Source organism: Gulosibacter macacae (assembly GCF_003865375.1).
GTDB classification, from domain to species: domain Bacteria; phylum Actinomycetota; class Actinomycetes; order Actinomycetales; family Microbacteriaceae; genus Gulosibacter; species Gulosibacter macacae.
This window is the reverse complement of sequence record NZ_RQVS01000006.1, coordinates 1-189,579: the sequence shown is the minus strand read 5'-3', so window position 1 is coordinate 189,579 and position 189,579 is coordinate 1. Positions and strand designations below refer to the sequence as shown.

The following is a 189,579-nucleotide window of genomic DNA, read 5'->3' as shown; positions in this document are numbered from 1 at the left end:
GAACCGAAACCGTGTCCACGATCAAGGGTCAAGGCCCGTGTCCGTCGGCCGCCGTGAGCTGCTTGAGCGCGATGCAGTGGCGGGCAGTCTCACTCCAGGTGCCTTCCTGGTCCATCTCTTCGGTGAACCTATCCGAAAGGCCGGTCTGTGTCAGCGAATTGAAGCCTGGCACGTCACTCGTCCCGGCAAACCACGGGAAGTCATTGAGCGATACGCAGGACCAGTCCGCGCCGTCCCAGGCCGTCCACGCCAAGCCCTCATACGTGCCACCGGGAAGTGTGCTCTGCGGATCATCAGACCCGATCTCACCCAGCCACATGTCGGCAATCGCAGCCACGCCAATGGTCCCAAAATAGGCGCTCTGTGCGCTGGCCACGGTCGGCGCTGCAATGAGCGCCGCAACAGCCAATCCAAGAGCACTCAGCACCGAAATGAATTGTTTCATCAGTAATGACCCCTCGTAGAAATCGAAACGTGCGGGTGATGACGAGTCGCCACCACCCGCACGTGTCAGGTGTTGTTATTCACTTGCTCGACGGCGCAGCAGAATGAGCGCACTGGGAGCGAGGATGGCAGCGCCCGCAAGGCCAATCGGCACGAACTCACCCGCACCGGTCGCCGCGAGGTTGCCAGCTGCGACGGGCTTCGTCGTCTCGACGGGCGTGGCCGTCGGAGTCCCGCCCCCTGCCGGGGGCACCGGCACCACGGTCTCGGTCGGCGTCGTCGGCGTCGGCTCTTCCGTCTCGATCTTCGGGTTCACGAGCGTGAGCGTCGTCGAAAGGTTGACGACGGTGTGGCTGTTCGTCACGGTCCAGTCGCCGGTCGGGTCTTCCCAGCCGGCAGCGATGGCGTTCTCGACGGTCCAGCCGCCTGGGCCCAGGCACACCGTGGTCATGCCGGGCTGGATCTCGTAACCTGCGGGGGCTTCGGTCTCGGCAATGTGGATGCAGTGCTCAATGGGAGCATTCGGCCCCCAAGTGCTAGCACGCATCGGGATGTCCACATGGAACTGGTCAGCAGCGCCGGCAGTGAAGAGCGACGGCGGCGTGTCGCCGTAGTCATCGGCCATCGGCTCCCGTTCGAACCAGCTGTAGTCATTCAGGCTCTCGCACTGCCAGTTCTGCTCGCCGTCCCGACGCGTGCAGCTCTCGCCGACAAAGTGTCCACCGGGAAGCAGGTTGCCGAGTTCGTCGACCTTGCGAAAGACGACGTAGCCGATCCTCGGGCCACTGTCATCGGTGAGCGGAATCTCAGCTGGGGTGGGTTCGATCGGCGAAGTGCCGACCTTGTTCACGATCTGGAGCACGGTCGACTTCACACCGTCGACCTCGGTGTTGGTGGCGGTCCAGCCGCCGTCGCCAGAGGCAACCTGGCCGTCAGGCATGGTGTAGGTGAAGCCGGCGGCCTGCGCGTTCTCAGCAGTCCAACCGCCGGGGCCAGCACAAGCTGCCATCGGCTCGGTGCTGCCGACATAGCCAGCGGGCGCATAGGTCTGCTGCAGCACGATGCAGTGCTGACTCGGCTCAGCCCAGGTGCCTTCCATATCCATCACGCGCGTGAACTTGTTTGAAACGCCCGATTTGCGCAGCGAGTCGAAGCTCGGCGCGTCGTTGGTGCGCTGGAACCACTCGTATTCGTTCAGGTCGATGCAGGTCCAGTCAGGGTCATTGTTGAAGCGGGTACACGAAAGCCCCGCGTAGGCACCACCGGGCAGCAAGTCACCGGCCTCGTCGACCGACTTGAACTCGATCGTGCCGCAATCGGCACTCGCGTTGGCGGCAGTCGGCACGGAGCCGAAGGCCAGAACTGCGAGTGCCACGGTGGCGATTACCGAACGAATTCGCCCCATCGGGTACGCCTCAGATCAGAACAGTTGTGTGCATACGTTCCAGCACGGCCGGACTGTACCGACCATCCAGCTGAAAACATCCTGAATAGAGGCTATGCAATTGCTCTACCGACGTCGAGACATCCCAAAGTTTGGATGCATCCAGACTTTGCGCACATCAGAACGCAGCGTCACTCGTGGTCTGAGTCTTCGCTCGCCAATCGTGGCTCGGTTCGACGATCTGGATGCACGCCACGCTTGTCTGCGTAGAAAGCCCGGATGCAATCCATATCGGCCGAGACATCACCGGTGAGCTTGATGGTCGGACCGAGACCGGTCGTACGGGTCGCTGCATCCACAAACCCGAGTGTCACGGGCATCCCAGTGGCCATCGCGATGCGATAAAAACCGCTGCGCCAACCATCGCCCGAGCGGGTGCCTTCGGGCGTGACTACAAGCGCGAAGTCGGGCTCCGTGAGCGCTTGCGCCACCACCGCATCAACGAGCCCGGCCGGATTCTTGCGGTCAACGGGGATGCCGCCAAGCGCGCGCATGATGGGCCCACGCCAGCTGCGGAAGAGCTCTTGCTTGCCGAGCCAGCGCACCTTGAGCCGTGCATCCCAGGCAATGGCGAGCATGTAGACGAAGTCCCAATTCGAGGTGTGCGGCGCACCAATGAGGATGCGCGAGCCGGTCACTCGCGGTTGCTCGCGCACGAGAGGGTAGCGGCTCACTCGCCACCACAGCCAGGCGATGGCGCTACGAATCGGCATGGCGGGGCGCGCTGAGGGAGTCACGTTGACAACGCTAGTTGAAGGTGTGGGATGGGGGCCCTTCGAGAGGCTCAGAACACGACGGTCAGTAGATAAACCAGGCGAACCACTCGCGGTTGTGGGCGTGCACGATCACGAGGAACACCACGAGGTCAAAGAGCAGATGCACGCAGATGACATAGGTGAGCGAGCGGGTCTTCTGGAAGATCCACCCCTGCACGAGCGCGAATACTGAGGTCATGACCGGACCCCAGGAGCGATAGCCAAGTTCCCATAGGAACGACACGAACACGATCGCCTGCAACACATTCGCCGTCCACATCGGGAAGTGCCGGCGATAGAGCGCAAAGATCGTGCAGATAAAGAAGAGTTCATCCCAAATACCGACCGCGCTCACGCCAATGAGCAAACGCGCCACCTCGTGCCATTCGTGCACCGCCGGCCAATTCAGGTACGACTCGGAACGAATGAAATAGAAGGGCAGGATGAGCCAGCCGAGCACCAGCACCGCCACAAGCCAGGCGCGCTCAAGTCGTGACCACGGCTCGCCACGGCGCAGCGGGAACCGAATTGTGCGCTCGCCCCACCAGCGGTCAAGCAGAAACGGCACCCCGACGGCCGCCGTGAGCACTGCCCCCATGACGACGATGTTCCACCAGTCGAGGTTCGCTTCCATCGGCCACGAACTCACGATCACGAGCCCGGCGCCGATGATCGCGAGATCCCGACCGAGCGCCCGCGAGTGCGCAAAACCACCGGCAACACCGACGGCAAGCAAGAGGTAACCCCACGGGTTGAGGAACGCGAAGAGCACGGTCGCCGAAAGCGACACCGCGAGCGCCGGCACCACACCCCAATGGATGCTCGGCTCTGGCCTCGTTAGTGAGCTCACGGGTCAATTCTGCCCACCTTCGCCTGGCTGTGCTCACAAGCGCGGTGCGCCGCGGATGTCAGAATGGGCAGGCGACCAGGCTGCGGCACCTCCTCGCCGCTGCCACCGAGGAGGTGACGATGCCGCATCCGATGCCTGCCGAGCCTGCCGCATCCGAGACCACAGCACCCTCCCCAGCACGTGCCACCGCAGGCGACGATCGCTCGCTCGCCACCCGCCTCGGCACCGTGCGTGCCCGCGTCATCCTCGCCCTCACCGTGCTCACCGCGCTCACCCTGGTCATCACCGGTGCCATCGACTATTTCGTCGACCGCCGCAGCCTCGATGACCACTGGAACACCTCGCTCGAGCGTGCCTACGCCGAAGTGCACACGCTCGCGACCACCGGCGTCGATCCGGCCACCGGTGAGCCCTTCGCCGACGCCGATAGTCTCGTGCGGCTCGCGCTGCAGCGCACGGTGCCCGAGCCTGATGAGGGACTCGTCGGCATTGTCGCGGGCGACCTGCGCTGGCTCGCCCCCGACTCAGTGCCGCTGCGCCTCGAGGCCGATTCTGAACTCATCCGCCAGGCGCTCCTGCTCACCCAAGAACCGCGCTCGATTCGCACCACGGTCACCACGAGCAAGACGAGCTATCGCCTCGCGGTGATCCCAGTGTCGCTCGATGCGAACAGCCCGCCGGCCGCGCTCGTCGTTGCCTTCGATCAGAACCCCGGCTACGACGAACTCCTCCGGCACCTCCTGATCCGCCTCGCCATTGGCGCGCTCGTGCTCGCGATCGCCGCGGCGGTCACCTGGCTCATCATTGGCCGCATCCTCTCGCCCCTCACGACCGCGCGCCGCACTGCAGAACGCATCGGCGGCAGTGACCTGACCCAGCGCATCCCGGTTGAAGGCAACGACGATCTCGCGCGCCTGCTCGAGACCTTCAACAGCATGCTCGATCGCCTCGAGCAAGCCTTTGCGAGCCAACGCGAGCTGCTCGATGATGTGAGTCACGAGTTGCGCACGCCGCTCACGATCGTGCAGGGGCACCTCGAACTCATGGATGCGGATGATCCCGACGATGTGCTCGCGACCCGCGATCTTGTGCTCGATGAGTTGAGCCGGATGGAGCGGCTCGTCGCCGATCTCATCACCCTCGCCAAGGCCGACCGTCCCGACTTCCTGCATCGAGCGCCGACTCCGATCGACGAGTTGCTTGACGATGTGCTCGATAAGTCACGGCCACTTGGCGACCGCGATTGGCAGATTGATGCCCGTCCGCAGCTCACGCTCGACGTCGACCAGCAGCGACTCACGCAGGCGCTCATCCAGTTCGTCGGCAATTCGGTGAAGCACACCGAGGTCGGTGACACGATCGCGCTCGGCGCGGAGCTCGATCCTTCGGCGAAGCACGTGCACCTCTGGGTGCGCGATAGCGGCGCGGGTATTCCACCCGAGCAGCAGGAGCGCATCTTTGGTCGCTTCGAGCAGGCTGATGGCTCGCAATCAAACACGGATGCGGTCTCAGGTCCACTTATCGGCATGGGACTTGGCCTCGGCCTTTCGATTGTCGCGTCAATTGCGCGCGCCCACGGCGGGCACGTCACGGTCGATTCGACGCTCGGCGAGGGATCGACGTTCACGCTCGTGCTCCCGGCGCTGCGTCCCGACCTTGATCCGCATATTTACCAGCTCGGCACGCTGACACCCGAGCAGCCCTGACCGCTCGGCCGAACTGACCGCAAGGAACCAATGACGAACATCCTCATCATCGAAGACGAAGCCCGCATTGCCGCGTTCATCACCAAGGGGCTCAAGGCGAACGGCCATGCCTCAACCGCCGTCGGCACCGGCAACGAAGGGATCGATCTTGCCGCCTCAGACGCCTTCGACCTCATCGTGCTCGACATCGGACTACCCGATCTCGACGGATTCAGCGTGCTCGACACGATCCGCGGCATGGGCGTGCGCACGCCCGTCATCATCCTCACCGCCCGCAGCTCGGTGAGCGATACGGTGCACGGTCTCGAAACCGGCGCCGATGACTATATGGCCACGCCCTTCCGCTTCGAAGAGTTGCTTGCCCGCATCCGGTTGCGTTTGCGCGTACAGGCAGGCGATGGGGCGGATGCAGCGGGCGAGCCGACCGTGCTCACGCACGACGATCTCTCCCTCGATCTGCGGACGCATCGGGCCACGGTCGCCGGACGAGAGATTGACCTGTCTGCGCGGGAATTTGCGCTCGCGCAGGAGTTCCTGCGGCATCCGGGGCAGGCTCTCACCCGCGAGCAATTGCTTTCGCGGGTGTGGGGCTACGACTTTGACCCGGCGTCGAACGTCGTTGATGTGTACGTGCGGTATTTGCGCCGCAAGCTCGGCACCGATCGCATTGAAACGGTGCGCGGCGTGGGCTACCGGCTGGTGTGAGTCACACCGGCGGGCCACACGCCGCGCACCGCGGGTGATGGCGACTAGGGCTTAGTCGTCGTCATCGTCCCAATCGTCATCGTCGTCATCATCGTCGTCATCATCCCAGTCGTCGTCGTCGGACGACCCGCCGCCGCCTGAGGAGCCGCCACCAGAGCCGCCCGCGTTCGGGTTCGCCGGGACGGGGTTCGCCGGGGGTACGACCGCGGCACCACCGAGCTGCCCGCCAGCGCCGCCCGGGTTCGACTGTTCACTCGGCTTCGGCGTGGCCGTGGGTGTCGGCGTGGCCGTCGGCGTCGCGGTGGTCGTGGGATTCGGCGAGCTCGTTGACGGCGCCGGAATCGGAGTACTCGTCGTCGACACCTGGGTGTTGATGTAGATCGGGTCGCCGATGACATCGTCGGTCTGCGCGAGCGAAGCACCCACAGCAATCGTCGCGGCACTCGTCACCGCCGCGGCGGAGATGAGGAGAATGGCCAGCGTCTTTCGCACGGGAGCCTCGTTTCAATCGCAAGTTCAGCAGTGGTGAGTGGGCACGGTCTACGCACCCTTCGCATCCGAAGTTACGAACGGGCCAGGAGACCGCAGTGACATGAAGATGAGAACACTCTCATCTTCATCCCGCTCGTTACGAGTGCCGTTCTTCGGCGATCGTGCGATTCGTTCCAGCAAACCAACCCGAGACGCCAAGCACCAGCGTGAGCCCAAACACGAGCCAGAGCACCGAGTTCCACGTGTCGGTGACCTGGAACATCCAGCCCGCGACGAAGGGGCCGGCCGCGGCGAGCATGTAGCCGACCGATTGCGCCATGCCCGAGAGTCGTGCGGCTTCGGCCGTTGAGCCCGCCCGCTCGCCGATGAGGGCGAGCGCGACCGGCAGAGTGATGCCGGCGATGAGACCCATGATCACGGTCCACAGCGGCATGAGGCCCGGCACCATGATCGCCCCAAGCACCGGGAGCACTCCCGCGATGCCGGCGGTTGCCGCGAGCGGCCGGTGGTCGCGCACCCGCTGCATGAGCGCCGTCGCGAAGAAGCCGAACGGCACACCAACGATTTGTGAGAGCGCGAAGTGCAGGCCAGCATCCACTTCAGAGATGCCGACCGATTGTTCGATCGTGGGAATCCAGTTGCCGACGATGTAGAAGATCGTCGACTGCATCCCCATGTAGAACGTGACGGCCCAGGCGAGCGGTGAGCTCCAGAGTCGGGATGCAACCGATGGGGCGACTGCGGCAGTGCCAGCCTCGGGGGTGGCGCGGCGGATGCGAAGAATGGTCGCGATGGCGGCAACAATCACGATCGGGAGTGAGGCCGCGAGCGCGATGCGCCAATCGCCGGTGGCAACCGCGATCGGGGTGGCGAGGGCGACAAAACCGGCGGCCGAGCCAACGAGGAGCGCCGAGTAGATGCCGGTGACGAACGAAACCCGCTCGGGGAAGCGTTGCTTCACGACCGCGGGCATGAGCACGTTGAGGGCCGCGATGCCGGCGCCGACGAGGGCCGTGCCACTCCAAAGCGCCCAGGCTCCGGGGATGAGGCGCAGGGCGATGCCGATGCCGAGCACAACAAGCGCGAGCAGCGTGAACCTTGCGTAACCGAGGTGGCGCGCGGGTCTCGCCACGAACGCCGAGATGAGGCCGAACGCGAGCACCGGCACTGAGGCGAGGCCACCGAGTTGCGCCGATGAGAGCTGCAGGTCTTCGCCAATGCGCTGCGCGAGCGGACCGAACGACACGATCGCCGGACGCATGCACATCGCGGTGAGGAGTACGGCGACGAGCGCCCCAACCTTGTCGCTGGTCCAGTAGCCGCGCATGCCGTCCTCTCTCGCCGATGCGATCGGTCAGCTTCCGCGCATCCCAGCAAATTCGAATCATGCCACGCGCTGGGCCGGTTGGTGCAATTGGTGCGTGCTGAGGCGCTGGAAGCGCTACGGGTTCTCCCCGAGCAAAATCTCCCGCACCCGCCGCACATCCTCGGTCAGCGACCCAATGAGAATCCAGTTCTCACTGCGCGGCGGCCGAAGTTCGAGCGGGGCAGTGAGCGCGGGAATCGCCGAGGTGATCGGATCGGGATCAACTTCGGCGATGTAGACGACCAGGCGCACATCATGGGATGCACGGTGCAGCTGATCGGCGATCGCGAGCGCCGACAGTTCGTGCGGCACCGACTCGTTGTGGTGATCGAGCACCGCCCGGGTCATGCCGACGACCCGTCGCACGATTGGCGCGAGCACATCATCGAGCAGGGTCTGCATCGTGGCGAGCTCTTCGCGATGCCGCGAGCGCCGCGGATTCATCGCGAGCGAATCGCGGCCGTCGGCGATCGCGGCTTTGGCGGCCGCCTCCATCGGACGAAGCAACCGTGCTTCGATCATGAGCCCCTGCAGTTCAGCCGAAGTCTGCGGGGTGGTGAGCGCGGTGGCAAGCCGGTCGAGGTGGGCCGAGAGTTCGCTACCGAGGAGTTCGAGCTTTTGGCGGGCAGGTTCGATGCGCACGGGCGGCACGATGAGTGCGTTGATGATGATGCCGATGGCGCAACCAATGAGGGTTTCGAGGATGCGGTCAAGAGCGTAGTGGTCGGAGGTGCCACCAAGCGCGAGCACGAGCATTGCGCTAATTGCCATTTGGTTGGTGGTGCCGGGGGTGACTTTGAGGAGCCAGGCGGCAATGAGCGCGACCCCGATTGCGACGAGCACGACCCAGCTGGTATTGCCGAAGACTGCGCCGAGCGCGGCGGCGATGACCACGCCGAGCACGACGCCGATCGAACGCTCGATGCCACGCTCAAACGATTGGTTCACGCTCGGGAGCACGACGAGAATGGCGGCGATCGCGGCGAAGATCGGGGTGGGTACGCCAAGCAAGAACACGGCGGCGAACCACGAGAGGGCGATTGCGAGCGCGGTCTTGGCGACTTGGAGGAGTGGCCCTCGCGTTGCTGCCCGAAATGCCACGAGAAATCGCATGTGCCCCAGCCTACGTCGCGGGCAAGGGTCTCGATCTGTCGCTGCGCGCCTCCGCTTCGCGGGCCACCTGAGCGCACACTCGGCCGCACCTGCAAGGCTCAGCCCATGAACCGACTCGCCGACGCCCCCAGCAGCTACCTCCGCCAGCACGCTGACAACCCCATCGATTGGTGGCCCTGGGGCGAGGATGCACTCGCCGAGGCCGCCCGCCGCAACGTGCCGCTGTTCATTTCGATTGGTTATGCCGCCTGTCACTGGTGCCATGTCATGGCGCACGAGTCGTTTGAAGATCCCGCCATCGCCGCCTATGTCAACGAGCACTTCGTCGCGATCAAAGTCGACCGCGAAGAGCGCCCCGATGTCGACGCCATCTATCTACAAGCCACCGAAGCCCTCGCCGGCCAAGCCGGCTGGCCGATGACCGTGTTCGCAACCCCATCCGGTCGCCCCTTCGCCGCCGGCACCTACTTCCCGCCCGAGCGCCGCGGCAATATGCCCTCGTTCCTCGAGGCCTGCACGAACGTCGCCGAAAGCTGGCACAACCACCGCGACGCCCTCCAGGCGCGCGGCGAGCGCGTCGCCACGGGGTTGCGCCGACTCACTGGCGCTCCCGCGGGCGACCGCTCCCCCGACCTCGACGAGCTCATTGGCCGCACCGCATCCGAGTTCGACGCGCGCAATGGCGGCTTTGGCGGGGCGCCGAAGTTCCCTGGCACCCCACTGCTCACCGGACTCCTCGCACTCCCCGATGGCCAACGCATGGCGTTACGCACCCTCGACGCGATCGAGCAGGGCGGCATCCACGACCTCCTCATCGGCGGCTTCGCCCGCTACACCGTCGACGACACCTGGACTGTGCCGCACTTCGAGAAGATGCTCGCCGACAATGCGCAGCTCCTCGGCGCCTTCGCCGTAGCGGCGCGATTGCGCCCCAAGCATCGCGCGTTCGCCGACGCCGCCCGCGGCATTGTGGGTTGGCTCGAGACTGAGCTACGCACCGCATCCGGCGCCTTCGCCACGAGCCTCGATGCCGACGCTGCTGGAGAGGAAGGTTCGCACGCGGTGTTCACCCGCGCCGAGTTCGGCGAGTTGCTCGGCGACGACGCTGAGTGGGCGGCGAGCGCACTCGGTGTGACCGAGGCTGGCACCTTTGAGCGCGGCGCCTCGGTGCTGCGCTGGTCAATTGACCGCGATGCGCTCAGCGACGACGAGCGGGCAAGGCTCGAGCGCGTGCTTGCAACGTTGCGCTCGGCTCGGGCACGGCGTCCGCAACCCGCCCGCGACGAATCGGTGATTGCCGAGTTCAACGGTCTCGCCATCGATTCCCTCGTGCGGGCGGCGCTCATCCTCGATGAGCGTGGTTGGCTTGCAACTGCGCAGGCCGCGGCCGAAGGGGTGTGGTCGGTGCACTGGAATGCATCGAGCTCGCGCCTCGTGCGTGCCTCGCGTGACGGGGTGGCGGGGTCGGCGCCGGGCACCGCATCCGACTACGGGGCCCTCGCGCTCGGGTTCATTCGGCTGGCCGCAGCGACGGGCTCGGGTGCGTGGATGCAACGGGCTGAGCTCTTGCTCACGGCGGCTGACGCGCATTTCGCTGCGCCTGGTGGCGGCTGGTTCGATGCCGCTGGTGATGTTCCCGGGCTCTTTGTTCGTCCGCGTGAACTCGAGGACGACCCGAGTCCGTCGGGCACGAGCCTCCTCATCGCGGCGCACCGCTTGCTCGCGCGGGTGAGCGATCACCTCGATGAGACTGGGCCCGCGGCCGCCGGGCGCTGGCCGCTACTCGAGCATTCGGCGCGCTGGGCGGGGTGGGCGCTGCGCGATGCCGCCGAGGATGCGGCCAGTGGCGCCGGTGCTCCCGCTGAGATCGTGATCACCGCGCCGGATGCTGTCGACGCTTGGCCGCTCGCGGTCGCTGCTGCGCAACTCGCGCCGAGTGGCTCGGTGGTCGTGATTGCCGACCCCGAGTCGACGCTTGCGACCCCGCTGCTTGAAGGCCGCATCCGGGTCACCGAGCCGACCGCGTTCGTGTGTCGCAACCACACCTGCCGGCTACCGGTCACCGACGCCGCGCAGCTGCCCGCCGCGTTCGCGTGAGCGGGCGCGCGGGGGCCTCGATACGACTCCGCTTCGCTCCGTCTACTCGACCAACCAGGTTTGCTCGCCCGGTCGAATGGAGAGTTTTTGGTTGGTCGAGTAGCGAAGCGTATCGAGACCCGCCCGGCCCCAACTAAGCTCTGCCCATGCATCCCGTCGATTTCCGCACCGACCGACTCGTGCTCGACCAACTCACGATCGACGATGCCGAGCGCGTTGCGGCAACCTGCTCGCAACCGATCTTTGAGCGGTTCATGACCACGCCGTGGCCCTACGAGCGCGCGCACGCAGAGGGCTTCATCACCGAAGTGGTGCCGCTGAACTGGGCCGAGGAGGCCGAGGCGACCTGGGCAATTCGGCTCGCGGATGCATCGCTCGGGTCACCTGCCGAGCGGCTCGCGGGGGTGATTGGTGTGATGGCGCCGTCGATGGACGTCGGATGCTGGCTCGCGGAGGGTTTTCGCGGACACGGCATCATGACGGAGGCCGTACCGGTCGTCGCGCGCTGGGCGCTGGACACGAGGTTTGGCGGAGTGACGGAGCTGTATTGGCAGTGCGTCGCCGGGAATCACGCGTCGGCCGCGGTGGCCCGTCGTGCGGGGTTTCGCTTCGTCGGCTGGCAGCCCGCACGGCACCCGAACCGTGACGGTGCGCATCCGCTCATGCCGACCGGCCGGTGGGCTCCCGACGATGCCGACGCGGCCGCGTCGTGGGATGCGTTGGAGCACTAGCGGCCACAGTCTCGATGCGCTGCGCTTACTCGACCGCCCAAATGTCTGGTTGATCGAGTAGGCCGAAGGCCATATCGAGATCACACCCCACTCGACCACCCAGGGGGCGGGGAGGCTGGACGCGCACAATGGCGACATGACCGCATCCACCTCTCCCCGCCGGGTCGCCGTCGTCGGCGCCGGCGTCGTGGGCCTGTCAACGGCCTGGTTCCTGCAAGAACGCGACATCGAGGTCACGGTCATCGATCGCACCGGCGTCGCCGCCGGTTCCTCCTGGGGGAACGCTGGCTGGCTCACGCCGGGTATCGCCATCCCTCTCCCCGAAGTCGCCGTGCTCCGCTATGGGCTCCGCACCATCTTCAACCCCGCCGCGCCCCTCTACGTACCGCTGCCGCCAAGCCCCCAACTCATCAACTTCCTCCTGCGCTTCGCTCGCAATTGCACAAACGAGCGCTGGCAGCGCGGCATGGCCGCCCTCATCCCCATTAACGGCGAGGCCCTACCTGCGTTCGATGACCTCGCCGCGGGCGGCGTCACGGCCCAGACCCGCGAGGCAACCCCGTTCATCACCGCCTTCCGCAGCCCCGTCGAACGCGAGCCGCTCCTCGATGAACTTTCGCTCATCCGCGCCGCCGGCCAAGACCTCGAATTCGAGTCCATCGACGGCGCGGCAGCCCGCGATCTCGACCCCGCCCTCTCGAACGCGATCACCGCCGCGCTGGTACTGCACGGCCAACGCTTCCTCGATCCGGCCGCCTACACCCACGCGCTCGCCGATGCCGTGACCGCGCGCGGCGGCACAATCCGCACCGGTATCGATGTGCCCACGATCGCTGACGAACCAGGTGGCGTCGTCATCGGCGGCAAGCGCTACGACGCCGCAGTGATCGCCACCGGCGCCCGCCTCGGCGAGCTCGCCCGGCCATTCGGCGTGCGCACTATCGTGCAGGCGGGCCGCGGCTACAGCTTCAGCGTGCCGATCGAGCAGGTGCCGCCGGGGCCCCTCTACTTCCCCGCCGAACGCGTCGCTTGCACGCCCATCGGCGATCGCCTGCGGGTTGCCGGCATGATGGAGTTTCGCTCGCCGGATGCGCCGCTCGATCAGCGCCGCATCCGCGCGATCGTCAACGCGGCGAATCCGCTACTGCGCGGCGCCGACTTCAACCACCGCCGCGACGAGTGGGTGGGCTCGCGCCCCGTCACCCCGAGCGGACTCCCGCTCATCGGCGCCACGAATTCGCCGCATGTGTTCGTCGCCGGTGGCCACGGCATGTGGGGCTTCACACTGGGCCCTGCCACTGGGCGCCTCCTCGCCGAACAGATCGCCACTGGTCGGGTGCCCGCCGCCCTCGCACCCTTCGATCCACTTCGGTGACTCGGCCGGTGTTGACGGATGCTTGACCTCAGCCATGCCCGCCGCCTCGCGCTCCGACGCGGCGGGCGGGCGCACCTGCTCGTCACCCACCGGGGCGACACAGTGCTCGACGAGCGGCTTGGCGTGGGTGCGGAGGCCGCCTTCTGGCCGTTCTCGGTGTCGAAGATCTTCATCGCCACGCTCGTCTGGGCACTGCGCGACGACGGCGTACTCGACGTGGATGCGCCGGTCGCCAACTACTGGCCCGAGTTCGCCGCGGCGGGCAAGAAGGCGATCACCGTGCGTGATGTGCTGCGGCACCGCTCGGGTCTCCCCCGCATCGGTACCGAGGTCGACGAGGTGCTCGTCATGACCGATTGGCAGCGCGCCACCTCGCGCATCGCCGCGGCAACGCCGATCCACGCGCCCGACCAGGAGCCAGCGTACGAGTGGCTCGCGTGGGGATTCATCCTCGGCGAAGTCGCGCGCCGAGCGACGGGTGCTGAACTCGACGAACTCCTACGCGAGCGCATCCTCGAGCCCATTGGCGCGAGTGGCACCTACCTGGGCCTGCCCGATACCGAGCGCTGGCGGGCAGTGCCGTTTGTCGGGCGCGATGTGAGTTCGATCGTGACCGCGACGGTACTCAACCGGGCATCGGTACGGCGGGCGATCATCCCGGCCGGCGGAGTTTCGACGCGAGCCAGTGACCTCACTTCGTTGCTCGAGGCACTGCGACTCGGCGGGGATGCGTTGGACTTGGATCGTGCCACCGTCACTGAGATGACCGCGCCGTCGAATGCCGGGCGCTTCGATCGCTATGCCGGCTCGCGGGTGTGGTGGGGGCAGGGCGTGCAGTTGGGCCAGCCAGGGAAGCGCGCGCTGCGGGCATCGGCATTTGGGCGGAAATCGTCGGCGCGGGCGTTTGGACACAACGGCTCGAACGTGTCGATTGCCTGGACCGACCCCGATCGCGAGCTCACCTTCGTGTACTTGTCGGGGCTCATTGAGCCGTTTCCGGTGAACCGCCTGCGGCTCATGGCGATCGAGGATGCGGTGCTCACCGCCGTCGACGCCGCCTGAGCGGCGGCCGCCGTGCGTGCTGACACTCCCAGCTCCGCGTGCTCGATTTTGCACTGGTCCAATGCTCGCACTTGCGGCGAGCCGCAACCCACCACTGCGCCTAGGCTCACGTGTATGGGCAATGACGCCAACCCCGCTACCGACGACACCGCCGAGCGCCTCGCACGGATGCTCCGCATCCCGACGGTCTCAGCCGACCGCGAGCGCCGCGAACACGCATCCGAGGCACATCCTTTCGCCGACTTCCGCGCGCTCCTGCGCGAGCTCTACCCCCTCCTCCACGAACACACGGAGCACGAAATCATCGACCCCGATGGGCTCGTGTTTCGCTGGCGCGGCACCGATGCATCCCTCGCCCCGGTCGTGTGCATGGCGCACTACGACGTCGTCCCCGCCGATGACCCCGAGCAGTGGCAGCACGCCCCCTTCGATGGCACCATCGCCGACGGCTTTGTCTGGGGCCGGGGCGCGCTCGACGATAAGGGGGCGCTGTGCGTACTCCTCGACGCCGTCGAATCGCTCATGAGCACCGGTCACACACCACCCCGCGATATCGTCATCGCGCTCGGCGGCGACGAGGAGACCTCGGGTGTCTCTGGCCGCGCGATTGCCGCATCCTTCCGCGAGCGCGGTGAGGTGCCCTGGCTCGTGCTCGACGAGGGCGGGGCCGTCGTGGATGCACCGCTCCCCTTCCTCGACACCCCCGCCGCCATGATCGGAGTCGCCGAAAAGGGCATCATGACCGTGCGCCTGAGGGTGCGTGGCTCGGGCGGCCACGCCTCCGCACCGCCGGCGATGTCGACGATTGGCCGCCTCGCCCGCGCGATCCGCCGGCTCGAGCGCAAACCCTTCCCGGCGAAGGCCACCACCACACTCATGGTCCTTCTCGACACCTTTCGCGCCCAAGCCACCGGACGCGGCGCCGCAATCCTCGGTGCGCTTGGCGCATCCGCACCGCTCACTGCGCGGGCATTCGCGAAACTCGGCGGCGAACCGGCCGCTCTCGTGCGCACGACCGTTGCACCGACGATGATCGAGGGCGGTACCGCGACAAACGTGCTCGCACCCGAGGCGACCGCCACGCTCAATCTGCGCATAGCGCCAGGCGAGACCGTGAGCGAGGTGATGCGCGGCCTGCGCCGCCGCATTCGCGATCGAGAAGTCGCGCTCGAACTCATCGCGGGTGAAGCGCCCACCGATGAATCTGCCATTGACTCGCCCCAGTGGCGCACAATCAGCGCGGCCGTGGAGGCAGCCTGGCCGGGCCTACTTGCCGCTCCTTACGTGATGATGGCCGCAACTGACTCCCGCCACTGGCACCGGTTCGCGCCGGCGGTCTACCGTTTCGCGCCGCTCGAGATGCCGGGCGATCTGCGCAGCACCATCCACGCCGTCGATGAGCGCGTACCGGTGGCGACGCTCGCCCGCGGCGTCGAGTATTGGCGAGCCCTACTCATCTCGATTCCAGGAGCCGAGTCATGACGCTGAGCACGAAATCGATCTGGGGCATCGTCGGCGCACTCGCCTTCGTTGAGCTCACGAGCGGCATTTTGCAGGGCTACTACACGCCCTTCCTCACCGACATCGCCCGGCACTACAACGTGCACGATGCCGATGTGAACTGGCTCGAGGGCGCGCAGCTCATGCTTGCGGCGCTGCTTGTGCCCGCTTTCGCAAAGCTCGGCGATCGTGTCGGCCACCGCCGGATGCTGCTCATCAGCGCCATTGTCACCGCACTTGCGTCGTTCGGTCTCGTCGTCGCGCCGACCTGGGGCTGGTTCCTCGTGGCCTGGGCGCTTCAGGGCGCCTATGTGGTCTGGCTACCGCTTGAAATCGCGCTCGTGTGGGCGCGCTCGCGCGGCGGCGAGCGGCCCGCCGCGACGACCGCGAAAGCCGCGGGTGTGCTAGTCGCCGCCCTCGAGATCGGCGCCATTGTCGGTGCGCTCGGTGGCGGCGCACTCATCGACGCCCTACCGCTGCAGACCGTGCTTCTCATTCCCGCCATCGCCGTCACGATCTGCGCCATCGTAATCGGCTTGTTCGTACGCGACCTGCCCGCCGAGCGCGAACGCATCCCATTCGATCTCGTCGGTCTCACCCTCATTTCGCTCGCGCTCCTCGCGCTCACGGGCGGGCTGTCGCTCCTGCGCCTTGACCCGGCCATGCCGCTCGCCTGGCTCTGCGTCGCCGCCGGCATCGCACTCATCTGGCCGTTTGCGCGCTGGGAACTCCGCCACGCCGACCCGCTCATCGATGTGCGCATGTTCCGCAATCCGGCGCTCTGGCCGGTGTTCCTCACGGCGGGACTGTTCGGCATGAGCGTGCTCGGCGCGCAGGCGCCCCTGTCGACCTTCGCGCGCACCGACCCGGATGCAGTGGGGTACGGACTCGGCACCACCGGCTTCGCGACCTCGCTCATTATCGGTGCCTATGTGCTGACGCTCGCGATCGGTGCGCTCCTCTATCCGCTCGCCGCGCGCGCCACTTCGCCGCGGCTCACGCTCGCGGGCGCGGTGGCACTCGTCGGCCTCGGCTACCTCATGTTCCTCCCCTTCCACGACAGCTATGGGCAGGTGATCACCAACATGGTGATCGCCGGGCTCGGTTCGGGCGCGCTGGTCGCGGCACTGCCGGCGACGGCCGCGGCCGCGGCTCCGGATGCGCAAACCGGCGTCGCCACCGGCCTCACGAACTCAGTGAAAACAGTTGGTGGAGCAATTGCATCCTGTGTCTTTGGCCTCGCGCTCATGCAGGGCGCCGCGGCGACTGCTGGGTCGTTTGCGGGCTATGTGACGGTGTGGGTGGTGTGCGCGGTCTCCGCATTCGTGGCTGCGGCCTGTCTGCTTTTTGTGGTGCCGCGCGGAACCGGCGCGTTCGAGGCGCGCTGAGCCCCGCCCGCATCCGAGTGCTGAGGCTCTCCCCCATCCGAGTGCTGAGCCCACCCACATCCGAGTGCTGAGGCCCTCGAAGCACGTGGACGTACCTAGTGGAACTCTCGCCGTCCCTAGTGGAACCCCGGCGATTGAAATGGACGTGAAAAATCCCTGGTCAGTGCAGCACGCGACTGAATTTAGGCGCGCTCAGGGTTCCACTCGTCACGGAACGAGTTCCACTTGGCACGGCCACACGAGCCGGTAGGAAAGCAAGTGGCCCCCGCATTATGCGGGGGCCACTCCAGTTACACCTACGCGCTGTGTCCGCGCGCCTGCAGGTATTGCATCACCGTCGGGTCGCCGGTCGTGGCGAGCCAGTCGAGCAGCTGCGGGGATGCGGCAGGTGCCGAAGCAAGGTAAGGCCACAGTTCGCGGTGAGCCGCCATACCGTCGAGCTCGGCCGACGGGGTCGACGGGTCGAGTGCGCGGCGGGCCATGCCGGGCAGGTCAACCTCGGCGGGCTGGGCTGCCGGAGCCTCCTGTGCCGGCTGGTCCTGCGATGCACCGTAGCTGCTGCCCGCGGCGAGCTGCTGCTCGCCGAAACCCTGGGCACCGACTGTGTCGGATGCAGGCTGACCCTGGTGCTGCACGCCAGACTCGTAACCGGTCGGCGTTGCCTGCTCACCGAAGCCGTAGGCTCCGGTCGGCTGGGTGCCGGGCTGGGCCTGCTGCGCACCAGCGTCATAACCGCCGCCCTGCGCCGACTGCTGTCCGCCGAAGTCGTAACCACCGGTCGCCTGCGGCGCCTGCTGGCCACCGAAGTCGTAACCACTCGTCGGCTGCGCGCCGTAGCCACTCTGACCCTGCGGCGAGCCGCCAAAGTCATAGCCGCTCGTCGGCTGCTGCGGAGCCTGCTGGTAGCCGCCCGGCTGTCCCGGCTGCTGACCGAAGCCCTGCGGCTGGCCCTGCTGCGGGTAACCGCCCTGCTGGCCAAAGCCCGGCTGACCGGCACCCTGCTGCTGACCGCCAAAGCCCTGCTGGCCGCCAGCCGCAGCCAGCTGCATCCCGAGACCTGTGCGGCGGTAGAACTCCTTGACTTCCTTCGGCAGCACGACGCCGAGCGTGAGCGCGATCGGGAAGAAGAAGAGCGCGGCAAGTGCGTAGACCGCTGGCAGCATGATGACGGTCTTGAAGCCGCCCGCGCTCTGCTGCACGAGCGCGAAGATCGACACGAGCAGCCCCAGCAGCACGGTGCCGCCGAGCACGGCGAGCAGCACCAATTGCTTGGTTGAGTCGCGACGGCTCTTGAGCATGAGGTAACCGAACACCGCGGCACCCACCACCAGGAACGCAAAGATCAGCGTGAGAATCGTCGGCACGAGGCGACCGCTATCGTCAGCCGCTGAGGGCATGTTGTTGCCAAGCGAGATGAACGAACGAATTGCGGCGAGCACCATCGCGAACGCTGCGGCTGCCACGATGAGTAGGCCCAGTCCCACGGCGTTGAACCAGCGGTGCGTCGGGTCGATGGGGCGGCGGTTCGCCAGGTTCACCGGGCTAATTGCCATGGCGGCGAGCACCGGCGTGAACGCCAGCGCGAGACCGACGAGCCGGATGGTGTCGACGCCGTTGACCGAGAGGCCCAGTCCAAAGATGCCGTCGACGAGCCACGCAAGTGCTGCCGAGACGCCGACACCGAGCGCGAGCAGTCGTCCCGGCTCTGAACCGAGGATGAGGAGCACGAGCGGCAGCCCGAGGAACGCCGCGCCGAAGAGCAGGGCGGCAATCACGAGCAAGATAGCGCCGAATGATTTGAGCTCGACCATGGTCATGATCTGCACGACCACCATGAGCAGGAGCGAGAGGCCGGCGAGACCGGCGATGACGTAGCCCATGATCTTGCAGACCAATTGCATGATTCGGCCCTGCGGCGACTGCAGACCACCAAGTGCCTTCAGCTCATAGTCGCGCGGCTGCGCGGTCAGCGCGGCACCGAGCAGACCGATGGCGGCGCCGCCACCGAGGCCAAGGCCGAGCGAGATCGCATCCATCGAGGATTCGGTCGCGGTGCGGAACGAGGTGACGAAGTCGAAGATCGTGTAGACCACGACCGTGAGAATGAACGGCGCCTGCGAGCCCAGCCGGATGTAGTGCGCAAGCTGTGGCGACACCGGCACGAGGCCAAAGCGAGTAAATAGCTGGAACACACCACCGAGTGCAGCCACGATCGCAGTGATCACCGCCGCCACGGTGACCGCGGTGAGCCGCGGCCCGTCGACCGTGCCGTGCCAAATCATGACGAGCGAGATGAGCAGGAGCGCCGGGCCGCCGAGGTCGCGTACCCAGTCGAGCGGCGTGCCCTGCGCGGTCACTCGCGGCGGACGCGGCTGCGCGGGTTGCTGCGGAGCGGGCTGGCCGAACTGGCCCTGCTGGCCCTGCTGGCCAAACTGGCCCTGCTGACCGTACTGAGCCTGCTGGCCCTGCTGGTCAAAGCCACCAGGCTGACCGGCAAACTGACCGGGTTGCCCGCCATATTGCGGCTGCTGACCGTACTGCGGCTGACCACCGAAGGGCGGCTGACCTGCGCCACCAGGCTGCTGGTTCGGATACTGATTGGACACGGTGTGACTCCTTCGCCCGCAGAGCAAACTCCACAGGGGTGTCGGTGAACAGTTGCGTCGGTATTCAGCGAACCAACCGCCCAGCTCCGTGTGATGCGAGCCCAGACGGTCCTTTCGCATTCGGCGTGAGCCTATCGCGTCGAAGCCGCGCGGCCGGTACCTTCACGCGAATGTCATCCGCCAGTCGCGCATCCTTTCGCTGTTCCGCCCCGGATCTCAGCCCATTGGCGGACTCGCGGCCTACGGTGAGCACATGAATCAGATCACTCCGAAGGAGCTCGCCGCGCTCGGCGAGAACGTGCATCTCATTGACGTGCGCGAGGCCGACGAGCACGCTGAGTTCCGCGTGCCCTACGCCAAGAACATCCCGCTCAGTGAGTTCGCCGAGCGCGTGGATGAGGTGCCAGACGGCGCCTACATCATGTGCCTCGCAGGTGGTCGCTCGGCCAAGGCGTGCGAGTTCCTCGACCGTCTCGGCCGCCAGGCCACCAACGTCACCGGCGGCATTACTGCCTGGGAAGACGAGGGTGGCGCACTCGTTTACGGGTCGGTGGCCCACGCATCCGAAGGTGAAATTAGCTAACAGCTGCCAGCGCCGTACGCGCACAATCCACAGCCGCACGCTCCCACCCGAAGCCGCGGCCTAGGCTGGTGCGCATGACTCACGCCCTCGATCTGCTGCAGCGCGTCTGGGGCTATCCGAACTTCCGCGGCGACCAGCACGCCATCGTCGATCAGGTGATCGGCGGTGGCGATGCGGTCGTGCTCATGCCCACCGGCGGCGGCAAGTCGCTCTGCTATCAGGTGCCGGCGCTCGCTCGCCCCGGCACTGGCGTGGTGATTTCGCCGCTCATTGCGCTCATGCACGATCAGGTGGATGCGCTTGATCAGCTCGGTGTGCGTGCCGCCTATCTCAATTCGACGCTCGACCCGGAGCGTCGCCGCGAGGTCGAACAGGCCTATCTCGCGGGCGAGCTCGATCTCCTCTACCTTGCGCCCGAGCGCCTCCAAGCGACGGTGCCGTTGCTACAACGCGGCAAGATTGCCCTGTTCGCGATTGACGAGGCGCACTGTGTCTCGCAATGGGGCCACGACTTCCGCCCTGACTATTTGCAACTCGGCGTGCTTGGCGAACTCTGGCCCGAGGTGCCGCGCATCGCACTCACCGCGACGGCCACCCTGCAAACACGCAGCGAGATCGTCGAGCGGCTGGGTCTGCATGATGCGGCCCGTTTCGTCTCAAGCTTCGATCGTCCGAACATCCAGTACCGCATTGTGCCCAAAGATCGAGCTCGGGATGCACTGCTCAAGTTCATCAAGCAAGAGCATGCTGGCGACGCGGGCATCGTCTACTGTCTCTCGCGCAAGTCGGTGGAGCAGACCGCTGAGTATTTGCGCGATCGCGGTATCGAAGCGCTCCCCTATCACGCGGGATTGCCTGCCGAAGTGCGCGCCGCGAACCAATCGCGCTTCCTACGCGAAGACAGCATCGTGATGTGCGCGACGATCGCGTTCGGCATGGGCATCGATAAGCCAGATGTGCGCTTTGTCGCGCACCTCGACCTGCCGAAGTCAGTTGAGGGCTACTACCAAGAGACCGGCCGCGCGGGTCGTGATGGCGAACCCTCGACCGCTTGGCTTGCCTATGGCCTGCAGGATGTCGTGCAACTCAGCCGCATGATCGACCAGGGCGAAGGGGATGAGTTCCACAAGCGCCAGCAGCGGCTCCACCTCGACGCCATGCTCGCGCTCTGCGAGACCGCCGGCTGCCGACGCCAGATGCTGCTCGCCTACTTCGGCGAGGAGTCGGCGCCCTGCGGCAATTGTGACAATTGCATCCAGCCGCCCGAAACGTGGGACGGCACGGTGCCAGCGCAGAAACTGCTGTCGACGATCGTGCGCCTCGACCGCGAGCGCGGCCGCAGCTACGGCGCGGGTGCGGTGATCGATGTGTTGCTCGGCAAGCGCACCGATCGGGTCGTGCAGGGTCGGCACGATGAGCTGACGACCTTCGGCATCGGCAATGAATTGGATGAGGCCGGCTGGCGGTCGGTTGCGCGGCAGCTCCTCGCGCAGCGCTTCATGGAGTCGGTGGGGGAATACGGGGTGCTCGCGGTGACCGCGCTTGGTGCCGAGGTGCTTGCGGGGCGGGCGCCGGTGACGCTGCGGAAGGATCTCGAGCGTCGTGCCGTGCGGTCGACACGTCGAGCTGCGACTGCGGCGGCTGTGGATGAGTTGCAGCCAGATCAGCTGGCCCGCTTCGAGCAGCTGCGTGAATGGCGGCGCGAGATGGCGAAGGCGCAGGGCGTGCCCGCCTATGTCGTGTTCAACGACTCCACGCTGCGCGAACTTGCCGTCGAGCGGCCCTCAACATTGGGCGAGCTCGCCGGAATTTCGGGTGTCGGCCGCTCAAAGCTCGAACACTACGGCGACGAGGTGCTTGAGGTGCTCGCAGGCGTCGGCTAAGCCCGTGACTCCCGCGCCCTGAGGCAACCCACACCCCGAGGCAACCGCACCCTGAGGCAACCCGCGCCCAGTGGCAACCGCGCCCTGAGGCAACCGCGCCCTGAGGCTCTCGAAGGGCGACGCCGCAGCGACAACCACATCCACTAATACGCACGCTTCCGACTAATACGCGCGCTGCAGCGGGCGTATTAGTCGGGAGCGCGCGTATTAGCGCCGCACAGCGCCTACGCGAAGAACAGATACCCCATCGGCATCATGACCACACCGGTGCCAACGGCAAGCAACAACAGACCACCGACCAAGAACGCAGTGCCGCGGCGCCGCGCATCCTTCACGAGCACCGAGTTATCGACCGGCGCAGCGGCCTCGTCACCGACGATGCCCGTGCCGATCCACTGCGGCGCATCCTCGAAATCGCTCGGCACTTCGAGGCCGTCAGTTTGAGCCGGAACCGCACCCGAATACTGCGGCGCGACCGGGTCACCCGCATGAGGCGCACGCACAAGCAGCACGATGCCAATGATCGCGAGTGCAATGCCGCCGAGCGCCATGACACCGCCGATGGCAATGCCAATGACATAGATCAGAAGAAACAAGTCGAATCGCCCTACCTACAGGTCGCGCCCCGGCACATCGAAGGTGTTACACGCTCCAACGCCCTGCTGGTAGCCCTTGATGAGCCAGTTCGTGCGCTGCTCACTCGTGCCGTGCGAGAACTTCTCGGGCTGCACGCGCATGCCAGCCTGTTCCATGATGTTGTCGTCACCGATCGCCTGCGCCGATGAGATCGTCGTCTGGATTTCTTCGCGAGTCGGTTCCTTCAGAATCTGGTTGCCGTTCGCATCCGTGTAGTTCGCGGCGCTGCCCATCCACGCACCGGCGAGGCAGTCGGCCTGCAACTCGAGGCGCACCATGCCGCTGGTCGGGCCGGTGTCGTTGCTACTCACCTGCGAGAGCACACCGCCAAGGTTCTGGATGTGGTGACCCCACTCGTGCGCGAGCACATACATTTCAGCGAGCGGACCGCCCGAGGCGCCGTAGCGCTGCTCGAGGATCGTGTAGAACGCGGTGTCAATGTAGATGCCCTGGTCAGACGGGCAATAGAACGGACCAACCGCGTTGGAGGCGGTACCGCAGGCGCTCGAAGTCGAGTCGTCGTAGATCACAATGGTGGGGTCGACATAGTTCGAGATACCCACGCGCGGCGCGTTTTCGGCCCAGTACTGCTCGAGGGTCACAGCGGCACCCTCCATGCGGCAGTCAATGTTGGCATTCGCCTCAGCACCGGTGCACTGCAGGTCTTCGGCTTGCTGCACCTGTGATGAGTCTTGGCCCGGCGTAAACATCTGGGTGATGTCGAAGCCGAGGAACTGCATCGACAAGAACCCGATGATGAGCACGAGAATGCCACCACCACCGGCAATCGCACCGCCGCGACCGCCACCACTACGGCGGCGTTGCACGTTGCTCGAGTCAAAGCTCGAGTTGTCGTTGAAGGTCATGCGCTAAATGTACCGTCATGCACCGTCAAGAACTACCGATTCGTCTTGGCGGCGCGCTCGGCCCGGCGGCGGTCGCGATAGAGCGTCCGCTCGTCAACCGGGGCGTTGCCGGATGCACGCAACTCGGCAAAGTAGGCAGCCGCCTCTTCCTGCCGCTCAAGTTCGGCGCCGGTGGCGATCTTCGCGCGCAGGTGCGCATCCGTGTACCCAAACGCATCCACGAGATCTTGGGCGTGCGGACGCAGGCGCGCGAGCAGGCGGTTCGCGTAGGACGAGACCATGCGCGCGCGCTGGGCGGTAAGGCGACCCGACATGAGGTACCAGCCAAGATCACGCTCGATCGCAGTGAGGCCGAGTAGGTCGCGCAGCCAGGTGAGCACGCGGTGCGTGTCGGAGTCGACGTCGAACTCTTCGAGCTTGCGGGTGAACGCTTCCCACTGGATGAGTTCGGCGTAGGCGTGCGCGGTCTCGATGAGCTTGTTCTGCTGGGCATTGAACGCGGCTTGTTGCTCTGCAGGGCTCGCCTTAGCGACGCGGTTGAGGGCCGCAGCAATCTCGGCAATCGGCTCTTCGACGCGGGCGGCGAGGAGGTTGCGTTGCGTTTCGGCCTGGCGCAACCACCCGACCGAGCGGCCGTGGAAGCCGAGGTCGCCGACATGGCCGCCGAGTCGTGAGAGTCCGATGCCGCGGAAGGCACGATCGGCAACCTGCGTGGCGATGGTGCGGGCCGGGTCGCCCTTAATTTTCTTCGCGTAGTCCTCAAGCAGGCGCTTGCCGACGAGCTGCAACAGCACGTTGTTGTCGCCCTCGAAGGTCGTGTAAATATCGAGGTCATGGTGGAGGAGCGCGATGCGGTTTTCGGCGAGGAAGCCGGCGCCGCCGCAGGCCTCGCGGCATTCCTGCAGCGTCGCCATCGCCTGCCAGGTCGAGGCGGGCTTGAGCGCGGCGGCGAGAGTTTCGAGGTCGGCGCGGTTATCGGGGGTGTCGTCGATGCCTTGGAACACCTCGTGGAACTTCCGCAGGAACTCGTCGTGCGCGAAGGTGGCGGCGTAGGCCTGCGCGAGGCGCGGCAACAGTCGGCGCTGGTGGCGCTGGTAATCGAGCAACACCGTCTCGCGACCCGTGCCGGCGTTGTCGAATTGGCGACGCTGGTTCGCGTAAGTGATCGCGATCTGGAGGCCCGCCTGCATCGCTACTGCAGCCGCCCCGTCGAGCGAGACGCGGCCCTGCACGAGCGTGCCGAGCATGACGAAAAAGCGACGGCCGGGCGAATCAATATCGGATGAATAGGTGCCGTCGGCGGCGACGTCGCCGTAGCGATTGAGCAGGTTTTCGCGCGGGATGCGCACATTGGTGAAGTGCAGACGGCCATTGTCGATGCCATTGAGACCGCCCTTGACGCCGTCATCTTCGCCGCCGATGCCGGGGAGGAAGTTGCCTTCGTCGTCGCGGATCGGCACGAAGAAGGCGTGCACGCCGTGGTTGACGCCCTTGGTGATGAGCTGGGCGAAGAGCACTGCGGCCTTGCCGTGCTTGGCGGCGTTACCGAGGTAGTCCTTCCAGGCCCCGCGGAAGGGGGTGTGGATAACGAACTCTTCGGTGTCGATGTCGTAGGTCGCGGTGGTGCCGACCGAGGCGACATCGGAGCCGTGGCCGGTTTCGGTCATGGCGTAAATGCCGGGAAGTTCCATCGACATGAGCTTCGGCAGCCACTTGTCATGGTGCTTTTCAGTGCCGAGGTGGAAGATCGCGCCACCGAATAGTCCCCACTGCACACCCGACTTGATCTGCAGGCTCGGGTCGGCGAGGAAGAGTTCTTCGAAGGCGGCGATATTGCCACCGGCGGTGTGCCCGCCGCCGTACTTCTTCGGATAGGCAAGGCCTGGGGTGCCCTTTTCAGCAAGCGCGAAGAGTTGTCCGAGCACGCGATCGCGGTGTTCGGGCATCGCGAGTGAGTCATCCCGCCAGAATTGCGGGTCCGCGGCGATCGCGCGCGAGCGAGCACGCTCTTCCGGCCAGGTGCCGAAGATGGCGCGACGCACTGCATCCTGGTCGATACCGCCGGTGCGTGCCGGCGCAACGTCGAGATCGGGGTCGTCGAGACCATCGTTAGCGGCGTCGACGGCGGCTTCGGTGAGTGCGGTCTCAGCGGCATCAGCTGCGGCGACCTCGTGGGGCTCGAGGCTGGGGTCGATGGGCTGCGGGGCGGCGATGGTGTCGGTCACGTTTCCTCCTCGACGACGCGACATTGCGTTATTCGAGGGCACGCTACGCGTGAAGGCTGGAGCGCGAACGCGGATCGGGCGGAGCCAACAAAGCTGGCTCCGCCCGATCGGTCAGGAACTAGTGGCAAGTGACAAAAACACGCGGCGGCGTTCGTGTGATCCCGCCAGTGGCCGGATGCCCGTTTACCCCGCGCCGTGCGCCCGGCGCGCCCGCCACGCATCCCCGTCACTAACCAGGATGCAGTCGCGCGGCTATCCCTTCAACGCGTCGGTGAGCTTCACCTTGCCCTGCGTCCGCAGCACCGAGTTCTCGTAGATGCGCGCACCGAGCCAGATGGCCGCGGCGACAGTGACGAGCAGGATCGCGAGCGCGACCAGCGGCTCCCACCACTGCGCCCAGCCCTGATAGATGCGCACTGGCATGGCGACCGGCGCCGAGAACGGGATGTAGCTCATCCAGCCCATGAGCTGCGGGTTCGACGAGAACGTGATGACCAGGATGTACGGAATCATCGCGAGCATCATGAGCATGCTCGTCGCGCTCGGCACATCCTCGGGGCGCGACACCGTGGCCGCGAGTCCGCCGTAGAGCGCGGCAAAGAGCACGAATCCCGGGAAGAAGAGCACCACGAACCAGAGGAACGACGGGCCAAGCAGCGACGCAATGTCACCCTGGCCAGCGATCGCGAAGCACACCATCGCCACGAGCACGATCGCGAGCACCTGGCCGACCGCGAGCACTGTGCCGCCGATCACCTTGCCGGCGAGAATCGCGCTCGGTCGCAGCGTCGAGAGCAAGATCTCAACAATGCGCGAGGCCTTCTCTTCAACCACCGACTGCGCAATGCGCGAGGCATACATCATGATCGATGAGAAGTAGAGCACGCCAAAGCCGAGGCCCATGAAATAGCCGAGCAACGGGTCGACACCACCCTGGTAGCTCAGCTGGCCGGCCAGCGGCTGCACTGTGAGTGCCTGCGCGATGTTCGTGGGGTACGAGTCGAGCGACACGAGCATGCCGGGAAGCCCGGCCGGCACCTCTAGGGGCGCGCCATTGGGCATGAAGAGTTCGACGCCGGCGAGATCGTCAGCGCTCACCCAGGCTGCACGCACCGTGCCGTCGCGAACGAGATCGAGCGCTTCGGCCGCGGTAGCCGTCGTCGTCGCTTCAAGCCCGGCGGCTTCAAGCTGGGCGGGGTCTTCGGCAGTCGCCACGGTGTTCGCGCCGTCGCCCATCGCCGAGACGAAGAAATCACCGATGAAGCGCTGACCAAGGATGAGCAGTGCCACGACCACGAGCGTGATCACGAAGCTCCAAATAAACGCCGGCGTGCGCAGCGTCGTGATGATTTCACGCTTCGCGACGAGCATGGTGCCGCTCATCGTGCTCACCTCTCGAGTGGGCCGAACGGTGGTGGCGGGAGTTGCGGTCGACATCAGCGGACCTCCTTGAAGATCGTCTTAAGCGGCACGAGTTCGCGCTGGAATCGGTGCACTGCGCCGCGCTCGAGCGCCTGACGCAAGAGCTGCTGGGCGGCAGCCTTGGAGTTATCGCCAGCCAGGTGCACGATCACGTCGCCGCCCTCTCGACCGGCGATCGTGACGCCTGGTTGCTGCTCGATCCACCCAGCGTCATCAATGCCAAAGCGGTAAAGGCCCTGCGAGTGCTGTTCCTGCAACGCCTGGCGCGCACCCTTGGCGACCACGCGACCGTTCGAAATGATCACGAGGTCATCCGAGAGCTTCTCAACCACCTCGAGTTGGTGCGATGAAAAGAGCACGGGCGCTCCCGCATCCGCTCGCTCTTGCAGCACTGCGAGCACTGCCTCGACGGCAATCGGGTCGAGACCCGAGAACGGCTCGTCAAGAATGAGGATGCTCGGGTCATGCACGAGCGCCACGCAGATCTGGGCGCGCTGCTGGTTACCGAGCGAGAGGTCTTCGACCTTGCTCTCGCGGCGCTCGGCGAGACCAACGCGCTCGAGCAATTCGTCGGCGCGCTTCGCGGCGGAGGTCTTGTCGACCCCGTGCAGCTGCGCGAAGTAGACGATCTGCTCGTGCACCTTCATCTTCGGGTAGAGCCCGCGCTCCTCCGGCATATAGCCAATACCCGCTCGGTCGGCGTTGCTGATCGACCGAGCGTTCACGAGCACCTCACCCGAGTTCGGCCGGATAAGGCCAAGAATCGCGCGCATCGTCGTGGTCTTACCGGCACCGTTGGCACCGACGAAGCCGGTGAGATGTCCCGGGGCAACCTCGAACGACACGTCATCGAGCACTTGGCGATCGCCATAGTGGTGGCTCAGATTACGTACTTCGAGCATCGATACTCCATTCCTCGACGGTTCACTGGCGAACTCAGAATTGAGCCGCAATTCGACCGTCGATGACCTCTTTCGCACGCTAGCAAGCCGCAATTACGAGCCTCGAACCGGCGGCGCGAGCTACGCCCAGCGCATGAAGCGGCCTACATCTCTGAGATGACGGCGACGATCAGCGCGGTAGCACCGCAGCGCGACGCACCTGCGCCACGATCTGCTCGGGCGTCGCGTATTTGCCGAGCACACCATCGGCCCCAGCGTTGAGCGCCGTCTCGGTGAGGTCACCTTCGCGACTGCCCACGAGCAATAGGATGCGCGGTTGCTTCACCTCGAGCTCGCGGATGCACGCGACGGTCTCGAAGACATCGGCACCTTCGAGCGATTTCGCGAGCAGGAGCACATCCGGTTGCAGCAGCTTGACGAACGAAATGGCCGTCTCGGCGGCACCACCCTCGCCCAACACCCGAATATCGGGCTGCGCCTGCAGGATCAGCGAGAACCCAGCCCTCACGAGATGCTGCCCGTCAACGATGACGACGCAAATATCTCCCACTGCTTCCTCCTTGCAGGCCTGCCGACGCACGGAGCTCCGTCGATGCAGACTGCGTGAAGCTATCGGTCGCGGGTTACGAGGGCCTAACGCAATTGGTCACCGGAAGTTCATATTTGGCGGAGTAGAGCCACACCCGCCGGTTGCCCAGTTGCATCCCTCGGTAGACTGATCGGCAGGAGTCAACAGTGAACAACATCAGCACCCGCCTGCTCATGTCCTGCGCCGCGATCGGTGTCGCAGGAGGTGTGCTCTTCACCGCGCACGCCCTCATCGGCGGCCTCGCGGTGAACACTGTGCCCTTCCTCTATGGCCTCACGATGGGCATCTACTTCTTGCCGGGCACGCTCGCGCAGGCGCTGTTTCGTCGCGGCGGCGTGGGCCTGCTCACCTCGGCACTCGCGGGTCTGGTCTCAAGTCCGTTCCAGCCCATCGGGTTCACGGCATTCCTCATCGGCCTCGGCATCGGCGTCATGCAGGAGGTCCCCTTCCTCATTGGCCGCTATCGCTATTGGAAGCCATGGCTGTTCTGGGTGGCGGGTCTCGTGCAGGGACTACTCGTCTCGGGCGCCGGCTTCGGCATTCTGCGCGGGCAAGACCTCACGTCATTCGGTGCAATTCTCGTCATTGCGTCGTTCTTCGTGTCGCCGCCGATCTTCACGGCTATCGCGCTTTGGCTTGCCGGTGCGCTTGATCGGGCCGGCGTCGCGCGCGGTTTGCGACTCGATGAGGACCGGCGGGGTCGGCCCGACTCGGCCTCGTGAGCGACGCTGCGCCGCTCATCCGTGTCGACCAGGTGAGCATCACCCACCGCGACGCCGTGCGACCGACGCCTGCCTGGGTGTCGTTCACAGTCGAGCGCGGCGAGGCGCTGCTCATCCTCGGCCCCTCGGGTTGCGGCAAGTCAACGCTCGCGCTCGCGCTCAACGGCCTCATTCCGAAGGACGTCTGGGCGACCGTCGACGGCACCATTGAACTGGCCGGTGACGATCTCAGCTCGCTGTCCATGGCCGAGGCTTCGGCACGCGTCGCAATGGTGTTTCAAGACCCGGATGCACAGATCGTCACCTCGACCGTGTTTGACGAGGTGGTCTTTGGCGCCGAGAACCTCTGCGTGCCAGCGGCCGAGGTCGAGGCGCGGGTCGAGCGCGCGCTGCGGTCCGTCGGGCTTTGGAACCGGCATGCCGATTCGCCGGATGTGCTCTCGGGCGGCGGGCGACAGCGGCTCGCGATTGCGGCCGCAATCGCGCAGGGCTCACCACTGGTCGTGCTCGATGAGCCGACGGCGAATCTGGATCCGCGCGGGGCACGCGAGGTGTACGACGTGCTCGGCGCGCTCGTGGCCGCGGGCGAGATCGGTGTCGTGCTTGTCGAACACAATTTGGATGAGGCGCTGCGCGTCGCGACGCGGGTGCTCGTGCTCGATCAGTCCGGGCGGCCGGTGCTGTCGGGCACGCCGCGCGAAGTGTTCTTGGATGCGGCGCCGCTGCTCAGTGAACTCGGTGTCTGGCAGCCGGTGGCCGCGCTTGCCGGAGGGCACTTGCGGGATGCGGGGCTTGCGGTTGGCACGCCGCTCACGATTGCGGAATTGCGCGCGGGAGTGCTTGGGCTCGGCGTAGCCGCCGGTTCGCCGGAACCGCTGGCGCCGCGTGCGACGGAGGGTTCGGCGCGTGCGGCGGCTGTAGTCGAACCGGCGACGTCTGAGCCGGCGACGTCTGAGCCAACTGCGTCCGAGGCAACCGCGCCTGAGCCGATAACGACCAAGGCACCCGCGCAGGAGCTGGCTTCCGATCTGCAGGCGCCGGCATCCCTCAGCCTTGAGCCGCACCTCGTGGTGCGCGAGCTTAAGGTCGTGCGCGCTGGCCGCATCCTGCTTGATCGCGTCAGCCTCACGATTAATCGGGGCGCCTTCGTCGCGGTCGTGGGCCCGAACGGTGCTGGCAAAACAACGCTGCTGCAATCGCTTGCGGGCATCGAAACGCCGCCGCGCGGCACGGTCCGCGTCGACGACCGCGACCTTGCCCGCCTGCGGGCACGCGAATTGCGCGATCGCATCGGCTACGTGTTCCAGAATCCTGAGCACCAATTTCTGGCGTCGACCGTGCGCGATGAGCTCTCGCTCGAATTGCGCACGCAGGGCTTTGATGTCGCCGCCATTGATGCGCGGGTCGCGGCCTCGCTGGAGCGATTCGGGCTCGACGAAGTTGCCGAACTGCATCCCTTCTTGCTGTCGGGCGGCCAGAAGCGGCGGCTCTCGGTCGCGACCGCACTCGTGTCGGGCGCGCCCTGTCTCGTACTCGACGAGCCGACATTCGGACAGGATCGCGCCCGCGCGGCTGAGCTCGTCGCGGTGCTCGCCGAGCTGCACGCGACTGGCACGACCATCATCATGGCGACGCACGACCTGCAACTTGCGGCCGATGTCGCCGATCAGCTCGTTGTCGTCGATGAGGCACGCATTGCCGCATCCGGCCCGACTGCCGAGGTGATCGCGAGCGGTGTGCTCGAGGCCGTGGGGCTTGACCGACCACCGCTTGCCCAAGCGTTCCGGGATGTACCGGGGCTGCGCGAGGTGATTCGGATGCGCGATCTGCCGGGGGTGACCTCGTGACCGCTGATTATTTGTCACCTCAGGAGCGTGCCGAGGAAACTCCACCTTCGCGGAGTACCCGCGTGACAGAAACGACGGCCGCCGGCGTCGACCGACCAACCATGGCCCAGGCCCGAGCACTCGGCTTGCCGTTCCTCCACCGTCTGCACCCACTCGCAAAGTTCGGTGCGTCAACGGTGGCGCTCGTCGCGGTGTTCTTCGTCGACACGCCGTTCATCCCGGGAGCCATCGCGGCACTCGCCTTCGCGCTCGTGCTCGTCGGTGCCCGATTGACCTGGCTGCAGCGCGCGCTCATCGTGGTGGGCGCGCCGGTGCTTGCGGCGGTACTCATCGTCACGCTCGGTATCTGGATCGACCCGAAGCTCACCGTTGGCACCCCGACGATCCTCCAGATTGGCGATTGGGTGTTTCGTCGCGGTGCGCTTGATCTCAGCGCGGCGACGTCGATGCGACTCACCGCGATCGTGGCCCTCTCGCTACTTGGTGGTGCGACGACCGCGGGAAGTGATTTCGTGCGTGCGCTCGTACAGCAGTTGCACGTGCCCTATCGCTTTGGTTATGCGGGGCTCGCGGCGTTCCGATTTGTGCCGCGATTCAAGCGCGAGCTCGCGATTATTCGCCAGGCGCATCGGGCCCGCGGCATTTCGTTCGGGCGTGGACCGGTTGGTTGGGTGCGGCGCCAGCTCGCCTCGCTCGTGCCGCTCATCGCTGCGGCAATGCGGCACGCTGATCGAGTGGCGCTATCGATGGATGCGCGCGGGTTTGGGTATCGCCCCGTGCGCACCGAGCGACACCAGGTGCCGTTCCGAGGCGTGGATGCGGCGTTCCTCATTGGTTTTCTCGTTGCTGTTGCGGCGATCTTCGTGGTGGGGCTGGTCTAGGCAGCGGGTCTCGATCTGTCGCTTCGCTCCTACTCGACCAACCACAATTCGTAGTTGGTCGAGCGGACGAAGCGCAACGCAGGTGTATCGAGACCCGCCCGGCTCCGCCTAGTTCGTGCTCTCTCCCGCATCCACGGGTTCAGCCTCGCTGGTGCGACGGCCGCGCACGAAAAAGAGCACGACACCCGCGAGCACGAGCACACCACCGACCACGAGAATCCAGGTGAGGTCATCGGCACCGGTCTGCGCGAGGCCCGGAACCGTGCTCGGCTTCACCGCTGGCGCAGCCGCCGCGTTTTCGCCCGCATCCGTTCCCGGGGCATCCGTGCCGGTATCGTCGCCGGGCTCTTCCACCGGCGGCACCGGAGTGACCACGCAGGCAATCGACGCAGTGCGCAGCGCGTTCGCTGTCACCCCGTCCTCAGTCCACCACACCGGCCGCAGGCCATCAACGCAGAGCGTCGAGGTCGCAAAGCCCTCGTTGTTCACGTTCGGCATCGATGCCGGGCGTGCAAAGTGCGCGACAGCCGGTGCATCCGTGCCGTTGAAGGTGATCTGCGCCGACTGGCCGAGGCAGCCGTCATCACACACGGCCCAGAGCACACCGAGCACCGAGTCGTAGTCGAGGGCCATGACGCCGCCGAGCTTCGGGTCGATGACGCCAACGATGTTCGCCGAGCCGTCCTCGCCGAGTGCGAAGGCGTAGACCTGACCGTTGTTCTCAACGCCGAGGAGGAACAGTCCGTCGCCATGACCCGGGTAGTTCGCCGGGTCGTAGGGCGCGGCGGTGTTGTCGTCCCAGAGCTGACCCGCGAGCACCGCATCCGACACCCACTCGATGGTCTCGACACCCGTGTTCGCCGCGACCTGCGGCAAGATCGTCGTGAGATCCCACTCCTGCAGCGCAACGAGGTCGGTACTCGCCGAGCGGGCGTTCATGCCCGCGTTCGGGTCGACCATGAGCACCGTGTTCTGGTTGGCACCCTTGTTTGAGTTGTCGCGCTCGGCGGCGATGTAGAGCATGCCGTCGCCCGCGACCGTGATGCCTTCGGCGTCGGGGCCGGCCGCGGTCGGGTTGCCCGCGTCGCGCTGGAAGCGCACGCGCTTGCCATCGGCCCAGCCGTCAGCCACGGCGAACGAGCCATCAGCTGCAACGTTGAGCTTCCAGATCGTGCCGGTGCCGTTATCGACGACCCAGAGGATGCCCTGCTCACCCTCGACGGTGAAGTCGAGACCCGAGGTGTCGGCGAGGAAGGTCGGGGTGGTGTCGACGGGGCGCACATCGTCGTTGCCGGGCCACGGTTGCACGGCAATGTCGCCGACGCAGGTGTTGAGGGCGCCCTTGGTCGATTCCGCGGTCACCGCGAAGTCACCGGTGGCGTCGGGGCAGCGACCCCAGGTAGTCGCGGCGTGGCCCGACCAGGTGGTTTCTTGCAGTAGCGTCTCGCCCGAGAACACGCGCACCGAGTCGTTCGCACCGAGGCCAAAGCCGAGGTCGGCTTCTTCGATGACGTAGTAGCCGAGGGCCGGGATGCTCGTACCCGCGGGAATGACGTAGGCGTGCGAGTCGTCGTTGTCCTTGACGATGAGGCCACCGATATCGAGCGAGTTGGCCGAGGGGTTGTACAGCTCAATCCAGTCGCCGGGAGTACCGCCGCTCGACTCGACCTCGTTGATGACGACCGGGTTACCGCAGGTGTTCTCGGCGCCGCGGGTGGAGATTTCGACATCGATGAATTCGCCAGTGCCGTCGGGGCAGCGCGCGTAGACGCCAGCAGCGTGGGTGGTCCAGGCGTATTCGGCAACGGTCTGGCCGTGGGCGTCCCGCACGGTGGCTTGATCGTTCGCACCGAGGCCGAAGGCGAAGTCAGCATTGCCGAGGAAGACGTAATAGGCGCCCGGTGCGAGGGTCGTGCCCGTAGCGACCGGGGTGACGTCGGCGGCGTGGCCGACGGGGTGATTGTCCATGACGGTCCAGCCCGAGATGTCGACCGGGGTGTCGCCGATGTTCTTGATCTCGACCCAGTCGGTGTCGTCACCGTTTGACTCGACCTCGTTGATGACGACCTTCGGCGGGACGCACTCGTTCACCGCACCCTTGGTGATGTAGGCAATCTCGAACGCACCGGTGGTGTCGGGGCAGCGCGCGATAGTCGCGGCGGCCTGGTCACCGTCGATGGCTGCGTGGGCAGTCCACGAGGTTTCCTGGATGATCGTGCCGGTGAGGTCGTACACGCGGATGGAGTCGGCACCACCGATGCCGATGGCGGCTTCGAAGGTGTTCGGCACCCAGTTGTCAGTGAGCTGGTCCCAGATGAGGCCCTCGGCCTTGGCGTCGACCACGAGGTATTCGCCAGCCGCGATTGACGAGCCCGCGGGGAAACGCCAGCGGTGGTCATCCGAGTTGTCGCGAATCTCGTAACCCGAGATGTCGAGGGCCTCGGTGCCAGGGTTAACAAACTCGATCCAGTCGGCCGGCTGCGAGTCGATTTCATTGAGGATGAGGGCACCGGGCGTTTCTTCGACCGGAATGTCTTCGGGGAAGATGTTCGCCGCACCCTTGGTCGACTCAGCGGTCTCGCGCCAGGCGCCGGTGGTGTCGCGGGCCCAGGTGGGGTTGCCGTGCGCGGTCCACGCGAACTGGTCAAGCACGGTGACGCCGTCGGTGTCGACGAGACGCACCGTGTCGGCTCGGCCGAGACCGAAGTCGAATTGGCCGTTGCCTGCCTTGTCGAGTTGGTCGATCACGAGGAAGGCACCGGGTGCGACGATCGTGCCAGCCGGGAAGGTGTACTGGTCACGGTCTTGGTCATCGCGAACGTGGTAGCCGGCGAGGTCGACCGACTCGGTGCCAATGTTCTGGAACTCGATCCAGTCGCCGGGAGTGCCGCCATCCGACTCAACTTCGCTGATGACGATATTGCCTGCGTCCGGGGCGGCGACGGCTGCGAGGGGTGCGGCAGCGATGCCGACACCACCAATGAGCAGCGCGGCTGCGACCGATCCGAGACGGCGAATTGCGCGCATGGAGATCTCCTTGAAAGGGCATTGCAGGGATGCAACAACGTGCGAATGCTCTCGGAGATCAGCGAGCGGGCGCTGGCCGCGAGGTAAACGAGAGGCGAACCGGGGGTGTCGGGTCTCGATCTGCTTCGCTACTCGACCACCCACGTCACCTGGCCGATCGAGCGGTGCCCTGAGGCTCTCGAAGGGTAGGCCGAAGGCCGTATCGAGATCCCGCCCCTCAGCTCACGTACTCCGCCAAGTGCTTCCCCGTCAGCGTCGACGACTTCACGAGCTCTGCCGGAGTTCCCTCGAACACCACCGCGCCACCATCGTGCCCAGCGCCCGGCCCAAGATCGATGATCCAATCGGCATGCGCCATCACCGCCTGGTGATGCTCGATCACAATCACCGTCTTACCCGACTCCACGATCTGATCGAGCAAACCAAGCAACTGCTCCACATCGGCGAGATGCAAGCCGGTCGTCGGCTCATCGAGCACAAACACGCCGCCCTTCTCACCGAGGTGCATCGCGAGCTTCAGCCGCTGCCGCTCACCACCCGAGAGCGTCGTGAGCGGCTGGCCGAGGCTGAGGTATCCGAGCCCCACATCCACGAGCCAACCAAGTAGCTTCACCGCGGCCGGTGGCAGCTTTGCCTCACCCTCACTAAAGAACTCGGCTGCCTCAGAGATGGGCATCGCAAGCACCTCGGCGATGTTTTTACCGCCGAGCAGATACCCGAGCACCTCCTGCTGGTACCGCTTGCCCTCGCAAAGCTCACACTCAGTCGCCACCGTCGCCATCACCCCGAGGTCGGTATAGATGACGCCAGCGCCATTACAGGCGGGGCACGCCCCCTCAGAGTTCGCGCTAAAGAGCGCCGGCTTCACGCCGTTCACCTTCGCAAACACCTTGCGGATGTGGTCAAGCAGCCCCGAGTAGGTGGCGGGGTTACTTCGGCGCGAGCCACGAATCGCCCCCTGATCGATCACCACAATGTCGTCGCGCGAGCCGACGAGCGAGCCGTGGATGAGCGAACTCTTCCCCGACCCAGCAACCCCGGTGACAACCGTGAGCACCCCGAGCGGCACATCCACGTCAACATCGCGCAGATTGTGCAGATTGGCCTCGCGAATCTCGAGTGCCCCGCTCGCCGAGCGCACTGCATCCTTGAGTTGCACGCGGTCATCGAGGTGGCGACCGGTCAGGGTCGACGAGGCACGCAACCCGTCGACCGTGCCTTCAAAGCAGATCTCGCCACCACCCGAACCCGCACCCGGGCCGAGGTCAACGATGTGATCCGCGATCGCAATCGTTTCGGGCTTGTGCTCGACGACGAGCACCGTATTGCCCTTGTCGCGCAGGCGCAGGAGCAGCTGGTTCATCCGCTCAATATCGTGCGGATGCAGCCCGATCGTCGGTTCGTCAAAGACATAGGTGACATCGGTGAGCGACGACGAGAGGTGCCGAATCATCTTCGTGCGCTGCGCCTCACCGCCCGAGAGCGTTCCCGAAGCGCGATCGAGCGAGAGGTAACCGAGGCCGATGCTCACGAACGAGTCGAGCGTCTCGCGCAACGATTCGAGCAGCGGCGCCACGCCTGGAAGGTCCAAGCCGCGCACCCACTCGGCGAGCTCCGAGATCTGCATTGCGCACGCATCCGCAATGCTCTTGCCGTCGATCTTTGCCGAGCGTGCCTCTTCGCTCAGACGCGTGCCGTCGCATTCGGGGCAGGTGCCGAACACGATCGCTTTCTCGACGAATGCGCGGATATGCGGCTGCATCGAGTCGACATCCTTCGCGAGGAACGACTTTTCGATCTGCGGAATCAGCCCGAGGTAGGTGAGGTTGATGCCCTCGACCTTGATCTTCGTCGCCTCTTTGTAGAGCAGATCGTCAAGTTCGCGCTTCGTGTACTTCTTGATCGGCTTATCGGGATTAAAGAAGCCCGAGCCGCGGAAGATGCGTCCGTACCAGCCGTCCATGGAGTAGCCGGGGATCGTGATCGCGCCCTCGTTGAGCGACTTCTCATCGTCGTAGAGCGCCGTGAGGTCGTAATCGCTCACATGCCCCTTGCCCTCGCAGCGGGGGCACATGCCGCCGGTTTTCTGGAAGGTGCGCTTCTCTTTCTTGCCGGCGATCGTGATCGAACCGGCACCAGAGACGGTCGCGGTATTGAACGAGAATGCGCCCGGCGGGCCGACGTAGGGCTTGCCGACGCGGCTGAACAGGATGCGCAGCATCGCGTTCGCGTCGGTGACGGTGCCGACCGTCGAGCGCGGGTTGCCGCCCATGCGCTCTTGATCGACGATGATCGCGGTGGTGAGACCGTCGAGCAGGTCGACGTCGGGCCGCGCGAGCGAGGGCATGAAGCCCTGCACGAACGACGAGTAGGTCTCGTTGATGAGGCGCTGCGATTCGGCGGCGATGGTGCTGAACACGAGCGACGATTTGCCCGAGCCACTCACGCCGGTGAACACCGTGAGGCGGCGCTTTGGTATCTCCACAGAGATGTCTTTGAGGTTGTTTTCGCGGGCGCCGACGACGCGGATGCGCTCGTGGCTGTCAGCGAGCGGGATGCTGGTGGCGGGTTGCTCGGCCATGAAACTCCTCAGATTCGGGCTGGCTCGGCGGATGCGCAGAAAAGCATTCTGCCACCGCCTCACCTTCAGTGACGAGGAACTCCCCCTAGAGCGCGAACTCGTCGAGCTCTCGGCCGCCCGGAGCCGCAGGTTGCAGCGGTGCCGAGATTTCGGCACGTTCGAGCAGTTCTTCCATGCGCCGTCGACGCGAGGGCGCGATCACCGTAACCACAGTGCCGCGATTGCCCGCGCGGCCGGTGCGGCCAGCGCGGTGCAGATAGGTCTTGTACTCATCCGGCGGGTCAGCCTGCACGACGAGGCGAACATCGTCGATGTGAATGCCGCGGGCGGCCACATCGGTGGCCACGAGCACATTGACCCGACCGCGCGTGAGTTCGGCAAGGTTGCGGGTGCGACGAGCCTGCGTGAGGTCGCCGTGGAGAGCGACGGCCGGTACACCGTAATCAGCGAGCACCTCGGCATAGTGTTCGGCACCGGCACGCGTGCGGGTAAAGACGAGCACCTTGCCGCCGGATCCCGCGAGCTGTGCCACGACGGCCTCTTTGTCGTAGCGATCAACGACGAGCACGCGATGCTCAATATCGCCGCGAGCCTCTTCGCCGGCGACCTCGTGCACGGCCGGTCGCGGCAGGAATTGCTCGACGAGCTGTCGTACCGCGGCATCGAGTGTGGCCGAAAACATGAGCCGCTGACCGTTGCTGCGCGTTTGGGTGAGGATGCGCTGCACTGGCTCAAGGAAGCCCATATCGCACATCTCATCGGCCTCATCGAGCACCGTGATCGCGATCTGCGTGAGGTCGAGATCACCTCGCCGCGCGAGGTCTTCGATGCGTCCGGGTGTGCCGATCACGATGTCGACGCCGCGCTTGAGTGCGGTTTGCTGCTTTGCGTACGGCACGCCGCCGTAGAGCTGGGTCGTGTAGAGCCCGACCGCGCGGGCGAGCGGTTGCACCGTGTCGTCGATCTGCAGCGCGAGCTCGCGCGTGTTCGCGAGGATGAGCGCCTTGGGTGCCCGGCCAATCGCCTTCTTACCGGAGGAACGCATCGTGAGGAGCTTTTGCACGAGCCCCGCACCGAAGGCAATGGTCTTACCGGAACCGGTGCGGCCGCGACCGAGCACATTGCGACCGCCGAGAATATCGGGGATCGTCGCGACCTGAATCGGGAACGGGTTGACCGCGCCGAGGGTGGCGAGTGCCTCGACGATTCGTTCGTCGACGCCGAGTTCGGCGAAGGTCACGCCCTCGGCCTCGGCGGCCGTGATGGCCGTGCCCTCGAGCCGCTCGAGCACGACGTCTTCGCGCTTGCCGTCGCGGTGCCCGGATGCACCGGGGGTGCGCTGCGTGTGCTGCTCGCCCTGGTGCGCGCCGCGATCGGATGCGGTGGCGCGGCGCTCTGCGGCGCGCTCGGATGCGGCGAGGTCGCGGTCAGCACTGCGCCGCTCGCGGGCATCCCGGGCTTGTTGCCGTGCCCGCGCTTCGGCGCGGCGGGCCCGGTCACCGCGCGGGGCCTCGTCGCGGCCTCCGCGAGCCGCGCGGGCGGGCGCATCCCCGCCACGAATGCTTTCGGCGCCGCGGTGCCCCGGAGCATCCTGGCGACCATGCGCGGCGTTATGCCCCGACGCACCCTTACGGCCGCGGGCATCCTGTTCGCCGCTGCGCGCACTCTGCTCTCCGCTAGCGCCCTGCTGCCCCGCGCCATCGCGGCGCCCGCCGCGACCAATGCGGTCACGGTAGTCGCCGCTCGCCACGCCCTCGCGCGCCTGGCGCTTCGGCTTCTGTTTCGGCTGATAGTTCTTCGCTGGCTTGTAGCCACCGCGCTTGGCCATGGGGTGCCCTTCGGGTCGGATGCGTCACCGGCACCCACGCCCCACGGAAAACGGGCCGGCGCCTCGCGTTTCAGGGTACGCGAGGCGCCGGCCGGTGGTGACTGGGCGAGCTGGCTACTTGATCGACCACTTGCCGTCGGCATCGACGATGATGATGCCGGGACCAGGTTGCAGGGTCACCGGAGCCGACCAGACGCCGATCTCGTTGATGAGCAGCTTTGCGTAGCTGTCGCCCTTGCTCTGCTGCTTCACGATGTAGTTGCTCGTGCCATCGTGCGTCGCAGTGAACGTGCCACCGTTGCCCGCGTAAAGGAACAGGCCAGGGCCGGTGCCTTCGCCAGTGAACTCGGGAGCCGAAGCGACCGAGGTGAACTCGAGTGTCCACTCGCCGCTCGACTCAACCTTGACCTTCGGCTTCTTCACGTCGGTCCACGAGTCGAGGCCCCAGGGAGCTGAGCCCGAGAAGTTATCGCTGGTGATAAACGGTGCGTCGATGTACGAACCGTCCGCCGCATCCTCGATGTCAACAAAGAAGATGCTGCTCCCTGTGTGGGTCGCCGTAACGATGCCTGCGGTGATGCCTTCCGGCAGCTCGAACTCGGCGTTACCGGTACCCGACTTGGTGAATTTCTCGTAGGTGCCCCACTCCTGCTCGGCCCACTGCTGCGCGGCCGAGAGGTCGACGGCACCGCTGCCGCCACCGGTAGGCGGGGCCTGCGTGGTCGGCGGCGCCTGGGTCGTGGGAGCCGGAGCCTGCGTGCTCGGTTCCGGACCGGTCGTCTCGGTCGGCCCGGCACCCTGCGTCGACGTGGCGCTCGGGGTCGAATCCGAAGCGTCGTCCTTGTTGCCGCCGCCGCTGAACACACCGGTAAACACGAGGACCAGCACGACCGCGATAACTGCGGCACCTGCTGCGAGCAGGATCCAGAGGAGCTTCTTGTTGCCGCCCCCTTCGCCGCCGCTACCGTCACCCTGCGGGAACCCGCCCGGGCCCGAGGGCGGTGCGCCCTGCCAGCCCTGGTCACCGTACTGCGGCTGACCGTACTGCTGGTCGGGCTGGCCATACTGCTGGCCATACTGGTTCTGTCCGTCACCCTGGCCATACTGACCGTACTGCTGATCGCCGTACTGACCGTACTGCTGCTGGCCGTACTGGTCAGACTGGCCATAGTTGCCGTACTGCTCGGTCGGCTGGTTGAACTGCTGGGTCGGCTCTTCACCGAAGCCCTGCCCGGCGCCGTATTGCTGAGTCGGCTCTTCCTGCCCGGGCGCGCCGTACTGCTGCTGCGGCGGCCAGTTCGTCGGTTGCCCGTTGTAGGCAGTCTGCCCAGCGTCAGGCTGCGACCACTGGCCGGAGTTGTTGCCAGCTTGCTGCGACCAGTCGTCACCGGTGCCGACCCACTGGCCGCCAGCCGATGCATCCTGGTTCTCGCTGCCAGCGCCGTAATTCTGCGCGTTCGAGCCCGACCACGGTTGCTGCGGGTCGTTCGGCTTCGGGTACTCGCCAGGGTTGCCGTCGTTGCCGCCGGGCCAGTTGCCGTTATTCACAGGAGACCTCCGGTGGGTCGGTGGAGTTTAGATATCTGCCAGCTTACGAGACTGAATGTCTGCCGACACCCACTCTGGCCCCGGCTCCGCCCAAAGGATGATGCCCATGCACACGCAATTGCCAGTGCGCATCCGTCGCTAGGCGAGACCTGCCTCACGCAGACGCTGCTCACGACGCTCCTCGACGCGATCAGCACGGCGCTCGAGCACGCCCTCGACGGCGACGTAGAGCGCGGGGAGGACGAGGAGGGTAAGCAACGTCGACGAGAGGAGCCCGCCGATGACCACGATCGCCATCGGTTGCGAGATGAACCCGCCGTGGCCGGTGATACCGAGCCCCATTGGCGCGAGCGCGAGGATGGTCGCAAGGGCCGTCATCACGATCGGACGTACACGCCGGGTGCCGCCGGCGAAGGTTGCTTCGCGCACGCGCATCCCGCGATGACGGTACTCATTCACCAGGTCGATGAGCACGATCGCGTTCGTGACCACGATGCCAATGAGCATGAGCACGCCAATCAGCGAGGCGACACCCAGCGGGATGCCCGTGAGCACCTGCATGAGGATGGCGCCAGTGGCCGCGAAGGGCACTGAGATGAGGAGCAGGAACGGTTGCAGCAAGCTGCCGAACGTCGCGACCATGACGATGTAGACGATGAGGATGGCCGCGAGGAGCGCCAGCCCGAGTTGCGCGAATGCCTCGCGTTGGTCGGCGGCACTGCCCGAGAGTTCGGCCTTGGCGCCCGCGGGAAGCTCGACATCGGCAAGTGCGGTTTCGATCTCGGTGCCGAGGCCGCCGAGGTTGTCCTGGTTCGATTCGACCGTGAGTTCGGTGTAGGGCGTACCCGATTCGGCGTTGATGCCGACCGGACCGTCGACCATTTCGACCGTGGCGAGTTCGCTCAGCGGCACCTCGACGGGCCCGAGGCGAATGGGCAGCTCGCGCAGTTCATCAACGGATGCGGGCGGGGTGCCGTCGCCGACGTAGTAAATGCGCAGCGCCGCGCCGTCGATCATGATGTTGCCGGCCGGCACCGGTTGCAGCGCCTGGGCGACCTGCGCGCCGAGGGTGAACTCGTTGAGGCCGTAGCGGGCGGCCGCGGCCTGGTCGACATCGAGGCGCACGAAGGGTTGCGTTTCATCGAGGGCGCTCGTCACCTGAGTGATGCCTTCGACCGTCTTGAGCGCGGGGGCGACAAGGTCGTTCGCCTCATTCAACGTCTCGAGGTCTGGGGCCGAAACTCGCACCGAGAGGCTGTCGTTGAAGCCGCCGCCGAAGCCGATCGAGATCTCGCCGAGGTCGTCTCGGGTGGCGAGCTGTTCGCGCACGACTTCCTGCACTGCATCCGGGTCAACACCGTCGCTCGTCGTGACGGTCCAGCGAATGGTGTTGCCGCCGCCACCGCCACCAAACGCGGCCATCATGCTGTTGCCGCCGTAGCTGAGTTGTACGGTGTCGATGCCGTCGACGGAGTCGATTTCCGCTTGCATCCGATCGGCAAAGGTGGCTTTGGTGTCGAGTGAGGAGTTCATTGGCACGCGCTGTGAGATCTGGAACACGTTCTGGCCGGCGGTGCCGAGGAAGTTCGTCTTCATGAGCGGTGCGACCGCGACGGTGCCGATGAGCACAAGTGCGGCAATCGCGAGCACCGCGAAGGGGCGGGCGATGGCGAATTTGAGAAGCGGTTCGTAGCCGCGCTGCAGCCAGTTACGTGGTTCGTCGTCGACAGGATGCGCTGTCGCGGGCTCGGGCTGCGTGAGCGTGATTTCACCGGTGGGCTGGCCGTCGATGATCGGCAGCGCGCGGCGGCCGCGCGGGCGCGGCGCTTCGTCGGAGCGGGCGGCGGTCTCGGCACTGATGGGGAGGGCGTGGCTGGGTTCGCTGACTTCGGCGTTGGCGTCGCCGGTGTCGCGCTCGGCGGCACGCACGCGCCCGCCACCGAGGAACCAGTACGCGAGCACTGGCACGATCGTGAGCGACACGATGAGCGAGGCGAGCATCGCAATCGCGCTCGTGAGCGCGAACGGCCGGAAGAGTTCGCCGGTGACATCGGCGACAAACATGATCGGCAAGAACACCGCAACCGTCGCGACCGTGGATGCGGTGATGGCACTCGCCACCTCACGCACGGCCCCAGCGATAACGCGTACTCGCTCGCCACCGCGGAGCGTGGCCGTGGGGTTGAGTTGCATGTGTCGGCGGATGTTCTCGACGACGACGATCGAGTCATCGACGACGCGTCCGATGGCGATCGTGAGCGCGCCGAGGGTGAGGATATTGAGGCTGTACCCGGCGAAGTCGATGGCGATGAAGGTGACGAGGAGCGACGCCGGAATCGAGATCGCGGTGATGAGCGTCGCGCGAATCGACAGCAAGAACACCAAAATCACGAGCACGGCGAAGCCGAGGCCAAGCAGGCCCTCGGTCACGAGCGTCGAAATCGACTCTTCAATGAACGGTGCCTGGTCAGAAACCACGTGCATCGTGACGCCGTCGCCCAGCGAGGCCTGTAGCTCGGGCAGAGCATCCGCAACCGCATGCGAGACGTCGACTGTGTTTGCCGAGGGACGCTTCGTCACCGAGATGGTGAGTGCATCCTCGCCATTGACCCGCGAGATTGACGTCACCGGCTCGAGGTCGAGCGTGACCTCGGCGACGGTGCCGAGGGTGATGACCGCGCCATCGGCACCGAGTTCGGCGCCGGTGATCGGGAGCGCCGCCACGTCTTCGGCGCCGGTGAGCACTGTGCCGGCCTGCACCGTGTAGGTCGAACCGGCTTCAGTGAGCTGGCCGGCCGGCACGAGCACGCCGGCATTTTCGAGGGTGTCGGCGATCGACTGCATCGTGAGGCCGTGGGCGGCAAGATCGGCCTGGCGCGGGGCGATGTTGATGCGCTCGGCCCGGTCGCCGAAGAGATCGGCACTGCGCACCCCGGGCAGCGAGCGCAATTCGCCCACGACGTGGGTGCGCAATTGCTCTGCGATGTCGATGGGGTCGCCGCCGGTCACCGCGATCTGCACGATCGGCAGGTCGTCGATGCCGCCGGAGAGCACGGTGGTTTCGGCATCAGCGGGCAGTTGCGAGTCGATGCGGTTCAGTGCCTGCTGGATGCGTTGCTCGGCGTAGACAATATCGGTGCCGTAGGTGAAGTTGGCGCGCACGATCGAGCGGTTGGCGTTTGACACCGTGCTCGTCGATTCGAGGCCCTGTAGCCCCTGGAGGGCTGATTCGACCTTGCCGGTGACGTCGGCGTCAACGATTTCGGGCGAGGCACCTGGGTAGGTGGTGATCACCGAGACCTGCGGCAGCGAGATCGACGGGATGAGTTCTTGCTTGAGCGAGGTCATCGACAAGACGCCGAAAAACGCGATCGCAACCGTGATCAGCGCGATGAGCGCACGGTTGGCGAGGCTGAGATCGGCGAGTTTGTGCACGCCTCCAGTGTTTCATGCGCGAGCGGCCCGCATCCTCGTGCTGTGGATTGATGGTCCGCGAAGGGCGCGGCATGGCGCGCATGTTGCACACCGCCGCACGCCTCCGCCGCGCACTGAGGCTCTCGAAGTGTCCGCGCCCCACCCCACTGTCGCTAATCCGCTCGCTTCCGGCTAAACCGCCCGTTGCAGCGCGCGGTTTAGTCGGAAGCGCGCGGTTTAGTGGCACGAGGACGGCCGCCATCGCACACCTCAGCACACAACAGTGACGGTGTCACCCACCGCGAGCGCGCTGATAGCCACCTGTGCATCTCGCGATATATCTTGACTTGCTCGAAGCGCATCCGTAGCTTGAAGTTACGCGATATATCGCGACTGCTCGCCTGCATCCGCAACCGCACATCCCACCGCGACGTACAAGAGAACTGGAGCATCCAATGGCGATCGAACAATGGCTCATCGACTCCCCCAAAACCATCGATCTTGAGGTCGTGCGCCACGTGCGCGCCGGCCTCATGAACGGCTCACTCAACGTCATCGCCCACGACGAACCCGGATGCCGGGTCGAGGTCGCCGCCCTGAGCGGCCGCAACCTCAAGGTGTCGATTGACGGCGACACGCTCCTCATCAACCACCCGCAGCTCGACTGGAACGAGCTCGGCGACTCAGCCCGCGCCATCATCGACCAGCCAAGCGCCGAGGTGAGCGTGCTCGTGCCAAAGAACGTTGACGTGAATGTCAAGGCGACCGGCGCGAACGTGCTCGTCGTCGGCATCGACGGGGATGTGTCAATCACCACGATCGGCGGCGAGCACTTCTGCGACCGCACCGGTGGCAAGCTCACGCTCACGTCGGCCGCCGGCGAACTCTCGGTGCGTGATCACCGCGGCTCGGTGGATGCGAAGACCGCGACGGGCGATGTCACCGTGACGGGTGCAATCACCTCATTTGCGGGCAACACGATCTCGGGCTCGACGGTAGTGGACGTTGCGGGCTCAGCGCCCTCGCGCATCAGCAACACCTCGGTTTCGGGATCGACCACAGTGCGTCTGCCCGAGGCGACGAACCCGGTCGTGACGGTGTCGAGCGTCACCTCGAAGGCGCAGATCGGCACCCGCATCATCGAGCCGCAGTTTGCGAAGAGCGTCACGGTGGGCGAGGCAGCCGATGGCCAGCCGTTCACCGAAGTGCGAGTGACGACTGTGGCTGGCCGCACGGTCGTGTTGCGTGAGGGTGCGGCGTGGCCGGGCGACACGGATGCGGCAAGCAGCAACACCGCAGGGAACAGCACCGCCTTCGCGGCGGCGACCACACCGGATGCTGGCGTTCCCGCAGATGCGCCGCAGGGCGACCAGCTCGGGGGCGTCGGCAACCACAGCGGCTCAGCCGATGGCGCGGCCGCGAGCGCCGCATCCTGGCGCATCGGCGACAACCCGAACATTGACCTGTCGCAAGCTCCGAAGCCGACGTTCAATGTCGTGCCTGCCGTGCAGGCCGACGACGCCGACACCGCGACCCCCGCATCTGCCTCTGAACCCGGCGCACAGTTTGAGCCCGGCGACACCCGCACCGCATCCGAGGGAGGCCAGCAATGACCCCACCGATCTTTGGCCACGGCGAATTGCGCTTGGTCCTGCTCACGCTGATTGCCGAGCGTCCACGCCACGGCTATGAGCTCATCCAGGCACTGAGCGAACACTTTGCGGGCAGCTACTCGCCAAGTGCCGGCACCATCTACCCACGCCTCGCGAAGCTTGAGAGCGAGCGGCTCGTGACCAAGCGCGAGGATGGCCGCAAGACCGTCTACGCGATCACGGCGGCGGGTCAGCGCGAGGTCGATGAACGCCGGAGCGAGTTTGAGCAGATCACCGTCGACCAGACCGCCTCGCTGCGCTCGGTTGCCGAGGAAGCTCGCAGCGGGCTCGCGCAGGCGCGGTCTGGCTTGCGCGCGGAACTCGACCGCATTGCGGCCTCGGCGCGAGCTGCGGCAGAGGCAGCGATGACCGGACACGCTGCGGCAATGCCGGATCCGGCGGCGGAAGCTACTGACCCTGCTGAGGCGGCGCCCGAGTCGCCGCGCCACGAGGGCGGATGCAATTTCGGTGGCGTGCCGCCGGTCGCCTCGGTGAGCCCCGAGACCGAGCAGGGGCTCAGCCACCTGCGTCGCGTCGATGTCGCGCTACAGCGCCTGCGCATGGATGTGCGCCAGGATGCGCGCACCGCCGAGCAGAACGGCACCCTCGACGGGGATGCGCTCGACGACGTCGAGCGCGAACTGTTCGAGGTGCGTCGCCGCATCGCGGGGCGCTTCGGCATCCACTACTAGCCTGCCCAACCGCACCTCACCCGCAAATGGCGTCATTTGCGCGTACTGGCGTCACCAAATTGACGACACTGCGCCCAGATGACGCCATTTGTGTGCGAAACCCCGCCCGCACACCTCGATGACAGCTGCGCCTATGGATCCGCGCCCCGCGAGCCTCGACGGCGTCGCACAATCGCGAGACGCCCGACCTCACCCACCCCAACATTTGCCGCGAACGCTCCCCGCATCCCGGTCGTAGACTCGGGCGCATGACCTCGCTCCCGCGTGACCAGCGCACACCGTGGCCGCGGCTGCTCAATGGCGCACTGCTCGTCTTCCTCGGGGGCATGCTCGGAGCGCTCCTGCGCATCTCGTTCACCGTCGACAACCTCAAGTTCGACGACTTCATCGCGACCGATTCGACCAACCTCATCGGCACGATGTTCGCGAACATCCTCGGCACCTTCACGCTTGCGCTCATCGCGGGCGCCCGCGCGGGGCAACCGGCAACAGCGAAGGGTGACGCCGCCTGGCTCTTTTTCGGGGTGGGCCTGCTCGGCGGATTCACCAGCTACTCAGCCGTCGCTTCCATCGTGGCGATCAACCTCGACCACGGCAATCTGCTCTGGCTTGAGACCGGCATGCTCACCGTGTTGTTCGGCCTTGCGGCTGCCGCCCTCGGCTGGTGGCTCGGCCGCACATTCGGACGCCGTGCGAACGGTGGCCGAGCATGATCAACGTGGCACTGCGGCCACTCGGCTCGCTCGAAATGCTCCTGGTCGTGATGATCGGCGGGCTCGGCGCGGCCGCTCGCTACCTCGTCGACATGCTCCTGCAAGAACGGGCTGGACTTCGACCGTGGACTTCAATCATGCTCATCAACGCGTTCGGTTCGACGCTCTTGGGCAGCACACTCGCGCTCATGCACACGGATGCGTGGCTCATCTGGTTTCTCGTCAGCGTGTTCGCGGGAGGGTTCACGACGCTCTCGACGACGATGTTGCACGCCTTCTTGGCGCTGGCCGAGCGGGCGTTTGTGCGTGCGATAGTCATTGCGCTCGGTCAGCTCATTGGATGCTGTCTGCTCGCCTGGCTCGCGTTCGTCGCGGTTCGCGCGTTGCTCGGCCTCTAGCGCGCGGCTGATCGCCCGCAACTGCCCCTCTCGTGGTCATCTACCCCACGCATGGGTGGGGTAGATGACCACGAAGCACGCCCATGCGGGCGAGAGCGACCCGAGCAGCTCGCTCGCGGATGCACGGCGAGCATCCACGCTTCGAGAACCTCAGCGCGCGAGGCGGGTCAAACGTGCACCCGGCCGCTCAGCCGACGAGACGGTCGATCGCATCCTCGGCAAGCAGCACGGCGTTATCGAGCGCATCCGCCGGGTCAATACCCGGCCCGTACCCGAGGAACGCCACGCGCTCATCGCGACGCGACCAGCCGGCCCGCACCTTCGGCGTCCCGCCAGCATCGCGCAGGCCAAGGGGCGCGAGATAGCGGGTGGCTTCGCGCCCGCCGGTCGCCCAAAGCACCGCGTCGATCGGCACGACGTCACCGCTCGCGAAGACCGCCGCATCCGATTCAAATCTCGCCAGCGGGCCGCGAGTCACGAGCGTGCCTCGACGCATCCCGTCAAATACCTCGACCGTGAGCGGAATGCCACGCACCGAAACGTCGGACGGCAGCCATTTGCCGCGCGCGGCCATCTTCGCGACGCGCGTGCGCTGTCGCAGCCCGATCTCGCCAACTGTCACCGCGGCGCGACGACGCAAGCCAAACGTAGGCCGCTCGTGAAAATCCGGGTCGCGCAGGGTCGACCACACCGTCTGCGCGTCCTGACGCTCAAGCTCCAGCAACACCGACACGGCGCTCCGGCCACCGCCCACGACAAGCACGCGCTGTCCGGCGAACCCCGCGAACGACTCGAGCCGGTAGACGTGTTCTTGCGTGCCAGCGAAGCGATCAGCGCCCGGGTACCAAGGCACAAAAGGATGCGCCCAACTCCCGGCCGCGTTGACGAGCAGTCGCACCTCGCGGCGCACGATCGCCCCATTTGGTTGCTGCACGGTGAGCAAGAGTTCCTCGCGGCGCCGCTCAGCATCTACGCGCAGCGCCCGCACACCGTGGGTGACGAGCAGATCGTAGGCATCGCCGTACTTGCGCCACACCTCAGGAACCACATCGCGGGCAAGTGCCTGCTGGTCGGCGCCTCGGTACGAGAGCCCAAGCTCCGATTGACCTGGGAGATCGACGAGTTCTCCTGCACGCAGGCCGCGGTCGATGGTGACGAAGTCCCATCCCTGTTGCCAATTCGCACCGGGCCGCGAGTGGTTGTCGATAATGATGTAGTCGCGCAGCGGTTCGAGCCCGAGCGCGCGCAGTGAATAGGCCAAAGTGAGGCCGGCGGCGCCTGCGCCAACGATCGCAATATCGACGCGGTGCGATAGCACTGACAACGCGACTCCTGCGTGCTGGACGTGGGGCGGAAACTCGGCGCTCTCGGTCTAGCGCGTGCATTGAGCATAGGCGGGCGGTGCGACATGCAGGGTGAACATGACGGCGTGGTAAACTCAGCCTCAGAATTCACCATTTACGTTCACTGGCCGGTCGACTCATCGCTCGCCCGGCCCGATGCTATTGAGGGGGTTGCGCAATATGGGGCGTGGCCGTCAGAAGGCGAAGCACACCAAGGTCGCTCGGGAGTTGAAGTACAACATCCCCGAGACTGACTACGAGCAGCTTCAGCGCGAGCTTCGTGGCTCCGAGTCGGGACTCACCGAAGACGAGATGTCGAAGTGGGCTGAATACATCGACGAAGACGACGAGAGCTTCGACGAGGACGACGACGTCGATCAGCGACGGTTCGCCTAGCTAATGGGCCTCGTCGCCCCGGGTCTCACTATGGGGATCCTCCTCGGCGCAATCATGGTGTTCGGCAACGTACTGTCGCTCGTCTCAGTGCGTGCAGCGTTGTCGGGCCAGATCACGCCCGACACGTACGGTGGCATTCGTACCGCTGCGACGCGGTCATCGGATGCTGCTTGGTACGCCGCGCACGAAGCCGCCTGGCCCTGGGCCCGGGCACTCAATGGTGCGGCCATCGTGTTCGGGATTGCGACCATGTGTCTCGGACTGACCGTGGCACCGTTCTTGGTGTGTGCCGCGCTTTCCGCAGCGCTCACGATTGCTGGCGCGGTCGCGCAGATTGTCGTTGGTCACCGGGCGGCGCAGAGGGTGTAGCGTGGCGCTTCCTGCGGCGCGCATCGTGCGTGGCGCGTCCGGTGCGACGCCTCGCGCGCATCCGCGCACTAATACGCTCGTGCCCGCCTAATACGCACGCTGCAGCGCGCGTATTTGGCGGAAGCGTGCGTATTAGCGAATGGGATGCGGCGGCAACGCGCGTATTAGCGCGCCCTGGCCGAATCCCTAGGCGTAGCTGCCGACGAGACGCACGGCGCCACCATCGACGCCCTTTTCACCCTGCGTGAAACCGTCGAGATCGCGCGCCGACATCGAGATGCGGCCAGCGACCCAACCCTCGAGGCCCTCTTGCGCGCAGGCGGCGAGCACTGCATCCGCCTTCTCGGCGTCGACAATCGCAAACATGCCGATGCCGAGGTTCCAGGTGCCCTCAACCGACTCGAGCGACGCACCCGCGAGATCCGTGAGGATGCGGAACACCGGCAGCGGCGACCAGAGTGAACGCTCGAGCTCGATCCACGAACCCTGCGGCAGCACGCGCGCGAGGTTCGCCGCGATGCCGCCACCGGTCACGTGGGAGAACGCGTGAATTGCACCGTCAAGTTCGGGCCGACGCAGCACGCGCACGAGTTCGCCAGTGTAGAGGCGGGTCGGTTCGAGTAGCGCTTCGCCCCACGAAGTGCCAAAGTCAGCGGCCTGCGCGCGGTAGTCGATGCCGTTGTCGGCAATGATGCGGCGCACGAGCGAGTAGCCGTTTGAGTGCAAACCGGATGCGGCGAGCGCGATGACGACATCGCCGTCGGTCACGCGTTCGGCACCGAGCACGCGGTCGGCGTCGACGACACCGGTGACGGCACCGGCGACGTCGTAGTCGTCTGGTCCGAGCAAGCCCGGGTGCTCCGCAGTTTCGCCGCCGGTGAGTGCGGTGCCGGTGGCGGCACAGGCATCGGCGATGCCCTTGACGATGGCGGCGATGCGCTCGGGTACGACCTTGCCGCAGGCGATGTAGTCGGTCATGAAGAGCGGCTCAGCACCTACGACGATGATGTCGTCCACGACCATGCCGACGAGGTCCTGGCCGATGGTGTCGTGCTTGTCGATGGCCTGGGCGATAGCGACCTTGGTGCCGACGCCGTCGGTCGAGGTGGCGAGGAGCGGGCGACGCATCCCCTGCAGCTTCGAGGCGTCGAAGAGCCCGGCGAATCCGCCGAAGCCGCCGACAACTTCGGGGCCGTGGGTGGCCTGCACGGCCTGCTTCATCAGTTCAACGGCGCGGTCGCCGGCCGCGGTGTCAACACCCGAGGTGGCGTAAAGGTCATCGCTCATGGCCTCCAGCCTAGCCGCGCGGCCCAGCGCGAGTGCGCGTGCTCGCGAGCACGCGTGGCCGGGATGCGTCGGCGCCCAGGCCCCTGCCCTAATCCGCTCGCTTCCGGCTAAACCGCGCGCTGCAGCGCGCGGTTTAGTCGGAAGCGAGCGGATTAGCGGATGCGTTGCGCGACGGGCACGCTACCCGAGCAGGCGCCCGGCCAGCGTCTCGAGCTCGGCATCGGTGAGCCCCGCCTTCCGCAGCGTCGTCCAGGCGTCGAACCCCTCGGCCTGCTCGAGCACCGCCGACTCGAGGGTGTGACCGGTCTTCTCCAGGTTTTCCAGGATGCGGTGCGAGTTGTCGGGAAACTCCAGCCGCTCGTAGAACTTCACGAGCTCGGCGGGCGTGCGCGCGTAGTCCTCAGCGATCGCACCCGGCTCCACTCCCGCCAATGAGAGGAGCGCAAAGGTCACGAGTCCGGTGCGGTCACGCCCCACCGCGCAGTGATAGATGATGCCGCCAGGCGCCGCCGCGATCGCCCGCAACACCTCAACCACCCGACCCGAAGACTCCTGCAACACCGGCCCAAAGTAGCGGGGAGATCCGAGGCGACCCTCTTCGTGCATCCGCCGCCAAAACTCAAGGTGATGGGTGTCATCAAGCGGCACCCGCACCCCAAACATGCCCTCGGGCAACTCTGCTTCGGGCACCGGCGGCACCCGGAATGAGTTCGCTTCCGCCTCCTCGGGACTGCGCGGCACGGTGCGCGTCTCGAAGCCATTGCGCAGGTCAACCACGGTGCGGAAGCCGTCGCGATACGCCGCATCCAACCCCTCGGGCGTCGCGAAGCGCAGATCTGCCGAGCGCGCATAGGCCTTGTACTTCGTCTCGCCACCGGTGGCGAGCGGCAGGCCGCCGAGGTCGCGAGCGTTGTAGAACCCATCCCAGTGCAGTTTTCGTGTCGGCATAGCGCCATTGTCGCCCAGCAGCATGACTGAGAACCCGAGCACACCGACGCTCAACAAAGTGACAGAATGGTGAACGGCCAATTCTCACGCCCGATCCAAAGGGAGCGCCATTCACCGTGTGCGGCATCGTCGGTCATGTCTCGACCAGTCCCGTCAACCAGCAGATCTATGACTCGCTGCTCCTACTGCAGCACCGGGGTCAAGACTCCACCGGCATCGCCACTATTGAGGGCAACACGCTCTACCGGGTGAAGGCGAAGGGCCAGGTGCGCGAGGCGTATCGCACGCGCGACATGCGTTCGCTGCTCGGCGAAGTTGGCCTCGGTCACGTGCGCTACGCGACGAGCGGTTCGGCGAAGAACGAGGATGAGGTGCAGCCGTTCTACGTGAACGCGCCCTATGGCATCGTGCTCGTGCACAACGGCAACCTCACGAACACTCGCGAGCTCAGCGACGAGCTGTTCAACATCGACCGCCGTCACCTCAACAGTGATAGCGACACCGAGCTGCTGCTCAACGTGCTCGCGAACGAGCTGCAGAACTCGATCTCAGAAGAAGATCTCACCCCCGACCAGGTGTTCGACGCGGTGAGCCACCTGCACCAGCGCGTTGAGGGCTCGTACGCCTCGATCGCACTCATTGCCGGCCACGGCCTCCTCGCGTTCCGCGACCCGTTCGGCATTCGTCCGCTCGTGCTTGGTCACCGCCTCGACGACAACGGTCGCGATGAGTGGGTGGTTGCATCCGAGTCGCTCGTCGTGGATGCGGGCGGGTACGAGCTCGTGCGCGAACTCGCGCCGGGCGAGATGGTGTTCATCACGACCGCGGGCGAACTGCACACGCGCGAGTACGACGGCCCGACGCGGCTCGCACCCTGCTCATTTGAGTACGTCTACCTCGCCCGCCCCGACTCGGTGATGAATGGCATTTCGGTGTACGACACCCGCCTGCGCATGGGTGAGAAGCTTGCGCGCAAGGTCGAGCGCGAGATTCCGCTCGACGAGATCGACGTGGTCATGCCGATTCCCGACTCGGCCCGCCCCTCGGCGATGCAACTCGCGCAGACGCTGGGTCTCCCCTACCGCGAGGGTTTCTACAAGAACCGCTACATCGGCCGCACGTTCATCATGCCGGGCCAGAAGGTGCGCAAGAAGTCGGTGCGGCAGAAGCTCAACGCCTTGCCGCGTGAGTTCGAGCGTAAGCGGGTGCTGCTCGTCGACGACTCGATTGTGCGTGGCACCACCTCGCAGGAGATTGTGGAGATGGCGCGTCAGGCCGGCGCTGCGAAGGTCTACTTCGCGTCGGCCGCCCCGGCCGTGCGCTATCCGCACGTCTACGGCATCAACATGCCGACGCGCGGCGAGCTGGTGGCTTCGGCGCGCACCGTGGAAGAGATCTGCTCGGTCATCGGTGCGGATGCGCTCGTCTACCAGGATGTCGACGACCTCTTTGCCGCGATCACCGAGGGCACCGAGATGACCGAGCTCGACATGTCGTGCTTTACCGGCGAATACGTCACCGGCACCGTGACGCCGGAGTACCTCGCGTGGCTTGAGCGGACGCGGTCGAGCTAGCCGCCTCCGCGTGCTGAAGCTCTCGAAGCCGACACTTTGTCTCGCTCACGCATGCGGCCGCTCGAGGTACCCGTACCTCGAGCGGCCGTCTGCGTGAGTGAGACGAACTACCGCGCGTCAACCAGCTCGCGAGTGGCGGGTGCAGCACCCGCCGGCAGCGCATCCTCTCCACGGAAAAGCTGGTTGCGCAGCAGCACAACCATGCCCACGATCGTGACGATCTGCACGACGAAGATGATCGCGAGCAGGGCCAAGTAAACCGGGCCAAACTTCTCGACAACACCGTTCTGCACGAGGCCGACGTGCAGGCCGAAGAAACTGAGCACACCCAGCGCAACGCCCGGGCACACGAGGGTGAAGGCCACCGGAGACTGGTGCTTCTTGGTGAGCACGTAGTCGGTGTAGAAGCCGTTGCGGCGCATAATCGCGTGGCCAAAGAGCAAGAACGCGGCCTGAGCAGCAATCGCCACGGCGAGAATCACCATGAGTTCCTGCGATCCGCCGACGTGCGACTCGGCACCGGCATTCGCCCCGAGTGTTGCGAGGCCGTGGTTGTCGCGGACCATCGTGATACCCCAGAGCGTGAAGATCGGCACTGGCAGCCACATGGTGGCCGAGTTCACCGGCGCGAGGCCGTGGCGGAGCATCGATTTGAGGCCGAGCGGCAGCATCACCGCAAAGACGAGCATCGAGACGATCATGAAGAATATCGAGCCGATGAGGCCGACCGTCACCGTCGCGATGTTCGAACTCATGGCCGCGCCTGCGGCGAGACCCACGCCGACCATTGCGAAGGCAAACGAGCCGAGCAGCTGGTTCATGCCTGTGTTCGCCTCGAATGAGAAGCCGCCGGTGAAGATGCGAGTGACGAATCTGCCGTAGATACGCAGGGCGAGCACGCCGATCGCACCGAAGACGAGGAGCGCGATCGGGAGGAGCAGCTCGATGACGTCCCAGATGTTCGGCACGAGCGTCGCACCGGCAACAAAGAGGCCGTTCAGGGTCATCGCGAGGGTGAGGGGAATGGCCATGAGGGTGACCCCGGCATTGCTCGCGCGCAGCTTGTCGTAGGCGGCAGTTTCGCGGAAGGCGGCGAACTCGCGGAGGTTCCAGACGAGGAGCACGAGGTGGAGCAGCACGAAGAACACCTGGCCGATGTAGCCCACGGCGATGAGTGCCCGCAACACTCCGTCACCGGCGACCCAAGCGGCATTGATCGAGTTGAAGGTCGGAATCGGCGTGGCCGGGTGCGGCGTGAGGAACATGAAATACATGAAGAAGAACGTCGCCATGCCGCCTGCGCCGAGGGCGGCGAGGAAGTAGAGGGGCGAGTACTTCTCGCCGAGATTGCGGAGCATTCGAATCCTTTGTGTCGAGGATGCGGCCCGGATGCGGGACCTCGCCAGATACCCTAGGGGGTATATTTTCGGAGTGCAACCGGCCGCGACGTCAACCCGCCCGTGGCTGGGCGCGTGATTTCGTCACGAATACGCCCCCTCGAAGTGCATCTACCTCGAGGGGGCGTATCTGTGACGAAATCGTCGACCTAGTCGTCGACGCGCGTGATGGTGGCTGTGCCGGTGCGGCGACCAACGAAGAAGTTGACGATGAGTCCGATGACGAGGAAGAGCAGCACCGAGAGCGCGGTCACAAACACGAGCAAGAAGCCGAATACCTGACCACGGCTAAATTCGGGATGCTCTGGGAACGCAAACGTGAGGATCGCCGCGAGGATTGCGCCGACGATCGCGCCGAGCCACATGAATGAGCTGAGCTTGGCGCTGCGACGCACGACGGCGTTGAGTTCGCGCGGCGACTCGGATGCGGACGGCTGGGTTTCATCGGAAGGCATGCCTGCCATTATCCCCTGTCGTTGTGTGCTGACGCTCTCTAAGCGGGCCTCGATGCGGCCTGCGGCCTACTCGACCAACCAACAATTGGGTGGTCGAGCAGGAACGCAGCGACCCACCCCCTATTGGTTGGTCGAGTAGGAGTGCAGCGACGAATCGAGACCACCGGGCCCACCCGCGGGCGTCTCGATACGGCCTTCGGCCTACTCGACGAACCAACAACTGGGCGGTCGAGTAGGAGCGCAGCGACGAATCGAGACCACGGGCCCCTCAGCGCACGAGCGGCAGCGCCCACGACACATCGGCCCGCACGCCGGAGGCGCGCACCTCACCTGAAGCGAGCGCAGCAGCCCACCCCAAAGCACCGGTCGCAAGCGAAAGCCAGGTCTCCGCATCCAGCTCAATGACGTTCGGTGGTGTGCCGCGCGTGTGCCCCGGGCCCTCCACGCACTGCACCGCACCAAAGGGCGGCACCCGCACCTCGACCGACTTGCCCGGCGCCCGATCGGCGAGCGCCTGCAGTGTCCACCGCACCGCGGTCGCGACCACCTGCCGCGAGCGATCCCCCGACGACCAGGCGTGCACGGCCGCAAGCCCTGCCGCATCCTCAATTCGTCCCCGTGCCATGCACCCATTCTGCCGCGCGGCTCGCAACTCCCCCTCTCATGGCGAACTCTCCCACCCATGGTTGGGCCATTTGACCACGAGAGGGCCACTTGCGCGCGGCCTCACCTGCGCAGCACGCGGGCGAGCCAGCGCCCGCCCGTCCCACAGCCCGGTAGCCTGGCAAGCGTGAAGATTCTTGTACTTGGCTCGGGCGCGCGCGAGCACGCCATCGTCACCTCGCTCGCCAATGAGGGTGAGCACCAGCTCATCGTCGCGCCCGGCAATATCGGCATGTCCGATCAGGCCGAGCGCATCCGCCTCGACAGCACGCAGCCCGACCTCGTCGCCAACTTCGCCCGCACCGAAGATGTCGACCTCGTCGTCATCGGCCCCGAAGCCCCGCTCGTCGCCGGAGTCGCCGACGCGGTGCGCGCGAAGGGCATCCCGGTGTTCGGTCCCTCCCGCGCCGCCGCGCAGCTCGAGGGCTCAAAGACCTTCGCGAAAGACATCATGCAGCGCGCCGAGGTCCCCACCGGCCGAGCCCAGCTCTGTCACGACCTCGACGAACTCGTCGCCACTATTGACGAATTCGGCGCGCCCTATGTGGTCAAGGCCGACGGCCTCGCCTCAGGCAAGGGCGTCATCGTCACGAGCGACCGCGAAGCCGCCATCGCGCACTCGCAGCAGTGGCTCGCATCCGGTCCCCTGCTGGTCGAAGAGTTTCTCGACGGGCAAGAGGTCTCGCTCTTCTGCCTCAGCGACGGTGACACCGTGCGCGCGTTCCCGCCCGCGCAAGACTTCAAGCGCCTCCTTGACGAGGATGCTGGCCCCAACACCGGCGGCATGGGCGCCTATACGCCGGTGCCGTTCCTCAACGACCGCTTTGGCGGTGAGCAGGCGTTCATGCAGCAGGTCATTGACGAGGTGGCGCAGCCTGTCGTCGACACCATGCGCGAGGCCGGAACCCCGTTCCAGGGTCTCCTCTACTGCGGCCTCATCGTCACGGCCGCAGGCATCCGCGTGATCGAGTTCAACGCTCGTTTCGGTGACCCCGAGACGCAGGTTGTGCTCGAGCGCCTTGCCGAACCGCTCTCGGCGCTTCTGCTCGCATCCGCGAACGGCACGCTCGACGAGCACGGCCCGCTAGAGCTCAACGACAACGCTGCGGTCACCGTGGTGCTCGCATCCGAGGGCTATCCCGAGAGCGTCATCACCGGCCGCGAACTGCACGGGCTCGACGCCGCCGCCGAACACGGCGCGCGCGTGCTCCACGCCGCCACCGACCAGGGCCCCGACGGCGAGTCCCTCATCGCAACCGGCGGCCGGGTGCTCAACGTCGTCGCCACCGGCGCCACCCTGCAGGAAGCCCGCCGCGGCGCCTATCAAGCCCTCGGCCACATCGAGCTCGAGGGTGGGCAGATTCGCTCCGACATCGCGCAGATTGGTGCGGCGACCCAAGACTCGATGCTCGCCCGCGACGGCGCGCTCACGAGCACCGAGGTATTCGCCGCCGCGGCCGCTGACCAAGCCGCAAGTGACATCGACCCGAACCCTGAGGCACCCGCAACGCCGGCCCCGAAGCTGTCAGAGACACCGATCGCTGCCGCCACCGCCGAGTCGCGCGGCTTCAACCTCAACTCGGTGCGTCACCCGCAGCTCGACGGCTGGCACCACATCTACTCGGGCAAGGTGCGCGAGGTTTACGAGTCCGACGATGACCGGGATGCGCTGCTCATCATCGCCTCGAACCGCGTCTCGGCCTTCGATCACCTGCTCGAGCCCGAGATTCCCGCGAAGGGTGCGTTGCTCACGCGCCTGTCGCGCTGGTGGTTTGATCGCCTCGATGTGCCGAACCACCTGCGTGAAACCGCGGGCTGGGATGCGGCACTGACCGATGACATCGCGGCTCGCGCCATGCGCGTGGCGAAGCTCGACATGTTCCCCGTCGAGTGCGTTGTGCGCGGCTATCTCACCGGCTCGGGTCTCAAGGAGTACCAGGCCTCGGGCACCGTTTGCGGCATCGAGCTCCCCGAGGGATTGAACGACGGCGACCGCCTCCCTGAGCCCATCTACACCCCGGCGCACAAGGCGCCGCAGGGTGAGCACGACGAGAACATTTCGTTCGAGCGCACCGTCGAACTCATTGGCGAGGATGCGGCCACGGCACTGCGCGAGCTGTCGCTGCGGATCTTTGCCGAAGCATCCGCCATTGCTGAAGAGCGCGGCCTGATTCTGGCCGACACGAAGTTCGAGTTTGGTCGCGACCCCGAAACTGGCGAGATCACGCTCGGTGACGAGGTGCTCACCTCTGACTCATCGCGGTACTGGGATGCGCATGCCTACGCCGACGAGTCGCTGCCGTTGGCCGTGCGCCTGGCGTCGTTCGACAAGCAGATCGTGCGCAATTGGCTTACCGAGAACTGGGATGGCACCGGCACACCGCCGGAGCTACCCGAGGAGATCGTGGAGCAGACCCGCGCCCGCTACGAAGAGCTGTTCGAACGGCTCGGGGTGTAGCCGGCGCCACAAGTACGAGCGAAAACGCTAAGTGGGAGTCCCGTGGGGCTCCCACTCGGTGTTTTCGCTCACAGTTGGATGCACGCAGGTCACTTTCGCTCGCACACCCGCCACAAACCCGACCAAAAACGCCAAACCCGACCCATGCATCGCCCAGGTATGGCGTGAAGGCTCGAAACAAGGCTCGGGGTTGGCGTGAAGGGTCAGGGGTGGGGCGCTTCGAGGGCCTCAGCGCGCGACTTGGCCAGGCCTCAACGCGCGACTTGGCCAGGCCTCAGCGCGCGACTTTGCTGCGCCAAAGCCGCGGAGCGAGCACCCGCGCGACGGGGGCTGCGCCTCATCGTGCGAATCGGCTGCGCCTCAGCTCGCGTTCGCGTCGCGACGGGCAAGTGCCCGTTCGCGGGCGGCGCGCCAACGTTCGGCCATGCTCTCGCCGTCCGCATCCTGTTCCAGCGCTGGCAACGGCTCAGTCCACGCCTTCACGAGCGCCCAACCAACAGCAGTCAACGGCACCGCAATCAGCGTGCCGATGATGCCGCCCAGCACGGTACCGACGGTCAAGGTGAGCAACACCACAAGTTCGTGCAGCGCGAGCGACTTGCCAAGGACGATCGGTGAGAGCAGATTCCCCTCGAGCTGGTTCACGAGCACCACAATCGCGACCACGATAATCGCCGGCACAAACCCATTCGTCACGAGCGTCACGAGCGCCGCAATCACCCCGGCGAGCGTCGCGCCCACGACTGGGATAAACGCACAAATGAACACCACGAGCGCAAGCGGAATCGCAAGCGGCACCTGCAGAATCACGAGTCCGAGGCCAATGAAAATCGCATCCACGAGCGCCACGATCACGGTGCCGCGCACATAGCCACCGAGCACGGCAACCGCGCGGGTACCCATGAGTTCAGCGCGACGGTGCTGCGCATCCTTGAGCGGACGAATGAGGAACGACCAGATCATCGGCCCGTCCTTCACAAAGAAGAACAGGATGACGATGAACAGCACAAGCCCGGCGACGAACGCGCCGACGCTACCGAGCCCGGCCGCAACACCAGAGCCGAGCGCACCGTAGTTGAGGTTCGAGATCCAGCCCTGCACGGTGGCCCAAAGCTCGTTGATGTTCTGTTGATTCAGTTCGAACTGCGGGAAGGTCGTGTTCCACCAGCTGATCAGCTGATTCACGCCATCGAGCGTGCGATCAGACAGCAGCGCCCACTTGTCGGCCACCTGCGCAACAACGATCGCAATGGCACCACCGAGCACCACCACGAGCGCGAGCAGCACCGTCACGGTGGCGAGCACCCGCGGCCAGCCGCGACGCACGAGCAACGACACGAGCGGCGCGAGTGCCGCGGCCACAATCAGGCCGAGAAGCAGCGGAATCACCACGAGCGACACCTGCTGCAGGCCCCAAATCGTGACGGCCGCCACGGCGAGAATCACCAGCACCTGCACCGATCGAGTCGAGACGACGCCGAGCCCATCGCGCCAAAGGTCACCGACGCGCGCTGGCATCCGCAATCGACCCTGCTCGTGTTCCTGTGCCTGGTGCATCCGCATCCCCTCATTACTCGACCGTGTGCACGCGGCGACGATGCACCGGTCACCCGACTAGGATGTCAAAGGGTATCCGCCGCCACATTCAGGGTGTCCCCCGAATGTTTCATCGCCGCCGCGTCAACGTCAGGAGTTTCGATGCCGAAGATCATCGTGCAGGTCATGCCGAAGCAGGAGCTTCTCGATCCGGCTGGAAAGGCCGTGCAGCGCTCGCTCGCCGGTGGCGGCCAGGGCCACTTCACCGATGTGCGCATCGGCAAGCGCTTTGAGATTGTCACTGACCGCGAGGTTTCCGCTGAACTCATGGACGAGGTCGCGAAGCTCGCTGACGAGTTGCTCTCGAACGGCGTGATCGAAGACGTCATCTCGATCGATGTGGCCGAAGACGAGCCCTTCGACCCGTCGCAGACCGAGACGGTCACCGACGATGGCTTCCTGCCGACCGGCGCCTCGAGCGACCAGCAGGCTGTCGCGAACCACGAGCAGGCCTAGTCATGCGCGTCGGAGTTATCACTTTCCCGGGTTCGCTCGACGATCGCGACGCCCAGCGCGCCGTTGAGATCGCTGGCGGCACCCCGATTGCCCTTTGGCACGCCGACCACGATCTTCAGGGCGTGGATGCAGTCGTGTTGCCTGGTGGGTTCAGCTACGGCGACTACCTGCGCTGCGGTGCGATCGCCTCGCGCGCACCGATCATGGCCGAGCTCAAGGATGCAGCAAACAAGGGCCTGCCCGTGCTCGGCATCTGCAATGGCTTCCAGATGCTCGTCGAGTCGCACCTGCTGCCGGGTGGCCTCATCCGCAATGCCGGTGGCCGGTTTGTCTGCCGTGACCAGCGTCTGCGCGTCGAGAACATCGACACCGCGTGGACGAACGCCTATGAGCAGGATGAAGAAATCACCATTCCGCTCAAGAACGGCGAGGGTGCGTACATCGCCGATGACGAGACGCTCAAGCGCATCGAAGGCGAGGGGCTTGTCGCGTTCCGCTACCTCGGTGTGAACCCGAACGGCTCGCTCAACGACATCGCGGGTCTGCGCAATGAGCGCGGCAATGTGGTGGGCCTCATGCCGCACCCCGAGCACGCGGTGGAGCCGGGCTTTGGTCCTGACACTCCTGAGCGGATGCGCTCGGGCATCGATGGTCTCGGTATGTTCGCGAGCGTGTTGCGGAGCCTCGCGCAGGCGTAGCTCGCTCTTCACTGGCTGCGGGGGCTCGATACGGCCTTCGGCCTACCCTTCGAGAGCCTCAGGGCACCGCTCGAAGGGTAGCGAAGCGCATCATGACCACCACCGTCATCTCGACTCAACACCCCACATGCAACCTTCCGACAACTCCAAAGAGCCGGTGACCGGGCAAGTCCCGATCATCGGCTCTTCGCTGACGCCAATCACTGCGTCGATTCCGGTGATTTCGACCGGGTCACCTGCGGTCGAGCGCGCTCGGCAATCGCGCGAAATCTTCGGGTTTCTCGAGCGGGTGGATGCGCGGCTCCTTGCTGTGGTCGCATCTACCGCGGTCGGCATTGGCCCGGTACTCATGCTGCTCTCGGGTGAGAACGCCGCGACGACCGTGCTCTTCCGTTTTGGTATCGCGCTCATCCCCCTCGCCGTGCTCGCGATCATCGAGTGGCGCATGAATGGCCCGCTGAACCGGCGCCACACTTTGATTCACCTGCTCGCGGGCGTGTTTTTCGGCATCGACCTGGGTCTCTGGACACCGGGCATGATGCTCGCGGGCGCGGGTGTGGCGACCGTCGCGGGCAATATCCAGGTGATCATCGTGCCGCTGTTCGCGCTCATCGTCTTCCGCGAGCGCATCGGTCGACCATTCCTCTGGGCGATTCCGGTGATGCTCACCGGGATTGTGCTCATCAGTGGCGCACTCGAGCAGGGGGCGCTCGGCCCGGATGTGCTCATCGGAGTGTTGCTCGCCACTGCCTCGGGCTTCGCCTACGCGGGTTATGTGCTCATCGTCGGTCGGGCGCCGTCTCACGGGCATGCCGCGACGCAGGCCTTCCTTGCCGCGTTCATGTCGATGGTGGTGGGCACCTCGATCGCCTCGCTCTTTGGCGCGCCCAACTTGACGCCCGAGATCGGCCCCTTGCTCATCCTGATTGCCATGGCGCTATTCGGGCAGGTGATTGGCTGGATGGGGACGACAGCTGCCCTGCCCCGGCTCGAAACGGCAACCGGCTCGACGCTCTTGCTCGTGCAGCCGCTGGTGGCGGTGCTCGGCGGACTGTTCATTCTTGGCGAGCACATCACCTGGATGCAGTGGGCCGGTATCGCCGCAATCATCGCGGCGGTGTGGTTCATCGCGATGACCTCGCGTGCGAAATAGGGCTGCACCGGCCACCAAATGCGAGCGCCTCTACGCTCGTAGCACCCCGACTAGGGTGGATCGGGTGACCCCATCCCGTTTGCTGCGCATCATCTCGGTCGTTGAAGCGTGTACCTGGGCTGCGCTGCTTTTCGGTATGGCCGCGAAGTACGGATTCGCGCCGGAGCTCGGCGACACGCTCGTCGCGTTCGCCGGCTCGGCGCACGGCGTCGCCTTCATTGCCTATCTCTTTTTCGGCCTCGTGATTGCGGTGGCCGGCCGCTGGCCCTGGCACGTGATGCTCCTCGGTGGGCTCAGCGCAATTCCGCCGTTCGCAACCCTCTTGTTTGACTGGTGGGTCGAGCGACGCGGCCTTGTGCCCGCATCCTGGCACGATGACTCGCCCCGAGCGTGGCGCGAGGCGCCGGTGCTCGCCAAGCTGCGCGGTGTCGTCGACTGGACCTTCGCGCATCCGATCACCCTGATTTGCATCGGAATTGCCGCCTTCTTGTTTATCCTGACGCCAGCGATCGGCAGGTAGGCTCGCGCCAATAGCGCCGCGTGAAAGGTGACGCCATGGCCGACGAGCACCCGCCGAGTGATCCACCGCGATCACCGTATGCGCCTGACGCTGCGGATGGAGCTGTGCCACCGCCAGCGTCTGCACCGGCGGCAGTGAGCGCGTCAACACCCAACGGCGGCCGGTTCAATGCCCGCACCAAGGCGCCCCTTCTTGCCGCACTTGTCATCATCGTGAGCATCGCTGCCGCATTCGGTGGCCGTGTCATTGCCGATCTGCCGAAGTACCCGCTCTCGGCGAACTCGAATGTGCGCCAGCCTTGGATTTCGTCAAACGTTGCCAGCACTTGGTCGCCCGAGGGCAACCAAACCGACGAGTTGAAAACCTGGACCAACGAGAGCGATTGTCTCGCGAATGCCGAGTCAGGTTGGTTGAGGATTATTCGGGAAGAACCCCGGCTACCCGAGACTGGCGTGCAAGCTGATACAGGCATCGACACTCCACGCAATGACGCCGAGGCCACCGAAGTGCTCATCACCGAGTACCTCGGCCTGGTCACCAATTTTTTCACAAACGGTCACCGAGGTGGGCACGCTTTGGGTCGACGCTCACAGTTTCCCCGGCCGCGTCGAGGAAGTTGAATTGCGCATACTCCGCGTTGATTCCGCGAACGGCACCGCTTACCACGCGGTTCGCCCGTTCAATTTGAGTGAGAATTACTTGCTCATTTCGTTCACCTGCTTCGGCGACGTTGAAACTGATTTCACCGAGTTCGAGCGCTTTGTGCATCGCCTCGGAATCTCGATTCGACCGCTGCAGGGGTGACGCGATGACTGCTGATCAGCCGCAGGATGCGCCGGATTCGATTTCGCCAAAGTCCCCGTCACCGACGACGCAACGAGCTGTCGCGCAGCCCGAGCGCTCGCGTGCCGTCGTAGTCGGTGCGGGGCCAAACGGGCTCACCGCGGCCGCGCTACTTGCCCGTGCGGGCTGGCAGGTCGACGTGTATGAGCGAGCGGCGCGTCCGGGTGGCGCCGCAGCCTCAGCACCGGTGTTCGGCCCCGACACGATCGTCGATCTCGGTGCGGCCGCGCATCCTTTCGGGGCCGCGAGCCCGGTATTTCACGAGCTCGAACTCGAACGCTATGGACTCGAGTGGTGCCGGGCAGAATTCCCCCTGGCGCATCCGTTCGATGACCGTCCGGCGGCACTCCTGCACCACTCACTTGCCGAAACTGCCGCGCAGTTCGACCAGGATGCATCCGCGTGGCAGCGCGTGCACGCCCCGCTCGTGCGACGCCTCGATCGCCATCTCGAGAATCTGCTCGCGCCAATGTTGCGGTGGCCCGCGCATCCGGTTGATCTCGCCCGGATCGTGCCGGCGGCGTTGCCCTCGGCCACTGCGCTCGCTCGTGTTGCCTTTCGAGACGACGCGGCCCGCGCGTTCTTGCTCGGCTCGGCCGCGCACGCGATGGCGCCACTCACGCAGCCAATGACCGCGGCGTTCGGCACACTTTTCGGCGCACTCGGGCAGACGAGCGGCTGGCCGGTCGCCATCGGTGGCAGTGGTGCAATTACGGATGCGCTCGCGCGCGCGCTTGAAGCGCACGGCGGTCGCCTGCACCTCGGGCACGAGGTGCGTGATCTGCGTGAGCTGCCGCCGGCAACTGCCTCCGTGCTCAGCCTCACACCGCGCCAGGTGCTGGCACTCACGCGCGATGGTGACGCGCTTCCGCCCGCCACCGCCCGCAGGCTGCGCGGCTGGCGGCATGGGAGCGCGGCCTACAAGGTCGACTTCCTTCTTGACGGCCCGGTGCCGTGGCGCGATGCGCGGGTTGGCCAGGCAAGCACCGTGCACGTCATCGGCACCCCCGCCGAACTCGTGCGCGCCGAAGCCGAGGTGGCAAGCCGGCGGCTCCCGGCGCATCCAATGGTCATCGTCTGCCAGCAGCAGGCAGCCGACCCGAGCCGCGCGAGCAATCGCACGATCATTTGGGCGTATGCCCACGTGCCCTTCGGGTATCGGGATGCGCATCCTGGCGAAGTGCGCGGACGCATCGAAGCGCAGATCGAGCGGTTTGCACCCGGGTTTCGCGACCGCATCCTGGAATACTGCGAGTCGAGTCCAGCGGCACTTGAGGCATGGAACCCCAACCTCGTCGGCGGCGATATTGCGGGCGGGGCCATGACCGGTCGGCAAGTGCTCTTTCGCCCGGGATTCACGCTCGCTCCGCACCGACTGGCCCCGGGCCTCTATCTCGCGTCGGCATCGACACCGCCGGGCGCCGGAGTGCACGGCATGCCGGGAGCCTGGGCCGCGCGCACGGCGCTCGCCGATGCCGCGCGCCGCGCAGGGTAGTGACCCGGGGCTAGACTCTGCCTAGGCGATTTTTGCCGTCCGCATCCGTTCCGAGGAGCCGTCAGTTGAGCATCCAGCACGTTCCCGACACCGTCGACAACGCCAAGGCGACGCCTGAGAAGGAGCAACCGTACGAGTCGCTCGGCCTCAAGACCGACGAGTACGAGCAGATTCGCAAGATTCTTGGCCGCCGCCCCACCTCGGGCGAGCTGGCGATGTACTCGGTGATGTGGTCAGAGCACTGCTCCTACAAGTCGTCGAAGATTTACCTGCGCCAGTTCGGCCAGAAGACCAACGAGAAGATGCAAGAGCACCTCATGGTCGGCATGGGCGAGAACGCTGGCGTGCTCGACGTGGGTGACGGCTGGGCGGTGACCTTCAAGGTCGAATCGCACAACTCGCCGAGCTACATCGAGCCGTTCCAGGGCGCCGCGACCGGCGTCGGCGGCATTGTGCGCGACATCATCTCGATGGGCGCGCGCCCGGTTGCCGTGATGGATGGCCTGCGCTTCGGCCAGATCGACCACGCAGATACTGCGCGCGTGATTCACGGTGTCGTCGGCGGCATTTCGTTCTACGGCAACTGCCTCGGCCTGCCGAACATTGGCGGCGAGACCTGGTTCGACCCGATCTACCAGGGCAACCCGCTCGTGAACGCGCTCGCTGTGGGCGTGCTGCGCCACGAAGACCTGCACCTCGCGAATGCGCGCGGCGCTGGCAACAAGGTCGTGCTCTTCGGTGCGCGCACCGGTGGCGACGGTATTGGTGGCGCTTCGGTGCTCTCGTCGTCGACGTTCGAGGCCGATGGCCCGTCGAAGCGTCCGGCGGTGCAGGTGGGCGACCCGTTCGCCGAGAAGGTGCTCATCGAGTGCTGCCTCGAGCTGTTCGCGGAAGACGTCGTTGAGGGCATTCAAGACCTCGGCGCCGCCGGTATTTCGTGCGCGACTTCTGAGCTTGCCGCTGCGGGCGATGGCGGGATGCACATTTCGCTCGACAATGTGCTCTTGCGCGACCCGACGCTCACTGCTGAAGAGATTCTCATGTCGGAATCGCAGGAGCGCATGATGGCGATCGTGAAGCCAGAGAAGCTTGACGCGTTCATGGCGATCGTGAACAAGTGGGAGGTCGAAACGAGCGTCCTCGGCGAGGTCACCGACACGGGCCGCTTGATCATCGACTGGATGGGCGAGCGCATCGTCGATGTCGACCCGACCACCGTGGCCGTTGATGGTCCGGTGTACGAGCGCCCGAAGCACCGCCCCGAGTGGCTGGATGCGCTGCAGGCTGATGGTGCGGAGAAGTTGGCGCGACCCTCGTCGGGTGAGGAGTTGCGTGAGCAGTTCTTGGCGCTGCTCGGTTCGCCGAATGCCGCTGACCCGGCGTGGATCACTGACCAGTACGACCGCTACGTCGGTGGCAACACCGCGTTTGCCTACCCCGAAGATGCCGGTGTGATTCGTGTTGACGAGTCGTCGCGCATGGGTGTGGCGTTGGCGATGGATGCGAACGGTCGCTACGCGCAACTCGACCCGCGTGAGGGTGCGCGCCTGGCGCTTGCCGAGGCGTACCGCAACGTTGCCGCGACCGGTGCCGTGCCGATGGCCGTGTCGGACTGCCTGAACTTCGGTTCGCCCGAGAACCCCGAGGTGATGTGGCAGTTCGCCCAGGCCGTTGAGGGTCTCGCCGATGGCTGCCTTGAGCTGTCGATTCCGGTGACCGGCGGCAATGTGTCGTTCTACAACCAGACCGGTGACACGCCGATCTTCCCAACCCCGACCGTGGCGGTGCTTGGCCGCTTCGATGATGTCGACCTGCGCGTACCCGGCGGTTGGCAGGATGAGGGCCACAACCTGTACCTGTTGGGTACGACCCGCGAAGAGCTTTCGGGCTCGGTGTGGGCCGATGTTGTGCACGGCCACCTCGGCGGTCTGCCGCCGGCTGTTGACATGGCGGTTGAAGAGTCGCTCGCATCGCTGCTCAATGGTGCATCGCGCGAGGGCCTGCTTGGTTCGGCGCACGATCTGTCTGAGGGTGGATTGGCGCTGGCGCTAGTGGAGTCTGCGGTTCGCTTTGGGATCGGTGCGCGCGTCGTGCTCGATGAGTTGTTGAAGCGCGATGGCGTGGATGCGGCGACGGCGCTGTTCTCGGAGTCGACCGGCCGCGTGCTCGTGTCAGTGCCGCGTGAAGACGACGTGAAGTTCACCTACATGTGCGAGGCCCGCGGCTTCCCGGTGCTGCGCATCGGTGTTTCGGACGGCGATGTGCTCGACGTGCAGGGCCTGTTCTCAGTGCCCGTCGCCGAGCTCCAAGCCATCCGCGGCGCGACGCTGCCGAGCCGCTTCGGCGCCGTCGTCTCGGAGTAGCGCGCCGCCTGGCTGGTCGAGTAGGCCGAAGGCCGTATCGAGACCGCCGCGCCACCCCAGCGTGGTTGGTCGAGTAGCGGCGTAGCCGCGTATCGAGACCGCCGTCCCACCTCAACTTGGCTGGTCGAGTAGGCCGAAGGCCGTATCGAGGCCGCGCTCCAAGGCGTGATTTCGATACGGCCCTTAGGCCCTACTCGTCCGACAATTGTTTTCAGGCGTCGGTCTTTCCGTCTCTGGTCGAGAAACTGCACAACCGCGTCTCGAGCCCCTCCCGGTCAATGCATCCGCAGAGTCTTGAATACCAAGCAATTAAAGTACCTCTACCGCCTTGTCCCGGGCGCACCGCCCGGAACAATACGCACGTACACGCTTGGCAACTTTTTCGGAGCTGGCTCAATCCGTGCCTGCCTTATCTTTTCTTCATCGTCCTTCAACTTGCGCAGCCAAGCAGGTGAAGGGCCCACGTAGTCGCAGGGCGATCCTCGCTTTCCTTGGTGAGGGAAAAAGATCCCATCCTTGTTCATACGAGGAAGAGAGCCGCACTGGGGACATATCTTCCAACCGGGTGGCAACACGCCCTGCTTTGCTTGCCAGATTTCCCGTTTGTTCGCGGCTTTCTGCTGCGCCCTGACCTTGTCACTCGTCGACTGCCGAGATTTCTTTCGACCTTTTCTGTGCAACCTAGTGCCCGGCAACGATCCAGTTGTTGTTGATTCAACGTTGGGCGCTAACGAATCGGACCACATGGGTTTGCCTGCTTTTTGCCGTGGCTTCCCGGTCCGCCGATTCTTGCCCATCGGGCCTTCCGACGGAATGCCAGGAATCTGAACAGGACTCTGTGACAGGTCCAGTTTCTGCGGCTTGCAGTTTCTACAAATGTATTTCGTGCCCGTCATCGCCTTACGCACGTCGTCGCGGTGAGTGATGCGCGAGATCGAATCGCATTGCGAACATCGAATGTCAACTTGCATGGATTATCTACCCTGAGGTGTGGATCGCTCTTTGCCTTGAACATAGGCAATGCTTTCCGTGATTACCTGAGCCTCCTCCCCACCTTGTCTGAACCCAGAGCTAGATCGGATGTGGCGTTTTGGCACCCGACAGCAACGACGTTCAAGAACTAAAGCTCATAGGAGAAGAACAGTGCATCTCGATGAGCACTGAGAACCGGAATGTTCCCTCACACTCAGTGGAACAGCAGCCGTCAAGGGCCTGCGGGATTTCAAGCTTGTGAACAATTGAATCCACGCACTAGACATGAGGGTCTCATCGCGCTCAACACAGAGTCCCCGTCGGGCCCCTAGCGATCCGAGGACAGATGCACTGGCCTCACCACATCGGCCTTGGTGCTTAGTCGCCGGGCCGGTTCACTGTGCGATCAAGCCTCCCAGAACCGCGCATCGCCCTTCACGTCACCGACAGGAACGAGGTCACCGCGAACATCCTGCGCAGCAACATTGCGGCCGACCACGCGACCCGACACCATCGCCCAACCGATGTGCAACCCGTGGTTGAGCAGTTGCAGTCCGCCCTGACCGGTCGATCCGGCAGCCCACAGGCCCGGAATCGCGGCGCCCGACGCATCGGTCACCTGCAACGCATCATCAACCTGCAAACCGCCATCGGCGAGCGTGATGTACGAGTGCATCGGCCCGAGCGCGAAGAACGGACCCTGGCTAATCCCAGCGCCAAGGTACTTCCTGCCAAATTCATCCTCGCCCGACTGCACCGAGGCGTTCCACGAGTCCACCGTCGATCGCAGCGCTGCAGCATTCACACCCATCGATGCCGCGAGTTCCTCAAGCGTGTCGGCCTGGTGATAGACATCCGGCCGGAAGCGCTTGTAGTCCTGCACATAGGCATATGCCACGCCCGGGAAGGTCGACACCGGGTTCGGCCAGGCCGAGAACTTCCGTGCCACGGGCGCATCGAACACCATGAATCCGAGGTTCTGCGCATCTGCCGCAACAGCCCGTGCCAACGCCTTGTCAGTCTCTTCATTGGTGATTCGCTTGCCGGCACCATTCACCAGCACGGCACCCGCGTGATACATGGTGTTGTTCGGGCCGATCCAACTGGTCAGCGCGCCACGAATGATTCCGGCAATGAGCTTCTTCGGCAGCTTCTCAACCGAGAAGCGCATCACCTTCGCGAGCAGCGGGTGATAGGGCAGCGACTTGATAAGGTCGGGTCGCGTCGACGGGGCGAACCGCAATCCCTCGTAGAGCCGATCCATCTGCGTCATCTGGCCACCGGCCGCAGCACCGAGAATGATGCCGTCACCGGTATTGCCGGTGTTCACGGCGGGCACCTGTGCCGCATCCGCCCCAACAAACTCGCGCTTCAGCGTCAGCGACGACGAGTAGTCACCGGTCGCGAGAATCACGCCGCGGCGACCAATGAAGTCCTGGCCGTTCGCCCTGGCGCCAATGACCTCGCCAGCCGCGTTCTGTAGCAGAGCATCGACCCGCATACCGACACGGTGCTCGACACCACGGCGCTTGCATTCAGCACTCAACGCGGCGACATACGCCTGCGAGTTCGGCAGCACATTGTGCATGCGCGGCTTCTCATAGGGCGGCTCCGGAGTCGGGCCGAGAAACTGCACGCCGAGCGCCGAGAGCCATTCGAGCGTCGGCCCCGCGTTTTCTGCGAGCACTCGTCGAAGCGACTGATTCTCGCGCTCCTCGAATTCGCCATTCGCGGTGACCATATCCTCGATGAACAGCTCAATCGAGTCGTTCACTCCGGCCCGATATTGGTACGCCGTGTTCGCCGCCGTGAACGAACCGACCGACATGCCGGTGCTACCACCCAGCTTCGACTGCTTCTCAAGCACCAATACGGATGCGCCACTCGTTGCCGCAGAAATCGCCGCGGCCATGCCCGAGCCACCGCCGCCGATAACCAGTACGTCGACTGTCCTCGTCATTTCGTTCAGTCCTCTCCGCTGGCCGAAAGTCCGGCCCAGCGACCCGTGATGTAGGCGGGTGCGAGCCCACCCGCATAACCATGATTTGAGACCCCACCGATATCGGCGCCGGCAGCGAAGAGCCCCGGCACCCTCTCGCCGCGGTGATCGATGACCGCACCCGATGCATCCGTGCGAATGCCGCCGAAGGTGAAGGTGATCGATGGCTGCACCATGAGGGCGTGGAAAGGGCCGGTCTGCGGTGCTCGGGCCGCCGCCGACACGGGAACAGCAGCTGCCGCATCCCCGCCCGCTGCCACTGCCGCGAGGTAGCCATCGACCGTATCCTGCAGCCGCCTGCGGTCGATCCCCCACTCGGCAACCGCGTCGAGCAATGACTCAAGTGAGTCAGCCGACGCATACCGACCGCCTGCATCGGCCGCGATCTGCACCCGGTCAATCGCCCCGAGCCCAGGGAACGGCTCGGAAGTCGCCTCGGTGCGACGCACATGATCGTCAAAGATCAGCACACCGAGCGCTCCTGGCTCGCGCGCGAGGTCTTGATTCAGAATCTCATCGCCGACAGTTTCGTCAGAGAACCGCTCGCCATTTTGATTGAGCAGGATGCAGTGCCCCGAGTAGTACTGCGAGTACGGGAGGAAGTTCTCGGCCTCAAACCGCTCGAGCGGGTAGGGCAGCAAGTGACCATAGAACGTATCCATGGCGCCGTCACGGTCAGCACCCGCCGATTGCGCGAGTCTTAGCCCATCACCGGTGCTGCCCGGGTTGGAGCGGAACTGCACCTGTTGCGCGTTCGGGCCGAGGTACTGCGCAAGCGCCGAACGGTCGCCCTGAAAACCGCCGGTGGCGATGGTCACAGCGTCACCGCGGTATTCGCCGAGAGTGCCATCTTCAGCACGAGTGACCACGCCGACGACTCGGTTGTCGTCGATCACGAGGTCAACAACCGGCGCGTTCGTTACGAGCTCGCCACCGCCAGCAACCACCGCATCCCAGCAAGACTGGAGGATGCCGTGGATGTCGGTTGAGAAGCCGATGCCGAAGGTCATGATCTCGTGCATCGGCTCATCGGCCACTCGCACATTCATCGCGCGGAGTTCAGCGACCGCGGTCTCGTATTCGTTCATGAGGCGCTCGGCGAGATCGACGCGACCGAGCGGGATGCGCTTGCGATACGCCTCGAGATCGGGCGCGGTCCAGAACATCCCGGCAGAAAGCGCAGTTGAGCCGCCTGGTTGTGCCGACTTTTCCAGGATGGTGACCCGGGCGCCCTGACGCGAAGCGTGTAGGGCAGCGGACGAACCGCTGAGTCCCGATCCGACGACAATGACGTGCTTGCGTGACTGCTCGCTCATTGGGATTCCCCCAAGCGTGTAGCCACCGTCTCCGCGACGATGTTGCCGAACACCGCGCCCTTGCCGAGTGACGTACCCGTCATATAGGCGGCCCCGTGGAACCCTCCGGTCACCTCACCGACGGCGTAGAGGCCATCGATGACTTCGCCATCGACATTGGTGACCTCGCCCTGTGGCGTAATGGTCACACCGCAATAGGTCGTCGTCATCAGTGATTTGGCCGGGTAGGCGAAGAACGGTGCTTGCGCGATCGGCTTCAGCTCGCCCACTCCATTGCAGAGACTCGTGCGGCCTTGCGGGTCGACGGTTTCGCCGCCGACCACGCGGTTGTAGGCCTCAACTGTGGCCGCGAGAGCATCGGCATCGACACCGATGATGTCCGCAAGTTCAGCAAGCGTGTCGGCGCGATGCAGGTGCCCGATGTCTTCGAGCGTGTCCATGTCTTTCAACGGCACGCCGCGTTCCGACTTCGCACGGACCGTCGCGTCGAAGATCTGGTACCCAAGTCCATCCTGCTGCTTCAGCACCTCGCGGCCGAGCGTTTTATACGACTGCGCCTCGTCGGTGAACCGCTCCCCCGATTGGTTCACGATGATCGCGCCGAGGTAGTAGGCAGTAAGGAGTTCGTGGAACTCATCGGTGGTGTCGGGATGCGAACCATAAGTGCCACTCACGAACGACATGTCGGCCATCCCAGCACCCAGCCGCCAGGCCATGCGCAGACCGTCACCCGTGTTGCCCTTGCCGCCGTAAGGAATGGCGGCGAGTTGGTCGGGCGCAAACACCTTGAGCATTTCGCTTCCACGGCTGAACCCGCCGGTTGCGATGACGACGCCGCCGCGCGAGTGCAATTCGAGGATGCCATCGGCCGCCTCAATTTGCACGCCCACGACTCGCTCCCCCTCGACAACCAGTCGAGTGGCGCGGTGGCCGAGGTAGCTGGTGCCCCCAGCTACCTCGAACGCCGCGTGGAGCTTCGCGAGCACATCCTTGATGTCGCTGAGGTGACTGCGCTTGGCCGACTGACCCGAGCTGATCTCCACCTGCGTGAACACGGCCCCGTGGTCGCGCAACCAGGCAGCGGCCTGCTCCTGTCGCGCCAGGTATGCGTCGAGCAGCGTCTTGTCATTGCGGTGCTCGCCAACTTCAAGCATGTCCTGCAGGAATAACTCGGCGGAGTCGTCGACACCCGCTGCATCCTGTTCTGGGGTACCGCTAAAGGCAAACCAGCCACCACTCATCGCGGATGAGCCACCAACGGCCTCGGTCTTCTCGACCAGCGCGACCCGCAGGCCACGCTCGGCAGCCGCCGTCGCGGTGGTGAGGCCGGCGATACCGGCACCCAACACCACGAGGTCGAACGTCTCAGACGTGTTCACGAACTCACATTCCCTTCGCTCAGTCGACCGAATTAGTCGATGGTGCGGCCCAGCTCGTCGAGCGGGGTCTTGTAGGTCTCACGGGCGGTGAGGATGGCAGCGATCGAAATGAGGCAGGCGATCGTCGTGAGCAAGGCCGCGGGCCACCAGGCGTTGTCGTTCGCGGTCGACATGGCTTGGATGATCGTCGGCGAGAAGCCGGTGACGACGATGCCGAGCTGCAGGCCGATGGCCATGCCCGAAACACGGAACTTCACGTTGAACATTTCAGCGAAGAACACCGGGTACACGGCGTTCGTGCAGGCAAAGGCAATCGTGATGCAGAGGAAGATGCCGAGGTAGATCATCGGAATGTTCGCGGCACCGATAGCCCAGAAGAACACCCACACAGCTGCTGCGCCAATGAGGTTGCCACCGACGAGCACGGGCTTGCGGCCAATGCGGTCGCTGAGCTTGGCGAACAGGGGCTGAGAAATCATTGCCGTGGCGTAACCGACGACGACCGCCCAGAGCATCACGCCGGCATCGATCTTCATCACGTTCGTCGCGTAAGTGAGGCCGTACACCGGCACCGTCGAGCTGATGACGATGAGGAACGCGGCGAAGATCACGCGCACGACGTCGAGCGGCTGGTGCTTGAGGAGGAGACCGATCGGTGCGCGGGCAACCTCACCCTGCTCCTTCTTCTCAGTGAATACCTCTGGGTCTTCAAGGGTGCGACGGATGAGGAGACCGACGATCACCAAGATCGCGCTGGCCCAGAACGGCACGCGCCAGCCCCAGTCGAGCATCTGATCTTCGGGCAGTGCCGTCACGCCGATGAAGGCAAGGGTCGCAAGGATGTAGCCCGCCCAAATACCAGTGACGAGCCACGAGGTGTAGAGACCACGGCTATTCGCAGGTGCGTGCTCAAGGGTGAGCGAGGCCGCACCCGGCAGTTCGCCACCAACCGAGAGACCCTACATCAGGCGCAGCGCGACGAGCATGACCGGCGCCCAGATGCCGATCGTGTCGTAGGTCGGGAGGCAGCCGATGAGGAAGGTCGCAACGCCCATGAGCATGAGCGCGAAGATCATGAGCGCCTTGCGGCCAAAGCGGTCGCCGAAGTGGCCGGCGAGGAAGCCACCGAGGGGGCGAGCCAGGTAGGCGACACCGTAGGTGGCAAGTGAGAGGAGGAGACCGGTGGCTCCAGCATCCGGGAAGAAGATGCGGCTGAACACGAGCGCCGACGCCGACGCGTAGATGTACATGTCGAAGTACTCGAGGGCGCTACCGAAGAAGCCGGCGAGCGAGGCGCGCTTACCCTGGTCGGTTTGTTTGGTTGGCTGAATGACTGGTGCGTCACTTGAAATGGTCATGGGTTCTCTTCCTCTTCGTTGAGAAATATGGGTTCGACGCGGTGCGTCAGACCTGGGTTTAGTAGGTTGCTCGACCACCGGAGGCGTCGAAGATGAAGCCGGTGGTGAAGCTGGCTTCGGGCGAAACGATGTAGTTGACGAGCGCCGAGATCTCGTCGACCGTGCCGAATCGGCCCATGGGGATGAGCTTTCGCTGCACGTCCTGGCGCTCCGGGGTCATTCCCGAGATGAGCGGCGTCTCGATCGAGGCGGGTGCAATGGCGTTGACGGTGACGCCACTGGTCGCGTACTCCTTGCCGACCGACTTCACGAGGCCCATCACTCCCGCCTTGGATGCGGAGTAGGCCGCCATTTGCGGGTTACGTTCTTTACCCGCCATGGATGCGATGTGCACGATTCGGCCGTAGCCGGCAGGCACAAGCACCTGCAACGCCGCGCGGGTCACCGCGAAGGCGCCGCCGAGGTTGACGTTGATGATTCCGTCGAATGTGTCTTGACCGGTTTCGATGGTCGGGGTCACCGGGCCGAGGATGCCGGCGCAGTTCACGACGATTTCGAGCCCGCCAAGCGCCGCAACCGCTGCGGCAATTGCACCATCGACACTCGCGTCGTCCGTGACATCGATATCGATTCGGAGTTCGGCGGGGTGATCGGGCGACCACGATGCGCCGGCCAAGTCGAGTGCGGCAACGGTGACGCCTTCCGAAACGAGACGACGAGTAACAGCATCACCCATTCCACTCGAGGCGCCAATGACGATGGCGCGCTGGCCCTGGATCAGCATGTGGCCCACCCACCGTTAACCTCGAGGCTGGCGCCGTTGATGTACGAGGCCTTCGAGCTCGCGAGGAAGGTGACCGCATCCGCGACCTCTTGCGGGGTTGCAAATCGGTACATCGGCACCGAGGCGAGCAGGCGCTCATCCACTGGCACATTGCCCATCATCGGAGTCTGCACGTAGCCCGGCGCGACCCCGTTCACGCGAATCTGGAACTCAGCCATCTCCATCGCGAGGCTCACCGTGAGGTTGTGCAGCGCGGCCTTCGAAGCGCCATACGCGACCGCGCTCGGGATGAACGGGCCGAACTTGGCCTCGTTTGGTGCACCGGTACCCGTTTTCGCGGTGATCGAGAGCAGGTTCACGATGCTCGCGGTGCCGTCGTGTGGCATGTACTGGTAGGCCTCGCGCATGAGGAAGAACGGCGCTGAGAGGTTGATCGCCATGATCTTGTCCCACAGTTCGTCATCGAGATCGAAGAATCGGATCTTCTGGCCGTTGCGCTTCGGCGAGATACCGACAGCGTTGACGATGACGCCGATCGGTGCCGCTGCTGCGGCGAACTCGGCAAGCTCCTTGTTGACGGCGCTCTGGGTCATGTCGCCGACGAATTTGAGGTGGTCGCGGCCATCGACGGTGCCAAGTGACTCACGTACGGTTTCGGCCGCATCCTCGACAACGTCGGCGACGACGACGAGGTAGCCATCGGCTGCGAGTTGCTCGCAAATTGCGCGGCCGATGCCGCCGCCACCACCGGTGACGATGGCGGTGCGAAGGCGGCCAACATCCTGAACTTCCTTGTTCGGGTCTTGCATCACTGCTCCTGAAAGATGTCACGCTCTAGCCCTGGATCGGGCGACGTGCTGCAGTGACGATAATCAGGCTTGCGCACCATGCGCAATCTTGGATAGATTCTTTTGCGTGATGCGCAATAACTCGGATGAAATTGGCACTTCGGGCCGCGTGCAATCGGTGCACCGCGCCCTGATGTTGCTCAAGATGCTCGGAGCTTCGCCTGCCGTAAGCGTGAGCGAGGCTGCCGCTGAACTCGGCGTCAATGCCTCAACGGCGCAGCGACTACTCGCGACGCTCGTAGCTGATGGCTTCGCGGTGCAAGACGAGCGACGGCTCTACTCGGCCGGTCCGGAGTTTCTCGGTGCAGGAAGTCGCAATGGTGGCCAGAGCCTGATCGAAACCATTCGGCCGTACCTCGAACGCCTCTTCGTGCGCACCAACGAGACCGTGCACCTCGCCGTGCTCATCGGCACCTGGGTGCATCACGTCGACGGCGTCGAGGCAACTCAACATGCGCTTCGATTCGGCTCCCGCACGGGCGTCAAGCTACCAGCGCATGTCACCTCGGCCGGTCGCGCAATGATGTCTGAGCTGAGTCGTAGCGAGGTGCTCGCGAGGTATCTCGACGACCCCCAAAACTCAGCCGGAGTGCGCTCAATTGACGAGATGGAGCCGATTCTGCGAATGCTCGGCAATGTACAGCACGGCGACTTCGGCGTGAATTTTGGCGACTCGGAAGACGGTGTTGCGGCGTTCGGAATGTCGCTTGGCCACATTCAAGGTCAGCACGTTGGGTTCTCGATTGCCATGCCGCACGCGCGGTTTACCGCTCAGCACGCGGTGTCGTTCCGACAGATGCTGCGCAAGACGGTTGGCGAATACCGGGCAGATCACGCTGGCGGGTCGAACTAGCCGTTTCGACTCACGCTGCGCACTACCCTTCGAGGGCCTCAGGGCGCGAACGGACCGCTCAACTCGCCGGCAACTCCCGACCTGCCCGGCGCCAGGCCCAGCGCATCCCGAGCACGACGGCGAAGCAGATCGCGCCGCCGAGCAGGGTCTCGCGCGCCCGATCAACGAACAAGACCTCCCAATTCGCGACGCTACCGAGGCTCGTCGCGCCAATCGCAATCGGCGTAATAAACGCGAGCGCAAACCCGTAGTGCTGGCCAACTATGAGCTCGGTCACGAGATTGCACACGACAATCACGGCAATCACATAGAGCGGATGCGGATCGCCGCCATAGAGCGCCGCCGCAATCCCCACACCGAGCAACGTGCCACCAACGCGGTGCGAGATGCGGTTGTAGCGAATGAGCGCAGTCGGCGCCGAGAAGATCGCCACCACCGTCACCGCCGCCCAGTAATGGTGCGTCGCCACACCCAGCACCGACGCGATCGCCAGCGCCGCGAGCCCAAGCACCACGGTCGCACCAATCAGCCAAAAGCTCTGCGGATTCAACGCATCCACCAGTCGCCGCTCAGGATCAAGCGCCAGCGGACGCAACCGCTCAGCCACCCACGGCACCCGCCGCAGCACCCAGCCACTCATGCCGAGCATCCAGCACCACGCCCAGCGCGACCACTATCGTGAACCCCAGCCCAAGTAGCCACCATGACAGCCCTGAAAGCTGCACGAGCACACCGAGTGCCATCGCGCCAAACATCGACAACCCAGCGATCACCAGCGTGACGATACGCTTTCGGTAGGGCTCGCGGCGGCCTTAGAGTGCGGTGAACGCGGCGAAGCTCGCATACATCGCGAGATCCAGCCGGTCGACGAAGTAGAGCGTGAGCAACGGCACCGCCGTCGCGAGCGCGGCGCGCGCGGCAGCCTCCCAATCGAGGCGCTCGGGATCAAGGCGAGGAATGAGCGGCGCGGTGGTCATGCGTCCCCTCCTCAATCGAGTCGAGAGCAGACTACTCCTGCGGCCATCAGTCACGTGCCAAACCGTGCACCAGCACAGCTTGACCAGCCCAACTACATGCCAATATCCAGTCGCAAACTCGCCAAGAAGCGGCAGAATCTGAACATGATTCACGTCACCCGCTACCGCGAACGCCAGTCCGATGACCGCACGGCGCTCGACGCCCTGCTCGACACCGAGTGGTGGGGTGTGCTCGCGACAATTCGCGGCGGCCGCCCCGTCACCATCCCGACGCTCTACGTGCGCGACGGCGACAACCTGCTCGTCCACGGCTCGACCGGCGCCGGCACACTCGGGGTGAAGAGCGTGGATGCATCGGCAAGCTTCTGCGTGACCGCCATGGATGCGCTCAAGGTCGCCTACAACACCTTCGACTCCTCGGTGCGCTATCGCTCAGCCGTGATCTACGGCAACCTCGAGCAGGTCGCCGATGACGAGAAGGAATCGTTGCTCGACCGAGTGTCGGAGATCCTCATTCCGGGTCGCACGAGCGAAGTGCAGCCGATGACCCGCAAGGAGATCGCCGCGACGAACCTCGTGCGTCTGCGCATCGTCGAGGGCGAATGGGTCTACAAGTCGAGTTCGGGCTTCGGCGATGAACCGGATGAACCTTCGACGGCCTGGCAGGGACTCGTGCCGATGACGCGTGGCTGGGGCGAGCCGCAACGCGCGCCCTGGTGCGATGCGGAACTGCCGGATTCAGTGCGAAACCTGCCGCAGACACGGGCGTAGTGGTTGCCGCTCGCTGAGGCACCCGAAGCGTGCGGCTCAGACGGGAAACACCTTGCCGGTCTCAACGCCGGCCACCGAGCGCAAATACGCCATGCCTACAGACTCGTCACTCGCCGGAATGTGCCCAGGGAAGGCCGCATGCTGATGCGTAGCCGATTCGAGCACCGTCGGGCTCACGGCGTTGATGCGAATGCCGCGCGGCAGCTCGGTCGCTGCCGCCATGACGAAGGCATCTACGGCGCCATTGGCCATTGACGCGGCGGCACCCTCGGCGACCGGCGCTCGCCCGAGCACGCCGGTCGTCAGCGTGAACGAGCCGCCATCGCGCACAAACGGCGTGCCCAGGCGCACGATCTCAAGCTGCGGCAACACCTTGCCGTTGAACGCCGCGACAAAGTCGTCGCCAGCGAAGTCCGTAAGCGGCTTGAACGGTACTTTGCCGATTGTCGCGACCACTGCATCCACGTCGCCAATCTGCGCAAAGAGCGCGGCGATCGATTCGGCATTGGTGACGTCGACGGGGGGGTCAGTGCTCCGGCTGGCCACGATGACCTCGTTGCCCTCGCTGAGCTTTGCGATCGCGGCGCTTCCCACGCGGCCGGAGCCGATGACCAGAATTCGCATGTGCCACTCCTTCGTGGATTACTTGTGGGCCAGGGATAACCGAGGAGCCGCCGCCCGCATTCCGCCCAGTTTCACCCCAATCAAACTCGCGGCGGGCGCCGCCACATCCCATCGGTGTGCACGATGACGATGCCCAAGAACGCGATCGGCACACCTAAGGCGAGGCCCACCGAGACCTGCCCGCCGACCGCATCCCAAATCACTGACCCGAGCAATTGTCCGCCGACGAGCGCCAGCGTCAGCAACAGGATGCCGAGCCCACGCACCGCGAAGGCCACGATGAGCACGTAGGTCACGCCGATCGCACCGGCGAGGTAGAGCCACCAATCGGTCGGGAATCCGCGGAAGTCGCCCGGTGCCACGAGCCCATGAATCAGGGCAGCGGCGACCAGGATGATGCTGCCGACCGCGAAGTTCACAATCGTTGGCCCGGTCACTTCTTCGGCATGCATCTTCACCTGCCCGGTGATGCCGAGCTGCACCGCGAGCGCGAGACCGGCGACCACCGAGAGCAAGAGCGGCAAAATGGCTTCGGCCCCGATGCCGCTCCCCCAGCCGACGACGACAACCGCCGCGAGCGACACCAACGCGCCCACGAGCCGCTGCAGCGTGATCACGCGTTTCGGTGCACCAAAGGCGCCAGTAGCATCCAGCAACAGTCCGCCAAAGAGCTGACCCACCAAGAGCGCAACCATGAAGATCGCCACCCCGGTCACCGGCACGGCCGTCGATTGCACAAACACGTAGATCGCGCCAAGCACACCGCCGCCGAGACCCCACCAGGGCAGGCGACCTTCGGCGACCGCATCGAGGATGCGCCGCAGCCCCGCACGCGATTCGCCGCGCACGAGCCAGACAACAACAAGCAGTAAAAAACCGGTGCCAAAGGAGATTGCCGAAGCGAATGTGCTGCCGCCGGTTTCGATCGCGACCTGGCCGTTGATGCGTGATTGCGTCGCCGAGCTGATACCCACAAGCACAGCAATGAGCAGCAGGATGCTTCGGAACCAGGGCTTCGCGGTCGTCATTGTTGCGATGGTAGTCCTCGTGTGCGGCGCGGTCTTGATTCGGTCTTCGACCTCCTCGACCAACCAGGAACGGACCGCAGCATCCCACTAGGCTCAGCACATGGATGCCACTCGCCAAATCCCGATCGAGTTCTTGCACGGCGTCGGCCAGACACCGCAGGTCTGGGATCCGGTCGTGTCGCATCTTCCGGCCTGGGCGGATGCTGCTGCCCCAACGATTCCGTCGGTGTCGGCCCCACGCCACGAGCCGTTCACGCTCGAGGGCGCGGCGAAGTGGGTCGCGGCCGATCTCATTGATCGCACCGAAGAGGATGCAGTGGTCGCCGGTCTCTCGCTCGGCGCGCTGATTGCGATCAAGCTCGCGGCGATTGAGCCGGGGCTCGTGAAGGGGCTCGTGCTCTCAGCCCCGCTCGCGCGTGCGCCGAAGGCCCTCATGTCGATGCAGCGACTCTTGCTCGGGGTATTGCCGGAGCGTGCGATCAGCGGTCCCTCGATTACCGAGGGCGGTGCTGGTCTCAAGAAGTCGGATGTGCTTGAGATTTACGACCACCTTGCCGATGTCGACCTGCGCGCGACCCTGCACCAGATTCAGGTGCCGACGCTCGTGCTCGTCGGCGGCAACGACCGCGCGAACCGCCGCTCAGCTGGCGAGGTTGTTGAGTCGATGCCGGATGCGACGATGCAGGTGATCCCGGGCGTTGGGCATGAGTGGAACCGCACGCACCCCGATCGCTTTGCTGCAGCGGTGGCGGGCTGGATGGAGTCACGCGGGCTGGTGTAGGCGGGGCTAACACCTTGGCTCGTCGAGTAGCGAAGCGTATCGAGACGCCCGCCCGATTTCACGCAACCGCGGGGATCTCGATTCGTCGCTGCGCTCCTACTCGATCAACCAAGGGAGGGCGCTGCGCTCCTACGCGATCAACCAGCGCGGGAGCCGCATAGGAGTTGACGGCCGTGCGTTCGAGTTTGTTCCACTTGACCGGCGCATCCCCGAGCTGCAAGAAGATCGCCCGCACCATCGTGAGGCTGAAGAACACCGAGTAAAACGGCCAGAGCACGAGCATCGGCGCGTGTCGCAGGTCGCGCGCGCTCCGATCAAGCAGCGCCGCATAGGTCACAAGCCCCAGCACCACTGCGACCTCACCGGCAAGCACCCACAACCACCCAGCATCCGGCGCCATCACGAACGGCGAGACGCCGTAACCGACGAGCACGCCTGCAAGAATCACGTTCGTCGCCAGCGCCGTCACCACCACGACCGGCAGCACCACCATCGTGAGCATGTTGTAGATCAAGAACGTACCGAAGGTGCCATAGCGAAGGTTGCCCACCGCATCCCAGTGCAAATCAAGCGTCTGCAAAAGCCCGCGCGCCCAGCGCACGCGCTGCTTCCAAAGCCCCAGCAGCGTCGAGGGCGACTCGGCGAGCACGACCGCGAACGGCGCGAACTCGACCTGCCAGCCAGCGCGGCGAATGCGCCAGGTCAGCTCGAGATCCTCACCGATCGTGTCGGTGCGAAACACTCCGTGTCTGGGCACCGCGACCTCGTCGAGTGCCTCGCGGCGAAACGCGCCACTATTGCCCGACACGATCGTGAGACACCGCAATTGCGCGAGCGCGCGGCGCACCATTCCGGTGCCGAGGTGGGCAACGATGGCGAGAAATCGCACCTGGATGCGGTCAAGATTCATCGGGCGATCGTCGCCACACACAGCCCCCACCCGCGAGTGGTGGAAGGTGCGGAGCATCTCGGGAATCGTCTCGGCCGTGAACACCCCGTCGGCGTCGACGAACAGGATGATGTCACCGGTCGTCAGCTCGTAACCGGCGTTGAGCGCCGAACCTTTGCCGCCGTTCGGCTTCGTGATCGCCGTCACCCGGGGATCGGCGGTGTAGCACTGCGCGATTTCGAAGGTGCGGTCGCTTGAGCCGTCGTCGACGACAATGATCTCGGCGTTCGGGGCCGCGTGCAAGAGGATCGAGTTAAGGCAGTTCGCGAGCACCCGCTCTTCGTTGTAGGCGGGCACCACGATCGACACCCGCGCGCTCGCCGCCGCGGGGCTCGGAAGTCGGCGTCGACGCCGGGCCCGCACCTCGTGCACGAGCGACATCGGCACGATGACGAACTGCATCACGAGCGGCAGCGCAAACAGCACGATCAGCGTGATGATGCCGAGTTCGAGCGGGTTCATGCGGCTTCCTCCAGGCCAGCGGCGCTGTCGGATGCAGCGGATTCCAAACCAGACACCCGCTCAGCATGTGCGAGCACCGCGTCGAGCAGCTCGGGCGCCGCGGCCGAGTTCGCACCGAACCGCGCGTTGATCTCGAGCACGACGGGCTCACCGTTCGCGCGTCGCCGCACATCCAGGTCAATCGGGCCGACGAGGCCGAGTGCCACCACCGCATCCTCGGCAATCGCGGCAATATCGCTCGCTTCGCCGTTATCGCGGCGAAGCACCCCGAGCGCATTGCCCACGATGCCCTCACGCAATTCGAGCTTTTCGAGCACGACCACGGTCACCTCACCACTGTCTGGGCAGCGATAGACCTGCGGGCAGTACTCGTCACCCGGCACGAACTCTTGGATGAGCTCAAACTCGCGGTCGAGCTCAATACCGGCCGATTCCTCGACGACCTGCACACCGCGGCCGCCCCGCGAGCGGCGGGGCTTGATGACCCAGGGCCCGTTGCCAGTCGGCATGCCATCGAACGTCTCGGGCACGGCAACGCCCGCCTTCGCGAGGGCGGTCATCGTGTAGCGCTTGTCGTGCGCGAGCGCGATTGCAGCGAACGGCGAGACCACGACCGGCGCCGGGACCTCGGCGGCCGCCGCGGCAATGAGCGGCAACTCTTCTTGCACCGTCGGAATCACCAATTCGGCCCCGCTACGACGTGCGATTCGGGCGAGGGCGGGCATCGCATCCGGGTCGGTCGCGGCGGGCACCGTGTGGAACTCATCGGCGATGCGAGCCGTCATCGTGTCGGCCATGTCGACGCCGATGACTTCGTGGCCTCGTTCGCGGGATTGGAGGGCGAGGGATGCGCCGGCCGGACCGCCGACGCCAGTGATGAGGATGCGCATGTCTAGTTCACTCCAATAGTTGAGAAGGCGAGCCGCACGGGCTCGAAGCCTTCGGCGTGGTCGCAGCGGGCCTGCCGACCGCGGAAGGCGGTGATGCCGAGGAGCACGTTTGCGTGCATATAGGGCTTGCGACGCTGGTCGCGGTGCTCGTGCACGGCGTGCACCTTGATGTCGGTGTACTCGCTCACGTCCACGAACACCGAGGGCGAGAACTCGCGAGTTGCCGAGGGCGATTCAAAGCAGAGTATTGACTGGTGACCGCGGGCAGCACGCAGCGTCGCCCGGTGCACCGATTCGTGGTCTTGGTGATGGTCGTGGGCCGAGTGCGTGAAGATGAGGTCGGGTTCGACGCGCTTGATTGTTTCTTCGATGAGCTGCATGAGGCGGTTCTCGACGAGGTGCAGATTGGTGTCAGGTTCGTCGAACACCTGCACCGACGCGATACCGAGAAAGCGTGCGGCGGTTTCGGCCTCGGTGACGCGGGTGTCACCCTCGGCGCCGACGCTGCCGTTGGTCATCACGATGGCGTGCACTTCGGCACCCTCGTCGATGAGCTTCGCGAGAGTGCCACCGCAGCCGAGTTCGAGGTCGTCGGGGTGGGCACCAACGACGAGCACGCGGCGGGTGCGGTTCGTGTCAGCAGGCTGGATGCGGCGGGTCACGAGCAGCACCGAGGTCACGATGAGTGCGACCAGCGCGAGTAGCGTGCCGAGACCGCTCGGCACCGGTGAGAACGGCACGATCGCGTGGCTCAGCGAGTGAAGACCGATGGCAAGCGGCACGATCGCGAGGATCGCGTGCAGGGTGCGGCCGCGGCGATTCAGGCGCACGATGCGACGACGAAACTCGGGGTGAAATGCGGCAATGCCGAGGGTAACGAGCAGCGCCCCGCTCATGACATCGATGAGTTCCATCGTCAGCTCCTTGTGTGCAATTCCGGGCATTTGCGCATCCCGTTGCTTCGACCATATGGATCGGACGATTGCGGCGGGGCCTTATGAGAAGTTCCTCATTTGGGCCTCATATGCCGGATGCATTGGGCTCATTTGCGGGGAAATTTGCCAGTTTGTATGGAGTTCGGATGCACCCTGCCAAATCGTCACGAGCATCCTGTTTCGGGGCGACCTACCTTGGCTACGAGGCCACGAAAGGACCACGACATGACGAACGACCTCCCGGTCATCCCGCACTGGATCAACGGCGCTGCCCTGACCCCCGAGGGCACCCGCACTGCCCCGGTGTTCAACCCCGCCCTCGGTGAAGTGATTCGCGAAGTTGCGCTCGCTGCCGAGGACGACGTCAACCAGGCCGTCGAATCGGCCCACACCGCCTACCTCTCGTGGCGCGATGTTTCGCTGGCCAAGCGCACCGCGATCATGTTCAACTTCCGCGAGCTGCTCAACTCGCGCAAGGGTGAGCTTGCCGAGATCATCACCGAAGAGCACGGCAAGGTCATCGACGACGCGCTCGGCGAGATCGCCCGCGCCCAGGAAGTCGTGGAGTTCGCCTGCGGCATCACCTCGCACCTGCGCGGCGACTTCTCGGAGCAGATCTCGACCGGCTTCGACATCCACTCGGTGCGTCAGCCCGTCGGTGTTGCCGCGATCATCTCACCCTTCAACTTCCCGGCCATGGTGCCGATGTGGTTCTTCCCCATCGCCATCGCGGCCGGCAACTCGGTCGTCGTGAAGCCCTCCGAGAAGGACCCGACCGCATCCATCTGGGTCGCCGAGCTCCTCAAGGAAGCTGGCCTTCCCGACGGCGTATTCACCGTGCTCAACGGTGACAAGGTCGCCGTCGACGGCCTCCTCACCCACCCGAAGGTGAAGTCGGTCTCATTCGTCGGCTCGACCCCGATCGCGAAGTACGTCTACGAGACCGGTACCGCCCACGGCAAGCGCGTGCAGGCCCTCGGCGGCGCGAAGAACCACATGCTCGTGCTCCCCGACGCCGACCTCGACCTCGTCGCCGACTCGGCTGTCAACGCTGGCTTCGGTTCGGCCGGCGAGCGTTGCATGGCGATCTCGGTGGTCGTCGCGGTCGAGCCGATCGCCGATGACCTCGTGCCCAAGATCGTCGAGCGCATTAACACGCTGCGCGTCGGCGACGGCCGCCGCAACTGCGACATGGGCCCGCTCATCACCGAGGTGCACCGCGACAAGGTCGCCGGGTACATCGACATCGCCATCAACGACGGCGCCGAGGTGGTCGTCGACGGTCGCGGCATTGAGGTTGACGGCGAGGCCGGCGGCTTCTGGCTCGGCCCGACCCTCATCGACCGCGTCTCGACCTCGTCGAAGGTGTACACCGACGAGATCTTTGGGCCGGTGCTCGCGATCGTGCGCGTGAAGTCGTTCGACGAGGGCCTCGACCTCATCAACGCCAGCCAGTACGGCAACGGCACCGCGATCTTCACCAACGACGGTGGCGCCGCACGTCGCTTCCAGAAGGACGTCGAGGTCGGCATGATCGGCATCAACGTGCCGATCCCGGTGCCGATCGGCTCGTACTCGTTCGGCGGCTGGAAGGACTCGGCCTTCGGCGACACGAAGGCTTACGGCCCCGAGGGCGTGAAGTTCTTCACGGCCGAGAAGGCAGTCACCACGCGCTGGCTCGACCCCTCGCACGGCGGCATCAACCTCGGCTTCCCGTCGAACGCGTAGTCCGACTGGTTCACTGAGGCACGAGCCTTTGGTTCGCTGAGGCACGAGCCTTTGGTTCGCTGAGGTCCTCGAAGCGGTGGCCGCATCCTGGTATTGACCCGGATGCGGCCACTTGCTCGTTCCTAAAGGCGTCGTCGCGCCGCATCCCTGACCTTTCACGACAAACCTGAGCCTTGTTCTGAGCCTTCGTGACAAACCTGACCGAAGGGCGGGTCAGGTTTGGCGGGATGGGTCAGGTTCGTGGTTGCGCGGGCCGCATCGAGAAGCTCAGCGCGCGGATGCGCGGGTCAGACAAGCTGCAGCGCGGCCCACAACTCCGCGCGCGCCGCAAAGTTCGACAGGTCGAGCCCGCAGATCTCGCCCACCGCATCCACCCGCCCGCGCAGCGTGTGGCGATGGATGCCGAGCTCCCGCGCCGCCGGATCCCACGCGCAATTGTGCGCAAACCAGACGCGCACACTCTCGACGAGCGCCTGCGCATCCGCCCGCTCAAGCAGCGGCGCAAGTAAGCGCCCAGCCGGCAACTCGCCCTCGTTCGCTTCGAGCCAGGCGAGCATGCCCTGATCAGCCAACCGGCCAAATTCAACGACCTGCCCCGGCTGCACTGCGCGCCGCAGCGCTGTGTGCGCCTCGCGCAAGCCCTCGTCGATCGCGGTCACCTCGACCATGCTCGAGACGCCGACCACAAATCCGCGCTCGGCGACAGCAGATATGATGCGCGCCACTTCGGGTGGCTCACCGAGCCGCTCCGGCAGCACCGCCGCGCGCGCCTCTTGTTTCAGTCCGTAGGTCGCGGCCATCTCGACGTCGACATCGACGGTGCGCTCCGCATCCCAATAGAGGATGAGCTCATCTTCGACGCGTGCATAGCCGAACGGTGCCGAGCGGGCATGGAGTTCAAGCTGCTCGAGCAGCGTGCCGAGTTCGGCAACGCCGCTCACCACCGCGAGTCGCACCTGCCCCTGCGGCACCCACGAGCCGATCCGTTCGAGGGTGCGCGCGGCCGCCTCCACCGAACCCGCCCGATAGAGCTCAAACACCCCAGTGCGCAGTTCGCGGCGCGCCTGATCGAGCTCACGACCCTGCTCAATGGCAATCGACGCAATGCCGATGACGCTTGCGAGGAGGTCACTCCCCGCACGCCCGAGCGGCACCGCCGCACCCACCGCGAGCACACCGTTGAGTCGCTCAGTCGGCCCGATTGTCTGCAGCGTGATGTCTTGACCCGCGCCCGAAATGCGGGTCGCCGCGCGGCGTCCCGCGGCGAGGGTCGCCGCGACCTCCGCGTCGAGGTTGTCGATCACCTCGGCGGGTGGCTGCGATTGCGTACGCACGGGCACGCGCCGACCGAGTCGGTCATAGAGCGCAACCCAGCCGCCGAGTTGCACTTCGAGTTCGCGCAGGGTCGCCGCCAAGCCATCGGGCCGCAGCGTCGCGCGGGCAATGGCGCGCTGGGCGTCGAGCGACCACTTGATACTGCGGTTACGATCCTCGGCGATCACATCAGCGACATGACGAATGATGCGGATGAACGGCACCGTTTTCGGCACCACGATGAGCGGCAGCCCGGCGCGGATGCACGCTTCGGCGAGTCGCGCGGGCACCTCGTCGTGCACGACGCCGACCGCGTAGCCGAGTCCGGTGAGCCCGACGCGACGCAAGCGCGCGACATAAGCTGCCGCATCCGCCTCGCTGAGCGTCTCGGGATCAAGGTGCGAGCCATCGGTGAGCAATAGTTGCCCGGCCTCGAGCCACGGGGTCGGGTCCGTGAGATCGGATGCGTGAGCCCAGGCAATCTCGGCATCGAGCGTGGCCGCATCCCAAGATGCCGACCCCTCAGGCACCTCGAGTAGCTTGAGCCCGAGCTCGGTGCGATCAATGAGCGAGCGAACGGTGACCGGCATGCCCCCACATTAGTGGAATTGTCTAGCCAATCACCGACCACAGGCCAAAGTGGCAGATACCTCGCGTGCCGATTGCGGGCATCCTAATTTGACGCCACGTTCTGCGAAGGAGCAGCCCACATGACCGAACTCACCAACGCCGAGGTTGTTGCCCACGACATCGAGCACGTCTTCCACTCGTGGTCGGCGCAGGCGAAGCTCGCCCCGCTCGCGTTCCGCACCGGCCACGGCTCAACGCTCGTCGACCACGACGGCAACGAGTTCTTGGACATGTCGAGCCAGCTCGTCAACACCAACATCGGCCACCAGCACCCGCGCGTCGTCGAGGCGATCAAGCAGCAGGCCGACCTGCTCGTCACCACGGCCCCGGCCAACGCCAACGCCACCCGCGCCCGCGCCGCCGAGCTCATCCTCGACCGCGCGCCCGAGGGCTTCAACAAGGTGTTCTTCACGAACGGCGGTGCCGACGCCAACGAGAACGCCATCCGCATGGCGCGCTTGCACACCGGCCGCGACAAGGTCATCTCGCGCTACCGCTCGTACCACGGCAACACCGGTGCCGCGATCGTCGCGACCGGCGACTGGCGCCGCGTGCCGAACGAGTACTCGCGCGGTCACCTGCACGTGTTCGGTCCCTACCTCTACCGCTCGGAGTTCTGGGCCGAGAGCGAGCAGCAAGAGACCGAGCGTGCACTGCACCACCTCGAGCGCGTGATTCAGGCCGAAGGTTCCGACTCGATCGCCGCGATTCTGCTCGAGTCGGTGCCCGGCACCGCCGGCATCATGGTGCCACCGCCCGGCTACCTCAGCGGCGTGCGCGAAATTGCCGACCGCTACGGCATCGTGCTCATCCTCGACGAGGTCATGGCCGGCTTCGGCCGCACCGGCGAGTGGTTCGCCTTCGACACCCACAATGTGCGCCCCGACCTCATCACCTTCGCCAAGGGCGTCAACTCGGGCTACGTGCCGCTCGGCGGCGTGATCATCTCTGACGAGATCGCCGCGAACTTCGACGAGCGCGTCTTCCCCGGCGGCCTCACCTACTCGGGCCACCCGCTCGCCTGCGCGGCCGTTGTCGCCACCATCGAGGCGATGGAAGAAGAGGGGATGCTCGACCACGTGCGCCACCTCGGTCGCGACATCATCGGCCCGCGCCTCGAGAAGTTCGCTGCCGAGTTCGAGCAGGTCGGCGAGGTGCGCGGCGTTGGCGTCTTCTGGGCAATCGAGCTCGTCTCGGATGCGGACAAGCGCACCCCCGCATCAGCCGCCTACCTGGGCGCACTCAAGAAGGCGATTCTCGAGCAGGGCGTCGTACCGTTCATCGCAGATAACCGCATCCACGTGGTGCCGCCGTGCGTCATCACTGACGAAGAGCTCGAGCGCGGCCTGGATGCAATCGAGCAGGCGCTGCGCACAGTGCCGGTGTCGTAACCAGTGCGTCAACACTAACCGTCAACGAAGACGCAGGAGGATCCCATGACCGTTGAATTCACCGCCCAGAACGCCCCGCTCGAGCTTGACCTGGGCGAGCCCGCGGCAAAGCCGACCGCCACGACACCCGGCGTCGTCGAAGCCGCCAAGTCAATTTGGGAGGCCGGCGGAGTCGACCTCGGCTTTTGGGAGTGCTCCCCAGGCTCGTTCACCGCGACGCGTGAGGGCTACAGCGAGATCTGCCAGATCCTCAGTGGCTCGGTGAAGATCACGACCGATGGCGGCGAGTCGGTGCGGCTTGAAGCCGGTGACACCATCGTCATGCCCTCGGGCTGGCGTGGCACCTGGGATGTGCACGAGACCGTGCGCAAGACCTACGTCATCATCAACGACTAACGAGCGTGCTGAGGCACTCGAAGCACCCGCGAGGTGTGCTTCGAGTGCCTCAGCGCTCTTTCCGGCAGCGCATCCATGCGCCTTTGCGACGAACCTGAGCCGTCGTTCGAGCCTTTCCGACAAACCTGACCCGCGATTGGGTCAGGTTTGTGGCGAAGGGTCAGGTTTGTGCTTCGACAACCTCAGCACACGGATGCGCGCGGCTCAGCGCGCGTCGAGCAGGGCCACCGCGGCGACCCGGTTCGCGACTCCGAGCTTGCGGTAGATCGAGGTGAGGTGGTTCTGCAGCGTCTTCACTGAGATTCCGAGCGCCGCGGCCAGCTCGCTATTTGAACGACCACTCACAAGTTCATGCAATACCTGCTGCTCGCGCGCGCTCAACTCCCGCAACAGCGGCGCCGTCGAGGGCAACTCGACCGTAATCAGGAGCACCTCGCCGGCGTCTCGCTCACGCGTACCAATGCGCGCACCGAGATCTTCAAGCATGCTCATCGTGTCGGAATCGAGGTCGGCCAGCCGATCTCGAGTCCACTCATCGAGCACAAATTCGATGAGCAAATCATCGTCGCGGCGGCTCGCGCGCACGACGTAATTCGCCGCATCCTGGTCGAGCGCGTGCCCAACCTGACCGATCGCGAGCGCATGCTTCGTCGCAAACTCGACCGGTAGCGCATCCGGCCAGGCCGTAAATTCAACTGCGCGGGCGCCACCGAGCTGGTCACGCAAGAGGTGGCGGCTATCCACTCCGGCCCGCTCGGCTGCACGCACTCGCGCCGCAATCCGGCGCACCTCCGCCCGCGCACCGTCGAGATCGAGCGGCTCTTCGGCGGGCGCATCGGCAAGCTCTTCGAGCTGCAGCGCAATTCGCTCACGCTCCGCTTGCGTCGCGAGCGACCACTGCTTCGTCCACTGCCGCGAGAATCGGCTGCGCTGTGCCCGCAACGCCTCGAACTGCTCGCGTGACTGGCAGGCTTCCATCGCCACCGCAACGAGCACCGAGAGTTGCTCAACAGCATCGATCTCAGCCGCCGTGAACTCGCGCGGATCGCGCGCGTACACCTCAATGATGCCGAGGCGTTTCGTTCCGAGCAGAATCGGCACGCAGAGATAGCCGCGCAGCATCTCCCGCCAGGCGTACGCTCGCGCGGCCCCGCGGTGGGTACCGAGGTCATAGACGGTGAGCGATTGCCGCTGCCCAAAGGCGCGCCCGGCAAGCCCCTCATGTAGCTGCCAATTGTGGATGCTGTCGAGATAGTCCGTCGACAACCCGCGCGAGGCGAGACTCACAAAGCGGTGGCTGGGGTGGTCAGCCATCGCGATCGCGCCGATCGTCGCCGCGCACGCCGTGAGCACCGCGTCGATCCCGGCCGTGAGTACGACTCTCAGCTCTTCTTCAGAGCGGGCGACCTGGGCAAAGCTGCGCCATGCCTGCTCGAGGAGGTAGGCCGTGCTCACACCGGGCGTTCCGGCACGCGACCGCGTCTCGGCAACCGGATGCACGGGGCGGCTTCCCGGCACCGCCATCGCGAGTTGCCGAATCACCTCGAGATCGTCTCCGTCGAAGCGTCGATACCCATTGGCCGCGCGCGCCGGATGTAGCAAGCCCTCGGCCTCCCAGGCACGCAGCCGCCACGCCGGAACCCCGGTCGCGGCGGCTGCATCTCCGATCGACAGGCCAGACATTGCCCGATCCTCTCTCTCGGCTCGACGGCCTAGGTGATGTTCCTAGTGCTGCTTGATACGTCCCGACACGATATCGGCGAACGTCGCGAGCTTCGGCGTCGACGGCGCGCCGCGATACTCGGCCCGGTCGGCGGCACCGTAGGCGCCGTAGATCACGCGGGTCGCGAGCCAGCGCAGCGGCTCCGGCTCCCAGGTGCGCACCTTGTGGTTCACCCACGGCAGCTCGGTGATCTCAGTCTTCTCGCCGAGAATCAGGTCGCGCAGCGTACGGCCCGCAAGATTCGTGGTGGTCACACCGGTGCCGACGTAGCCGCCCGCGTGCGCGAGCCCGGTGCCGCGGTCGTACGAGACGGTTGCGGCCCAGTCGCGCGGCACGCCAAGGGTGCCCGACCAGAGGTGGTCAACGCCCACGCCGCTCAGCGTCGGGAAGAAGCGCACCATGAGGTCGCGCAGGGTCTTCGCGGTGACCGGCTGGGTCACGCCATCAGTGTCGGTGGCCGAGTTCCAGCGATAGGGCACGCCGCGGCCACCAAAGGCGATGCGGTCATCGGCTGTGCGCTGCGCGTACATGTAGACGTGTGCGGCATCGCCGAGGGTTTCGTAGCCAGCCCAGCCAATCTCATCCCATTTCTCGGTAGCAATCGGTTCGGTGACGATGAGCGAGGAGTTCATCGGCAGCCACTCGCGGTGTAGCCCCTTGATGCCAGCGGTGAAGCCTTCAGTCGCGCGTACGACGGTGCCGGCACGCACGATGCCATTGAGCGTGATCGCCTGGTGCGGCTTGATCTCTTCAACCTTCGTCTGCTCGTAGATGGTCACGCCGAGCGATTCGACCACCTCAGCGAGGCCGGCCGCGAGCTTCGCCGGCTGGATGCGCGCACAGTGCGGGTGCCACATGCCGCCGAGGGTGCCGGCGACGTTGATGCGCGAACGCGACTCTGCTGCATCCAGCCACTCCCAATCGGTGCCTTCCCAACGCTGGTCGGAGGCATACGCCGCCTTGAGCCGGGCGAGCTGTGCGGGAGTGTAGGCGACCTCCATATTGCCGCCCTTGATGATGTCGGCGTCGATGCCTTCGGCCGCGGCGACCGCGATCACCTCATCGACGGTGTCGTTCATCGCGAGCACGAAGCGCTGCGCCGCATCGCGCCCGTGCGACTTCACGTACTGCTGTTGGCCGCCGGTGACCGTGTTCGTCAGCCAGCCACCATTGCGGCCGGATGCACCGAAGCCCGCGAAACGCTGCTCGAGCACCGCAATGCGTAGCGAGGGGTCGGCCTTCTTGAGGTAATAGGCCGTCCACAGGCCGGTGTAGCCGGCGCCGACGATGGCGACATCGACGTCGAGGTCGCCGTCGAGCGGCTTGCGGGGAGCGGGCACGCCGATCTGGGTCCACCAGTGCGACACATTGCCGTTGATCATTCAGGGGTCCTTTTTGACACGAGAGAAGCAGGATGCGTTTGGATTAGTTCTCGAGTGGGTCGGTGTCTTCGAGCAGCACTGCGTCGGCCGGATCCCAGCCGACCGCGACCTGGTCGCCAATCTCAGCATGCGCAGCCTCGGCGGCGCGCACGCGCACGACGAACTCGCCGAGTTCGGTGTGCACGGCGTACTTGAGCACCGGGCCGAGGTAGAAGATGTCTTCAATGACGCCGGGCACTCGGTTCACCGCGCGGTCGCTGAAGCCGGTGCCATCGGCCTGGCCGAGTTCGAGCTTTTCGGGGCGGATGAGCAGGGCCGCATCCGGAGTCTCCAGCGTGCCCTGCGCGGCGAGCTGGTGGCCCTTCGTAGTGACGACGCCGTTCGCGAAGTTACCCTTCACGACGCTCGATTCACCGATGAAGCGGCCCACGAACAGCGTCTCCGGCCGGTCGTAGAGGTCGCGTGCCGTGCCGATCTGCTCGATGCGACCCTCGTTGAACACCGCGATGCGGTCGCTGAGCACGAGCGCTTCTTCCTGGTCGTGCGTGACGTAGATGAACGTGCTGCCGAGTTCTCGGTGAATGCGACGAAGTTCGAGCTGTAGCCACTCGCGCAGCTTCTTGTCGAGGGCACCGAGCGGCTCATCCATGAGCAGAATCGGCGGCCGGTAGACCACCGCGCGGGCAAGCGCGACGCGCTGCTGCTGACCACCCGAGAGTTGGCGTGGGTAGCGGTCGGCGTAGTCGCCGAGCCGCACCATCTCGAGTGCTGCATCCACGGCCGTGCGACGGTCTTCTTTCGACATCTTGCGCTGCTTGAGCGGGTACTCGACGTTGTCGCGCACGGTGAGGTGCGGGAAGAGCGCGTAGTGCTGGAAGACGACACCGAGGTTGCGCTCGTGCGCCTTGAGCTTCTCAAGCGGCTGCCCCTGGAGGAGCATCGTGCCTTCGCTCGGCTCGATGAAGCCGGCGATGAGGTTGAGCGTGGTCGTCTTGCCCGAGCCCGAGGGGCCGAGGAAGGTGAGGAACTCGCCCTTTTTCACATCGAGGTCGATGTGGTGCAGGGCCACGGCGTCGCCGTAGCGCTTCGTCAGGCCGCTCAGATTGAGGATGGTGGAGTCGGACACAGCTGCTCCTTCGTGAGCGTCGAGATTCGAGTCGAGGTTGATGCTCATTCGGCGCCTCCCTTGCGCTTTGCGAGGCGTTGCACGACGAGGGTGTAGAAGAGGAAGCCGATGACCACTGCGGCGATGATGAGCGTTGCTGCCGCGGCGATGGTCGGGTCGGTGTCACGGGTGACGCTCGCGTACATGGCGATTGGCAGGGTTTGCAGCGTGGGGCTCACCATGAACTGCGAGATGATCACCTCGTCGAGGCTGGTGACGAAGGCGAACACGGCGCCAGCAGCAACTCCGGGAGCGATGAGCGGCACCGTCACGGTGAAGAAGGTGCGCAACCTATTCGCGCCGAGACTTGCGGCGGCGAGTTCGAGCGTCGGGTCATAGCCGGCGAGGCTCGCGTTCACGGCGATCACCACGAGTGGGAGCGCGAGGCAGACGTGCACGAGCACGAAGGCGGCCATATTGCCGACGAGACCGGCGTTGAGGAACATCGTGTAGACACCGGCACCGGCGATGATCGCGGGGATGATCATCGGAGTGAGCATGGCGCCCTGCGCCCAGGCGGCGAACCGGCTCTTCGAACGGTTGATCGCGAGCGCCGCAATCGTGCCGAGCGGGGCGGCGATAAGCGCCGTGAGCAGGCCGATGACCACCGAGTTGCCAAGGGCCTTGAGCCAGTTCGGGTCGGAGAAGAACTTCTCGTACCACCGCATCGAGTACCCCTGCGGCGGGAATTGGAAGCTCGCACGATCAGTGAACGAGATCGGCACGACGACGAACATCGGGGCGACGAGCCAGATGCAGATGAAGATGGCGACGATGCCGAGGATGATTCGGGTTGCTGACTTCGAGGTGTTCATGCCTTGCTCCCTCCCACCATGCTCGCGACCGAACCGCCAGCGCGACGGCTGATGATGCCGGCAATGGCGAGGATGAGCACCGTCACGAGCAAGAGCATCAGGCCGATGACCGCACCGTGGCCCCACTGGCCCAGACCCTGCACCTGACCCTGAATGAGGGTCGAAAGGAACGTCTCACGTGACGAACCAAGCATGGCCGGGGTGATGTAGAAGCCGAGCGCCATCACGAAGCAGAGGAGCGCACCGGCGGCGACGCCCGGGAGCGAGAGCGGCAGGTAGACCGAGAGGAAGGCCCGGCCCGGGCTCGCGCCGAGGCTTTCGGCAGCGGTGAGCAGACGGCGGTCGATCTGCGCCATGTTCGAGTACATAGGCAGCACCACGAAGGGCAAGAGCACCTGTGCCATACCGATGAGCACGGCGGCCGGCGTGCGCATGATGCCGAGCTGTTCGACCCCGAACACCTGCATGAACGCACCGATCGGACCGCTGTCTTGCAAGAGGATGACCCACGCGAAGGTGCGCACCACGGTGCTCGTGAGGAACGGGATGAGCACCATGAGCATGAGCAGATTGCGTCGCGCGGGCTTCGCGATCGTCATGTAGTAGGCGAAGGGGTAGGCGAAGACGATGCAGACGACCATCACCCAGAAGCTGATGAGCAGGGTGCGCCCGAGCACGTCGAGGTTGACCTGCTGGCTGAAGAACCATTCGAAGTTCTGCAGGCCGGGGGTGGGATGCGTGAACGCGGCGACCAGCACCGAGAGCATCGGATAGAAGTAGAAGACCGCGAGCACAAGGAACGCTGGCAGCAGGGCCAAGAGCATCCCGCTCATGCCGCGAGTGCGGCGCTTCTTTGCTGGCGTCGGCTCCTCATTGAGCCGGATGGCGCGCGTGCTCAGTTGCGAGAACTGAGACGTGTCGGGGGTGGAAGTCATGAACCGCCTCTTCGATCGTGGACGAGTGTGCGGGGTGACGTTGCGTCCTCGCCGCGGTCTCGCGGCGAGGACGCAACGTCAGTTCGGGAGGATGCGCTTACGCGGCACCAGCGATGATGGCGCTCCAGCGGTCCTGCAGCGGGGCAACAGCATCCGCGTCAGCCCAGAACTCCACGGCAACCGGCACGGCGCTGGCGGCCTTGTCTTCACCGGTCACGAGGTACTTCTCGGTGACCTCGTCGACATTCGGCTTCGAGTCGACGTTGGCGGGAGCGTACCCGGTGGCCTCGGTGAAGCCAGCCTGCTGCTCGGCACCGAGCGCGTAGTTGATCGCGTAGTAGGCGATCTCCGACTTGGTCGTGCCCTTGACGATGGCGAAGTAGTCGGTCACGGCGATCCAGTCGTTCCAAGTCGCGGTGAGGTTCGCGCCGTTCTGCTCAGCCTTGAGCGAGCGGCCGGTCCAGACTGCGCCGATGACGGCTTCGCCCGACTCGAGCATCTGCTGGGCCGCGGCACCGGTGCCGTAGAAGACAACGTCGTCGGCGATGGTCTCGATCAGGTCGAGGCCCTTGTTCGCCCACTCTGCGGTGAACGGGGTCTTCGGGTCCCAACCGGATGCAATGGCCGCGCCCTGCACGATCGGTGCGTCGATCTGGCTGTCACCGTTGTAGAAGGTGCGCTTGCCCGGGAACTTCTCGGTGTCGAAGAAGTCGGCCCAGGTGGTCGGACCGTTGTCGCCGAAGGTGTCGGTGTTGTAGACGATGTTCACGCCGTAGACGATCGAGGGCACACCGCACTTGAGCACCGGCACCGACGACGGCACCTTCGAGGTGTCGATCTTCGACATGTCGAGCTCTTCAAAGAGCGTGCCGCAGTGGCGTTCGATCGTGTCGGCGTAGCTCGAGACGAAGTCCCACTGGATGTTGCCCGAGTTCACCTGCGATTCGATCTTGGCGAGGGTCTGTGGCGAGTCCTGGGCGAAGGTCACACCCGATTCGGTCGAGAACGGAGTAAACCAGGCCGACATCATGGCGTCCTGGGTGGTGCCGCCGTCGCCGGCGAAGGTGATCGACTGGCCAGCGAGGATGTCGGCGGGCACGCTACCGAGCGTGGGCGAGGTGATTGCCGGGACGGTGGCGCCCGGGGTACCACCGCCACCACCGGCGCAACCGGTGAGTGCGAGGGCGCTTACCGCGGCGAGGGCCGCAATCTTGGTCAGCTTCTTCATCGCATAACTCCCTTGTGATGTGACTCGCCCGCATCGATGCTGGCTGCTGAAGTTAAGCGAAAGCGTGGCACCGGTGGATGCACCCCTCAATAGGGGTTGCTAGGCACTTCCGACTAGGAGGCCTCCTAGACGTCCAGCTTTCGTTAAGGTAGCCGATGGCCTTTGTGCCCATTTTCTCGGCAATTCCCGCAGCAAACCTTGAGCCAATCCGTGAAGGTTGCTCAAGGTTTCAATCAGGCCACGATAGGAACCTTGTTGCGACCGACCGGGCTCTCCGCGGCGGCCTGAACGCCATCCATCGCTATCGGCGCTGGGTCTCGCTCCAGACATCACGAACGATGCGGGAGCCTGCGCTACCCGAGCACCCGGTCAAGGTAGGCGTTACCAAACACGCGATCGGGATCAACCTCATCGCGCAACGCCACGAACTCGTCGAAGCGCGGATACACCTCGCGCAGTTGCGCGGCTCGCGCCGAGTGCAGTTTGCCCCAGTGCGGTCGTCCGTCTGCGGCCTGCAGCACTTCTTCGATCGTGCCGAAGTACTCGAGGTGCGGCTCGCGCACAAAGCGATGCACGGCGATGTAGGCGGTCTCGCGGCCGTACGCCGTCGACAGCGGCACATCATCAGCCGCCGCCGAGCGCACCTCAATCGGAAACGAGATGCGCCAATCATGCGCGTCGATGACGCGACGAATCTCGGCAAACACCTCCGGTGCATCCTCGAACGGCACCGCGTACTCCATCTCGTTGAAGCGCACCCGCCGCGACGACACGAACACCTCGTGCGCGGGCGCCACATAGCGGCGCTGCCCCATGAGCCCCGACGACAGCTGGTTCACCCGCGGCACGAGGCCCGGCGCCATTGCCCCGAGCGATACCGCGAGTCCGTGGCCCCAGTTCTGCACGACCTCACCGTCAACGAACTTCGACATCGCGCTGAGCGGCAGCGCACCCTCCGGCTCCTCACCATCGGCGAGGTGCCGGTTCGTCTTCACAAACGCCCGATCGGCGTGCGGAAACCAGAAGAACTCAAAGTGATCATTCGACCGCGAGCGCTCCACGAACGACTCGAGCACCGCATCCACGGGCTCAGCACCCTCGGTCGCCTCAATGCGAAACGCGGGCACGCACTGGATACCGACCTCAAGAATGATGCCGAGGGCGCCGAGTCCGACGCGACCGAACTCGAAGAGCTGCGGATGCATCCGCTCATCGCAGTAGACGACCTCGCCGCTCGCGAGCACCATGCGCAGCGACTTCACCATCGCCGACAGGCCCGTGAATCCAAGCCCCGTACCGTGCGTGCCGGTCGAGATCGCGCCGGCAATTGCCTGCTGGTCAATATCGCCCTGGTTCGCGAGCGCGAGTCCGTGCGGCTTGAGGAGTTCCGGAATCTCGTGCAGGCGGGTGCCACCGCGGAAGGTCGCGACGAGGGTGTCGGAGTTCACCGAAACGAGCCCGCGGTAGTCGTCGAGGTGCAGACGCAAGCCCTCGGTCGCGGCGATGTCGTTGAACGAGTGGCCGGCGCCGACGGTCTTCACCTTCAGACCGGAGCCCGCCGCACCAATCACGAGCGACCGCGCGGCAGTCTCGCTCGTGGGGCCCGCCGTGAGTTGTGCCCGCTCCGACACTCCGCCCGACCAGTTACGCCACTGGTTCGCGAAGCGCTTCGGTAGTGCGGTTGCGGGGCGCTGCTTGCCTGCCCGCTTCGACTGCGCTTCGTCGCTCATGCGAATGCGAACCCTTCTCCTCGGTACGTCGGCCAGTGCTCGACGATAGCGCCGTCGCTCACGACCGTGAATTGTGTGAGCCTTTCCGCCAATTCTCCGGCCTTTGCATGCCGAAACCACACACGATCTCCCACATTGAGCCCCCGTGCCGCCTCACCGACGAGCGGAGTTTGCACTTCGCCGGCGCCCTCGTCGTGGCGAAATTTGAGACCGGTCGGATGCACCGGCTGCGGCAATCGGTCAGCACCGGGGGTGCCGGATGCGATCCAGCCGCCGCCGAGCACCGTCGCGATGTCGTCGGCGGGCTTGCGCACCACGTCGAGGCCGAAGAACGCGGCTGGTTCGTGCCGGAAAGCGCGGTAGCCGTCAAAGAGGGTGGGCGAGAAGAACCCCGACCCGGCCGCAACTTCGGTGACCGCGGGTTCGGCGATCGTCGATTCAATTGAGCCGGTGCCGCCGCCGTTCACGAACTCGAGCGCTGGAGCTTCGGCGCGCACTGCGGCGACGATCTCGGCCCGACGCCGCGCGAGTTCCTGCACTGAGGCTTGCCGCAGACGACGGATTGCGGCGTCACGAACCCCGCGGCCAGCATCCTGAATGCCGGCGATCTGCGCCTCGTAGGCCATGATGCCGACGAGCTCGATACCGGGCCGCCTGCGGATCGTGCGCGCGAGCGTGGCGGCTTGCTCGGCCGTGCGAATCGGCGAGCGGCGGCTACCGAAGTAGAGCCCGGGGACACCCGTGTAGGCGGTATCGACGTCGAGGCACACGCGCACGGGGATGCGGGCGGCACCGCTTGCGGCGATGAGGTCGAGTTGCGCCGGGTCGTCGACCATGAGCGTGATGCGGCGGCGCAGTTTCGCGTCGCCAGCGAGTTGCCGCAGTGCCGCGACATTCGCCGTTGGATAGCCGACAACGAGGTCGTTGTGACCCTTGTTTGCGAGCCAAATAGCTTCGGGGAGCGTGAAGGCGAGGATGCCGCGCATCCCTGGGTGCTCAAGAATGCGGTCGAGGGCCGCGCGCGCGCGCAATGACTTTGACGCGACCCGGATGGGGGTGCCATTTGCGCGTGCCGCGAGCGCCGCAATATTGCGGTCGAAGGCGTCGCAGTCGATAACCCCGCAGGGCGCGGCGAGGTCGGACCCGGCGATGCGCAACGCCTGCGGCATGCCCGGGCGGGCCGCGATTCCCTGGCTCTCCCGGATGCGCTGGCGCATTTAGGCGCCTTCGTTCGCGATTCGCTCGTGGTGGTTGATGACCTCGGCGATCACGAAGGTGAGGAACTTTTCGGCGAACTCGGGGTCGAGGTCGGCCTCGCGAGCGAGTTCGCGCAGGCGGGCGACCTGCGTGGCTTCGCGGGCGGGGTCGGATGCGGGAAGGTCGTGGGCGGCCTTCAGCTCGCCAACTCGCTGCGTGCAGCGGAAGCGCTCGGCGAGGATGTGGATGAGCGCCGCATCGAAGTTGTCGATGGACCGGCGCAGGCCCGCGAGGGTGCGCAGTGCGTCGGCGCTGGAGGTCTGCTCGCTCATGCGTTCGAGCCTATCGCGATGGTGGATGCGGTGGTCTCGATCGCCTCCGCTTCGCTCCGGCACTCGACCACCCAACCGTCCTGGCTGGTCGAGTAGGAGCGAAGTTTCTTGGTTGGTCGAGTAGGAGCGAAGTTTCTTGGTTGGTCGAGTAGGAGCGAAGCGACGTATCGAGACCCCCGCCGCAACTACTCCGCAGGCGCGTCGGCGAGCACCGCGGCCCCCGACGACATGCCGAGGCGGCTCGCACCGGCCTCGATCATCGCCATCGCATCCTCGTATGTGCGCACGCCACCCGAGGCCTTGACTCCAAGTCGGTCGCCAACGGTCTTGCGCATCAGTGCCACCGCTTCAACCGTCGCGCCGCCATCCTTGTGGAAGCCCGTGGAGGTCTTCACATAGTCGGCACCGGCACGCTCCGCGGCCTCACACGCCTGCACAATCTCGTCATCGGTGAGTGCCGCCGACTCGATGATCACCTTGAGCACCGTCGGTGCCGGCGCCGCGCGGCGAACCGTCGCGATGTCCTGCTCGACGAGCTCCGGGCGGCCAGCCTTGAGCATCCCAATGTCAATGACCATGTCGAGTTCGTCAGCACCGTCGGTCACGGCGCGAGCGGCCTCAACGGCCTTGATGTTCGAGTGGTGCTTACCCGAGGGGAAGCCCACCACGGTCGCAAGCTTCGGCGCCGATTCGGCAACCGCAGCCTCGTCCGCATCCGGGTCGAGCGAGCCCCAGGCGCCGCCAACCGGCAGCATGTTCGGCGAGACACAGATCGCGTAGACCCCGAGTTCGGCGGCCTCGACGTAGAGCGCGGCAACGTCGTCGTTGGTCGCGTCAGTCGCGAGTAGCGTGTGGTCGATGTACTGGGCCAGCTCGTTGCGGGTGAGCTTCAGGGTCATGCCTGCTCCTTCGTCGGAATCGGCCCTATCCTGCCACGCCATCCGTCTCGCGGGCTTTGGATCCGTTGAAGGTATTCAAACGCGCGTCGAGTGCCGCGCGCACTCCTGGCCATTCCGTTGCAAGGATGCTGTAGACGGCCGTGCCGTGCCAGGCACCGTCGGCGAGCTGGCGGTCGCGGCGAAGCACGCCGTCGAGCTGGGCTCCGAGCTTCGCCACGGCGCCTCGGGAACGTTCGTTTTCTGCATCCACGTGAAAAATGACCCGAGCGAAACCGAGGTCGAACAGTGCCGCGAGCAGGGTGCGCTTGACGTCGGGGTTCACCGCGGTACCCCACACCTCGGGTGCGTAGGCGGTGTAGCCGATGGCGACCGATGCCTTCGTTGCGTCAAAGTCGTAAAGCGAGGTGGTGCCGACCACAGTGCCGTCGGCGAGGCGCACGACATAGCTGCGACCACCCTGGTTCCAGGGCGCGTAGGCGGCAAAGAACTCGACATACCCCTCGTCACTGTCGGGCATTGCCGCGGGTCCGCCCGCGTGGCCTCCGGCGAACACCTCGGGCACGCGCAACTTCGGCGCAAGCTCACGCAACGACTCGATCGAGAGCGGTTCGAGGCGAATATTGCGGCCCACGAGCGTCGTTGCTCGAGCCGGCAGGTTGACTTCAGTCATGTGCCTATTGTGCACGGTTGCGCGATCTGTCTTTTCCGGGCCGATGACCGCGCCACGCGCATCATCGGCCCGAAAAGCGCAGATCGCGCAACAGCGAACTAGTCGCGACCGAGCAGATCGTGCAGCTGAATGATGTGGTCGCGGGCCGGCCCGGTACCAATCGCCGAGATGCGCGCGCCCGAAAGCTCTTCAATCGCCTTCACATACGACTGCGCGTTCCCCGGCAGCTTCGAGAAGTCGGTGATGCCCGCAATGTCATCTTCCCAGCCCGGGAATTCCTCATAGATGGGCTTCGCGTGGTGGAAGTCGCTCTGCGACATCGGCATCTCGTCAAAGCGCACGCCATCAACTTCGTAGGCGACACACACCGGAATCGTCTCGAAGGTCGAGAGCACGTCGAGCTTCGTCATCACGATGTCGGTGAAGCCATTGATGCGCGAGGCGTAGCGGGCGATCACCGAGTCGAACCAGCCGGTGCGGCGCGGGCGACCAGTGGTGGTGCCGAACTCGCCACCACGTTGGCGCAGCTTCTCGCCGACCTCGTCATCAAGCTCGGTCGGGAAGGGGCCCGAACCGACGCGCGTGATGTAGGCCTTCTGAATGCCAACGATGCGGTCAACATTGCGCGGCGAGACACCCGACCCGGTCGCCACACCGCCGGCGGTTGCCGACGACGAGGTGACGTAGGGGTAGGTGCCGTGGTCGATGTCGAGCATGGTCGCCTGACCCGCTTCAAACACCACGGTCTCGCCTCGCTCAAGCGCGAGGTTGAGGTCGAGTGCGGTGTCGGCCACCATCGGCGCGAGTCGCTCAGCGTACGAAAGCAGGTCGTCAGCGATCTCGTCGACCGTAAACGCGCGGCGGTTGTACATCTTCACGAGCAGCTCGTTCTTCTGCACGAGCGCACCCTCGATCTTCTGGCGCAGGATGTGCTCGTCGAAGAGGTCTTGGATGCGGATACCCACGCGGGTCATCTTGTCGGCGTAGGTCGGGCCGATGCCGCGGCCGGTGGTGCCGATGCGGCGCTTGCCGAGGAAGCGCTCGGTGACCTGGTCGAGGGCACGGTTGTATTCGGGAATGACGTGGGCATTGCCCGACACCTTGAGTCGCGAGACATCGACGCCGCGCTCAATGAGGTGGTCGAGTTCGTAGAACAGCACGCCGAGGTCGACGACGACGCCGTTGCCGATCACCGGGGTCACGCCGGGCGAGAGGATGCCCGAGGGCAGCAGGTGCAGCGCGTACTTTTCATCGCCGATCACGACCGTGTGGCCGGCGTTATTGCCGCCATTGAACTTGACGACATAGTCGATACGGTCACCGAGCAGGTCGGTTGCCTTGCCCTTGCCTTCGTCGCCCCACTGGCCGCCGATGATTGCTACGCCTGTCATGCTCAACCACTCGATTCTCTGTCGGTGGCGCGCAACACTACCGTCGCGCGCGGATGAACCAACCCGCAATATTAGCGCTCCAGGGTGACGCGGGGGCTGGATGCACGCAAATAGGCTGGCGGAATGATCGAGTACCGGGAACACCGCGGGTTCACTTGGGAGCTGCGCGAGTCGGCGAACGAGCTCACGTTCTTGGGCATCACGATTGCCTATGGGCTGGTTGATGAGCCGCTGGCCGAACACGGCACCCTGCGGGTGGCTGCCGAGCACCTGCGCCGTGAGTTCAGTCGGCCGCTCGAGTTGCCGGGCGGCGTCTATGTGCCCGAGGTCACGGTAGATCTGCAGCCAGCGATTATCGCGATTTGGGTGCGCGGGTCGCGTGCGGCGGTGGCCGCGGCCTATCGGCGGATGCATCAGATCTTTGAGCAGGCAACGCCCGAACCTGGCGCACCCATGGCGCCGGTGCGCGACACCGCGTATCCGCTGTGGGCGACCGATCTCACTGTGCGTAAGCCCGGCTCGGCGTATCCGCTCAGCCCGCTTGAATCCCCGCTCCCCGGCGCGCACGATCGCGCGGCGGCACTCCTGCGCGAGCTCTCGCCGCGAGGCCGACGTCACCAGGCGCTCCTCACGACGAGTGATGCATCCCTGATTGAAGAGCTCGATTGGCCACCGGGGCCGCCGGTAGTGCGACCGCCAGCCACACCGAAATCATGGCGCGACCAGCCCGGCAATGAGTTCGGTGCCATTCACGGCAGCGCCGACACCACGGCCTGGTCGTTCCTGTTGCCCCGTTCTGCCGATGGTCGCGCCGCCCACCGCGTGCTCGAAACGCTCACCATGCAGGCGGTCCCATCGCTCGCACCAGGAGCGGGTGCGGCGCAGTCGACCGGGTTCGTGCTCGCGGGCGAGGTGTATTGCGTGCTGCGCACCGAGCATCCGCTCTCAATCGCTCAGCGACGGCGTCTTGCCAACGAGATCTTGATCTCTCCCATGCCGGTCTCCGATCCGCTGCTGCAGTCGGCGGTGCACGAAGTGAACGAACACGAGCTCGACTCGTGGCGACGCCTCGATCACATCTTCGGCACACCCGAGACCGCCGAAGCCACCGTCGAGGGAGTGCGCGCGGTACTCAGCGCGGTCGGTGCATCCGTGCATCTCAAGCTGCCGCAAATCGAGGCGGGCCAAGGCATCGATCCGGGCCTCGCCACGAACGATCTGCCCTTCCTCCTCGGTGCACCCGACCGCAAGCCGAAGCAGCGATTCGTGCTCGTGCAGCGTGGTGGGCACAGCACTGCGACGGTACATCCAGACTTCCCCGCGGTACTCGGCCACAGCGGCTCCCTGCTCTTCGATGCAAGCCAGGACGGCTCACCCGCGGTCGCGAAGAAATCGGTCGATTTGGAGCGGCTCGTGCTCGTCGCAAGCGCCTCACCCGACGCTGACGATGTGCTCTTGCTCGTCGACGACCACCTGCGTGAGCTCGCTATCGCGCCCTCGCTCTACCAGCGCGATCGGCGCTTGCGCTCACTCATCACGCAGCACACGGATGGGGTGCCGCGAGTCGTCAACGACCGCCTCGCGCCGCTCGCCGCCACCATCGCCAAGGAGTCGAGCCGCCGCAATTTCGCTCGGCTCATGATTGGCGTTGGCCTCGCGGTGGTGGCCGTGGTGATCACCGTGTTTGGGATCATTTCGCCGAAGACGCCGAAGTTCCAGCCCACGGTGATCGGCCTGCAGGTGGGCGAGACGGTGCAATTGCACTACGGCACGCGCATCACGCTGCGTTCGGTCACCACCGAAGAACGTGGCGCGCACGGCACCTTCGATATCGCTCATCTTGAGTTCTGCGCCGGCGATGGCTCGGTGCCAGGCTCAGACACCGATATCGGAAACACCGAGCGCTGGTTCGATCCCGCCATGTACTGGCTCGAGCGCGACGGCACCGAGCAACCGCGAGTGCTGCTCTTCGACGACACGGAGTTTTCCTCGACCGAACTCCTCCCGGGCGCCTGCGAGGAAGGCACGATCGCCTTCCAGCAAACTGCGCCGGGAACTGCCGAACTCACCTATTCGAACTCGCGCGGCGACGAGGTCACCTGGCTGATCGACGAGTGAGTTCACACGGATGCGGTGCTAATTCTGGCGCGCGACCTCACGTTCGATCTCGCCCGCAGCTGAGGGGTCGGCATCCGCGAGTAGCGCCGTGAGTCGCTCGGGCTCGCCAGTTTCGCCGATCTCTTCAGCGGCCCGGCGCAATTGCCAGAATGCGCGCAGCACCCCGCGGTTCGGCTCGTGCGACCACGGCACGGGACCCTGACCGCGCCAGCCGTTCTTGCGCAGCGCATCCAGGCCGCGGTGGTAACCGACGCGCGCAAATGCGTACGCCTCAACGATTTCGCCGTTGCGGTACGCGCAGTCGGCGAGCTCTGCCCAGGCGAGCGATGAGGTCGGATGCTTCGACGCGATTGCCTCGAGCGCGCGCTCCTCATCGGGGAGGTTGGCGAGGTCGTCGAGCACCTCAGGTTCAGCGGGAAGTAGCGTGGCCGGCACACCGAGCAAGTTGTTCGCATCCATGCCCGGATGCTAGCCCGCGTGACGCAGAACGTCATGAAAGGGTGCGTAACTCGCGATCGCGGCGTAGGGTGGTCGCCACGAGTACACGTGCTCCGGGGTCGGTGAAAGTCCGAGCCGGCGGTAAAGTCCGCGACCCGCACCTGCAGTTTGGGTGTGGCTGATCTGGTGCAATTCCAGAACCGACGGTTAAAGTCCGGAAGGGAGGCGCACGTGCCCGACGGGAATCATCGATTCTTGACGGGCTATTCGGCATAAGCCGTTGTTGTTTCCTCCTGCGCATCTCCCCCGGATGACCGCGAAACGGAGGAGAACGATGACCGCACCCACGCCCCAGGCGCGCCGCACCAAGCCGCGCACCGAGCGTCGATGGTTGCGCTTCGCCGCGCCCGCCGGTCTCGCGGTGATCGTGCTCGCGATCTGGGAGACGGCAGTGCGCTCGGGGGCGGTCAACCCGGTGTTTCTGCCCGCGCCATCAAGCATTGGTTCGCGCCTCGTGCTCGAACTCGCGCAGGGCCCGCTCATCCCGCATGCTGCGGTGACGCTCGGTGAGGCGCTACTCGGCACGGTGTTTGCGATTGCGTTTGCGGTGCCGCTCGGCTATCTCATTGCGAGCATTCTCTGGGTAGATCTCGCCGTGACACCGTATGTCACCGCGTCCCAGGCCATTCCCGCTGTGGCCATCGCGCCGCTGCTCGCGCTCTGGGTTGGCTACGGCCTCATGCCCATCGCGATTCTCTGTGCGATCGTCGCGTTCTTCCCGATGCTCATCACCACCGTGCTCGGTGTGCGCGCCCTCCCCCGCGAGGTGCTCGAGGCCGCGCGACTCGACGGCGCATCCTGGTGGCAATCGCTGCTCTGGGTGGAGGCGCCGATTGCGCTCGGCAGCATCCTCGCTGGCGTGCGCGCGGGCATCGCGCTCTCGGTCACCGGTGCCGTGGTCGGCGAGTTCACCATGGGTGGCCGCGGGCTCGGGATGCTCCTCACCCTCTACCGGGATGCGAACGACACTGAGGGCCTGTTCACGACCCTCATCGTGCTCGCCGTGCTCGCGGTGGGACTGTTCACCATCATCCGTGTGCTCGAAGCGGTGTCGAACGCGCGGCGCCGAGCTTCGCGCGCCGATCGTCGTCGCGATGCCGTCGCTATTGCCGCGTAGGCGTCCTCGAATTCCACCTGCTCTTCAACCTGTCAAAGGAGACTCATGACGAACCCACTACTTCGCCGCGGATTGCGCGCCGTTGCCGTTGCTGCGGCGGCTACGCTCGCGCTTGCTGGCTGCCAGGCAGGAGCCGGCGAGCCCGGTGGTTCAGCACCGGCCGGCCCGCCGATCACGATCGGCCTCACGTATACGCCGAATGTGCAGTTCGCACCGTTCTATGTCGCGGATGAACTCGGTTACTTCGATGAGGCGGGCGTCGCGGTCGAGCTGCGTCACCACGGCGAGAGCGAGAGCCTGTTCGGCGCGCTCGAGGCTGGTACCGAGCAGCTTGTCTACGGCGGGGGCGACGAAATCGTGCAAGCGGTGGCTGGTGAGGTGCCGATCACCTCGGTGGCGACGATCTACACGACCTACCCGGCGGTGCTCATCGTGCCGGCTGATTCGCCGATTCAGACTGCGGCCGACCTGGCTGGACACTCGGTCGGTACGCCTGGTCCGTATGGCCAGACCTGGTTTGCGTTGCAAGCGCTACTTGACCGGGCCGGGCTGTCGGCGTCGGATGTTGATGTGCAGCACATTGGCTACACGCAGCAGGCGGCGCTCTCGTCAGGCAAGGTTGACGCGGTCATGGGGTTCTCGAACAATGACGCGATTCAGTTCGAGGCGAACGGCTTCCCCGTGCGCGTGATCGATGCGGTTGACCCGGCTGCGCCGACGCTGGTGGGTCCGGCGCTCGGTGCATCGACGACGCTCGTTACTGAGCGCGCGGATGATGTGACCGCGATTCTCGATGCCCTTGAGCGTGCCATTGAGTACGTTTCAGCGAACCCGGCCGAGACGATCGATATCGCCGCGAAGTACATTCCGACGCTGACGACGGCGGATGCGAAGGCAGCTGCCCTTGCGACGCTCGAGGCGACGATCCCACTCATGAAGGCCGAGACCGGACAGCAATTGCTCTTCAACGACCCGACAGTGTGGGAGTCGATGTGTGAGTTCATGCCGCGCGCTGGACTCATTGAGAAGCAGGTCGACTGCGCCGCCACCTTTACCAACGACCTCCTGCCGAAGAAGTAGCTCGGCTGTCGGCGGTGGTCTCGATCACCTCCGCTACGCTCCGGCACTCGACCACCCAGCATTGGCTGGTCGGGCGCGCCCACTCTGGTTGGTCGAGTGGGAGCGAAGCGACTGATCGAGACCACCGCACCCACCCATCAGCTACCGTCGATGAGCAACCAAGGAGGTCCCGTGTCCGAGCATCCAATGCCCGAAGGCTACGAGCAGGCCGAGCAGGAGCTGCCCGGCGTTGGTCCGTGGGTGGGCGAGTGGCCGACCGAGCCGCACTTCGACCCCGAGCTGCTCGCCAATGGCGACCGCCGCAACGTCATCGACCGCTTCCGCTACTGGAAGATGGAAGCGATCGTCGAAGAGCTCGACCGCGAGCGCCAACCCTTCCACGTCGCCATCGAGAACTGGCAACACGATATGAACATCGGCTCAATCGTGCGCTCGGCCAATGCCTTCGGGGCGCAAGCCGTGCACATCGTCGGCCGCCGCCGCTGGAATAAGCGCGGCGCTATGGTCACCGACCGCTACCAGCACGTCGAGCACCACGAGACCGTCGATGACTTCTTGGCACGGATGCGCGAGCTCAATCTCGAGGTCGTGGCCGTTGACAATGTGCCCGGCTCGGTGCCGATTGAGACGACGGCGTTGCCCGAAAAGTGCGTGCTCGTGTTCGGTCAGGAGGGTCCTGGGGTTTCAGCGGAGATGCGGGATGCATCCGGTCTCGTAGTCGAGATCACCCAGTTTGGTTCCACCCGTTCCATCAACGCTGCCGCCGCTGCCGCCGTCGTCATGCACGACTGGGTGCTCCAGCACCGCTACAACTGGCGGCCCGCGTAGGGCGGGGATTTCGATACGGCCTTCGGCCTACTCAATCAACCAGGGTGGGGCCTCCGCCCTACTCGACCCACCAAGTTTTCTGGTTGGTCGAGTAGCGGCGAAGCCGCGCACCGAGACCCTCGCGCCGACTAACCCGCGGCGAGCGAGCCGACGAGGTCGGAGCCGAGGGTGACCGCGAAGCAGCGGTAGTCGCGCACGCCCGCATCCCACTCTGCTTGCGAGCTCGGCCAGCGGGCCTCGATCATGAGCCCAGCGACCTGGCCGGCAGCATCCAGGTTGAGCGCGTCGGCAGCCTGGCAGGCGAGCATCGCGCGATCTGAGAGCGCATCCACCCCGGGCCATACCTCGCCACTAAATTGCGACGCCACCGGCACCACTGCATACTGCTCAGCCACATGCGGCTGCGCACAGTCGATCGGCACGAACGTCGCATCCCACGGCGAGGAAAACTCAGCCAGGCAGGTGCCGGCCGCGAGCGCCGCAACCGGGGTCACAGCATCCTCGGTCACCGTCGGCACCGGCGTGCGATCAGCCGGCGCCAAACCAAACGGCGCCCACTGCCAACCAACAACTCCGGCGGCCACGAGCACCACCGCGGTCAACGCGATCGGCCAGAGCCACCGCGAGCGCGGGCGCTGCTCCTCGCGCAGAGTCCGCCGACTCGTCGGCGACGCATCCCGCTCGCTCATTGAGTGCAGCTAGACCGAAAGACCGAGGTCATCCAGCCCAATGGCGTAGCGGTACGGGTAGCCAGCCGCCTCGATGCGCTCACCGGCACCGGTGGCGCGGTCAACGATCGTGCACACACCAACGACCGTGGCGCCCGCCTTCTCGAGCGCGGCAATCGCGGCGAGCGGCGAACCGCCGGTCGTCGAGGTGTCTTCGAGCACGACCACACGCTTGCCGTCGACCTCGGCACCCTCAACCTGGCGGCCACGGCCGTGGTCCTTCGGCTCCTTGCGCACGACGAACGCATCCACGATGCGACCCTGCGCGACACCCTGGTGCAGCACCGCGTTCGCGAGCGGATCGGCACCCATGGTGAGGCCGCCGACGGCATCTACGGGAGCGAACTCCTCAATAAGATCGAGCAGCACCGCACCAATCAGCGGCGCGGCACGGTGGTCAAGCGAGAGCTTGCGCAGATCGATGTAGTACGACGCCTTCTTTCCGCTCGTGAGCGTGAAATCACCGTGGAAAACGGCTTCGTCGCGGATGAGGTCAATGAGGGCTTGGCGCGCGTCAGTCACCCTGCCAGTCTAGCCAGCCTGCCCAGGCCAGCCCGCCGGTTCGGTACCGTAGCGGCATGCGCATTGCCACCTGGAACGTGAACTCCATCCGCACCCGCAAGGCCCGGGTTGTCGACTTCCTCTCCCGTGCCGATATCGACGTGCTCGCAATGCAAGAGATCAAGTGCAAGCCCGAACAGTTCCCTTACGAAGACTTCGAGGCCGCGGGCTACGAGGTCATCGCGCACGGCACGAACCAGTGGAACGGTGTGGCGATCGCGTCGCGCCTGCCAATCGACGATGTCACCGAGGGCTTCCCGAGCCAGCCCGGCTTCGGCAAGGCGGATGCATCCGGGGCCCTGCCGCTCGAAGCGCGCGCGCTCGGTGCCGAGGTCGAGGGCGTGCACGTCTGGTCGCTCTATGTGCCAAACGGTCGCGAGCTGACGCATCCGCACTATGACTACAAGCTCGAATGGCTGCGGGCGCTGCGCGCAGACACTGCGCTGTGGCGCGAACAGCACCCGGGGTCACCGATTGCGCTCATGGGCGACTTCAATATTGCGCCGCTCGACATTGATGTGTGGGATCGCGAGTTCTTCGAAGGCCGCACTCACGTGTCTGAGCCTGAGCGGGATGCGTTCCGCGGTTTCCTCGCTGATGGCTTCGTCGACATCACCCGCGATCGCGGCATCGAGGGCTACACGTACTGGGACTACCAGCAGCTGCGATTCCCTCGCAATGAGGGGATGCGCATTGATTTCGTGCTCGGGTCGCCTGAGTTTGATGAGCTGGTCGTGGATGCATCAATCGAACGGGATGAGCGCAAAGGCGACGGCCCGAGCGACCACGTGCCGGTGGTGGTGGAGCTTGATCTCGAGACCGAGCTCGACGACGACCGGCCGATGATTTTCTAGGGGCGGGCGTCTCGATACGCTTCGCTACTCGACGAGCCAGGCTCACTGGGTGGTCGAGTAGGAGCGAAGCGACAGATCGAGACCAGCGCCGCAACTAGCAGCGGACGCTGAGGGCGGCGTCGGCGAGCGCGTAGGCGATCGGCATGCGCGGATCAGCCCCGTAATCACTCGGCGAGGCCGTCCACGCGATCGTCACCTGGCGCACGCCATCCGGACTCGTGAACGTGAGCGAGCGGTAGCCAAGCCCCGAGCCAATGTGCCCGTAAACATAGCCTGGCTCCCCAATTTGCACCGCGAGCGGACCCTCGCCCGATTGCATCAGCGACCCCGAGGTCGGCTCGGGAGGATTCGTCACGCGCACCGATTCCGTCGCCTCGGGATCGAACTCGTCAAACGGTTCTGCCTCCTCGGTCGCCGCTTCGGTTTCGGGAACCGTTGCCTCGGCAGTCGCCGTGCCGGTCGCATCCGGCCCGGCCGTCGGCAACCCCTCAGCAAATGGCAGCAACGCCGCATCCCCGGGCGGGCAGGAATCCACGCGCGCCTGCATCCCCAGCCCATAGCCATCAGCACCAAGCGCGAGCATCTCGCCGAGCAGCTCCGAGGGCACCACGCGCCCAGTCACGAGCGCTCGCTCAAAGGTCGCGATCTCGCCGATCGTGGACTCGACACCGCCAGCCCCCGACCAGAGCGACGACTGCTGATCGGTGACGTCCACCCGAAGCTGATCCTCAACCCAATATCCACGCAGATGCGAGTCACCAAGTTGCTCGCCCTCGGGCAGGCTCGTGTTCGCTAAGCCGAGCGGCTCAGTGATCCGAACCCGAAGCGACTCGGCAAGCGGCACGCCGGTCACCTGCTCAATGAGCATCGTGAGCGCGATGTAGTTCGAGTTCGAATACGCAAACCCTTCCCCCGGCGCAAACAGCCACGGCTGGGCAAGCGCGAGCGCAAGCAACTCGGCATCGGTGTGGGGTGTCCGCAGCATCGTGTCGAGATCGCGGGGACCGGCGGGCTGCAACGCATCCACATACTCCGGGAGCCCCGAGGTGTGGTTGAGCAATTGCCGCACGGTCACCTCAGCGGGCGCGCCCCCGAGCACCCCCGGCACGAGCTCATCGACGCTGCTGTCGAGTTCAAACTCATCCTCGGCAACAAGCTGCAACACAATCGCCGCAACCATCGGCTTCGTCAGGCTGGCAATTCGGAAGGTCTGGTTGGTCGCGGCCGGCAGTTCCGATTTCAGCGAGGCCACTCCGAGCGCCTCCGACCACACTTCTTCACCATTTCGCACCTCGATCAGCGCGGCGGGAGCACCCGCATCCACGAGCTGTTGCAACAACTCGACCAGCTCGACCGTCTCGAAATCCGCGACCTCGGTGGGTCGTAGCGGCAGTGCCGTGGGCGAAGGAATTGAGACGTCGGAGCATCCGGCAAGTACGCCTGCAAGCACCATCGCGAGCGCGGCGGCACTTCGTTGCAGGATGCGGCGGGTCACGATTCGCAATCTTCGCACGAGCGCGTACCGCGCGACCAGACAGGAATAGTCCTTGCCCGACCGCGTTGCACTTCGCGTCACGCACGCATCCGTGACGCGCTCGAACCAAAGGAGCCCTTGCATGTCGAGCACTGCCCGCAATGAGACCTCGGCCCCCATCCACAACCTACTCGCGAACCGTTGGAGCCCGCGCGGCTTCGACGCCACGCATGTGATCTCGCTTGAGGAGCTGAACTCGGTGCTCGAGGAAGGCCGTTGGTCGGCATCGATGAGCAACTCGCAGCCCTGGCACTTCATCGCCGCGCGCCGCGGCACCCCCACCTTCGAGCGCATTGTCGCCTCGATGATGGGCTTCAACCAGGCCTGGACCCCGGCGACCTTGGCGCTCATACTGCTCGCAGAGCGCCGCGAGAACGAAGAGGGCGACCGCCTGCCAGTCGCCGAGTACGACCTCGGTCAGGCCGCGGCGCACATGTCGGTGCAGGCAGAGGCCCTCGGGTTGCACGCGCACCAGATGCTCGGTTTCCACCGCGATGAGCTGAACGACCTCGTGCCCGAGGGCTACCAGCCGTTCACGCTGTTGAGTCTCGGCCTGCACGCTGACGATGAGACTGTGAGCGAGAAGATTCGCGAGCGGGATGCCTCCCCGCGCGAGCGCCTCCCCCTGGAGGCAATCACCACCATCGACGCGTAGGGGCTGAGGCCCGGCCGCGCCGGGGCCCGGCCGCCCGCTGAGGCCCTCGAAGCGCCGAACCAAATTGTCACGCCTGAGCGATCTTGTTGCCCTATGCGCCTCCATTACGCCCAGGCGTGACATTTGGGTACGCGAACACGTCCGGCCCGCCCCCGCAGTGACCCGATTCTGCCCGCTGAGGCCCAAGCCCGCCCGCTGAGGCCCTCGAAGCGCCGAACCCGAGCAGTTGTCTGCCCTAACTGTCATCAGGATGGTTCTATCCCGCAATATTGCGGGATAGAACCATCCTGATGACTTTTCGGGTTCCGAGCCCGGAATCATGACCCCATCCTGATGACAGTTGTGGTTCTGCCCTCATTGGCACCCGGCGTAGGGTGAGGGCATGTCGACCGAACAGCCGCCGGCCGCCGGCGATGAGGAGCCGGACGACCTCGCCCCACTCCCCGATGACTTCGTCGTCCCCGATGACGCCTCGGCCCTCGAGCACGATCGCGCCGCCCATCGCATGTCGGGCTTGCCGCAGCTCGACCCGCTGCTCGTGCGTTCGATCTTCGCGGCCATCATCGTCTTCGTCTCAACCTTCGCGATGTTCACCGGCATCACCGCAAGCATGATGACCTGCGTCACCGAGGCCGAGTGTGCCGCGGCGTTCCCCGGCCCGGTGCCCTCGTTTATTGCGCTGTTCACGCCGCTCGTCACGGCGATGTTCATCATTGCGGGCATCCGCATCGCCAAGAAGCAGCGCACCCGCATCCTGCTCGTCACCGCCGCAATGATCGCGCCAATCGTGCTCGCGGCAACTTATTTCATGCTCATTCGCTAGTGAACTCAGGCCAATATCCAATAGCATCCAGGCATGAGACTTAGCGCCGCGTTGTCGGGCCTTGCCATTGCGATTTCAACTGCCCTAGCGCTCAGCGGCTGCGCAACCGCCCCCACGAGTGAGCCGACGACAACGCCCGCGCCGCCGGCATCCTCTTCGTCGGCCCCCACCACCGCGGCGCCAACAGCGACGACCACCGAGGCTGACCTCCTCAGCATGGAGGTGCCCGACTACTGCCCAAACTTTGCGCCGGGCATGCGACTCGAGAACGGCTCGCGCTCTTTCGGCGCCGATGGCGGCATGTATCTCGCCCATCTCGAGATCGATAATTCGCCTCAGCCGGTATTCACCGATCTCAACGGTGACGGCGTCGACGAAGCGGTTGCTTTCTTCTCGTGTCACGCCGGCGGAGTCTCGTGGCACGAGGTGCTCGTCATGGTGGGTCCTGGTGGGGCGCTGCTTGACTAGGCCGAAATCGAGCACGACAAGTTGAAAGCCCACGGCACTGCTCTCGAAGTCACCGCCACTGGCGTGCGGATCACCGTTGTCGGCACAAAGCAGGGCGACCCCTCTGGTGAATTCAGCTTCGACGTCACCGGCGCTGGCAATGATCTCGTGCTTACACCCACTGGCGGCGCCGCGAACGACGGTGGCGAACTCAATACCGGCGGTCTCGGTGATATTCATCTCGGCATGACGAGGGCGGATGCCGTCAGCGGCGGTTGGTACGTCGACGACGGCGGATTCTGCCCGCAGCCGAGTGACGCAGCGGTCGCGATGGGCGCGACCTATCTCTACTTTTTCGGTCCGGGCGACACCCTCTCAATCGTCGGCACGACTGACGCAAGCGTGCGCACACCTTCGGGTGCACATGTGGGCATGACGCTGAGCGAATTGCAGGCCACCTACGGCAGCCAGCTTGTCGCCCTCGACACCAACGTGATGACCGGAGCACCTGGATGGGGCGTCGCCGCCGACGACGGCAACTCCATTGTCTTCCAGATGGATGCGGGTGGCAGCGCCGTCGAGGTGATGTACGCGCAGAGCGGCCCACCGGCACTCAACCCGGGTGTCGGGAACTGCTAGTCGCATGGGTGTGGCGGGCGCTTCGAGTGCCTCAGCGCTCGGCGGGGTGGCTCTTCTCGCGGCACCAAACCTGACCGTTCGTGACAATCCCAGCCGTTCGTTCGAGCCCTTGCGACATACCTGACCCGTGATTCGAGCCATCGCGACAAACCCGACCGATGCGCGGGTCAGGTTTGTCGCGAAGGGTCAGGGATGCGAGTTGCGGGCGCGCTTCGAGTGCCTCAGCGCTCGGTGCGATGCGGCGACGGGCGCGGCGCGAGCGTCTCAGCGCTCGGCGGGGATGCGGCTAGCCGCGCGGGTCGAGGGCGCGCGGGTCGCGGCCCGCGAGCGCCTCGGCGACAGCATCGTGCTCGTTGAGGTAGATGACGCCAGCGCCATCACCCAAAATCAGCTGGCGCTCGTGACCCTTGCCTGCGATAACGAGGATGTCCCCCCGCCGCGCCCGCTCGACTCCCGCACCAATCGCATCCCAGCGATTCTCGATGAGTTCCCACGTGGCGGGGCCCGCATCGAGCGCGGGCGCCACATCGGCAAGCACGCCCTCGAGTGTGTCGGCCTTGAGGTCGTCTTCGGTGAAGATGACGTGGTCGGCGCCGTGTGCCGCAATCACGCCCATCTCGTGCCGCAGAGCATGCACCCGGTCACCGAGCACACCGTGCACGAGCGTGATCGGGCGATCCGACAGCGCCCGCACCGCGCGCAGGCAGGCCGCGAGCGCATCCGTCGTGTGCGCGTAGTCAATGATGATCGCGAGATCGTCATCGTTCGCGATCGGTTCAAGCCGCCCGGTCACCGGCTTCGCCGCCTCAAGCCCCGCGACGGTCTCGTCAAGGGAGTAGCCGAGTGAGAGCGCCGCGCCCGCAGCGGTAAGCGCATTGCGCACGTTGTAGTCGCCGAGCCAGTGCAGCCGCACGGGCCGGCGCGCATCCTGGTAGACGAGCTCAAATTCAGTGCAGAGGATGCTCATCCGCACGTTCTCGGCACGAAGCCCCGCCAACGGATCGGCGGCTGAAGTGCGCAGCACGGGTGAGCCGGTTGCTTCGCGTTCGTCAGCAAGGCGACGGCCCCAGGGCCCGTCAATGTCGATTACCGCGACCGACTCTGGTGCGAGTTCAAACAGCTTGCGCTTCGCGGCGTAGTAGCGCTCCATATCGCCGTGGAGCTCGAGGTGGTCTTCGGTGAGGTTCGTGAACATCGTCACCGCGAAAGGGATGCCGTCGGCGCGGTGGAGTTCAAGCGAGTGCGACGAGACCTCCATGATCACGTCGTCGACGCCAGCATTGGCGGCATCTCGCAACAGCGAGTGGAGGAGCGGCGCTTCGGGCGTCGTGTTCGGCGTCTCAATAATCTCGCCGTCAATGTCGAAGCCGATCGTGCCCATGATGCCGACGCGGCGCTGATGCGCGCGCAGAATCTCGGCGGTGAAATAGGCGACCGTGGTCTTGCCGTTCGTGCCGGTGACGCCGAGCATCCGCATCCGCTCATCGGCGCGGCCGTAGACATTGCGACTGATTGGCGCGATGGCCGCGCGCACATCGTCAACGGCGAGATAGGTGATGCCCGGGGCCGGGTCGGCCGGAAGCGCGGCGGTGACAATGACGCGGCTCCCCGCAGCAATGGCGGCGGGGATGAACCGGGCACCGTCCTGCTTAAAGCCGGGCACTGCCACAAACACGGCACCGGGATGCGCCTGACGCGAGTCGATCGTGACGGAGTCGACCTTGAGATCCGGGTCGAAACAGGCCGTTTCGCGAATAGCAACGCCCTCGAGGGCATCCGCTAGGCGCATCTCGCCTCCAGCAACATCGGGTGGGGCTGGGCGCCCCGCTAGCCCACCGATGCTAGCACCGGGGCGGTATGCCAGACAGTGGGGATGCCCCCCATCCTGCGCAACGGAAGTGGCCCTCTCGTGGCGATCTCCCCCACGCATGGGTGGGGTACTTCGCCACGAGAGGGCCACTTGGTCTCGATGCGCTTCGCTTACTCGACCAACCAGGTGGGCGCTCGCGCTTACTCGACCAACCAGCGTTTGGTTGGTCGAGTAGCCGAAGGCGTATCGAGACCGCGCCAGCTACTCGCCGACGGTCGTGAGCGTGAGCCCGGCGCCGTCTGACGCCACCGCGACCTTCACGGTGTCGCCGTCGTGCACCGACCCGGCCAAGATCGCGCGAGCCAGGCGGTCGTCAATCTCTTGCTGCATCAGGCGACGCAGCGGGCGCGCACCGTAGATCGGGTCGTACCCGCGCTCGGCGAGCCACTCGCGTGCATCCGCGTCAACCTCAATGCGCAGGCGACGTTCGGCCAAGCGACGCTCAAGCGTGGCCACATTGAGGCCAACGATCTTCGCGAGCTGGTCGGGTGCCAGCGCATCAAACACAACGATCTCGTCGAGGCGGTTCACGAACTCGGGCTTGAACGAACGGCGCACCGTCGCCATCACCTCATCATGCTTCTGCGCCGTCGACAGCGTCGGGTCGACGAGATACTGCGAACCGAGGTTCGAAGTGAGAATCAGGATGGTGTTGCGGAAGTCGACCGTGCGGCCCTGACCGTCGGTCAAGCGTCCGTCGTCGAGCACCTGCAGCAGCACATCGAACACCTCGGGGTGGGCCTTTTCGACCTCGTCGAAGAGCACCACCGAGTAGGGCCGACGCCGCACCGCTTCGGTGAGCTGGCCGCCCTGTTCGTAGCCGACGTAGCCGGGAGGAGCACCGACAAGGCGCGCCACCGAGTGCTTCTCGCCGTACTCCGACATGTCGATGCGCACCATGGCGTGTTCGTCGTCAAAGAGCAGCTCGGCGAGCGCCTTCGCGAGTTCGGTCTTACCAACGCCAGTGGGGCCAAGGAAGAGGAACGAGCCGGTCGGCTTCGTCGGGTCGCTCACGCCCGCACGCGAGCGGCGAATCGCATCCGACACCGCGGTCACGGCCGCGTTCTGGCCGATGACGCGCTCATGCAACTGGTCTTCGAGGTGCAAGAGCTTCTCGCGTTCCGATTGCATGAGGCGGCCAACCGGAATACCCGTCCACGCCGCCACGACACCAGCGATATCGCTCTCGGTGACGTGGTCGTTCACGAGCGGCGTCTCAGCACTCTCGGCGGCCTCAGCATCGCGCAGCTGCTGCTGCAGCCCCGGCAATTCTCCATACAGGATGCGGCTTGCCATCTCGAGATTGCCCTCACGCTGCGCCTTATCGGCACGGATGCGGGCATCGTCGAGCTTCGCCTTGAGGTCACCGACGCGGTTGAGGTTCGCCCGCTCGGCGTCCCAGCGCGTCTGCAGCTCGGTGAGTTCATCCCGCATGTTCTGCATCTGCTCACGCAGGTTCGCGAGACGCTCTTTCGAAGCGTCGTCGTGTTCCTTCTTCAGCGCGAGCTCTTCGAGCTTCATGCGGTCGACCTGGCGCTTCAGCGTGTCGATCTCGATCGGCGAGGAGTCGATCTCCATGCGCAGCCGCGAGGCGGCTTCGTCGATGAGGTCGATGGCCTTGTCGGGCAGCTGTCGCGAGGCAATGTAGCGGTTCGAGAGGGATGCGGCAGCTACGAGCGCCGAGTCACTAATCGCGACCTTGTGGTGCGCTTCGTAGCGTTCTTTGAGGCCGCGCAGGATGGCGATGGTGTCTTCGACACTTGGCTCGCCCACGTAGACCTGCTGGAAACGGCGCTCGAGCGCCGAGTCGGCCTCGATGAACTCGCGGTACTCGTCGAGCGTGGTGGCGCCGATGAGTCGCAGTTCGCCGCGCGCGAGCATCGGCTTCAACATATTGGATGCGCTGACGCTCGATTCGCCGCCACCTGCGCCCATGAGCGTGTGCAGCTCGTCGATGAAGGTGATGATGCGGCCTTCAGATTCCTTGATCTCTTGCAGCACCGCCTTCATGCGCTCTTCAAAGTCGCCGCGGTACTTCGCGCCGGCGAGGATCGCCGAAATGTCGATCGAGATGAGGTCGCGGTCTTTCAGCGATTCGGGCACGTCACCCGCGACGATGCGCTGGGCGAGGCCTTCAACGACGGCGGTCTTGCCGACGCCGGGTTCACCGATGAGGACCGGGTTGTTTTTCGTGCGACGCGTGAGCACCTGGCTGACGCGTCGAATTTCGGAGTCACGACCGATCACCGGGTCGAGTTTGCCCGTGCGGGCGATCTCGGTGAGGTTGACACCGTATTTTTCTAGTGCGCTCTGCGATTCCTCGTCGGGAGTCGGCGCGCCCTGCATATTGGCCAAATTGGTCTCCTTCCGATGGCCTCGGGGATTGATTATTGAGTGAAGTCACACTCAACTACCTGAGTCGAGATGACTCAAGTTTAGATCATTCCCCGAAACACACCAGGGGGATGCGCTTCCTCACGGCAAAGACTCAGCCTCGGCGAGTCGTCGCATCCGACCGAGGTACCAGCGCACGAGCAAGGCAATTCCAGCCAGGATCGCCGTGCCGCCACCACCGACGCCGAGACCAAGCACGGCGGGGTCAACGCCGGTGATGCCGAGGGCGTCGGCCAGCGCTGATTGCCCAGTCAGCCCCGGGCTACCACCATGGCCACTTACTGCGGCCGCGTTGCCACGGCTGACAGTACTCGCACCGGCAGCCGAACTCACCACCTGGGTCGCTCAGCGCCGGTCGAACGCAATTCGATGACTCCCGGGTAGCTCGTGCCCGGTTGGTAGCCCAGATGGGTTCGTGCGGCAGGTTCGAGACGGCCGGGGCGGCGTGCCAGGTTTCGCCCGCGTTGCCCAGGAACGCAAGCTCGGGTGCATCCTGGGGCACGGTGAACAGGAACGTCGGCCGACCTTGGCGGTCGTAGCCGTGGCCGAGCGAGTTGATCGTGTTGTCGATGGAATGCACGGCCGAGCCAATGCCGGCACGCAGGTCAAAGCCACCGTCAGCCCAGTAGACCTTGGGGCTGTCCACGTGCGCGCGTTCAGCGACGATGAATCCGTGGTCGTCGGGCGGGCTTGCGGCTGCGCTCGCAGCTTGAATGCTTGGGCTGGCGGCGAGTGCGCTGCCAGCGGCGGGGAATACCGCGGCTGCCGCGAGTGCGCAGAGCACTCCGGCAACGGCGGCACCCCGAATACGGGTGCGAAGCATGGGGATCTTTCCAGCGCCTCGGGCGCGATGTTACGTGACTCACGCGGTACGAGATTTCTACTAATGACTATCATTCTCATTACCGGGTGGCAACTTTGCCGAGTGCCAGACGGTCCGCGATACCCTGCCGCGCTAGCGCGGGTCGAGCTTGTCGACCTGGGCGAGCAATTGCGCAACGAGTGCCTGGCGCGCATCCTCGCCCTCGGGCAAGAGCCCGATTGCGGCGAGGTGATAGAGCCCCTCGCCCATATTCCACACCGCCGCGGCAACACCCTCGTCGCCAACATCATCACGAATGGCCGCGCGCCACTGCTCGAGCACCTCGCGCATCGCGGTGCGGGCGGCATCATTGCCCGATTGCGTGAGTCGCACGGCGGCCTGAATCGCGTAGTCGTAGTCAGTGCCTTCAAAGAGCGAGGTGCGGATATACATGCGCGCCGCCCCTTCGGGTGCCGCCCGCATCGACTCGACCTCGCTGGCCGCAAGTTCACGAAGCAGGTCAAGCGAGGCAGTGATGAGCGCCTCGCGACTGCGGAAGTGATAGAGCAAGCCGCCGCGCGAAATGCCCGCCTTGGCCGCCACGGCTTCAATCGTCGCGGCCCGATCACCGCCATCCACGACGAGGTGGATGAACGCTTGCAGTGCCCGATCGCGGGCGTGGGGTGGGCGGGCCATCGGGTCCTTTCACGTGAGTAGCGACACCAGCATCCGCAACAGGATGCGGTTCGTTCGATTGTTTCACAGCCGTTCAGATCGCCCCTTCCAAACTATACCGGTTGTCCGGTACAGTTACTCGAGTCACGCGGCGAGTGCCGCATCCCAATGACTCGAACCCACAAGCCTTACTCGAACCCACAAGACTGAGGAACCCCATCGTGTCCCCGCAGATCCGCAACGGCTGGCTTGCCTTCGCCGTGCTTCTCATCCCCGTGGTGCTCGTCGGCGCCTCGACGACCGCGCTGAGCTTTGCCATGCCCGCGATCTCCGAGGCCCTCCAGCCCACCGGCACCGAACTGCTCTGGATCGTCGACGTCTACCCGCTCGTCCTCGCGGGTCTACTCATCCCGATGGGGTCGCTCGGCGACCGCTTTGGCCGCAAGCGCATCCTGATCATCGGCGCGCTCGGCTTCGCACTCATCTCAGCCGTTGCCGAATTTGCGCCGAACGCGAGCTGGCTCATCGCCGCCCGCGCCGCAACGGGCCTGTTCGGCTCGATGCTGCTGCCAGCGACGCTCGCGCTCATCGGCACCATCTTCATCTCGGCCCGCGCCCGCTCCATGGCCATCGCCATCTGGTCGGCGGTCTTCTCGGCGGCTGCCGCCGCTGGTCCCATTATTGGTGGCGTGCTCCTCGACCACTTCCCGTGGACCTCGATCTTGCTCGTCGGCGTGCCGTTCTCGGTGCTCTTCCTCGCGTTCGCGTGGCTCCTCCCCGAGGCGCGCGACCCGAAGGCTGGCCGCGTCGACGTCGTATCGGCCGCGCTCGCGATGATCGCGATGATCGCGCTCGTCTACGGCATCAAGACCTTCGCCACCGGCGGGGATGCTTGGCTCGGCACCGCCGCGCTCGGCATCGGCGTTGGCCTCGGCACGCTCTTTGTGCGTCGCCAGCGCGTACTCACGCATCCAATGCTCGATCTCGAACTCTTCCGCAAGCCCGCGTTCGGTGGCGGCCTCATCATCAACATCGTCACGAACGTTGCCGAGTACGGCATGATCTTCATGATCACCCTGCATCTGCAGATCATCACCGGCATGCCGACGACCCTCGCGGGCATCGCACTGCTCCCCGCTGCCGGCATGATCATCCTTGCGACGCTCGCCGTGCCGTTCGTGAAGTCGCGGATTGGTGGCGCGAAGACGATCGTGCTCGGCCTCGTCATCGGCTCGATTGGTTACGGCATCGTCGCCATCTGGGGCGTGACTACCTCACCGTGGCCCTGGCTCATCGGCCTCGTCGTGCTCGGCCTTGGCCTCGGCCTCGCGTGGACCACTTCGACCGAACTCGTCGTTACCTCGGCGCCGGTCGAGAAGTCAGGTGCCGCATCAGCTGCATCCGAGACCGGCTTTGAACTCGGCGCGGTGCTCGGCACCGCGATCATCGGCGGGTTCGCGACGGCGCTCTATCAGCGCTTCCTCGTGTTGCCGCAGTGGTTGGCGGATGCGGATGCTGCCGCCGCGCGCGAAACGCTCGGTGCCGCGGCGCACATTGCCCGCGAAGCCGGCGCCAAGGGTGCGGAGTTGCAGGCGGCAGCCGCCACCGCCTTCACCTCGGCCGAGCAGATCACTTCGATCATCACTGGCGCGGCACTGCTGGCGACCGCCCTGGTCGTCACCTTCGCGGGCAGGATGCTACGCAAGCGCGGCGTCGCTGGTGCAGCTCCGGTTGCCGGCGAGCGTGAGTCGAGCGAGGCTGAGCAACAGGAGCCTCTCCCGACCGACCGCATCCCAGTCGCCGCGAACTAACGTGGACTAGGCTTAAGCGATTGGGCTGACGTTACAAAAACTCCACAACAAATCATGTTGTTTACCTTTTGTTCACCTATACTTTACCTAGCGGCCTCTTAGGGGTCGACGTCGATCACCCCGATCGGCGGCTCGCCGGAGTCCATCCGGCAGGGAAAAGATAGGAGGCGACATGCCTGAAGTACACAGCTCGATGCAGCGGTTCGGAGAGAACCTCTCGATCGAATTGACGGTGGAGTCGAACCTCGCCCGTACCGAGATTTGGCCCGCCCTCACTGAGCCCGCGCAAATCAGCCGCTGGCTCGGACACACCACCATTCCGCTTGACGAGGTCGGCAGCAACTACGAACTCACCTACCTGAACGGCAGCGACCACGTTGCCAAGGGTGAGGTGCTCGTCGCCAGCGAGCCCGATTCGCTCGTGTGGTCGTGGAACTTCAACGACGGTGTCGACACCGTCGTGCGTTTCTCACTTTCGCCCCGCGAAAACGGTGGCACCACGTTCCACTTCACCCACGAGAACGTGCCCGTTGCCGATGCCGCAGCCGACGCTGCGACCTGGCACGCACAGTTTGAGTTCCTCAGCCGCTGGCTGCTCGACCACATCGCGCTCGGTGCCCACCTGCGCGAGCGTCGTGTGGAGCTCATCCCGCAGTATGAGCGCGAAGTTGAGCTCGTACTCGACCCGAACAGCAAGCTGCACGAGGTTCCGGTTGACACCGACTCGTTGCCGATTGCGACCACGCGCAGCTCTGCCTGGGCGTAGTCACCTGACACCGTGGGGGCGGTGGACCGGTTCGCCGGCCCACCGCCCCCACGCTTTTCCGCTCGTTCCCGCCTAATCCGCGCATTGCAACGCGCGGATTAGGCGGAAGCACGCGGATTAGTGGTCACCGAGCTACGCGTCGGCGAGCAAGCGCTCGATCGCGGCCACCGGGATCGGCAGCCAATCGGGGCGGTGCCGCGCCTCATAGAGCGCCTCATACACGGCCTTGTCGAGTTCATAGGCGGCGAGCAAGATCTCGAGATCAGCCGCCGACGGCGCCTGTTCATCCGCCTCGCCCTGCCCCGCGGCGTAGCCCTCAAGGAAAGCCCGGCGCGACGCCTCGGCCCACTCCCCCGCGACTTCTTCGCCCGCCTGCATCCGCAGGGCACCGGCGACATAGTCGAAGGAGCGGAGCATCCCGGCGACATCGCGCTGGGGCACATCGGGTGCATTGCGCTCGGCGAGCGGCCGCAGCGGCTCGCCTTCAAAGTCGAGGAGCACCCAGCCGCGGTCGGGCACGGCAAGTACCTGCCCGAGGTGATAGTCGCCGTGGATGCGCTGCAGCACCGGCCACTGCGCATCGGCCGCGCGCCCGTAGATGCGCTCAATCGCCTCACCGTGCTCGGCAATCGCCGGCACCTCGACGCGGGCGAGCTCATAGCGTCGCCACATCTGCTCGACGGCGATCTCAATATCAGTTGTCGTCGGAGCCACGCTCGGCATCACCCGGCGCAGCACCTCGTGCACCTCAGCCGTGGCCTCGCCGAGCGTCCGCGCGAGCGGGGTGAAGTCCTCGCCGCCCTCGGCGGCGCGCAACGCAACCCGCCAGGCATCCTCCACACCCGCGAAAAACTCCTGTGCAAAGGCGAGATGCCCCGAAACCTGGCCCTCATCTTCTGACCACACACCCGCGAGCTGGCCGAAGGTCGGCGGTACCCGCAGCGAACCGGCGGCCGCGAGCGCCGTCTGCAGTGTCACATCCGGGTTATCGCCCGCGTGCAGGTGGCGGAAGATCTTGATGATGAGCGGCACCGCTTCCTCGCCATCATCGCCGCGCAACTCGCAGACGATCGAGGTATTCGATTGCTCACCCTGCAGCACTCGAGCGGTGACGAACTCACCGACTCGCGAACCCGGCATTGGCTGGCCGTAGACGCGCACTGGCTCGGCACCGTTCGGGGTCGGGCCACCGACCACCTCTGCCTCATCGCTGATGAGCCGGATGAGTGCCCGCGCGAACGCCGGATCATGTGCGCCGTCGACGAGCGAAGCGCGACTCGACTGTTCACCTACCGCACCGATGTAGCCGAGGGCAGGCATGGCTGAGTCGATATCGCGAATAACAAGGGGCACCTGGTAGGTGGCCTGCGTCGCGTCATCGCGCACGAGGGCGACCGTGATCAGCCGCAAACCCGGCTCAGGTGCGGCCGGGGCAAGCTCAAAACTCCCCAACAACCGCAATTGTGCGGCCTCTCCCCGACCCGCGTACCATCGCTGCAGCGGCATCCAGCCACCGAGCAGTTCGAGCACATCCTGCATTTCGCCTCCCGTATTGCTCCCGCCCCACGGTAGTGGCGCGCGCCTTGGCGCCGCCCGATTCCGGCGGCGAGGCGAGCGGTCTACGCTTGGCACATGGCTCTTCCGCAGGTGTGTGTCGCCTACCTGCTCCGCGATGGCGCGGACGGTATCGAAGTGTTGCTCGGACGCAAGAAGCTCGGACTCGGCGCTGGCAAACTCGTGGGGCTCGGCGGCAAGCTCGAACCCGGCGAGCATCCTCGGCGCGCGACAATTCGCGAGATAGAAGAGGAGGCGGGGCTCTTCGTTGACATTGCGGCGTTGCGGCACACGGGCCTACTCACCTATCTCTTCCCGACGAAGCCGTCATGGTCACAGGAGTCGTGGGTGTACCTCTGCCGCGAGTGGATCGGCGAACCTGTCGAATCAGACGAGCTCGTGCCCGAGTGGTTTGCGCTCGACGCGATTCCCTATGACGAAATGTGGTCGGATGCGCGCCACTGGCTCCCGTTCGCGCTCGCTGGCGAGTTCGTGCGCAAGAGCTTTATCTTCGGCGCTGATTTGTCGAGCGCGGTGGCCAGTGATGACCCGGCGACCGGTTTGCCTCCGGTGCCGCCGCCCGGGTCACTCGGCTAGGGCCGCATTTCTGTCACCGTGGAGTGCCCTCGAGGTGGAGTTACCTCAAGGGCACGCAGGCGTGACAAGAACGCAACGCTACCGCCGCGTCGTCAGCGTCACCGTGAACTTCGCGGTGCGATCAAGCTGCCGGGTATGCCCGACGATGCGCTCGAGATGCTGGCGGTGCTTGAGGTGTGAGTTGAACACCGTGACGATCATGCCGCCGGGTCGCAGCATCCGCGCCGCTGCCGCAAAAAGCCGATTCGCCATGCCGGGGTCGACATCTCGACCGTCGTGGAATGGCGGATTGCAGAGGATGAGGTCGACCGTGCCATCGGCAATCCCGGCCCCAGCGTCGGCACGCAAGATCTCGACCTCAAGGCCGTTCGCTGCCGCCGTCGCCGCGGCCGAAGCGACCGCCGACCATGCGCGATCGGTTGCGATCACGCGCGCCTCCGGGAACTCTCGCGCCGAGGCGCAGGCAAGCACGCCCGTGCCGCAACCGAGATCGACCACTACCGCTGGGTCACCAAGATCAACACCGTCAAGCGCGTCAATCAGCGCCCGGGTGCCGAGGTCGTAGGCCGCACCGGCAAAGGCGCCACCGTGCGCCCGCACTTCGAGATCGAGTTCGGGGATGCGGCCCACGAGCGGATACCGCGGCGTGAGCCCCGCACGCGGTTCCGTCGCAACAAGTGCTCGCGACTTCCGGTGTCCACGCGATCCGCGCACCGAACCAAACGACTGGCCGAGCGCATCGTTCATCGAGTGCACGAGGTGCTGTTGCCGCGCGCCCAGAATGACGCGTACTGCTGGGTCTGCGAATTGCGCCGCCACCTCACCGAGTTCATCCAATGCCGCGAGAGTTTTCGGCAGGCGACCGACGACGAGTTCGACGTCCGCAGCCCAGCCACGCTCAAGACCAAACGCCGAAGCGCCAGCGGGTAGTGCCTCCGAACCATCGTCGTCAAAGACGCGCACCTCGCGTGCCCCAAGCTCAAGCAAGGCCGCCGCAAACAAGCCCTCCGGGTCGTCGGCAACGGCTACGACCTCGGGCACGCCACCGGTCGCGAGCGCTTCGCGCACGACCACTTCAACGACCGGGTCGTCGGCAGTGAAGTCGACGCCCGGTTCATCCGCCTCACTCACGCGATGGTCTCGGGCTCTGCCTCGGGTTCATTGCCAAGCACGAAACGGCGGCCGTCGAGTCGATCAATCGTGATCTCAACGAACACGCGCTTCACCGTGGGAATGAGTGGTCGCAGGTCGAGCGACTCAGCCTCGGCCACCTCGGCCTCGCCCTCGAGAATGCGCGCGGTACCGCGGGCCACGACGCTCCACGCCGAATGCTCCGAGACATAGTCGGTTTCAAGGATGATCTCGTCGGCGGCGACGAGACCCGCGAGCTTCGTGCCCGGAGCGGTACGGAAGACGATGCGCTTGCCATCGCTCCAGAAGTTGATGGGGAACACTTCGATGCGCTCGCCAATGCGCTCCACCAGGCGTCCCAGCGACTGCGACGAGAGCAGTTTCTGGTTCTCCTCGGCCGAGAGCGGGAGCATTACGTCCTGGTAGTCAGTCATGGCTCCAGGGTGCCACGTTGCCCTGTGAGGCGGATGCGTTTCCCAGCCGCTACTGCCACGCTTTCGACATGCGCGCATCTGGAGTCTTCCGCATTGAATCTTGGGACGCGAACGGTCGGGCCGTCGACGTCACCACCGCCGCACCGCTCGGCGGCGCCTTCATTGTCCGCGTCGTCGAAGGCGAGTCGCTTCGCGGCAGCAGCCAGGTGCTCTTCGCCGGGGCTTTTAACGAGTCGGTCGGCTCCGGCACCTATGTTGCGATCGATGCCTTCGAGGGTGAGATTCTCGGTCGCACCGGCACCCTCAGCTTTTGGCACACCTCGACGCTCACGCGCGGGCAGTTCAATGACGCGGATGCGGTGCTCAAGATCGTGCCCGACTCCGGTACCGGCGCGCTTACCGGCGCCCGCGGCTCCGGCCGCATCATTGGTGGCGGTGACGAGGAGGTACTCGAGCTCGACATCGAGTTCGATGATGACGCCGACCTCATCGACGGCGAGGCGGCCGCTGGGCGGCTTGAACCATAGCGCATCCAGGCATTTCCAGACTGCGTCACAATTCAGCCACCGTTAACGCGCCCGCCTAACATGGGGTGAGTTTCCGAGAGTTGAGCGCGGCCTCGCCGCGGGTGATGGAGTTACACGTGAAGATCGCAATCCTTGGTGGCGACGGGTTCTGCGGCTGGCCGACGGCCCTCCATCTCTCGAACGTCGGTCACGATGTCGTCATTGTCGACAACCTTTCGCGTCGCCGTATCGACGAAGAGCTCGGTGCCGAGTCGCTCACTCCGATCGCCTCGATCGAAGAGCGTGTCGCCACCTGGCAAGAACTCACTGGCAAGCAGCTGCGCTTCGAGAGCATTGACGTCGCGCAGGACTACGACAAGCTCGTCAACTTCATTCGCGATGAAGAACTCGACGCCATGGTGCACTTTGCCGAGCAGCGTGCCGCGCCCTACTCGATGAAGTCACCGAAGAACAAGCGCTACACCGTCGACAACAACGTCAACGCCACGAACAACGTACTTACCGGCATCGTCGACTCGGGTCGCGATGTGCACCTCGTGCACCTCGGCACCATGGGCGTCTACGGCTACGGCACCGCGGGCATGAAGATTCCCGAGGGCTACCTCGACATTGAGGTGACCGCCGACGAAGACGAGCAGGGCAACCCCACCGAGCCCCACCGCATCCCGCAGCAGATTCTCTACCCGACGAACCCGGGCTCGGTCTACCACCTCACCAAGGTGCTCGACCAGAACCTCTTCGCCTACTACGCGAAGAACGACAAGCTGCGCATCACCGACCTGCACCAGGGCATCGTGTGGGGCACGAACACCGCTGAAACGGCCCTCGACGAGCGCCTCATCAACCGCTTCGACTACGACGGCGACTACGGCACGGTGCTCAACCGCTTCCTCATGCAGGCTGCGGTCGGTTACCCGCTCACGGTGCACGGCACCGGTGGCCAGACGCGTGCGTTCATCCACATCCAAGACACGGTGCGCTGTGTTGAGATCGCGCTCACGAACCCGCCGGCTGCCGGCGACCGAGTGATGATCTTCAACCAGATGACCGAGACGCACCGTGTGCGCGATCTCGCCGAACTTATTGCGAAAATCGCGGATGCAAAGGTCGAGCTTGTGCCGAACCCGCGCAATGAGGCGGCCGAGAACGAGTTGCATGTGCGCAACGAGACGTTCCTTGACCTCGGTCTCAACCCGACGAAGCTCGCCGAGGGCCTGCTGCTCGAGGTCACTGAGATCGCGCGCAAGTACGCTGATCGCGCCGACCACTCGAAGATTCCGGCCACCTCGCTCTGGACGCAGAACCAGCAAGCTGGCGTGCCCGCTTCAGTCTCGGCGCCGGTCGCCTAAGTAGCGCGACCCAATGCGCATCGCCATCTTCACCGAGGTCTTCTTGCCGAAGATCGACGGCGTGGTGACCCGGGTGTTGCGCACGGTCGAACAGCTCACGGCGCTTGGGCACGAAGTGCTCATTTTCGCGCCCGGGGATGCGCCGTCGAACTACGCCGGAGCCCGCGTCGTGCGTGTGAACTCGTTTTCGGCACGGCCCTGGTATCCCGAGCTCAAGGTGGGCTTGCCGACGCCGAATATTGCCCGCGAGGTCGAGGAGTTTGCGCCGCATGTGGTGCATCTCGTGAATCCCGTGGCGCTGGCGGCATACGGTTCGCTTTCGGCCGCGCGCCGCGATCTGCCGATGCTCTCGTCGTTTCACACCGATACACCGAAGTACGCGGATGCGTTGGGGCTCGGGCCGATTCGCCGGGCGGGTACAAAGTACATCCGCTGGATTCATAACCTTGCCGAGGTGAACCTCTGCACCTCGCCGCAGATGGTCGAGCGGGCGCAGGATCTCGGCATCGAGCGCGTGGACCTCTGGCCAAAAGCGATCGATACGGTCGGCTATCGTCCCGATCGGGCATCGGCCGAGATGCGCGAGCGGCTCACCGATGGAAACCCCGACGACAAGCTGATGATCTACATCGGCCGCATGTCGAAAGAGAAGCAGCTGCGCGAGCTGGTGGAGCCGATTCGCCAGCTCGGACCGCGCGGGGTGCGGCTTGCGATGGTCGGCTCGGGCCCCGATCGCGATGAGCTCGAGCGCGATTTCGCCGGCACGAACACGGTGTTCACGGGCTATATGTCAGGGGATGCGTTGGCTGCGGCGTTTGCGTCGGCCGATGTGTTTGCGTTCCCCTCGCGCACGGAGACGCTCGGGTTTGTGGCGTTGGAGTCGATGGCCTCGGGCGTACCCGTCGTCGGCGCGCGAGCGGGCGGCATCCCGTTCGCAGTGACCGAGGGGTCGAGCGGACTGCTCTATGAGCCGGGCAATGTGGCTGAGTTCGTGGCGAAGCTCGAGTCGCTGCTCTTCGACGCTGAGTTGCGCACGCCGATGGGGTCAGCCGGCCGACTCGAAGCCAAGCAGTACTCGTGGCGCGCGGCGACTGAGCGCTTGGTCGACTTCTACGAGCTCGCGATCGATCGCCACTGGGCGCGATCGAACACGCTCTCGACCTACTCACTGCCCATGCGATTGTTCGGCACACCGCTCCCGCGGCCAACCGATCTGCGCCGCGAACTCACCGACGAGGTTGCCGAGAACCTCTAGGCCGGTGCCCCACTACCCGCCTGCCTTGATCGGGTTGGCGATGAGCCAAAAGACGCCGAGCGAGAGATACGCAACGAGCGGGATCGCGAAGCCCCAGGTGGCCATGGGCCCGTACTTACCCTTGGTGTACCCGGCACCCAGCCAAATGGCGACCAGTGAGAGCGGCACCGCTGCCCCGCCAAGACCCAGCCCCATCATCGCGAGCCCCATGCCCGCATAGCTCGGCGAATCGTTGATGATGATGGTGTCAATGATGACCGCGCCGAAGAACGGCAGGCTGCCCAGAATGCCGAGCACGAGTGTCCACGTGGCGCGACCCTTTGAGGGTGTGCCGTCGAAGGGCCGCTTCGCGACTTGGGGTTCGCCGGTCATGGCAGTAGCTTGACGCATCTACCGCGACGGATGCTGAGGGCGCGTGCCAACGGCGCGTGCTGAGAGCAAGGATGCGCGCGCCACTAGCATTGGGGCCTGTCCCCACTGAGGTCGGCGGGCCAACGTCATGAGAGCTGGAGGCGCAGATGAGCACCCGCGTGAGTCGAACCCGCGTCGTTGCGCTCGCGACACCGGGCTGGCTCAAGCGGCAATTGCGTCGGCAGCGCTTCACGACGGCGGCGACGCTCTTCATCACGTTTCTGCTGGTACCCCTCCCGTTCGGGTTCATCGCCGAGGTCTTTCATTCGAAGTCGGCGCCGCTGGTTGCTGCGCTCAACGCCGGGCTGTGGAACTCGAACACGATCATCATGCTCGCCGCCGCGGTCACGCTCGTGGCGACCATCCTCATCCCAACCGTGATCGCCACGCGCCGCGATGCCGAGTACGGCGACGGGCTCTCGGAGTTCCTCGAAAACCTCGGTGCGCTCGCGTCGACGGCAGTTGGCTTGATCGCGATTCTGCTCGGGTGGGTGCGCTTCCTCGCGATGTTTCACAACAAGCCGCTCGTCTCACCAGCAAATCTCACGCACGCCGGAGAAACCCTCTGCGCTGTGCTCATCGGTGCACTTGCCTGCGGCCTCTTCGCCGCCAACCGGGTCGATCTCGCATCCGTTCGCGACTCGCTCGCCCGAGACCGTGGCGAGTTGCGACGCCTACGCACACTCGATCAGCAGCTGGCTCGGCACGCCCGCACGGATGCGCACAATCGCATCCAGCGCACGAGCCGACTGTGGTGGGCAATTGCGATTGGCACCACGCTCATCGCCGTCACGATTTTCATGTCTTTGGATGCGTGGGTCGCTGCCGCCGCGGCCACACTCGTGTTTGCGCTTGTCGTACTGCCGCTCTGGCATAGCGACTTCGGCCGCTTTCCGCAGAGTCGCCCCGCTGACGGGATGCTCGGACGCATCGCGTTTTGGGTGGGGCTACTTCTCGTGGTCATCACCGCGCAACTTGCCGTCATCTTCGACTTCGAGTTCATTGAGTACGACGCGGGCCTCGGCATCGTGATTTCCCTCCTGCAGGTGGTCGTGCCGCTCATCGCCTGGTTTGCGCTCGAAGGCGACCTGCGCCGCATCCTCAGCTCGGGCACGCGCATCCCGCTGCACAGCGACCGCCAGCGGCGCGTGCTGGCAGGCAAGATTGCCTGGCTGGAACTCGGCATCGCGCAGCATGAACTCCTCGAAGATCGGCTGGGCCAGGCGATGCGGCACTAGCCGCGCGGTTCAGAAGCGCGAGCCGTAGATCATCGTGATGATGAGCGAAAAGATGCCGTAGGCCGCGAGCGCTCCGATCGGCAGCCAGAAGCCAATCTGCGTGGCGCGACCGAGCCTGCCTTGCGATTGACGAAATCCGAGGATGAGCGTGATGACGAACATCGGGATGATGAGCCACCAGGTGAGCGCGAGCACCATTGACCCGAATCCCCGATAGTTCGGGGAATCAGCGAGAATCACGAGTTCGATGACAATCGCCGCGAGAAACGGCAGCGCCGACAGGATGCCGAGAATGAGCGTCGCGCTTGCCCGTCCCGGTGACGGCGTCCGCGGCCCGCGGCTTGCCTCGGGCAGTGAATCAAGCGGCCGGTTCGACATGCCCCCATGGTGTCACGCGGACTTGTGCGGCCCTGGGCAGATTGAAGGCGCGTTCGCGAGTCCTAGTAACTGGCTATTGGGTCGAGACGGCGACCGCAAGGAACGCGATGAAGAGCATCCAGATCGTGGCGAACACTGGCAAGAGGAATCCCCACCGGCCGAGGCGCGCGAACTTCCGGTCGTCGTCACGGAACTTCACGCCCATGACCATGGCGATCACGCCTGCGGGGAGCGCGAACCAGCCGGTCCACATGATCGCGAGGAAGATAACGAGCGGAGCATACGCTGGTGAATCGGCCAGCGTGCCGACCACCATCACCGTCGACATCAGCGATGGAATCGCCGACACGATACCGAGCACGAGCGCAGTGACGGCGCGCGAACGCGGCGGCAACTCGGCGGGTTCCGTCGAGCTGCCGCCCGGTGCCGGCTCGCTTGCCGGCACTGTGGAGGGTTCGGTCACGCGCCGCGCAGTTCGCCCACGACGCTGAGGCGCGTCGTGGCCGGAAGTGCGCGGATCGCATCGATCGCTTCTTGCGGTACGCCGTTGCCGCAGTCGGTGACCACATAGCCGTAGCCGTCGCGGGTCGCGAGGTGCTGGCTGTCAATGTTCACGCCGTACTCGCCAAGCACCGAGTTGACGTGCGCGAGCACGCCCGGCTCGTTGCGGTGCAGGTGCAGTAGGCGTGCGCCGCTCTTGAGCTTGTCGAGCTGCACCTCGGGCAGGTTCACCGACATGTAGGTCGAGCCGGTCTTCACGTAGTCGCGGAACTTCCCGGCAACAAAGCGGCCGATGTCTTCCTGCGCCTCGGCAGTTGAGCCGCCGATGTGCGGGGTGAGAATCACGTTCGGGATGCCCTGGAGCACCGACTCGAACGGGTCGCCCGCCTTCTTCGGCTCGACCGGGAACACGTCGACACCGGCGCCAGCAATGTGACCCGAGAGCAGTGCATCCCGCAGTGCCTCGAGGTCGACGAGGTGACCGCGCGAGAGGTTGAGGAAGAGCGTGCGGGGGCGCATCATCGCAAAGGTCTCGCGATCGAACATGTTCTTGTTCTCGGCGCGACCGTCAACGTGCACCGAAACCGTCTCAACGGTTTCGAGCAGCTCTTCAAGCGTCGAGCAGCGCACCGCATTGCCGAGCGCGAGGCGGTCGACAATGTCGTAGAAGTAGACGCGCATGCCGACCGATTCGGCGAGCACCGAGAGCTGCGAACCGATGTTGCCGTAGCCGACGATGCCGAGCGTGCGACCGCGCACCTCGTGCGAGCCCTTCGCGGTCTTGTCCCAGAGGCCATCGTGCATCTTGCGGTTGTGGTCGCCGATGTGACGGGCGAGGTTGATGATCTCGCCAAGGGCCAGCTCAACGACCGAGCGGGTGTTCGAGTAGGGCGCGTTGAACACGACGGTCGAAGTCTCGGCTGCGGCGTCGAGGTCGATCTGGTTCGTGCCGATGCTGAACGCGCCAACCGAGATGAGGTCGGGGCGGGCTTCGAGCACGCGACGGGTGACCATGGTCTTCGAGCGGATGCCGAGGAGGTCGACTCCCTCGAGCGCTTCGATCAGCTCGTTCTCGTCGAGTGCGCCCTTGCGCGTTTCGACCTCGATTCCCTCCCCTTCAAGCAGGCGGGCGGCGTCGGGGTGGATGTTTTCGAGGAGCAGCGCTTTCACGATTTTCCAGTCTAGTCACTGGGCAGGATGCGCCGGCGTGAACAATGCCAGTGAAGTCGAGGGGGTGGCCACTCGCACATATGCGAGTGGCCACCCCCTCGACTTAGCGTCGCCTAGCTTGGCGTTGACTTGTTCCTTTCGGGATCGTCGTCATTAGGCTCGTCGTCTCGCCGTGGCACCGATGAAGGATCAGTAGCGGGTGTTTCCCCAGAAATGAGGACGTCGCCGCCCGGCGCGGCTTCGACAAGCTCTTCGAGCGGCGTGAGTGTGCCGTCACGCTTGCTGGTGAAGAAGCTACGGCCGTACACCACGAGCACCAAGATGATGCCAGTGACGAAGCCCCAAGTTGCTCCCTGGGTTGCCAGCACCGCTCCGGTGACGCCTGCGATTCCTAGATCCGTTTGGTTACGCGCTTCCATAATGCCGACGCGTACACTCACGAACCCTTGAATTACGAGCGTGAGGGCAAGCGCGACACCAAGGATCGGTTGCACGAGGGTGACGATGGGAAGAAGCAGGAGACCGGTGTTCGTTCCCCAACGAAACGAACCCGACCCACCAAAGATCGAACGCATGGCATTGCGTCCCTGCTTGTAGCGCTCAACGATAACGACGTGCATTGCAGCCCAAAGCGGACCGCACATGGCCACATCCGGGCCGATGATCGACATAACCGCGTTGCGACCGCCGAAGATGAGGTGAGCACGGTTCGGGTTGTAGACCACAGCTTCGTCGCGACGAACGCCGTCGGCTTCGGCGAGCACAGCCTTGGCTTGCAGCACGTCGCCGAACACCACGATGTAGGCGGCGAGCATTGTTGGAATTGCCGTAAGGAACATGTGGGCCGGTGGGATTCCGACGCCAAACACCGTGTACTGGCTCCAAAGCGTGGCGAAGTCGGGCCAGCTAATGCCCCACTCAATGTTCGGCCACGGTGCCTCGCCAGCCAGGGGCGCGACAATCACCGCGACAAGAATTGATGGCAGGATACCCAGCGAACCGAGCAGCATCCATCCCCTTGACTGCTGGCGTAGCTTTTGGAAGCCCTTCGAGTACATCAGTAGGAATGCGAGTCCAACTGCAACCGTGATTGTGATTGGGAACAGGTGGAAGCGACCACCTTCAGCGAACACCGAATAGATCGCCGAGAAGCCTGCGCCGACGATGATGCCAGCTCGTAGTGCGGGTGGGATGAACTGGACCACACGCGAAGCGAGCCCAGTTGCACCGAGCGTGATTGAGAACACTCCCAACAAGAGTTGGAACGCAATAAGCGCTTGCACCCTTTCCTCGCCTACTGGGAAGGTTTCGCAATACGCGACGAGCAACGGGATTGCGGGAGTAATCCAGCCTGGGACAACTGGGTCACCTAGGAGGTGATGCGTGAGATAGAGCAACCCGTTGAGTAGCACGACGGCCAATGCCGCCTCGAACGGCATCTCCAGCAGATCGACCATGAGTGGGATCGCCGCGAGGTCCACAGCACACATAACCAGACCCTGGGTGTAGTCCGGCCACTCGATTCGATAGTGCACAAATGGCAAGCGAACCTCGAAGGGGCCAGCCTTCCAATGGGGTGATACTTCGCCGATACCTTCTTGTGGTGACGGTGTCGCCGTCATGACCTTCCTTTCCGCTTGAACACCCGCAGGATCGCTTCAAGGCGTCCCACGCAGGATTTCCACAGCATCATTTCAGACAGAGCGAACGTGAATGTGCCTTGTTTTCACGGAATTTCAGCCATGCTTCGGAACCGACCCTGGTCCACACGAATACAGACGGAGTGCGCGAGTTGCCCGTGGGTCCGGGGTATGGACCTGACGGATGGTGGCGGTATCTGCGCCGGCTACGCCTCGGGCGCGAGGCCGCCGTTCACCACATCCACCCGGTGTCGCGTGGCGAGCAACTCGATGATGCTCGTGACCTCGGCATCGATGGTCGCCGCATCCCAGTCGAGCACCGGCGCAATCACCGCAGCGATCTCGCGCAGCGCCGCAACCGTGAGCCCACCAAGGAAGGCGAGCGGCGTACGGCGCAGCACCACATCGGCGAGCGTCACCACCTGTTCCTCGCGCGCAAGCCAGGCGAGTTCTTGCGCGAACCAGCCGGGCACCTGCGAGAGTTCAGCCGCATCCACGGGAATCTCGGCGAGTAGGTGCCGGGCACGGGTGCCGTAGCGATCGAGCATCCGCTCGGCGAGTGCGAGCGGATGACCGGATGCGTGCCGTTGCAGCCAGGCAGCGCGCCGTTTCGCGGTGGTCGGGAAGCCGATGCCGCCGCCGATGAGGTTCGATTTCGTGTCGCGACGACGATCTGCCCCTATGACGTCCATGGCTTCGGCGGCGAGGCGGGCACCGAGCGCGCGGAAGGTGGTCCACTTACCGCCGACAAGGCTGAGGAGAGGCGTCGCGCCGAGCGAGGCGCGCTCGATGCGATAGTCGCGCGAGACGAATCCCGGCGCGAGGCCCTCGTGGCTTGGCAGCGGCCGGATGCCCGCGAAGGTGTACACGATATGCGAGCGATTCACCTCGATGCCGGGGAGCACGTGGCGCACGAGTCCGAAGAAGTAATCGATTTCAGCATCGGTGCACACCGGCGTCTCGCGCACATCGGTGTCGAGGTCGGTGGTGCCGACGAGCACGCGGCCCTTGAGCGGGTAGATGAGCACGATGCGGCCATCGGAGTTCTCGAAGAAGAGCTCGTGACCGCGGGTGGCGGCGAGGAGTTCCGGATGATCGAGCACGATGTGCGACCCCTTGGTGCCGCCGAGGAAGCGGGTGGTGAGCCCGAGCGCTTCGTTCGTGAGGTCAGTGAAGGGGCCACTCGCGTTGATCACGAGATCGGCGCGGATTTCGAACTCTTCGCCGGTGCGCGCATCCCGCACGACGACGGCACCGTCGCGGGAGCCGACCGCCGCAAGGTAGTTCGCCGCGCGGCCGCCACCCTGGATGCCGTCGGCAAGCACATCGAGCGCGAGCCGCTCGGGGTCGTGCATCGAGGCGTCGTAGTAGGTAGCGGTAAAGCGCAGGCCCGGGTTGAGGTCGGGGTAGGCGCGCAGGGATGCGCCGCGAGTGCGGAAGCGGTGCAACGGCACGGCGCCGCGGCCGCGCGAGAACAGGTCGTAGATGCTCAGGCCGATGGCGATAAGTACCGCGCCGCGCTCGTGGCGTTCGCCCGCGCGGTGGGTGAACAGTAGCCGCTTTGGCGCCGCGAGAATGCCCGCCCAGGTGCGGAAGATGGGGATGGTGGTGACGAGTGGCTTGACCACGTGCGGGGCGTTGCGCAGCAGCAGATTGCGTTCGACGACCGCCTCGTGCACGAGTCGAAACTCGCCGTTTTCGAGATAGCGGATGCCACCGTGCACCATGTGGCTCGAGGCTGAGGAGGCACCAGAGACAAAGTCGTCACGCTCGACGAGCGCGACGTCGACACCCTGGGTGACGAGCTCGCGGAAGGTGGCAAGCCCGTTGATGCCGCCGCCGATGATGAGGACTTCGGCGTGCGGCCGCGCTTGCAGGGCGGCGACGTTCTCGCGTGTGGGGGCTCGCATCCGCTCATTTTGGCAGTGTGCGGTAACGGTTGGCTTCACACGGTTGGCGGTGGGGTGACGGGATGCGGCTTGGCGGCTGCGCGTCATCCCCTCATCGCCGTGACCACCGCCCAGGATGAGGGGAGGTCACGGTCATCGAGGGATGTCACCAGCGAGCCTCCCGCGAACGAAGGGACGACACGGCAACGAGGGGATCTCAGCCCCTCGCCACCGCATCAAACGTGCGGCGTTACGGGCGCGTCACCGCGGCGGCCGCATCGGCAGCCGCCGGGAGTGCAGCTTCGATTGCCGCGAGCGCATCCTCGTCGTGTGCCGATGAGAGGAACCACGCCTCGAAGACACTCGGCGGCAGGTTCACGCCTGCGTCGAGCATGGCGTGGAAGAAGGCCGGGTAGCGCCACGATTCCTGACGCTTGACCTCATCCTCGTTCGTCGGAGCGCTCACGCCGAATTCGTCGCGACCCGTCCAGCCGAGCGCCTCGCCGTCACCGAAAGCAAACGAGAAGAGGTTGCGCACGCGCTGTACGGCCACCGGCAGTCCAACGCGCGCAAACTCGCGTCGGGCTGCGGCAATGATGCGGTCGGATGCGGCATCAATCGTCGCGTAGACCTCATCGGTCGCGAGGCGCAGCGTCGCGATACCGGCGGCGACGGCCACCGGGTTGCCGCTCAGCGTGCCTGCTTGGTAGACGGCGCCGAGGGGTGCGAGGTGGTCCATGATTTCGCGGCGGGCCCCGAGACCGGCGACGGGCATCCCGCCACCGATGACCTTGCCGAAGGTGTAGATATCGGCCTGCCAGCCACCACGCTCGGGGTCTTCCTGCTCGCGGCCCCACCAGCCGGCAGGTCCCGTGCGGAAACCGGTGAGCACCTCATCGCAAATGAGGAGCGCACCGTTGTCGTGGCAGATCGCCGCGAGGTCGCGGTTGAAGCCCGGTGCCGGGGGCACGACACCCATGTTCGCGGGGCTCGCTTCGGTGATGACCGCGGCGATGCGGCCCTCATGCTCGGCGAACGCGGCGCGCACGGCGTCGAGGTCGTTGTAGGGCACGACGATGGTCTGCGCGGTGATGGCTTCGGGCACACCGGCAGACCCCGGCAGCGCAAGGGTGGCGAGGCCCGAGCCGGCGGCTGCGAGCAGGCCGTCGGAGTGGCCGTGGTAGCAGCCGGCGAACTTCACGATGAGGTCGCGGCCAGTTGCGCCGCGAGCGAGGCGGATTGCAGTCATGGTCGCCTCAGTGCCGGTCGAGACGAGGCGCACCTCATCAACGCCCGAACCCTCGAGGCGCTTCACGATGGCTTCGGCGAGCTCAACTTCACCGGGGGTCGAGCCACCCGGGCACATCATCTTGGCTGCGGTGTCTTGCACGGCCGCCACGACCTCAGGATGCGAGTGGCCAAGTAGCAGGGGACCCCAGCCGCAGATGAGGTCGACGCGGCGGTTCCCGTCAACATCGGTGATCCAGGCTCCGTCAGCCTCGGCCGTGAAGGTCGGGGTGCCGCCCACTGAGCCGAACGCACGCACGGGCGAGTTCACCCCACCCGGAGTTACAGCGCGGGCGCGGTCGAACCAGTCGGCAGAAGTGGTCATGGCGTGGCTCCTCAAGACACGGATGCAGGACTCTCCATCGTAGGCCGGTGTCGTGAGTGCGTTGCGAGGTGGCGGGGTCAGCATGTTGCATCGGCCGCACCTCTGGCGCGCTTCGACCTCACCCCGCGCGCTTTGACCTCACCTCGTCCGCCGCGCCCGGCCGCTCGCACGCTGAGGCCGACCGCCAGCCGGACGAGTCCTAATCCGCGCGCTTCCGACTAATACGCCCGCTGCAGCGCGCGTATTAGTCGGAAGCGCGCGTATTAGTGGGATAGGAGCATGCGGAATCCGCCGGAGGCCGCGCGCCGAGATCCGTAGCGCACCAGTCAGCGGCACCTAACGTGAGCCACCACCCATGCGATGAGGACTCGACGCGCATTGCGCGTGCGTTAGCGCGCTACGCGGACCACGGCACGCGGGGCACGCTACGCGCGCAACGCCCGGGCGTACTCCACCGCGAAGTAGGTGAGCACCGCATCCGCCCCGGCCCGGCGAATCGACACGATCGACTCGGCCACAGCTCCGGCGCGGTCGATCCAGCCGTGCTGCGCGGCGGCGACGATCATCGCGTACTCGCCCGACACCTGGTAGGCCCAAACCGGCACGATCGACTCGGCCGACACATCCGCGAGCACATCGAGGTAGCTCATCGCCGGCTTCACCATGACGATGTCGGCGCCCTCTTCCACGTCGAGCAGCGCCTCGCGCAGTCCCTCGCGTCGGTTGGCCGGATCCATCTGGTAGGTGCGCCGATCGCCCTGCAACTGCGAATCAACCGCCTCGCGGAAGGGTCCGTAGAACGCGGATGCGTACTTCGCTGAGTAGGCGAGGAGCACCGCATCCTCGTGCCCGGCGGCGTCGAGCGCTTCGCGAGCGACGGCGATTTGACCGTCCATCATGCCCGACATGCCGATGATCTCGGCACCGGCTTCGGCCTGCACGACGGCCATTTCGGCATAGCGCTGCAGGGTCGCATCATTGTCGACGCGACCGCGCTCGTCGACGACACCGCAGTGGCCGTGGTCGGTGAATTCGTCAAGGCAGAGGTCGGCCTGCACGGTGAGCGCGCCGCCCGCTTCCGCGGCAACCGCTGAAATCGCCTGGTTGAGGATGCCTTCGGGGTCGGTCGCTCCCGAGCCAATCGCATCCCGTTCTTCGGGCACGCCGAAGAGCATGATGCCGCCAACGCCCGCCTCGGCCGCCTCGGCCACGACGCCGCGCAGCGAGTCGAGCGTGTGCTGCTGAATGCCCGGTAGCGACGTGATTTCCTGCGGGGCGTTGAGGCCTTCGCGCACGAACACGGGCAGGACGAGCTCGCTCGGATGCACCCGCAGCTCGCGCGTCTGCGCGCGCATGGCGGGCGATTGACGCAGGCGACGGGGACGGATCACTGGACGCAACATGGGACTTCCTCCACTAGGACGGTCGGTGAGAGAACTGGTGGGCGCACGGCCCTGATTGCTAGGCCTGACGCTACTCGCGTCGACCGAGTGCCGCCGCAAGATCGGGAAGGGCGGATGCGAGGTCGGGCTTCGCTGCTGCCTTCGCGAGTGCGTTGAGCATCGCGGCGATGCTCGGCTCGGCGGCCTCGGCCACGACGGGGAGGCCGACCTCCCGTGCATCCTCGGTCGTGATGGGTCCGATCGACACGACGGGCATGCGCACGCCGTCGAGGCGATGTGCAAGTTCGCGCGCGATCATGCCGCTTGTCACGAGGGCAATTGGGATGCGGCCCGCTCGCAGATCTGCCAGGTGGTCGTCGCTGAGCGGTGCTGAGGCTGGGTGGTAGGCAATGGGCGCATCGACCTTGCCTCCGCGCAGCTTCACGCCGAGCGGAATCGTGTGGCGGGCGGCCGAGGAGTGCGGCCAGAGCACTCGGGCGCCCGGTTCCGGCCACTCCTGGATCATGCCGCGTGCGGATTGTTCGCCAGCGGGCACGAAGTCGGCGGTGACGCCGTGGCGCGCGAGCGCCTTCGCCGTGCCGGTGCCGACGGCGGCGACGCGCGTGTTCGCCGGGATCGCGTCGGCGAGGCGCGTGCGGGCGTCGCTGCCGACGCATGGTGCACTGGCGGCAGCGATCTCGAGTTCACTAATACGCTCGTTGCCGCCTAAACCGCGCGCTGCAGCGGGCGCATTAGTCGGGAGCGCGCGTATTAGCGGCACGGGGTTCACGGCGTCGGCGGCGGCGGGTGCGCCGGCGGTCACGCCACCGGGTGACGCTTCGGCGGCCTCGCGATCACTAAACCGCTCGTTGCCGCCTAATCCGCGCGTTGCAGCGCGCGGATTAGGCGGGAGCGCGCGGATTAGTAGCCCGGGGTTCGCCTCGGCGTGGGTGTCGGCACGCGTGTCGGCGCCGGCACCGTCACCGCCCGCCGCAGCGGATGCGCCGAGCGCGTGCACCAGCATCTCGACATTGCGCGGGCTCGTCACGGCGAGCCAGTCATACTCCCCCGCCGCGAGCGCAGCGAGCCGCGCCCGCAACTCAACAGCCTCGTCGCCCACGACCGGCGCGAAATCGATCATCGGCACAATCACCGGCTCAGCGCCGAACGCGGCGACCTCGGCCGCCATCTTCTCGCCGTGCGCCCCACCGCGCGGCACGAGCACGCGCACGCCGCGCAAGCGTTCTCGACCAAGCGCCTGGGCCTGGGCGTTGGGCTCGCTCGCGGCCGCCCGATCTCCTGACGCTGTGGCCGCGGTCAGCTCACTTGAGCTATTCACCTCGGCCAGTTCGTCAGCCTCACTCGACGATGAACTCACCGGCACCCTGCGCAAAGAGCTCACTCACCAGCTGCGCCGCGAGCACGGCCGGTGCGTACGCGCCAACGACCACCGCATCCGGTTCGTGGTCGGGCATCGGGCCGGTCGCGCGCGTGCCGCGCATCCCGCCAGCGATCGCCACGGATGCATCGCGCACAGTCCCGAGATCAATCTCGATTTCTCCGTGCGCCTCGGCAAAGCGATCGGGCCCGTAGACCCGCGCGTGCACGCGCAATACGCCGCCGTCAACGACCGCGTGCACGCCAACCGGCGCCGAGCAGCCAGCGTCGAGACCGTTGAGCACGCCGCGCTCGGCGTCCACGGCCGCACGGGTCGCGGCGTCATCGACCAAGGCCAGCCCATCGCCACCAGTCACCGTCTCAAGCACCCAGCCCTCGCGCGCCTCGATCGCGAGCGAACCCTGCCCGGGCGCGGTCGGAAACTCGTCCAGGCCAAAGCGATCGGTTACCGACTCCTCGCGACCAAGCCGGGCGAGGCCCGCACAGGCGAGGAGCACCGCATCCAGTTCGCCGTGCTCGACGAAGCCGAGGCGCGTGTCGATATTGCCGCGAATATCACGCAGCTCGAGGTCGGGTCGCACCCGGCGCAGCTGCGCAATGCGACGCGGCGAGCCGGTGCCGACGAGCGCACCCTCCGGCAGCTCGGCAAAGGTAAGCCCGTCGCGCGCGCAGAGCGCATCGCGGGCATCTTCACGAGCCGGATGCGCCACTAGCGACAGCCCGGGCGCGGGTGCGGTGGGGAGGTCTTTGAGCGAGTGCACCGCGAGGTCAACCTCGCCCGCCCGCAGCGCCTCGCGCAACTCGGTGGCAAACACGCCCTGACCGCCGAGGGTCGACAGCGACGCACGGTTGACGTCGCCGTGCGTCGTCACGCGCACGAGCTCAAATTGACGACCGGATGCGGCGGCCAAGCGCTCGACAAACTGTCGCGTTTGCGCGACGGCGAGCTTTGAGCCGCGAGTGCCGACGCGCACGATCGGCAACGAACCTGCCGCGCCGATCAGCTCGCGAGTCTCGGCGGTCACGGCTTGAGCCCGGCGACCGCCGGCCGGAAGCCGAGTCGCTCGTTCTCGCAGCAACCCGCGCGGCAGACATCGAACGCGGGGCCGAGGTCGGTGCACGCCTCGCGCTCATCGGCGGGTACCCCGTTGATGCGCTCAAGCAACAGGTCGACCAGCCCAGCCACATAGGCCGGATGCACGCCCGGGGTCGGGGTGCGGCGGAACGCGAGTCCGGCGGTTTCGGCCGATTCGCGCGCCTCGTTGTCGAGATCCCAGAGCACTTCCATGTGGTCCGACACGAAGCCAATCGGCACGACGATGACGGCGCGGCGGCCAGCTGCCGGTAGCTCTTCAATGACGTCGTTGATGTCGGGTTCGAGCCAGGGTTGTGAGGGCGGGCCAGAGCGCGATTGGAAGACCAGCTGCCAGTGCAACGGCAGGTCGAGTCCGGCTTCAGCAAGCCGCTCCTGTGCCTGCGCAATAACGACCTCGCTTACGGCCATGTGCTGCGCGAAGTACGCGCCGCCCTCGCCGTAACCAAGTTCAGCCGGGCCCGACTTCGCCGCATCGCTCATCGGCACCGAGTGCGTGGTGAACAGCACTTCGATGTCTTCTGCACCGAAGGCATCCGAGCCCTGAGCCAAATCGCGCACCGCGTCAACGAGTCCCTCGACGAAGGGCTCGACGAAGCCCGGGTGATCGAAGTAGGGGCGCACCTTGTCGATCTCGACGACCCCCTGCAGCGACGAAGCCTCGAGCGCATCCGCGAAGTCTTCGCGGTACTGGCGGCACGACGAGTACGACGAGTAGGCGCTCGTCGCCAAGCCGAGCAGCTTTGTGGCGCCAGCCTCGTGGGCGGCGTGCACCGCATCCACGACATAGGGACCCCAATTACGGTTGCCCCAATAGACCGGCAGGTTGATGCCGCGGCGGGCGATCTCGGCTTCAAGCGCCGCGAGCAGTTCGCGGTTTTGCTCGTTGATCGGGCTCACGCCGCCGTGGGCGCGGTAGTGCACCGCCACCTCTTCGAGGCGAGCGTCGGGGATGCCGCGGCCAGCGGTGACATTGCGGAGGAACGGGATGACGTCATCCTGCCCCTCAGGGCCACCGAATGAGGCGAGCAGAATTGCGTCATAGGAAGTGGGCGCACTCGCCCACTTCGCGCCGTCCTTCACCGCGTCGGTCGCGGCAGAAACGACGGCGCCCTCGGCGAGCGGGGCATCGGATGCGGGCGGGGCCTTGCGGCCAAGGTTCTCGGCAGCCATGACTATGCCTCGAGCGACTTCACGTGACGCAACACGAGTGGCAGTTCCGCGGTCTCAATGCGGCGGCCGGTATAGAACGGCGTCTCTTCGCGCACGTGGCGGCGGGCCTCGGTGTAGCGCAGGTCGCGCATCATGTCGACGATGTTGAGGAGTTCATCGTCTTCGAACGAGAGCATCCACTCGTAGTCGCTGATCGCAAACGCCGCGACCGTGTTCGCGAGCACCGAGGTGAACGCGCTGCCACGCATGCCGTGGTCGCGCAGCATGACCGAGCGCTCGGCTTCGTCGAGCAGGTACCACTCGTAGGAGCGCACGAACGGGTAGATGCAGATCCAGCTCTTGGGCTCTTTGCCGTACATGAACGCCGGCATGTGGCGCTCGTTGAACTCGGCCGCGCGGTGCACGCCGACGACCTGCCAGCTGAGGTCGAGCTGTTCGAACAGCGGCGTCGTGCGGATGCGGCGAATGGCCGCCTGCAGCGCTTCGGGGTGCTCGCCGTGAGTCCACACGAGCACGTCAGCGTCTTGGCGGAAGCCCGAGACGTCGTAGAAGCCGCGCACGATCACGCCATCGGCCTCGTTCGGGGCGAGGGCTTCGTCGAGTTCGCGCAGGGCGGCGTCGAGTTCGGTGATCTTCGGCGCTCCCGGTGGCCGACGGAACACCGAATACATCGTGTACTGCGTGAGCGAGGTGGGCTGGGCTTCAGACTGCGGAGTCGACATGGTTCTCATTCTAGGTTTGGGCCCTGGTGCGAGCCCGGATGGATGGGTTCAGGAAACTTTCGCGGCGAGCAGACGTTCGACCGCCCGATCGACGGCGGGGATGACGAGTGCGAGGCCGGTGCCGTCGATCCAGGTGCCGGCCGCCTCGAGCCGCGGGGTGTTGGCGATGCGCTCGCGCAGCGCGGCAAGTTCGGCTGGGCGGCCGAGCCGGGCGGAGGGTGCCGGGATGCGCCAGTGCTGGCGCGCGAGTCCGACAACCTGGCGCTCGGGTAGCGGCGTACCGAGGAGCGTGGTGGCGTCGGCGAGCGCCCGGGTGCGCAGCTCACCGTCGCTGAGCTCGAGGGTGCGGGCGGCGGATGCACCGGGTCGCGCCCCGTAGGACAGTCGCAGCAGGTGCCGGCCCGCGCCGGCCGCTTCGGCAAGCCACGGCCACTTCGCCGTCGCGTGGGTGAGCGCCTTCGCCTCGACCTCGCGGGCGTCGGCGACGAGCAAGCCAGTGCCACGAGGATGCGCATCAAGCTCGGGTGCGTCGACGAGCATCGCGACAACCTCGGCGGAAATCGGCTCGGCAGTATCGCCGAGCGCTGACCCGACGGTGACCAGGGTGCCGTTGAAGCGTGCAAGTCGCGCATCATCGACGTGCATCGATTCACCTAGACGCACCTCGACGCCGAGCCGCGCAGTCTCGGCCACGAGGGCAGCGACGAGGCGATGCATCCCACCGCGCACCGTGTTCACGAGCGCTCCCGCGGGCGCGGCAGCGCGTAACGACGCGACCGCGGCTCCGAGCGAGCCGTGCTGCCCCAGCCGCCGCGCAAGCTGCGGTACGAGCACGCGGTGATCGACCACATCCGGGTCGAGTGAATAGACCCCGCGCACGACCGGCGCCACGAGCCGCTCAAGCACCGTGTCGCCGTAGCGAGCGCGGATGAGTTCGGCGAGCGAACCCGCATCCGCGCCAATTGCCGGGTCAAGCGCCGCCTCGGCGTGCACCGACGCGACCCCCTCGGCACCGATCGCGGCCTCGAGGGCTGGGTCAACAGCTTCCGACTCGAGCGCGCTCGGAATACCCACGAGACCGCCCCCCGGAAGGCGGTAACCACCTGCCGCGCCGTGCGCCCAGGAGCCGAGCGTTCGCGGGGCAACGAGGTCGTCACCGAGACCGAGTTCGGTTGCGAGCGCCGCGACCGCCCCGCCGCGCACGGCAAACGCCTCGGCACCAATGTCGAAGGTGAGGTTGTCGATTCTGCCCGGCTGAATCATCCCGCCGAGGCGGTCACTGGCCTCAAAGAGCGTTACCTGTGCGCCTGCGAGCGCGAGGCGTCGCGTCGCGGCGAGCCCGGCAATCCCGCCGCCAATGACGGCGATGTGGGTCATGCCGCGCCGTCACCCGGAAGCGTGTGCACGAACTCGACGAGGCGGGTGAGCACGGTCGGGTCGGCTTCGGGCGGTACGCCGTGGCCGAGGTTGACGATGTGTGCGGGCGCCGCCTGGCCGCGACGCACGACCTCGCGGGTGTGCTCGTGAAGCACGGCGTCACCGGCAAAGAGCGTGGCGGGGTCGATATTGCCCTGCAGTGGTACGCCGGGCAGGCGTCGTGCCGCCTCATCAAGCGGGATGCGATCGTCAACGCCCTGCACATCGCCGCCGGTCTCGTGCATATCGGCGAGTAGCTCGCCCGTGCCAACACCGAAGTGAATTGAGCGGATGCGTTCGCCCGCCGGAGTCTCGAACGTTGCGGCGTGCGCGAGCGGAATTGCGCTGGAGGGCGCGACCGAGGTGCGGTACACCTCGCGCGAGAGTGATCCGGCCCAGGAGTCGAACAACTGCACCACCGAGGCGCCGGCGAGGATCTGCGTTTCGAGGAAGGCGGCGCTGAGTTCGGCGATCGCGCGGGCGAGTTCGTTCCAAGCTTCGGGCTCGGCGCGCATGAGACCGCGGGCGCGCAGGTGATCCTTCGAGGGACCGCCCTCGACGAGGTAGGCGGCGAGGGTGAAGGGGGCGCCAGCGAAACCGATGAGCGGGGTCGAGCCGAGTTCGGCGACGGTGAGCGCGACGGCTTCGGCAATCGGGGCGAAGAGTTCCGGGCGAGTCTCGCCGCGCAGGCGGGCCGCGAACTCGCGCACGTCTTCGGGCGTGCGGATGGGGTTCGCGAACACCGGGCCGCGACCCGGCACGATGTCGACGTCGATGCCGACGAGCTTGAGCGGCACGACGATATCGCTGAAGAACACCGCGCCGTCGACGCCGTGGCGGCGCACGGGCTGCAGCGTGATCTCGCTCGCGAGTTCGGGGCGCAGGCAGGAGTCGAGCATGTCGATGCCGACGCGCAGTTCGCGGTATTCGGGGAGCGAGCGGCCAGCCTGACGCATGAACCACACGGGGAGAGTCTCGGAACGCTGACCGCGTGAGGCCCGAACGAGCGGGGCGTCGGCGGTGCGACCATCAACAAGCGGGTGGTCGGCAGAAAGAATGGTGCTCATTCAGTCAATTGTGGCTCATTTAACCGGTGAGCGCCGTGGGCAGGCGGTTTCGCGTAGAATCGCCTGATCATGCTCGTATGTGTCAGTGCGAACCATCGTTCCGCCGGGTTCTCCCTTCTCGAGCGCCTCACCGGCGCGAGCGTCACTGACCTCGAAAACCTCATCCGTGAGACGCCGGGCATCGACGGCGGCGTGGTTCTTTCGACCTGCAATCGCTTCGAGATCTACCTCGATCTCACGAACGCCCACGCCTTCGACCACTTCTTGCCAGCCCTCGCCCGCACCGTCGGCGTCGCCGAAGACGATCTGCGCGCCCACATCCGCGTGCATGGTGACCGGGATGTGCCCGAGTACCTCTTCGCGGTCTCATCCGGTCTCGAGTCGGTTGCCATTGGCGAGGATGAAATCGCCGGCCAGGTGCGCCGCTCACTCACCGACGCGCGCAAGGCGCAACTCACGACGAGCGATCTCGAAAAGCTCTTCCAGTCAGCCGCGACGACCTCGAAGGGTGTCAAGTCGCGCACCCACCTCGCCGGCGCTGGCCGCTCGCTTGTGAGCCTCGCGCTCGATCTTGCTCGCTCGCAGGCCATCGATTGGCAGCGCGCGAATGTTGTGCTCGTCGGCACCGGCGCCTATGCGGGCGCCACGCTCAAGGCGCTGGAGACGCGCGGCGTGCGCAAGGTTGGGGTCTACTCCCCCTCGGGCCGCGCCCACACGTTTGCCGAGCGTTACGCATCCGTTGACCCGATCGAAGAGGGTCGACTGGCTGAACGACTCTCGAGTGCTGATCTCGTCGTCACCTGCTCGGCGACCGATAAGTACGTGCTCGACTACGACCTCGTGCGCAACTCACGCATCGCACCGGGCTCGACCGCATCCCAGCTCATCATCGACCTCGGCATGCCGCGTAATGTCGACCCGCTCGTCGGCAAGATCGCGGGCGTCGACCTCCTCGACATCGAGACGTTGCGGATGCACGCACCCCTCGAAGACCTCGGCACCACCGAACTCGCCCGCTGCATCGTCGCGCGTGCGGCGAAGGAGTTTCAGGATGATCGCCGCGAGCAGCGCGCCGCGGCTGCAATTGCGAAGTTCCGGTCGTCGGTAACTGAGCAGGTTGAGACGGAGTCGGCACGTTTGACCAATGATGAGACGACGTCGGAGGCGCTGCGGAAGCTTGGCAATGCGCTCTTGCACGAGCCGACACTGCGCATCAAGCAACTCGCTCGCGAGGGCCGCGCGGCCGAGGCCGAGCATGCGCTGGAACTTCTCTTCGGCATCCGTGTCGAACTCGAAGCGGGCGAGCTCAGCCAGGAAGTCGCCCCCGCTCGACCTTCGCGCCCTGAGGCCCTCGAAGGGTGCCCCCACGCACAAACATTGGCTGATCGAGTAGGCCCGTAGGGCCGGATCGAGATCCGCGGCGGTCTCGATTCGCTTCGCTACTCGACCACCCAACAAATTTGGCTGATCGAGTAGGCGGAGCGAAGCGCAGCCGTATCGAGATCCGCGCCGGTCTCGACCACCCAGGTGTTGCGGCGCCAGCCAATCCCACCCATTTGGCCGATCCGGGTGGGTGCACAGCGCGGCACAATGAAGTGTCCCTACACTTCTGCGACTACCGCCGAGGAGCACTGTGCCGAAGCAAACAACACTCGAATCCGCGCCACCAACTGAAACGGCGCCACCTGCCATCCGCCGCGGCGGCCCGGGCTGGGCAAAGTGGCTACGCATCCTCATTCCCGCGCTCCTCATCGTCGCCTGGCTCGTCGGTGCCGGCCAGGGCGGACCGCTGTTCAGCAAGGTGAGCGAAGTCGCCGTCAACGACCAGACCCTCTATCTGCCGGAATCAGCCGATGCCACCGCGGTGCAGGAACAGCTCGGCAGCTTCCTCGGCGAAGACGCCATCCCGGCGATCATCGTCTGGTCATCGCCCGATGCGCTCACCGACGCCGACTTCACTGCGATCAACGAGGCGCTCACGGCCATCACTGACATCAACCACGTGCTCGAGACCTCCCCGGTTATTCCCTCTGAAGACGGCCTCGCAGCTCAAGCCTTCGTCGCCCTCGATTCCTCGGTGCTCCCCGGCGAAACCGTCCCCGAACTGCGCGACGTGCTTGCCGAAACGCCCAATGATCTCACCGTGCAGGTAACGGGCCCCGCCGGCTTCACCGCCGACCTCTCCGCGAGCTTCGCCGGCATCGACGGCCTGCTCCTCCTCGTCGCGCTCGGTGTCGTCCTCGTCATCCTGATCATCGTCTACCGCTCGCCGATGCTGCCGTTCATCGTGCTCGCGACGAGCCTCTTTGCCCTCTGCACGGCACTGCTGCTCGTGTGGTGGCTGGCGAAGTGGGAGATTCTCCTCCTCAGCAGCCAGACGCAGGGCATCCTATTCATCCTCGTGATCGGTGCGGCTACCGACTATTCACTGCTCTATGTCGCGCGCTATCGCGAGACCCTGCGCGAGCACGAATCGAAGTGGGATGCGACCTGGGCGGCCCTGCGCGGCACCTGGGAGCCGGTGCTCGCCTCGGGCGGCACGGTGATCGCGGGTCTGCTCATGCTGCTGTTCAGCGATCTCAAGACGAACTCGACGCTCGGCCCGGTCGCTGCCATCGGCATCGTGTTCTCGATGCTTGCAGCGCTCACGCTCCTCCCGGCGCTACTCTTCTGGGCTGGCCGTGCCGCGTTCTGGCCGCGCCGCGCCAAGTTCGACGCCTCGTGGTCGGCCGAAGATGAAGCGATTCACGGCAATGGTTTCTGGCCGCGCCTTGCCCGCTGGGTGCAGCGCGCCCCGCGCGCCATCTGGATCAGCACCACCATCATCCTCGCCGTGCTTGCGGCCTTCAGCTTGCAGCTCAAGGCCGAAGGCGTGCCGGCGAGTGAGTTCGTGCTCGGCGAATCCGAAGCGCGCGACGGCCAGGCGGCCCTCGGCGAGCACTTCCCCGGCGGTTCCGGCTCGCCCGCGTACGTCATCGTGCCCGAGGCAGAACTCCAGCAGACTGCCACGGCGCTCCTCGGTCTCGAGGGCATCAGCTCGGTTGCAGTCACCGCATCCGATTCGGCCGCGGGCACCGCGCCCGTGACCGAGGACGGCATCCAGGCCTTCGGCCCGCCCGGAACCCCCGCGCCGGCGCCGACTGTCGTCGACGGCAAGGTGCTCCTGCAGGCGACCCTCACCGACGCCGCAGACTCGGATGCGGCGCAGGCGACGGTCATCGAGATCCGCGAGCAGCTACCGGAGTCGCTCGTCGGCGGTGTCACCGCCACGGCCCTCGACACCAACACCACCTCGGTTAACGACCGAAACCTCATCATTCCGCTCGTGCTGCTCGTGATCACGCTCATCCTGATGCTGCTGCTGCGCTCGATCGTCGCGCCGCTGCTGCTCGTGGTGACGACGGTGCTCTCGTTCGGTACCGCGATGGGTGTGGCGGCGCTGCTGTTCAACTACGTGTTCGACTTCCCGGGCGCCGACCCCTCGGTGCCGCTCTACGGGTTCGTCTTCCTCGTGGCGCTCGGCATCGACTACAACATCTTCCTCATGACCCGAGTGCGCGAAGAGTCGCTCGTGCACGGCACCCGCGAGGGTGTGCAGCGCGGTCTTGCGGTGACCGGTGGCGTGATCACTTCGGCCGGTATCGTGCTCGCGGCTACATTTGCGGCGCTCGCCGTGCTGCCGATCATGTTCCTCGCGCAGCTGGCCTTCATCGTCGCGTTCGGTGTGCTGCTCGACACCTTCATCGTGCGTTCGTTGCTCGTGCCGGCGCTCGTGACCGATATTGGTCGCAAGGTGTGGTGGCCGTCGAAGTTGGCGGTGGGTGAGGAGTAGCTCAGCAACTACGAGCGAAAGCGGCGTGTGGGAGCCCCTCGGGGCTCCCACACGCCGCTTTGGCTCACAGTCGCGGGAAAAGTAACTAGCCCAGCACCCAAAGGGCCAGCGCATACGCCGCGATGCCGCCGACGAGGCTGAGCAACACATTCCAACGCCAAAGGTGCAAGCCCGCAGTCACGGCGATGCCGAGCACCGGCGGCACCCACGCCCAACCCGCCCACGAGATATCGCGCACCGAATAGAGCACGAGCACCGTCATCACACCGATCGGCAACAGCAGGCTGAGATCGCGCACAAGTGGCTGTTCACGCAGCCACTTGCCCGCCATGAATGGCGTCGCACGCAAGAAGAAGGTGACCAGCGCGCTCACACCAATGATCGCGAGCGAATGCCAAACATTCATGCCACCCTCCCCCGTCGACGCGACACCACGATGAGGGCGACAAAGAAGTAGACGACTAGCGAGAGCAAGAGCATGAGCTCGCCCGCAAGCAAGTTGCCGAGAAGGCCGATGAGCACCGCGGCACCAAACAGCCCAATCTCGCGGTTCTGTTTGAGCGCCTCAAGCGTGAGCACCACAAAGAGCGCCGTCATCGCGAACCCCATGAACGAAAGGTCATAGGGAATCAGGCTCGCCGCGAGCGCCCCAACCGTCGTCGAGGCGGTCCAGTAGAAGTGCGTGGATGCACCAACAGCGAGCATGCGCGGACCGGTGAGTTCATCACGTGGTTTCGATCCGAGCACCGCATAGGCCTCATCCGTGAGCGCGTGGATGGCATAGGCCCGCGCGATGGGATTGCGGATGCGTTCCAGCGGCACTGAGAGTCCATAGAACACGTGCCGCGAATTGACGAACAGTGCCGTCGTGGCCGCGCTCGCGATCGGCGCACCGGCCACGAGCATCCCCACCGCGAGAAACTCCATCGACCCGGCGAAGATGATGAGCCCCGTGAGGGTCACCCACCACCACTCGAGCCCGAGCGCGACGCCGTACATGCCGAACGACAACCCGAGCGGCAAGAAGGCGAAAAACACCGGTGCCCCGTCGGCAAGCCCCTTACGAAACTCGGGCCACCAGGCGGCGTCACGCCAGCGCGAGGTGTCGAGGTGAGGTGATTCGGGCATCCAGACATTGTGCTCCCCTCGCGCGGCGCCGCCAAGTTGGGCGTGGCGCGCCCCGCAAGGGTGGGCGTCGTGGCGTTCTACCCCACCCATGCGTGGGGTACTTCGCCACGAGAGGGCCACTCACGGCGTGGCGGCACCATGGCTCAGCGAGCACCGGTGGCACTGCGATAAACTCCCTCCCATGTCTGGCCCGACCTTCTTGAATTGGCCGGTCTTCCGGCAGTTCTCGTCGGGAGACTCCTCCGGCCGTGGCCCCGCCGTGACCTCACAACGACAGCGCGACACGACGCCGCGCACCGCCGGTGCCGACAGCGTTGCCCGCAGCGTCTGCCCCTATTGCGCCGTCGGCTGTGGCCAGCTCATCTACACCAAAGACAACAAGGTCATCCAGGTCGAAGGCGACCCGGACTCCCCCATCTCCCGCGGCCGCCTCTGCCCCAAGGGCGCCGCCAGCCAGCAACTTGCCAACGGGCCCGGACGCATCACCGAGGTGCTCTACCGCGCCCCCCGCGCATCCGATTGGCAGAAGCTCGATCTCGACACGGCCATCGACATGATCGTCGACCGCTTTCTCGACGCACGACGCAATTGGTGGGAAGACCGTGACGAGCACGGCAAGCCCCTGCGTCGCACGATGGGCATCGCCTCACTCGGCGGCGCAACCCTCGACAACGAAGAGAACTACCTGATCAAGAAGCTCTTCACTGCGGCTGGAGCAATCCAGATCGAAAACCAAGCGCGCATATGACACTCCGCCACAGTTCCCAGTTTGGGAGCTTCGTTCGGGCGCGGTGGTGCGACCCAGTCCCTCGCGGACATGGCGAATGCTGATTGCGTCGTCATTCAGGGGTCGAACATGGCCGAAGCACACCCAGTTGGTTTCCAATGGGTGTCTGAAGCGAAGGCACGCGGCGCGAAGATCATTCATGTCGACCCCCGCTTCACCCGAACGACGGCAATTGCCGACAAGCACGTGCGCATCCGCGTCGGTTCCGACATCGTGCTGCTCGGCGCGCTCATCAACCACGTGCTCACGAACGAGCTCTACTTCGACGAGTACGTGCGCGCATTCACGAACGCCGCGACGATCATCACCGAGGGCTACGAAGACCCGGAAGACCTCGACGGGCTGTTCTCCGGCTTCGATCCCGAGACGAACACCTACGACCGCACCACCTGGTCGTACGCGGATGCGGATGGCTCCGGCCGCCCCACCGCCCCGGGGGCCGCGGCCGAACAAGATCCGACGCTGACGCATCCGCGTTCGGTCTTCCAGCTCCTCAAGCGCCACTACCAGCGCTACACCCCCGAACTCGTCGAAGAGGTCTGCGGCATTTCGCCGGCCGACTTCGCCTACCTCGCGAAGACCATCACCGAGAACTCCGGCCGCGAGCGCACCACCTGCTTCGCCTACGCCGTGGGTTGGACCCAGCACGCGCAGGGTGCGCAGTACATCCGCACCGCCGCGATTTTGCAGCTCCTCCTCGGCAATATGGGTCGCCCGGGTGGCGGCATCATGGCGCTGCGCGGTCACGCCTCGATTCAGGGTTCGACCGATATTCCGACGCTCTTCAACCTGCTCCCCGGCTACCTGCCGATGCCGGTGGCGGGAGTGCACGACACCCTCGACGACTACATCGAAGCCGTCGGCCCGCAAGAGCAGAAGAGCTTCTGGACGAACGCCGACGCCTACACCGTGAGCCTGCTCAAGGCCTGGTGGGGCGAGGCCGCAACGCCCGAGAACAACTTCGCCTACGACTACCTGCCGCGACTCAACGGCGCCCACGGCACCTACCAGACCGTGATGCGGATGCTCCGCGATGAGGTCGACGGGTACTTCATCCTCGGCCAGAACCCGGCTGTCGGCTCGGCAAACGGCCGGATGCAGCGCCTCGGTATGAGCCACCTCAAGTGGCTCGTCGTGCGCGACTACAACATGATCGAGACCGCCACCTGGTGGAAGGACGGTCCCGAGATCGAGACCGGCGAGATGCGCACCGAAGACATCGAGACCGAGGTGTTCTTCCTGCCAGCCGCGAACCACATGGAGAAATCCGGCACCTTCACGCAGACCCAGCGCATGGTGCAGTGGCGCGAAGCCGCGCTCGCCCCGCCCGGAGACGCGCAGAGCGAGCTGCACTTCTTTTACGAGTTCGGCAAGCGCCTGCGTGAGCGGCTCGCCGACTCGACCGATCCGCGCGATCTGCCGCTGCAGCACCTCACCTGGGACTACCCCGTCGACGAGCACGGCGAGCCCGACCCCGAAGCGGTGCTCCGCGAAATCAACGGTTACGACGTCGCCACCGGCGAACCGCTCTCGGGCTTCGGCCAGTACCGCGCCGATGGCTCAACCGTTGGCGGTTGCTGGATTTACGCGGGCGTCTACGCCGACGGCGTGAACCGGTCGAACCAGCGCCCCACCCGCGCCGAGCAAGACGAGATGTCGTCGAACTGGGCGTGGGCCTGGCCAGCAAACCGCCGCATCCTCTATAACCGTGCCTCGGCAGATGCCGACGGCCGCCCTTGGAGCGAGCGCAAGAAGCTCATGTGGTGGGATGCCGAGGCTGGCCGCTGGGCGGGCCCCGACGTTCCCGACTTCCCCATCGATCGCGCCCCGGATGCGGTGCCGGAGCCGGGTGCCACTGGCCCCGCCGCGCTCTCGGGCACCGATGCGTTCATCATGCAGCCCGACGGCAAAGGCTGGCTCTTCGCGCCCTCCGGTGTCGTGGATGGGCCACTGCCGACGCACTACGAGGCGCAAGAATCGCCGATCGGCAACGCGGTCTATGGCCAGCAGCATCCGCCGACGCAGGTGTTCTTTGACCGTGATGACAACCCGATGAAGCCCTCGAGTGGGCTCGCGGGCAGCGAGGTCTACCCGTTCGCGTTCACGACCTACCGGCTCACCGAGCACCACACTGCCGGCGGCATGAGCCGGTGGTTGCCGGTGCTCTCAGAACTCCAGCCAGAACTTTTCGCCGAGATTTCGCCAGAGCTCGCCGAGCTGCGCGGCCTCGAACCCTACGGTTGGGCGACGATCATCTCGCCGCGCACGGCGATCGAGGTGCGCGTGCTCGTGACTGAGCGCGTGCGTCCGGTCACCGCGGGCGGCCAGCAGGTGCACCAGATCGGTCTGCCCTATCACTGGGCAGTCGGCAAGGATGCGGTCGTCACCGGCGACTCGGTGAACGACCTCATCGGCCTCACCCTCGACCCGAATGTGTTCATTCAGGACTCGAAGACCGGCGCCTGCGATATTCGCCCGGGTCGCCGCCCGCGCGGGCCGGAACTGTTGCAGCTCGTTGAGGAGTACCGCGAGCGGGCTGGAATCGCCGTGGCCGGCGAACCAAACCCCTACGCATCCGATCTCGAAGAGGGCCGCTACGACGCCTCGATCGCGCACGCGGGCAATGCGGCTACCAACGCCGATGTGCCCGTCGCCGATGACGATGCCTCCCGCGCGCCCGACGCTGGCGCTTGGCCGACAGGAGAAGAACGGTGACCCAAACCTTCGACGACCGACGCCTGAGCACCTTCGGCAACGACGGCCACGATGCCGCCGCACACGACCCGGCCGCAGCGGTGCACTGGGACCACGACCACGAACGCAAGGGATTCTTCACCGACACCTCAATCTGCATCGGCTGCAAGGCCTGTGAGGTGGCGTGCAAGGAGTGGAACCGCAATCCGCAGGACGGCGATTTCGAGCTACTCGGTTCGTCGTACGACAACACCGGCTCGCTCGGTGCGAACACCTGGCGACACGTCGCGTTCATCGAACAGGATGAGGAGCGCATCGAGGTGGCCCGCGAGTCGGGTCGCGCCTTGGTGTCGCTGGGCATGCCGACCGTGCGGCCACCCGAGGGACCGGCGGCCGCCTTCGCGAACGCGAGTGCTGCATCCACGGATACTGCACCGCCCGACACCCCCGAGTTCCGCTGGCTCATGTCGTCAGATGTCTGCAAGCACTGCACCTACGCGGGCTGCCTCGACGTCTGCCCGACCGGTGCGCTCTACCGCACCGAGTTCGGCACGGTCGTCGTGCAGGCCGATGTTTGCAATGGCTGCGGCACCTGCGTTGCCGGCTGCCCCTTCGGTGTGATCGAGCGACGCGATGACGGCACGGTGCAAACGAAGTCGGATCGCGCCGAGCACGTCAACGACTTCGAGCAGGAGGTGCCGAACCGCGGCACCGCAAACAAGTGCACCCTCTGCTACGACCGCCTCGTTGTTGGTGACCAGCCCGCCTGCGCGAAGACGTGCCCGACCACTTCGATCAAGTTCGGTGACCGCGAGTCGCTCGTTGTCGATGCGCAGGCGCGCGTCGAGCAATTGCACGCCCAGGGCATGACTGAGGCGCGGCTCTACGGGGCCAACCCGAACGATGGCGTCGGTGGCACCGGCTCGGTGTTCTTGCTGCTCGATGAACCCGAGGTGTACGGCCTGCCGCCGGACCCGCGGGTGCCGACCAAGGACCTGCCGCAGATGTTCAAGACGGCCGCCGTCGCCGCTGCTGGGATGCTCGCCGCCGTCGCGGTAGCCTTCCTGGGCGGCCGCCGCTAGGCAGCGTGTTTGGCGGAATGCTGTGAAATTGGGAGTGCTGTGACCACGTCGACTTTTGACTCGTATCGTCCGCCGGAGCCGCCGCGCCGCAAGCGCCGCCGCGAAGGTCCGCGACCGGCGTCGCGCCCTGGTGCCGGTGGTGGCGACGGTTCGCGCGAGATGTCGATGGTCGATGACGTCAAGTTCTCGTCGTACTACGGTCGCCCGATTGTGAAGGCGCCACCGTGGAAGCACGAGATCGGCCTGTATTTCGTGCTCGGCGGTATCGCTGGCGGTTCGGCGCTGCTCGGCTTTGGCGCGCAGCTTGCGGGACTTCGGAAGCTACGCCGCAACTCGCGGTTGACGGCGTTAGGCGCAGCAGGCGCTGGCGCGTTGGCACTCATTGCTGACCTGGGGCGTCCCGAGCGGTTCTTGAACATGTTCCGCACGTTTAAAGTGACTTCGCCGATGAGTCTCGGCTCGTGGCTACTCGGTGGCTTCAGCGCCCTGGCCGCGATTCCGGCGCTGTCGGAGCTCGTGCGCATGACGCACGGTTTCATCCTGCCGAAGCCGCTGCGCCGCTCCGGCCGCCGCGTGCTCGAGGCAACCGAAAACGTAGCCGGTGCTGGCTCGGCGCTGTTGGCGGCGCCCCTTGCGGTCTACACCGCGGTGCTCATCAATGACACGGCAAACCCGGTGTGGAATGCCTCGCGCAAGCACCTGCCCTACGTGTTTGCGAGCTCGGCGTCGCTCGCTTCTGCGGGCGTGGCGATGATCACGACCTCGAAGCGACAGACGTTGCCGGCGCGCATCCTTGGTGGCATTGGTGTCGTTGGTGACGTGGTGTCGATGCACGTGATGAAGGATGCGATGCATCCCGCCGAGCGCGAACCGCTCGAAACCGGCGAGCCCGGCAAGATGCTCAAGTTTGCGGAGATTCTCGCGGTTGCCGGTGGTGTGGGCTCGATCTTTGCGGGTCGCTCGCGCCTCGTGGCCGTGGCGTCGGGCGTGTGCTTGGTGGGTGCCTCAGCACTCACGCGTTTTGGGGTGTTGGATGCTGGGCTCGAGTCGGTGCACGACCCGCGTCACGTAATCGAGCCGCAGAAGGCGCGCTTGGCCGCCCGCCGCGCCGCCGGCATCACCGACGACTCGATCACGACGGTCTGATCTCGCTACGGCCTTCGGCCTACTTGATCAACCAGGATTGGCTGGTCGAGTAGCGGCGAAGCCGCGTATCGAGACCCCCCGCCACGCAACTCACCTACCGAATGCGGATCCGCGCATCCCCGGCGACGGTTTCACCAATCACCGGATACCCGGGCACTTCGCCCACCACGAGCAAGCCACCCGAGGTCTGCGCATCCGCAAGCAGGAGCAGCAGCTCTTCGCTGACCCCCGCATCCACGTCGAGATGCTCGCGCACCCACGCAAGATTGCGCTGCGAGCCACCCGAAACGTAGCCCTCATTGATCGACCGCACCGCCGCCGCAATCATCGGCACCGCGTTCGCGTCGAGCACGGCGCTCACGCCCGAGGCGCGACACATCTTGTAGAGGTGGCCGAGGAGGCCAAACCCAGTGACATCGGTTGCCGCCTTCGCACCGGCCGCGAGCGCGCGAGCCGACGCATCCTGATTCAGCTGCGTCATCACGTCAATAGCTTCGGCGAACACCTCGCCGGTGCGCTTGTGCCGATTGTTGAGGATGCCGCTGCCGATCGGCTTCGTGAGCGTGATCGGCAAGCCGGGCTCGGCGGCGTCATTGCGCAGCAGGCGATCGGGATGCGCGGTGCCCGTGACGGCCATGCCGTAGATCGGCTCTGGCGCGTCGATCGAGTGACCGCCGATGACCGGCACATTCACCTGCTTGGCGACATCGAGGCCGCCGCGCAGCACCTCGGTCATGAGTTCCATCGGTAGCTTTTCGCGCGGCCAGCCGACGAGGTTGATGGCGACGACCGGCGTGCCGCCCATGGCATAGATGTCGCTGAGCGCGTTCGCGGCGGCGATGCGGCCCCAGTCGTAGGCGCTGTCGACCACCGGGGTGAAGAAGTCGGCGGTCGAAAGCACGGCGAGTCCGTCTTGGATGCGGACTGCCGCGGCATCATCGCCATCGTCAAGGCCCACAATGACGTCGTCATGGTGCTGGCCGGTGAGCGCGGCGACCGCCTGCTCGAGCTCGCCCGGCGGAATCTTGCAGGCGCATCCGCCACCCGCGGCGAAACCGGTGAGTCGCAGCTCGGCGGAGAGGTTGGCAAGAGTCTCGGGCGTAGCAGTCATGTGGGCGAGTCTAGGCGGGGCGTGTTTGGGGGCGCCGGTCGAGGGTGCGCCTTCATGCCAAACCTGAGCCGTCTTGGGAGCCATCACGCCAAACCTGAGCGATGCACGGCTCGGGGATGGCGTGAAGGCTCAGGGTTGCGCGGTAATTGCGTATCTGGCTCGCAGTTGTGGAGCCGCGATTCCAATGGTGGGCGTCATGGCGTAGTTCCCCACCCATGGGTGGGGAACTACGCCACGAGAGGGCCACTTCCGTGGCGGTGGTAGATTGCATCGGCATGGAGGCGTCTGGGTCCTGGTGGGCCCCCTGGTCTTCAACACCAGTGAGACCGAGTACCTCGGTCTGGCGGGTTCGATTCCCGTCCGCCTCCGCCAGGATGGGGTTTCACCGACCGCGACGAACCCGAGGAGCTGCCCGCCATGACGCATGACGATCCGCGGCGCCACATCCCCCGCACCGACACGCTCCTCGCCCTGCCTGAGGTCAAGCAGGCTTCCGCGGCCCTCGGTGAACGCGTCGTCCTCGGCATCATTCACGCCACCCAAGACCGCGCCCGCCGCGGCGAACTCCCACCCGAGGCCGTAGCGGCGACTGTGCTCGAGACGCTGTCGTCGCAGCGGCCGGCCTCATTGCATCCGATCATCAACGCAACCGGCGTGATCGTGCACACAAACATTGGCCGCGCGCCGCTCTCGCCGGCGGCGGTCGATGCTGTCGTGGATGCGGCTGGCTACGTCGATCTCGAACTCGACCTCGCCTCGGGCACGCGTTCGCGCCGCGGCACCGGTGCCCGAGCCGCCCTCCTGGCCGCCTGCCCCGACGCTGAAGATGCGCTCATCGTCAACAACGCCGCGGCCGCACTCGTACTCGCGACGACCACACTTGCTGGCACCGCGCCGACCGGCGGCCGCGAGGTGCTCATGAGCCGCGGCGAGTTCATCGAGATTGGTGCGGGGTTCCGGCTCAGCGACCTCATTGCCTCAACCGGTGCCCGCATCCGTGAGGTGGGCACGACGAATCGCACGCACCTCGACGACTACAAAGCGGCGCTGAGTGACAAAACCGGATGCGTGCTCAAAATTCATCCGAGCAACTACCGCGTCGAGGGGTTCACCGCCGAGGCGACGGTCACCGAGCTCGCCACACTTTGCCGCGAGCGTGGCGTGCCACTCATCGCTGACCTCGGCTCCGGACTCCTCGAACCTGACCCACTCCTCCCCGACGAACCCGATGCCGCGAGCGCCCTGCGCGCCGGCGCCGACGTCGTGATTGCGAGCGGCGACAAGCTGCTCGGCGGTCCGCAGTCGGGCATCCTGCTTGGCCGCAGCGAGCTGATCGCGCAGATCGCCCGGCATCCGCTTGCTCGTGCGGTGCGTGCCGACAAGCTCGCCCTCGCGGCACTCGAGGCCACGGTTTCGGCGGGCACCTCGCCGGTGCGCGAGGCGCTGCATGCCGACTCGGATGCGTTGCTCGCCCGCACTCGCGAGCTCGCCGAGCGGGTGGCGAACGGCCTCGCTACCGCGACCCGACCAGGCGTTACTGATGGCGCAACCGCTGGCGCGATCGCCGCGTCCGCCAGCGAGAAAGCACCGAGCCAAGACTCGACAGACACGCGCAGCGAGGCAAGCACCGCATCCGCGATCGAGGTCATCCCCCACGACGGCCGCGTCGGCGGTGGCGGCGGAGTCGGCGTGCCGCTCGCCGGCTGGGCGCTCGCACTACCGCTTGATGCTGCCGCGCGCCTACGCACCGGCACCCCGGCGGTGCTCCCCCGCATCCACGCCGATCGCTGCCTCGTCGACCTTCGTTGTGTGCCCGCACACGACGATGCCGCCCTCGCGACCGCCATCATCGCTGCCCTGCGCGCTGCCGAGTGCGCATGACCAGCTTCGTCATCGCTACCTCGGGTCACGTCGACCACGGCAAATCGACCCTCGTGCGCGCGCTCACCGGCATCGAACCCGATCGCTGGGCCGAAGAGCAGCGGCGCGGCCTCACCATCGACCTCGGCTTCGCCTGGACCGAACTCCCCTCGGGGCGCGAGGTCGCCTTTGTCGATGTACCCGGTCACGAGCGCTTTCTCGGCAATATGCTCGCGGGCCTCGGTCCGGCTCCGGTCGTGCTCTTCGTCGTCGCCGCCGATCAGGGCTGGCAACAACAATCAACCGACCACCTCGCCGCGGCCGCGTCACTCGGCATTCGCCACGGCGTCGTCGCACTCACGCGCATCGACCTCGCACCGGATGGGGTCGCTGGAGTCACTGCCGAAGTGCGTGATCGCCTCGCCGCCACCGAGCTGGCGAACGCCACGATTGTGCCCGTCTCCGCGCGCACCGGCGAGGGGCTGGATGCGCTGCGCCAAGCTCTCGACACCGCCCTCGCGACCGTGCCCCCGCCGCATCCCGATGCCCCGATGCGCCTGTGGATCGACCGGTCGTTCTCGATCTCTGGTGCCGGCACCGTCGTCACCGGCACCCTCGCCGATGGCGCCGTCGCCCGCGGGGATGCGTTTGCTGTGGCTGGTGCGCAGCGCACCGACCGCGTCGAGGTACGGAGTGTGCAATCGCGCGGTGCGAGCGTCGACCACGTCGCCGGGGTGAGTCGCGTCGCACTCAACTTGCGCGGGGTGTCGGTGGATGCCGTGCAGCGCGGCGATGCACTCGTCACGCCCGGTGCGTGGTGGCAGACCTCGCTCGTGGATGCGCGGCGCGTGAGCGGGCTCGCCCTCGACGAGGTGCCGCGCGAGATCGTGGTGCATGTGGGCACCGCCGCCGTGCCCGCGGTCGTGCGGCCATTTGGTGCCGATCACGCGCGATTGCAGCTGAGTCGCGAGCTGCCATTGCGGGTGGGCGATCGCATGGTGTTGCGCGACCCGGGGAGTCACTCGGTGATGGGCGGCGTGCAATTGCTCGATGTCGATCCGCCGCAGCTGCGACGTCGTGGGTCGGGCGCGAAGCGTGCCGACGTGCTTGCGACGATGTCGCCAATGGGCTCGGCTGAGGTTGAGGTGTCCCGGCGCGGCGCCATGCTCGCGTCGCATTTGGAGCAGCTCGGCATTGCCCTGCCCGAAGCGGCGGCGGGTGACCTCATCCGCATGGGGCCCTGGCTTGTCACGAAACCGCAGTTCACCGAGTGGGCACAGCGATTGCGTGCGGCGGTTGCTGCCGATGCCAAGCGCGATGCTCTGTCGCCCGGCCTCACGCGAGATGCCGCGATCGACGCACTCAAGCTGCCGGATGCGGCACTCCTTGGCGCCGTCGTGAAGCTCGCGCGCCTCGAGGCCGAGGCTGGCCGCATCCGTGTGCCTGGACAGAAGGCCGATCTCGGCCCGGCCGAAGCGAGTATCGCGAAGCTCGAGGCGACGCTTGCCACCAAGCCGTTCCTCGCACCCGAGGCCGACGACCTCAAGGCGCTCCGGCTCGGCGCGAAGGAACTCGCTGCCGCCGAACGAGTCGGGCGACTCTTGCGCATTGATGAGGGACTCGTGCTCCTGCCTTCGGCACCTGCCCGAGCGGCGAGCATCCTGGCGACCCTGCCGCAACCATTCACGCTGAGCGAGGCGCGGCAGGCGCTCGGCACCACCAGACGTGTGGCCGTGCCGCTCCTCGAATTACTCGACCAGCGCGGCCTCACCCGCCGCATCGATGCCTCCCGCCGCGAGGTGGTCGCGCACCGTCGCAAGTGACCCTCTCGTGGCAAACTCCCCCACCCATGGGTGGGTCACTTGACCACGAGAGGGTCACTTGCGGGCCGACCCACTAGCCGCGCATGGCCACGCCGCGGCGCCAGTACCCCATGAAGGCCACTGACGTGCGGTCGATGCCGAGGCCCTTCACGAGTTGGCGGCGCAGCGTCGTCACCACCGCACTCTCACCGGCGATCCAGAAGTAGCGCGCGCCGCTAGCCAGCTCACCACTCGGCTCCGGCAATTGCTCGCCCGATTGCGAGAACATCGGCGTCTCCCACACGAGGTCCTCGCCTTCGAGGTCACGCACCCGCACCTCCGCCGGAGCCGGCGTCTCGAGATAGTCAAGCACCACCGTGATGAGCCGCACTCCGTGCTCCTCGCGGTCCCGCGCAATCCAGCTCACCGAAACCCCGACCGGTGCCGCAATCTCGAGTTCATCAGCCGCTTCGGGCACCTCAATGAACGCGGCCCCGCGTAGCTCAGGCGGGGCATCCTCGAGAATGCGCGCGATCGCTGGCGCCGCAGTTTCATCGCCCACAAGCACCACCTCAGCCGCACCGCCCGGGGCGTACTCAATGCCCGGACGATCCGCATGCCCCCGTCGTGGCCCCACGAGATACACCTCATCTCCCACGCGCGCCGCCGCCGCCCAGCGCGAGGCCGGTCCGCTCAAACCAGGCGCGAGATGCCGCACGAAGTCAACAACAACCTCGGTGCCGCGCTCGCCCACGATGAGCTCGCGAATCGAGTAGGTGCGCACCGAGCCGCGGTCCGCCTCGGGCACGGCGAGAAACGCCTCCCACCAATCGCCGGCCCGATCGATCTCTGGCAGCACTCCGGAGTCAGGCGGAAACACGAGCTTGATGCGCACATCGGCCACATCCCCGAGCGTGCCGATCTCGCCAAGCTCTTCACCGCCAAATCGGATGCGGATGAAGTTCGGCGACACCCGCGCCACGTCCAGCACGGTCGCCCGCGCAAGGAGATAGGGGGTGCCGAGTTCAGCGGTGGTATTCAAGACTGCGGTCATGGTGCCTTCCAATCGGGGTGACGATGGGTCGGCCAGAAACCGGATCCATCAGGATTTCGTTGCGGAGGCCGAACACCTGCTCAACCAGCTCAGCGGTGAGCAACTCTTCGGGAGGACCCGCCGCCACCACACGGCCACCCTTCATGGCGACAAGTTCATCGGCGTAGCGGGCCGCGAGGTTGAGATCGTGCAGCACCATGACCACGGTCGTGCCGCGTGTGCGGCTCAGATCGGTGACGAGGTCGAGCACCTCGATCTGATGCGCAATATCGAGGTAGGTGGTCGGCTCATCGAGTAGCAGCAGCTCGGTCTGCTGGGCGATTGCCATGGCGATCCAGACGCGTTGGCGCTGGCCGCCCGAGAGCTCATCGATACTGCGCTCAGCAAGATCGACGATGCCGGTCGCCGCGAGCGCCTGCGCCACGACCTCCGCATCGTGGCGGCTGAACCGGGCAAACGCCGAGTGATGTGGATGCCGCCCCCGGCCGACGAGATCGGCCACGGTAATCCCCTCGGGCGCGATCGGTGATTGCGGCAGCAGGCTCAGCTTGCGCGCCACCTCTCGGGTCGCCTGCTGCTGAATTGGCTCGCCATCGAGCAACACCTGGCCCGCTTGCGGCGGCAGGAGGCGGGCGAGCGCGCGCAGGAGGGTCGACTTACCGCATCCATTTGCGCCGACGATCACGGTGATCTTGCCGTCGCTGATCTGCAGATCGAGCTCGCTAATGATGCGCTGCGTTCCGTACCCGAGTTCGAGCTGTTCGGCCGCGAGGCGGTGTGATTGAGTCATCGCAGGTTCCCCTGTCGTTGTGCACGCACGAGCAGTGCGAGTAGGAATGGTGCGCCAATGGCGCCGGTGACGACGCCGACCGGCATGCGGTCGGGCAAGACAACCTGGCCAACGAGATCGCCGCCAAGTACGAGCGCGGCACCGACGAGCATCGCGGGCACGAGCAGATTGCTCCCGGGCACCGTGATGCGCCCAGCAATCGGCCCGGCCATGAAGGCGACGAAGGCGATTGGTCCGGTGGCGGCCGTGGCGGTGGCGAGGAGCACGGTCGCGCCGAGTAACAGGATGAGGCGGGTCGAGTTGGTGCGCACCCCGAGTGCGGTGGCGGTGTCGTCACCGAGGCGAAGCATCCCAAGATCATTGCCACGAGCCAGGAGCAGCGGAATGAGCACGGCAGTGACGAGGGCGAGCGGCCCGATGCGATCCCACGCGGCGGCGTTGAGGCTGCCGGTCATCCACTGCAGCGCCGATTGAATGTCCCATTGCGGTGCCCGCGAGAGGAGATAGGCGATGACGCTTTGCAGCATCGCGGCAAGGCCCAGACCGATCAGGATGATTCGAGTCGGCACGACTCCACCGCGCGCCGCGAGGAAGTAGGCGGCAAGCGCGGTGGCGACGGCGCCCGCGAGCGCGAGGAGCGAAACCGCCGTCCCACTCCAATTGAGCACCACGAGCGCGAACACGGCCGCAGCGCTCGCACCACCACTCACGCCGATGATGTCGGGTGAGGCGAGGCTATTGCGGAGCAGCGTTTGATAGATGACACCGGCCAGTCCGAAGGCCGCACCAGCGAGCACGCCGAGCACAACCCGCGGGAGCCGCAGTTCGCCGATCGTGAATGAAGCGCCGGGAATCTGGTCGCCGCTTAGCACCGCCAGCACGGTGTCGAGGCCGTACCATCGCTCGCCGGTCATGAGGGTGAGGAGCACGAGCCCAGTCACGACTGCGGCGAGGCCGGCGGTGGTGCGCAACTGGTGTTGATTGCGCGCGTGGTGCAGGCGCAGGATGCTGTCGGGCAGTGGCGTGGTGCTCGACTCAGTCTGCAGACTCATAGCGCCCGCACCGATCGCTTGCGTACCACCCAGATGAACACCGGCGCGCCAATGAGCGCGGTGACGATGCCCACCTGGATCTCTTGGTTCGCCGGAGCGACGAGCCGTCCGATCACATCGCTCGCGAGCAGGGGGATCGCCCCGGCGATCCCCGACAGCGGCAGTAACCAGCGGTAGTCGGCACCGGCGAGGATGCGGCAAAGGTGCGGTACGACCAGGCCGACAAAGGCGATGGGACCGGCGATCGCCGTCACCGCGCCGGCAAGGATGACCGCGCCAGTTGCCGCGATGAGCCGAGTGCGGGTGACCTGCACGCCCAGGCTCACCGCCACGTCGTCGCCGAGCGAGAGGGCATTGAGCCCGCCCGCACCCGAGAGACAGATGGCCAGGCCCAGCACGATGATGGGAGCCAACGCAGCGAGCTTCGACCAATCGGCGCCGCCGAGCCCACCGATCTGCCACGACTGAAAGCCCTGCATGAGGTCGGCGCGCGGCAAGAGCACGGCGGCCACGAGCGAGGTAAGCGCGGCGGTGACCGCGGCCCCCGCAAGCGCGAGCTTGAGCGGGGTCGCCCCATCGGGCCCGAGCGAGCCAACTCCGTAGACGAAGGCGGCGGCACCGGCCGCGCCGATGATCGCCATGCCGATAAAGCCCCACGAACTTGTCAGGCCAAAGGCGGCGAGCCCGAGCACGACCGCGAACGCTGCGCCCGAGGTGACGCCGAGGATCCCCGGATCGGCAATGGGATTTCGGGTGATGCCCTGCATGACCGCGCCCGAGATTGCGAGCGCGGCGCCCGCGAGCACTCCGAGGATGGTGCGCGGAACGCGGGCGGCGACGGCAGCCTCGGCAATCGTGTCGGTCTGGCCCTGCATCCCGGCGATGACGTCGCCGAACGTCACATCCCGAACGCCGAAGACGAAGGAGGCGAGCACGAGCATCCCGAGCACGACGAGGAGCGCGGGAATCGCGAGGGCGGCTGCTGATCGCCGCGCGGCGATCGGTGACGGTGCCTGCACTCGGTCATCCGGGCTACGAGTCGTCGGCGCGGTCGCCGCGGGGTGAATCGCGACGACCGGCCTGCGCATGATTGTCACTTCGACAGCGGTGCGGCAAGCAGCGCGAAGTAGTCGTTGAGGGTGGCCGGAATCGACAGCGGCGAGGGGTTCGCGCTGGCAGCGAGTGGCGTTTCGTTCGGCAGCACAGCGACGTGCCCGTTCGCGACCGCGGGAATCTTCGACAGCAGCGGGTCGGCCTGCAGAGTCGGGAGTAGCGAGTCATCGCCGTAGGTGACGATGAGGTCGACATCGTTGAAGACATCGGCCGCCTCAGCGCTCACCGTCGAATAGAACTCACTCGTTTGCGCGGTCACGCGCTCCACCTCAGCTGGCAGCGGCAGGCCGAGGTCCTTGAAGAAACCAGGGCGGGTGTCGTGGGCGCTATAGAGGCTGATCTGGCTCAGGTCACTCAGGTCGATCACAACGAAGAGGATGCGCTTGTCTTGCAACACTGAGTGCTTGTCGAGTGCAGCCGTGGCTTGGTCATGCAATTGCTGTCGTAGCGTCTCTCCCTCGCTCGCGAGTCCGAGGGCGGTGGCGTTGAGCGTGATCATGTCATCGACCGAGGTGCCCCAAGCGACGCCCGGGTAGGCCACGACCGGAGCGATCTTTGAGAGCGTGTTGTACTCATCCTGCGTGAGACCGGAGTACGCGGCGAGAATCACATCGGGGTTCGTGTTGGCGACTGCTTCAAAGTCGATGCCGGTTGCATCGTCGAAGAGCACCGGAGTTTCAGCGCCGAGCTCAGTGAGTTTGTCCTCGACCCATGGCAGCACGCCGTCACCATCGTCGTCTCCCCAGGTGACCTTGCTCATGCCGACGGGAACGATGCCAAGCGCGAGGGGCACTTCTTGGTTGGCCCAGGCGACCGTGGCGACGCGCTCGGGCTTGGTCTCAACGGTGGTGGAACCGAGGGCGTGTTCGATCGTGATCGGGAAGGTAGCACTGTCTCGCTCGGATGCGCCGCTGGTGGCGTCGGGGCTGCCCGGCGACGCGGTGCATCCGGTGATGGTGAGGGCAAGGGCGATCGCGAGCAGTGCCGCCGATCGAAGAGAGCGCATGGTGGAACTTTCAGTCAGGCTCACGGTGGGAATCACCGAAGTTAGGTAAGCCTTACCTAACTTGGCGTATCACCCGGCGCAAGCGCAACCCCGCGCCCGAAAAAATGCACCTTGCCAAGAAATCACGCTGTCGAATACAAGAAGGGCCCCAGCCCACGCAGCCGCGTGAACTGGGACCCTATGCACCGCAAGCGCTAGCCGAGCTGTGGCTTGACGTCCTTCGCGAGTGACTCAAACAGCCGCGCATTGAACTCCACGCCGAGCATGTTTGGCACCGTCACGAGCACCGTGTCGGCGGCCATGACCGCCGCATCCTGGCGCAGTTCTTCGACGATCTGGTCGGGCGAACCGATGTAGCTGCGGCCAAAGCGCGCGAGCACACCGTCGATCACGCCGACCTGGTCGCGACGCTCGGCCTGGGCGCGAATACCGAAGTAGCGCTCCGACTCCTCGTCGACGATCGGGATGATGCTGCGCGAAACACTCACGCGCGGTTCCCAATCCCAGCCGGCCTCGCGCCAAGCGTCACGGTATTGCTCAATTTGCTCGGCCTGCAGATCGCCGAGTTCGCGACCGTCGTCTTCAAGCAAAAGCGTCGACGATTGCAGATTGAAGCCGTGCTCGGCAGCCCACAGCGCGGTCGAGCGCGAACCAGCACCCCACCAGATGCGCTGACGAAGTGACTCGCTGCGCGGTTCGATGCGCAGCTTGCCCTCGGGTGTGAGCACAGCTCGGTCGTGCGCCTGCTCAGGGTCGGCGGGTGCGATTCCCTCGCCCTCGAGCGCGCGCAATAGTTCAAGCGCCTGGCGACGCGCCATATCAATCGCGTTCTCGCCAGGACCGGGGATGCGTTCAAACGACTCCCAGCCTCGCAGCGCCGGTTCGGGTGAACCGCGCGAGATACCGAGTTGCAGGCGCTCCCCGCCTGAAATCAAGTCAACGGCGCTCGCCTGCTCGGCAAGCTGCGCCGACTGCTCGTAGCGCATGTCAATTACGCCGGTACCCATCTCAATGCGCGAGGTGCGCGCACCGATGGCGGCGAGTAGCGGAATCGGCGAGGCGGCTTGGCGCGCAAAGTGGTGCACGCGGAAGTAGGCGCCGTCGATACCAGCCTCTTCGGCGGCAACCGCGAGGTCGATGCTCTGACGGAGCATGTCGGCGGCGGTGCGCACGCGCGACCCGGGGACATCGGCGTAGTGACCGAACGAGAGAAAGCCAAACTTCTTCATGTCGATGCAAACGCACGTACTCGCCAGTTGATTCCCAAGCGCCGCACGACTTTGGGCCAGCCGCCACCAACGCAAAGGTCCCGCATCCTAATAATTGGATGCGGGACCTGCGATTTGGTGCGCGAGGGGGGAGTTGAACCCCCACGCCCTCACGGGCACACGGACCTGAACCGTGCGCGTCTGCCTATTCCGCCACTCGCGCGCGCCGGTCTACGTTAGCACCATCGTGAACGTTGCGCGAACGCGAGCCAAAAAACAATGAATGCCGTGCATCCAAGCAGGGTTGACTACACTTCCAACGATGACCAGGGTCGGGCAACCGCTCGCGCCCGCAAGAATCGGACCGACCGAACAGTGTCGGCCCACCGCCAAGAGAGGGTGAGCCGACTGGAGACACACGTGGGATTTCTCGACAAGGTAGAGCGCGGACTCGAGCGCGCCTTCAATGGTGCGTTCGCGAAGACGTTCAAGTCGGGACTGCAACCGGTCGAGATCGTTTCCGCGCTCAAGCGCGAAATCGACACCAAGGCGTCGATCGTATCGCGCGACCGCGTGCTCGTGCCCAACCGCTTCCACATCGTGGTGGCCCCGGCCGACTACGACCGACTCGCAAGCCTTGGTTCGTCGCTGCGCGATTCACTCATGGATGAGGTCGAACAGCACGCCGCGCACCAGCACTATCAATTCGCTGGCGGCCTGTCGATCAAGCTCCTCGAAGACGACACCCTCGGCGAGGGCCAGTTGCGCATCGAATCGCGCTCGGTTGAAGGGCGTGTGCTCTGGACCCCAGTGCTCGAAGTCGGCGGGAACCGCATCCCATTGCGCGTGGGCGCGAACACCATCGGCCGCGGCGCGGATGCGGACATCACCATCGATGACACCGGCGCCTCGCGTCGCCACGCTGAAGTCGTGTGGGACGGCCAGCGCGCCGGCATCCGCGATCTCGGGTCAACGAACGGCACGAAGCTCAATGGCCGCCGCGTCGCCCACTCGGCACTCGCCCCCGACTCCCTCGTCGAGATCGGCCGCACCCAATTGCTCTTCAAGGTCGTCCCGCAGGCAGCGCCGGGCGATGACACCGGATTCCTGCAGCGACCGGGAGGACTGCGATGAGCGGTGAACTTACGATGCTCGTCATTCGCCTGGTGTTCCTGGCGATGATGTGGATTTTCGTGTTCTCGATCATCTATGCCCTGCGCAGTGACCTCTTCGGCTCGCGCTCGAAGGACTATCAGAAGGCGATGGAGCAATCGCGCCAGCAGACTTTCGCCGCTGCTAAACAGGATGCACCTGCACCGGTCTCAGCGAACGCCGCACCCCCAGCTGCAGCCCCGCAGTCGGCAGCGCCGCAGCCTGCATCCCAGCAATCATCCCCGCAATCGAGCGGCAACCCGGTCGGTAACCAGGCCCCGCAGCTGCAGAAGCTCGTCATTACCTCGGGCCCCAAGCGCGGCCACGAACTCGAACTGCGCGGCGAACCCATCTCGATCGGCCGCGCCCGCGATGCCGATCTCGTCATCCAAGACGACTACACCTCCACCCGCCACGCGCGCCTGCTCAATTGGAACGGCCAGTGGATGGTGCAAGACCTCGACTCAACCAACGGCACCTATGTCAACGGCGAGCGGGTAAGCCAGCCCACCGCGCTCGGCCCTGGCAAGTCAGTTCGAATTGGTACGACCACCTTCGAGCTGCAGTGATATGACGACGTTCGTTCGCGCGGGTGCGGTGTCGCACGTGGGCCGAGTCCGGTCAAACAACCAGGACTCCGGCTTCATCGGCAATCACATCCACGGTGTCGCGGACGGTATGGGCGGCCACGCCGGTGGCGATGTCGCCTCCTCGATCGTCGTGAAGTACCTCGCCGAGAACGAGCAGCAGTTCGCCACGGTGAACGACGCGAAGGTCGGCCTCGAAAAGCTCCTCCACGAGGCCAATGAGCTCGTCATTGAAGCCGTCGCTGAGCACGCCGAACTCAAGGGCATGGGCACCACCGCCGACCTCATCACACTCGTCGGCGACGATCTCGTCATCGGCCACATCGGCGACTCGCGCGTCTACCGCTTTCACCAGGGTGAACTCATGCAGTTCACCATCGACCACACCTTCGTGCAGCGCCTCGTCGACGCCGGCCGCATCACGCCCGAAGAAGCGCTCGTGCATCCGCGTCGCTCGGTGCTCATGCGCGTGCTCGGCGATGTCGAAACCGACCCCGATGTCGACACCTATGTCGCACCTGCGGTCGCCGGTGACCGCTGGTTGCTCTGCTCGGATGGCCTGTCGAGCTATGTCGAAGAAGAGGCGATGGCCGAGGTGCTCGCTCGCACGGTCGAATCGTCTCGCGAAGTCGGCGACGACCTCGTGCAACTTGCCCTCGACAATGGCGCACCCGACAACGTCACCGTCGTGGTGCTCGAAATTGGCGACACCGTCCTCGAGCCGATTCGCCCGAAGATCGTTGGCGCCGCATCCAACCCGCTGCGTTACACCTCGCGAGCCCCGCGCCGCCGCATCAAGCGCATCGTTCCCGATGTGCTGCAATCGCGGCGCCGGCTCGCACAGCGACCCGAGAACGAAGAGTTCGTGGCCCCGAGCGATGAGTTTCTCGAACAACTCATCGCCGAAGAGAAGCGCCGCCGCCGCTGGCGCCGCTTCAGCTGGGCCACGACCATCCTGCTCATGCTCGGTCTCATTGGCGGCACCTCAGCGCTTGCCTACAACTGGACGCAGCAGCAGTACTACGTCGGCATCGCTGACGATCACGTGGCGATCTACCAGGGTGTGAAGGCAACGCTCGGACCAATCGAGCTCAGCCACGTGGTGCAACCCACGGATGTATCGGTCGACTCCCTGCCGGCCTACCAGCACATGCAGGTGCGTTCGACCATCCCGTTCTCGTCACTCGAGGACGCCCAGGCGCTCGTGGAGAGGTTGCGTGATGCAGCAAACCAACCTTGACAGCCGCCCTACTGCCACCCCCGCCCGCCGTCGCGAGCGGCCGCAGGGCCTGCGCAATATGGAACTCGGCTTCCTGCTGTTCGCCTATGTGATCGTGCTGGCTGCGCTCCTGCAGGTGCAGCTCGGCGTGACCGGCAAGTTCGACACGCGCGTGCTCGTGCTCGCCGGTGCCGTCGCCGCGCTCACCCTCGCGATGCACATGGTGCTGCGCTTCCGTGCCCCGAAGGCCGACCCGTTCCTGCTGCCGATCGCCACCACGATCAATGGCATCGGCATCGCGATGATTTATCGCCTCGACCTTGCCGATTCGCGTACTGAAGAGCTCGTCCTCAACTCGTCGATGGCGCAGATCATCTACACGGGCCTCGCGGTCGTGATCGCGACGGTCGTGCTCGTGTTCCTGCGTAATCACCGCCTCTTGCAGCGTTACACCTACCTCTTCGGCCTCACAGCCCTCGTGCTGCTGCTCCTGCCACTCATCCCGGGTCTCGGTGTGAGCGAGGCGAACGCGCGCGTGTGGATCTCGGTGGGGCCGTTCAACTTCCAGCCCGGTGAGATCGCGAAGATCGCACTGGCGATCTTCTTTGCTGGCTACCTCGTGACCGCCCGCGACTCACTCTCGATGGTCTCGCGCCGTTTCCTTGGGATGCGGCTGCCGCGCATGCGCGACCTCGGCCCGATCATCGTCGTCTGGGCGATCTGTATGGCGATTCTCGTCTTGCAGCGCGATCTCGGTACCTCGCTCCTCTACTACGGCCTCTTCCTCGTGATGATCTTCGTTGCGACGGGTCGCCTGTCTTGGGTGATTATTGGCCTCTTGCTCTTCGTTGGCGGCGGCACGATCCTCGCGCTGAGCTGGAGCTATGTGCACTTCCGCATCCAGGCCTGGCTCAATCCGCTCGACCCGGCGCTCTACGACGCCGAGGGCGGTAGCTATCAGCTCGTCCAGGGGCTCTTCGGCATCGGCAATGGCGGGCTCATTGGCACGGGTCTCGGCCACGGTCGCCCTGACATCACCCCGCTTGCCGAGAGCGATTTCATCGTCGCGGCACTCGGCGAAGAGCTTGGTCTCGCGGGCCTGTTCGCGATTCTCGCGCTCTACCTCATCTTCGTGGCGCGCGGCCTGCGCATTGGTCACGAGGGTGGGGATGATTTTGGTCGCCTGCTCGCGACCGGTCTCGCCTTCATCGTGGCCATTCAGGTGTTCATCGTTGTCGGTGGTGTCACTCGGGTGATTCCACTCACGGGCCTCACGACCCCCTTCCTCGCGGCTGGTGGTTCGAGCTTGCTCGCGAACTGGATCATCGTGGCGATCCTGCTGCGCTTGTCTGACACGATCCGCACTGAGGCTGCCGGCAGTACTCCGAAGGGAGCCCGCGCATGAGCCGCAATATTCGACTCGTCGGGATCTTCGTCCTCGTGATGTTCCTGGCGCTCTTTGGTTCGTCGACCTACATCCAGGTCTTCCAGGCGCAATCGCTCGCCCAGGATGATCGCAACACGCGCACGCTCCTCGCGAGCTACCAGGTGCAGCGCGGCCCCATCCTCGTTGATGGAGTGCCGATTGCGTACTCGACGCCCGACGGCACCGAGTACATGTACCAGCGTGTGTACGCGAATGGCCCGCTCTACTCGGCAGTCACCGGCTATTACTCGGCCAACCAGGGCGCCACCGGTATCGAGCAGGCAATGAACGCCGAACTCAGCGGCAAGTCAGATTCGCAGTTCTTCACGAGTCTGCAGCGTCTGTTCACCGGTGAGACTCCGGCTGGTGCCGCGGTCGAACTCACGATCAACCCGGCAGCGCAGCAGTCGGCGATGGATGCACTGGGCGACCAGCGCGGGGCCGTCGTCGCCATCGACCCCAAGACCGGTGCGATTCTCGCCATGGTGTCGACGCCGACGTACGACCCCAACACGCTGGCGATGCACGACGACGAGCAGGTCATCGCGAACTACAACGCGCTGCTCGAAAACCCCTCAAATCCGCTGTTCAATCGTGGCATCGGTGGCGATCTCAACCCGCCCGGTTCAGTGTTCAAGGTCATCGTTGCCGCCGCCGCGCTCGAGGCCGGCATCGCCACGCCCGACGGCGCGCTGCCGAACCCGAACGAGTGGCAGCTTCCCGGTTCGTCACATGTGATCTACAACCCGAACCACGGCGCCAAATGTGGTGATGGCGACACCACCACCCTGCGCATGGCACTCGAGCAGTCGTGCAACATCCCGTTCGCGCAGCTCGCCGTGCAGCTTGGCGACGCGAAGCTGCGCGAAATGGCCGAGGCCTTCGGTTTCAACCAGGCGTTCAACGTGCCAATGTCATCCACCGCAAGCGTCTACCCAGAAGAGAAGCTCGACAACGCCCAGACCGCACTCACCGGCTTCGGCCAGTTCGATGTGCGCACGACCCCGCTGCAGATGGCGCTCGTGTCGGCCGCGATTTCGAACGGCGGCACGATGATGCAGCCGAACCTGGTGAAGCAGGTGCTCACGCCCTCACTGCAGGTGCTCGCATCGCCGAAGGCAACCGAGTTTGGTGCACCGATTTCGGATGCAACCGCAACTGCCCTGCAGTCGATGATGCAGGGTAGCGTCGATCACGGTGTCGCCACGAACGCGCAGATCAATGGTGTAGCTGTCGCCGGCAAGACCGGCACGGCCGAAAACGGCGATGGCGAGCCGTACTCGCTGTGGTTCACCGGGTTCGCCGAAGTTGACGGACAAGAAGTCGCCGTCGCAGTTGTCCTCGAGGACGGCGGCGGCATGGGGCAAAGCGGCACCGGTAACGGACTCGCCGCTACGATTGGACAGCAAGTGATTAAGGCGGTGCTTGAGGTATGAGGCCTGGGCAGGGAGTCACGTTCGGTAGCCGATACCAGCTCGGTAACCGCATCGCCATTGGCGGCATGGGCGAGGTTTGGGAAGCAACCGACCTCGTGATCGGACGCCAAGTTGCGATCAAAATTCTCAAAGACGAGTACATGGGCGACCCCGGCTTCCTCGAGCGATTCCGCGCCGAGGCCAGACACGCTGCACTCGTCAACCACGAGGGCATTGCGAACGTCTATGACTACGGCGAGGAAGACGGCTCGGCCTATCTCGTCATGGAACTCGTTCCCGGTGAGGCGCTGTCCACCATCATCGAGCGCGAACGCGTGCTCCCCGGCGACCGGGTGATGGACATCGTCGCGCAGACCGCATCCGCCCTCGCCGCGGCGCACAAGGCGGGCCTGGTGCACCGCGACATCAAGCCTGGGAACCTCCTCATCACCCCCGACAACCGGGTGAAGATCACCGACTTCGGTATCGCCCGCATCGCTGACCAGGTGCCACTCACGGCCACCGGCCAGGTGATGGGGACGGTACAGTACCTCTCCCCCGAGCAAGCCTCCGGGCATCCGGCCACACCCTCGACCGATATTTACTCGCTCGGCATCGTTGCCTACGAGTGCCTGGCTGGCCGCCGCCCGTTCACCGGCGAATCACAGGTCGCGATCGCCATGGCACACATCAACGATGCTCCGCCTGCACTGCCGGTCACTGTGCCCGAACCGGTGCGCAATCTCGTACTCGCCGCGATCGCGAAAGATCCGAAGGATCGTCCGGAATCGGCGGAGGCGTTCGCCCGCGCCGCCCGCGCGCTCAAGGTCGGGGACACCGCTCGCGCGGCACAGGCGGTTCCAGCGGTGCTCGCCGGGGCTGAAGTACCGACGGCCACTGCGCCCCTTGACCGCACCGAGCTCTTGCAACCAACGCGCGCAGAGTCGGTGCGTGACGACCCAAAATCTGACAACGACTTCGACACTCTCCTTGGCGGCACCGCTGCGCCCGCAGCTGCTGTCGCACCCGCCACTCGGGCTGAATTGCGCAAGACCGAGGATGAGGAAGAGAAGAAGTCGGGTGCGTGGCGGTGGATTCTTATCGCAGCCATCGTGTTGCTTGCGCTGGCACTGGCTCTGTTCGGGTTCGCGATGCTCAACCAGGGCGGACCGGCCGAGACGACGGCAGCACCGACAACGACCACGGCGACGCCCACCCCCACGCCCACACCAACGCCCACGAGCGATTCGGTCGCCATTAACGCGCAGGACTTCATCGGTCTCGACTACGAGACCGCAGCCAACCGCTTGCGTGATCTCGGTCTCACGCCGGTGCGCACCGAGGGTTCGGCCGCGAGCCGCGCCGACCAGGTGGGTCAGGTGACGAACGTGAACCCGACCGGCAATGTGCGCAAGGGTTCGCAGGTTGAGCTCACGGTCTACGGTCCGCAGGCTCCTGCCGAGGCACCGACCACCCAGCCCTCGCTTGCCTTTGATGGTGGTCGCTCGGTGACGGCAAGCTGGTCGCCCTACACCTGCCCCGATGGTCAGGCGTTTGGTGGGTACGAACTGCAGGTGACGGGTGCGAACAACCCCGGCGTCATCAGTGGCACGATCACCGGCCTGGTTGCTGACGAGGGTGCCACTTCGGTGACCGTCGCGTATCAGGCGATCTGTAACGGTGTTGGCACTGGCTTCTCGCCGCAGAACACGGTTGACATTCCGGCGCCCCCGCCCACGACACCGCCATCGGGTCAGCCCGTCGATCCGAACCCGGGCAACGGCAACCCGCCTGGCAATTCACAACCGCCGAACGGCTAGATGATGACATCAATCGTGACTTGCGAACGATGAAGGCTGGCCGGTCGATGGCTACGATGGTCACTTATGCAACCTGCGACACACTAGGCACGCGGGTCTGCTGAAGTCCCAACCCCTGAAGGAGTCCACCTCGTGATGCAAGGCGAGCGCACGCTCGCCGGCCGATACACCATCGGTCGGCGCATTGGTCGAGGTGGCATGGCGGAGGTCTATGGCGCAACGGATGAGCGACTCGGTCGCCGCGTTGCCGTCAAGCTGCTCCACACCAACCTCGCCTCCGAGACTGAGTTCCGCTCCCGCTTCCGCCAGGAGGCGCAGGCAGCAGCGCGCATGACGCATCCGACCATCGTGCGGGTCTTTGACGCTGGTGAAGATACCTTCGTGCGCCATGATGGCTTCGAAGTCGTCATTCCCTACATCGTCATGGAGTACATCGACGGCGTGCAATTGCGCGACCTCATGTCGGAGTCGCACCTCAGCGACGAGAAGATCTCGCACTATATGGCGGGCCTACTCACCTCACTCGAGTACTCGCACCGCGCCGGCGTCGTGCACCGCGACATCAAGCCCGGCAATGTCATGGTCACTCGTGAAGACCAGGTCAAGGTCACCGACTTCGGCATTGCCCGCGCGATCTCTGACACGGCTGGCACGATCGCGCAGACGACCGCGATCTTGGGCACCGCATCCTATTTCTCACCCGAACAGGCCCGCGGCGAGCAGGTCGACGGCCGCAGCGACCTCTACTCGGCCGGTGTGGTGCTCTACGAGATGCTCACCGACCGCGTGCCCTTCCAGGGCGACTCGGCCGTTGCCGTCGCCTATCAGCACGTCACCGAACCGCCGGTGCGCCCGAGCTCGATCAACCCGGCCGTGACGCCCGCGCTTGACGCCGTGGTGCTCAAGGCGCTCGCGAAGCGACGCGAAGACCGCTATCAGACGGCAGCCGAGTTCCGTCACGACCTCCTCGCGGCGTTCAACGGCGTGATGCCGGTGTACACGCAGCAGGCGCCGGTTGACGAAACCCCGACCGAACTCTTCGGCCCCGGCCCGAGCGCCGTCGATGCCACCGAATCGGCCCTCAACTCGATGCGCAACGACGACGACCGCGCACCGACCGCACAGCGCCGCCCACCGGCCATGTGGATCTGGGGCGCAGCGGCACTCCTCGCCGCAGTCATCATCGGCGTGCTCGTGTGGGTGTCGCTCTTGCCCAGCGATGGTCAATTGCCGGATGCCTCGGCGACCGTCCCGCAGGTCGTTGGCCTCACCAAGGATGAAGCGATCGCCGCCATCGAGGCGGAAGATCTCGTCGCCAAGGTGGAGACCCAGCAAAGCGCTGATATCCCTATTGATCAGGTTATTTCCTCGAACCCGCCAGCAAACTCCTCGGTGGCTTTCCAGTCGACAGTGACGATCACGGTTTCTGCAGGCCCCTCATCAATCAATGTGCCGAATGTGCAGGGGATGAGTGAAGCCGATGCGCGAGCGGCGCTTGAGCAGGCGGGGCTGACGCTCGGCGCGGTCACCACGAGTGATTCGCCATCGGTGCCCGAGGGTCAGGTCATCCGCACCGAGCCCGGCATCGGACGTCCGGCAGCACCCGGTTCGGCTGTTGACCTCTTCGTCTCGAACGGCCAGGTCACCTTGCCCGACCTGGAGGGCATGTCGCTCGCCGATGCGGAAGAGATCTCGGGCGGACTCGGCCTGATGATTATTCGCAACCCTGACGCGAGCTGTGTGGCTGAATACGGCAACCCAATCATCGAGCAATCGATTCCGCCGGGCAAGGTATCGCAGGGCTCGCAGATCACACTGACGTTCTGCTCCGGTGACGAGGTCGTGGAGACCCCTGAACCAACGGTCGATCTGCCGACCGATATGCCGAACCCGCCAGGCGGCAATAACGGCAACAACGGCAATGGCAATAACGGGAACGGCAACGGCTAGTCCGCCTCCCGGGTAAACGAAGTGCGGCCCACCTGGTCAGGTGGGCCGCACTTCGTTGTTGCGAAGCCATTCAGGCTTAGCCGGTAATTCCAGCACCGATCGTCACATCACCCTCGAGCAGCAAGCCCGGCAGGAACGAGTCGACCCAGGGGAAGACCCAGATCACGAGCGCGGCCAGCACTGCCGCAATCAGGATGAGCAGAAGCAACAGCTTCACCGGCCAGGGGCCCGGGAGTACCCGCCAAAGTGCGCCGTACATTACAGGTCACCTCCGTGGTCTTGGCCGTCGCCGCGGGCTGCGAAGGCCGCAGCGATCTCTTCAGGCGGACCATCGGCTCGCGGCACGAAGTCGACGAGCGTTGAATACGAAATGATGCGTTCATCCACCGAGAACAGCGGATTACAGGTCATCATCACCATGACCCGCTCGGTGGCCGGCAACTCGGGATGACGGGGCACCTTCGCGAGCACCGAGACTTCGGTCGGCAGCACGTACTCGGCCGAGCGGTACTCGTAGACGTACCAGCCATCGGCGGTTTCGACGTACATCCGGTCGCCGTATTGGAGCTCGGCGAGCCGCTCGAACGGGGCGCCAGCACCGATGCGGTGACCGGCGATAACAAAGTTGCCTACGGCGCCGACCGGGTCGTTGGTCATGTACGCGCCAATGAAGTTCTGGTCGAGCACGGTCGGCCGATCGATGTCGGTGGCGATACGCCGCGAGAAGTCGTCACCCCAGGCCGGCACATAGATCACCGCGAATTGTTCGGCTTTCTGCGTCGGCATTGGGCGCACCGGGATGCCCGCCGGGTCAAGCTCGACTGGGGCGAGGGTTTCGAGTTGTTGCCCAAGCTCTTGACTCAGCGTCTGGCTCGCCGTGACCTCGGCACTGCCCTGGATGACGTCGTTGAGCCAGTACTTCCAACCAAGGAAGAGCAGGAGGAATACGCCGAGGGTGACGAGGAGTTCACCGAGCACGCCAGAGACGGTGACCTTGGGTCGCCGCTTCGGCTTGCGGCGTGCGCCGCGTTCACCTCGGTTCGCATGAGTCATGCGCGCCATTGTAAGCCGGTAGACTGTCGCGCATGCCCAAGGAGTCCCCCCTCAACGACGCGACCGACGATCTCGAGCCCAAGAACGCCGAGGTCGCCGCCGACGAAACTGCCGATCTCAACGACGCGGATGCGGTTGACACCGTCGACGACGACAACGTTGCGCTCGAAGCGGACGACGTCGATAGCGACGACGAGCTTGACGATGAAGCCGTTGACGCTGAGGTCGAGGACGACAACGAGAGCGATCTCGACGACGAGGCTGAAGACGACGCCACTGCGACGATCGCGGCAACCACGCGCACAACGGCCAAGGGCGCGACCAAGCGCAAGCCCGCCGCATCCCTGAAATCGAGCACCGCGAAGACCACTGCCAAGAGCACTGACAAGAAGGCCGCTGAAAAGGCGCGCATCGAGCGCTCGAAGGCGATCGCCGCGAAGGCCCGCGGCAAGCAAGCGACGGCGAAGAAGCCGACCCGCGCTGAGACCAAGGCCGCCGCCGAGAAGGCGAAGACCGATTCAATGACGAAGGCGCAGCAGCGCTACTCGACGCCGAAGTCGAAGAACATCGACGAGGGCAACCCGGTGTGGTTCAAGCCGATCATGTTCGGCTTCCTGCTGCTCGGTCTTATCTGGATTCTCGTCTACTACCTGTCGAGCGCGCGTCTGCCAATTGCCGTGCTCGGCGACTGGAACCTGCTCATCGGTATCGGCGTGGCCATGGTCGGCTTCCTGATGATGACGAACTGGAAATAGCGCCGGAGTTACACCGGTGTAATTCATCCCCAGCTGTGGATAGCGCTGTGGATAACTTTGTGTGAGCCGTGGTTTCGATACGGCCTTCGGCCTACTCAACCAACGAGGCCTACTTTGGTTGGTCGAGTAGCACGAAGTGCGTATCGAGACCCAGGCGCAACGCAACTAGCGCAGCGCGCCCACGGCCGTCGCGAGCACGACGCATCCGATTGCAATCGCGATCATCGCCCACACTGACGCGCGGGTCTTGAACGCCTTGTCGTGATCCCGCAGAATCAGCCAGCCGCAGAGCGCGCCGACAACGAGGCCACCCAAATGCGCCTCCCAGGCAATGCCTTCATTCAGGAAGGCAACGACGACGTTGATGCCGATGAGCACGAGCATCGGCGTCATATCGGCCTTCATGCGCCGCAGCACCACGAACCAGGCACCGAACAGACCAAACACCGCCCCTGAGGCGCCAACGACCCAGATATTCGGTGAAATGAGTGCGACCGCGAGCGAGCCGCCGAGCCCGGCGGTCAAGAAGAGCAGCGCAAACCTCAACCGTCCGAACAGCGGCTCAAGCGCGCGGCCGAAGATCCACAGCGTGAGCACATTGAACGCGAGATGCAGGGGCGAGCCGTGCAAGAACACTGAGGTGAGCATCCGCCACGGCTCATACACGCCGTGCTGCAGATCGGTGTAGCCCGGGTGATAGACCCCGAGCGCATCAATGATCGGCACATTGAAGTACTGCGTGACCCACTGCGCCGCGTACACCACGGCGCAAATGATCATGAGCGCATAGGTGACCTTCGGTGCATCCGTGGCCACGCGCCGCCGCTTTGGTACCGAAGCGCGATCGGCGGCCATGCACTGGGGACAACGAACCCCCACCGGGGCCGGAGTTTGGCACTCACCGCAGACCGTGCGTCCGCATCGCTGGCAGAGCACGAAGCTCTGACGATCTGGATGCCGATAGCAATAGTTGTCGGGGTTGTGCGTGCCTGGTTCCGGGCCGGTGGGGGTCGTCAACGGGAACTACGCGATGGGCTCGACGTCAACCGACTCGATCACGACGTCGGTGAGCGGACGGTCGCGGCCATCCTTGTCGACGGCCTCAATCTCGTCGACAACCTTCTTCGAGGCCTCGTCGGCAACCTCGCCGAAGATCGAGTGCTTGCCCATGAGCCAAGTGGTCGGGGCGGTGGTGATGAAGAACTGCGAGCCGTTGGTGCCGCGGCCGAACTGCTTGCCGGCGTTGGCCATGGCGAGCTTGTAGGGCTCGTTGAAGTTGAGTTCGGGGTGGATTTCGTCGTCGAACTGGAAGCCGGGACCGCCGGTGCCGGTGCCGGTGCGGTCGCCGCCCTGGAGCATGAAGTCCGAGATGATGCGGTGGAAGATGACTCCCTCGTAGAAGGACTTGCCTTCCTGCTTCTCGCCGGTCTGCGGGTCAACCCACTCGAGCTCGCCGGTGGCGAGGCCGGTGATGATCTTCACCGTGTTCGGGGCGTGGTTGCCGAAGAGGTTGAGCTTGATGTCGCCGTGGTTGGTGTGCAGCGTCATAACGTGAGTAGCAATGGTCATGCGGGCAATCTTCCCACGCCTTGTCGCCGCGTCACCTGCGCGAAGGTCTCTTTCAGGTGATTCGCGCGTCGTTTTGCGATTCAGCTTTGACGCGAGTTTGCGTGGAAGGATGAGGACTAGAGCGACCAGAATTCAACCCCGGAGGTAGCGATGGCTCTGTCACGTAAGAACAAGCGCAAGCTCAACCGTCTGCGCAACGACGCCGACCGTCTCTGGTCGGAACAGCAGGTCGTCATTGCCAAGGCCCGCGAACTTGCAGGCCGTGCTGGCGAGGGCGCCCGCATCTACGCCGAGTCCGAAGTTGTGCCCAACGTGCGCAAGGCCTACGACGACAACCTGCGCCCGGCTGTTGAGGGCGGCATTGCCCGCGGCCGCGACGTCGTGCACACCGCTGAGCGTTCACTGTCGAAGAACGTGATTCCGGCACTTGCTGCCGTTGGTGGCGGCGTTGCCGGTGTCGTGCGCGAATTGTCTGACAAGAACGCCAAGGCCGTGCACCTGCTGCAAGAGCGCGCCGATGGTTTCTCGAAGGATGCCTCGAAGCGCCTCACCGAGATCGGCCGCCGCTTCGACCTCGTGCCCGAGCCGCCGAAGAAGAAGGGCCCCGGCGTCGGTGGCTGGTTCCTCATCGGTGCCGGTGTCGCCGCGATTGCCGCCGTGGGCTACGCCCTGTGGCAAACCTTCCGCGCCGACGACGATCTCTGGATCGCCGACGAGGAGCTCGACGCCCCCGTCGAGACGGTCGAGCCGACCACGCGCTAGCGAGAAACTCGTTCCACACGCTCACAAGGGCCCCGGGATGCATCCCGGGGCCCTTTGGCGTGTGTGGTGCCTGTGTGACGGTCGCGAGATCCCCTCTTGGGTGCCGTGCTTCGAGGGCCTCAGCACGCGAAGAGCCTCAGTACGCGGACTTCGACAGCCGCGGCGCTACTTCTTCTTGAGGTTGTCGAGGTGCCCGGTGCGCGGGCGCTCGTAGTAGAGGCGCATCGCAACGCCAACGAGTGACACGGTGCGCAGCGTCTTCACCTCGCTGAGGTCGAACCAGCGCGCCTCATCGGTGGTGCCATCTTCTTCGGCCCGCAGTTCGCCACCCACCACATGCGCCTGATAGACGACACGCACGTTCTGCAACGGCGCTTCAGCCGGGCGACCCTTGCGCCGGCGATTGTGCGCATTCACGATGATCGAATCGACACCGAGCAACGAATCGATCTCGGCGACATAACCGGTCTCTTCGGTGATCTCACGCAGCGCCGCGTCATACGGGTCTTCGCCCGGCTCAATGCCACCGCCCGGGAGCGTCCATCCCGACCGACCCCGAGAGTTCCAATGCGCGAGCAGAATCTGCTTGTCGCGCACGATCACACCGTAGGCACCGACTCGGAACCGCATGGACGAGCTCCAATCGGTCGGGGCGCTGCGGCGCCAGGCGGACATATCTCTACGAGTTTACGGGCGAGCAAACCGGGAGCCGCTGAACCGTCCCCGGGGAACGGCTCAGCGGCCAAGCGTGAGCCCAGTTAGCGACGCATGACCCGGCGCGCCAGCCAGTTGCCGAGCAACTGCACGAGCTGCACGACGATGATGATCACAATCACCGCAGCCCAAGTGACGTACGGGTTGAACTGACGGTAGCCGTACTGCAGCGCGAAGTTACCAAGACCACTGCCGCCGACCGCACCCGCCATCGCCGACATATCGATGACCGCAATGAACGCGTAGGTGTAGCCAAGGATGAGCGGGCCAAGACCCTCAGGAATGACGACGGTGAGGAGCGTGCGCAAACGGCCCGCACCGGCAGCTCGTGCCGCCTCAACCACACCGGGCGGTACGGTCACGAGGTTCTGCTCCACCAATCGCGAGATGCCGAAGGTCGCGGCCGTCGACATCGCAAACATCGCCATCGGATCACCGATACCGACGCCAATGATCGCGCGGGCAAACGGCTGCAGCGCCGCGAGCAAGATAATGAACGGGATCGGTCGGAAGATATTCACGATCACGTTGAGGATGTTGTAGATCACCCGGTGCTCGAGCACATTGCCCGGGCGGGTGGCGTAGAGCGTCGTGCCGAGCACGAGGCCAAGACCACCACCGATGACCATCGCCACAGCGACGAGCATGAGGGTGAGTGCGAGCTGTTCCGGCAGGCTCGGGAGTAGCTCCCCGAGGCGATCAAGGTTGCGATCCTGGTAATACATCAGGCACCCGCCTTCGCGCTTGCCGCATCCACGCGCTCAAGTTCAACAACCTCGGCAATCTCGCGCACCGCGGCGATCGACTCGTCGACGCGAGCGTCGTCGCCGGTGAGGGCGAAGGTAAGGTGACCGAACGAGCGGCCGGTGATCTCGTGCATCCCGCCGGCAATGAGCTCGGCACCGACGCCATCGCGCACGAGGCGACCGAGCACCTCGCGCTGGCCGGTGCCCGAGTCGTTGAGCGTGATCGCAATGAGTCGGCCCGGGTGGCGCTCGCAGAGCACTTCGAGTTCGCGGCCCTCCGGTGCGCCGGGCACGACGGTCGACACGAAGCGGCGGGTGGCCGGATGCTGCGGGTTCGAGAAGACGTCGTAAACCGCGCCGTTTTCGACGACGCGGCCGTTTTCCATCACTGCCACGTGGGTGGCGAGGCGCTTAATGACATCCATCTCGTGGGTGATCACGACGATGGTGATGCCCAGCTCGCGATTGACGCGCTCGAGCAGGTCGAGCACATCCGAGGTCGTCTGCGGGTCGAGGGCGCTCGTCGATTCGTCAGCGAGGAGGATCTTCGGCGAGGTCGACAGTGCGCGAGCGATGCCGACGCGCTGCTTCTGACCGCCCGAAAGCTGGTCGGGATAGGCCTTGGCACGGTCACCGAGGCCAACGAACTCGAGCAGTTCCTTGACCCGAGCATTCCGTTCTGCCGGCTCAACTTTCGCGATATTGAGCGGGAAGGCCACATTGCCGGCGACCGTGCGTGAGTTAAAGAGGTTGAACTGCTGGAAGATCATGCCGATCTCAGTGCGCACCTCGCGCAGCTGCGATTCCGACTTACCAACGATCTCTTCGCCATCAATCTCAATCGAGCCCGAAGAGGTCGGTTCGAGCGCGTTGATCAGCCGCACGAGCGTCGACTTACCGGCACCGGAATAGCCGATCACCCCGTAAATACTGCCCGGCTCAATGTCGAGACTCACACCGTCAACCGCGTGGATGGGCTCGGCGTTACGCCCGCGACCGGGGTACTCCTTCACCACATCGCGCATTTTGATCATCGTCATGCGAGCGATCCTTTCCTCTCCCCGTAGCTTCGGGGCGGCCATACGGCGTTGAGCGCGCATCCCACCATAAAGATGGGATGCGCGCTCACGCTACTGAATCGAGCGATTCGGCAACAGGGTGATTAGCCCTGGGCGCGAACGTCGTCTTCGACCTTGTGGAGCTGGGCCTCGAGGTCAGCTGCCGGGGTGGTCAGCATGACTGCGGTGCCGCCCGAGTTCTCGAGCACGCCAGCCTGCACCTCGGCGTTGGTCTGGTAGATCTCAACGAGCTTGAGGAGGACGGGCTTGGTGGCGTCGTCAGCGCGTGCCGCGAAGATGTTCGCGTACGAGAGGGCGGCCGGGTCGTTCGGGTCATCCTGCGCGATAGCATCGGATGCTTCGAGACCGGCGTCCTTGATGAAGTCGTTGTTGATGATCGCGGCTTCGAGGTCGCCGAGCGAGTTGGCGAGGAGGTCAGCGTTGAGCTCGGTGACCTTCACCTTCGAGGCAGCCTCGTCGATGTCGGTGAGGTCCGAGAACGGCGAGCCACCATCCTTGAGCGTGATCAGGCCGGCCGACTGCAACACGAGCAGGGCACGAGCGCGGTTCGACGGGTCGTTCGGAACACCAACGGTGCCGCCCTCAGGAATCGAGTCGACCGAGTCGTGCTTGGTCGAGTAGAGACCGAGGGGGTAAATCGCGGTCGCGCCGATCGGCACGAGCGTCTCGTTGTCAGCAACGTTGTACTGCGCGAGGTAGAGCACGTGCTGGAACTGGTTGAGGTCGAGCTCACCCGCGGCGAGGGCCGGGTTCGGCTGGTTGTACTCAGCGAAGTCGATGAGTTCAATAGTGATGCCCTCGGCAGCAGCGGCTTCCTTGTAGGTCGTCCAGTACTCGTCGGATGCGCCGACAACGCCGATCTTGATGGTCTCGCCGTTGTAGCCCTCGATGCTCGATGCACCGTCGGTGGCGGCGGGGGTGTTCGCGCCGGCACAGGCCGACAGGCCCACGGCGAGCGCGAGCGCACCGGCGGCGGCGAACAGCTTACGGAAGCGTGCCATGGTGGGGTCCTTTCAGGAGGTGCCGGTGGAGAAGTCACACCGGATACGCGCTCAAGAATATGTGCTGAGAGTTTGCTGAGCGAAACCGACTTCATTCTGCGTAATAGTCCATTTTTCACCTCAGCATCAGGCCCGACCTGCTTGCATGTGTGACACACGCCCAATCCCTCGGGCCAACTCCGCAGGAGGATCAATGTCTGAACTCAACTCACTTCTCAAGTCGATCCCCGTCGAGCAGATCGCTGCTCAGCTTGGCATCGACCCCGCCCAGGCGTCGGAGGCCATCCAGAACCTCCTGCCCTCACTCGTTGGCGGCATGCAGGCAAACGCGCAGGACCCGCAGGGTGCCGCCTCGCTTGAGAACGCACTGAGCCAGCACGCGGGCAACACCAGCCTGCTTGACAACCCCAACGTCGCGGACATCGACACCGAAGATGGCGCGAAGATCGCGCACCACATCTTCGGTTCGAACGAGGGAGCAGTGGCCGAAAAGGTTGCGGCAAAGAGCGGCACCGACACGAGCCTCATCCAGAAGCTCCTGCCGATCATCGCCCCGATCGCCATGGCTTGGCTTGCCTCGCGCCTGTTCGGTCAGAAGGACACCCCGGCCGCCGAGCCGGTGCAGCGCCAGTCGGAGCCAGTCGAGCGTCAGGTCGAGCCGGCCGAAACAAACCGCGGCGCTGAGGCGCCCATCTTCCCCGGCCAGACCGGCAACGACCAGGCCGTCGGCCAGGGTGGTCTCGGTGACCTGCTCGGTGGCATCCTCGGTGGTGGCAGCGGCAGCAGCCAGGGCGGCGGCGGTCTCGGTGACCTCCTCGGTTCACTCGGCGGTCTGCTTGGCGGCGGCCGCCGATGAGCCCAGCCTCGCTCGCAGGTCGCACCCTACTCATCAGTGGCGGCAGCCGCGGCATCGGACTCGCGATTGCCCGGCGTGCCACCGCTGATGGCGCGAACGTCGCCCTGCTCGCGAAGACGGCCGACCCGCATCCCGCCCTCGACGGCACGGTATTCACCGCCGCTGACGAGATTCGGGATGCGGGCGGCCGTGCCCTGCCCATCGTTGGTGATGTGCGCAATGAGGACGATGTGCGCGAGGCCGTCTCGCGTTGCGTCGAAGAGTTCGGCGGGATCGACATCGTCGTGAACAATGCTTCGGCGATCAATCTCGGCGGTTCGGCCGCCATCGAGATGAAGCGCTTCGACCTCATGCATGACATCAACACCCGCGGCACGTTCCTGCTCACGCGCACTGCGCTGCCGCACCTACAGGCGAGTGAGGATGCACGCATCCTCACGCTCTCGCCGCCACTCAACCTCGACCCGCGCTGGCTCGGGGCCTACCCCGCCTACATGCTCGCGAAGTACGGCATGACGCTGGCGACGCTCGGAATCGGTGCCGAGACGGGCATTACTGCCGGATGCTTGTGGCCACGCACGACCATTCAGACCGCCGCAGTGCTCAATATTCTCGGTGGCGAAGAGGTCTACCGCCGCTCGCGCACGGTCGAGTTGTATTCGGATGCGGCGCACGCCGTGCTGGTCGGTGAGGCTGCCGCGATGGCTGGGCAGACGCTGCTCTGCGAAGACGTGCTGCGGGATGCGGGGGTCACCGACTTCGCGAAGTACTCCCCCGGCGTCGCCGAGTCAGAGCTCTACCCCGACGCCTTCGTTGACTGAGAAAGACGCAAACCATGCGCATCGCTGAAGCCCTGATCGAGCGGGCGGCACTCCATCGCCGCATCGAGGATTTGCGCGCCCGCATCACGCGCTATGCGCGCATCCAAGAAGATGAAACCCCGGCCGAAGACCCGCAGGTGCTCATCTCGGAACTTGACCGCGCACTTCGCCATCACACCACCCTCGTGCAGGCCATCAACCGCACGAATGCGGCGACCGCGTACGACAAGGACCGCACGATCACCGATGCCATTGCTGAACGCGATGAGGCAGCAACGCGTCAGCGCATCTTCAAAGAACTCGCGGCCGCTGCCGCCGGCGACTTCGGCGGCGGATTCGGCGCGGTGCGAGCTACGCGCACCGAGATTCGTCTCGTTTCCACGATTGATGGCGGCGGCCTGCAGCGAAGCGCCGATGAGTGGGCCAAGCGCCATCGCGAACTCGACACGCGCTTGCAGGAACTCAATTGGCGAACGGAGTTGCTCGAGTAACACGACCGAACGAGGAAGTCGGTAGCGATCAGGCGGCGAGCATCAACCCCGCACCTCGCGGGCAATCGAGGTTCCTGGGGCTCATGGCATGGGCCAACTCTTATTGATTACGGCCACCCAAGATGCACCAGCGCACATGGCAATGTGAATTGCGCACTACCGGATGCTGAGCAAGATCGCGAGGGCGGGTTTGGGGACCTTCCTCGTTTGGTTGCAGGCGGCGTCTCGATACGCGTCGCTACTCGACGAACCAGAGATGCCATGGGGGGTCGAGTAGCCGCAGCGAAGCGGAGGCGTATCGAGACCCACCCAACGAGCCACCTCAGCATTCGACGACGTTCACCGCGAGACCGCCGCGCGAGGTCTCCTTGTACTTCGAACTCATATCGCGGCCGGTCTCGCGCATCGTAACGGGCTCTTCGCAGTTGAGGGTGTAGTCGAGGGTCGGCGGC

At 65.5% G+C, this 189,579-nt stretch carries 163 protein-coding genes, 2 tRNA genes, 1 pseudogene and 1 riboswitch; of the genes and pseudogenes, 70 read left to right on the top strand and 96 right to left on the bottom strand.

The features are described from left to right. Window positions 1–28: 28 nt before the first annotated feature. From EG850_RS06665 to EG850_RS06650, 4 genes are all read right to left on the bottom strand, one after another. Complete coding sequence (locus EG850_RS06665) at window positions 29–445, bottom strand: hypothetical protein (protein ID WP_124971780.1); 417 nt, start codon at window positions 443–445, stop codon at window positions 29–31. Window positions 446–520: 75 nt separating this feature from the next. Then, window positions 521–1,849, bottom strand: a complete 1,329-nt coding sequence (locus tag EG850_RS06660) for a hypothetical protein (protein WP_124971778.1) — start codon at window positions 1,847–1,849, stop codon at window positions 521–523. Window positions 1,850–2,019: 170 nt separating this feature from the next. Continuing rightward, complete coding sequence (locus tag EG850_RS06655; protein ID WP_185714972.1) at window positions 2,020–2,601, bottom strand: 1-acyl-sn-glycerol-3-phosphate acyltransferase; 582 nt, start codon at window positions 2,599–2,601, stop codon at window positions 2,020–2,022. 85 nt (window positions 2,602–2,686) lie between these two features. Next, complete coding sequence (locus EG850_RS06650) at window positions 2,687–3,493, bottom strand: CPBP family intramembrane glutamic endopeptidase (RefSeq protein WP_124971776.1); 807 nt, start codon at window positions 3,491–3,493, stop codon at window positions 2,687–2,689. A 119-nt stretch (window positions 3,494–3,612) separates the two neighbouring features. Here EG850_RS06650 and EG850_RS06645 point away from each other — a divergent pair, with 119 nt between their 5' ends. Further along, window positions 3,613–5,199, top strand: coding sequence for a sensor histidine kinase (locus EG850_RS06645; protein WP_124971774.1), 1,587 nt, complete (start codon window positions 3,613–3,615; stop codon window positions 5,197–5,199). Window positions 5,200–5,229: 30 nt separating this feature from the next. Continuing rightward, window positions 5,230–5,904: a response regulator transcription factor gene (locus tag EG850_RS06640; protein ID WP_124971772.1), complete on the top strand. Its 675-nt coding sequence runs from the start codon at window positions 5,230–5,232 to the stop codon at window positions 5,902–5,904. Window positions 5,905–5,955: 51 nt separating this feature from the next. Here the strand turns inward: EG850_RS06640 and EG850_RS06635 are convergent, their stop codons facing one another. The 3 genes from EG850_RS06635 to EG850_RS06625 form a co-directional block, all read right to left on the bottom strand. Further along, window positions 5,956–6,396 carry a hypothetical protein gene (locus EG850_RS06635; RefSeq protein ID WP_124971770.1) on the bottom strand — a complete coding sequence of 147 codons (441 nt, stop codon included), beginning with the start codon at window positions 6,394–6,396 and terminating at the stop codon, window positions 5,956–5,958. Between the two features lie 136 nt (window positions 6,397–6,532). Next, window positions 6,533–7,723 carry an MFS transporter gene (locus EG850_RS06630; RefSeq protein ID WP_124971768.1) on the bottom strand — a complete coding sequence of 397 codons (1,191 nt, stop codon included), beginning with the start codon at window positions 7,721–7,723 and terminating at the stop codon, window positions 6,533–6,535. A gap of 114 nt (window positions 7,724–7,837) precedes the next feature. Further along, entirely contained in the window at window positions 7,838–8,875 is a 1,038-nt protein-coding gene (locus tag EG850_RS06625) for an FUSC family protein (RefSeq protein WP_124971766.1), read from the bottom strand. 105 nt (window positions 8,876–8,980) lie between these two features. Between EG850_RS06625 and EG850_RS06620 the strand changes: the two genes are divergently transcribed. The 6 genes from EG850_RS06620 to EG850_RS06595 all read left to right on the top strand — a co-directional run bounded on the left by EG850_RS06620 (window position 8,981) and on the right by EG850_RS06595 (window position 17,028). After that, the gene (locus tag EG850_RS06620; RefSeq protein WP_124971764.1) at window positions 8,981–10,972 is read left to right on the top strand and encodes a thioredoxin domain-containing protein; all 1,992 of its coding nucleotides are present in this window, start codon (window positions 8,981–8,983) and stop codon (window positions 10,970–10,972) included. Between the two features lie 146 nt (window positions 10,973–11,118). Then, complete coding sequence (locus tag EG850_RS06615; protein ID WP_124971762.1) at window positions 11,119–11,703, top strand: GNAT family N-acetyltransferase; 585 nt, start codon at window positions 11,119–11,121, stop codon at window positions 11,701–11,703. Window positions 11,704–11,839: 136 nt separating this feature from the next. Further along, complete coding sequence (locus EG850_RS06610) at window positions 11,840–13,078, top strand: NAD(P)/FAD-dependent oxidoreductase (protein ID WP_124971760.1); 1,239 nt, start codon at window positions 11,840–11,842, stop codon at window positions 13,076–13,078. A gap of 18 nt (window positions 13,079–13,096) precedes the next feature. Next, window positions 13,097–14,140 (top strand): serine hydrolase domain-containing protein, encoded by a 1,044-nt coding sequence (locus EG850_RS06605; protein ID WP_124971758.1) that lies wholly within the window; start codon window positions 13,097–13,099, stop codon window positions 14,138–14,140. Between the two features lie 114 nt (window positions 14,141–14,254). Next, the gene (locus EG850_RS06600; protein WP_124971756.1) at window positions 14,255–15,622 is read left to right on the top strand and encodes a M20/M25/M40 family metallo-hydrolase; all 1,368 of its coding nucleotides are present in this window, start codon (window positions 14,255–14,257) and stop codon (window positions 15,620–15,622) included. Beyond that, on the top strand, window positions 15,619–17,028 hold the full coding sequence (locus EG850_RS06595; protein ID WP_124971754.1) for an MFS transporter: 1,410 nt from the start codon (window positions 15,619–15,621) through the stop codon (window positions 17,026–17,028). The genes EG850_RS06600 and EG850_RS06595 overlap by 4 nt, the downstream gene beginning before the upstream one ends. A 296-nt stretch (window positions 17,029–17,324) precedes the next feature. On the opposite strand, the gene EG850_RS13260 is transcribed toward EG850_RS06595, so the two are convergent. Next, on the bottom strand, window positions 17,325–19,634 hold the full coding sequence (locus EG850_RS13260) for a DUF7937 domain-containing protein (protein ID WP_185714971.1): 2,310 nt from the start codon (window positions 19,632–19,634) through the stop codon (window positions 17,325–17,327). Window positions 19,635–19,887: 253 nt separating this feature from the next. On the opposite strand from EG850_RS13260, the gene EG850_RS06585 reads away from it, so the two are divergent. Next, window positions 19,888–20,217 carry a rhodanese-like domain-containing protein gene (locus EG850_RS06585; protein WP_124971752.1) on the top strand — a complete coding sequence of 110 codons (330 nt, stop codon included), beginning with the start codon at window positions 19,888–19,890 and terminating at the stop codon, window positions 20,215–20,217. A gap of 74 nt (window positions 20,218–20,291) precedes the next feature. Then, window positions 20,292–22,100 carry a DNA helicase RecQ gene (gene recQ, locus EG850_RS06580; protein ID WP_124971750.1) on the top strand — a complete coding sequence of 603 codons (1,809 nt, stop codon included), beginning with the start codon at window positions 20,292–20,294 and terminating at the stop codon, window positions 22,098–22,100. 224 nt (window positions 22,101–22,324) lie between these two features. Here recQ and EG850_RS06575 read toward each other — a convergent pair whose 3' ends face one another. From EG850_RS06575 to EG850_RS06550, 6 genes are all read right to left on the bottom strand, one after another. Continuing rightward, window positions 22,325–22,696, bottom strand: a complete 372-nt coding sequence (locus EG850_RS06575; RefSeq protein WP_124971748.1) for a hypothetical protein — start codon at window positions 22,694–22,696, stop codon at window positions 22,325–22,327. 15 nt (window positions 22,697–22,711) lie between these two features. Further along, a complete protein-coding gene (gene ypfJ / locus EG850_RS06570; protein ID WP_124971746.1) occupies window positions 22,712–23,602 on the bottom strand; it encodes a KPN_02809 family neutral zinc metallopeptidase in 891 nt (296 codons plus the stop codon). Between the two features lie 32 nt (window positions 23,603–23,634). Then, on the bottom strand, window positions 23,635–25,851 hold the full coding sequence (locus EG850_RS06565; RefSeq protein ID WP_124971744.1) for an acyl-CoA dehydrogenase family protein: 2,217 nt from the start codon (window positions 25,849–25,851) through the stop codon (window positions 23,635–23,637). A 228-nt stretch (window positions 25,852–26,079) separates the two neighbouring features. Next, on the bottom strand, window positions 26,080–27,264 hold the full coding sequence (locus tag EG850_RS06560) for an ABC transporter permease (protein ID WP_124971742.1): 1,185 nt from the start codon (window positions 27,262–27,264) through the stop codon (window positions 26,080–26,082). Next, window positions 27,264–28,151 (bottom strand): ABC transporter ATP-binding protein, encoded by an 888-nt coding sequence (locus EG850_RS06555; protein WP_124971740.1) that lies wholly within the window; start codon window positions 28,149–28,151, stop codon window positions 27,264–27,266. The genes EG850_RS06560 and EG850_RS06555 overlap by 1 nt, the downstream gene beginning before the upstream one ends. Window positions 28,152–28,320: 169 nt before the next feature. Further along, window positions 28,321–28,701 (bottom strand): response regulator, encoded by a 381-nt coding sequence (locus EG850_RS06550; protein WP_185714970.1) that lies wholly within the window; start codon window positions 28,699–28,701, stop codon window positions 28,321–28,323. 185 nt (window positions 28,702–28,886) lie between these two features. On the opposite strand from EG850_RS06550, the gene EG850_RS06545 reads away from it, so the two are divergent. The 3 genes from EG850_RS06545 (at window position 28,887) to EG850_RS06535 (ending at window position 32,190) form a co-directional block, all read left to right on the top strand. Beyond that, complete coding sequence (locus EG850_RS06545; RefSeq protein ID WP_124971736.1) at window positions 28,887–29,462, top strand: ECF transporter S component; 576 nt, start codon at window positions 28,887–28,889, stop codon at window positions 29,460–29,462. After that, window positions 29,459–31,309, top strand: a complete 1,851-nt coding sequence (locus tag EG850_RS06540) for an ABC transporter ATP-binding protein (RefSeq protein ID WP_124971734.1) — start codon at window positions 29,459–29,461, stop codon at window positions 31,307–31,309. The genes EG850_RS06545 and EG850_RS06540 overlap by 4 nt, the downstream gene beginning before the upstream one ends. A gap of 62 nt (window positions 31,310–31,371) precedes the next feature. Then, a complete protein-coding gene (locus tag EG850_RS06535) occupies window positions 31,372–32,190 on the top strand; it encodes an energy-coupling factor transporter transmembrane component T (RefSeq protein WP_235829235.1) in 819 nt (272 codons plus the stop codon). A gap of 108 nt (window positions 32,191–32,298) precedes the next feature. Here the strand turns inward: EG850_RS06535 and EG850_RS06530 are convergent, their stop codons facing one another. The 5 genes from EG850_RS06530 to EG850_RS06510 all read right to left on the bottom strand — a co-directional run bounded on the left by EG850_RS06530 (window position 32,299) and on the right by EG850_RS06510 (window position 44,609). Further along, window positions 32,299–35,217, bottom strand: a complete 2,919-nt coding sequence (locus EG850_RS06530) for a lamin tail domain-containing protein (RefSeq protein WP_124971732.1) — start codon at window positions 35,215–35,217, stop codon at window positions 32,299–32,301. Window positions 35,218–35,434: 217 nt separating this feature from the next. Beyond that, complete coding sequence (locus EG850_RS06525) at window positions 35,435–37,798, bottom strand: ATP-binding cassette domain-containing protein (protein ID WP_124971730.1); 2,364 nt, start codon at window positions 37,796–37,798, stop codon at window positions 35,435–35,437. A gap of 85 nt (window positions 37,799–37,883) precedes the next feature. Next, window positions 37,884–39,626, bottom strand: a complete 1,743-nt coding sequence (locus tag EG850_RS06520; protein WP_124971728.1) for a DEAD/DEAH box helicase — start codon at window positions 39,624–39,626, stop codon at window positions 37,884–37,886. A gap of 114 nt (window positions 39,627–39,740) precedes the next feature. Beyond that, window positions 39,741–41,174: a hypothetical protein gene (locus EG850_RS06515; RefSeq protein ID WP_124971726.1), complete on the bottom strand. Its 1,434-nt coding sequence runs from the start codon at window positions 41,172–41,174 to the stop codon at window positions 39,741–39,743. Between the two features lie 138 nt (window positions 41,175–41,312). Next, on the bottom strand, window positions 41,313–44,609 hold the full coding sequence (locus tag EG850_RS06510) for an efflux RND transporter permease subunit (RefSeq protein WP_124971724.1): 3,297 nt from the start codon (window positions 44,607–44,609) through the stop codon (window positions 41,313–41,315). 434 nt (window positions 44,610–45,043) lie between these two features. Here EG850_RS06510 and EG850_RS06505 point away from each other — a divergent pair, with 434 nt between their 5' ends. The 4 genes from EG850_RS06505 to EG850_RS06490 all read left to right on the top strand — a co-directional run bounded on the left by EG850_RS06505 (window position 45,044) and on the right by EG850_RS06490 (window position 48,043). Further along, window positions 45,044–46,201 (top strand): DUF4097 family beta strand repeat-containing protein, encoded by a 1,158-nt coding sequence (locus EG850_RS06505; protein WP_124971722.1) that lies wholly within the window; start codon window positions 45,044–45,046, stop codon window positions 46,199–46,201. Continuing rightward, window positions 46,198–46,932, top strand: coding sequence for a PadR family transcriptional regulator (locus tag EG850_RS06500; protein ID WP_124971720.1), 735 nt, complete (start codon window positions 46,198–46,200; stop codon window positions 46,930–46,932). Before EG850_RS06505 ends, EG850_RS06500 begins: the two co-directional genes overlap by 4 nt. 248 nt (window positions 46,933–47,180) lie before the next feature. Then, window positions 47,181–47,645 carry a fluoride efflux transporter FluC gene (locus tag EG850_RS06495; RefSeq protein ID WP_124971718.1) on the top strand — a complete coding sequence of 155 codons (465 nt, stop codon included), beginning with the start codon at window positions 47,181–47,183 and terminating at the stop codon, window positions 47,643–47,645. After that, window positions 47,642–48,043, top strand: coding sequence for a fluoride efflux transporter FluC (locus EG850_RS06490; protein ID WP_124971716.1), 402 nt, complete (start codon window positions 47,642–47,644; stop codon window positions 48,041–48,043). The genes EG850_RS06495 and EG850_RS06490 overlap by 4 nt, the downstream gene beginning before the upstream one ends. Window positions 48,044–48,230: 187 nt before the next feature. On the opposite strand, the gene EG850_RS06485 is transcribed toward EG850_RS06490, so the two are convergent. After that, a complete protein-coding gene (locus EG850_RS06485; RefSeq protein WP_185714969.1) occupies window positions 48,231–49,361 on the bottom strand; it encodes an NAD(P)-binding domain-containing protein in 1,131 nt (376 codons plus the stop codon). 205 nt (window positions 49,362–49,566) lie between these two features. On the opposite strand from EG850_RS06485, the gene EG850_RS06480 reads away from it, so the two are divergent. Both EG850_RS06480 and EG850_RS06475 read left to right on the top strand, forming a co-directional pair. Further along, the gene (locus tag EG850_RS06480; RefSeq protein ID WP_124971712.1) at window positions 49,567–49,782 is read left to right on the top strand and encodes a DUF3073 domain-containing protein; all 216 of its coding nucleotides are present in this window, start codon (window positions 49,567–49,569) and stop codon (window positions 49,780–49,782) included. 3 nt (window positions 49,783–49,785) lie between these two features. Further along, window positions 49,786–50,151 (top strand): SdpI family protein, encoded by a 366-nt coding sequence (locus EG850_RS06475; protein WP_124971710.1) that lies wholly within the window; start codon window positions 49,786–49,788, stop codon window positions 50,149–50,151. Between the two features lie 186 nt (window positions 50,152–50,337). Here EG850_RS06475 and purM read toward each other — a convergent pair whose 3' ends face one another. Together purM and EG850_RS06465 are read right to left on the bottom strand one after the other, a co-directional pair. After that, window positions 50,338–51,438, bottom strand: coding sequence for a phosphoribosylformylglycinamidine cyclo-ligase (gene purM / locus EG850_RS06470; RefSeq protein WP_124971708.1), 1,101 nt, complete (start codon window positions 51,436–51,438; stop codon window positions 50,338–50,340). Window positions 51,439–51,618: 180 nt separating this feature from the next. Then, window positions 51,619–52,386, bottom strand: a complete 768-nt coding sequence (locus EG850_RS06465; protein WP_185714968.1) for a tyrosine-protein phosphatase — start codon at window positions 52,384–52,386, stop codon at window positions 51,619–51,621. 116 nt (window positions 52,387–52,502) lie between these two features. On the opposite strand from EG850_RS06465, the gene purF reads away from it, so the two are divergent. Beyond that, window positions 52,503–53,960: an amidophosphoribosyltransferase gene (gene purF / locus EG850_RS06460; RefSeq protein WP_124971704.1), complete on the top strand. Its 1,458-nt coding sequence runs from the start codon at window positions 52,503–52,505 to the stop codon at window positions 53,958–53,960. A gap of 107 nt (window positions 53,961–54,067) precedes the next feature. Here the strand turns inward: purF and EG850_RS06455 are convergent, their stop codons facing one another. The 3 genes from EG850_RS06455 to EG850_RS06445 all read right to left on the bottom strand — a co-directional run bounded on the left by EG850_RS06455 (window position 54,068) and on the right by EG850_RS06445 (window position 56,437). After that, window positions 54,068–55,318, bottom strand: coding sequence for a TsoY family (seleno)protein (locus tag EG850_RS06455; RefSeq protein ID WP_124971702.1), 1,251 nt, complete (start codon window positions 55,316–55,318; stop codon window positions 54,068–54,070). 188 nt (window positions 55,319–55,506) lie between these two features. After that, window positions 55,507–55,812: a hypothetical protein gene (locus EG850_RS06450; protein WP_124971700.1), complete on the bottom strand. Its 306-nt coding sequence runs from the start codon at window positions 55,810–55,812 to the stop codon at window positions 55,507–55,509. Between the two features lie 268 nt (window positions 55,813–56,080). Continuing rightward, window positions 56,081–56,437 (bottom strand): sterol carrier family protein, encoded by a 357-nt coding sequence (locus EG850_RS06445; protein ID WP_124971697.1) that lies wholly within the window; start codon window positions 56,435–56,437, stop codon window positions 56,081–56,083. A 165-nt stretch (window positions 56,438–56,602) separates the two neighbouring features. Between EG850_RS06445 and purD the strand changes: the two genes are divergently transcribed. After that, window positions 56,603–58,933 (top strand): phosphoribosylamine--glycine ligase, encoded by a 2,331-nt coding sequence (gene purD / locus EG850_RS06440; RefSeq protein WP_124971695.1) that lies wholly within the window; start codon window positions 56,603–56,605, stop codon window positions 58,931–58,933. A 360-nt stretch (window positions 58,934–59,293) separates the two neighbouring features. Here the strand turns inward: purD and EG850_RS06435 are convergent, their stop codons facing one another. After that, complete coding sequence (locus EG850_RS06435; protein ID WP_235829234.1) at window positions 59,294–60,490, bottom strand: AI-2E family transporter; 1,197 nt, start codon at window positions 60,488–60,490, stop codon at window positions 59,294–59,296. A 141-nt stretch (window positions 60,491–60,631) separates the two neighbouring features. Between EG850_RS06435 and purS the strand changes: the two genes are divergently transcribed. The 7 genes from purS (at window position 60,632) to purL (ending at window position 68,057) form a co-directional block, all read left to right on the top strand. Then, window positions 60,632–60,985 (top strand): phosphoribosylformylglycinamidine synthase subunit PurS, encoded by a 354-nt coding sequence (gene purS / locus EG850_RS06430; protein ID WP_124971691.1) that lies wholly within the window; start codon window positions 60,632–60,634, stop codon window positions 60,983–60,985. Between the two features lie 2 nt (window positions 60,986–60,987). Then, entirely contained in the window at window positions 60,988–61,683 is a 696-nt protein-coding gene (purQ, locus tag EG850_RS06425) for a phosphoribosylformylglycinamidine synthase subunit PurQ (RefSeq protein WP_124971689.1), read from the top strand. A 157-nt stretch (window positions 61,684–61,840) separates the two neighbouring features. Then, window positions 61,841–62,836, top strand: coding sequence for a DMT family transporter (locus tag EG850_RS06420; protein ID WP_185714967.1), 996 nt, complete (start codon window positions 61,841–61,843; stop codon window positions 62,834–62,836). Window positions 62,837–62,900: 64 nt separating this feature from the next. After that, complete coding sequence (locus EG850_RS06415) at window positions 62,901–63,356, top strand: DUF3817 domain-containing protein (protein ID WP_185714966.1); 456 nt, start codon at window positions 62,901–62,903, stop codon at window positions 63,354–63,356. Between the two features lie 35 nt (window positions 63,357–63,391). Beyond that, complete coding sequence (locus tag EG850_RS06410) at window positions 63,392–63,976, top strand: hypothetical protein (RefSeq protein ID WP_124971683.1); 585 nt, start codon at window positions 63,392–63,394, stop codon at window positions 63,974–63,976. 188 nt (window positions 63,977–64,164) lie between these two features. Beyond that, entirely contained in the window at window positions 64,165–65,694 is a 1,530-nt protein-coding gene (locus EG850_RS06405; RefSeq protein ID WP_124971681.1) for a phytoene desaturase family protein, read from the top strand. Between the two features lie 65 nt (window positions 65,695–65,759). Next, entirely contained in the window at window positions 65,760–68,057 is a 2,298-nt protein-coding gene (gene purL, locus EG850_RS06400; protein WP_124971678.1) for a phosphoribosylformylglycinamidine synthase subunit PurL, read from the top strand. A gap of 1,378 nt (window positions 68,058–69,435) precedes the next feature. Here purL and EG850_RS06395 read toward each other — a convergent pair. The 6 genes and pseudogenes from EG850_RS06395 to EG850_RS06370 all read right to left on the bottom strand — a co-directional run bounded on the left by EG850_RS06395 (window position 69,436) and on the right by EG850_RS06370 (window position 76,674). Continuing rightward, complete coding sequence (locus EG850_RS06395) at window positions 69,436–70,989, bottom strand: FAD-dependent oxidoreductase (protein WP_124971675.1); 1,554 nt, start codon at window positions 70,987–70,989, stop codon at window positions 69,436–69,438. A gap of 5 nt (window positions 70,990–70,994) precedes the next feature. Continuing rightward, complete coding sequence (locus tag EG850_RS06390) at window positions 70,995–72,344, bottom strand: FAD-dependent oxidoreductase (RefSeq protein WP_124971672.1); 1,350 nt, start codon at window positions 72,342–72,344, stop codon at window positions 70,995–70,997. Next, window positions 72,341–73,723, bottom strand: coding sequence for an FAD-dependent oxidoreductase (locus tag EG850_RS06385; protein ID WP_124971669.1), 1,383 nt, complete (start codon window positions 73,721–73,723; stop codon window positions 72,341–72,343). The genes EG850_RS06390 and EG850_RS06385 overlap by 4 nt, the downstream gene beginning before the upstream one ends. Window positions 73,724–73,755: 32 nt before the next feature. Next, a pseudogene (locus tag EG850_RS06380) lies at window positions 73,756–75,081 on the bottom strand (MFS transporter). Window positions 75,082–75,139: 58 nt separating this feature from the next. Beyond that, a complete protein-coding gene (locus EG850_RS06375) occupies window positions 75,140–75,865 on the bottom strand; it encodes an SDR family NAD(P)-dependent oxidoreductase (protein ID WP_124971666.1) in 726 nt (241 codons plus the stop codon). Continuing rightward, window positions 75,859–76,674, bottom strand: a complete 816-nt coding sequence (locus EG850_RS06370; protein WP_124971663.1) for an SDR family NAD(P)-dependent oxidoreductase — start codon at window positions 76,672–76,674, stop codon at window positions 75,859–75,861. Before EG850_RS06370 ends, EG850_RS06375 begins: the two co-directional genes overlap by 7 nt. Before the next feature lie 109 nt (window positions 76,675–76,783). Here EG850_RS06370 and EG850_RS06365 point away from each other — a divergent pair, with 109 nt between their 5' ends. Next, window positions 76,784–77,566 (top strand): IclR family transcriptional regulator, encoded by a 783-nt coding sequence (locus tag EG850_RS06365; RefSeq protein ID WP_235829236.1) that lies wholly within the window; start codon window positions 76,784–76,786, stop codon window positions 77,564–77,566. Window positions 77,567–77,624: 58 nt separating this feature from the next. Here the strand turns inward: EG850_RS06365 and EG850_RS06360 are convergent, their stop codons facing one another. The 3 genes from EG850_RS06360 to EG850_RS13250 are packed head-to-tail and all read right to left on the bottom strand — an operon-like array spanning window position 77,625 to window position 78,543. Then, entirely contained in the window at window positions 77,625–78,206 is a 582-nt protein-coding gene (locus tag EG850_RS06360) for an FUSC family protein (protein WP_185714965.1), read from the bottom strand. After that, window positions 78,166–78,339 carry a hypothetical protein gene (locus EG850_RS13255; protein ID WP_185714964.1) on the bottom strand — a complete coding sequence of 58 codons (174 nt, stop codon included), beginning with the start codon at window positions 78,337–78,339 and terminating at the stop codon, window positions 78,166–78,168. Before EG850_RS13255 ends, EG850_RS06360 begins: the two co-directional genes overlap by 41 nt. A 39-nt stretch (window positions 78,340–78,378) precedes the next feature. Beyond that, window positions 78,379–78,543 (bottom strand): hypothetical protein, encoded by a 165-nt coding sequence (locus EG850_RS13250; RefSeq protein ID WP_185714963.1) that lies wholly within the window; start codon window positions 78,541–78,543, stop codon window positions 78,379–78,381. Between the two features lie 144 nt (window positions 78,544–78,687). Between EG850_RS13250 and EG850_RS06355 the strand changes: the two genes are divergently transcribed. Further along, a complete protein-coding gene (locus tag EG850_RS06355; RefSeq protein ID WP_124971654.1) occupies window positions 78,688–79,314 on the top strand; it encodes a pyridoxamine 5'-phosphate oxidase family protein in 627 nt (208 codons plus the stop codon). Between the two features lie 36 nt (window positions 79,315–79,350). Here the strand turns inward: EG850_RS06355 and EG850_RS06350 are convergent, their stop codons facing one another. Together EG850_RS06350 and EG850_RS06345 are read right to left on the bottom strand one after the other, a co-directional pair. Beyond that, a complete protein-coding gene (locus EG850_RS06350) occupies window positions 79,351–79,938 on the bottom strand; it encodes a short chain dehydrogenase (RefSeq protein WP_124971651.1) in 588 nt (195 codons plus the stop codon). An 80-nt stretch (window positions 79,939–80,018) separates the two neighbouring features. Beyond that, complete coding sequence (locus EG850_RS06345; RefSeq protein ID WP_124971648.1) at window positions 80,019–80,966, bottom strand: DMT family transporter; 948 nt, start codon at window positions 80,964–80,966, stop codon at window positions 80,019–80,021. 100 nt (window positions 80,967–81,066) lie between these two features. On the opposite strand from EG850_RS06345, the gene EG850_RS06340 reads away from it, so the two are divergent. Beyond that, a complete protein-coding gene (locus tag EG850_RS06340) occupies window positions 81,067–81,747 on the top strand; it encodes an alpha/beta fold hydrolase (RefSeq protein WP_124971645.1) in 681 nt (226 codons plus the stop codon). A 58-nt stretch (window positions 81,748–81,805) separates the two neighbouring features. Here the strand turns inward: EG850_RS06340 and EG850_RS06335 are convergent, their stop codons facing one another. The 3 genes from EG850_RS06335 to EG850_RS06325 are packed head-to-tail and all read right to left on the bottom strand — an operon-like array spanning window position 81,806 to window position 84,962. Beyond that, a complete protein-coding gene (locus tag EG850_RS06335) occupies window positions 81,806–83,158 on the bottom strand; it encodes a glycosyltransferase (protein WP_124971642.1) in 1,353 nt (450 codons plus the stop codon). Continuing rightward, entirely contained in the window at window positions 83,155–84,048 is an 894-nt protein-coding gene (locus EG850_RS06330; RefSeq protein ID WP_124971638.1) for an ATP-grasp domain-containing protein, read from the bottom strand. The genes EG850_RS06335 and EG850_RS06330 overlap by 4 nt, the downstream gene beginning before the upstream one ends. Window positions 84,049–84,050: 2 nt before the next feature. Continuing rightward, the gene (locus tag EG850_RS06325; protein WP_185714962.1) at window positions 84,051–84,962 is read right to left on the bottom strand and encodes a PIG-L deacetylase family protein; all 912 of its coding nucleotides are present in this window, start codon (window positions 84,960–84,962) and stop codon (window positions 84,051–84,053) included. Window positions 84,963–85,208: 246 nt separating this feature from the next. Between EG850_RS06325 and EG850_RS06320 the strand changes: the two genes are divergently transcribed. Continuing rightward, window positions 85,209–86,711: a CoA-acylating methylmalonate-semialdehyde dehydrogenase gene (locus tag EG850_RS06320; RefSeq protein ID WP_124971630.1), complete on the top strand. Its 1,503-nt coding sequence runs from the start codon at window positions 85,209–85,211 to the stop codon at window positions 86,709–86,711. A gap of 287 nt (window positions 86,712–86,998) precedes the next feature. On the opposite strand, the gene EG850_RS06315 is transcribed toward EG850_RS06320, so the two are convergent. Continuing rightward, entirely contained in the window at window positions 86,999–88,615 is a 1,617-nt protein-coding gene (locus tag EG850_RS06315) for a PucR family transcriptional regulator (RefSeq protein ID WP_124971627.1), read from the bottom strand. Between the two features lie 120 nt (window positions 88,616–88,735). Between EG850_RS06315 and EG850_RS06310 the strand changes: the two genes are divergently transcribed. Both EG850_RS06310 and EG850_RS06305 read left to right on the top strand, forming a co-directional pair. Next, entirely contained in the window at window positions 88,736–90,046 is a 1,311-nt protein-coding gene (locus EG850_RS06310; RefSeq protein ID WP_124971624.1) for an aspartate aminotransferase family protein, read from the top strand. Window positions 90,047–90,091: 45 nt separating this feature from the next. Further along, the gene (locus EG850_RS06305; RefSeq protein ID WP_124971621.1) at window positions 90,092–90,442 is read left to right on the top strand and encodes a cupin domain-containing protein; all 351 of its coding nucleotides are present in this window, start codon (window positions 90,092–90,094) and stop codon (window positions 90,440–90,442) included. Window positions 90,443–90,646: 204 nt separating this feature from the next. Here the strand turns inward: EG850_RS06305 and EG850_RS06300 are convergent, their stop codons facing one another. The 12 genes from EG850_RS06300 to EG850_RS06245 form a co-directional block, all read right to left on the bottom strand. Then, window positions 90,647–92,125 (bottom strand): GAF domain-containing protein, encoded by a 1,479-nt coding sequence (locus tag EG850_RS06300; protein WP_124971618.1) that lies wholly within the window; start codon window positions 92,123–92,125, stop codon window positions 90,647–90,649. Between the two features lie 42 nt (window positions 92,126–92,167). Beyond that, complete coding sequence (locus EG850_RS06295) at window positions 92,168–93,547, bottom strand: NAD(P)/FAD-dependent oxidoreductase (RefSeq protein ID WP_124971615.1); 1,380 nt, start codon at window positions 93,545–93,547, stop codon at window positions 92,168–92,170. A 43-nt stretch (window positions 93,548–93,590) separates the two neighbouring features. Further along, window positions 93,591–94,673, bottom strand: coding sequence for an ABC transporter ATP-binding protein (locus EG850_RS06290; protein WP_235829233.1), 1,083 nt, complete (start codon window positions 94,671–94,673; stop codon window positions 93,591–93,593). 44 nt (window positions 94,674–94,717) lie between these two features. Beyond that, window positions 94,718–95,527 carry an ABC transporter permease gene (locus tag EG850_RS06285; protein ID WP_124971609.1) on the bottom strand — a complete coding sequence of 270 codons (810 nt, stop codon included), beginning with the start codon at window positions 95,525–95,527 and terminating at the stop codon, window positions 94,718–94,720. Then, window positions 95,524–96,462: an ABC transporter permease gene (locus tag EG850_RS06280; protein ID WP_235829232.1), complete on the bottom strand. Its 939-nt coding sequence runs from the start codon at window positions 96,460–96,462 to the stop codon at window positions 95,524–95,526. Before EG850_RS06280 ends, EG850_RS06285 begins: the two co-directional genes overlap by 4 nt. Before the next feature lie 97 nt (window positions 96,463–96,559). Then, window positions 96,560–97,690, bottom strand: a complete 1,131-nt coding sequence (locus EG850_RS06275) for an extracellular solute-binding protein (RefSeq protein WP_124971606.1) — start codon at window positions 97,688–97,690, stop codon at window positions 96,560–96,562. Between the two features lie 353 nt (window positions 97,691–98,043). Beyond that, window positions 98,044–99,420 (bottom strand): D-arabinono-1,4-lactone oxidase, encoded by a 1,377-nt coding sequence (locus EG850_RS06270; RefSeq protein WP_124971603.1) that lies wholly within the window; start codon window positions 99,418–99,420, stop codon window positions 98,044–98,046. Next, entirely contained in the window at window positions 99,417–100,637 is a 1,221-nt protein-coding gene (locus EG850_RS06265; protein ID WP_235829231.1) for an amino acid deaminase/aldolase, read from the bottom strand. The genes EG850_RS06270 and EG850_RS06265 overlap by 4 nt, the downstream gene beginning before the upstream one ends. Next, window positions 100,638–100,949, bottom strand: coding sequence for a chorismate mutase (locus tag EG850_RS06260; RefSeq protein WP_124971600.1), 312 nt, complete (start codon window positions 100,947–100,949; stop codon window positions 100,638–100,640). It lies immediately after the preceding gene. A gap of 185 nt (window positions 100,950–101,134) precedes the next feature. After that, entirely contained in the window at window positions 101,135–101,848 is a 714-nt protein-coding gene (gene deoC, locus EG850_RS06255; protein WP_124971597.1) for a deoxyribose-phosphate aldolase, read from the bottom strand. Between the two features lie 25 nt (window positions 101,849–101,873). After that, a complete protein-coding gene (locus EG850_RS06250; RefSeq protein ID WP_124971594.1) occupies window positions 101,874–102,518 on the bottom strand; it encodes a GNAT family N-acetyltransferase in 645 nt (214 codons plus the stop codon). 98 nt (window positions 102,519–102,616) lie between these two features. After that, complete coding sequence (locus EG850_RS06245; RefSeq protein ID WP_124971591.1) at window positions 102,617–103,909, bottom strand: adenylosuccinate synthase; 1,293 nt, start codon at window positions 103,907–103,909, stop codon at window positions 102,617–102,619. A gap of 123 nt (window positions 103,910–104,032) precedes the next feature. Here EG850_RS06245 and EG850_RS06240 point away from each other — a divergent pair, with 123 nt between their 5' ends. Beyond that, window positions 104,033–106,027, top strand: coding sequence for a hypothetical protein (locus tag EG850_RS06240; RefSeq protein ID WP_124971588.1), 1,995 nt, complete (start codon window positions 104,033–104,035; stop codon window positions 106,025–106,027). Window positions 106,028–106,045: 18 nt separating this feature from the next. Here EG850_RS06240 and EG850_RS06235 read toward each other — a convergent pair whose 3' ends face one another. Continuing rightward, a complete protein-coding gene (locus tag EG850_RS06235) occupies window positions 106,046–106,486 on the bottom strand; it encodes a DUF3151 domain-containing protein (RefSeq protein ID WP_124971585.1) in 441 nt (146 codons plus the stop codon). 84 nt (window positions 106,487–106,570) lie between these two features. Continuing rightward, window positions 106,571–106,699, top strand: a riboswitch (FMN riboswitch). Window positions 106,700–106,799: 100 nt separating this feature from the next. On the opposite strand from EG850_RS06235, the gene EG850_RS06230 reads away from it, so the two are divergent. From EG850_RS06230 to EG850_RS06220, 3 genes are all read left to right on the top strand, one after another. Beyond that, window positions 106,800–107,642: an ABC transporter permease gene (locus tag EG850_RS06230; protein ID WP_124971582.1), complete on the top strand. Its 843-nt coding sequence runs from the start codon at window positions 106,800–106,802 to the stop codon at window positions 107,640–107,642. Between the two features lie 45 nt (window positions 107,643–107,687). After that, window positions 107,688–108,722, top strand: a complete 1,035-nt coding sequence (locus tag EG850_RS06225) for an ABC transporter substrate-binding protein (RefSeq protein WP_124971579.1) — start codon at window positions 107,688–107,690, stop codon at window positions 108,720–108,722. A gap of 186 nt (window positions 108,723–108,908) precedes the next feature. Further along, on the top strand, window positions 108,909–109,550 hold the full coding sequence (locus EG850_RS06220) for a TrmH family RNA methyltransferase (RefSeq protein WP_124971798.1): 642 nt from the start codon (window positions 108,909–108,911) through the stop codon (window positions 109,548–109,550). Between the two features lie 128 nt (window positions 109,551–109,678). Here the strand turns inward: EG850_RS06220 and EG850_RS06215 are convergent, their stop codons facing one another. Together EG850_RS06215 and pyrE are read right to left on the bottom strand one after the other, a co-directional pair. After that, the gene (locus EG850_RS06215; RefSeq protein WP_124971576.1) at window positions 109,679–110,239 is read right to left on the bottom strand and encodes a septum formation family protein; all 561 of its coding nucleotides are present in this window, start codon (window positions 110,237–110,239) and stop codon (window positions 109,679–109,681) included. Between the two features lie 9 nt (window positions 110,240–110,248). Next, the gene (gene pyrE, locus EG850_RS06210; RefSeq protein ID WP_124971574.1) at window positions 110,249–110,800 is read right to left on the bottom strand and encodes an orotate phosphoribosyltransferase; all 552 of its coding nucleotides are present in this window, start codon (window positions 110,798–110,800) and stop codon (window positions 110,249–110,251) included. 56 nt (window positions 110,801–110,856) lie between these two features. Between pyrE and EG850_RS06205 the strand changes: the two genes are divergently transcribed. Beyond that, window positions 110,857–111,693: an exodeoxyribonuclease III gene (locus EG850_RS06205; protein WP_124971572.1), complete on the top strand. Its 837-nt coding sequence runs from the start codon at window positions 110,857–110,859 to the stop codon at window positions 111,691–111,693. A gap of 94 nt (window positions 111,694–111,787) precedes the next feature. On the opposite strand, the gene EG850_RS06200 is transcribed toward EG850_RS06205, so the two are convergent. Beyond that, entirely contained in the window at window positions 111,788–113,188 is a 1,401-nt protein-coding gene (locus EG850_RS06200) for a serine hydrolase domain-containing protein (RefSeq protein ID WP_185714961.1), read from the bottom strand. A 121-nt stretch (window positions 113,189–113,309) separates the two neighbouring features. Between EG850_RS06200 and EG850_RS06195 the strand changes: the two genes are divergently transcribed. From EG850_RS06195 to EG850_RS06180, 4 genes are all read left to right on the top strand, one after another. Continuing rightward, window positions 113,310–113,882: a nitroreductase family protein gene (locus EG850_RS06195; protein ID WP_124971566.1), complete on the top strand. Its 573-nt coding sequence runs from the start codon at window positions 113,310–113,312 to the stop codon at window positions 113,880–113,882. A 382-nt stretch (window positions 113,883–114,264) separates the two neighbouring features. Then, a complete protein-coding gene (locus EG850_RS06190; protein WP_124971563.1) occupies window positions 114,265–114,705 on the top strand; it encodes a hypothetical protein in 441 nt (146 codons plus the stop codon). Window positions 114,706–114,738: 33 nt separating this feature from the next. Then, window positions 114,739–115,173, top strand: coding sequence for a hypothetical protein (locus tag EG850_RS06185; RefSeq protein WP_124971560.1), 435 nt, complete (start codon window positions 114,739–114,741; stop codon window positions 115,171–115,173). A 21-nt stretch (window positions 115,174–115,194) separates the two neighbouring features. Then, window positions 115,195–115,791, top strand: a complete 597-nt coding sequence (locus EG850_RS06180; RefSeq protein ID WP_124971557.1) for a hypothetical protein — start codon at window positions 115,195–115,197, stop codon at window positions 115,789–115,791. A 286-nt stretch (window positions 115,792–116,077) separates the two neighbouring features. Here EG850_RS06180 and EG850_RS06175 read toward each other — a convergent pair whose 3' ends face one another. The 4 genes from EG850_RS06175 to EG850_RS06160 all read right to left on the bottom strand — a co-directional run bounded on the left by EG850_RS06175 (window position 116,078) and on the right by EG850_RS06160 (window position 121,553). Then, window positions 116,078–117,580, bottom strand: a complete 1,503-nt coding sequence (locus EG850_RS06175) for a UDP-N-acetylmuramoyl-L-alanyl-D-glutamate--2,6-diaminopimelate ligase (protein WP_185714960.1) — start codon at window positions 117,578–117,580, stop codon at window positions 116,078–116,080. 282 nt (window positions 117,581–117,862) lie between these two features. Next, entirely contained in the window at window positions 117,863–120,007 is a 2,145-nt protein-coding gene (locus EG850_RS06170; protein ID WP_124971796.1) for an ATP-dependent Clp protease ATP-binding subunit, read from the bottom strand. Window positions 120,008–120,317: 310 nt separating this feature from the next. After that, on the bottom strand, window positions 120,318–120,878 hold the full coding sequence (locus EG850_RS06165) for a hypothetical protein (RefSeq protein WP_124971551.1): 561 nt from the start codon (window positions 120,876–120,878) through the stop codon (window positions 120,318–120,320). A gap of 132 nt (window positions 120,879–121,010) precedes the next feature. Next, window positions 121,011–121,553, bottom strand: a complete 543-nt coding sequence (locus tag EG850_RS06160; RefSeq protein WP_124971548.1) for a TetR/AcrR family transcriptional regulator — start codon at window positions 121,551–121,553, stop codon at window positions 121,011–121,013. Window positions 121,554–121,753: 200 nt separating this feature from the next. Here EG850_RS06160 and EG850_RS06155 point away from each other — a divergent pair, with 200 nt between their 5' ends. Together EG850_RS06155 and EG850_RS06150 are read left to right on the top strand one after the other, a co-directional pair. After that, on the top strand, window positions 121,754–123,343 hold the full coding sequence (locus EG850_RS06155) for an MFS transporter (protein WP_235829230.1): 1,590 nt from the start codon (window positions 121,754–121,756) through the stop codon (window positions 123,341–123,343). A 172-nt stretch (window positions 123,344–123,515) separates the two neighbouring features. Then, window positions 123,516–124,109 carry an SRPBCC family protein gene (locus EG850_RS06150; protein WP_124971545.1) on the top strand — a complete coding sequence of 198 codons (594 nt, stop codon included), beginning with the start codon at window positions 123,516–123,518 and terminating at the stop codon, window positions 124,107–124,109. 132 nt (window positions 124,110–124,241) lie between these two features. Here EG850_RS06150 and EG850_RS06145 read toward each other — a convergent pair whose 3' ends face one another. Then, complete coding sequence (locus tag EG850_RS06145; protein WP_124971542.1) at window positions 124,242–125,648, bottom strand: maltokinase N-terminal cap-like domain-containing protein; 1,407 nt, start codon at window positions 125,646–125,648, stop codon at window positions 124,242–124,244. A 93-nt stretch (window positions 125,649–125,741) separates the two neighbouring features. Between EG850_RS06145 and EG850_RS06140 the strand changes: the two genes are divergently transcribed. Continuing rightward, window positions 125,742–126,260: an 8-oxo-dGTP diphosphatase gene (locus EG850_RS06140; RefSeq protein WP_124971539.1), complete on the top strand. Its 519-nt coding sequence runs from the start codon at window positions 125,742–125,744 to the stop codon at window positions 126,258–126,260. A gap of 78 nt (window positions 126,261–126,338) precedes the next feature. On the opposite strand, the gene EG850_RS06135 is transcribed toward EG850_RS06140, so the two are convergent. Together EG850_RS06135 and EG850_RS06130 are read right to left on the bottom strand one after the other, a co-directional pair. Then, window positions 126,339–127,391 (bottom strand): class I SAM-dependent methyltransferase, encoded by a 1,053-nt coding sequence (locus EG850_RS06135; RefSeq protein ID WP_124971536.1) that lies wholly within the window; start codon window positions 127,389–127,391, stop codon window positions 126,339–126,341. Continuing rightward, window positions 127,388–127,825, bottom strand: coding sequence for a pyridoxamine 5'-phosphate oxidase family protein (locus EG850_RS06130; RefSeq protein ID WP_214609519.1), 438 nt, complete (start codon window positions 127,823–127,825; stop codon window positions 127,388–127,390). Before EG850_RS06130 ends, EG850_RS06135 begins: the two co-directional genes overlap by 4 nt. 68 nt (window positions 127,826–127,893) lie before the next feature. Between EG850_RS06130 and EG850_RS06125 the strand changes: the two genes are divergently transcribed. The 3 genes from EG850_RS06125 (at window position 127,894) to EG850_RS06115 (ending at window position 130,956) form a co-directional block, all read left to right on the top strand. Continuing rightward, window positions 127,894–128,352, top strand: coding sequence for a DUF3224 domain-containing protein (locus EG850_RS06125; protein ID WP_124971533.1), 459 nt, complete (start codon window positions 127,894–127,896; stop codon window positions 128,350–128,352). A 116-nt stretch (window positions 128,353–128,468) separates the two neighbouring features. Beyond that, the gene (locus EG850_RS06120; protein WP_124971530.1) at window positions 128,469–129,701 is read left to right on the top strand and encodes an NAD-dependent epimerase/dehydratase family protein; all 1,233 of its coding nucleotides are present in this window, start codon (window positions 128,469–128,471) and stop codon (window positions 129,699–129,701) included. A gap of 13 nt (window positions 129,702–129,714) precedes the next feature. After that, entirely contained in the window at window positions 129,715–130,956 is a 1,242-nt protein-coding gene (locus tag EG850_RS06115; RefSeq protein WP_124971527.1) for a glycosyltransferase, read from the top strand. A 12-nt stretch (window positions 130,957–130,968) separates the two neighbouring features. Here EG850_RS06115 and EG850_RS06110 read toward each other — a convergent pair whose 3' ends face one another. Next, window positions 130,969–131,328, bottom strand: coding sequence for a hypothetical protein (locus EG850_RS06110; RefSeq protein WP_124971524.1), 360 nt, complete (start codon window positions 131,326–131,328; stop codon window positions 130,969–130,971). A gap of 158 nt (window positions 131,329–131,486) precedes the next feature. On the opposite strand from EG850_RS06110, the gene EG850_RS06105 reads away from it, so the two are divergent. Further along, a complete protein-coding gene (locus tag EG850_RS06105) occupies window positions 131,487–132,605 on the top strand; it encodes a hypothetical protein (RefSeq protein ID WP_124971522.1) in 1,119 nt (372 codons plus the stop codon). A gap of 9 nt (window positions 132,606–132,614) precedes the next feature. Here the strand turns inward: EG850_RS06105 and EG850_RS06100 are convergent, their stop codons facing one another. The 13 genes from EG850_RS06100 to hemE all read right to left on the bottom strand — a co-directional run bounded on the left by EG850_RS06100 (window position 132,615) and on the right by hemE (window position 148,046). Further along, window positions 132,615–132,983 carry a hypothetical protein gene (locus EG850_RS06100; protein ID WP_124971519.1) on the bottom strand — a complete coding sequence of 123 codons (369 nt, stop codon included), beginning with the start codon at window positions 132,981–132,983 and terminating at the stop codon, window positions 132,615–132,617. Between the two features lie 73 nt (window positions 132,984–133,056). After that, window positions 133,057–133,446 carry a hypothetical protein gene (locus EG850_RS06095; RefSeq protein WP_124971516.1) on the bottom strand — a complete coding sequence of 130 codons (390 nt, stop codon included), beginning with the start codon at window positions 133,444–133,446 and terminating at the stop codon, window positions 133,057–133,059. Then, on the bottom strand, window positions 133,443–134,654 hold the full coding sequence (serA, locus tag EG850_RS06090; RefSeq protein ID WP_124971513.1) for a phosphoglycerate dehydrogenase: 1,212 nt from the start codon (window positions 134,652–134,654) through the stop codon (window positions 133,443–133,445). Before serA ends, EG850_RS06095 begins: the two co-directional genes overlap by 4 nt. Before the next feature lie 113 nt (window positions 134,655–134,767). After that, window positions 134,768–136,276: a hypothetical protein gene (locus EG850_RS06085; protein ID WP_214609518.1), complete on the bottom strand. Its 1,509-nt coding sequence runs from the start codon at window positions 136,274–136,276 to the stop codon at window positions 134,768–134,770. 224 nt (window positions 136,277–136,500) lie between these two features. After that, entirely contained in the window at window positions 136,501–138,204 is a 1,704-nt protein-coding gene (locus EG850_RS06080) for a glycerol-3-phosphate dehydrogenase/oxidase (RefSeq protein WP_124971510.1), read from the bottom strand. 229 nt (window positions 138,205–138,433) lie between these two features. Continuing rightward, window positions 138,434–139,795 carry a glutamate-1-semialdehyde 2,1-aminomutase gene (gene hemL, locus EG850_RS06075; RefSeq protein ID WP_124971507.1) on the bottom strand — a complete coding sequence of 454 codons (1,362 nt, stop codon included), beginning with the start codon at window positions 139,793–139,795 and terminating at the stop codon, window positions 138,434–138,436. Window positions 139,796–140,220: 425 nt separating this feature from the next. Beyond that, the gene (gene hemB, locus EG850_RS06070) at window positions 140,221–141,198 is read right to left on the bottom strand and encodes a porphobilinogen synthase (RefSeq protein ID WP_124971504.1); all 978 of its coding nucleotides are present in this window, start codon (window positions 141,196–141,198) and stop codon (window positions 140,221–140,223) included. 70 nt (window positions 141,199–141,268) lie between these two features. After that, on the bottom strand, window positions 141,269–142,555 hold the full coding sequence (locus EG850_RS06065; RefSeq protein ID WP_124971500.1) for a uroporphyrinogen-III synthase: 1,287 nt from the start codon (window positions 142,553–142,555) through the stop codon (window positions 141,269–141,271). Then, entirely contained in the window at window positions 142,536–143,600 is a 1,065-nt protein-coding gene (gene hemC / locus EG850_RS06060; RefSeq protein WP_235829229.1) for a hydroxymethylbilane synthase, read from the bottom strand. The genes EG850_RS06065 and hemC overlap by 20 nt, the downstream gene beginning before the upstream one ends. Then, entirely contained in the window at window positions 143,597–144,841 is a 1,245-nt protein-coding gene (locus EG850_RS06055) for a ferrochelatase (protein WP_124971497.1), read from the bottom strand. The genes hemC and EG850_RS06055 overlap by 4 nt, the downstream gene beginning before the upstream one ends. Window positions 144,842–144,843: 2 nt before the next feature. After that, a complete protein-coding gene (hemQ, locus tag EG850_RS06050; RefSeq protein WP_328588374.1) occupies window positions 144,844–145,563 on the bottom strand; it encodes a hydrogen peroxide-dependent heme synthase in 720 nt (239 codons plus the stop codon). A gap of 48 nt (window positions 145,564–145,611) precedes the next feature. After that, window positions 145,612–146,940 (bottom strand): protoporphyrinogen/coproporphyrinogen oxidase, encoded by a 1,329-nt coding sequence (locus tag EG850_RS06045; RefSeq protein ID WP_124971491.1) that lies wholly within the window; start codon window positions 146,938–146,940, stop codon window positions 145,612–145,614. Continuing rightward, window positions 146,937–148,046: a uroporphyrinogen decarboxylase gene (hemE, locus tag EG850_RS06040; protein ID WP_124971488.1), complete on the bottom strand. Its 1,110-nt coding sequence runs from the start codon at window positions 148,044–148,046 to the stop codon at window positions 146,937–146,939. The genes EG850_RS06045 and hemE overlap by 4 nt, the downstream gene beginning before the upstream one ends. Window positions 148,047–148,115: 69 nt before the next feature. On the opposite strand from hemE, the gene EG850_RS06035 reads away from it, so the two are divergent. Both EG850_RS06035 and EG850_RS06030 read left to right on the top strand, forming a co-directional pair. Then, on the top strand, window positions 148,116–149,447 hold the full coding sequence (locus tag EG850_RS06035) for a glutamyl-tRNA reductase (RefSeq protein ID WP_124971485.1): 1,332 nt from the start codon (window positions 148,116–148,118) through the stop codon (window positions 149,445–149,447). A gap of 232 nt (window positions 149,448–149,679) precedes the next feature. Further along, window positions 149,680–151,878, top strand: a complete 2,199-nt coding sequence (locus EG850_RS06030; RefSeq protein WP_407920583.1) for an MMPL family transporter — start codon at window positions 149,680–149,682, stop codon at window positions 151,876–151,878. Between the two features lie 85 nt (window positions 151,879–151,963). Here the strand turns inward: EG850_RS06030 and EG850_RS06025 are convergent, their stop codons facing one another. Together EG850_RS06025 and EG850_RS06020 are read right to left on the bottom strand one after the other, a co-directional pair. Then, a complete protein-coding gene (locus tag EG850_RS06025) occupies window positions 151,964–152,284 on the bottom strand; it encodes a branched-chain amino acid transporter permease (protein WP_124971482.1) in 321 nt (106 codons plus the stop codon). Then, entirely contained in the window at window positions 152,281–153,006 is a 726-nt protein-coding gene (locus EG850_RS06020; protein WP_185714959.1) for an AzlC family ABC transporter permease, read from the bottom strand. The genes EG850_RS06025 and EG850_RS06020 overlap by 4 nt, the downstream gene beginning before the upstream one ends. Before the next feature lie 181 nt (window positions 153,007–153,187). Between EG850_RS06020 and fdh the strand changes: the two genes are divergently transcribed. From fdh to nrfD, 3 genes are read left to right on the top strand one after another with little or no spacing between them, the layout of a single operon-like run. Continuing rightward, entirely contained in the window at window positions 153,188–156,508 is a 3,321-nt protein-coding gene (gene fdh, locus EG850_RS06010) for a formate dehydrogenase (protein ID WP_185714958.1), read from the top strand. Window positions 156,509–156,531: 23 nt separating this feature from the next. Then, on the top strand, window positions 156,532–157,569 hold the full coding sequence (locus EG850_RS06005) for a 4Fe-4S dicluster domain-containing protein (protein ID WP_407920584.1): 1,038 nt from the start codon (window positions 156,532–156,534) through the stop codon (window positions 157,567–157,569). Window positions 157,570–157,608: 39 nt separating this feature from the next. Further along, entirely contained in the window at window positions 157,609–158,715 is a 1,107-nt protein-coding gene (nrfD, locus tag EG850_RS06000; RefSeq protein ID WP_124971470.1) for an NrfD/PsrC family molybdoenzyme membrane anchor subunit, read from the top strand. A 94-nt stretch (window positions 158,716–158,809) separates the two neighbouring features. Here the strand turns inward: nrfD and selD are convergent, their stop codons facing one another. Further along, window positions 158,810–159,826: a selenide, water dikinase SelD gene (selD, locus tag EG850_RS05995; RefSeq protein ID WP_124971467.1), complete on the bottom strand. Its 1,017-nt coding sequence runs from the start codon at window positions 159,824–159,826 to the stop codon at window positions 158,810–158,812. A gap of 277 nt (window positions 159,827–160,103) precedes the next feature. Between selD and EG850_RS05990 the strand changes: the two genes are divergently transcribed. The 3 genes from EG850_RS05990 (at window position 160,104) to selB (ending at window position 163,509) form a co-directional block, all read left to right on the top strand. Then, window positions 160,104–160,198 (top strand) — tRNA-Sec (locus EG850_RS05990). A gap of 45 nt (window positions 160,199–160,243) precedes the next feature. Beyond that, window positions 160,244–161,707: an L-seryl-tRNA(Sec) selenium transferase gene (selA, locus tag EG850_RS05985; protein ID WP_124971464.1), complete on the top strand. Its 1,464-nt coding sequence runs from the start codon at window positions 160,244–160,246 to the stop codon at window positions 161,705–161,707. Further along, entirely contained in the window at window positions 161,704–163,509 is a 1,806-nt protein-coding gene (gene selB, locus EG850_RS05980; RefSeq protein ID WP_124971461.1) for a selenocysteine-specific translation elongation factor, read from the top strand. Before selA ends, selB begins: the two co-directional genes overlap by 4 nt. A gap of 73 nt (window positions 163,510–163,582) precedes the next feature. Here the strand turns inward: selB and EG850_RS05975 are convergent, their stop codons facing one another. The 7 genes from EG850_RS05975 to EG850_RS05945 all read right to left on the bottom strand — a co-directional run bounded on the left by EG850_RS05975 (window position 163,583) and on the right by EG850_RS05945 (window position 169,934). Continuing rightward, window positions 163,583–164,542 (bottom strand): siderophore-interacting protein, encoded by a 960-nt coding sequence (locus EG850_RS05975; RefSeq protein WP_124971458.1) that lies wholly within the window; start codon window positions 164,540–164,542, stop codon window positions 163,583–163,585. Next, the gene (locus EG850_RS05970; protein ID WP_124971455.1) at window positions 164,514–165,332 is read right to left on the bottom strand and encodes an ABC transporter ATP-binding protein; all 819 of its coding nucleotides are present in this window, start codon (window positions 165,330–165,332) and stop codon (window positions 164,514–164,516) included. Before EG850_RS05970 ends, EG850_RS05975 begins: the two co-directional genes overlap by 29 nt. Further along, window positions 165,329–166,384, bottom strand: coding sequence for a FecCD family ABC transporter permease (locus EG850_RS05965; RefSeq protein WP_124971452.1), 1,056 nt, complete (start codon window positions 166,382–166,384; stop codon window positions 165,329–165,331). Before EG850_RS05965 ends, EG850_RS05970 begins: the two co-directional genes overlap by 4 nt. Then, window positions 166,381–167,472, bottom strand: a complete 1,092-nt coding sequence (locus EG850_RS05960) for a FecCD family ABC transporter permease (RefSeq protein ID WP_124971449.1) — start codon at window positions 167,470–167,472, stop codon at window positions 166,381–166,383. The genes EG850_RS05965 and EG850_RS05960 overlap by 4 nt, the downstream gene beginning before the upstream one ends. A gap of 5 nt (window positions 167,473–167,477) precedes the next feature. Beyond that, complete coding sequence (locus EG850_RS05955; protein WP_124971446.1) at window positions 167,478–168,503, bottom strand: iron-siderophore ABC transporter substrate-binding protein; 1,026 nt, start codon at window positions 168,501–168,503, stop codon at window positions 167,478–167,480. Between the two features lie 194 nt (window positions 168,504–168,697). After that, window positions 168,698–169,738 carry an LLM class flavin-dependent oxidoreductase gene (locus tag EG850_RS05950; RefSeq protein ID WP_214609522.1) on the bottom strand — a complete coding sequence of 347 codons (1,041 nt, stop codon included), beginning with the start codon at window positions 169,736–169,738 and terminating at the stop codon, window positions 168,698–168,700. A gap of 109 nt (window positions 169,739–169,847) precedes the next feature. Then, window positions 169,848–169,934 (bottom strand) — tRNA-Leu (locus tag EG850_RS05945). Window positions 169,935–170,131: 197 nt separating this feature from the next. Here EG850_RS05945 and EG850_RS05940 point away from each other — a divergent pair. From EG850_RS05940 to pknB, 7 genes are all read left to right on the top strand, one after another. Further along, window positions 170,132–170,845, top strand: a complete 714-nt coding sequence (locus EG850_RS05940) for an FhaA domain-containing protein (RefSeq protein WP_124971440.1) — start codon at window positions 170,132–170,134, stop codon at window positions 170,843–170,845. After that, window positions 170,842–171,432: an FHA domain-containing protein FhaB/FipA gene (locus tag EG850_RS05935; RefSeq protein ID WP_124971437.1), complete on the top strand. Its 591-nt coding sequence runs from the start codon at window positions 170,842–170,844 to the stop codon at window positions 171,430–171,432. Before EG850_RS05940 ends, EG850_RS05935 begins: the two co-directional genes overlap by 4 nt. A 1-nt stretch (window position 171,433) precedes the next feature. Then, window positions 171,434–172,690, top strand: a complete 1,257-nt coding sequence (locus tag EG850_RS05930) for a PP2C family protein-serine/threonine phosphatase (protein ID WP_124971434.1) — start codon at window positions 171,434–171,436, stop codon at window positions 172,688–172,690. After that, complete coding sequence (locus EG850_RS05925) at window positions 172,671–174,074, top strand: FtsW/RodA/SpoVE family cell cycle protein (RefSeq protein WP_124971431.1); 1,404 nt, start codon at window positions 172,671–172,673, stop codon at window positions 174,072–174,074. The genes EG850_RS05930 and EG850_RS05925 overlap by 20 nt, the downstream gene beginning before the upstream one ends. Further along, the gene (locus tag EG850_RS05920) at window positions 174,071–175,531 is read left to right on the top strand and encodes a peptidoglycan D,D-transpeptidase FtsI family protein (protein WP_124971428.1); all 1,461 of its coding nucleotides are present in this window, start codon (window positions 174,071–174,073) and stop codon (window positions 175,529–175,531) included. The genes EG850_RS05925 and EG850_RS05920 overlap by 4 nt, the downstream gene beginning before the upstream one ends. Continuing rightward, window positions 175,528–177,330: a protein kinase domain-containing protein gene (locus EG850_RS05915; protein WP_124971425.1), complete on the top strand. Its 1,803-nt coding sequence runs from the start codon at window positions 175,528–175,530 to the stop codon at window positions 177,328–177,330. Before EG850_RS05920 ends, EG850_RS05915 begins: the two co-directional genes overlap by 4 nt. A 135-nt stretch (window positions 177,331–177,465) precedes the next feature. After that, window positions 177,466–179,280, top strand: a complete 1,815-nt coding sequence (gene pknB, locus EG850_RS05910) for a Stk1 family PASTA domain-containing Ser/Thr kinase (RefSeq protein WP_124971784.1) — start codon at window positions 177,466–177,468, stop codon at window positions 179,278–179,280. 76 nt (window positions 179,281–179,356) lie between these two features. Here the strand turns inward: pknB and EG850_RS05905 are convergent, their stop codons facing one another. Then, window positions 179,357–179,539, bottom strand: a complete 183-nt coding sequence (locus EG850_RS05905; protein ID WP_124971422.1) for a hypothetical protein — start codon at window positions 179,537–179,539, stop codon at window positions 179,357–179,359. Beyond that, on the bottom strand, window positions 179,539–180,333 hold the full coding sequence (locus tag EG850_RS05900; RefSeq protein ID WP_185714957.1) for a class E sortase: 795 nt from the start codon (window positions 180,331–180,333) through the stop codon (window positions 179,539–179,541). The genes EG850_RS05905 and EG850_RS05900 overlap by 1 nt, the downstream gene beginning before the upstream one ends. A gap of 32 nt (window positions 180,334–180,365) precedes the next feature. Between EG850_RS05900 and EG850_RS13515 the strand changes: the two genes are divergently transcribed. Then, window positions 180,366–181,088 carry a cell division protein CrgA gene (locus tag EG850_RS13515; protein ID WP_235829228.1) on the top strand — a complete coding sequence of 241 codons (723 nt, stop codon included), beginning with the start codon at window positions 180,366–180,368 and terminating at the stop codon, window positions 181,086–181,088. A gap of 165 nt (window positions 181,089–181,253) precedes the next feature. Here EG850_RS13515 and EG850_RS05890 read toward each other — a convergent pair whose 3' ends face one another. After that, on the bottom strand, window positions 181,254–181,904 hold the full coding sequence (locus tag EG850_RS05890) for a rhomboid family intramembrane serine protease (protein WP_235829227.1): 651 nt from the start codon (window positions 181,902–181,904) through the stop codon (window positions 181,254–181,256). Window positions 181,905–182,111: 207 nt separating this feature from the next. After that, the gene (locus EG850_RS05885; RefSeq protein WP_124971413.1) at window positions 182,112–182,657 is read right to left on the bottom strand and encodes a peptidylprolyl isomerase; all 546 of its coding nucleotides are present in this window, start codon (window positions 182,655–182,657) and stop codon (window positions 182,112–182,114) included. A 150-nt stretch (window positions 182,658–182,807) separates the two neighbouring features. On the opposite strand from EG850_RS05885, the gene EG850_RS05880 reads away from it, so the two are divergent. Then, window positions 182,808–183,419, top strand: coding sequence for a hypothetical protein (locus tag EG850_RS05880; RefSeq protein ID WP_124971410.1), 612 nt, complete (start codon window positions 182,808–182,810; stop codon window positions 183,417–183,419). A 165-nt stretch (window positions 183,420–183,584) separates the two neighbouring features. Here the strand turns inward: EG850_RS05880 and EG850_RS05875 are convergent, their stop codons facing one another. From EG850_RS05875 to EG850_RS05860, 4 genes are all read right to left on the bottom strand, one after another. Beyond that, window positions 183,585–184,049 carry an NUDIX hydrolase gene (locus EG850_RS05875; protein ID WP_124971407.1) on the bottom strand — a complete coding sequence of 155 codons (465 nt, stop codon included), beginning with the start codon at window positions 184,047–184,049 and terminating at the stop codon, window positions 183,585–183,587. Window positions 184,050–184,177: 128 nt separating this feature from the next. Continuing rightward, window positions 184,178–184,858 (bottom strand): methionine ABC transporter permease, encoded by a 681-nt coding sequence (locus tag EG850_RS05870; RefSeq protein ID WP_124971404.1) that lies wholly within the window; start codon window positions 184,856–184,858, stop codon window positions 184,178–184,180. Beyond that, window positions 184,858–185,919, bottom strand: a complete 1,062-nt coding sequence (locus tag EG850_RS05865; RefSeq protein WP_124971401.1) for a methionine ABC transporter ATP-binding protein — start codon at window positions 185,917–185,919, stop codon at window positions 184,858–184,860. Before EG850_RS05865 ends, EG850_RS05870 begins: the two co-directional genes overlap by 1 nt. 122 nt (window positions 185,920–186,041) lie before the next feature. Beyond that, window positions 186,042–186,959 carry a MetQ/NlpA family ABC transporter substrate-binding protein gene (locus tag EG850_RS05860; protein WP_124971398.1) on the bottom strand — a complete coding sequence of 306 codons (918 nt, stop codon included), beginning with the start codon at window positions 186,957–186,959 and terminating at the stop codon, window positions 186,042–186,044. A gap of 193 nt (window positions 186,960–187,152) precedes the next feature. Between EG850_RS05860 and EG850_RS05855 the strand changes: the two genes are divergently transcribed. From EG850_RS05855 to EG850_RS05845, 3 genes are read left to right on the top strand one after another with little or no spacing between them, the layout of a single operon-like run. Continuing rightward, window positions 187,153–187,815 carry a DUF937 domain-containing protein gene (locus EG850_RS05855; protein ID WP_124971395.1) on the top strand — a complete coding sequence of 221 codons (663 nt, stop codon included), beginning with the start codon at window positions 187,153–187,155 and terminating at the stop codon, window positions 187,813–187,815. Continuing rightward, entirely contained in the window at window positions 187,812–188,636 is an 825-nt protein-coding gene (locus EG850_RS05850; protein ID WP_124971392.1) for an SDR family oxidoreductase, read from the top strand. Before EG850_RS05855 ends, EG850_RS05850 begins: the two co-directional genes overlap by 4 nt. A 14-nt stretch (window positions 188,637–188,650) precedes the next feature. Next, on the top strand, window positions 188,651–189,127 hold the full coding sequence (locus EG850_RS05845; RefSeq protein WP_124971388.1) for a DIP1984 family protein: 477 nt from the start codon (window positions 188,651–188,653) through the stop codon (window positions 189,125–189,127). Window positions 189,128–189,579: the final 452 nt, after the last annotated feature.

Coding starts and splice junctions, on each gene's coding strand:
- EG850_RS06655 (WP_185714972.1), bottom strand. CDS start 2,601: ATGCCGATTCGTAGCGCCATCGCCTGGCTGTGGTGGCGAGTGAGCCGC.
- EG850_RS06265 (WP_235829231.1), bottom strand. CDS start 100,637: ATGCGCCAGCGCATCCGGGAGAGCCAGGGAATCGCGGCCCGCCCGGGC.
- EG850_RS06395 (WP_124971675.1), bottom strand. CDS start 70,989: ATGACGAGGACAGTCGACGTACTGGTTATCGGCGGCGGTGGCTCGGGC.
- EG850_RS06615 (WP_124971762.1), top strand. CDS start 11,119: ATGCATCCCGTCGATTTCCGCACCGACCGACTCGTGCTCGACCAACTC.
- selA (WP_124971464.1), top strand. CDS start 160,244: ATGACGCATGACGATCCGCGGCGCCACATCCCCCGCACCGACACGCTC.
- EG850_RS05970 (WP_124971455.1), bottom strand. CDS start 165,332: ATGACTCAATCACACCGCCTCGCGGCCGAACAGCTCGAACTCGGGTAC.
- EG850_RS06220 (WP_124971798.1), top strand. CDS start 108,909: ATGCCCGAAGGCTACGAGCAGGCCGAGCAGGAGCTGCCCGGCGTTGGT.
- EG850_RS06555 (WP_124971740.1), bottom strand. CDS start 28,151: ATGCTCGAAGTACGTAATCTGAGCCACCACTATGGCGATCGCCAAGTG.
- EG850_RS06375 (WP_124971666.1), bottom strand. CDS start 75,865: ATGCTGATCCAGGGCCAGCGCGCCATCGTCATTGGCGCCTCGAGTGGA.
- EG850_RS06665 (WP_124971780.1), bottom strand. CDS start 445: ATGAAACAATTCATTTCGGTGCTGAGTGCTCTTGGATTGGCTGTTGCG.
- EG850_RS06560 (WP_124971742.1), bottom strand. CDS start 27,264: ATGTCGACCGCAACTCCCGCCACCACCGTTCGGCCCACTCGAGAGGTG.
- EG850_RS06225 (WP_124971579.1), top strand. CDS start 107,688: ATGACGAACCCACTACTTCGCCGCGGATTGCGCGCCGTTGCCGTTGCT.
- EG850_RS06390 (WP_124971672.1), bottom strand. CDS start 72,344: ATGAGCGAGCAGTCACGCAAGCACGTCATTGTCGTCGGATCGGGACTC.
- EG850_RS05955 (WP_124971446.1), bottom strand. CDS start 168,503: ATGCGCTCTCTTCGATCGGCGGCACTGCTCGCGATCGCCCTTGCCCTC.
- EG850_RS06145 (WP_124971542.1), bottom strand. CDS start 125,648: ATGCAGGATGTGCTCGAACTGCTCGGTGGCTGGATGCCGCTGCAGCGA.
- EG850_RS05900 (WP_185714957.1), bottom strand. CDS start 180,333: ATGACTCATGCGAACCGAGGTGAACGCGGCGCACGCCGCAAGCCGAAG.
- EG850_RS05845 (WP_124971388.1), top strand. CDS start 188,651: ATGCGCATCGCTGAAGCCCTGATCGAGCGGGCGGCACTCCATCGCCGC.
- EG850_RS06020 (WP_185714959.1), bottom strand. CDS start 153,006: ATGCCCGAATCACCTCACCTCGACACCTCGCGCTGGCGTGACGCCGCC.
- purQ (WP_124971689.1), top strand. CDS start 60,988: ATGCGCGTCGGAGTTATCACTTTCCCGGGTTCGCTCGACGATCGCGAC.
- EG850_RS05865 (WP_124971401.1), bottom strand. CDS start 185,919: ATGACGATGATCAAAATGCGCGATGTGGTGAAGGAGTACCCCGGTCGC.
- EG850_RS06405 (WP_124971681.1), top strand. CDS start 64,165: ATGACTGCTGATCAGCCGCAGGATGCGCCGGATTCGATTTCGCCAAAG.
- EG850_RS06595 (WP_124971754.1), top strand. CDS start 15,619: ATGACGCTGAGCACGAAATCGATCTGGGGCATCGTCGGCGCACTCGCC.
- EG850_RS06025 (WP_124971482.1), bottom strand. CDS start 152,284: ATGAATGTTTGGCATTCGCTCGCGATCATTGGTGTGAGCGCGCTGGTC.
- EG850_RS06195 (WP_124971566.1), top strand. CDS start 113,310: ATGTCGAGCACTGCCCGCAATGAGACCTCGGCCCCCATCCACAACCTA.
- EG850_RS06150 (WP_124971545.1), top strand. CDS start 123,516: ATGCCTGAAGTACACAGCTCGATGCAGCGGTTCGGAGAGAACCTCTCG.
- EG850_RS06205 (WP_124971572.1), top strand. CDS start 110,857: ATGCGCATTGCCACCTGGAACGTGAACTCCATCCGCACCCGCAAGGCC.
- EG850_RS06355 (WP_124971654.1), top strand. CDS start 78,688: ATGATTCACGTCACCCGCTACCGCGAACGCCAGTCCGATGACCGCACG.
- EG850_RS06660 (WP_124971778.1), bottom strand. CDS start 1,849: ATGGGGCGAATTCGTTCGGTAATCGCCACCGTGGCACTCGCAGTTCTG.
- EG850_RS06320 (WP_124971630.1), top strand. CDS start 85,209: ATGACGAACGACCTCCCGGTCATCCCGCACTGGATCAACGGCGCTGCC.
- EG850_RS06465 (WP_185714968.1), bottom strand. CDS start 52,386: ATGCCGACACGAAAACTGCACTGGGATGGGTTCTACAACGCTCGCGAC.
- EG850_RS06325 (WP_185714962.1), bottom strand. CDS start 84,962: ATGGAACTCATCGATGTCATGAGCGGGGCGCTGCTCGTTACCCTCGGC.
- EG850_RS06230 (WP_124971582.1), top strand. CDS start 106,800: ATGACCGCACCCACGCCCCAGGCGCGCCGCACCAAGCCGCGCACCGAG.
- EG850_RS06600 (WP_124971756.1), top strand. CDS start 14,255: ATGGGCAATGACGCCAACCCCGCTACCGACGACACCGCCGAGCGCCTC.
- EG850_RS06260 (WP_124971600.1), bottom strand. CDS start 100,949: ATGAGCGAGCAGACCTCCAGCGCCGACGCACTGCGCACCCTCGCGGGC.
- EG850_RS06410 (WP_124971683.1), top strand. CDS start 63,392: ATGGCCGACGAGCACCCGCCGAGTGATCCACCGCGATCACCGTATGCG.
- recQ (WP_124971750.1), top strand. CDS start 20,292: ATGACTCACGCCCTCGATCTGCTGCAGCGCGTCTGGGGCTATCCGAAC.
- EG850_RS06100 (WP_124971519.1), bottom strand. CDS start 132,983: ATGTCGAACCGGCCGCTTGATTCACTGCCCGAGGCAAGCCGCGGGCCG.
- EG850_RS05915 (WP_124971425.1), top strand. CDS start 175,528: ATGAGGCCTGGGCAGGGAGTCACGTTCGGTAGCCGATACCAGCTCGGT.
- EG850_RS06500 (WP_124971720.1), top strand. CDS start 46,198: ATGACCCCACCGATCTTTGGCCACGGCGAATTGCGCTTGGTCCTGCTC.
- EG850_RS06640 (WP_124971772.1), top strand. CDS start 5,230: ATGACGAACATCCTCATCATCGAAGACGAAGCCCGCATTGCCGCGTTC.
- EG850_RS06190 (WP_124971563.1), top strand. CDS start 114,265: ATGTCGACCGAACAGCCGCCGGCCGCCGGCGATGAGGAGCCGGACGAC.
- EG850_RS06520 (WP_124971728.1), bottom strand. CDS start 39,626: ATGGCCAAGCGCGGTGGCTACAAGCCAGCGAAGAACTATCAGCCGAAA.
- EG850_RS06045 (WP_124971491.1), bottom strand. CDS start 146,940: ATGACCCACATCGCCGTCATTGGCGGCGGGATTGCCGGGCTCGCCGCG.
- EG850_RS05905 (WP_124971422.1), bottom strand. CDS start 179,539: ATGTACGGCGCACTTTGGCGGGTACTCCCGGGCCCCTGGCCGGTGAAG.
- EG850_RS05885 (WP_124971413.1), bottom strand. CDS start 182,657: ATGACCATTGCTACTCACGTTATGACGCTGCACACCAACCACGGCGAC.
- EG850_RS06245 (WP_124971591.1), bottom strand. CDS start 103,909: ATGACAGGCGTAGCAATCATCGGCGGCCAGTGGGGCGACGAAGGCAAG.
- purS (WP_124971691.1), top strand. CDS start 60,632: ATGCCGAAGATCATCGTGCAGGTCATGCCGAAGCAGGAGCTTCTCGAT.
- EG850_RS06370 (WP_124971663.1), bottom strand. CDS start 76,674: ATGCAAGACCCGAACAAGGAAGTTCAGGATGTTGGCCGCCTTCGCACC.
- EG850_RS05920 (WP_124971428.1), top strand. CDS start 174,071: ATGAGCCGCAATATTCGACTCGTCGGGATCTTCGTCCTCGTGATGTTC.
- EG850_RS05930 (WP_124971434.1), top strand. CDS start 171,434: ATGACGACGTTCGTTCGCGCGGGTGCGGTGTCGCACGTGGGCCGAGTC.
- EG850_RS06240 (WP_124971588.1), top strand. CDS start 104,033: ATGATCGAGTACCGGGAACACCGCGGGTTCACTTGGGAGCTGCGCGAG.
- EG850_RS05855 (WP_124971395.1), top strand. CDS start 187,153: ATGTCTGAACTCAACTCACTTCTCAAGTCGATCCCCGTCGAGCAGATC.
- EG850_RS05975 (WP_124971458.1), bottom strand. CDS start 164,542: ATGACCGCAGTCTTGAATACCACCGCTGAACTCGGCACCCCCTATCTC.
- EG850_RS06285 (WP_124971609.1), bottom strand. CDS start 95,527: ATGAACACCTCGAAGTCAGCAACCCGAATCATCCTCGGCATCGTCGCC.
- EG850_RS06505 (WP_124971722.1), top strand. CDS start 45,044: ATGGCGATCGAACAATGGCTCATCGACTCCCCCAAAACCATCGATCTT.
- selD (WP_124971467.1), bottom strand. CDS start 159,826: ATGACTGCTACGCCCGAGACTCTTGCCAACCTCTCCGCCGAGCTGCGA.
- EG850_RS06035 (WP_124971485.1), top strand. CDS start 148,116: ATGCTCGTATGTGTCAGTGCGAACCATCGTTCCGCCGGGTTCTCCCTT.
- EG850_RS06085 (WP_214609518.1), bottom strand. CDS start 136,276: ATGACGGCGACACCGTCACCACAAGAAGGTATCGGCGAAGTATCACCC.
- EG850_RS06080 (WP_124971510.1), bottom strand. CDS start 138,204: ATGCGAGCCCCCACACGCGAGAACGTCGCCGCCCTGCAAGCGCGGCCG.
- EG850_RS13250 (WP_185714963.1), bottom strand. CDS start 78,543: ATGACCACCGCGCCGCTCATTCCTCGCCTTGATCCCGAGCGCCTCGAT.
- EG850_RS06620 (WP_124971764.1), top strand. CDS start 8,981: ATGAACCGACTCGCCGACGCCCCCAGCAGCTACCTCCGCCAGCACGCT.
- EG850_RS06165 (WP_124971551.1), bottom strand. CDS start 120,878: ATGCTTCGCACCCGTATTCGGGGTGCCGCCGTTGCCGGAGTGCTCTGC.
- EG850_RS06490 (WP_124971716.1), top strand. CDS start 47,642: ATGATCAACGTGGCACTGCGGCCACTCGGCTCGCTCGAAATGCTCCTG.
- EG850_RS05925 (WP_124971431.1), top strand. CDS start 172,671: ATGCAGCAAACCAACCTTGACAGCCGCCCTACTGCCACCCCCGCCCGC.
- EG850_RS06565 (WP_124971744.1), bottom strand. CDS start 25,851: ATGTCGCGTCGTCGAGGAGGAAACGTGACCGACACCATCGCCGCCCCG.
- EG850_RS06455 (WP_124971702.1), bottom strand. CDS start 55,318: ATGCTCCGCAATCTCGGCGAGAAGTACTCGCCCCTCTACTTCCTCGCC.
- EG850_RS06140 (WP_124971539.1), top strand. CDS start 125,742: ATGGCTCTTCCGCAGGTGTGTGTCGCCTACCTGCTCCGCGATGGCGCG.
- EG850_RS05880 (WP_124971410.1), top strand. CDS start 182,808: ATGGCTCTGTCACGTAAGAACAAGCGCAAGCTCAACCGTCTGCGCAAC.
- pknB (WP_124971784.1), top strand. CDS start 177,466: ATGCAAGGCGAGCGCACGCTCGCCGGCCGATACACCATCGGTCGGCGC.
- EG850_RS06175 (WP_185714960.1), bottom strand. CDS start 117,580: ATGCGCCTAGCGGATGCCCTCGAGGGCGTTGCTATTCGCGAAACGGCC.
- ypfJ (WP_124971746.1), bottom strand. CDS start 23,602: ATGACCTTCAACGACAACTCGAGCTTTGACTCGAGCAACGTGCAACGC.
- EG850_RS06645 (WP_124971774.1), top strand. CDS start 3,613: ATGCCGCATCCGATGCCTGCCGAGCCTGCCGCATCCGAGACCACAGCA.
- EG850_RS06115 (WP_124971527.1), top strand. CDS start 129,715: ATGCGCATCGCCATCTTCACCGAGGTCTTCTTGCCGAAGATCGACGGC.
- EG850_RS06250 (WP_124971594.1), bottom strand. CDS start 102,518: ATGACTGAAGTCAACCTGCCGGCTCGAGCAACGACGCTCGTGGGCCGC.
- EG850_RS06270 (WP_124971603.1), bottom strand. CDS start 99,420: ATGAGCGACGAAGCGCAGTCGAAGCGGGCAGGCAAGCAGCGCCCCGCA.
- EG850_RS06130 (WP_214609519.1), bottom strand. CDS start 127,825: ATGACTGACTACCAGGACGTAATGCTCCCGCTCTCGGCCGAGGAGAAC.
- EG850_RS06345 (WP_124971648.1), bottom strand. CDS start 80,966: ATGACGACCGCGAAGCCCTGGTTCCGAAGCATCCTGCTGCTCATTGCT.
- EG850_RS06625 (WP_124971766.1), bottom strand. CDS start 8,875: ATGCGATTTCTCGTGGCATTTCGGGCAGCAACGCGAGGGCCACTCCTC.
- EG850_RS06340 (WP_124971645.1), top strand. CDS start 81,067: ATGGATGCCACTCGCCAAATCCCGATCGAGTTCTTGCACGGCGTCGGC.
- EG850_RS06110 (WP_124971524.1), bottom strand. CDS start 131,328: ATGACCGGCGAACCCCAAGTCGCGAAGCGGCCCTTCGACGGCACACCC.
- EG850_RS05960 (WP_124971449.1), bottom strand. CDS start 167,472: ATGCGCAGGCCGGTCGTCGCGATTCACCCCGCGGCGACCGCGCCGACG.
- hemL (WP_124971507.1), bottom strand. CDS start 139,795: ATGACCACTTCTGCCGACTGGTTCGACCGCGCCCGCGCTGTAACTCCG.
- hemE (WP_124971488.1), bottom strand. CDS start 148,046: ATGAGCACCATTCTTTCTGCCGACCACCCGCTTGTTGATGGTCGCACC.
- EG850_RS06295 (WP_124971615.1), bottom strand. CDS start 93,547: ATGATCAACGGCAATGTGTCGCACTGGTGGACCCAGATCGGCGTGCCC.
- EG850_RS06160 (WP_124971548.1), bottom strand. CDS start 121,553: ATGGCCCGCCCACCCCACGCCCGCGATCGGGCACTGCAAGCGTTCATC.
- EG850_RS05850 (WP_124971392.1), top strand. CDS start 187,812: ATGAGCCCAGCCTCGCTCGCAGGTCGCACCCTACTCATCAGTGGCGGC.
- EG850_RS06305 (WP_124971621.1), top strand. CDS start 90,092: ATGACCGTTGAATTCACCGCCCAGAACGCCCCGCTCGAGCTTGACCTG.
- EG850_RS06235 (WP_124971585.1), bottom strand. CDS start 106,486: ATGGATGCGAACAACTTGCTCGGTGTGCCGGCCACGCTACTTCCCGCT.
- EG850_RS06475 (WP_124971710.1), top strand. CDS start 49,786: ATGGGCCTCGTCGCCCCGGGTCTCACTATGGGGATCCTCCTCGGCGCA.
- hemB (WP_124971504.1), bottom strand. CDS start 141,198: ATGTTGCGTCCAGTGATCCGTCCCCGTCGCCTGCGTCAATCGCCCGCC.
- EG850_RS05875 (WP_124971407.1), bottom strand. CDS start 184,049: ATGCGGTTCCGAGTCGGTGCCTACGGTGTGATCGTGCGCGACAAGCAG.
- EG850_RS06360 (WP_185714965.1), bottom strand. CDS start 78,206: ATGAGTGGCTGGGTGCTGCGGCGGGTGCCGTGGGTGGCTGAGCGGTTG.
- deoC (WP_124971597.1), bottom strand. CDS start 101,848: ATGACCCTGAAGCTCACCCGCAACGAGCTGGCCCAGTACATCGACCAC.
- EG850_RS06315 (WP_124971627.1), bottom strand. CDS start 88,615: ATGCCGGTCACCGTTCGCTCGCTCATTGATCGCACCGAGCTCGGGCTC.
- EG850_RS05870 (WP_124971404.1), bottom strand. CDS start 184,858: ATGTATTACCAGGATCGCAACCTTGATCGCCTCGGGGAGCTACTCCCG.
- EG850_RS06630 (WP_124971768.1), bottom strand. CDS start 7,723: ATGCGCGGCTACTGGACCAGCGACAAGGTTGGGGCGCTCGTCGCCGTA.
- EG850_RS05935 (WP_124971437.1), top strand. CDS start 170,842: ATGAGCGGTGAACTTACGATGCTCGTCATTCGCCTGGTGTTCCTGGCG.
- EG850_RS06125 (WP_124971533.1), top strand. CDS start 127,894: ATGCGCGCATCTGGAGTCTTCCGCATTGAATCTTGGGACGCGAACGGT.
- EG850_RS06525 (WP_124971730.1), bottom strand. CDS start 37,798: ATGGCCGAGCAACCCGCCACCAGCATCCCGCTCGCTGACAGCCACGAG.
- EG850_RS06275 (WP_124971606.1), bottom strand. CDS start 97,690: ATGAAGAAGCTGACCAAGATTGCGGCCCTCGCCGCGGTAAGCGCCCTC.
- EG850_RS06350 (WP_124971651.1), bottom strand. CDS start 79,938: ATGCGAATTCTGGTCATCGGCTCCGGCCGCGTGGGAAGCGCCGCGATC.
- EG850_RS06450 (WP_124971700.1), bottom strand. CDS start 55,812: ATGCCTTCCGATGAAACCCAGCCGTCCGCATCCGAGTCGCCGCGCGAA.
- EG850_RS06170 (WP_124971796.1), bottom strand. CDS start 120,007: ATGCAGGGCGCGCCGACTCCCGACGAGGAATCGCAGAGCGCACTAGAA.
- EG850_RS06610 (WP_124971760.1), top strand. CDS start 11,840: ATGACCGCATCCACCTCTCCCCGCCGGGTCGCCGTCGTCGGCGCCGGC.
- EG850_RS06215 (WP_124971576.1), bottom strand. CDS start 110,239: ATGAGCGAGCGGGATGCGTCGCCGACGAGTCGGCGGACTCTGCGCGAG.
- EG850_RS06300 (WP_124971618.1), bottom strand. CDS start 92,125: ATGTCTGGCCTGTCGATCGGAGATGCAGCCGCCGCGACCGGGGTTCCG.
- EG850_RS06585 (WP_124971752.1), top strand. CDS start 19,888: ATGAATCAGATCACTCCGAAGGAGCTCGCCGCGCTCGGCGAGAACGTG.
- EG850_RS06310 (WP_124971624.1), top strand. CDS start 88,736: ATGACCGAACTCACCAACGCCGAGGTTGTTGCCCACGACATCGAGCAC.
- EG850_RS06605 (WP_124971758.1), top strand. CDS start 13,097: ATGCTTGACCTCAGCCATGCCCGCCGCCTCGCGCTCCGACGCGGCGGG.
- EG850_RS06185 (WP_124971560.1), top strand. CDS start 114,739: ATGAGACTTAGCGCCGCGTTGTCGGGCCTTGCCATTGCGATTTCAACT.
- EG850_RS06445 (WP_124971697.1), bottom strand. CDS start 56,437: ATGGCACGGGGACGAATTGAGGATGCGGCAGGGCTTGCGGCCGTGCAC.
- hemQ (WP_328588374.1), bottom strand. CDS start 145,563: ATGTCGACTCCGCAGTCTGAAGCCCAGCCCACCTCGCTCACGCAGTAC.
- EG850_RS06335 (WP_124971642.1), bottom strand. CDS start 83,158: ATGAACCCGCTCGAACTCGGCATCATCACGCTGATCGTGCTGTTTGCG.
- EG850_RS06365 (WP_235829236.1), top strand. CDS start 76,784: ATGCGCAATAACTCGGATGAAATTGGCACTTCGGGCCGCGTGCAATCG.
- EG850_RS06280 (WP_235829232.1), bottom strand. CDS start 96,462: ATGACTTCCACCCCCGACACGTCTCAGTTCTCGCAACTGAGCACGCGC.
- EG850_RS06530 (WP_124971732.1), bottom strand. CDS start 35,217: ATGCGCGCAATTCGCCGTCTCGGATCGGTCGCAGCCGCGCTGCTCATT.
- purM (WP_124971708.1), bottom strand. CDS start 51,438: ATGAGCGATGACCTTTACGCCACCTCGGGTGTTGACACCGCGGCCGGC.
- EG850_RS06495 (WP_124971718.1), top strand. CDS start 47,181: ATGACCTCGCTCCCGCGTGACCAGCGCACACCGTGGCCGCGGCTGCTC.
- EG850_RS13515 (WP_235829228.1), top strand. CDS start 180,366: ATGCCCAAGGAGTCCCCCCTCAACGACGCGACCGACGATCTCGAGCCC.
- EG850_RS06330 (WP_124971638.1), bottom strand. CDS start 84,048: ATGCGCATCCTCATCACTGGCGTCGGCGGTCCGGCCGGCGCATCCCTC.
- EG850_RS06435 (WP_235829234.1), bottom strand. CDS start 60,490: ATGCACCAGGCACAGGAACACGAGCAGGGTCGATTGCGGATGCCAGCG.
- selB (WP_124971461.1), top strand. CDS start 161,704: ATGACCAGCTTCGTCATCGCTACCTCGGGTCACGTCGACCACGGCAAA.
- EG850_RS05965 (WP_124971452.1), bottom strand. CDS start 166,384: ATGAGTCTGCAGACTGAGTCGAGCACCACGCCACTGCCCGACAGCATC.
- EG850_RS06055 (WP_124971497.1), bottom strand. CDS start 144,841: ATGGCTGCCGAGAACCTTGGCCGCAAGGCCCCGCCCGCATCCGATGCC.
- EG850_RS05860 (WP_124971398.1), bottom strand. CDS start 186,959: ATGGCACGCTTCCGTAAGCTGTTCGCCGCCGCCGGTGCGCTCGCGCTC.
- EG850_RS06480 (WP_124971712.1), top strand. CDS start 49,567: ATGGGGCGTGGCCGTCAGAAGGCGAAGCACACCAAGGTCGCTCGGGAG.